This window comes from Pseudomonas sp. M5 (assembly GCF_016907075.1).
Classification (GTDB): domain Bacteria; phylum Pseudomonadota; class Gammaproteobacteria; order Pseudomonadales; family Pseudomonadaceae; genus Aquipseudomonas; species Aquipseudomonas putida_E.
Genome location: NZ_JAFBBH010000001.1, coordinates 3257844 through 3488529 on the forward strand (window position 1 = coordinate 3257844; position 230686 = coordinate 3488529).

Genomic DNA, 230686 nt, shown 5'->3' on the forward strand with positions numbered 1-230686 from the left:
CCACAAGCCGACGATTTCCAGGCCACCACCCAGAACGTGGACGAAGAGATCGCCCACATGGCCGGCCCACAGCTGGTCGTGCCGGTGATGAACGCCCGCTTTGCCCTGAACGCCGCCAACGCCCGCTGGGGCTCGCTGTACGACGCACTGTACGGCACCGATGCCATCAGCGATGAAGGCGGCGCCGAAAAAGGCCAGGGCTACAACAAGGTCCGTGGCAACAAGGTCATCGCCTTCGCCCGCGCCTTCCTCGACGAAGCCGCGCCGCTGGCCGCTGGCTCGCACGTCGACTCCACCGCTTACCGCATCGAAGGCGGCAAGCTGGTCGTTGCCCTCAAGGGCGGCAGCAACAGCGGCCTGCGTGACGACGCCCAGCTGATCGGCTTCCACGGCGATGCCGCCGCGCCAACCGCCGTGCTGCTCAAGCACAATGGCCTGCACTTCGAAATCCAGGTCGATGCCAGCACCCCGGTCGGCAGCACCGACGCCGCCGGTGTCAAAGACATCCTGATGGAATCGGCGCTGACCACCATCATGGACTGTGAAGACTCGGTCGCTGCCGTCGATGCCGACGACAAGGTCATCGTCTACCGCAACTGGCTGGGCCTGATGAAAGGCGACCTGGCCGAGAGCGTCAGCAAAGGCGGCAAGACTTTCACCCGCACCATGAACCCGGACCGCGAGTACGCAGCGCCCAATGGCGGCACCGTGACCCTTCACGGTCGTTCGCTGCTGTTCGTGCGCAACGTGGGCCACCTGATGACCAACCCGGCAATTCTCGATGCCCAAGGCAACGAGATTCCCGAAGGCATCCAGGACGGGCTGTTCACCAACCTGATCGCCCTGCACAACCTCAACGGCAACACCAGCCGCAAGAACACCCGTACCGGTAGCGTCTACATCGTCAAACCGAAGATGCACGGCCCTGAAGAAGTGGCGTTCGCCGCCGAGATCTTCAGCCGCGTCGAAGACCTGCTGGGCATGCCGCGCAACACCGTCAAGGTCGGCATCATGGACGAGGAGCGCCGTACCACGGTCAACCTCAAGGCCTGCATCAAGTCGGCAGCCGAGCGTGTGGTGTTCATCAACACTGGCTTCCTCGACCGAACCGGTGACGAAATCCACACCTCGATGGAGGCCGGCGCCGTGGTGCGCAAGGGCGCCATGAAGAACGAAAAGTGGATCGGTGCCTACGAGAACAACAACGTCGACGTCGGCCTTGCCACCGGCCTGCAAGGGCGTGCGCAGATCGGCAAAGGCATGTGGGCCATGCCGGACCTGATGGCTGCCATGCTCGAGCAGAAGATCGCTCACCCGCTGGCCGGTGCCAACACCGCCTGGGTACCGTCGCCGACCGCCGCCACCCTGCACGCCCTGCACTACCATAAAGTCGACGTGCAGGCGCGTCAGCGCGAGCTGGCCAGCCGCGCCCCGGCCTCGGTCGACGACATCCTGACCATCCCGCTGGCAGCTGACACCAACTGGTCGGCCGAAGAGATCCGCAACGAGCTGGACAACAACGCCCAGGGCATCCTCGGCTATGTGGTTCGCTGGATCGACCAGGGCGTGGGTTGCTCCAAAGTGCCGGACATCAACGATGTGGGCCTGATGGAAGACCGCGCTACCCTGCGTATCTCGGCCCAGCTGCTGGCCAACTGGCTGCGCCATGGCGTGGTTACCCAGGAGCAGGTGCTGGAAAGCCTCCAGCGCATGGCCGCCGTGGTCGACAAGCAGAACGCCGGTGACGCCCTGTACCGCCCGATGGCGCCGAACTTCGACGACAACGTGGCATTCCAGGCTGCAGTGGAACTGGTAATCGAGGGTGCCAAGCAACCGAACGGTTATACCGAGCCGGTACTGCACCGTCGCCGCCGCGAGTTCAAGGCGCGTAACGGGCTGTAAGACACCGGGGCCGCTCCATCAGTTACAGGAGGATCGCATTCCCCTGTAGGAGCGGCCTTGTGTCGCGAAAGGGCTGCAAAGCAGCCCCAATCCCGCTCACTCAAGCTTCAATTCTTTCTTCACCAACCCCAGCAGTTTCCCCAGATCCACCGGCTTCAGCAAAAAATCCACCACCCCCAGGTGCATCACATCCACCGCCTCCTTCACATCGGTGTCGCCTGACACCACGATGATCGACAACGCCGCCCGTTCCGACTCACGAATCTGCCGGATAAGCTCCAGGCCATCCTTGGGCTGCATGCGCAGGTCGGTGATCATCAGGGCGATGCGCGGTTCGTAATGCAGTTTGAACATCGCCTCCTGAGCACCATCGGCCTGCATGCAGTCGATCCCCCTGCTCTTCAGGTAAAGGCACAGGGCCTCACTGTTCACCGGGTTGTCATCAACCACCAATACCACCGGCCTGGGCGCAACAGGTGCACTCAACCCGGCCAGTGCCTCACGTTCGGCGTCACTCAGGATGTCGTCATGCTCAACCATGGTCGTCTCATCAAATAGTCTTGCTCACCGGTAAGACCGCAGCTTGCGATATTGATCACACTACGCTCATAGACTTACGTCCAATGGGCACCGCACGGCCGTCAGCCGACCATGGGGACCGAGAACAACAAGGCCGCACCTATATATAGATATATATAGTTCGGCGTAGCGATACGGTCAGTGTCATGAGCAAAAACGACGCCTACAGCCAGGCGGGCAGAACTGCCGTTCTGCAGAACATTCAGGGCACCCTGCAGTTTTTGCAGCGTTTCCCGCCGTTCAACCAAATGGAACACAGCCACCTGGCGTTCCTGGTGGAACAGTGCCAGTTGCGTTTCTACGCCAGCGGGGAAAGCATCATCAAACCCGCTGACGGCCCGGTGGAGCACTTCTACATCGTCAAACAGGGGCGCGTGATCGGTGAGCGCCAGCACCTGGTCAAGCCCGGCGTGGAAACCACCTTCGAGATCACCAGCGGCGAGTGCTTCCCGCTGGCCGCCCTGCTCGGCGAGCGCGCTACCCGCACCGAGCACCTGGCGGGCGAGGACACGTTCTGCCTGCAATTGAACAAAGCCGCCTTCATCCGTGTGTTTTCCCTGTCGGATGTGTTTCGGGATTTTGCGCTGCGCGGTGTCAGCAGCCTGCTTGACCAGGTCAACCAGCAGGTGCGCCAACGAGCGGTGGAAACACTCGGCACCCAATACTCACTGAACACCCCGCTGGGTGAACTGGCCATGCGTCACCCGGTGGTCTGCACCCCGGACACGCCGCTGCGCGACGCCGTGCGGTCGATGCACGACCAGCAGGTCGGCAGCATCGTGGTGGTCGATGCGCAGCGTTACCCGGTGGGCATCTTCACCCTGCGTGACCTGCGCCAAGTGGTGGCTACTGTCGATGCCGACCTCGGTGCCGCCATCGAACGGCACATGACCGTCAAACCCTTCTACCTCAGCCCGCAGGCCAGCGCCTTCGACGCGGCCATGGCCATGACCGAGCGACACATTGCCCATGTTTGCCTGGTGGACAACCAGCGCCTGTGCGGCGTGGTCTCGGAGCGCGACCTGTTTTCCCTGCAACGGGTCGACCTCGTGCACCTGGCCCGTACCATCCGCCATGCACCGCGCCTGGACTCGCTGGTGGCGCTGCGTGGCGAGATCGGCCAGCTGGTGGAGCGCATGCTCGCCCACGGCGCCTCCTCGACCCAGATTACCCAGATCATCACCCTGCTCAACGACCACACTGTCTGCCGGGTAATCGAACTGGCTCTGGCCGAACGCGGCGACCCTGGGGTGCCGTTCAGCTGGCTGTGCTTTGGCAGCGAAGGGCGCCGTGAACAGACCCTGCATACCGACCAGGACAACGGCATCCTGTTCGAGGCAGCTGACAGCAGCGAAGCCGAAGCCATTCGCGCCCGCCTGCTACCTCTGGCCCACTACATCAACCAATGCCTGGCCCAATGCGGCTTCACCCTGTGCAAGGGTAACGTCATGGCAGGCAACCCCGAGCTGTGCCTGTCGCGCACTGAATGGGCACGGCGCTTCGCCGGCTTCATCCGTGAAGCCAGCCCAGAGAACCTGCTCGGCTCGAGCATCTATTTCGACCTGCGTGTGGTCTGGGGCGACGAACAGGGTTGCGAACAGCTGCGCCAAAGCATGCTGGAACAAGTAGCCGAGAACCGCATTTTCCAGCGCATGATGGCCGATAACGCCTTGCGTCAGCGGCCTCCGGTAGGCCGCCTGCGCGAATTCGTCCTGACCCGCCAAGGCAACGACAAGGCCGCTACCCTGGACCTCAAGGTCCAGGGCCTGACACCCTTCGTCGATGGTGCGCGGCTGCTGGCCCTGGCCAATGGCATCGGCGCCTGCAACACCTTGGAGCGCCTGCGCCAGCTGGTCGACAAAGGCGTTATCGAGGCGCTCGACGGCGCGGCCTACGAAGAGGCCTACCATTTCATCCAGCAAACGCGCATGCAGCAGCACCAGCGCCAGACCCGCGACAATCAGCCGTACTCCAACCGCCTCGATCCGGACAGCCTCAACCATCTGGACCGGCGCATCCTGCGTGAGTCCCTGCGCCAGGCGCAGCGCCTGCAAAGCAGCCTGGCCCTGCGGTACCAGCTATGAGCCTGTTCGCCTGGCTGCGCCCTGCCGCGCCGGCCCTGGACGGTGCACTGCATCAACGCCTGTCGCGCCTGCCAAAACCCGCACCGCTGGGCGTGTGCTCGCTGCGTGAGCAGCGCTGGGTGGTGCTGGACCTTGAGACCAGCGGTCTGAACCCCAACCGCGACCAGGTGCTGTCGATCGGTGCCGTAGCCATCGAAGACGGCGCCATCGACTTCTCCCAGCAGTTCGAGCGTACCCTGCACCGCCCGGCCCAGAAAACCAACGCCAGTGTACTCATCCATGGCCTGGGCCCGAGCGCCCTGGCCGCAGGCAGCGACCCGGCCGAGGCGTTGCTCGACCTGCTCGAGTTCATCGGTGACAGCCCGGTGCTGGCGTTCCATGCACCGTTCGACCAGCGCATGCTGGCTCGGGCATTGAAAGAAACCCTTGGGCATCGCCTGCAACAGCCCTTCCTCGATGTTGCTGAACTGGCGCCCATGCTCAACCCTGACACGGTACTGCGCGAAGCAGGGCTGGATGACTGGGTGGCGCGCTTCGGGCTGCAGGTGGATGAGCGCCACCACGCCAGCGCCGATGCCCAAGTCACCGCTGAACTGGCGTTGATCCTGTTCAGCCAGGCCCGTCGCCAGCAGCTGGACAGCCCATTGCAGCTGGAGCAGCGCTTGCGCGGGTGGCGGCGGCGCAATGTGCAGGGGCATGGGCTTTAGAAACATACCCTTTGAAGGGGCTGCACCTGTGATATCGGGCACCGCGCCCACCATGACAGTGGCAACCCGATAAGCGTCCATTGCGCCGCGCCCCCCGCCTCTGCAACAATCGCGAATAATTATCGTTAGTTAACGCATTCGTTCCGGGGGGGACACTGCTTGTCTTCTGCTCAGAGCCCACACGCCGAACTGGTCGGTGCGCTGTACCGCGACCATCGCAGCTGGCTGCTTGCCTGGCTGCAACGCAGCATGGCCTGCCGCCAGCGTGCCGAAGACCTGAGCCAGGACACCTTCGTGCGCCTGCTCGGGCGCGAACAACTGGACACCCCCCGTGAGCCGCGCGCTTTCCTGGCCGCAGTGGCCAAGGGGCTGATGTTCGACCACTTTCGCCGCGCAGCCCTGGAGCAGGCCTACCTGGCCGAACTGGCCCGCTTGCCGGAAGCCGAGCAGCCCTCCCCGGAACTCCAGCACCTGATCCTCGAAGACCTCAAGGCCATCGACCGCCTGCTCGGCAAGCTGTCGAGCAAGGCACGCACGGCGTTCCTGCACAATCGCCTGGACGGCATGAGCCACGCCGAAATCGCCGAGCGCCTGGGCGTATCGGTATCGCGGGTGCGCCAGTACATCGCCCAAGGCATGCGCCAGTGCTATGTGGCCCTGTATGGGGAGCCGACGTGAACAACTCACCGGTTTCTGCCGGGGTCCTTGAAGCTGCCATCGCCTGGAAACTGAGCCTGGACGACGGTACCGGTACGCCCGACGAACGCAGCGAGTTCATGCGCTGGCATGCCGCCAGCGAGGAACACGCTCGCGCCTGGCGCCAGTTGGGCACCCTCGATCAGCGGGTCAGTGCCGCAGCCGGCCCCGCGCGCCAGGCCCTGCAGCAATCGCGCGCAGGGTTGCGCCGGCGGGTGGCCAAGGTGGGCGGCGGCCTGGCTGGCATGTTCCTGCTCGGCTCACTGTTGGCCTGGGTTGGCGCGCCATCGCTATCGGCAAGCTACTGGCTGGCCGATCAGCGCACCGCCACCGGCGAACTGCGGACCCTGCGCCTGGAGGACGGCACGCTGCTGAGCCTGAACACTCATACCGCGGTCGACATCGACTACGAAGGCGAGCAGCGTGTACTGGTGCTGCACCAGGGTGAAATTTCGGTGGAGACCGGCCACCAGGACCCTCGCCCGTTGCTGGTGCGCACCGACGATGGCCGCCTGCGCCCCTTGGGCACGCGCTTTCTGGTGCGTCGCGAAAATAACGGTACCCGCCTGGAGGTGTTGCAGTCCTCGGTCGCAGCGCAGCCGCTCAACAGTGGCGACGAGCAGGTACTGCGCGAGGGTCAGCAGGTGCTCATGAACGCCAATGGCCTGGGCCGCATCGCACCCGTGCAAGCCGGTGCGGATGCCTGGACCCGCGGCATGCTGGTGGTGGACAACATCCGCCTGGCCGACCTGGTAGCGCAGCTGGGCCAATACCGTAGCGGCCACCTGGGCGTGGCCGATGAAGTGGCCGACCTGCGCGTGACGGGGAGCTTCCCGCTGACCGATACCGACCTGGCCCTCGCTTCGCTGGTCCCCGCGTTGCCGGTGAAGATCGAGCGACATACCCAGTGGTGGTTGAGCGTGGTGCCCAAGTAGCACCAAAGCGCCCCCGTGGGGCCGGCTTGCCGGCGATGAGGCCTAAGCTGGCTGCGTACAAATACAAACCATTTCCACTTTTTTTCCAGATACCCCTGTCACTTCTGAAATCTCGCTCGGCAAGGAAGCAATTAGCACTTATCCGTCGAGGAACCGCTGCATGTCCCGTGCCGTTGATCGTATCCTGCGCCCCAGCCTGATGGCCTTGGCCATCGCCCTGGCTGCCCCGTTGGCCAGCCCTGCCCTGTTCGCCGCCGAGCAGTCCGCACAGCGTGCCTACGACCTGCCCAGCGCCCCGCTGGCCACCACCCTGAACCAGATCGCCAGCCAGTCGGGCATCGCCCTGGCCATTGACCCGGCACTGGTCAGCGGCCGAAACTCGGCGCCGGTCAACGGCCAGTACGACGGCCTCGGCGCCCTGCAGGCCGCCCTGCTCGGTACCGGCCTGCAGCTGCAGCAGAGCACTGTCGGCAGCTACAGCCTGGTGGCTGTTCCTGATGGCACTCTGGCGTTGCCCGAGACCGCGATCAATGCCAATGCATCGTACGAAAGCGCCTGGGGCCCGGTTGAGGGCTACCTGGCCAAACGCAGCGCCGCGGGCACCAAGACAGATACCGCGCTGGTCGAAATTCCTCGGTCGATCTCCGTCGCCACCCGTCAGCAGATGAGCGACCGCGGCGTCCACAGCCTGGATGATGCGGTGCGCTACATGCCCGGCATCGTTTCGGCCAGTTTCGGCAGCGACACGCGCTATGACTGGATGCGCGTGAGGGGCTTCGAACCGACTCAGTTCCTCGACGGCCTGCCGCTGCCCCGTGGCGTTTACGCTAACCCGAAAGCCGAAACCTGGAACCTGGACCGCCTCGCATTACTGCGTGGCCCGGCATCCTCACTCTATGGCCAGACCCCACCCGGCGGCCTGCTGGACATGGTCAGCCGCCGTCCGCAGGCCGAAAGCGCTAACGAAATCGAAGTGCAGTACGGCAGCGACAACCACCGCCAGATCAACTTCGCCAGCACCGGCAAAATCGATGACCAAGGGCAGTTCCTGTACGGCGTCAGTGGCGTGATTCGCGATGGCGGAACGCAGATCGACCATATAGACGACAAACGCTACAACATTGCCCCAAGCCTGACCTGGAACATCGACGACGACACGTCACTGACCCTGCTGACCCAGTTCACCCGCGACGATACAGGCGCTACCAGCCAGTTCCGCCCCATCCAGGGCACCAAGATCGACATGCCATTCGGTAAGATCTCCCACCACAAAAACCTGGGGGATCCGGACTACGAGTTCTACGACCGTACCTACTACGCGCTGGGCTACGCCTTCGAGCACCGGATCAACGATGTGTGGCAGTTCCGCCAGAACCTTCGCTATACCAAGACTGACCTGTCCTTTCAGACCATCACCCCTGGCAGCTACAACACAACCAATCCTCCGGTGCAGGACGACGGTACCGTCAGCCGTATGTCCACCAACACCGATGAAGACATCAGCCAATTCGCAGTGGATAACAACTTTCAGGCTGACTTCACCACTGGGGACATCAGCCACACCCTGCTGATCGGCCTGGACCACCAACGCGTCAACACCAACTACCTGTCGATCTTCGGCTTCAACGTGCCTGACAGCAACGTCATCAACCCGGTCTACGGGCTGCCAATCACACGCCCGGATCGCTCCACGGCGTTCTATGACTACAACCAGAAAACCCGCCAGACCGGCCTGTATGTTCAGGACCAGATGGCGTTGGGCAACTGGCGCCTGACGCTGGGCGGTCGTGAAGACTGGGTGCATACCAGCACCAGGTTCCTGAACCAGGGCGATGCCACCAACACCCAGAGAGACAAGAAATTCAGCGGCAACGCGGCCATCAGCTACGTCTTCGACTCGGGCTTCGTGCCTTACCTTTCGTATGCCGAGTCGTTCCAGCCGGTCAGCAATGCTGCCGCATCCGCCACGGAGTCTTTCAAGCCGACCGAAGGCAAGCAGTGGGAGCTGGGCATCAAATACCAGCCACCGGGCTCCAACACCCTGTTGTCCGCAGCCGTGTATGACCTGACCCAGAAAAACGTCTCGGTCACCAACAACGAGGGCGGTGTGACCGTCACTAGCCAGACCGGCGAAGTGAAGGTTCGTGGCCTGGAGTTGGAAGCCGTCTCCGACGTCACCGAAAACCTGAAGGTGACTGCGGCCTACACCTTGGCCAAATCCGAAGTGCAGGACGGCATCTACAAAGGTAACCGCCTGCAGCTGATGCCTAACCAGCAGGCCTCGCTGTGGGCCGATTACACCTGGCACACCGGCGTGCTCGACGGCTTCGGCATCGGCGCCGGCGCGCGCTACACCGGAAATACCTATGGCGACCAGGGCAACACCTGGCTGGGCAAGGCCGATGCGTACACCGTGTTCGATGCCTCCGTGCACTACGACCTGGGGCGCCTGAGCACCAGCTTGAAGGGCGCATCGGTAGCGGTCAACGCGACCAACGTGTTCAACAAGGACTACATCTCCACCTGTGACAGTTTCTACTGCTACTACGGTGACGAGCGCAGCGTCGTCGCCAGCGCCAGCTACAAGTTCTGAGTACCCAGGGGCCGCTAAGCGGCCCCCATGAGAAATTTCGGTACCGTGATGAAAAGCCAAACCATCCGCCGCTGGTCCGTGATTCACACCTGGAGCAGCCTGGTCTGCACCCTGTTCCTGCTGTTGCTGGCCCTCACCGGCCTGCCGCTGATCTTCCACCACGAAATCGAACACCTGCTCGGTGACGCACCAAAGCTGCGCGAGATGCCTGCAGGCACCCCACACCTGGACCTGCAACAGCTGGTGCTCAAGGCCGAGCAGCATCGTCCCGGCGAGGTGATGCAGTACTTCGGCTATGACGAAGACGAACGCAACGGCGTGGTGGCGATCACCGCTGCCACTGCCGGCACCGAACCCAATTCGTCACACACCTTCATGCTCGACGCCCGCACCGGCGAAGCCGTCGCCATGCCGGCCGCCAACGGCGGTTTCATGATGATCATGCTGCGCCTGCACGTCGACATGTTCGCCGGGCTGCCCGGCAAGCTGCTGCTGGCGTTCATGGGTGTGCTGTTCGTTATCGCGATCATCTCCGGCACAGTGCTCTACGCACCGTTCATGCGCCGCCTGCAATTCGCCACGGTGCGCCACGAAAAATCCCGCCGCCTGCGCTGGCTCGACCTGCACAACCTGATCGGGGTGGTGACACTGGCCTGGGCGCTGACCGTCGGTGTAACCGGGGTCATCAGCGCCCTGTCCGACCTGGTCATCGCCGCCTGGCGCAACGACAGCCTGGCCGCAATGGTCGCGCCCTACCGTGACGCCCCGCCACTCACCGAGCGTGCACCGGCCAGCCGCCTGCTGGACATCGCCGAGCAGGCCGCACCCGGCATGCGCCCGGACTTCATCGCCTTCCCCGGCACGCGGTTCTCCAGCGAGCACCACTACGCCGTGTTCATGAAAGGCGCCACCCACCTGACATCGCACCTGCTCACGCCCGTGCTGATCGATGCGCGCAGCCTGCAGGTGACGGCAGTGGGCGAACGCCCCTGGTACATGGACGCCATGGGCCTCTCGCAGCCACTGCACTTTGGCGATTACGGCGGGCGCCCGATGCAGATCCTCTGGGCAGTGCTCGATGTGTTGACCATCATCGTGCTCGGCAGCGGCCTTTACCTATGGTGGGGCAAACAGCGCAAACCCCGGGAGGCGCGGGCATGAGCCACAAATCGCAACCGACCCTGCGCATCTTTACCTGGCCGGCCGCCATCGGCCTGCTCGGTGCCGCCGGCCTGTTTGCCGCCTTGCTGGGTGACGGTGCGTGGGATGCCCTGGCCTGGCTGGGCCTGGGCGTGCCCGTCATCCTCAGCCTGCGCGGGTTGTGCCGGCGATAACCGGCTACCGCTTCGGTCCTTGCCCTGGGCCCTACCGTTGCGCCTCCCTGACCGAAGGAGCGCAACATGCTACCGCTGGAACGTATCGAATTCGTCGACCAACAGATCATCGCCCTGCTGGCACAATTGCCAAGCCCCGACCGGCCGGGACTCACCCGTCAGCAGCTACAAGGCGAACTGGCTGAATACTGGGCAGCCTGCGACCCCCAGGGCCGCTCGCGCAGGGTCCGCCTGTGCGATCTGCGCCGCGCCCTGATGCATGCCGAGTTGACCCTGCGCCAGGGCGACCGGACCTTGCCCGCCCCCCAGGCCGATGCCCTGAGCCTGTGCCTGGACCTGCCCAACGCCTGGCAACGCCGGCCCCAAGCGATGGCCACACGTGCCCAGGTGTACCGCCTGGTCCTCAGCCGTAGCCAGCCCCACAGCCGAGCGGTGCTGCCAGGCATGTTCGTGGTCATCACCGGTAACGACGAGGCTGCCGAACTCACCCCGGAGCATGCCCGCGGGCCAGCGTTGCTGTGCGGCCTGACCCAAGGCATCGAAGCCTACGCCTCGCTGGCCGGCTTGCACCTTGAGCTGTGCGAGCGCCTCGACGACCCGCTGCAGGGCCCGCCACTGCTGCGCCTGCTGGTCGATGCCGAACGTATAGAGAACGCCGCCAAGGCCGACCGCCTGCGCTACGAATGGTATGCCGATGACCCGGTGCAAGCCCAGGTCGACACCCTGATCGAAGCGCAGCGCCTGCGTGTCAACCACGCCTGGGCAAGCGCCCATGGCGCCCTGGCACCCGCCGCCGAGGCGCTGCACAATGCCCTGTCACTGGAAGCCGAAGTCGGCAAACAAGCGTTGCTCGACACGCGCTACGGCCTGCTGCTGGAAAAAAACCTGCCCAACTGGTTGAGCACGGCAGGGCCCCAGGCGCTTACGCACATCATGCAGACCATGCAACAACTGGTCGCCGCCGGCAATCGCATCGCCGCGCCAGGCATCCTCACCCTGGCGCAGTTCCGCGAGCAGCGCAGCTTGCAGGGCTGGGCCCGCGCGCGCGTAGAGGAACGCCTGCGCCACGATCATGGCCTGCGCTACGCAGCCGCCGACATCATGGTACATGTGGTGCACAGCCGTCAGGCAGGTCCGCAGCTGAACCCCTTCAACCCATCGAGCTACGTCACCTGGCGAGGTTTCGAGCGCGTCGGTGGGCAGTTGGTCGAGCTGACCCGGGAGAGCTACCCGCTGCACGAGCTGGCATTGCGCAACCTGAACTGGTTCGACTACGACTATTGGCTCACCGCCCGTGTAACACACGGTCACGACAAGCCATTACCCGAAACGCTGAACCCGGCCTACATCAAAGCGATGATCAGGCACCTGAATGTCGGCGGCAGCTATCATGCCTACCTGAAAACCCAGTTGATCGACTCCCCGGTCGGGGGCTGGAGGCTCAATGCCCATGCCCTGATCAACCGAGCCCGCATGCGCGCCGAGGCAGCCAAGGCGCGTTATGCCGGGCACCTTCGCGCCTTGGGTGAACAAGGCTACCGTTGGGTACGGCAGGTACTGGACTACCCGCACAACGCGCTCCGCCCGCCGGTGGACAACCAGCGCATCACCGTGCGCCAATTGACAATCCATGGCCATACCCTGCAAGGCGTTCTGCTGATCAATGCCGAAGGCTCCGGCACAGGCGCTTTCATCCTGTACACACCGGACGCACCCGACCGCCGCGCCTGGCGCGGGCTGAGCAATGCCCGCGAACTGATGCGGTTGCTGCGCAAACAACCCGCCCTGCGCGCCTACGTGGCGAGCCGCCTGCCCCTGCTGGCACCTGTACGCATCGATAAACTACTCAGCAAGGGCCGGCTCGGCACCGCACTGCACACCCCGGCAATTGAGGAAGAGCTGTTCTTCGCCTACTACATGGCAGAGGTGCGAGGCTGGTTGGCAGTGGTCGATGCCCAGAGCCGCACCACCGGGGAGGCAGATCTTCAGCAGGGCATCGATCTGGTATGGCGCCTGCTCGACCTGATCAGCCTGGGGCTGCCTGCCCCTGTACAGGTTCCCCTGGCCCTGGGACGAATGGTGATCGAAACCTGGGATGGTCTGGAAGCCTTCAGCGAGGATGATATCAACGGCGTGCTGACCCATACCTACAACGCCCTGAGCTATGCCAACGACGCCGGTACCAGCGTCGTCAGCACCGGCCTGATGCGCCGGATAATGCGTGGCATGCCAACGCAACCACCGTTGCCACTGCCCTCGCGCTACAGCATCACGCCTGCGCTAGAACACCTGCGCTACGCCATTGACGGTGTACACGGCGAAGGCGTGTTCGAGAAAGCATCAACGTTCGAAGGGCTGACTCAGTATTTCATCCAGGACGCCCACGGCCGGTATTACAAGGTCGCATTCGACGGCCACCGTTGGCGGGTCATCGACCCGACCCAACCGGACGCTTACCTGCAGCAGCCGGTCAAACGCCTGGCCAATGGCAACTGGGTCATCGACTCACCGGTGCTGTGGTACGACGGCTTGCCCGATCTGCCGCAGTTGTTGGCCAGCTGCCGCCTGCAGCCGCCGTTGGCGGGTGAGGCGGTGGGCACGCTGGCAGGGCTGTGTCGGGCAGACGACCAGCTTTATCTGCAAACCCCTGCCGGGCAACTGCCAGTTCGCGCGCACCTGCTCGCCGGGCGCTACCACCTGTTGATTCCGCACGCCCGGGAAGCCGGCGTGGTGCCGTGGGCGATCCTGCGCTGGCAAGACCGGCAGTGGCGCATCCGCGTGCGCCAGGCAGGGCGCAGCAGCGATTGGCTGGCGCTGCCGGATGACTACTCGCCGAGCCGTGGCAACAACCGGTCGAGCCGCTGATGCAAGGCACTGCTGCTCGGCCAGTTGCGCAGCAGCCGCGCCCGATCACGGGCGTAGGCCGGGGCAAAGCTGAGCCCGGTGGCGTGCTGGCACATGGCGTCGAGGTCGATCAATGACCATTGGCCGTCGTGCCAGAACAGGTTGTGGCCCTTGAAGTCGCCATGGCTGATACGCTCGCGGATCAGTTGCTGCATCAGCTCCACCAAGGCATCGACTTGCTCTTCAGGCACCTCGCCGCTTTCCACATAAGGCGCGAAGCACGCGGTCAGGTCCGGGCCATCGACATGTTCAGTGACCAGGTACGCCCGGCTGCGCAGGCCCATGACGCGCTGCTCCAGCACCGCCAACGGGCGCGGCGTGGCGATGCCCAGGAACTCCAGGCGGTGGCCTTCAATCCAGGAGTGCCAGGCCCGGCTCGGGCGCCAGAACCGCTTGAACCAGTGCGCGGTGTTCTTGATGTTGTAGCGCTTGAGTACCAGTGAGCGCCCACCCACCTCGACACGCGCCACGCTGGCCGCGCCCCCTGTCTTGTACAGGTGGCCCTGGTCGATCAGCGTATCGGCCTGTTCCAGTACCGGCAGCATGGCCTGGACTTCGCCACGGCGAATCGCCCGCAAGCCCGAAAGGCTGCGCTCGACGCTGAACAGCGTGCACTCGCGGCCGGCCTTCTCCAGGTAATCCTTGAGGCGCCAGGTGCGCACCTTGTCCACCTGTTTCTGCAACGCTTCCATCGGCAACGCGTGCTCGGCATTGGCCAACAGGTAATGCACCAGCAGCTCTTCGATGAATGGCTCCAGGCGCTTGGGCAACTGAGCGAAGAACACCCCGAGGTTTTCCAGCACACGCGGGCGCGACAGTTGCTGGCCCGGCGTTTCGGCCTTGATGCCGGCGCCATCGATCAGGTACAGCTTGCCGCCGTGGCGCAACAGGTTGTCCAGGTGCAAATCTTCCTGCCAGAGGCCCTTGGCGTGCATCTGCGCCACTGCGGTCAGGGCTTCGCCCAGCACCAGGTGCTGTTCGTCGGCCAGCACCGGCAGGTTCGCCACCTTGTCCCAGGCATCGGCCAGGCTTTCGGCGCCGTCGAGGAACTCGAACAGCAGCCAGCCACCCTCACCTTCCTTGAGCCCGTCGGCAAGCAGCTTTGGCGTTGTCAGGCCCTGTTCGGCCAGCAACTTCACACCCTCCAGCTCACGCTGAAAATGGCGCGCAGCATTGCCGCCTACCAGCAACTTGGCCAACACCGGCGTACCGCGCCACACACCGGCACCGACATAGCGCTGGCCCGGCAATACGCGCAGCAGGCTGAGCAACTGCAGTTCGGCGTCGCCAGCGGCGTCGGCCAAACTTACCGAGAGCGGCAGTGAAGGGCTGCGCCCGGCATCTTTCAATTCAGACAAACGCATCAGCGGGCCTCTTTTTCACGACGGCGTTGCGTCAGGCGTTGCAACCAGGTGCCAACCAGCACGCTGTCGGCCGGCTGGGCAAGATAGGTGGCAAGCAGCGCGCGCACGTTCACCTCGTTCCAGGCGCGGGCACGGCGCAGCAGCGGCTCCAGATCCTTCAGGCGGTCACGCATGCCGAACAACAGCGGCCGGGTCTTCTCCAGGTCGATCAATTGCGCGTCCCAGCCTTCGCGGCGTTGGCGCAGGAAGATGTGCTTGGGGTAGAAGCAGCCGTGCACCTGGCCGGCGCTGTGCAGCGTGCGCGCCAGCTGGCCACAGGCCTGGAGGATGCCGTTGCGCTCAGGGTCACTGAGCTGCGGCCACTGGCCCAGCAGGCTTTCCAGGTCGCTCCAGTCATCCAGGGCACGTGTCAGCAGTATCGCCCGGTGCTGGCCTGCGTGCTTGCGCTCACCGTAAAACACCGCCTGCAGGGCCGGGATATGCAGCTTCTGGTAACGGCTGATGTTGCGGAACTCACGGGCGAAGGTCGGCTCGCCAAATGGGCGATGCAAGGTGCGGGTCAGGTAGTCGCTCTGGCGCTTGAGGTAATACCCTTTGCCTTCGAGCTCCAGGCGATAGACGCTGCTCCAGCCGCCACGGCCGGTATTGGGTTCGTCCACGGCATCGAGTTGCAGCGCCCACAGCGCTTCGAAGTCATTCAGGCCATGGCGTTTGAGCAGCGCGAGGTCCGCGCTGGCCAGGTAATCGGTCATTCCCTTCCCTCGAAGAAGCTCAGTACCTGACGGACCCGGCGCTTGTCGCGCGCATTCAGGCGCTGGCGCCCGCGGTACTGTAAATAGAAGCGCAGGCGCTGGGTCGCCGTCAGGTGGTATTTGGCGACCTTGTCCAGGCATGCCAGGTCCTTGATCAGCCGGTGGCGCCACATGAAGCCGCGCCAGAAGTCACCGGTCGGGCAGTCGATGAAGAATAGCGTGCCCTGGTCATCGACCAACAGGTTGCGCCACTTGAGGTCGTTGTGGGCGAAACGGTGTTCGTGCATGACGCGGGTATGGCGCGCCAGCTGTCGGCTGATGTGGTCGACCCAGGCACGATCAGCCAGGCGCGGATCATTGCGCTCAGCCAGCACCGACAGGTCTTCGGTGCGCGGTAGCTCGCGGGTGATCATCGCGCCGCGGCCAAATGCCAGGCCATTGCGCTCCAGGCCCCAGGCCACAACTTCAGCGGTCGGGATGTCCCATTTGGCGAACTGCTTGAGGTTCTGCCATTCGGCCTTGATGCGCGGCCGGCCCAGGTAACGGCGCATGTGCTTGCCGGCACCGGTGTACCGCTTGACGTAATAGTTGACCCCGCCACGCTCGACGCGGACCACCTCGCTGAGCGGGTCACGGGTCAGGCGTTCACCCTGCAGGGCAAACACCGCATCAAGGCTGCCGAAGTCCGCCGCCAGGTGTTCGTAGCCTGGCGCCAGTGTCCAGCCCGCCATCAGAGTGCGTCCCCATAGCGTTGTTTGCGATCGTAAAGTTTCTGCGCCTTGCGATCGAGCCAGGCCAGCAGCGCGGCCTCCTCGCTGAGGATCTGACGCAGCGGGCGTTGGAAGTAACCGCGCAGGAAACGCAGCTTGTCGCGCCGGGTCAGGCCGATATCCAGCGCCGAGAAGTACAGCGCGGCCAGGTCCTTGTTCCGCCAGCGGCGGCTGATTGTCGCCCGGGTCTGGGCGCGGTGCAGGTCGATTACCGACAATTTGAAGTCTTGCGCCGTCACCGGGCGGTCGGTGTGCAGCAGAAAGTGGCAGATGTAGCAGTCACGGTGGTTGACCCCGGCGCGGTGCATGCCGCCGGTCATCTTCGCCACTTCGGCGATCAGCGCGCGCTTGAGCGCCGGCTCAGGCGGCTGCTTGACCCAGTCAATGCTGAAGTCTTCCAGGCTGATGGTCGGCGCCAGTTCTTCGGTGACGATGAACGAGTGCTGCTTGGCCGGGTTGCTGCCACGCTCGCCATAGGCCACTGCAGTCATGGTCGGCACGCCGACTTCATGCAGGCGCTCGATGGCCCGCCATTCCTGCCCGGCACCCAGCACCGGAAGCTTGGCGGTGAGCAGGTTCTTGAAGATTTCGCCCCAGCCGATGCCACGGTGGATCTTGACGAAGAAACCTTCGCCATCGACCTCGGTGCGCAGCGTGCGGCGGCCTTCCAGCTCTCGGTACACCTCGCCTTGCAGGGCTTCCACGGCATCAAAGGCATCACGCCCGGCCCACAGGCGCTTGAACGGTTCGGCCAGGATCAGCTTCATGCGCTCTCCTGCCCCAGAATCACGTCGGCAGCGTGCTGCGGCATGCTGTAAAGGTCGGCGGTTTCGGCAAAGGCCAGCCCGTTGCGCGACCACTCGGCACGCGCCTCTGGCGCTTCGAGCATGCGCTGCAGGTAGCCGTTGAGCTGTTCCTGCTCGAACGGCTCGTCCAGCACCAGGCCGCTGTCGGCCTCGGCAATGTAATGGGCGTAGCCGCAAACTTTGGAAACCAGCACCGGCAAGCCAGCCACCAGCGCCTCGAGCAACACCGTACCGGTGTTCTCGTTGTAGGCCGGGTGGATCAGCAGGTCGGCACCCAGCAGGAAGCGCGGGATATCACTGCGGCCCTTGAGGAACTGCACCTGTTCGCCCAGGCCCAAAGCTGCGCTCTGCAGCTGGAACACCTTGGGGTCGTCCTGGCCGATGACCATCAGCCGGGTGCGCTTGCGCAGAGACGCTGGCAGCGCGGCCAGGGCCTTGAGGCTGCGGTCGAGGCCCTTGGTCTTGAAGCCCGAGCCGATCTGTACCAGCAGCAGGTCGTCATCGCCCAGGTTGAACTCCTTGCGAAACTCCGCGCGGATCTCGGCGGCATTGGCCGGTGCGCGGCGGTCCTGGGAAATGCCGGGGGGCAACAGGTGAAAGCGCTCGACAGGGGTGCCGTAATGCTTGATGAACAGCGGTTGCTGCACCTCTGAAATCATCAATATCTCAGTGCGCGCATCCTTGGCGAACACAGCCCGCTCGTACTCGGCAAAGTGCCGGTAGCGGCCCCAGCGGCGGTAAAGGCCGCCACGCAAGGTCTGGGCCTTGTCCTCGAAACAGGCGTCGGCCGCGTAATACACGTCCAGGCCCGGCATCTTGTTGAAGCCGATCAACCGGTCTACCGGGCGCTTGGCCAGATCGGCTTCCATCCAGGCAGTGAGTTTTTCGTTGCGACGGTGATTGAACAGCGCCTTGACCGGCGCCACCAGCACTTCGAAACCGGGCGGAATGTCGCCTTCCCAGATCAGCGTGTAGACACGGATCTGGTGGCCCCGCTTCTGGCATTCCAGGGCAATGCGCATGAAATCGCGCTGCAGCCCGCCGAAGGGGAAATATTTGTAAAGCACGAAAGCCAGTTGCATCAACGGACATCCTCAGCCAGCAGCAACGCGCTCAAGCGGCTCGCCACATGCTCTGGATTCAGGCGAGTGAAGCACAATGGCCACTCGCGTTTGAGATCGAACCGGCGCAGGTCGTCGGCGCTCGGTTTGTAGGTGCACTTTTTCTGCAGGCACGGTGCACAGGGGAAATCGCTGGCCTGGTGTACCTGCACACGGCCATAGGCGCCAGTCAGGCCCGGGTTGGTCGGGCCGAACAGCGAAATGGTCGGCACATCCAGCGCTGCGGCCAAGTGGCCCAGCCCTGTGTCCACCGCCACACAGGCCTTTGCCGCCGCCAGCACGCGGGCGACGCCGGCAAGGTTCAATCTGGGGAGCACCTGGCAGTTGTTCAAGCCTTGGGCAATACGCTCGGCGCGGTCTTTCTCGGCCTGGTTGCCCCATGGCAGGCATACCTGCAGCCTGCTGCGGCCCAGCCGCTCAGCCAGCTCTCGCCAGTAGGCCTCGGGCCAGTGCTTGGTCGCCCAGGTAGTGCCGTGCAGAAACACCACATACGGCGCCGCCGGGGGCAGTTGCAGGCGCTCCAGGTCCAGGCCGTAGTTGCCGATGCCTTCGGGCAGGTCATAGGCCAGCGCCATGGCGAACAGCTGGCGCACGCGCTCTACCGCATGCTGGCCGACGGCGACCGAAAGGCGCCGGTCATAGAAGCGGCTGGCCAAGCCTTCACGCGCCGAGTAACGGTCCAGGCCGGCCACCGGCGCCTTGACGTAGCGGGTCAGCCAGGCCGACTTGACCAACCCCTGGGCATCGATCACCAGGTCGTACTTGCGCTCGCGCACGCGTTGCTTGAACGCCTTCCACTCGCCGCTCTTGATGGTCTGCCAGACATTCTTGCGCCAGCGCCGGATGGCCACCGGTATCACCTGGTCGACCGCCGGGTGCCAGCTGGGGATCTCGGCGAAGCCTTCTTCCACCACCCAGTCGAAGCGGATGCCCGGGATCGCATGGGCGGCATCGGTGAGCGCCGGCAGGGTGTGGATCACATCACCCAGCGACGAGGTCTTGATGATCAGTACCCGCACTTACTCGACCTCGGCCACGGTATCGATCAGGTTCGGCCCACCCAGGCTGTGCAGGGCGGCGATGACTTTGCCAGGCTCCAGCAGACGCAGGCAGTTGTAGTGGCCGAAGCGGCAGGTGCGGTCGAAGCATGGGCTGCACTCGATGCCGGTGCGCACGATCTCGACCTGCTCGGCCAACGGCGGGGTAAAGCCCGGCGAAGTCGAACCATAGACGGCAACCAGCGGGCGGTTCAACGCCGCCGCCACGTGCATCAGCCCGGAGTCGTTGGACACCACCGCGTTGGCACAGGACATGAGGTCGATCGCCTCGGCCAGCGAGGTTTCGCCCGCCAGGTTATAAGATTCTTCACGCAGGCCCGGGATCAGCCGGTCGCGGATCTGCTCGCCGACCGGGTGATCGTTCTTCGAGCCGAACAGCCACACCTGCCAGCCCTGGCGAATCATGGCGTCGGCAACGCTGGCGTAGTGCTCTGCCGGCCAGCGCTTGGCTTCACCGAACTCGGCACCTGGGCACAGCGCAAGCACCGGGCGGTCCAGCTCCAGGCCGAACTTGGCCAGCGCGGCCTCACGGCTCGGCGCCTGGATCTGCAGCTCAGGCCGCGGATAAGGCTGCGGCAGCTCGGCACCCGGCGCATAGGCCAGTGCCATGAAGCGCTCGATCATCAGTGGGTAACGCGCCTTGTCCAGCTTGCGCACATCGTTGAGCAGGCCGAAGCGCATTTCGCCACGCCAGCCGGTGCGTTTGGGAATGCCGGCAAAGAACGGCACCAACGCCGACTTCAGCGAGTTGGGCAGCAGGAACGCCTGGTCGTACTGGCCGGCCAGGGACTTGCCGATGCGCCGGCGCGTAGCCAGTTCCAGCGCGCCATGGCCGAGCGGGAAGCTCAAGGCCTGACGCACTTGGGGCATGCGCTCAAGGATCGGCCGGCTCCACTCGGGTGCCAGCACATCGATCACGCAGTCGGGGTGCTGCTGTTTCAGGCACTGGAACAAGGTTTGCGCCATCACCATGTCGCCGACCCAGCTGGGGCCAATGATCAGTATTCTCATGCTTAGTCCAGAAAAACTCGGGGAGGCTGCAGGCTGCGGTACAGCCTGGCCTCCCCTCTTTATATTCAGGCTATGTGGCGGACAGTGTAACACCGGTGGTGGAACATCGGCCTTTAGGCCCCTGTGGAGCGGCCTTGCGCCGCGAAAGGGCCGCATAGCAGCCCCAACAATCTCATGCCAATCCCAATTCACCCCAGATCCGCCGCACCTCGCGACGCTCATCGGCAAACTGCGCCGCATCGATCACCCCGGCCTGCTTCTGCAGGGCCTGGCGGTGCGAGGCTGAGCGAAACGCCTTGTACACTTCACGCAACAACACCGCATCGCTGGCCGGCATCAAGCCCGCCTGCTCCAGCTCTTCCAGAATGCGAATGTTATCGGTCCAGCGCAGTATGGCCGGATGGTCGTGGGACCAGGCCAAAGCGGCGTATTGCACCATAAATTCGATATCGACGATACCGCCGGCATCCTGCTTGATATCGAACGCCACGCCGGCATCGAAGGCATTGGCCGCGGTGCCCGCGACGGTGGCCTTGGTGCCGAGGTTGTCGCGCATCTTGGCGCGCATTTCGCTGACCTCGCTGCGCAGCTTGTCCAGGTCGCGGGCCTGGCCCAGAACCTTGGCGCGCACACCCTCGAACGCTGCCGCCACCTGCTTGCAGCCCACCAGCACGCGGGCGCGCACCAGGGCCTGATGCTCCCAGGTCCAGGCTTCGTTCTGCTGGTAGCGCTCGAACGCGCCCAGCGAGCTGACCAGCAGCCCCGCCGCGCCCGAAGGCCGCAAACGCATGTCGACGTCATACAGCTGGCCGGAGTTGGTTTGCGTGGTCAGCAAATGGATGATGCGCTGGCCCAGGCGCGTGAAGAACTGCGCGCTGTCGATCGGCTTGGCGCCATCGGTTTCCGCCTGCGGGTCGCCGTCGTGGATGAACACCAGGTCCAGGTCCGAGCCGTGGCCCAGTTCCAGGCCACCCACCTTGCCGTAGCCGAGGATGATGAACCCCGGGTCGCACAGGCTGCCGTCGCTGCGCTTGGGCTGGCCGTGGCGCGCCACGGTCTGGCGCCAGGCCAGGGCCAGCACCTGGTCGAGAATGGCTTCGGCCAGCCAGGTCAGGTAATCACTGACTTTCATCAACGGCAGGTTGCCGCTGATTTCGGAGGCTGCCACGCGCAGGCTGTGGGCCAGCTTGAAGTGGCGCAAGGCCTCCATCTGTTGTTCAAGATCGTCCTCGGGGATGCGCGTCAGCCGCTCGCGCAGCTCGGCGGCCAGCTCCGGCGCCAGCGGCGGGCTGAACAGGCGGCCTTCATTGAGCAACTCATCGAGCAGCAATGGGTAACGGGCGATCTGCTCGGCGATCCACGGGCTGGCGGCACACAGGGTCAGCAGGCGGCGCAAGGCCCCCGGGTTTTCAGTCAGCAGCACCAGGTAGGCCGACCGCCGCGCCACAGCTTCGACCAGCGGCAGTACACGTTCCAGCACCAGGTCCGGGTTGTCATGCTCCACCGCCTGGGCCAGCAGGCGTGGGATGAAGGCATCCAGGCGCTCACGGCCGATACGCTGCATCGAGCGCAACTGGGGGCTGGCACGCAGCCCCGCCAATCTGCGCAAGGCTTCGGCGGGTTGCTTGAAACCGGCCTCTTCCAGCTGGCGGCCGGCGGCTTCCTCATCCTGCGCCTGCTCCCACAAGGGCGACCACTCGCCGCCAACCACCAGGTCACCCTCGCCTTCATCTTCATCCGGGTCGGCGATGACCTGGCGGAAGTGCCAATCGACACGGCCGCGCCAGTGCATCAACTGGTCGTGGAAGCTCTGCCAGCCGCTAAAGCCGAGCATATAGGCCACGCGCTCACGGTCGGTCTCGTCATCAGGCAGCATCTGTGTCTGGCGGTCGGCAATGGCCTGGATGGCATGCTCGGTATAGCGCAAGAACTCATACCCTTCACGCAGCTCCGCCACCACCGCCGGCGGCAGGTAGCCTTGGCCCTCCAGGGTCGCCAGCACTTTCAGCAATGGCCGCTGCTGCAGGCTCAGGTCACGCCCGCCATGGATCAGCTGGAAGGCCTGGGCGATGAACTCCACTTCACGGATGCCACCGGCACCGAGCTTGATGTTCTCGGACATGCCCTTGCGCCGCACCTCCTGCTGGATCAGCTGCTTCATGGTACGCAGCGCTTCGATCGCCGAGAAATCCAGGTAACGCCGGTACACGAACGGGCGCAGCATCTCCTGCAGTTGCGCGCCAGCTGCCTGGTCGCCGGCCACCACCCGCGCCTTGATCATCGCGTAGCGTTCCCAGTCGCGGCCTTGGTCTTGGTAGTACTGCTCCAGGGCATTGAAGCTGAGCACCAGCGAACCGGCCGAGCCGTAGGGGCGCAGGCGCATGTCGACGCGGAACACGAAGCCATCGACGGTGACCGGGTCGAGCGCCTTGATCAGGCGCTGACCCAGGCGGGTGAAGAACTCCTGATTGTCCAGCGAGCGCTTGACCCCTTCGGTCTCACCGCCTTCGGGGAAGGCGAAGATCAGGTCGATATCCGATGACAGGTTGAGCTCGACCGCCCCCAGCTTGCCCATGCCCAGCACCACCATATGCTGCGGTTCACCGCTGCGGTTGCCGATCGGCGTACCGAACTGCTGGCAGTGGCGCGGATACAGCCATTGATAAGCTTCGTCGATCGCCGCGTCAGCAAGGTCGGACAGGTCGCGACAGGTCTCGCCCAGTTCGGCCTGGCGGGTGATATCACGCCAGATGATGCGCAACTGCTGGCGGTTGCGCTCGCGGCGCAGGTTGCGTGCCAGCTCTTCTTCACTCGACGCCGCCTGGGCCGCTGCCGCGATCTGCCCACGCAGCTCGCCCGGCGCATACCGGCGGTCTATCTCGCCGCTGGCCAGCAGGGCAAACAGCATCGCCGGCTCACGCTGGGCCAGGCCGAGCACGAAGTCGCTGGCGGCGGCCACCTGGTCGAACTGGTGCTGGTGAGCCGGGCTCCAGGCGGTCGGATCGAGCGCCGGGTGGCTGCTCAGGGCATCGAGCAGAAACTGCCGATTACGGGCGACCAGCGGTTGCAGGGAGGCAGGCAGTTCGAGCGGCAAAGGCAGGCGCATGGTCTATCCTTGATCGGCGTGAAAGTGAGAGTAAAAAGCGGCCACGAGGAAACCGGCCCCCGGTTGGACTGTCGTACAAAAGTTGGAAATAGCTGAAAAAAACGAATCATTGGCATGAAACATCAAGAATCACCCGCTCGCAGCACAACGCCAACCAACATGAACGTTTTTCCTCACAAGCCAAGGTGCGACCAAACGTCGCATTTGTGTAGTTTTACTACTACCCCGACCGTGCAAAAGCATGAAATGCGAAAGCAAATGTAGTAAAACTACACGCCGCCGGGTCACACTCCGGTAATCCAAGAATTCACGACGTCTGCCCATAAGGCCAGTCGCAAACTCAGGCCCCCGATTCTGGTGGCCTTTCCGCCCTGGAGCAAGCCATGCAAGACCTCGATCCAATCGAAACCCAGGAATGGCTGGATGCCCTGGAGTCGGTCCTCGACAAAGAAGGCGAAGACCGCGCTCATTACCTGATGACCCGCATGGGCGAGCTGGCCACCCGCAGTGGCTCCCAGCTGCCATACGCGATCACCACGCCATACCGCAACACCATCCCTGTCACCCACGAAGCACGCATGCCTGGCGACCTGTTCATGGAACGCCGCATTCGCTCGATGGTGCGTTGGAACGCGCTGGCCATGGTGATGCGCACCAACCTGAAGGATTCGGACCTGGGCGGCCACATCTCCAGCTTCGCCTCCAGTGCCACCCTGTATGACATCGGCTTCAACTACTTCTTCCAGGCCCCGACCGAGGAACACGGCGGCGACCTGATCTTCTTCCAGGGCCACGCTTCGCCAGGCGTTTACGCCCGTGCCTTCATGGAAGGCCGCATCAACGAAGAGCAGATGAACAACTTCCGCCAGGAAGTGGACGGCAAAGGCCTGTCTTCGTACCCGCACCCATGGCTGATGCCTGACTTCTGGCAGTTCCCGACCGTTTCCATGGGCCTGGGCCCGATCCAGGCGATCTACCAGGCGCGCTTCATGAAGTACCTGGAAGCCCGTGGTTTCATTCCGGCCGGCAAGCAGAAAGTCTGGTGCTTCATGGGCGACGGCGAGTGCGACGAGCCGGAATCCCTCGGTGCCATCGCCCTGGCAGGCCGCGAGAAGCTGGACAACCTGATCTTCGTCATCAACTGCAACCTGCAGCGCCTCGACGGCCCGGTTCGCGGCAACGGCAAGATCATCCAGGAACTCGAAGGCGTGTTCCGTGGCGGCGGCTGGAACGTCAACAAAGTCGTCTGGGGCCGCTTCTGGGACCCACTGCTGGCCAAAGACACCAACGGTGCCCTGCAGCGCCGCATGGACGAAGTCATCGACGGCGAGTACCAGAACTACAAAGCCAAAGACGGCGCGTACGTTCGTGAGAACTTCTTCAACACGCCAGAGCTCAAGGCCATGGTCGAAGACCTGTCCGACGACGAGATCTGGAAGCTCAACCGTGGCGGTCACGACCCGTACAAGGTCTATGCGGCCTACCACCAGGCGGTCAACCACAAAGAGCAACCGACTGTCATCCTGGCCAAGACCATCAAGGGTTACGGCACCGGTGCTGGCGAAGCCAAGAACACCGCGCACAACACCAAGAAGGTCGACGTCGACAGCCTGCGCCACTTCCGTGACCGCTTCGACATCCCGGTCAAGGATGCCGACCTTGAAAGCCTGCCGTTCTACAAGCCCGAAGAAGGTTCGGCCGAAGCCAAGTACCTGGCCGAGCGCCGCGCAGCCCTGGGTGGTTTCGTACCGCAGCGCCGCGCCAAGAGCTTCAGCGTGCCGACCCCGCCTCTGGAAACGCTGAAAGCGATCCTGGACGGCTCGGGCGACCGCGAAATCTCCACCACCATGGCCTTCGTGCGTATCCTCGCGCAGCTGGTCAAGGACAAGGACATCGGCCAGCGCATCGTTCCGATTATCCCGGACGAAGCCCGTACCTTCGGTATGGAAGGCATGTTCCGCCAGCTGGGCATCTACTCGTCGGTCGGCCAGCTCTACGAGCCAGTCGATAAAGACCAGGTGATGTTCTACCGCGAAGATAAGAAAGGCCAGATCCTGGAGGAAGGCATCAACGAAGCCGGCGCCATGTCGTCGTTCATCGCTGCCGGTACCTCGTACAGCTGCCACAACCAGCCGATGCTGCCGTTCTACATCTTCTACTCGATGTTCGGCTTCCAGCGTATCGGCGACCTGGCCTGGGCCGCTGGCGACAGCCGCACCCGTGGCTTCCTGATCGGCGGCACCGCCGGCCGTACTACCCTCAACGGTGAAGGCCTGCAGCACGAAGACGGTCACAGCCACATGATGGCGGGCACCATCCCGAACTGCCGCACCTATGATCCGACCTACGGCTACGAGCTGGCGGTGATCATCCAGGACGGCATGAAGAAGATGACCGAAGAACAACAGGACATCTTCTACTACATCACCGTGATGAACGAATCCTACCAGCAGCCAGCCATGCCGGCCGGTGTCGAGGAAGGCATCATCAAGGGCATGTACCTGCTCGAAGAAGACACCCGCGAAGCCGCGCACCACGTTCAGCTGATGGGCTCCGGCACCATCCTGCGCGAAGTCCGCGAGGCCGCGAAGATCCTGCGTGAAGAGTTCAACGTCGGTGCCGACGTGTGGAGCGTCACCAGCTTCAACGAACTGCGTCGCGACGGCCTGGCCGTGGAACGCGCCAACCGCCTCAAGCCTGGCCAGAAGCCTCAGCAGACTTACGTCGAAGAGTGCCTGGCCGGTCGCAAAGGCCCGGTCATCGCCTCCACCGACTACATGAAGCTGTTCGCCGAACAGATTCGCCAGTGGGTGCCGAGCAAAGAGTTCAAAGTCCTGGGTACCGATGGCTACGGTCGCAGCGACAGCCGCAAGAAGCTGCGTCACTTCTTCGAAGTCGACCGTCACTTCGTGGTGCTGGCTGCCCTGGAAGCCTTGGCTGACCGTGGCGAGATCGAACCGAAGGTGGTGGCCGACGCCATCGTCAAGTTCGGCATCGATCCGGACAAGCGCAACCCACTGGACTGCTGAGGAGTATTTTTAAGTGAGCGAACTCATTCGCGTACCTGACATCGGCAGCGGTGAAGGTGAAATCATCGAGCTGTTCGTCAAGGTCGGTGACCGTATCGAGGCTGACCAGAGCCTGCTGACCCTGGAGTCCGACAAGGCCTCCATGGAAATCCCAGCCCCCAAGGCCGGTGTCATCAAGGAACTGAAGGTCAAGCTGGGCGATCGCCTGAAAGAAGGCGACGAGTTGCTGGTCCTGGAAGCCGAGGGCGCTGCGGCGCCCGAGGCGCCAGCCGCCGCACCTGCCCCGGCCGCAGCTGCGGCTGCTGCCGAAAAGCCGGCTGCCGAAGCCGCCCCTGCGCCGGCTGCAGCCCCTGCTGCCGCCAGCGTGCAGGACATCCACGTGCCGGACATCGGCTCGTCGGGCAAGGCCAAGATCATCGAAGTACTGGTCAAGGTCGGCGACACCGTCGAAGCCGACCAGTCGCTGATTACCCTGGAGTCTGACAAGGCCTCCATGGAGATCCCTTCGCCCGCCGCTGGCGTGGTCAAGGAAGTGATCGCCAAGCTGGACGACGAAGTCGGCACCGGTGACCTGATCATCAAGCTGGAAGTCGCCGGCGCCGCCCCGGCTGCTGCGCCAGCGCCTGCCGCTGCTGCACCGGCCAAGGCTGAGGCTGCTCCGGCCGCCGCGCCTGCTGCCGCTGCCCCAGCTGCTGCCCCTGCACCGGTCGCTACCGCACCGGCTGCCGGCAGCAACGCCAAGGTTCATGCAGGCCCTGCTGTTCGCCAGCTGGCCCGCGAGTTCGGCGTAGAGCTGGGCGCGGTCACCGCGACCGGTCCGCACGGCCGCATCCTGAAAGAAGACGTGCAGGTCTACGTCAAGTCGGTCATGCAGAAGGCCAAGGACGCACCGGCAGCTGCTGGCGCGACCGGCGGCGCCGGCATCCCGCCGATCCCGGTGGTGGACTTCAGCAAGTTCGGTGAAGTGGAAGAAGTGGCAATGACCCGCCTGATGCAGGTCGGTGCCGCCAACCTGCACCGCAGCTGGCTGAACGTGCCGCACGTGACCCAGTTCGACTCCGCCGACATCACCGAGCTGGAAGCCTTCCGCGTTGCGCAGAAGGCCGTGGCCGAGAAGGCTGGCGTCAAGCTGACCGTGCTGCCACTGCTGCTCAAGGCCTGCGCCTTCCTGCTCAAAGAACTGCCGGACTTCAACAGCTCGCTGGCGCCAAGCGGCAAAGCCGTGATCCGCAAGAAGTACGTGCACATCGGCTTTGCCGTGGACACCCCGGACGGCCTGCTGGTCCCTGTGATCAAGAACGTCGACCAGAAGAGCCTGCTGCAACTGGCTGCCGAAGCCGCGGCCCTGGCCGAGAAGGCGCGTACCAAGAAGCTGTCGGCTGACGACATGCAGGGCGCCTGCTTCACCATCTCCAGCCTCGGCCACATTGGCGGTACCGGCTTCACGCCGATCGTCAACGCGCCCGAAGTGGCGATCCTCGGTGTGTCCAAGGCAACCATGCAGCCCGTCTGGGATGGCAAAGCCTTCCAGCCCAAGCTGATGTTGCCGCTGTCGCTGTCCTACGATCACCGTGTGATCAACGGCGCAGCCGCCGCGCGCTTCACCAAGCGCCTGGGCGACGTGCTGGCGGATATCCGCACCATGCTGCTGTAACACGCAGCCAGCCTGCCCTCCTTCAAGGGGGCAGGTACCCTTTTCGAGCTGCCACGCTCGTACCTCAACCCCGCCAATTGGCGGGGCTTTTTTTTGCCTGCAGCGGCCCCCGTTTTTCAGCAGCCCTAAGGATTCCCGCCCCGCAGCCGAAAACATATACATGACATCCCTCATGGCCGCTTGCCAGCCTCCGGGACATGATGCAACCTTGCCAGATGCGCCGCCGCCCAGGCCGCGTCACCCTCTTCAAGCGAGTCTTCGATGAAAAGCCAACCCGATGCCGCCAGCCGTGTGGCGGCCGAGGTCGTCACGCAGCTTCCCGTGCCTTCACGGCTCGGCATGCTGCGTTTCGAAAGGCTCAACGAAGCCACCTGGGCAATGCTTTACCTGGACCCGGCCTGCGAACGCCAGTTCGGGCTGGCGGCCTCCCAGCTGTGCGCGCTGATCGATTCGCCGTACGCCAGCCTGATGGAGCCTGAAGCCCGCTACCGGCTGCACGACGAGATCCAGCGGCAACTGAGCACTCGCGGCTACTATCGTGTGCGCTACACCCTGCACGCCCAGCCGCGCTCGCTGCGCCTGCTCGAAGCGGGTGAAGCCTACAAGCAGCACAATCGCCAGCTGTTACGCGGCTTTCTGACGGTACTCGACGACCAGCCTGAAGACGCTGTCGAAGTGGACGCCGACGACCTCGAATCGCGCAACAGCCGCCTGCAACTTGCCCTGCAACTCAACCAGCGCGCCCAGCAGGAGCAGTTGGAACACCTTGAGCGCGTACGCAGCCAGCAGGACCTGATCCTGCGCCTCGCCCGCCAGCGCTACAGCGCGGAAAACTCGCTGCTCGAAGCCGCCCAACTGATTACCCGCAGCGCCTGCGAGATCTACAAGGTGGACTGCGCCAGCATCTGGCATCTGGAAGACCAACGCCTGGAGCCGATCAGCGCCTGGTTGCGCAATGAGCAAGTGCATCGCCTGCCCGAAGCGATCGATGCCAGCCGCTTCCCGGATTATCTGGATGCCCTGCACGCCAGCCGCGCTATCGATGCCCACAACGCCAACCACGATCCGCGCACCCGTGAACTGGCCGAAAGCCTGTACGCCGACAACAATGCCATGCTCGATGCCAGTATCCGCGTTGATGGCCAGGTGGTTGGCGTGCTGTGCCTGGAGCAGACCGGCCAGCCGCGGGCCTGGCAGTCGGACGAAATCGCCTTTGCCGGTGAGTTGGCCGACCAGTTCGCCCAGGTCATCACCAACCATAACCGACGCACCGCCGCCAGCGCCCTGCACTTGTTCCAGCGTGCGGTGGAGCAAAGCGCCAGCGCCTTCCTGCTGGTGAACCGCGACGGCGTGGTGGAGTACGTCAACCCCAGCTTCACCGCGATCACCCAGTACAGCACCGATGAGGTACAAGGCCACCACCTGGCAGAGTTGCCAGCGCTGGAGAACCTCAGCGAACTGCTGTTCGATACCCCGTCGAGCCTGGCCATGGGCAACAGCTGGCAGGGCGAATTCAAAAGCCGGCGCAAGAACCTTGAGCCCTACTGGGGCCAGTTGTCGATTTCCAAGGTGTATGGCGATAACCGTGAGCTGACCCATTACATCGGCATCTACGAAGATGTCACCCAGACCAAGCTGGCCCAGCAACGCATCGAGCGCCTGGCCTACACCGACAACCTGACCAACCTGGGCAACCGCCCGGCTTTCATCCGCAGCCTCGACGAGCGCTTCGCCCGCGATGGCCAGAGCCCGATCTGCCTGCTGCTGGTGGACATCGACAACTTCAAGCGGATCAACGACAGCCTTGGCCACCAGACCGGTGACAAACTGCTGATCAGCCTGGCCCGGCGCCTGCGCAACAGCCTCAGCGTTGGCGGCGTGCTGGCCCGCTTTGCCAGTAATGAATTCGCCGTGCTGCTCGACGACACCAGCCTGGAAGACGGCCAGGGCGTCGCCCAGCAACTGCTGCGCACCCTCGACAAGCCGATGTTCGTCGACAACCAGCTGATCAACGTGACCGCCTCGGTTGGCCTGGCCTGCGCGCCGCTGCACGGCAGTGACCCGACCACCCTGATGAAGAATGCCGGCCTGGCCCTGCACAAGGCCAAAGCCAACGGCAAGCACCAGGTGCAGGTATTCACCGAAGTGCTCAATGCCGAAGCCAGCTACAAGCTGTTCGTCGAGAACAACCTGCGCCGCGCTTTGACCCAGAACGAGCTGGAGGTGTTCTACCAGCCCAAGCTGTGCCTGCGCAGCGGCCGCCTGCTGGGGCTGGAAGCACTGCTGCGCTGGAACCACCCCGAGCGCGGCATGATCCGCCCGGACCAGTTCATCAGCGTGGCGGAAGAAACCGGCCTGATCATCCCCATCGGCAAGTGGGTGGTACGCCAGTCGTGCCGCATGAGCCAGCAACTGCGCGAGGCCGGCATGGGCAACCTGCACGTGGCCATCAACCTGTCGCCCAAGCAGTTCTCCGACCCCGACCTGGTGGCTTCGATCGCCTCGATCCTCCACGAAGAAGCCCTGCCTGCGCACCTGTTGGAGCTGGAGCTGACCGAGGGCCTGCTGCTGGAAGCCACCGAGGACACCCACCGTCAGCTCGACGAACTGAAGGCATTGGGCCTGACCCTGGCCATGGATGACTTCGGCACCGGTTATTCTTCGCTGAGCTACCTGAAGAAATTCCCGATCGACATCATCAAGATCGACCGCAGCTTCATCAACGAAATCCCCGACAACCAGGACGACATGGAGATCACCTCGGCGGTGGTGGCCATGGCCCACAACCTCAAGCTCAAGGTGGTGGCAGAAGGGATCGAGACGCCCGAGCAACTGGCCTTCCTGCGCCGGCACCGTTGCGATGTGGGCCAGGGGTATCTGTTCGACCGGCCGATCCCGGGCCGGGAGCTGGCCGAAAGACTCAAGCGCTATCCGCGCGGTCCAATGGCCTGACAGCTGCGTAATCCTCGGGCACTATAGAACCCATTCGGGCCTCATCTCCGGCAAGCCGGCGATGAGGCCAACACCTGTCCAACTGAAAAACACAGAGGAACGGCCATGGTCCTGCGTTCGGAAATCCTGGTGAACAAAAACGTCATGCCAACCGCGGAGCAGGCCCTGCCTGGCCGCGAAACGCCAATGTCCCTGCCCGAGTTCCACTACGTATTCAAAGACACCCCACTGCTCGGCCCGTTCTTTGAAGGCAGCATCGACTTCGCCATCTTCGGCCTGGGTTGCTTCTGGGGCGCCGAGCGCCGCTTCTGGCAGCGTGAAGGCGTGGTCAGCACCGTGGTCGGCTATGCGGGCGGCTTTACCCCGAACCCCACCTACGAAGAAGTCTGCTCGGGCCTGACCGGCCACACTGAAGTGGTACTCGTGGTGTTCGACAAGGACAAGGTCAGCTACCGCGAGTTGCTGGCGATGTTCTGGGAACTGCACAACCCGACCCAGGGCATGCGCCAGGGCAACGACGTCGGCACCCAGTACCGCTCGGCCATCTACTGCACCTCGCCACAACAGCTCGAAGAAGCCAACGCCAGCCGCGACGCCTTCCAGGCCGAGCTGAACAAGGCCGGTTACGGCGAGATCACCACCGAAATCGACCAGGCGCCGACCGTGTACTTCGCCGAGGCCTACCACCAGCAGTACCTGGCCAAGAACCCGGACGGCTACTGCGGTATCGGCGGCACCGGCGTGTGCCTGCCACCCAGCCTGCAAGGCAACTGAGCCATGAGCACGATGACCCTGTTCCACTCACCGCTGTCGCCATTCGTGCGCAAGGTGATGGTCGTGCTGCACGAAACCGGGCAGCTTGAGCGCGTTGCGCTGCAGGGGGTGAACATTACCCCGGTCAGCGGCGACGACCAGCTCAACCACGGCAACCCGATCGGCAAGATCCCGGCCCTGCGCCTGGAAGACGGCACTGTGTTGCATGACAGCCGGGTTATCTGCGAATACCTCGACCTGCAGCATGTCGGCCTGCCGTTGCTGCCGCGCGAGGGCTCGGCACGCTGGCGGCGCATGACGCTGGTATCGCAGGCGGATGCGATCATGGATGCGGCGGTTTCCAGCCGCTATGAGAGCGTCCTGCGGCCTGAGGACAAGCGCTGGGACGGCTGGCTTGAAGCGCAGAGCGAGAAAATCCGCCGCAGCCTGGCCAACCTGGAGCAGGAGCACCTGGCAGAGCTGATATCCGGCTTTGATCTGGCCGCAATTGGCGTGGCCTGTGCGCTTGGGTACCTGGACCTGCGTCAGCCTGGTTTTGGCTGGCGTGAGCGCCAGCCCGGGTTGGCAGCGTGGTATGCCGAGGTGGCCAAGCGGCCGTCGATGGTCGCCACAGCACCCGACACCTGATACACCGCAATCGCCGGCAAGCCGCCCCCCACAAGGAGGGAGCCGGCTTCCCGGCGATTGGGCCGCAAGGCAACCCTCGGCCTCAGCGGGGTATCACAGGAAACAACTGCCCAATCCTGCGAGCCAGCCACCGCCCGATCTCTCTGTCCTCCCTCATGCCGCCCTCCCCACCCGCGCCCAGTCCAGGCGACGGGTCAGCACCATGAACACACCCAGCAAGCCAAAGCACAGCAGCGACCCCATCAACAGCGCATAGTCCTCGGCACTGAGCAGCCCATAGAGCATCGCGTACAACACCGCCAACCCCGCCGCAAAACCCACCCCACGCACCAGGCTGCGCAATACGTGGCTCAGGTAGAAGCCGAGCAGCAACACGCAGGCCGAGGCCGACAGGCCATATGCCAGGCCAAACCCGATGTGCTCGGACAACGAAAGCAGCAGCAGGTAGAAGAACGCCAGGGCCACCCCCACCAGGATGTACTGCACCGGGTGCACACTGAGGTTCTTCAGCACCTCGAACAGGAAGAAACCGGCAAAGGTCAGGGCGATGAACAACAACGCGTATTTGATCGCCCGCTCACTCTTGAGGTATTGGTCCACCGGGTCGATGAAGCTTACCCCGAAGGTCCGCTCGCTGAACTCCGCACACTGCCCGCCGCTGGCACATTGGCGCAGGGCATCTTCGAGGTTGGTGGCGAAGAATGACGTCTGCCAGTGCGCGCTGAAGCCTTTGTCGTCGATTTCGCGGCGGTTGGGCAGGTAACTGCCAACGAAGCTGGGGTGCGGCCAGTTGGCGCGCATGTCCACGCTGCTGGTGCGGCCCACTGGCAACAGGTGCAGTTGCCCGGTGCCTTGCAGTGCCAGATCGAAACCGTAGTTGAACCCGCGGGCCTGCTGGCCATCCAGTTGCGGCAGCGCGACGTGCACGCCGCTGCGCAGCCAGTCCAGCCCGGTACCGGCTTCAAACGCCAGGCGCTGGTTATCGATGTTGAGTTCCAGGGCATTTTCAATGCCGCGGATGTCGCTGATGCCAACCACCAGAAACGGCTTGTCGAAGCGGTAGTCATCGAAGTCCTTGTCGATGCCCCAGCGCTCCGGCAGCTGGAAACGCCCCGAAAGACGCCCTTGGGCATGGAACAGCCGCGCCTGGTAGATACCCCGCTTACGCAGTTCGGTGTCCACCCCTAGGTCTGCATCGAAGGTTTCCGGGAGGAAGTACAAGTGGCCGGCGATAGTGCTGGTTTCCTGCACGCTCTGGCCGTCCTTGTCGATCCAGCGGCGCTGCACCTTGCGGTACGGCACCACCAGCAGCGGGCCACTGATCTGCTGGTCAAAACTGGCGCTACGGGCGATGTCGTGCAACACACCGTCGCGCAGGTTCTGGCGCTCGTCGATCAGGTTGTCGATCATCAACAGGGGAATCAGCAACAGCAAAATCAGCAGGGCAATGGTGCCGAGCTTGAAACCGAGGGTCTTGTTCATGGGGCCTCCTGTGGCAGTGGGCGCAGTGTCTGCGCCCTGCGTGGAGGCCTTGGGGAGATTGTGTGGAGATTCGGTGTTTTTTGGGGCAACGCAGCGGCCCCGACAACCTCAGCTGATGCGCCGCTCCGGCAGCCAAAGCCTGACGCGTACCCCGCCATCGACGTTGTTCACCGCCAGCGCCCCGCCATGCAGTTGCATCACCTCGGCCACGAAGTTCAGCCCCAGCCCGGTACTCTTGCGCCCACTCCCCGGCCGCGGCAGCGAATAGAAACGCTCGGCAACCCGGCCGATGGCGTAGGCGGGTATCGCCTCCCCCTGATTGAACAGGCTCAGCGCCACACGCTCGCCATCGCGCTCCAGCTCGAACAGCAGCGCGCCGCCCGGCGGGGTGAAATCCAGCGCATTGTCGAGCAGGTTGGCAAGCGCCTGGCGCATGAGAAACGGATCGCACAGCAGCCACAACCCCGCCGGCACCCGCTGGCGCACCTGCAAGCCGCTTGCGTCGATGCGGGCGGCATGCGCCAGCAGCAGCTCATCGACCAACGCCGCCAAGGCAACCTGCTGCTCATCTTCCAGCGCCTGCATCTGCTCGACCCGCGCCAGGTTGAGCAACCGCTCGATCATCTGCTGCAGCCGCTCGCTTTCGCGCTCGATGTTGCCGGCAAAACGCGCCCGCTGCTCGGCCGGCATATCACCCTGGAGCAATTCAGACGCACCGCGGATAGCCGCCAAAGGGCTCTTCAACTCGTGGGTCAGGGTATGCACGTAGCGTTCGACATACGCCTTGCCCTCAAGCTGTGTGCGCATGCGCTCCACCGCATTGGCCAGGTGCGCCAGCTCACCGCCCTTGTAGTAAGGCAGCGCGGCGCGCTGGCCTTCGCTGACCGCCTGCGCATAGCGGGCCAGCCTGCGCAGGGAGCGGGCCAGCCACCAGGACAGCGCGGCGCCGACCAACAGGCCCATGCCGATCAGCCCCAACCCCAGGCCAAGCAAACGCTGTTCGGAACGGTCGATGTACGGCTGCAGTGAACTGTTGGGCTTGGCCACGGTGACCACGCCGATAACCTTGCCCTGGTCAACGATCGGCGCGGCCACGTGCATCACCGAGGTGCTTTCATCCTCTTCGACGCTGCGAGTGGAACGGGCACCGTATTGGCCGCGCAGCGTCAGGTACACGTCGTTCCAGCGCGAATAGTCCTTGCCCAGGTCCTGGCCGCTGGAATCGAGCAGCACGATGCCTTGGGCATCGGTAACGTAGATGCGGTGGCTGACCTGGTTTTTGGCCAGGCCCCAGATCTGCGCGCCGGGGCTGCGCAAGCCATACGCCTTGAGCACCTCAGGCAGGCGGCTCTGGGCAAGGGTGCCGGCCTTGACGTCATCGTGAAGGATCTCGGCCAGCAGGTTGGCAGTGTCTACCAGGGTTTCCTCGGAAGACTGGCGTACCACGGGGCGAATCTGCTCGCGCACCGTATTGAGCAGGAAGTAACCCGCCAAGCCGACGAACAGGAAGTACACCAGAAAGATCCGAATGCCCAGGCGCATCAGGCGTGTTCCGGGCTGTAGCTGTAACCCAGCCCACGGTGGGTCTGGATCGGTTCGGCATGGGCAGCCACCTGCCGCAGCTTGGCGCGCAGGCTCTTGATATGGCTGTCGATGGTGCGCTCGTAACCCACGTCGGAGGCCACTCCCAGCGCATCGAGCAACTGTTCGCGGCTGAATACACGCTGCGGTTGCTCCAGCAGGCATTGCAGCAAACGGAATTCGTGGCGGGTCAGGCTCAGCGGCTGGCTGCGGTAGCTGATCAGCATGCGCAGGGTGTCGAGCTGGAACACTGCCGTTTCGGCGGGTGGCTCGGCCCGTGGCGCCATGCGCTTGAGGATCGCCCGCACCCGAGCCGCCACTTCCCGCGGGCTGAAGGGTTTGACCACATAGTCGTCGGCGCCTATTTCCAGGCCTACCACCCGGTCGATTTCACCGTCCCGGGCGCTGAGGAACATGACCGGCACCTCGGTGAACCGGCGTAGCTGGCGGCAGGTATCAAAACCACTGATGTCGGGCAGCCCGATATCGAGGATCACCAGGTCGGCCGGCCGCTGGCGCTGCTGCTCCAGGGCCGCGGTGCCCAGGGTCACCCACGCGGTGCTGTGGCCGTCGGCCTGCAGGGCGTAGATCAGGGTATCGGCGATGGCGGCTTCGTCTTCGACGATGAGAATGTGGGGCATGGCATCCGGCCTTGCTGAGAGCGAAGCTGGACATATAGGCAAGTTTCAATGAAGACGCAATCCTCTGTAGGAGCGGCCTTGTGTCGCGAAGGGGCGCGCAGCGGCCCCAAAATATCCACAGCAGCACAGATATTGGGGCCGCTGCGCGCCCCTTCGCGACACAAGGCCGCTCCTACATGAAGAGCGCGTCGCCCTTCGGATCAGCAGTCAGGCTTGCCCGCAGTGAAGCGTTTGGCCGGGTTTACCGCGGCCTTGAACTCGCGCAATGCCTTGGCCCCCACCAGCAACGGATAGTTGAAGCTGCTGCGGTCGACCAGGTTCACTTCTACGGTGCGCTTCTCATCCCCCAGGCACAACTCAAGGTCGATTACCGGCCTGCGCGAAAGCTCGGGCGCATCGCCTTCATCGTCTTCGTCGGCGCGGTTCTTGATCTTGCTGATGCGCGAAACCTTATGCTCGTACACCTTGCCGTCGGACTCCTTGGTCGCCAGGCGGAAGCGCACCCAATCCTCGCCATCGCGCGTGAAGCGCTCGATATCCTTGGCCGACAGCGAAGCGGTGTAGGCCCCGGTGTCCATCTTGGCCTTCAGGGTTTCGCCGAGTTCAGGCAGGGAGATGTTCTCATAACGGCCGTAAAGCGTAGGTTCTGCGGCCATTACCGGCAGCGCCAACAGCGACAACAGGGCTAGCATTGGTTTCACAGGCAGGCTTCCTTGAATGGGGTCAGTGCTTAGACTGTGCAAGCAGGATAGGTTCGCTGTCACAAGGGTAAACAACATAATGTGAAACATTTGTCCGCGCCGCTGGGCATTGGACATTTGGCGTAGGCTGCGGCGCTGCTTATCATTGCCGCCCGTTCAAATCCCACAACAAGAGTTTCCCTATGCGTCGCCTGCTGACCGGCATTCTTACGACCATCCTGCTGCTGCTCAACACCGTGGTGCTGATCTGCCCGCTGCTGGTCTTCGCCCTGCTCAAACTGGTGCTGCCGGGCCGGTGGCGTGATTATGCCTCCGCTGCCGTAATGTGGGTCGCTGAAGCCTGGTCGGAAATCGACAAGGCCATTTTCGCCCTGTGCATCCCTACCCAATGGGACATCCGCGGCGTCGAGAGCCTGCGCAAGGACACCTCCTACCTGGCCGTGAGCAACCACCAGACCTGGGTAGACATCCCTGCACTGATCGAAAGCCTCAACCGCCGCACGCCGTTCTTCAAGTTTTTCCTCAAGAAGGAGCTGATCTGGGTACCGCTGCTGGGGCTGGCCTGGTGGGGCCTGGATTACCCGTTCATGAAGCGCTACAGCAAGGCGTTTCTGGAGAAGCACCCCGAGCTCAAGGGCAAGGACCTGGAAATCACTAAAGCCGCCTGCGAGCTGTTCAAGCGCCAGCCGGTGACTGTGGTCAACTACCTGGAAGGCACCCGCTTCACCGAGGCCAAACGCCAGGCACAGCAGTCGCCATACCGTTACCTGCTCAAGCCCAAGGCCGGCGGCGTGGCGTTCGTGCTGGCGGCGCTGGGCGAGCAGCTGGATGCGCTGCTGGACGTGACCATCGTTTACCCCGGCAACAAGGCTCCGGGGTTTTGGGACCTGCTCAACGGCAGCATCAGCCGGGTGATCATCGACATTCAGGTGCGAGAGCTTGACCCTGCCCTGTGGGCAGGGGATTACGAGAATGATCCGGCGTTCCGCCAGGCAGTACAGGCCTGGGTGAATCAGCTGTGGGTTGAGAAGGACCAGCGGATCGAGCAGTTGCGCGGGGAGATGGGCTGACCGCGGCCCTATAAGGCCCTCACACCGACGGCTGAGCCAAAGGCGCCGGGGTAGTCCACAGGCTGCCCAGATTTTGCAGCAATGAACCGGCAATCCCCTGCTGGCCCAGGTACTGCAAAATCAACGGCGCGAACTGCCCGATCATGCCCGTATCCATACCCAGCGCCTTGAAGGCATTGTCCAGGTCGCTGCGGTTCTCAACGTTGTTACCCAATGCATTGCTCAATGCCGACTGGTTTTGGCTGTTCTTGCCCAGCATTTCGCCCAGCCCACTCAACCCGCCCAGCATGGCGGCGCCAGACAGCAAGTCCAGCCCCGGCACAGCCTGGGTCAGCTGACCGTAGTCGTCACTGCTCAGGTTGTTGCGCGCCAGCCCCAGCATCGCCCCTGCCCCACCCACGGCCTGTTCCGGGGTGATGTTAAGTTCGCTGCCCAGGGTGTTGAGCAGATTGGCCTGGGCCTCAGGCGCCTGCACCTGGGCTTGCTGATTCTGGTTTTGCACGGCCGACACAGCATTGGCGGCATCGCTGAGGTTGAAGGCGAACACCGGGCTTGCGGCCAGGGTCATCAGGGTTGCCAGGGTGAATGCTTTCATCGGGGGGGACCTCATAGGCCGGAATGGCCTGGGAAACGAGGCATTCGACTGAGTGTTCAGAGGTTTGTTCCGGGCCGCGCATCGGGCAGGCCCGCATCAGCCACCGTTCAGCTGCAGGAGCGGCCTCGTGTCGCAAAAGGGCCGCAAAGCGGCCCCAGCAGCCTGACTGCCAGCCTCAGGTAATCAACGCACCCTGTTCCGGGCAATTTCGATGTCATCCATGATTGCCTTGGCAAACGCACTCAGGTAATCCGCCGCACCGAGCAGCTTGTGGTCATCCTCCATATCACCTTCGCGCACCAGGTGCTTGATGTACCCCAGCAGCACCGACACCTGTTCATAGGCGTGCTCGAACGGCACGCCCGGCATCACCCGGAAAATATGGCAGGGCTTGTCACCGGCCTCGCAGAACGTCTCGACGCCAACGGTCATGTTTGCGTGTGTGTCTTCACTCATCGTATTGCCCCCAAACCTTCACATGCGCTCAAGCGCATGCTCGATCAACGCATGTGCGGTATCGGCGCTGTGCACGGCATTGGTGAGCATGTGCACGCCCGGCTCGCCGGTATGCGCGCGGCAATACTCGCCGACGACTTCCGAAATACCCAGCAGCATCTCGCTGGCGACCGCCAAGGCCTCGGGTGGGATCAGCTCGGGGTGGATGGAGGAATAGAGGGTGTTGAACAGTTTGAGGCTGGGTGGATCGGGGACTATTTTTTTCATGACGGCTCCACATTTGTGAGCTGCCCCCTTCGTTTCCACACATTGGGCGGCAGCTGTACACGGGGTGGAAAACCAGGCATGTGGAAAACCCGGCAGGTCCGAAGACCTCCCGCGTACAGCTGCCATAACGACAACTTCCACATGACTACCGGGTTTCCACACCCGATCGCTGAACCATTCAGCGACTCGAACAGGCTAGAGGGTGAGGATTCCAGGGGCAATCAGACGGCGGTCGACAGAATGCGTAGGGTATTTCCTACTACCTCAACGAGTAAGTAGGAAATTACCCATCGCTACGTGGGCAGTTTCCGCATACCTATCATTTTTGCCAGTAGCCGCCGATCTCGCTCGCGACCAATATCCTGCTGTAGTACCAATCAGCACTAGTGATGGTCCCGGGAGGTCCTTAATGAAAAGGCAGGCGGATACTGCACAATTTTTCTACCAGAATGGAAAGCTCATCACCATCAAACAAGCTGCGCAACAGCACGCGATCTTTCGTACTGGCGAGGCTCCACTAGCAGAAAGTGATATCAAACTGGCGGGAGGCCCTGCCCTTCTAGCTATAGACCAAAGTGGCTCTGTACTGGGTAGAAGTTGCAACGGAGAACGAGAACCACTGGTGTATACCGCTTATGGGCACGACGCTGCCAACGCTAGCGCGCGCGCTATATTACGGTTCAACGGCCAGCATCCGACACCATATGGACACTACGTGCTAGGTAATGGATATCGCACCTATGACCCTGCTCTGATGCGTTTCTATGCTCCTGACGGCCTTAGCCCCTTCGCGGAGGGCGGCTTGAATTCTTACATGTATTGTAACGGTGACCCTGTAGGGAAAGTTGACCCCTCCGGCCACGTACCTGTTTTTCTCAAGCCGTTCAGAAGTTTCTACAAGGGCATCAAAAACAAATTTTTTGGTCGCACGCCCAAATCGCAGCGCATTCCGGTTGAACAGGAAACATCACGAAAAAATAGCCCAGCGGAAACGGCAAGAAAACAAACAGAACCTTCAACAAATCCATATATACAGCAGATAGCTCGCTCTGAGCGTCAAGGCCTATTGCAACTGCAGCAATCCGACCTCCGAGATTTTAATACATACGACCTCTCAACTGTACCCGCTAAGTTATTCTCAGAAAGACTTGAAATTTTTAATAAAAGAAAACAGCGTATCCAAGATTTAACTACCAAACACAGGCTAGAGCCAGCACCACAATTTACTTCGGCTCCGCCCAATCAAGACGTATGGCCGTCCCAAACTGCCCGCGACATTCGCCACGAATAACAGCACTCGTACAATATGGCTTGCCTGCCACGCTCACCAAATCAACCATCATTACAACTCAGACCAGCGCCAGAACCAAAATCGACAATTAGATCAACAGGTGACCGAATCATGAATCAGTCCGCGAACAGCTCACTTTTTTTCTACCAAAACGGGAAGCTCGTCACCGTAAAACAGGGCAACCAGCAACGCTCCATCTTGCGCAATGACGACATGCCCTTGGCTGAGGTTCAAACCGGCGAAACAGTTGGCACTGGGTTGCTGGCAACCGATGACAAGGGTTCCGTTCTCAACGTTCAAGATACGGAGGACCTGGAAGGCCACAACTTTTCAGCCTACGGGCATGATCCGAACTTGCCCTCGATGCGAATAACGCTTGGATTCAATGGCGAAGCTTACGTGCCAGGTGCGGCCTCCTACCTACTTGGGCTTGGATACCGCAGCTATTCTCCGCGCCTGAGACGTTTCCTGGCTGCAGACAGCTGGAGCCCATTCGGGCAGGGTGGGTTGAATGCTTACTGCTATTGCGAAGGCGACCCGGTCAACAGCAGCGACCCAAGCGGCCATGTACGTCTGTATCTGCGCAATGGCCAAATCCTGCAGACGAAGAAGAACATGGCGAGTTCAGCGGGTACTTGGATGAGACCCCCAGGGTTCGACAAATCAGCTCACCGTAAGGCGCTGATCGACTCGACACTGCAAAAGCCACGCAGGGTCCTGGCAGACAACCCTGTCAAGGAAGGCTCTACGCACGTCAGCGTGTTGGAGGTATTCCGCAACCCCGGCAGCTCAATTGAAAAAGTCCACATCAAAGCTACGGACCTAGGGACTTTCAAACGCAATCGCGCGGAAATTGGAGTGTTGATCAGGCTGCATGAAGAAGGCAACAAAGCGCCAAGCTTGGATTATCGCAGCAAGGCTGCCGAACTCATGAACCAAAACGAAGCGATTGCCAACGCCGGAGAAGCACTATGGCGAAAAAGCATGGCATCACAATCACCCGATACGGCGTGGCTAAATGATAAGAGTGTCAGTATCAGAGTGCCGCGCCCCCAATAAAGAGATGCCCTCAATAGAGGGCATCCTTATCAGAGTCAAGCCGCACTAAACGTCTTATGCGGATCAATCACAAACTTCTTCGGCACCCCGGCATCGAACTCGCCATACCCTTCTGGCGCCTGATCCAGGCTGATCACCTGCACGCCTACGACCTCGGCGATATTGATGCGATCCCACATGATCGCCTGCATCAATTGGCGGTTGTATTTCATGGTCGGGGTCTGGCCGGTGTGGAAGCTGTGCGACTTCGCCCAGCCCAGGCCAAAGCGGATGCTCAGCGCGCCGATCTTGGCGGCAGCATCCACCGCGCCCGGGTCTTCGGTCACGTACAGGCCAGGAATACCGATGTTGCCGGCAACGCGGGTCACCTGCATCAGCGAGTTCAGCACGGTAGCCGGGGCCTCGTGCTTGGCGCCTTCATGACCATGGCCACGGGCTTCGAAGCCTACGGCATCGACGGCGCAATCCACTTCAGGCTCACCGAGGATATCGATGATCTGCTCGTGCAGCGGGGTGTCCTTGGACAGGTCGACCACTTCGAAGCCCTGGGACTTGGCGTGTGCCAGGCGCAATGGGTTGAGGTCGCCGACGATGACGCAGGCAGCGCCCAGCAGGCGGGCAGAGGCGGCGGCAGCCAGGCCGACCGGGCCAGCACCTGCGACGTAAACGGTGCTGCCTGGGCCTACGCCAGCAGTCACGGCACCGTGATAGCCGGTGGGCAGAATGTCGGACAGGCAGGTCAGGTCACGGATTTTCTCCATGGCCTTGTCGCGATCGGGCAGTTTCAGCAGGTTGAAGTCGGCATACGGTACCAGCACGTATTCAGCCTGGCCGCCGGTCCAGTCGCCCATGTCGACATAACCGTAGGCACCGCCGGCACGGGCCGGGTTGACGGTGAGGCAGACACCGGTGTGCATCTCTTTGCAGGAGCGGCAGCGGCCGCAGGCGACGTTGAACGGCACCGACACCAGGTCGCCGATTTTCAGGCGTTCGACGTCACGCCCCATCTCGACGATTTCACCGGTGATTTCGTGGCCCAGGACCAGGCCGACCTGGGCAGTGGTGCGGCCGCGGACCATGTGCTGGTCGGAGCCACAGATGTTGGTGGAGACCACCTTGAGGATGACGCCGTGCTCGATCTTCTTGCCGCGCGGGTCCTGCATCTTCGGGTAGTCGATCTTCTGCACCTCGACCTTGCCAGCGCCCAGGTACACCACTCCACGATTGCCAGACATGCTCTTACCTCGCTTGATTTGTATTTATGCAGCGTTGGTTGAAGCGCCGCCGTCCATGGGCGACATGTGTTGCTGGAATGCAGGGAATTGTGGGCTTGATGGAGCGCAAGGCACTGACTGAAAACGACAGGGGGATGCCTTTTTACGGCAGGCCAAAAGCGGGGGCCGCTTTGCGGCCCTTTCGCGACACAAGGCCGCTCCTACAGGCGCCTGTAGGAGCGGCCTTGTGTCGCGAAAGGGCTGCGCAGCAGCCCCAGAATTGTTCAGAGAACGACAGTACGGTTGGCGTTGAGAAACACCCGCCGCTCGATGTGATACCCGACCGCCCGCGCCAGGGTCAGGCATTCGATGTCACGCCCCTTGGCAATCAGGTCCTCAGGGTAATGGCTGTGATCCACCACCTCAACGCCCTGGGCGATGATCGGCCCTTCATCGAGGTCGTTGTTGATGTAGTGCGCCGTAGCGCCGACCATCTTCACACCCTTGTTGTACGCCTGGTGATAAGGCTTGGCGCCCTTGAACCCCGGCAACAATGAGTGATGGATATTGATCGCCCAGCCATCCAGACGCCGGCACAGTTCAGGCGACAGCACCTGCATGTAGCGGGCAAGGATAACCAGCTCGGCGCCGGTCTCTTCGATCACCTGCAGCACCTTGCGCTCTTGCCCGGCCTTGTCGTTGGGGTCGAGTGCGAAGTGGTAATAGGGAATCTTGTGCCAGTGGGCCAGTGGCTCGAGGTCGGGGTGGTTGGACACCACCGCGACCACGTCCATGCCCAACTGCCCGATACGCTGGCGATAGAGCAAATCGTTCAGGCAGTGGTCTGCCTTGGACACCATGATCACCACCTTGGGGCGGTGATTCGGTGCGGTCAGCTCGAACGCCATGCCGAACGCATCACCGCGCTCGGCGAGGCCGGCACGGAAACCGACCTCGTCAAAATCGTCCGGCTGGCGGAACTCGACGCGAATGAAAAAGCGCCCCGACTGCCGGTCATCGAAGGAGTGGTGCTCGGTGACGTAGCAGCGCTGCTCGAAGAGGTAACGCGTCACCACGTCGACGGTGCCGAGCATGCTCGGGCAGTCGGCGGTGAGAATCCAGGTATCCGGTGCCCGACTCATGTTGCTCTCCTTAGGCTTCGATGCTCAGGCCGTATTCGGCAGAAGCGTCCTGCAGCCACAGCCACCAGTAATCGGCGAAGCTGCGGCGAATCACCAGCTCCCAGGTGTCCTCGGCCGTGCGGCGGATCACCAGCTGCGACTTGGCGAACACGGTACCCACCGCCTTGCCGACCGGGAAGTTGTTCGGGTGAACATCATAGCTGGTGGACTTCATCAGCACTTCGCGCACGTGCGGGCCGCGCAGCTCCAGCAGGCTTTGCCCGCCGCTGACGTTGACCACCTGGATGTGCTGGCCTTCAAGGGCCGCGCGCAGCTTTTGCTCGACGGCGAACTCCTGGCCGCCAGGGACGATCAGCAGCCACTCATCAGGGCCGAGCCACTGCAGCGACATGTCGCTGTTGGCGACCACGGTCAGGGCCACTGGCAGCTCCAGGCCAAGGGCCTTGTGCACGCCTGCGGCGAACTCCGGGTCGTGGCCATTGCCACGAAGGGTCAGGTGGCCGAGGAATTTCTTTTCACGCAGGGTTACGCCTGCGTTCTTGCGGCCCTTGCCAACCAGGCTGGCCAGGTCGGCGTGGTGCAGCGGCGACTGAGCCTTGGCGTCGGCGCCGGGGTTTTGCTGGAAGACGTTGATAGCGCTCATTTCTTACCTGCCTTGAATTCTTGGTCGTCGATACGACGCAGCTTGCAGGGTGTGTTTGCCGGTTCCCACAGGGACCGCACCTACCTTCACAACTGCATCGATCCTGTGGGAGCCGGCTTGCCGGCGATTGGGCCAGCCGGCTCGTCACAGGGCCCGGAGTCAAACGTTCTGCCGCTCACCCTTCGGGTCGAAGAACACCGAAGACACGATTTCTGCCTCGATCACGCTGCCATCGGCTTGCGGCGAATAAACGCGCTCGCCCATGCGTTTCAGGCCGCCTTTGACCACACCCATGGCAAACGAATAACCCAGGGAGTTGGCCGCGTAGCTGGAGGTGACGTGGCCGACCATGTCCATCGGGATCGGCTGCTTGGGGTCGAATACCAACTGGGCGCCTTCGGGCAGCCACTTGGTCGGGTCCACAGGCTTGAGGCCCACCAGTTGCTTGCGGTTTTCCCGCACACAGTCCTCGCGGTTCATGCCACGCAGGCCGATCCACGAAAACGGTTTATTGCGGCCCACGCACCAGCTCATGTTGAGGTCGTCCGGGGTCATCGAGCCGTCGGTGTCCTGGCCAACGATGATGAAGCCCTTCTCGGCACGCAGCACGTGCATGGTTTCGGTGCCGTACGGGGTCAGGTTGTACTTCTTGCCGGCTTCGATGACTTTTTCCAGCACGCCCATGGCGTAGTTGGCCTGCACGTTGACTTCGTACGACAGCTCACCGGTGAACGAAATACGGAACACACGGGCAGGTACGCCACCGACAGTGCCTTCCTTCCAGGTCATGAACGGGAACGCGTCCTTGTCCAGGTCGATGTCGTCGGTCAGCTCGCTGAGCAGCTTGCGGCTGTTGGGGCCGGACAGGGTCAGCGTGGCCCAGTGGTCGGTAACCGAGGTGAAGTACACCTTCATCTCTGGCCATTCGGTCTGGTGGTACAGCTCCAGCCACTGCAGCACGCGTGCGGCGCCGCCGGTAGTGGTGGTCATGTAGAAGTGGTTGTCGCCGACACAGGCGGTCACGCCGTCGTCGAAGACCATGCCGTCTTCTTTGCACATCAGGCCATAACGGGCCTTGCCCACATCGAGCTTGGTCCAGGCGTTGCTGTAGATGCGGTTGAGGAACTCGCGGGCATCCGGGCCCTGGATATCGATCTTGCCCAGGGTCGAGGCGTCGAGCAGGCCCACGCTGTCGCGCACGGCCTTGCACTCACGGGCCACGGCAGCGTGGATGTCTTCACCGGCCTTGGGGAAGTACCAAGGGCGCTTCCATTGGCCGACGTCTTCGAACTCGGCGCCGTTCTTCACGTGCCAGGCATGCAGGGCAGTGAAGCGCACGGGCTCGAACAGGTGGCCACAGTGACGGCCCGCTACCGCACCGAAGGTAACCGGCGTGTAGTTGGGGCGGAACATGGTGGTGCCCATTTCCGGAATGGTGATACCGATCGAACGGGCGGCGATGGCCAGGCCGTTGATGTTGCCCAGTTTGCCTTGGTCGGTACCGAAGCCCAGCGCGGTATAGCGCTTGACGTGCTCGACCGACTCGAAGCCTTCGCGGGTGGCCAGTTCGATACCGGCGGCGGTCACATCGTTCTGCTGGTCGACGAACTGCTTCGGCCCCTTGCTGCCCTTGTCGTGCGGCACCTGGAACAGCGCCACGGTGGCCTCTTCCTTGCGTGCAACGGTCTTTGGCAGCGTGCCGGTGGTAGCCTTGAAGCCGGCTTCGGTGGCGGCGCGCACGCCGCCTTCGAAACCATCGGCAATCACATCGCCCAGTGCATACACGCCGTTGATGCCACCCACGCACACGCGCTTCTGCGGCGCATCACCGGGCACGAAGCCAAGGATATCGTCACGCCATACCGGGCGACCGCCCAAGTGCGAGGCCAGGTGGACGATCGGGCTGTAGCCGCCGGAGGTTGCGATCAGGTCGCATTCGAGGGTTTCGCCTGGGCTGGTGACCTTGTGTGCCTGCACATCGATGGCCGCCACGCGGGCACCGGTGACATGCTTGCTGCCTTTGGCCTCGATCACAGCGCTGGAAGTGAGGATGCGGATGCCTTTGGCACGGGCTTCCTCAACCAGCGAACCACGGGGGTTGTGGCGGGCGTCGGCGATGGCGACGACCTGCAGGCCAGCGTCATGCCAGTCCAGCGCAGCGCGGTAGGCATGGTCGTTGTTGGTCGACAGCACCAGCTTGCGGCCCGGCGCCACGCCGTAGCGGCGCACATAAGTGGAGACAGCACCGGCCAGCATGTTGCCCGGCACGTCGTTGTTGCCGTACACCAGCGGGCGCTCGTGGGCGCCGGCGGCCAGTACAACGCGCTTGGCACGTACACGGTGCACACGGTGGCGCACCTGGCCGATCGGCGCGCGGTCACCGAGGTGGTCGGTAAGGCGCTCGTGAATGGTCAGGAAGTTGTGGTCGTGGTAACCGTTGACCGTGGCGCGTGGCAGCAGGGTCACTTCCGGCAGGCTTTCCAGCTCTTTGACCACGGCGTTGACCCAGTCAGCGGCCGGTTTGCCGTCGAGGGTCTCGCGGCTGTCGAGCAGGCTGCCACCGAACTCTTCCTGTTCGTCGGCCAGGATCACCCGGGCACCGCTGCGCGCAGCGGCCAGGGCAGCGGCCAGGCCTGCAGGGCCGGCGCCGACGATCAGCACATCGCAGTGCTGGTTCATGTAGTCGTAACTGTCCGGGTCGTTCTGCAGCGGCGCACGGCCAAGGCCTGCCGCCTTACGGATGTACTTCTCGTAAGTCATCCAGAACGATTTCGGGTACATGAAGGTTTTGTAGTAGAAGCCCGGCGGCATCATGCTGCCGCCGACCTTGCCGAGGATGCCCATGACGTCGTTGTTGACGTTCGGCCAGCCGTTGGTGCTGGTGGCGACAAGGCCTGCGTACAGCGCCTGCTGGGTAGCGCGCACGTTGGGGATCTGCGTGGCTTCGCTGGAGCCGATCTGCAAGATGGCGTTCGGCTCTTCGGTACCGGCGGCGATGATGCCGCGTGGGCGCGAGTACTTGAAGCTACGGCCAACGATGTCGACGCCGTTGGCCAGCAGCGCGGCGGCCAGGCTGTCACCGGCATAACCCTGGTAGGTCTTGCCGTTGAAGGTGAAGTTCAGGACCTTGCTGCGGTCGATACGGCCGCCGCTGGCGAGGCGATAGGTCTGGCTCATACTTTTTCCCCTTGGCCTTTGGCGGTCGACGGTGCGCTGCTTTGCTTGCCGCCTGCGGTCACCTGCGGCTTCTCGCCGATCTTGTAGGTTTCCAGAATTTCGTAGGTCACGGTGTCGCGGGTGACGTTGAAGTACTGACGGCAGCCGGCAACGTGGTCCCACAGTTCATGGTGAATACCGCGCGGGTTGTCGCGGAAGAACATGTAGGTGCCCCACTCCTCGTCGGAGCAGGCGTTGGGGTCCAGCGGGCGGGCGATGTGCGCCTGGCCAGAGGCGTGGAACTCTTCTTCGGAGCGCAGCTCGCCGCAGTGGGGACAGAAAATATGCAACATGACGGTGTCTCCGGTTAGTGGGCGACGGCGGCGGCGCCGTGTTCGTCGATCAGTGCGCCGTTGTAGAAACGGTCCATGGAGAACGGCGCAGCCAGCGGGTGCATCTCGCCTTTGGCCAGGCTTGCGGCGAAGACGTTGCCCGAGCCCGGGGTCGCCTTGAAGCCGCCGGTGCCCCAGCCGCAGTTGAAGAACATGTTCTTGACCGGGGTTTTGGAGATGATCGGGCAGGCGTCCGGCGAGGTGTCGACGATGCCGCCCCACTGGCGGTTCATGCGTACGCGCGAGAGGTTGGGGAACATCTCGACGATGGCCTGCAGGGTGTGCTCGATCACCGGGTACGAACCGCGCTGGCCGTAGCCGACCCAGCCGTCGATACCGGCGCCGATCACCAGGTCGCCCTTGTCGGACTGGCTGATGTAGCCGTGCACGGCGTTGGACATGATCACGCTGTCGATGATCGGCTTGATCGGCTCGGACACCAGCGCTTGCAGCGGGTGCGATTCCAGCGGCAGGCGGAAGCCGGCCAGCCTGGCCATGTGCCCGGAGTTACCGGCAGTGACCACGCCGACGCGCTTGGCGCCGATGAAACCTTTGTTGGTTTCCACACCGATCACTGCACCGTTTTCCTTACGGAAACCGATCACTTCGGTCTGCTGGATCAGGTCCACGCCCAGGGCGTCGGCGGCACGGGCGTAACCCCAGGCCACGGCGTCGTGACGGGCGACGCCACCACGGCGCTGAACGGTAGCGCCGAGGATCGGGTAACGGGTGTTCTTCGAGCAGTCCAGGTACGGGATCTCGGCCGCGACCTGGGCAGTGTTGAGCAGTTCGCCATCGACGCCGTTGAGGCGGTTGGCGCTGACGCGGCGCTCGGAGTCACGAATGTCCTGCAGGGTGTGGCACAGGTTGTAGACGCCGCGCTGGGAGAACATCACGTTGTAGTTGATGTCCTGGGACAGGCCCTCCCACAGCTTCATGGCGTGCTCGTACAGCTGCGCCGACTCGTCCCACAGGTAGTTGGAACGCACGATGGTGGTGTTACGGGCGGTGTTGCCGCCGCCCAGGTAACCTTTCTCGACCACCGCGACATTGGTGATGCCGTGTTCCTTGGCCAGGTAGTAGGCCGTGGCCAGGCCATGGCCGCCACCGCCGACGATGACCACGTCGTAGACCTTTTTAGGGGTCGGCGTGCGCCACATGCGCTGCCAGTTCTCGTGGTGGCTGAGGGAGTGTTTGAAGAGGCCGAAGCCCGAGTAGCGTTGCATGGTCGTTTACTCCACTCAGCGGTAAACAGGGAAGTCGGCGCACAGGGCCGCAACGTTCTTCGCCACATCGGCTTCGACGTCAGCGTCACCGAGGTTGTCGAGGATGTCGCAGATCCAGCCGGCCAGGGCCACACACTGGGCGACCTTGAAGCCGCGGGTGGTGACAGCCGGGGTGCCGATGCGCAGGCCGGAAGTGACGAACGGCGACTGCGGGTCGTTCGGCACGGCGTTCTTGTTGACGGTGATGTGCGCGCGGCCCAGGGCAGCGTCGGCATCTTTGCCGGTCAGGCCCTGGCGGATCAGGCTGACCAGGAACAGGTGGTTGTCGGTACCGCCGGAGACCACGTCGTAGCCGCGGTCGATGAACACCTGGGCCATGGCCTGGGCGTTGTCGATGACCTGCTTCTGGTAGCTCTTGAACTCAGGCTCCTGAGCTTCCTTGAAGCACACAGCCTTGGCGGCGATGACGTGCATCAGCGGGCCGCCCTGGGCGCCGGGGAATACTGCGGCGTTGAGCTTTTTCTCGATCTCTTCGTTCGACTTGGCCAGGATCAGGCCGCCACGTGGGCCGCGCAGGGTCTTGTGGGTGGTGGTGGTCACCACGTCGGCGAACGGGATCGGGTTCGGGTACAGGCCAGCGGCAACCAGGCCGGCAACGTGGGCCATGTCGACGAACAGCAGCGCACCGACCTTGTCGGCGATGGCGCGAAAACGCGGGAAGTCGAGGGTCTTGGAATAGGCCGAGAAGCCGGCAACGATCATCTTCGGCTTGTGCTCGACGGCCAGGCGCTCGACTTCGTCGTAGTCGATCAGGCCAGTGTCGGTGTTGATGCCGTACTGCACGGCGTTGTAGAGCTTGCCCGAGGACGACACTTTGGCGCCGTGGGTCAGGTGGCCGCCGTGGGCCAGGCTCATGCCCAGGATGGTGTCACCGGCCTGCAGCAGAGCCAGGTACACGGCGCTGTTGGCCGAAGAGCCGGAGTGTGGCTGAACGTTGGCGTAGTCGGCGCCGAACAGCTGCTTGGCGCGCTCGATGGCCAGCGCCTCGACCTTGTCTACGTGCTCGCAGCCACCGTAGTAGCGCTTGCCCGGGTAGCCTTCGGCGTACTTGTTGGTCAGGCCGCTGCCTTGGGCCTGCATGACGCGCTTGCTGGTGTAGTTCTCCGAGGCGATCAGCTCGATGTGATCTTCCTGGCGCTGTTCTTCGGCATTCATCGCCGCCAGCAGTGCGTCGTCGTAACCCTGGATCTGGTCTTGCTTGCTGAACATCGTGGTTCTCCCGGCAGCGATCGTTTCTTGTCTGTAAGGCACTGTGGCCCTTTATGGCGATGGTATGACTGGCCGGGGTGGGTCAGATGCCTGCGCACGCCTTGCAATGGCGCGTTTACGACATTCGCCCGTCGGTTGCTCAAATCCCTGTAAGAGCGGCCTTGCGTCGCGAACGGGTCGCGCAGCGGCCCCAAGCTTCAGCAGCGCTTAAGCAATGGCTGGGGTCGCATCGCGACCCGTTCGCGACACAAGGCCGCTCCTACATAGGCAACCGCTGAATCGATGGTTTAGAGTGCTGTTCTGCGTTGTTCACAGGACCGTGTCATGACAGATAAAAGCCAACAATTCGCCAGCGACAATTATTCCGGTATCTGCCCCGAAGCCTGGGCAGCGATGGAAAAGGCCAACATGGGCCACGACCGCGCCTACGGCGACGACCAGTGGACCGAGCGTGCCGCCCAGTACTTCCGCGAGCTGTTCGAAACCGACTGCGAAGTGTTTTTCGCCTTCAACGGCACCGCCGCCAATTCGCTGGCCCTGGCCTCGCTGTGCCAGAGCTACCACAGCGTGATCTGCTCCGAGACCGCCCACGTCGAGACCGACGAATGCGGCGCGCCGGAGTTTTTCTCCAACGGCTCCAAGCTGCTCACCGCGCCTAGCGTCAACGGCAAGCTGACGCCGCAATCGATCCGTGAAGTGGCGCTCAAGCGCCAGGACATCCACTACCCCAAGCCGCGTGTGGTGACCCTCACCCAGGCCACCGAAGTGGGCACCGTGTACCGCCCCGATGAGCTCAAGGCGATCAGCGCCACCTGCAAGGAGCTGGGCCTGAACCTGCACATGGACGGCGCGCGGTTCACCAATGCCTGCGCATTCCTAGGCTGCAGCCCGGCCGAGCTGACCTGGAAGGCGGGCGTGGATGTGCTGTGCTTTGGCGGCACCAAGAACGGCATGGCGGTGGGTGAAGCGATCCTGTTCTTCAACCGCGACCTGGCCGAAGACTTCGACTACCGCTGCAAGCAGGCCGGGCAACTGGCCTCGAAGATGCGCTTTTTGTCGGCGCCCTGGGTCGGGCTGCTGGAAGACGGCGCCTGGCTGCGCCATGGCAACCACGCCAACCATTGCGCGCAGTTGCTGGCGTCGTTGGTGAGTGGCCTGCCGGGGGTGGAGCTGATGTTCCCGGTGGAGGCCAACGGGGTGTTCCTGCAGATGCCGGAGCCGGCGCTGGAAGCACTGCGTGGCAAGGGCTGGCGGTTCTACACCTTCATTGGCAGTGGCGGGGCGCGGTTCATGTGCTCATGGGATACCGAAGAGGCACGCGTGCGCGAGTTGGCGGCGGATATCCGCAACATCATCGGCGCCTGACAGCTTGCCGGGAGGGCTTTGCCCTCCTTTCGCGACGCAAGGCCGCTCCTACAGAATGCTGTAGGAGCGGCCCCAGCGATCTAAAGTTTGAACCCGCCCATCTGCCGCGCAAGATCATCGGCCAGCCCACGCAACGCCTGGCACTCCTCGCGACACCCCTGCACTTCCGCCGCCGTTTCCCTGGCCAGGTCAGAAATCCCCTGCACCGTCCGGTTGATCTCCTCGGTCACCGCCGACTGCTCTTCCGTCGCCGTTGCCACCTGATGGTTCATGTCGCTGATGTGCTCGACCTGGTCGGTAATCGCCCCCAACGAGGCGCCGGTTCGCTGGCTCGACTCCACGCCACTGCCCGTCGCCTGCTGCCCCGCCTGCATCGACGTTACCGCCGAACCCGCCCCGTGCTTGAGGCGCTGGATCATCTGCTGGACTTCATCCGTCGACACCTGGGTACGGCGTGCCAGCGTCCGCACCTCATCTGCCACCACGGCAAAGCCACGCCCCATCTCCCCTGCCCGCGCCGCCTCGATGGCAGCGTTGAGCGCCAGCAGGTTGGTCTGTTCGGAAATACTGCGGATCACCGCCAAGACTTCATCGATAGAAGCGACTTCGTCGGCCAGTTGCGCCACCGCATCCGCAGCCTTGCCGATGTCACCCGACATGCCCTCGATACCCTGGATCGACCGGCGCACCACCTCACGCGCCTGCAAGGCTTCCTCGCGCGCTGACTGTGAAGCCTGTGCAGCATCGCCGGCGTTGCGCGCAATGTCCTGCACGGTCAGCCCCATTTCGTGCACGGCGGTGGCAACCATTTCGGTCATTTCCTGCTGCCGCCCGGAACGTTCGGCCGTGTTGTCCACTACCTGAGTCACCTGTTCGACCGCCCGATGCAAGCGCTCGGTGGTGCGCAGCACCTCGCCGATCAGCCCGCGCTGGCTGTCGAGAAAACGGTTGAAGCCGCGTGCCAGATCGCCCAGTTCGTCCTGACGCGAATCGTCCAGGCGATGGCTGAGGTCACCGGCACCGCTGCCAATCTGCACCAATGCGGCGGTCACACGGCGAATAGGCCGCACCAGCCCCCGCGCCAGCAGCACCACCAGCAACAACGAGAGCAGCGCCACACCCCCACCGATCAACGTGGTAAGCCACAGCGCCTGACGCATCTGCGCATAGATCTCTGCCTCCGGCACCTCGGCAACCAAGGTCCAGTTCAGGTCGCGCAAGGGCAAGCCCAAGGCCAGATAGTCTTCGCCATCACGCTGGAACCGGCTGGTGCGCAAACCCGGCTCACCACTGATCACCGCCTTGGCGGCCTTTTCATCAAGCTGCTGCGCGAGCTGTCGCTTGCCGCTGAAGGCATTGTCCGGATGCACCTGGATCAAGCCATCGTTGCGTACCAGAAACACCTTGCCGTGCTCGCCAAAGCTGAAGTCGTGGATCAGTTTCGACAGCTCGGTCATGCGCAGGCCCATGCCGGCCACACCGACCAGCTTGCCGTCCTTTTCCACGCGGTAGTCGATGAACAGCGCCAGCTCGCCGGTAGCGCCGTCGATATCGATATTGATCAGGCGCTCGGCGCCACTGTCGATGTAGCCGTAAAACCACTTGTCTTTGGGGTTGTCGCGGCTGAGGGTGCGGTCCAGGCCATTCTCGTTGTAGTAGTGGCCGGTCTCGGTCGAGGCGAAGAGTGTGGTGAAGGCTTGGTTGCGCTGCTTGGCGGCCTGCAGGTATTCGACAAAGCGCGGCAGTTCGCCAGCGTCTTCACCATCTGCCAGCCAATCACGCAGCAGCGTGTTGCCGGCAATGTCGGCTGCGGCCACCAGCGGCTGGCCAAGCATTCGCTCGATATCGTTGCGGATGGCTTCGATGCTGGCCGGCAGCGCCGTGTCCACCAGGTAGCGATCGGTGAGGCGGTTGAGCGCCACGGTGAAAATGATCACGACCACCAGGATGCTCGCCAGCAGGGCCGCGCCCATGCTCGCGATCAACTGCCACTGGATACTTCGACGCCAGATACCCATGCCCCTTCCTCCCCAGGAATTTTTGTTTGGGGGAAAGTGTATACACTCAGGTATCCAGTTGTACCAGTGATCTGCAACAAGGATGAAGACGCGGTGGGGCAGGCAAGCCCGTCCCCACAGCGTTCAAGGTGGCTCTTACTGTTCGGCGATGGTCCGAACGATCGCGTCCACCGTGGCGTCGATCTGCGCCTGGGTACGCTCCAGGGTCTGCTGATGTTCCTTCTGCAGTTCAACCTGCTTGGAACACAGATTCAGGGCGGCCAGCACCAGCAGCTTGTCGCCGATCAGGGTCGGGTACGAACGTTTGGTTTCGGCAAGGGCGGTGTTGAGCATGCGTACCGCCTGCGCCAGGGTTTCTTCCTGGCCTTCGGGCGCCTTGATCGAATAGTCGTTGCCGAGGATCGACACGACATTGACCGGCTGCGCTTGCAGTCTCATGCGCCGACGACACCTGCACTGGCGCGCTCAACCAACGCCTGGATGCGCGCGGCGGTAGCGCCGTGCTTCTCTTCCTGCTCCATCAGCGACAGCTGCAGGGTTTCGTTCTCTTCCTTGGCCTGGGCCAGTTCCTGGCCAAGGGTGGTGTTCTGCTCGGTGAGTTGAGCGTTTTTCTGCATCAGGTCGCTGACCAGTTGCTCGAGTTGATTCAGGGAGGCTTCCAGCATGGGGTCTATCTCGGGTTGTTGCAAAGGGCGCACACGATAAAGAAAAGTGTGAGCCATCGCCATTAAATATCGGATTCTCAAGGTTTCTAACCCGCAGATTGACAGGGTATCGGGCCCCTTGTTCCGACCTGGGTCAACCGCCGGTCAGGTAAATGGATAGCTGGCTCACAACTTTCCCCTTTCACACTCAAGACTGGCCGGTCACGACCGATAGCCAGGCAAGTCATATTTCGTCGCATGGAACGCGTCCACTTCTCTGTCTGGATTCCTCCTTCCATGTCCCTACGCAACATGAATATCGCCCCGCGCGCCTTGCTCGGGTTCGCCCTGATCGGCTTGCTCATGCTCGGCCTTGGTGTCTTCTCGCTCATGCAGATGGGCAACATCCGCCAGGCGGGCCTTGCCATCGAAAACATCAGCGTGCCCAGTATCAAGACCCTGGACGAACTGACCTCGCTCAACCTGCGCCTGCGCACCCTCTCCTACCGCTTGCTGCTCAACCGCGAACCGGAAGTCCAGCGCGACACCTTCAACCTGCTGGACCAGCGCAACGCCGAGATCGACCGTGCTCGCCAGGCCTACCTGCCACTGATCAGCGCGGCTGACGAACAGGCCGCCTTCGACCAGTACACCGAACTGCTCAACCAGTACCGCCAACTGGAAGCACGCATGCGCAGCATGAGCCAGGCCAACCGCACCGATGAACTGCGTGGCCTGCTCAACCGCGACCTGTTGGCCAACTCCGAGCAGATCAACAAGGTCATGAACACCTTGGTGCGCATCAACACAGAACAGACGCGCGCAACCAACGAAACCGCTGCCAATCAGTATGCCGCGGCCTTCGCGTTGGTGATCGGCCTGCTGATTGCCGCAGCCGTGCTGACCTTCCTCTGCGCGTTGCTGCTGACCCGCAGCATCGTCAAGCCCATCGACGAAGCCCTCAAAGCCGCCGAGCAGATTGCCGACGGTGACCTGACCCATACCATCCGCGCCGAAGGCACCGATGAGGCCGCGCGCCTGCTGCGCGCGATGGCGCGCATGCAGGAAAAATTGCGCGACACCCTGCAACTGATTGCTGGCTCCGCTACCCAGCTGGCGTCGGCCGCAGAAGAGCTGAACGCCGTTACCGACGAGAGCGCGCGTGGCCTGCAACAGCAGAACAACGAAATCGAGCAGGCCGCCACGGCGGTGACCGAAATGACCAGCGCCGTCGAGGAAGTGGCACGTAACGCGGTAAGCACCTCAGAAGCCTCCAGCGAAGCCAGCCGCTCGACCGGCGACGGCCGTGACCTGGTGCTGGAAACCGTGGGTGCCATCGAGCGGATGAGCGGTGATGTGCAGGCTACCGCCAAACTGATCACCCACCTGGCCGAACAGTCGCGCGACATCGGCAAGGTACTGGATGTCATCCGTGGCTTGGCCGACCAGACCAACCTGCTGGCGCTCAACGCCGCGATCGAGGCAGCCCGCGCGGGTGAAGCAGGCCGTGGCTTTGCCGTGGTGGCAGACGAGGTGCGCGCACTGGCCCACCGCACCCAGCAGTCGACCAGCGAAATCGAACGGATGATCGGCAGCATCCAAGGCGGCACCGAACAGGCGGTCGAATCGATGCGCACCAGCACCGAACGCGCCGAGTCGACGCTGAACATCGCCAAGGGTGCCGGCATGGCGCTGGACACCATTGCCGGGGCAGTGGCGCAGATCAATGAACGCAACCTGGTAATCGCCAGCGCGGCGGAAGAACAGGCCCAAGTGGCGCGCGAAGTGGACCGCAACCTGGTGAATATCAATGACCTGTCGGTGCAGAGCGCAACCGGGGCGCACCAGACCAGCGCGGCGAGTGCCGAGCTGTCGCGCCTGGCTGTGGATTTGAATGGGCTGGTGGCACGTTTTCGTACCTGACATCGCCGGGGCCGCTTTGCGGCCCAATCGCCGGCAAGCCGGCTCCCACAAAGATCTGTGCCAGCTGTGCCATTGACAGCAGCGCTGCCGAACCTCCCACAAAGATCTGTGCCAGCTGTGCCATTGACAGCAGCGCTGCCGAACCTTGTGGGAGCCGGCTTGCCGGCGATTGGGCTGCAAGGCAGCCCCAGCAGTTTCCGGATCAGTAATCGATCCGCACATCCCCTTTCGGTACGCTGCAGCAAGACAGAATGTAGCCCTCGGCCTCGTCTTCTTCGGTAATCCCGCCGTTGTGCTCCATCTCCACTTCCCCGCCCAGCTTGAGCACCTTGCACGTCCCGCAAATGCCCATGCCGCAGGCTTTGGGAATCATCAGGCCAACCTTGGCCGCCGCCGCATGCACGGTCTCGCCCGGGGCAACCCGGATGCTCTTCTCGCTGCCGATGAACTCCACCAGGTTGAGCTCGGACACGTCCACTTCCGGCGCATCGGCCGCCTGCTCGGCATGCTCCACAGCATCGGCCTTGGCCTCTGCCGGCGTCGCGCCGAACGACTCCTCGTGGTAGTTCTTCATGTCAAAGCCGACAGCCTCGAGCATGCGCTTGACCGCGGTCATGTATGGCGTCGGGCCGCAGCAGAACACCGTGCGCTCCATGTAGTCAGGCGCGATCAACTCCATCAGCCGCTGGTTCAGATAGCCGCGATAACCCGCCCAAGGCTCACCCAGGCCGTGCTTCTCGCAAATGATGTGCAGGCTGAAGTTGGGGATGCGTGACGCCATCTGCTCCAGTTCGCGGTGGTAGATGATGTCTTTGGGCGAGCGGGCGCTGTGCACGAAGACCATGTCGACATTGGCGTTGGTGTCGTAGAACCAGCGCGCCATGGACATCACCGGCGTGATACCGACACCGCCGGAGAGGTACAGCACCTTGCCCGCCGGGAAGTCGATGGCGTTGAACAGACCCACCGGGCCATGCACCGGCACTTCAAAGCCCTCGTGCATGGTGTCGTGCAGGTAGTTGGACACATGCCCGCCTGGCACCCGCTTGACCGTGATCGAGAAGCTGTAGGGCACCGACGGCGAACTGGAGATGGTATAGGAACGCATCACCGGCTTGCCTTCGATCTCCAGCTCCAGGGTGACGAACTGCCCAGGCTTGAAGAAGAACATGATCGGCTGGTCGGCCATGAAGCAGAAGGTGCGCACGTCCCAGGTCTCCTGGATGACCTTGACGCAGCGCACGATGTGGCGGCCATTGGCCCAGGTCTGGGTGGTGACCGGATTGAGGAAAGTATCGGACATGTTCATCTCCAGCGGCCGACAATTGGCCCTTTTCATGGCTGCGATAATGCGCAAGCTGAAGGCGCCGCACATTCCTGCCTGCGACATCGGCGTGCTTATCGCGACCAGCCCCGTGCTACAAGGGCTGGGGCGTCGTAATTCAAATCGGCCATGTCGCCCATGGATACGGTTCGCGGCGTCTTCGGACGCACACTCCACGGCAAAAGAACCTGCTGTTTTTTGACAGATGCTCTTGCGGCACCACAACAACGATTAGCCACCTTTTGCCGGCCGCATACGGCCCCGAGGATTACACGATGGACGTCACCGCAACCCTGAGCCTGGGCGATCCACTGGAACCTGCACGCAAGGCCACCGCCGAGATGCTGCAGACCCGCGAGCGCACCTACTCGCTGCCCCAGCCGTTCTACACCGACGAGCGTCTGTTCCAGATCGACATGCAGGAGATCTTCCACAAGGAATGGCTGATTGCCGGCATGACGTGCGAAATCCCGGCCAAGGGCAACTACATCACCCTGCAGATCGGCAAGAACCCGATCATCGTGGTGCGCGGTAGCGAAGGTAAGGTGCATGCCTTCCACAACGTCTGCCGCCATCGCGGCTCGCGCCTGTGCGTCAGCGAGAAAGGCAAAGTGGCGAAGCTGGTCTGCCATTACCACCAGTGGACGTATGAACTGGACGGCCGCCTGCTGTTCGCAGGTACTGAAATGGGCGCCGACTTCGACATGAAGGAATACGGCCTGAAACCTGTGAACGTAAAGGTCGCCGGTGGCTACATCTTCATCAGCCTGGCGGAAAACCCACCTGCTATCGACGAGTTCCTGGCCACCCTGGACCACTACATGGAACCGTATGACATGGAGAACACCAAGGTGGCAGTGCAAACCACCTTGATGGAAAAGGCCAACTGGAAGCTGGTGCTGGAAAACAACCGCGAGTGCTACCACTGCTCCGGCTCACACCCGGAGCTGCTGCAAACCCTGCTGGAGTGGGACGACACCAACGACCCGCGCGCCAGCCAGGAATTCAAGGACCACGTGGCCGCCTCCGCCGCCGCCTGGGAAGCCGAGAAGATCCCGTACCTGCACAAGAGCCATGGCCTGCGTAACCGCATCGTGCGCATGCCGCTGCTAAAGGGCACCGTATCGATGACCATGGACGGCAAGCAGGCCTGCCAGAAGCTGATGGGCCGTATCAAGAACCCGGACCTGGGCTCGATGCGCATCCTGCACCTGCCGCACTCGTGGAACCACTGCATGGGCGACCACATGATCGTCTTCACCGTATGGCCGATCAGCGCCCAGGAGACCATGGTCACCACCAAGTGGCTGGTGCACAAGGATGCCGTCGAAGGTGTCGATTACGACCCTGAACGTATGCGCAAGGTGTGGGATGCCACCAATGACCAGGACCGCCGTTTGGCGGAAGAGAACCAGCGGGGCATCAACTCCACGGCTTACCAGCCAGGGCCGTACTCGAAGACTTATGAGTTTGGTGTGGTGAACTTCATCGATTGGTACAGCCAGCGCGTGCTGGAAAACCTTGGTGCAGAGCCGGCTGCGTACCTCAAGGAAGTGCAGGCTCAGTAAGTAGCCGTTCACCTTCGGCCAGTGGCGCCCGCCACTGGCTCAAGCCCCGCTCTACGATTGCCTTATGGCGTTTGCAGGCTCGAGACTTAACCTCGGAGCCGAAGACCTCGGGCTTGCTGAACCTGCCCGGTTGGGTTCGATCCGCACAGGGGTGATGGGATAACGCTCCCACGACCTGGCCTGGGCCAACGCCCACACCTCTTTGACCGATGTGCCCAGCGATATGACGGTCAGGGTCGCCAACGCCCATGTCTGCCAGTCTTCTCCTGGCTCCACGGTTCGGCTGATGCCCAGGGTAATGCCTGCAACGGCACTGACACCACTTATCCCTGTGAGCGCCCAATCGACCGATGACGGCGGTGATGTATGACTTTCCACGGTGCCATAGGTCATAACGCCACCACGGCTGGCAGGATAGGATCCCGTTGCTTGATGCATATGGCGGGTTCGCCACATCGATCGCAGCCGTAGACCACTGGTGAACGCACCCGCAAGGTTGGAAAGGATGCTCAGGATGGGAAACAGATAGTCTGCGGCCTCCTGCCCCGTCGGATCGCGATGGTTGATCGGGTCCCCAAGGCAATAAGCGTAAGCATTTAGCCCACCCCGAGCGAATGGGCTGAGTCGGTCAGGCGAACCAAAGCGCATCAGTGCCGGGCTAAAGGCACGGTGCCCGTTACCCAGCAAGTAGCAGCCACTGGCGTGATCAAGGTGGGCGTCTGAAAACCCCAACCAAGCGCCATCATCCGGCCTGAACCCGCCATAGGGGGTATAGCGTCGATACAGGGTATGCCCGCTGCGCAGCACGGTGCGCTGGAGATCAGTTGCCAGCAGTGTGGTCGTGCCCATGGCAACGCTCCAGACCATTTGTGCCCTAACGTTAACAAGGGCTGTATGGAACGTTAACTGGCAGAAATGACAGTTACAGCTGGACCGGAGCGAAGCTCAGCCTCGTCAGATCATTTTTTGATCAAAACCCTGCAAGCCTTTGAAAGCAATGGCTGTAGCACTTACCAAACAACTTGCCCACAGGTTGACTAACAGACATTGTGGGCAAGTCATAGGGATATTGATAACTGCTGTGGATAACAGAGCAAAACCTTAGGGGCCGTGGTGTTTAGACCCAGGTTTGCAGTAATTGGCGATTATTTGATCATATCCTTCAAGACGGCGTCCTTGCTGGCTTGCAGCGTTTGACAAACACTTTATCCACACCTTGGCGAACAGATTCCGTGGGTAACCTCAGCGCAATACGCCCTCCTCCACCAGCAACTTGAGAATCGCCTCGGCGCCTTCTTGTGGAGAAACGTCTTTCAAGACCTTACCGCCACCACCACTGGCCTTGGCCGTCGCGGCCTTCATCCGGTCGGCGCCGCTTTTGGCCTTGATCACCTTCAGGCGCTTGGGCCTTGGGCGGGCTGGTTGCAACTGCGCTTCGCCCAGCAGTTCATCCTCGACGATGGCGACATTGCGCGCCGCCAACACACCGCGCCGGGCCGGACCGAACGCGCTCTGCCGCGGTTTGGCCGCCGCGTTATCCACAGTTGCCAGCAACGGAAGACGTACCTTCAGCCTGCGCCGCTGCCCACGGGGCAGCGCCTGCAGGACCTGAGCGGTGCCGTTGTCGATCGATTCCACTTCGGCCAGGCCGACTATCAGCGGCCAACCCAGTTTCTCGGCCAGCAGGAACGGCAACATGCCCGAACCCTCGCCGGTTTCAGCCTGGCTACCCGTTAGCACAAGCTGCGCACCGGCATCACGCAGGTAATCCCCAAGCACGTTCAGCACATCGGCTCCTGCGGGCTGCTCTAGCACATCGAGGTGGTCCAGGCCCATGCCCAGGTAAGCACGCAATGCCTCTTCATGCGGGTCGCCAGCATGCACCACCTGCAAGTTATCCCCAGCCAGCTGCAAGCCCAGCTCCACCGCACGGGCATCCTGCTCGGCGCGGCGGGCGCGGCCGGAGCTCGGGTGGGCACCGACGGAAACCAGGCTGATGACTTTAGTACTCATGCTCATGCCCCTATGCTGCGTCGCGCTGGCCGCCGCTGCGGAAGTTGTCCACAGCCTCGATCAAAGCCTTCAGAATCGCCGAGCTGTCGCCAATCACCGACAGGTCGGCCCGTTTGATCATGTCGCAGCCCGGGTCCATGTTGATCGCCACCACTTTGTCGCAGGCACCGATGCCTTGCAGGTGCTGGATCGCACCAGAGATACCCACAGCCACATAGACCCGTGCGGTAACCCAGGTGCCGGTTGCGCCCACCTGGCGGTTACGCGGCATGAAGCCATCGTCCACCGCCACCCGCGAAGCACCCTCGGTTGCCCCCAGGGCAGCAGTCGCCTGGTGGTAGAGGTCCCAATCCTTGACGCCGTTGCCCCCCGAGACGATGAATTCGGCCTCGGCCATGGCGATGGTCGCCGGGTCGACGGCCACCGAACCAAGGTCCTCGATGCGTGGCAGGCTGCGCACCACGCCTGTGGACAACTCCACCGGCAATGCTTCGTGCCGGGTTTCGCTGACCGGTTCGGCGCATTCGGCGGCGCCCAGGATCAGGCGCGGCACCGCGCGTTGCAGGTCCTGCTGACCCGCACCAGCACGGCCGATGCACTGGCCGTCCTTGACCTGCCAGACGCGCGTTGCCGGGCGTTCGCCCAAGGCCGCAGCCCAGCGCCGGCCCAGTTCGCCACCGCCGGTGCGGCTATCGGGCAACAACCAATGGCGTGGCGTGAACTGGTTATCCACAGCGCGCAGGCCCTGCACCCGTTGCTCCGGTGCATAACCTTCGAACTGTTCGCCGTCGATGACCAGCAAGCGGTCGACACCCGCTGTGAAAAACTTGCTTTCCTTGTGCTCACCAAACACCACGGCCAATACCGCGCCGTCACTGCCGGCCAGGCTGTGGGCGAGGCCGAGCAGGTCACGGTCATGGCTACTGAGGCGGCCGCCCACCATGTCGGGCACCACGGCGATGTAGAACGCAGGCGCTGGCACCTGATGCAGCGGCAATTGCACTTCGGCCGCCGCGCTACGCCGCCCGCCGCCAGCGGTGCCCTGTTGAGCACCGCTACGGTCGATGCGCTTGAGGCCATTGGGGCCGATGAAACCGGCGGCAATGGCATGCGGGTTCTTGCGCATCAGGCCATTGGGCCCCAGCCAGCGGGTTTGTTGCGTCTGCAGCGCCGCATGCAGCGGATGCAGGCGGTTACGGGCGATCCACTCGGCGCGTGGGTCGCGGCGGATGATGTCGCTCATCAGTGCACCTCCGCAGGTTCACGTTCTACCGTTGGCGACTTTGGGGCCGCGGGCGTTTCCTCTTCGATCAGCACATCGGCTACCAACTCGGCGAGGTCCTTGATCTGTGGGCGCGGTTCGACCACCCCTTCGAGCATCGCAGTGCACTGCGGGCATCCCACCGCCACCAGCTCGGCCTGGGTCTGGCGAATGTCATCCATGCGCATGTCGGGGATACGTTGCTTGCCCGGGATGTCGGTGATCGGCGCACCTCCGCCACCGCCGCAGCAGCGGGAACGGAACCCCGAGCGCTGCATTTCGCGCACTTCGATACCCAGCGCCTTCAACACTTGCCGCGGGGCCTCGTATTCGCCGTTGTAGCGGCCCAGGTAGCACGGGTCGTGATAGGTGACGCTGCCGCCCTTGTGCTGCCCGAGGTTGAGCTTGCTGGCTGCGATCAGTTCGGCGATGTAGGTGCTGTGGTGCTGCACCTGGTAGTCGCCGCCCAACGCGCCGTATTCGTTCTTCAGCACATGGAAGCTGTGCGGGTCGCAAGTGACGATGCGCTGGAACTTGTACTTGGCCAGGGTCTGGATATTGCGTTTGGCCAACTGCTGGAAGGTCGCTTCGTCACCCAGGCGGCGCGCCACATCGCCGCTGTCACGCTCTTCCAGGCCGAGCACGGCGAAGTCCACGCCCGAGGCCTTGAGTACTTTGACGAACGACCGCAGGGTGCGCTGGTTGCGCATGTCGAACGCGCCGTCACCGACCCAGAACAGCACTTCGGTGTTTTTCACGTCAGACAGCAGGTTCAGGTTAAGGTCAGCGGCCCAGTTCATCCGCCCGCCTGGAGCAAAGCCGCCCGGGTTGTCGGTCGCGATCAGGTTATCCAGCACCTCGGCGCCCTTGTTCGGGGTCGCGCCCTTTTCTAGGGTGAGGTGGCGGCGCATGTCGACGATGGCATCGACATGCTCGATCATCATCGGGCATTCCTCGACGCAGGCACGGCAGGTGGTGCACGACCACAGTGTTTCGGCGTCGACCAGGCCGTTGACGATCGGTTGGTGTGGATTACCGCCGTGTTCGCCGATCGGCTTGCCAGGGTACGGGCTGCCGGCGAACTTGGCATCGGTGCCACCGGCCAGGCCGATGACCATGTCCTGAATGAGTTTTTTCGGGTTCAGCGGCTGGCCCGCAGCGAACGCCGGGCACACCGCCTCACATTTGCCGCACTGCACGCAGGCGTCGAAGCCCAACAGCTGGTTCCAGGTGAAGTCCACCGGCTTTTCCACCCCCAGCGGGGCGTTCGGGTCTTCCAGGTCCAGCGGTTTCAGGCCGGTTGAACGGCCACCGCCGAAGCGTTCGGCGCGGCGGTGCCAGGCCAGGTGCAGGGCCCCGGCGAAGGCATGTTTCATCGGGCCGCCCCAGGTCATGCCGAAGAACAGCTCCGACACGCCCCACAGCACGCCCAGGCCAAGTACCGCGACCATCACCCAGCCGCCGGTGTTGGCGGGCAGGATGCCGGCCACCGGCAAGGTGGCGATGAAGAAGCTTGCGGCGAACACCAGCAGGCTTTTCGGCAGGCGCATCCATGGGCCTTTGGACAGGCGCGATGGCGGGTTGAGCCGGCGCTTGAAGACGAAGATGGCACCGGTGAACATGATTACAGTCGCCACCAGCAAGGCGTAGCCAAGGATCTTGCTCTGCAGGCCGAAGCCGTACACCAGGATTGCCAGCACCGCCGACAGTACAAAGCCGCCCGCAGTGGCCACGTGGGTCTTGGACATGTACTTGTCGCGCTCGACCACGTGGTGCAGGTCCACCAGGTAGCGCCGCGGCATGGCCAGCAGGCCGCCGATCAGGTCGACGTGGGAGGCTCGGCCACGCCGCCACATGCGCACCCGGCGCAGGGCGCCGAGCACCGCCAGGCCAAGGGCAGCGAACAGCAGGATGGGTAACAGGGTGTTCAACATGGGGGGCTCCCACAACAGCTGGATTCTTGCGCTGCCCCGAAGGCCAGCGCGGACCCCATGTAGGAGCGGCCTTGTGTCGCGAAAGGGTCGCGAAGCGGCCCCAAAATCTATAGTGCTGTGAAGATCTTGGGGCCGCTTCGCGACCCTTTCGCGACACAAGGCCGCTCCTACACGGGGGGCCGGTCCCGCCCCTAGAGAGGCGGTGCGATCAGAAGTCCTTGCACAGGCGCAAGGCGTCGTAGATCGCCGCATGTACGTTGCGCTGGGCCACGCAGTCGCCGATGCGGTACAGCAGGTAGCCTTCGCCCGGCTGGCTGAGGATCGGCTGTGGCTTGATGGCGAACAGCGCCTCCACGTCGATCTGGCCCTTGTTGCGCGAGCCTTCCTTGAGCGCGTAGTACAGCGCTTCGTCAGGGCGCACACCGTTCTCGACCACCACCTGGTCGACCACGCGCTCTTCCTTGGCGCCGGTGTATTCGTTCTCCAGCACCGCCACCAGCTTCTCGCCTTCGCGGTAGACCTTTTCCAGCATCATGTCGCCGGTCATGATCACTTCTTTGGGGTACATGCTGCGGTAATAGGTCGGGAAGCTGGTACCGCCCATGGCAACGCCCGGCTTGATGTCGTCGGTGACGATTTCGACCTGGCTGCCCTTGTCGGCGATGAAGTCGGCTACCGACATGCCGGTGAATTCGCAGATGGTGTCGTACACCAGCACGTTCTTGCCCGGCGCGACCTTGCCGTCGAGCACGTCCCAGCTGCTGACCACCAAGCCTTCGGCAGCGCCCCAGTGCTCGTTCTGTTCCAGGAACGAGTGCCCGCCTACTGCCAGCACGATGACGTCCGGGCGCAGGTCTTCAATGGTCGCCACGTCAGCGGCAGTACCCAGGCGCAGGTCGACCTTCAGGCGTGCCAGCTCCAGCTGGTACCAGCGGGTGATACCGGCAATCTGGTCACGCTGCGGCGCCTTGGCGGCGATGGTGATCTGCCCGCCGATCTGGTCCTTCTTCTCGAACAGGGTCACGTCGTGGCCGCGTTCGGCAGCAACGCGCGCCGCTTCCATGCCGGCAGGGCCAGCACCGACCACCACCACCTTGCGCTTGACGCCGGTGGTCTTCTCGATGATGTGCGGCACGCCCATGTATTCACGGGAGGTCGCGGCGTTCTGGATGCACAGCACATCCAGGCCCTGGTACTGGCGGTCGATGCAATAGTTGGCACCAACACACTGCTTGATCTGGTCGATCTGGCCCATCTTGATCTTGGCGATCAGGTGCGGGTCGGCGATGTGCGCACGGGTCATGCCGACCATGTCCACGTAGCCGCCTTCGAGGATACGCGTGGCCTGGTTCGGGTCTTTGATGTTCTGCGCGTGCAGCACCGGGACCTTGACCACTTCCTTGATGCCGGCTGCCAGGTGCAGGAACGGCTCTGGCGGGTAGCTCATGTTGGGAATGACGTTGGCCAGGGTGTTGTGGGTATCGCAACCCGAGCCGACCACGCCGATGAAGTCGATCATGCCGGTAGCATCGTAGTAGGCGGCGATCTGCTTCATGTCCTCGTGGCTGAGGCCATCGGGGTGGAACTCGTCACCACAGATACGCATGCCCACGCAGAAGTCGTCGCCGACTTCGGCGCGCACCGCCTTGAGCACTTCCATGCCGAACTTCATGCGGCCTTCGAAGGTGCCGCCCCACTCGTCAGTACGTTTGTTGACCCGCGGGCTCCAGAACTGGTCGATCATGTGCTGGTGCACAGCCGAAAGCTCGACGCCGTCCAGGCCGCCCTCTTTTGCGCGCCGCGCAGCCTGCGCGTAATTGCCGATCACCCGCCAGATCTCCTCCACCTCGATGGTCTTGCAGGTGGCGCGGTGCACGGGCTCACGGATGCCGGAAGGCGACATCAGGGTCGGCCAGTTGAAACCATCCCAGCGCGAGCGGCGGCCCATGTGAGTAATCTGGATCATGATCTTGGCGCCATGCTTGTGCATGGCGTCGGCCAGGTTCTGGAAGTGCGGGATGATGCGGTCGGTCGACAGGTTGACCGACGACCACCATTCCTGCGGGCTGTCGATGGCCACCACGGACGAGCCGCCGCAGATCGCCAGGCCGATGCCACCCTTGGCCTTCTCTTCGTAGTACTTCACATAGCGGTCGGTGGTCATGCCGCCGTCAGTGGCGTAGACCTCGGCGTGCGCGGTGCTGAGCACGCGGTTGCGGATGGTCAGTTTGCCGATCTGGATCGGCTGGAACATTGCTTCGAATGCCATGACGCTATCTCCGGCTTACAACGGCTTTGTAACGAACAGGCCATCTTCGTGGCCTTCTTCCGACCCGCCATAGACCTGCTCGGCCACGGTGCGGATCGAGCTGCCACGGGCAGCGAGAATCTGGTCCATTGCGCCGGCGAACCAGCCGGTGAACATGTAGTCGACCTTGCGGCCGCACTTGCCATACACGTACACGAACGCCGAGTGCTTGAGCTTGACGCTGCAGGTGCCTTTGTCCAGGTCGATGTCCTGGATCTCGAACAGGCCCCAGCCACGCTGGGACAGGCGCTTCATGTAGTGCTCGAAAACCGCCACGCCTTCCAGGCCATGGCACTCGGCTTCCTTCTCGCACCAGTGCCAGGCCGACTTGTAGCCTGCCTTGTAGAGGATCTCGGCATAGGCGTCGGCGCCCAGCACTTCCTCGATGCCCATGTGGTTGTTGACGAAGAAATGACGCGGCACATACAGCATCGGCAAGGCGTCGCTGGTCCAGACACCGGTTTCGCTGTCGACTTCGATTGGCAATTGCGGGGCGATCTTGGCCATGGAAACTCAACTCCATAAAAATTTGTTTTTGGCTGCCCCGACGTTGCTGGCCGGGGCCTTAAGGCTTGGAGAGCGGCTTACTCGCCCCAGACGTCCTTGAGAACGTTTACCCAGTTCTCGCCCATGATCTTGCGCACCACACGCTCGGAATGGCCGCGCTTGAGCAAGGTCTCGGTGAGGTTGGGGAACTCGCCGACGGTGCGGATGCCCAGCGGGTTGATGATCTTGCCGAAATTGGTCAGGCGACGGGCGTAACCCTTGTCGTGGGTCAGGTACTCGAAGAAGTCCTGGCCGTGGCCCTGGGTGAAGTCGGTGCCGATGCCGATGGCGTCTTCACCGACGATGTTCATGGTGTACTCGATGGCTTCGGCGTAGTCGTCGATGGTGGAGTCGATGCCCTTGGCCAGGAACGGCGCGAACATGGTCACGCCGACGAAGCCGCCATGGTCGGCGATGAACTTCAGCTCTTCATCCGACTTGTTGCGCGGGTGTTCTTTGAGGCCCGAGGGCAGGCAGTGGGAGTAGCAGACCGGTTTTTTCGATTCCAGGATGACCTCTTCGGAGGTCTTGGAGCCAACGTGGGACAGGTCGCACATGATGCCCACGCGGTTCATCTCGGCGACGATCTCGCGGCCGAAACCGGACAGCCCGCCATCACGCTCGTAGCAGCCTGTGCCGACCAGGTTCTGGGTGTTGTAGCACATCTGCACGATGCCCACGCCCAGCTGCTTGAACACATCCACGTAGGCAATCTGGTCTTCGAAGGCGTGGGCGTTCTGGAAGCCGAAGAGGATACCGGTCTTGCCCAGTTCCTTGGCCTTGCGGATGTCGGCGGTGGTACGTACTGGCATCACCAGGTCGCTGTTGTCGCGGATCAGCTTCTGGCTGGCAGCGATGTTGTCGACGGTGGCCTTGAAGCCTTCCCAGACCGACACCGTGCAGTTGGCTGCGGTCAGCCCGCCTTTGCGCATGTCCTCGAACAGTTCGCGGTTCCACTTGGCGATGATCAAACCGTCGATAACGATGCTGTCGGCGTGAAGCTCGGCTGGGCTCATCAGGCTGTCCCCTTTTATTGAGTGGGTTCGTGCCGAACATTGTGCCGGCGCTTTGGGGCCAGCATATGCCTGTGCCCAAGGGCGCCCCGATGCAAAAACGACAGGGGGTTTGCCGAAAGCGTCAATGCGCGACATGACCGCGTCTGGCATGCCGTTCGGGGATGCGAGACAGTCTCGATAACGACCCTTTGCCGCCCTTAAATGAACATTTGGTCAGGGACCTATCGCGCGGGCTCTGGCTGAGCGAGAATCCCAGCGATTCGACAGCCTGTTGAGGAGAAAACGGATGAAATCAATGGCATGGCTGGTGCTGCTGGCCGTCGTGAGCGGGGCCCAGGCCGGTGAGGAAGAAAGCACGCCTTGCGACAATGTCGAGAACGACCAGCAGACGTTCGAGTGTGCGGCATTCAACAAGCAGACCGCCGAGCGTGAGCTGAAGTCGACCTACGACGACCTGCTTCAACGCATGCGCGAGCAGTATGACGACGAAGCTGGCCTGCAGTCGCGGATCGAATCCGCCGAAAAGCTCTGGAGCCAACTGCGCGATGCCGACTGCAAAGTCGAAACCCATGCCGAACAGCCAGGCAGCAAGGCCTACCAGACGGCATGGAACAGCTGCGTCGCCCAACGCAGCGATGAGCGATCGGAGTATTTGCGCAGCCTGGGCTCGCAGAACAGTGATGAGCCGGCACCGGAAGATTGATCCAGGCAGTGATTGAAAGATCTTCTCCAGAGGAACAACCTGCTGCTGATAGTCACTGCGCCATTTCTCGATAGTGCGCCAAGGCCACGTGCTTGCAACGTGCGCCTTGGAATCCTCAACTATCAAGGAACACCGAAATGGCTGACATCAAAGTTGAAATGGAAAAAATCCGCAAAGAAGGCCAAGAGCGCGTAGCCGCTACCGGCCAGACGATCTGCGTATTCGCTGAAAATGTGCCTGCGGGCATTGCCGAAGACATCCTGGCAGGTATGCGGTTGATGACCGAACTGGCCAACAAGAAGTTCGACAAGGAAACCCAGCAGCGCGAGTGGTACAACTTCTACAACGATGGCCTGATCAAGTTCGGCTGGACCATGACGGGTGCGGCACATGCCGAAGATGCGATTGATGAAGACAACCTGACCTTGGCAGAGCTGATGACCAAATCCATCACCATCAGCGTGGCTCGCGACCCTCGTCGCATGGCCTGTGCCAAGCGTGTTCTGCAAATCGTCGTGCAGAAGCCGGAAGTCAAGGCCCACCTGGAAAAGCACAGCCATAGCGAATCCGGCAAATCGAGCAACTTCGTAGTGGCCCAATGCGAAATGACGCCACAAGGTTTGCCTGTGATGCACATGACCAGCTTCCAGGCCAGCTACGACTCGAAAATCGAGCGTGAAGGCGCCCTGACCCGCAAAATCGACAAGACGTCGACCCGCGTCTATCGCGCGTCGCAACAGGGTACGTTCAGCGTTCGTCACTTCGATGCTGCGCGTGATCTTGTGAATGAAAAGATCAAAGGCGACATCGCCGCCTTCCTCGCTATCTAAATAGCGAGGCCGGGTATCAGGATTTCCGGGTACCCGGTTCCCATCATGTGCATTCATCAAGGAGCGATGCCGCATGAGCGATGCAAGCCTGGACACCCGAATATTCGAAGAGCGGCTGAACATCAAGCCCGCGCCATGGCTGACACTGGAAACATGGGAAGACTTGCAGCTGTGTCTTCGTTATTCACAGGCCGTGGCCAATGAAAAGTACTCGATGGAGACCCAGCCTGAGCAATGGTTCACGGTCGTTATCGCCACCTTGCAATCGTTGAAGTTCACGTTGTTCGAACATACGCATCAAGCCATTTCATACGAGCCGCACCTGCACGCATTGAGCGATGTGTACAGTGGCTATATACCCCCGCTACGCGAAAAAGGGCCTTGGTTCAAGAGCGTTGAAGAAAACGTCAAAGCCGCAATGCAATCTGCGGGAATGCACACCTTTAACGTAATGAACGCTTCTTCACATCTGAGCATTGAAATGGATCATGAAGGGGACGAAATTCCCGTTGCCATCCTGTTCTATGTCTACTGCAAGACCGACCCTGTCGAACCCACCCAGAAGTTGAACCTGATATTTGACCATCTGGGCGCACGCTTCAACATGGGCGAATTCGCGTCATTGCGCAAAGACCTGCAGGCCAGAAACCGCGAAAAGCTGTTAGCCGTTCTCAAACGCAAACTGGAATGAAGCTATTTTGAACGCGCAGGTTGGCGCTCCTCCCGTGGGCACTTTCCAAACCTCAGCTTGTAGCGCCGCGTGAAATACGATGGCAGTTCAAAGCCGCACGCAAGGCTGACCTCGGTCACCGACATGTCAGTCTGGGTCAACAGCTGTCGCGCCTTGTCCAGCCGTAGAGCAAGGTAAAAACTACTGGGTGTTTCATTTAGGTACATACGAAACAAGCGCTCCAGTTGGCGCCGTGTCACTTTGATCGCAGCGGCCAGGTCCAGCGTGCTCAGGGGTGGCTCGGTATGTTTTTCCATTTCGCCAATGGCATGGACCAACTTCTTGTTGCTGATACCGTAACGCGCACCGATCTGCATGCGCTGGTGGTCCTGACGCTGACGAATACGACCCAGCACGAACTGCTCGGAAACCTTCACCGCCAGGTCGCTGCCGTGAGACTGGGCAATCAGGTGCAGCATCAAATCGATCGAAGCGGTGCCGCCGGCACAGGTGATGCGGCTGCGGTCAATCTCGAACAGCTCCTGCGTCGCCTGAAGGCCCGGGTAGCGTTCCTTGAACGCCTCGAGCGCTTCCCAGTGCAATGTCGCCCGGTAGCCGTCCAGCAAGCCCGCCTCGGCAAGTACCATCGCCCCCGTATCGATGCCCCCCAGCATGACCGCGTCATGGTGCAGCCGACGCAGCGCATGCAGCAGCTTCGGCGCGACATTGGCCAATGGCTCGAAGCCCGCTACCACGAGCAGGATATTGGCGGGCTCACCCTCCCCCAGCGCGGCATCGGCATTGACCGACATGCCGTTGCTCGCCAGCACCGCCTCGCCGTCCAGGCTGAGCACCTGCCACCGGTACAACGGCCCGCCAAAACGATTGGCCACCCGCAATGGTTCCACCGCCGAAATGAACCCCATGGCGGAAAAACCCGACACCAACAGAAAGGCAATCGTCTCCATCATCCCCTACTCCACAGAAACTGGTCGCCCAGGTGCTAATTCCTGTCGCCAGCGTGCGCTTGGCCAAGGTGCGGCCAGCGTAGCGTATTCACACGGTCCGCAGAGGCCGCCCTCAATAACAATATGCACTGCCGATGGAGAGCCACCATGCACAGCTTGATCCGCCGCAGCCTGTTGTCACTTGCCCTGAGCAGCATCGTTGCCACACCGCTTTTCGCCGCCGAACCCGCGGCCTGCAAGAACGTACGCCTTGGCGTGGTCAACTGGACCGACGTCATCGCCACCAGCGCCATGGCGCAAGTGTTGCTCGACGGCCTGGGTTACCAGACCAAACAGACCAGCGCCTCGCAGCAGATCATCTTTGCCGGCATCCGCGACAAGCGCCTGGACATGTTCCTGGGTTACTGGAACCCGATCATGACCCAGACCATAACGCCTTTCATCGATGCCCAGCAGGTCAAGGTGCTCGACGCACCCAGCCTGGAAGATGCCCGGGCCACCTTGGCCGTACCCAAGTACCTGGCCGACAAAGGCCTGAAGAGCTTCGCAGATATCCACAAGTTCGAGAAAGAGCTGGGCGGCAAGATCTATGGCATCGAGCCCGGGTCCGGCGCCAACACTCAGATCAAGGCGATGATCGCCAAGAACCAGTTCGGCCTGGGCAAGTTCCAGCTGGTCGAGTCCAGCGAGGCCGGCATGCTCGCCGCAGTCGACCGCGCCGTGCGCCGCAAGCAGGCCGTGGTGTTCTTCGGCTGGGCGCCGCACCCGATGAACGTGAACATCGACATGGTCTATCTGGGTGACAGCCAGGACGCCCTGGGCCCTGACGAAGGCCGCGCCACGGTGTGGACCGTCACCGCACCGGACTACGCCCAACGCTGCCCCAACGCCCATCGCCTGCTGGCCAACCTGAAATTCAGCGCCGAAGACGAGAGCCGCATGATGCAGCCGCTGCTCGACCACAAGGACGCGCTGGAGTCGGCCCGCCAGTGGCTCAAGGACCACCCCGAGGACAAGGCGCGCTGGCTTGAAGGGGTAACCACCTTCGATGGCAAGCCTGCGGCGGACAACCTCAAGCTCACCGCCAACTGACAGGGCCTCATCGCCTGTAGGAGCGGCCTTGCGTCGCGAAAGGGCCGCAACGCGGCCCCAGGATCTGTGCGCGCTGCACAAACCCAAGGGCCGCTATGCGCCCCCTTCGCGACACAAGGCCGCTCCTACGCCGATTGGGCCACCACAACCCTGACAAGGAACCACCATGAACCACGACGTCATCATCACCTGCGCCCTCACCGGCGCCGGCGACACGGTCGCCAAGAGCCACCTGGTCCCGGTCACCCCCAAGCAGATCGCCGAAGCCGCCGTAGAGGCCGCCAAAGCCGGCGCCACCGTGGTCCACTGCCACGTCCGCGACCCGCAAACCGGCCGTTTCAGCCGCGACGTGAACCTGTACCGCGAGGTCATGGAACGCATCCGCGAAGCCGACGTGGACATCATCGTCAACCTCACCGCCGGCATGGGCGGCGACCTGGAAATCGGCCCGGGCGAGTCGCCCATGGAATTTGGCCCGGGCACCGACCTGATCGGCCCGCTGGAGCGCCTGGCCCACATCGAAGCACTGCTGCCGGAAATCTGCACGCTCGATTGCGGCACCCTCAACTTCGGCGACGGCAACGCCATCTACGTCTCCACACCGGCGCAATTGCGCGCCGGCGCCAAACGCATCACCGAACTGGGCGTGAAAGCCGAACTGGAAATCTTCGACACCGGCCACCTGTGGTTCGCCAAGCAGATGATCAAGGAAGGCCTGCTGCATGACCCGCTGTTCCAGCTGTGCCTGGGCATACCGTGGGGCGCGCCGGCCGACACCACCACCATGAAAGCCATGGTCGACAACCTGCCTGCCGACGTCACCTGGGCCGGCTTCGGCATCGGCCGCATGCAGATGCCCATGGCGGCACAGGCGGTGCTGCTGGGCGGCAACGTACGGGTGGGCCTTGAAGACAACCTGTACCTGGACAAAGGCGTGTTGGCCAGCAATGGCCAACTGGTGGAGCGCGCGAGCGAAATCATCACCCGCATGGGTGGGCGCATCCTCACCCCGGCAGAAGGCCGGGAAAAAATGAACCTCAAACGCCGCTGATACCCCGGAGTCCGATATGCCTTTCATCACCGAGATCAAGACCTTCGCCGCCCTGGGTAGTGGCGTGATCGGCAGCGGCTGGGTTGCCCGCGCGCTGGCCCATGGCCTGGATGTGGTCGCCTGGGACCCGGCACCCGGCGCCGAGCAGGCCTTGCGCAAGCGTGTCGCCAACGCCTGGCCGGCGCTTGAAAAACAAGGCCTGGCCCCTGGCGCAGCACAGGAGCGCCTGACCTTCGTCAGCACCATCGAGGAATGCGTGCGCGACGCCGACTTCATCCAGGAAAGCGCACCCGAACGCCTGGACCTCAAGCTCGACCTGCATGCAAAGATCAGCGCCGCGGCCAAGCCGAACGCGATCATCGGCTCCAGTACCTCGGGGCTGTTGCCCAGCGAGTTCTATGAGGCCTCCACTCACCCCGAACGCTGCGTGGTCGGCCACCCGTTCAACCCGGTCTACCTGCTGCCATTGGTGGAAATCGTCGGCGGTAACCGTACTTCGCCTGAGGCGATCAACGCCGCAAAAACCATCTACACCGCGCTCGGCATGCGCCCGCTACACGTGCGCAAGGAAGTGCCGGGCTTCATCGCCGACCGCCTGCTCGAAGCGCTGTGGCGCGAGGCGCTGCACCTGGTCAACGACGGTGTGGCTACTACTGGCGAAATCGATGATGCCATCCGCTTCGGCGCTGGCCTGCGCTGGTCGTTCATGGGCACCTTCCTGACCTACACCCTGGCCGGTGGCGATGCCGGCATGCGCCACTTCATGTCGCAGTTCGGCCCGGCGCTGAAACTGCCCTGGACCTACCTGCCGGCACCGGAGCTTACCGACAAGCTGATCGACGATGTGGTGGACGGCACCGCCGAGCAACTGGGCGAACGCAGCATCGCCGCGCTGGAGCGCTATCGTGATGACACCCTGCTAGCGGTGCTGGAAGCGGTGAGGACCAGCAAGGCCAGCCACGGCATGTCGTTCAGCGACTGAGGAGACCACGATGCCCGCACTGATCACCTACCGCACCCCAGTCCAGGAGGACTGGGTCGACTACAACGGCCACCTGCGCGATGCCTATTACCTGCTGATCTTCAGCTACGCCACCGATGCGCTGATGGAGCGCATCGGCCTGGATGCCGATAGCCGTGGGCAGAGTGGGCATTCGCTGTTCACCCTGGAGGCGCACATCAACTATTTGCATGAAGTGAAGCTTGGCACTGATGTGTGGGTGCAGACGCAGATCATCGGGTTCGACAAGAAGCGCCTGCACGTTTACCACAGCCTGCACCGCGCAGGGTTCGACGAAGCGCTGGCGGCCAGCGAGCAGATGCTGCTGCATGTGGACCTGGCAGGGCCGAAGGCGGCGCCGTTCAGCGAGGGCAGCGTGGCATTGCTGCAGGGCCTGGTGGATGAACAGCGTCATCTTCCAGCGCCAGCCTATGTGGGACGTGTGATTGGCCTGCCCAAAAAATAACCCCGCAAAGCCGTGAGCCAGCGGGGCCAAGAGCGAGCAACATCCACTGTGCATGTGTGAGGGTGACCAAACCCTGCGGTACCGTGAATGAGGCCAGTGTGCGATCTTCCCGGCACTGGGAATTAGCCGGGAACGACCTGTTCTTAGCCAAAGCAGTCATGCCGGCATTCTGTGGTTGCGGCCGTGTCGCTGGCGACACAGAATCGGTCGTAAATCACAGCAGCACTCTTTTCGCGATAAAAGGGACAACAGCCATGATGCATGCGGATTTGATTGATCAGGACGACCTCGCCGGCCAACTGCGCGCGCGCGGCTTCGACATCCCTGCCGGGGCCAGTGCCGAGCAGGCCTGCGAGGCGGTGGTGCGTGGGCTGACCGAGCCTAACGCGCGGGCGCTCAAGGGCATGGTCGAGCAAATGTACACAGGCAGTGCGACGATTCTGCCGGCGGTGCGCCAGGCGATCGACAAGCAGTTGCTGCCAGCGCTTGCAAGTTTCAACAAGCGCGCCTGATCGCGTATTTCTGTACTGGCCTCATCGCCGGCAAGCCGGCTCCCACAGATTCACACCAATCTCAGGCTTGGTGGTGAACCTGTGGGAGCCGGCTTGCCGGCGATTGGGCTGCAAAGCAGCCCCGGGACGTCAGAGCCTCACACTGGCAAAGGTCGACTCGTTGCGCGCCTGGCTCAATGCAGCCATCGGCCCGCTGTGCGGCGACAGAGTCATGGCCTGCGGAATCGGCATCATCGCTACCTGCTGTGCAGTATTCGAACCTACTCGTTCATCACGCGGCGGTATGCCGAAGTACTCGCGGTAGCACTTGGAGAAGTGCGGGGTGGACACGAAGCCGCACACCGAGGCCACTTCGATGATCGACATCGGGGTCTGCTTGAGCAATTGCCGCGCGCGAATCAGGCGCAGCTTGAGGTAATAGCGCGACGGCGAACAATGCAGGTACTTCTGGAACAGGCGCTCAAGCTGGCGACGTGACACGGCCACGTACACGGCCAGTTCGTCGAGGTCGATCGGCTCTTCCAGGTTGGCCTCCATCAGCGCGACGATTTCCTGCAGCTTCGGCTGGTTGGTGCCCAGCATGTGCTTGAGCGGCACGCGCTGGTGGTCCTGTTCGTTGCGAATGCGCTCGTAGACGAACATCTCCGAAATGGCCGCCGACAGTTCGCGACCATGATCGCGGCTGATCAGGTGCAGCATCATGTCCAGCGGCGCGGTGCCGCCAGAGCTGGTGAAGCGGTTGCGGTCGAGGGTGAACAGGCGAGTGCTCATGTTGACCCTCGGGAATGCCTCCTGCATCGACGCCAGGCATTCCCAATGCACGCTGCAGTCGAAACCGTCGAGCAGGCCGGCACAGGCCAGCGCCCAGCTGCCGGTACACACAGCGCCCAAACGGCGCGACTGACGGGCCTGGGCCTGCAGCCAGGTGACATGCTCACGGGTGACCGAACGCTGGATACCGACGCCACCGCAGACGATCACGGTGTCGATGGGAGGGGCGTTGGCGATGGCGGCGTCCGGGGTGATCTGCAAGCCATCGCTGGCCCAGACCTGGCCGCCATCGACGGTCAGCGTGTGCCAGCGATACAGCTCACGGCCCGAAAGCTGGTTGGCCATGCGCAGCGGCTCGACGGCCGATGCCAGGGAAATCAGGGTGAAGTTGTCCAGTAGGAGAAACCCGATGGACTGGGGTGCTGTGCGGTTCTGGGTTGGATTCCCGGAGGTGTACGACGTCATCGCGATTTCTCCTCACACAAATACAGGGCGTGCCTCAGGCGGGCACTATTTTTTTTGTCATGGCCCCGGTTCATGTGCGGGGGCTTTACCAATCTCAACGCAAGGGCCGTGCCTGAAATTGAACGGCCATCCAAAAAAACCCAAAAACGACGCCTTTTTTCAGCAATTCCGGCTCGGCGGTCGGGTTGTGTAAAAAACTCAAACCGGCGGGCCAGCGCCTTTGCGTATCACTTATGAGCAAATTGGTGACACGCTCAAGGCAGGTTGCCCAGAAACGACACTGTTTAGTGTCACCGACAATGGCGACACTGATCGCGACACCCGACGATCGGCTGATGCGAAGACGCCCCAAAACGGGGCGTCTTGACGAGCGTAGCGCACAGTCAGCGCATCAACATTCGATGACGCTGACCGCCAGGCCGCCGCGCGAGGTCTCTTTGTACTTGTCATGCATGTCGGCGCCGGTGTCGCGCATGGTGCGGATCACCTGGTCCAGGGAGATGAAGTGCTCGCCGTCACCGCGAAGAGCCATCTGCACAGCGTTGATGGCTTTTACAGCCGCAATGGCGTTGCGCTCGATGCAGGGCACCTGCACCAGGCCACCGACCGGGTCGCAGGTCAGGCCAAGGTTGTGCTCCAGGGCGATCTCGGCGGCATTCTCCACCTGCGGCGGGGTCGCCCCCAGCACCTCGGCAAGGCCCGCCGCCGCCATGGCGCACGCTGACCCGACCTCACCCTGGCAACCCACTTCGGCACCTGAAATCGATGCGTTCTTTTTGCAAAGGATGCCCACTGCGGCGGCGGCCAGGAAGAAGTCGACCACGTTGGACTCGTCGACCTCATCGCTGAAGCGCATGTAGTAGTGCAGCACCGCCGGGATGATGCCAGCCGCGCCATTGGTGGGCGCAGTGACCATGCGCCCGCCCGCGGCGTTCTCTTCGTTGACCGCCAGGGCGAACAGGTTGACCCACTCCATGGCACTCATTGTCGAGCCGATCACATTGGGCTTGCCGATCTCCTGCAGGCTGCGGTGCAGCCTGGCCGCGCGGCGGCGCACGTTCAGCCCGCCGGGCAGCGTGCCTTCATGCTTGAGGCCGTTGTGCACGCATTCCTGCATGGCTTGCCAGAGCGTGTGCAGGCCGGTGCGGATCTCTTGCTCGCTGCGCCAGACCTTCTCGTTGGCCATCATCAATTGCGACACGCTGAGGTCGTTTTGCTTGCACAGGCGCAGCAGCTCTGCGGCACTGTTGAAATCGTACGGCAGTACCGTCTGGTCGGCATCCAGCACACCACTGGCGGCCTGGGCGGCGTCGACCACGAAACCACCTCCCACCGAGTAGTACGTGTCACGGTGCAGCTCGCCCTGCTCGCCTTCGGCGATCAGGGTCATGGCATTGGGGTGGTACGGCAGGTTCTCGTCCAGCAGCAGCATGTCACGGGCCCAGACGAATTCGATGGGCAACCGGTTATCCAGCTTCAGGGTGTTGGTTTCGCGCAGGTCGGCGATGCGTGGGACGATCTGGGCCGGGTCGATGGCGTCCGGCCATTCGCCCATCAGGCCCATGATGGTGGCGTGGTCAGAGCCGTGGCCAATACCGGTGGCCGACAGCGAACCGTACAACCGCACCTGCACCCTTTTCACCTGCTCAAGCTCGCCGCGCTCACGCAGCCCTTGGACAAACAGGGCGCCTGCACGCATGGGGCCGACGGTATGGGAGCTGGAGGGCCCGACTCCGATCTTGAACAGGTCGAACACGCTGATGGCCATTGTCGCTACACCTCTTGCTGGGCTTGTCTCTGCGCGCCATGCGCAGGGCGGGGCAACTGCTAGGCTGAAGCTGCGAGCCGCCACGAATGCACGCATCATCGGGCTTTTACGCCCCCCTTCGCCGTCTGCAACCGACGTACTTTTGTCCAGCAGCGCCGCGCTGTTTGAGCTGTATATGCGCCGCTTTCGGGCGCTCTGATGACGGAAAAATACGCAGGCAGGGGAGGAAAAAGCCATATGCGACATCGCCAGTACTCAAAGCGACCCGTTCCGTACTGGTTACGACCCCACCAGTAGGCGATTGCCCGGCGCTGGTGGATTATCAAAAGCGACTCGTATTGCACGGCCTCGCATCCTGCCCTCTGCAGGCCTGGTTGACCGGACCCTGAGAAAGCCCGGCAGCCCTCGCGAACCCGAAGATAAAATCACAGGAGTCCATCCATGAAAGGTTCACCCTCGCTGTTGCTGGCCGCGTTGCTGTCCGCCCCCTTGCTGGCCCAGGCCGCAGAACCCGAGCAGTGTCAGACGGTACGTTTTTCTGATGTCGGCTGGACCGACATCACGGTAACCACCGCGACCACCAGCGTTGTGCTCGAAGCACTGGGCTACAAGACCCACACCACCATGATTTCGGTACCGGTGACCTACAAGTCGCTGGCCACCGGCAAGGACCTGGACGTGTTTCTCGGCAACTGGATGCCGACCATGGAAAACGACATCAAGCAGTACCGTGATGCCGGTACTGTCGAAACCGTGCGCGCCAACCTGGAAAACGCCAAGTACACCTTGGCCGTGCCCCAGTCGCTGTACGACAAGGGCCTCAAGGACTTTGCCGACATTCCCAAGTTCAAGAAGGAACTGGACGGCAAGATCTACGGCATCGAACCGGGCAACGACGGCAACCGCACCATCCAGAGCATGATCGACAAGAACGCCTTCGGCCTGAAGGACGCCGGTTTCAAGATCGTGCAGTCCAGTGAGGCCGGCATGCTGTCCCAGGTCGACAGGTCGCAGAAGCGCGGGGAGGCGATCGTGTTCCTAGGCTGGGAACCTCACCCGATGAACACCCGCTTCAAGATGCAGTACCTGACCGGCGGGGACGACTTTTTCGGCCCTGAATTGGGCAAGGCAACCGTGCTGACCAATACCCGCAAGGGCTATGTGCAGGAGTGCAGCAACGTAGGGCAACTGCTCAAGAACCTGTCGTTCGAGCTCAAGGATGAAAGCACCATGATGGGCTATGTCCTGGACGACAAGATGAAACCCGAGGCAGCTGCCAAGAAGTGGCTCAAGGACAACCCAGGCAAGCTGGACGCCTGGCTCGCCGGGGTGACCACCGTGGACGGCAAACCCGGCCTTGAGGCGGCCAAAGCCAAACTGACGCAATAACGCAAGACGCCAAGGCAACACCGCGGGGCGGGACCGTGCTCGCCCCGGACTGATTTCAATCTTTGCAGGTGGAAGCTCGCTATCATGCTTATCGATCAGAAAATACCCCTGGGTCAGTACATCGCGTCATTCGTCGAATGGCTGACCCAGAATGGCGCCGATTACTTCGACGCCATCGCCCAAGGCCTGGAATTCATGATCCATGGCGTCACCAGCACCCTGACCTGGTTCAACCCGTTCGTCCTCATCGCCCTGTTCGCCGCCCTCGCGCACCTGATCCAGCGTAAATGGGCACTGACGGTGTTCGTCGCCCTCTCCTTTCTGCTGATCCTCAACCTGGGGTACTGGCAGGAGACCATGGAAACCCTGGCACAAGTCACCTTTGCCACCGTGGTCTGTGTGGCCATCGGCGTGCCGCTGGGTATCGTCGCTGCGCATAAACCGATGTTCTACACCGTGATGCGCCCGGTGCTCGACCTGATGCAGACAGTGCCGACCTTCGTTTACCTGATCCCTACCCTGACCCTGTTCGGCCTGGGTGTGGTGCCTGGGCTGATCTCCACGGTGGTGTTCGCCATCGCCGCGCCGATTCGCCTGACCTACCTGGGCATCTGTGACGTCCCGCAGGAGCTGCTGGACGCCGGCAAGGCCTTCGGCTGCTCGCGGCGCCAGTTGCTGACCCGCATCGAACTGCCCCACGCGATGCCCAGCATCGCCGCCGGTGTCACCCAGTGCATCATGCTGTCGCTGTCGATGGTGGTGATCGCCGCCCTGGTGGGTGCCGACGGCCTGGGCAAACCCGTGGTCAACGCACTGAACACCGCCGATATTTCCCTGGGCTTCGAAGCGGGCCTGGCGATCGTACTGCTGGCCATCATGCTCGACCGTATCTGCAAGCAACCGGAAGTCACGGCAAGGGGTGAAGCATGAGCATCATTCGTTTCGAAGACGTCGACGTCATCTTCTCCAACAAGCCGCGCGAGGCCCTGGCACTACTCGACCAGGGCAAGACCCGCGAGCAGATCCTCAAGCAGACCGGCCTTGTGGTCGGCGTCGAAAAGGCCAACCTGGACATCAACAAGGGCGAGATCTGTGTGCTGATGGGCTTGTCCGGTTCGGGCAAGTCGAGCCTGCTGCGCTGCATCAACGGCCTGAACACCGTCAGCCGCGGCAAGCTGTTCGTCGAGCACGAAGGCCAGCACATCGACATTGCCCACTGCACCCCGGCGGAGCTCAAGATGATGCGCACCAAGCGCATCGCCATGGTGTTCCAGAAGTTCGCCCTGATGCCCTGGCTGACGGTGCGCGAGAACATCAGCTTTGGCCTGGAAATGCAGGGCCGCCCTGAAAAGGAACGGCGCAAGCTGGTGGACGAGAAGCTCGAGCTGGTGGGGTTGACCCAGTGGCGCAACAAGAAGCCGGACGAACTCTCCGGCGGCATGCAGCAGCGCGTGGGCCTGGCTAGGGCGCTGGCCATGGACGCCGACATCCTGCTGATGGACGAACCGTTCTCGGCCCTCGACCCGCTGATCCGCCAGGGCTTGCAGGACGAGTTGCTGGAGCTGCAGCGCAAGCTCAACAAGACCATCGTGTTCGTCAGCCACGACCTGGACGAAGCGCTCAAGCTGGGCAGCCGCATCGCCATCATGAAGGACGGGCGGATCATCCAGTACAGCAAGCCCGAGGAGATCGTGCTCAACCCGGCGGACGAGTATGTGCGCACCTTCGTGGCCCACACCAACCCGCTGAACGTACTGTGCGGCCGCAGCCTGATGCGCACCCTGGACAACTGCAAGCGAATCAACGGTTCGGTGTGCCTGGACCCAGGCATCGACTCGTGGCTGGACCTGGGCGAAGGCGGCTCGCTCAAGCGTGCACGCCAGGGGCAGAACGGGCTGGACCTGCAGAACTGGGCGCCAGGGGAGGATGTCGAGTTGCTGGAACGCCGGCCTACGCTGGTCAATGCCGATATCGGCATGCGCGAAGCGCTGCAGATCCGTTACCAGACCGGCAACAAGCTGGTGCTGCAGGATAACGACAAGGTGGTGGGGATACTTGGGGATACCGAGCTTTACCACGCGCTGCTTGGGAAGAACCACGGGTGATGCAACTGGGGCCGCTGTGCGGCCCTTTCGCGACACAAGGCCGCTCCTACAAAAGGCGTATCTGTAGGCGCGGCCTTGTGTCGCGAAAGGAGGGCAAAGCCCTCCCAACAATCCATCAGCGAACGACGATACCGCGTGCAGCCATGTAGGCCTTGGCCTCCGGCACCGTGTACTCACCGAAGTGGAAGATGCTCGCCGCCAGCACCGCGCTGGCATGCCCTTCCAGAATCCCGTCAGCCAGGTGCTGCAGGTTACCCACACCACCCGATGCGATCACCGGAATGCCCAGCGCATCGCTGATGGCGCGGGTCACACCCAGGTCAAAACCGTTCTTCATGCCGTCCTGGTCCATGCTGGTCAGCAGGATCTCACCGGCCCCCAGGCCTTCCATCTTCTTCGCCCACTCGACGGCGTCCAGCCCGGTCGGCTTGCGCCCGCCATGGGTGAAGATTTCCCAGCGCGGCGCTTCACCGGGCGCTGACACCTTCTTGGCATCGATGGCCACCACGATGCACTGCGAACCGAAACGGTCGGCAGCCTCACCCACGAACTCTGGGTTGAACACCGCAGCGGTGTTGATCGAAACCTTGTCGGCACCGGCATTGAGCAGGTTGCGGATGTCCTGCACGGTACGCACGCCACCGCCCACGGTCAGCGGGATGAACACCTGGCTGGCCATGCGCTCGACGGTATGCAGGGTGGTGTCGCGGCCATCGACGCTGGCGGTGATGTCGAGGAAGGTGATTTCGTCGGCACCCTGCTCGTTGTAGCGACGGGCAATTTCCACCGGGTCGCCGGCATCACGAATGTTCTCGAACTTGACGCCCTTGACCACCCGGCCGTTGTCCACGTCCAGGCAAGGGATGATGCGCTTGGCCAGTGCCATGGTTCAGTCCTCAGCCTTTGTAGTTGTCGCAGAAGGCCTGGGCCTCGGCGACATCGAGGGTGCCTTCGTAGATGGCACGGCCAGTGATGGCACCTACGATGCCTGGGGCCTTGGCGTCCAGCAGGGTCTTGATGTCACCCAGGTTGTGGATGCCGCCCGAGGCGATCACCGGGATCGAGGTGGCCGCTGCCAGCGCTGCGGTGAATGGCACGTTGCAACCCTGCATCATGCCGTCCTTGGCGATGTCGGTGTAGACGATCGCCGAGACGCCATCGGCCTCGAAACGCTTGGCCAGGTCGATGACCTGCACCGAGCTCACTTCAGCCCAGCCGTCGGTGGCGACGAAACCGTCCTTGGCGTCCAGGCCGACGATGACCTTGCCGGGGAAGGCCTTGCACGCTTCGGCGACGAACTCTGGCTGCTTGACTGCCTTGGTGCCGATGATCACATAGCTGACGCCGGCCTTGACGTAGTGCTCGATGGTTTCCAGCGACCGGATGCCGCCGCCGATCTGGATCGGCAGGTTCGGGTAACGCTTGGCGATGGCGGTGACCACCTCACCGTTGACCGGCTGGCCTTCGAAGGCGCCGTTGAGGTCGACCAGGTGCAGGCGGCGGCAACCACCCTCGACCCACTTGGCGGCCATGCTCACCGGGTCGTCGGAAAATACCGTGGAGTCTTCCATGCGGCCCTGGCGCAGGCGCACGCAGGCACCGTCCTTCAGATCGATAGCGGGGATAATCAGCATGCTCTTTCCTTCGTCAATTCAAGCGGCAAGCTGCAAGCGACAAGCTGCAAGCATGCGCGTCGTGTTTTCGATGGCGGTCCAGCTTTGGCTTGCAGCTTGAGGCTTGAAGCTTTCAGCTTTTTTCCAACGCCCACAGGTCGCTCTCGATGCTCTCGAACCGCTCCTTGAGGTGCAGCTGAACATCGGCAATCGCCCTGTTGTAGTAATGGGGTGCAATCTCTTTGCTGAACACGTCGAGGACCTCGGCCACCTCGAACGACCCCAGCTGCAGCTCGAAGCGGTCTTCGAGGAAGCGCTTGAGGGTGTCGAGCGCTTCGCGCTCCTGCTCGGGGGCCAGGGTGATGACGGGGGCCTTGATCTTCGACCTGCTCATTTACCAGCGCCCGTCCCAGGCGACGAAGTTCTGCAGCAGCTGCAGGCCATGGGTATGGCTCTTCTCCGGGTGGAACTGCACGGCAAAGCGCGAACCCTCGGCCAGCGCGGCAGCGAAGTCGACGCCATAATGGCCGCGACCGACCACCTGGCCCGGCTTGCCGGCATTGATGTAGTAGCTGTGCACAAAATAGAAGCGCGCACGATCAGAGATGTCGTGCCACAGCGGGTGGTCGACGGCCTGGGTGACTTCGTTCCAGCCCATGTGCGGCACTTTCAGGTGCTCACCACCTTCCTGCAGGTCTTTACCGAAGAAGCGCACCTGGCCAGGGAACAGGCCGATGCAGTCGACACCGTCGTTTTCTTCGCTGTGGTCCAGCAGCGCCTGCATGCCGACACAGATGCCCAGGAACGGCCGGTCCTGGCTGACTTCACGCACCAGGCTGTCGAAGCCCAGGCGGCGGATTTCGGCCATGCAGTCGCGAATCGCGCCCACGCCGGGGAACACCACACGGTCAGCCTCGCGAATCACCGCAGCATCACTGGTGACCAGCACCTTGCCGGCGCCGACGTGCTCGAGCGCCTTGGCCACCGAGTGCAGGTTGCCCATGCCATAGTCGATTACGGCTACCGTCTGCATTTACAGGCATCCCTTGGTCGATGGCATCTGCCCGGCCATGCGCTCGTCCTGGGTCACGGCCATGCGCAGGGCACGACCAAAGGCCTTGAACACGGTTTCGATCTGGTGGTGGGTGTTGTGGCCACGCAGGTTGTCGATGTGCAGGGTAACCAAGGCATGGTTGACGAAGCCCTGGAAGAACTCCTGGAACAGGTCGACATCGAAGCCGCCAACGGTGGCGCGGGTGTACGGCACGTGCATCTGCAGGCCTGGGCGGCCGGAGAAGTCGATGACCACACGCGACAGCGCTTCGTCCAGCGGCACATAGGCATGGCCGTAACGGAAGATGCCTTTCTTGTCACCGATGGCCTGGGCGAATGCCTGGCCCAGCGTGATACCGACGTCTTCGACGGTATGGTGATCGTCGATATGCAGGTCACCCTTGCACTCGATATCCAGATCGATCAGCCCGTGTCGGGCAATCTGGTCGAGCATGTGTTCAAGGAAAGGCACGCCGATATCGAATCGGGCCTTGCCACTGCCATCGAGGTTGATCGAGCACTTGACCTGGGTTTCCAGGGTATTGCGCTCGACGGAAGCCTTACGTTCGACCATCACCAGCTCCGCAAAATCATTGGGCGAAAAGGGCTCCATTATAGGCCCAGAACGCTCACGCTTGGAACGCGGATGACATATGGCATTGCAAGGGGCTGCTCTGCAGCCCGATCGCCGGCAAGCCGGCCCCCAGAGGCCTCCCCAAAACTCATGCTTGGTGGAGAAGCTTGCAGGAGCCGGCTTGCCGGCGATGAGGCCATCACAGCCAGCCAGTCAGCTGGCTGTGATGCACCTCAGTGGAACAACACCGCCGTCTTCTGCAGGGTAATCCACACCCCCCAGGCCAGCGGAATCACCACCACCGCCCAAGCGATCAGCACCAGCGGCAGGCTGCCAGGCGCAGCATGCCACTCCAGCGAACGCGCGCCGTCGGCACCTTTGTCGTGGCTCAGGGCACGCTCGGCCGCAAGCTCGGCATCGCTCATGAAGTGCTTGTCGGCCACCGGGCGCACCAGCAGGTTGCAGACGAAGCCCAGCACCAGCAGGCCAGCGAGGATGTACAGGGTCATGTCATAAGCCGCCGCACGCTCCACACCCGCCGCCAACTGGTACTCACGCAGGTAAGTGATCAGCACCGGGCCCAGCACGCCGGCAGCGGCCCAGGCCGTCAACAGGCGACCGTGGATGGCACCGACCATCTGCGTACCGAACAGGTCGGCCAGGTAGGCCGGCACCGTTGCGAAACCACCGCCGTACATGGACAGGATGATGCAGAACGCCGCTACGAACAGTGCCACGTTGCCCAGGTGGCCCATGTTCGGTACCAGGCTGTAGAGGCCCACACCCAAGGCGAAGAAGGCGAAGTAGGTGTTCTTGCGGCCGATGTAGTCCGAGAACGATGCCCAGAAGAACCGCCCACCGATGTTGAACAGGCTCAGCAGGCCGGTGAAGCCAGCGGCAATGGCGGCAATCTGCGCCAATTGTGCAGCGTTCAGCTCGCTGAAGCTCAGCTCGTTGCCCAGCAGTTTGCCGGCAAACACTTCCTGCAGCAGTGGCGACGCCATGCCCAGGATGCCGATGCCCGCAGAAACGTTCAGGCACAGCACCAGCCAGATCAGCGCGAACTGCGGGGTTTTCCAGGCAACGCTGACGTGCACGTGACGGTCGGTGACCATCGCATTGGCTTTCTTCACCGGCGCGGTCCAGCCTTCAGGCTTCCAGCCGGTCGGCGGCACGCGGTACGCCAGGGCGCCTGCGGTCATGAACACAAAGTAGATCGCCGCCATCACCACGAAGCTCTGCCACACACCCACTTCATGCTCATTGCCGAAGTGCCCCATCAGCGCAGTGGCCAACGGTGCACCGACCATGGCGCCGCCGCCAAAGCCCATGATCGCCATGCCAGTGGCCATGCCGCGCTTGTCCGGGAACCACTTGATCAGGGTCGAAACCGGCGAGATGTAGCCCAGGCCCAGGCCAATACCGCCGATCACGCCGGAGCCCAGCCACATCAGCCATAGCTGGTGGGTCTTCACGCCAATTGCCGAAATCAGCATGCCGCCGCACCAGCACAGGGCCGACACCAGGCCAGCCTTGCGCGGCCCGGCGTGTTCCAGCCAACCGCCCAGCACCGCTGCCGAGCAACCGAGGAACACGAAGAACAGGGTGTAGATCCAGCTCAGCATGGAAATGGGCCAGTCGCACTCGGCGCTGAACATGCGGGCAATGAAGCCCATGTCCGCCGAGCACGCTACCGGGGCCGTGATGCCGATGGCCTGGGACAGCGGCAGCCAGAAGACGGAAAAACCGTAGGCCATGCCGATGCACAGGTGGATGGCCAACGCGGCCGGGGGTACCAACCAGCGGTTGAAGCCCGGGCGGGCGATGATGCGCTCCTTCGACAGGAAGCTTGGCGCGCTGGCCACTGCTCCTGCCGTGATACTGCTGTTCATGGATGTGATCCTTATGTAGGTAGACGATGCGTGCGCATTGAATGCCCGGCTCTTCTGGTTGCACGTAAGGCTCGGCCGTTTCAGGGCAACGTCCCGCGACAATACGTCGCGGCCGCTTCGCAGGCGGCGAAAGAGTACCAGTTCGCCTATGACATGAAAGCAATCTGATATCGTTATTTTTTGCCCGGCTGAATCGGTATTGCTGCCAAGCCAGCAAAAAGGAACTGCCCAAACCACAACTGTCGAAAGCCACAACACCTGATCAATTGGTAGGAAATGCTCTGTATCTCTTGTCGAATACTCTGGGCATACCACTGCGGCGCTATACTCTGGCGCTTGAAAATCAAATACGGACTACAAGGACTCGCCCATGAAAGCGTTCGGCAAACTCCTGGGACTGGGGCTTCTCGGGTTGCTGCTGATCATCGTGGCGCTGGGCTTCGCCCTGACCCACCTCTTCGATCCCAACGACTACAAAGACGAGATCCGCCAGTTGGCGCGCGACAAGGCCCACGTCGAGCTGACCCTCAATGGCGACATCGGCTGGAGCCTGTTCCCGTGGCTGGGCCTGGAGCTTCACGAAGCCAGCATCGCCACCCTGAACAAGCCCAAGGAACCGTTCGCCGACTTGCAGATGCTTGGCCTGTCGGTACGCGTGCTGCCCCTGCTGCGCCGTGAAGTGCAGATGAGCGATGTGCGCGTCGAAGGCCTCAACCTGACCCTGAACCGTGATGAACAGGGCCATGGCAACTGGGAAGACATCGGCAAGCCGCTGCCTGCGCAAACCGACCCAACCGCCAGTGCACCTGCGCCTGCCGAGCAGCCCGGCGCACCTGCAGAGGGCAGCAGCGAACGTGCGGTCAAGCTCGACATCGACAGCCTGACCGTGAACAACGCCCGCGTGCACTTCAGCGATGCCAAGACCGGCCAGAGCTACAGCGCCGAAAGCATCCAGCTGAGCACCGGCCCGATTCACGAGGGCGCGAACATCCCGCTCAAGGCCAGCGCCTTCCTCAGCGCCAGCCAGCCGAACATGAAGGCACGCACCGAACTTGCCGGCGAGCTGCGCTTTGACCGCAAGCTCAAGCGCTACAACTTCGAGGACATGCGCCTGTCTGGCGAAACCTCGGGCGAGCCTCTGGCCGGCAAGACCATGACCTTCGCGGCCCAAGGCCAGCTGTTGGTCGACATGGCAGCCAACGTCGCCTCCTGGAATGGCCTGAAAATCTCGGCCAACCAGCTGCGCGCCCTTGGCGAGCTGAACCTGCGCGACCTGGACAAGACGCCGCAGCTCAGCGGTGGGCTGTCCATCGCCCAGTTCGACCTGCGCACCTTCCTCGATGGCGTCGGCCATCCGCTGCCGGCCACCAACGACCCCGCCGCCTTCAACAAGCTGGAGCTGGTCAGCCGCCTGCAGGGCACGCCAAGCAGCCTGGCCCTGGAAGACCTCGCCGTAAAACTCGACGACAGCACCTTCAGCGGCCGCGTTGCCGTCGAGGACTTTGCCAAGCAAGCCCTGCGCGTGCAGCTCAAGGCCGACAAGTTCGACGCCGACCGCTACATGCCGGCCAAGAGCGAAGCAGCCAAGGGTGCCACCGCAGCGCGCCAGAACGAGGTCAAGCAACAGGAAGCCAGCGCCATCGCCGGTGCCGGCAGTTCGCCGCTGCCAAACGCGCCCACCCAGGTTGCCTGGAGCAACGACAAGCTGCTGCCGGTGGACCGACTTCGCACGCTCGACCTGCAGGCCGACCTGGCCTTCGGCTCGTTGACCCTGGACAAGCTGCCGATCAGCGACGCGCAGCTGCAAGCGAACGGCCAGGGCGGCCTGATCACCTTGCAAACCTTGCGCGGTGGCCTTTACGACGGCAGTTTCGAAGCCAAGGGCACCGTAGATGTGCGCCCAGCCGTGCCGCAGATCGGCGTCAATACCAAGATCAACCGCGTGCCGGTGGAGCACTTCATCAAGGCTGAAGACAAAGACCAGGCCCCGCCGGTCAAAGGCCTGCTGACCCTGACCAGCGACCTGACAGCCACCGGTAACAGCCAGAAGGCACTGGTGGACACCCTCAACGGCAACGCAAACTTCACCATCAACGACGGCGTGCTGGTCAACGCCAACCTGGAACAGCAGCTCTGCCAGGCCATCGCCACCCTCAACCGCAAGACGCTCAGCGGCGAGCCACGCGGCAAGGACACGCCGTTCGAAGAACTGCGCGGCAGCCTGGTGGTGCGCAACGGCGTGGCCAGCAACCCGGACCTCAAGGCGCGCATCCCAGGCCTTACCGTCAACGGCCACGGCGACCTCGACCTGCGCGTGCTGGGCATGGACTACAACGTCGGCGTGATCGTCGAAGGTGACCAGCGTGCCATGCCCGACCCGGCGTGCCAGGTCAACGAGCGTTACGTCGGCGTCGAACTGCCGCTGCGTTGCCGTGGCCCGCTGGAGCTTGGCGCCAAGGCCTGCCGCCTGGACCAGGACGGCCTGGGCAAGGTTGCCGCCAAACTGGCCGGCAACCGCCTCAAAGACAAGATCGATGAAAAGCTCGATGAAAAACTCGGAGACAAAGTGAGCCCAGAATTGAAAGACGCGCTCAAGGGGCTGTTCAAGCGATGAGCCCTGCGCAGTTCTCCAGCGCCGTGCTGGACTGGTACGACCAGCACGGCCGACACGACCTGCCCTGGCAACAGGGCATCAACCCTTACCGGGTGTGGGTGTCGGAAATCATGCTGCAACAGACCCAGGTCAGCACCGTGCTGAACTACTTCGACCGCTTCATGCAGGCCCTGCCCACCGTGCAGGCGCTGGCCGACGCCCCGGAAGACGAAGTGCTGCACCTGTGGACCGGCCTGGGTTACTACACCCGCGCACGCAACCTGCAGAAGGCCGCCAGGATCGTCGTCGAGCAACACGGCGGCGAGTTCCCGCGCAGTGTCGAACAGCTTACCGAGCTGCCAGGTATCGGCCGCTCCACCGCCGGTGCCATTGCCAGCATCAGCATGGGTATCCGTGCGCCGATCCTGGACGGCAATGTCAAACGCGTGCTGGCCCGCTTTACCGCCCAAGCCGGCTACCCGGGCGAACCGAAGGTGGCCAATGCCCTGTGGGCCACTGCCGAGCGCTTTACCCCGCAACAGCGCGCCAACCACTACACCCAGGCGATGATGGACCTGGGCGCCACGCTGTGCACCCGCAGCAAGCCGAGTTGCCTGTTGTGCCCCGTGCGCAGCAGCTGCGAAGCGCACTTGCACGGCGAGGAAACGCGCTACCCCGAGCCCAAACCGCGCAAGGCCCTGCCCCAGCGGCGCACCCTGATGCCGCTGTTGGCCAACCATGAAGGCGCCATCCTGCTTTACCGCCGCCCGTCCAGCGGCCTCTGGGGTGGCCTGTGGAGCCTGCCCGAGCTGGACGCCATCGAGCAGCTCGATGACCTGGCCTACCAGCATGGCCTGCGCCTGGCCGAAAGCCGCGCGCTGGACGGCCTGACCCATACCTTCAGCCATTTCCAGCTGGCGATCGAGCCTTGGCTGGTGCGTGTCGACCCGGTCGGCCAGCACGTGGCCGAGGCCGACTGGCTCTGGTATAACCTCGCCACCCCGCCGCGCCTGGGCCTCGCCGCCCCGGTCAAAAAGCTGCTCAAACGCGCGGCCGACGAACTGATTGCAGGAGATGCCCGATGACCCGCACCGTGATGTGCCGCAAATACAAAGAACAACTGCCAGGCCTGGAGCGCCCGCCTTACCCCGGCGCCAAGGGCCAGGACATCTTCGAGCACATCTCGCAGCAAGCCTGGGCCGACTGGCAGAAGCACCAGACCATGCTGATCAACGAGAAGCGCCTGAACATGATGAACGCCGAGGACCGCAAGTACCTTCAGGGCGAGATGGACAAGTTTTTCGCCGGCGAAGATTACGCGCAGGCGGAAGGTTACGTTCCACCGGCCGAATGACCCCAAAAATCGTAAGCGACGGAATTAATTTAAAATTTTTTCAAAAAGTCGTTGACGAGCGGTCTGGAAATCTATTTAATTCACCTCGTCGCCCAGATAGCTCAGTCGGTAGAGCAGAGGATTGAAAATCCTCGTGTCGGCGGTTCGACTCCGTCTCTGGGCACCACCTTCAGCTTCTGGTGGTTGCAAAGTTACCCGAAGCGACAACAAGAAACCCGCCTAGTGCGGGTTTTTTGTTGTCTGGGATTTCTCATCCTGTTATGCCTACCCCGTATAGTTGACCCGCATCAACTAACCCCCTCTCGCTCAAACCCACAATTGCAGGCGAACATTCGAATCGACCTCGCAAGGACCTCCATGAGCGAAGAATCCCCCCTACTGCTCCCCGCCCCCGCCGAACCGACGCCCAGCACCACACCAAAGCCTCGGGCCCGCCGCGCCCGTCAGCGCAAACCTGAGCCATCCATCACCCAGGTCAGCCAGGAACCCGCAGCACTGGAAGTGGCCAGCGCGCCGAAAGGCAGCAACGAGGACAGCACCTCTGCCCGCCTGCCGGCGAGCTACCCCTACCCGACCCGCATGCGCCGCCAGGAATACGAGAAGGCCAAGCACGCGCTGCAGATCGAGCTGCTGAAGGTACAAAGCTGGGTCAAGGACACCGGCCAGCGCGTGGTAGTGCTGTTCGAAGGGCGGGATGCGGCAGGCAAGGGCGGCACCATCAAGCGCTTCATGGAGCACCTGAACCCGCGGGGTGCGCGCATCGTCGCGCTGGAGAAGCCTTCCGAGCAGGAAAAGGGCCAGTGGTATTTCCAGCGCTATATCCAGCACCTGCCCACGGCCGGTGAAATGGTGTTCTTCGACCGCTCCTGGTACAACCGCGCCGGGGTCGAGAAGGTGATGGAGTTCTGCACACCGCTGCAGTACCTGGAGTTCATGCGCCAGGCGCCAGACCTGGAGCGCATGCTGTGCAACAGCGGCATCCTGCTGTTCAAGTACTGGTTCTCGGTGAACCGTGAAGAGCAGTTGCGCCGCTTCATCTCGCGCCGGGACGACCCGCTCAAGCACTGGAAGCTCTCGCCCATCGACATCAAGTCGCTGGATAAATGGGAGGACTACACCGCCGCCAAGGAGGCAATGTTCTTCCACACCGACACTGGCGACGCACCGTGGACGGTGATCAAGTCCGATGACAAGAAGCGCGCACGGATCAACTGCATCCGGCATTTCCTGCATTCGCTGGATTACCCGGGCAAGGACCCCAGCGTGGCGTACGCGCCGGATGACTTGCTGGTTGGCCGGGCTTCGCGCGGGTTCGAGGAGGATGAAGGGCCTGCGCTCGACAGTTGAAGGCCGGGGCCTGCAAGGGGTGCTCCGGTCTGCTGGGCGCTAGCAACGCTTGGGTTTGCTCGGCAAGTGCGATTCAATACGCACATTTTCGCCCCCAAGGATTTCCAGCCCCATGGCCACCAATACCAAGCAACAGAAACGCGCCAAACGCGCCGCCAGCAAAGCCAAGCAAAACCGCATGGTACGCAGTGGCCAGGCAGTGAAAGCCAGCGCCGGTGACAGCACCAGCATCGAGCAGGTGTTCAACAAGGCAATGGAGACCGACAGCTATAAAGAGCTGTTCGTGAAGATGAAGGCCGCCCAGGAGACCAGCCTGGTCTCGATGATCTCGGTGTTCCTGGTCGACCCGCTGCTGGCACTGGTGCTCAAGGGCCACAAGGAAGAGCACGCCACCGACTACATCGTGCTGGTGTTCAACGCCTACCGCACCTGGCTCGATGGCGCCGACGAAGACACCACCATGGCCTGGCTGGAAAGCGACGAGTTCCAGGAAGCCTATATCGCTGCTTCCGAACTGGTGGCCAAGCAGCAACAGCAGCAGAAACAGTTCGGCTGAATGCTCACCGGCCCTATCGCCGGCAAGCCGGCGATAGGGCCAGACCAGGCAAACAAAAAAAGGCCGCACCCTACACAGGACGCGGCCTTTTCATTACAGCCAGCGCGGATCAGTTATCCAGCGCCACCCGCCCGGCAGCCTGGCGCTTGCGGTGCACCAGCAAGCCAGCCGCCACCACACCAATGCTCAGCAGCGCCGTCGCGATGATCTCCGCACGGTGATCCTCACGCAGCGCCATCACCACCAGCACGGCAACGATGAAGGCAATGCTCGCCCAGGTCAGGCCCGGGAACAGCCACATCTTGAAGTCGATCTTTTCACCGCGCGCTTCACGCTGGCTACGCATGCGCAGCTGCGAAATGGCGATCACCAGGTAAACCAGCAGCGCGATAGCGCCGGAGCTTGCCAGCAGGAACTCGAACACCTGGGCAGGCGCCACGTAGTTGGCGAACACACACAGGAACGCCGCAGCGGTGGACAGCAACACGGCCACATGCGGGGTCGCCGCCTTGGTGGTGCGCTGTGCAATAGCCGGGGCATCACCGCGCTTGCTCAGCGAGAACAGCATGCGCGACGAGGTGTACAGCGCCGAGTTCAGGCAGCTGGTTACAGCGATCAACACCACGATGTCGACGATCAGCTTGGCATTCGGCACGCCGATGCGGCTCAGCACGGTCTGGTACGAGCCGGCCTCGGCCAGCGCCGGATCGTTCCACGGCACCAGGGCCACGACCAGGAAAATCGACACCAGGTAGAACAGGCAGATACGCCAGATCACCGAGTTGGTGGCACGGCTGATCTGCTTGCCTGGGTCTTTCGATTCGGCAGCAGCGATGGTGACGATCTCGGTACCCATGAACGAGAACATGGTGGTCAGCATGGCCGCCAGCACGGCGCCCAAGCCATTGGGCATGAAGCCCTGGGTGTCGAACAGGTGGCTGGCACCGCTCACCTGGCTACTCGGCATCATGCCGAACATGGCGATACAGCCAACGACGATGAAACCGATGATCGCCAGCACCTTGAGCAGAGCGAACCAGAACTCGAACTCACCGTAGTTCTTCACACTGCACAGGTTGGTCAGGGTCAGCGCCAAGGTGATCAGCAGGGAGAAGGCCCAGAGGTCGACGGCGGGGAACCAGGCATGCAGGATTGCTGCAGCGGCGTTGGCCTCCAGCGGGATCACCAGCACCCAGAACCACCAGTACAGCCAGCCGATGGTGAAACCGGCCCAGCGGCCAATGGCGCGGTCGGCGTAGGTGGAGAACGAACCGGTATCCGGCGAGGCGATCGCCATTTCACCCAGCATGCGCATCACCAGCACTACCAGGGTACCGGCAGCGGCGTAGGCCAGCAGCACGGCAGGGCCTGCCGCCGCGATGGCGTGGCCGGAGCCGACGAACAGGCCGGCGCCGATAACGCCAGCAATGGACAGCATGGTCACATGCCGTTGTTTGAGCCCCTGAGCGAGGTCATTGGAATTGTTACCGCTCATAAAACTACCTTTGTAAGGAGTGGACCGCCCGACTGTGAGTAAAAGCGCGCCCGGGGGTTGATTTAGGCGTCGCTGCAATCGGCGGTTTCCATAGGGCAATAAGCGGGCCACCTACCCCATGCATTCATCAGGTGAAGTTGGCAGGCCGCAAAACAAGCGGCTTGCAGGGCATTCGGCCAAGCCCTGACCGAAAGGCCATCAAAAGCAATAGCAAAGGCCAGATTACAGAAATACCCACTTACAATCGCACCAAAGGTGCTCCTCGGTAACACCTTTGCACTGTTGCAAGGCATGAAAGTGCAACCCTGTGGTACAACCCTTCACTTGGATGGGCCTGTTGTGGGTAACCCCGAATACTCGCCAGCGACAGCGCCTTTAGCCGCAAATGGCCCAAAAGCGCTTCCCAGTGCTGCCCAAAGCTGGCACCATCGCGCCTTTTTTCATCAAGGCTATGGAGCTGGGCGAGACCCTCGCGGACATCTGCGCGACGTTGCGCTGCAGCGATGCGACAAACTGCCCCAGCATTGCCCAAAGCCCCTTGCGACCCTGTTGGCCGCCCTGATGCCGCTATGCTAGCTTGGCGCACGCCAGGAAGGCCGCCAACAGCTGGGAACGCACCCGAACACATGAGGACCGCACATGGCCCAGGCCACGCCCGCGCTGGAAATCCGCAACCTGCACAAACGCTACGGCGACCAGGAAATTCTCAAGGGCATTTCGCTGACCGCGCGTGACGGTGACGTGATCTCCATTCTGGGATCATCCGGCTCCGGCAAGTCCACCCTGCTGCGCTGCATCAACCTGCTGGAAAACCCGCACCAGGGCGAAATCCTGGTTGCCGGTGAGGCTCTCAAGCTCAAGGCCGCCAAGAACGGCGACCTGATCGCTGCCGACAACCGCCAGATCAATCGCCTGCGCAGCGAGATCGGCTTCGTCTTCCAGAATTTCAACCTGTGGCCACACATGTCGATCCTCGACAACATCATCGAGGCGCCACGCCGCGTGCTCGGCCAGAGCAAGGCCGAAGCCACCGAAGCCGCTGAGGCCCTGCTGAACAAGGTCGGCATCTACGACAAGCGCCACAGCTACCCCGCCCAGCTTTCCGGTGGCCAGCAGCAGCGTGCTGCCATCGCCCGCACCCTGGCCATGCGGCCTAAAGTCATCCTGTTCGATGAGCCAACCTCGGCGCTCGATCCGGAAATGGTCCAGGAAGTGCTTAACGTTATCCGCGCACTGGCCGAAGAAGGCCGTACCATGCTGCTGGTGACGCACGAGATGAACTTTGCCCGCCAGGTGTCCAGTGAAGTGGTTTTCCTGCACCAGGGCCTGGTTGAAGAGCAAGGATCGCCGCAGCAGGTCTTCGAAAACCCGACCTCGGCGCGTTGCAAGCAATTCATGTCCAGCCACCGCTAACGGAGCAACACATGCAGACTTACAAGAAATTCCTCCTGGCAGCTGCCGCCACGCTGGTGTTTTCGGCCAACGCCATGGCTGCAGAAAAACTGCGCATGGGTATCGAGGCGGCCTACCCGCCGTTCAACAACAAGGACGCCAGCGGTAACGTGGTCGGCTTTGACAAAGACATCGGCGACGCCCTGTGCGCCAAGATGAAAGTCGAGTGCTCGGTCGTCACCTCCGACTGGGACGGCATCATCCCGGCCCTCAATGCCAAGAAGTTCGACTTCCTGGTGTCGTCGCTGTCGATCACCGACGAGCGCAAGCAGGCCGTCGACTTCACCGACCCGTACTACTCCAACAAGCTGCAGTTCATCGCGCCGAAGAACGTCGACTTCAAGACCGACGCGAGCTACCTCAAAGGCAAGATCATCGGCACCCAGCGCGCCACCCTGGCCGGTACCTGGCTGGAAGACACCTACGGCAGCGACATCGACATCAAGCTGTACGACACCCAGGAAAACGCCTACCTCGACCTGATCTCTGGCCGAGTGGACGGCATCCTGGCCGACAAGTACGTGCAGTACGAGTGGCTCAAGAGCAAGGACGGCATGAACTTCGAGTTCAAAGGCGAACCTGTGGTCGACAGCGACAAGATCGGCATCGCCGTACGCAAGGGTGACCCGCTGCGCGAGAAGCTGAACAAAGCCCTGGCAGAAATCAAGGCTGACGGAACGTACAAGAAGATCAACGACAAGTACTTCCCATTCAGCATCGAATGATTCGCCCCGACCAGCGCGCCCTTGCGGCGCGCCGGTCCCTAGAACGACCCTGCCCATGAATATCGACCTGCACGGATTCGGTCCGGCCCTGGCGGCTGGCACCCTGATGACCGTAAAACTGGCGCTTTGCGCCTTGCTGCTGGGGCTGGTCCTGGGCCTGCTCGGCGCCCTGGCCAAAACCTCCCCGCTCAAGCCACTGCAATGGCTTGGCGGCTTCTACTCGACCCTGGTTCGCGGCGTGCCCGAGCTGCTCTGGGTCCTGCTTATCTATTTCGGCACCGTCGGCCTGATGAACAGCCTCGGCGAAGCCCTCAACATGCCCGGCCTGGAACTCAGCGCCTTCGCCGCCGGCGTGATCGCTCTGGGCCTGTGCTTCGGCGCCTACGCCACTGAAGTATTCCGTGGCGCCATCCTGGCGATCCCCAAGGGCCACCGTGAAGCCGGCCTGGCGCTGGGCCTGTCCAAAGCGCGCATCCTGTCGCGGATCATCCTCCCGCAAATGTGGCGCATCGCCCTGCCGGGCCTTGGCAACCTGTTCATGATCCTGATGAAGGACACCGCCCTGGTGTCGGTGATCGGCCTGGAAGAAATCATGCGCCACGCGCAGATCGGCGTGACCGTGACCAAAGAGCCGTTCACCTTCTACATGGTCGCGGCCTGCATCTACCTGGGCCTGACCGTGGTCGCCATGACCGGCATGCACTTCATGGAAAAACGCGCCGCTCGCGGCTTTGCGAGGGCCGAACAATGAACTGGGAAGTGATCATCAAGTGGCTGCCGCGCCTGGCCCAGGGTGCCACCCTGACCCTGGAACTGGTAGCCATCGCGGTCGTTGCCGGGCTGATCCTGGCGATCCCGCTGGGTATCGCCCGCTCGTCGCGGCACTGGTACGTGCGCGCCCTGCCCTTCAGCTACATCTTCTTCTTCCGTGGCACACCGCTGCTGGTGCAGCTGTTCCTGGTCTACTACGGCCTGGCGCAGTTCGATGCAGTGCGTTCGAGCAGCCTCTGGCCCTACCTGCGCGATCCGTTCTGGTGCACGGTGCTGACCATGACCCTGCACACCGCAGCCTACATCGCCGAGATCCTGCGCGGCGCGCTGCAGTCGATCCCCAAGGGTGAAATTGAAGCGGCGCGGGCGCTGGGCATGTCCCGTGGCAAGACGCTGTTCTACATCATGCTGCCCCGCGCTGCGCGCATCGGCCTGCCGGCCTACAGCAACGAAGTGATCCTGATGCTCAAGGCCAGCGCCCTGGCCAGTACGGTGACCCTGCTGGAGCTGACCGGCATGGCACGGACCATCATTGCTCGTACCTACCTGCCGGTGGAGATCTTCTTCGCTGCCGGGGTGTTCTACCTGGTGATCTCGTTCGTACTGGTGCAAGGCTTCAAGCTACTGGAGCGCTGGTTGCGGGTGGATGCCTGCCAAGGGCGTTAAAACCCCACGGGCTGCTCTGCAACCCACCGCCGTCAAGCCGGCTTGATGGCGGTGGGGCCCTTCACCTCAACCAGTGCCAAGCCCCATGCCCCCTTTCCTCCACAGCCACCAACTACGCGAACGCTTCCTGGCCCTCGACCAGTTCCTGACCGAGCACCAGCAGCTGTGGAAACCCAGGCCCTTCACCACCCTGCGCCTGGACTGGGAAGCCGAACACCCCGCACTGTCCGCCCACCTGCGCCAATGCAGCCTGAGCGATGCCGAAGCCGACCTTGACCCCCAGGGCGTGCCCGCACCTTTTCCACACCTTGCCCGGCAAGCCCAACAGCTCAGCGCCCTGGGCGAGCTGCCCGACACCGGCCTGCCCCCCGCCGCACACCGCCTGGACGTCAACGTCCCGGGCCGTAAGTGGCAGCAGATCGAGGCCTTCAGCCGCCGCCTGAACTTTCGCACGCAGACCCACCACTGGCTGGACTGGTGCTCAGGCAAAGGCTACCTCGGCCGCCGCCTGCTGCAGCCCGGCCAGCAGCTGACCTGCCTGGAGTACGACGCCCAACTGGTCAGCGCCGGCCAAGCCCTGAGTGACCACCACCAGTTGCCGGCAACCCACGTGCACCAGGATGTCATGGCAGCGGACAGCCGCCGCCACCTGGGCGGCGACAAGAGCGTGGTGGCCCTGCATGCCTGCGGCGACCTGCATGTGCACTTGCTGCGTGTGGCCAGTGAGCAAGGCTGCCGCCATCTCGCCGTGGCGCCCTGCTGCTACAACCGCATCCAGGGCGAGCAGTACCAGCCGTTATCCACAGCTGCGCAGCGCTCGGCGCTGCAGCTGTCGCTCCTCGACCTGGGCCTGCCGCTGAGCGAAACCGTGACCGCCGGCGCCCGGGTTCGCCACCAGCGCGACTGCTCCATGGCCCGGCGCCTGGGCTTCGACCTGCTGCAGCGCCGCCAGCGCCAGCGTGATGAATACCTGCCCACGCCGTCGCTGCCAGTTGCCTGGCTGGCCAAACCTTTCGAGCAGTACTGCCGCGACCTGGCCGAACTGCGTGAGCTTGAACTGACCATCAACCCCGACTGGGATGCCTTGGAAGCAGAGGGCTGGCAGCGCCTTGCCCAGGTGCGCAACCTGGAACGGGTACGCAATCTGTTCAGAAGGCCACTGGAAATGTGGCTGGTGCTCGAGCGCGCACTGTTTCTTGAAGAGCAAGGCTACGCCGTACGCCTGGGCACCTTTTGCGATTATCCACTCACCCCACGCAACCTGCTGCTGCTTGCCGAGCGCGACCGTTAGCCACAGCACAACCTGTGGATAAGTCTGTGAACAAGCTTGTGATGAATGGTTGGATCCAAGCGCTATTTCAAACGTTCGGCTTATTCCCGCCGCAGCTACAACCCCAGTAAAAACAGGCCTTTGCGCAAAGACCAGCGGTGCGCCGTATCGGCACGCCTTTCGCGCGAGGGGCTGATGCCTCTTGTGCATAAACAAAAATTCGATTAGGCAAACAGCGCTGGATTGGTGCAGCCGCTGCCTGATTGTGGGCGCCGGCTGCCCGGCCCCCACAGGTGCGTTCCAACTCAGTGCAGCTTGTTCTTCGCCATCTCGATATCGTTCATCAGTGCCTTGGCCAGCGCACTGAGGTAATCGGCGGCCCCCAGTAGCTTGTGGTCATCCTCCATGTCGCCTTCGCGCACCAGGTGCTTGATGTAGCCCAGCAATATCGAAACCTGTTCATAGGCGTCGTCCACAGGAATGCCGGGTTGTACGCGCAAGAGATCCACGGGCGGGTTGCCGACTTCGAGGAACGTCTCGATACCGGCTGTGGTGACAGGCTTTTTTTCAAGGCTCATGTGAACGACTCCCATCCTGCGCATCGTCCAAACGCCCCTTCGCATGCTGGATCAGCACATAGGCCGAATAAGCCGCATGGTTGGCATTTGCCAGCAGGTTCAGGCCGGGCTCGCCTGCGTGGTCACGGCAGTGGTCGTCCAGGGTTTCGACCACGACACGCAGGAGCTGGCCGGCGTGGGCGATGGCGTCGGGTGGGGATATGTCGCTGTGGATGGTGAAGTACGGGGTGGAGATGAGAGGGCGAGGTGGGTCTGGAACGATTTTCTTCATTTTTGAGATCCCTACATTCATTTAGGAGACCCCACCGCAATTCTTCTCACAGAAAAGAGGTGGCGACCGAACACGGGGTGAGAAACCGAGTGAATGTAGGAAGCTCGGCCAGACCGAGGTCTGCCCGTGCACGGTCACCATAAAAAGCAGCCGAAACATTCAAACGGGTTCTCACACCCGGTCACCAGGAATTGGCGACCCAGGAACGTTATCCCTGGGGCACTTCCCCGCCAACAGTGAAGCTTCGGTAGCGCTCGTAGGATAATTCCCAAGTGCTCCAGTACTGAAGCATTTGGTTTCAGATTCAGAAATACCTTACAGCTGCGCTCCGATAGAAAGAGCGCAACAGCCCCTGTGGGGCACGCCTTCCCGGGTGAAAGCACGCTGCCACAGGGGGCTTTGACTCAATGCAACTTGTTCTTGGCCATCTCGATATCGTTCATCAGTGCCTTGGCCAGCGCACTGAGGTAATCGGCGGCCCCCAGTAGCTTGTGGTCATCCTCCATGTCGCCTTCGCGCACCAGGTGCTTGATGTAGCCCAGCAATATCGAAACCTGTTCATAGGCGTCATCCACAGGAATGCCGGGTTGTACGCGCAAGAGATCCACGGGCGGGTTGCCGACTTCGAGGAACGTCTCGATACCGGCTGTGGTGACAGGCTTCGTTTCAAGGCTCATGTGAACGCTTCCCCATCCTGCGCATCGTCCAAACGCCGCTTCGCATGCTGGATCAGCACATAGGCCGAATAAGCCGCATGGTTGGCGTTTGCCAGCAGGTTCAGGCGGGGCTCGCCTGCGTGGTCACGGCAGTGGTCGTCCAGGGTTTCGACCACGACACGCAACAGCTGGCCGGCGTGGGCGATGGCGTCGGGTGGGGAGATATCGCTGTGGATGGTGAAGTACGGGGTGGAGATGAGAGGACGAGGTGGGTCTGGAACGATTTTCTTCATGGCTTAATCCTTATTCACTGAAAATGCATGCCACCAAATCTTTCTCACGGATTTGGGTGGCAGCCGTACGCGGGGTGAGAAACCGAGGGAATAAGGAAGCCCGGCCAGACCGAAGTCTGCCCGCGTACGGCAGCCATAGGGCTACCGCTTATTCACAGTCGGGTTCTCACACCCGGTCACCAGGAATTGGCGACCCAGGAACGGTATCCCTGGGGCACTTCCCCGCCAACAGTGAAGCTTCGGTAGCGCTCGTAGGATAATTCCCAAACCAATCGAACATGAAGCATTTGGTTTCAGATTCAGAAATACCTTACAACTGCGCTCCGAGCGAAAGAGCACCACCTCAACTTTTGGAGCGGGTTTACCCGCGAAGAGGCCTGCACAGTCATCACAATGCGAAGCAGATCCACCGCGAGCCCGGCCCAACGGTGTATGATCCGTCCCCCAAATCATTAAAAAGCTACGTCGCGCGCTGCCCCGCCAGCCACGCGACCGTCTGGCGTTGCGCCAGATTCGACATGGACTAACGGACCTAGACATCGTGCCCCACGCCAAATCCCTTGCCCTGCTGACCCTCTCCCTGGCCCTGACTGCCTGCTCCAATGGCAGCGGCACCACGCCACAGCACACCAGCAACCTGGACTGGAACACCCCCGGCATGCAGCTGGGCGGCGACAACGGCCTGCCCCTTCGCGTAGAAAGCCCCTGCCGCAAGCGCGGTTGCGACAACGACAAGCTGTTCTTCAACCCCGCCAAGACCGAACCAAACGTCAACACCATCCACCGCGGCTGGTAGGAAATTTCTCCTTTTAAGCCGGTGACTTAGGTCATTTTCAAACAATCGCAAGGAAGTGGTTTACAGGCGCCAACCGATCGTTATAATGACGCCCCATTGCCGGTATAGCTCAGATGGTAGAGCAACTGACTTGTAATCAGTAGGTCCCGGGTTCGATTCCTGGTGCCGGCACCATTCAAGGTTCCATAGAAAGCTTTCAAAATCTCTGGAACCCCCGAAAAACCCGCCTTCTGGCGGGTTTTTTCGTTTTGGCGTTCCGTCGGATGCCAAGGCATGCTCGTGAAGCCCAACGGTTGTAAAGGCTGGCGGCTCAGGTACGTGAAGCCCAATGGCCGCGAGGGCCTGACTTCACTCGGCAATTATCCGGTGGTCGGGCAGGCTAACGCTCGCCGTGAGCGCTTCGAGCTCGAACAACAAATCGTCAACGGCATTGACCCTATACAGGCCAAGGTGCCAGGTAGTGGCCTTGCTTGAGCAGATCCACTCGATCACCGGCAAGTTCGAGAGGTGTTCGCGGGGGATGCCAAGCCGTGGAAACCGATGTCCGAGAACACGGTGAATGCCGCGCTTAGGACGATGGGCTACGACACCAAGGTGGATATCTGCGGCCACGGGTTCCGAGCCATGGCGTGCAGTGCGCTGGTCGAGTCCGGGTTGTGGTCGGAGACGGCTATCGAGCGGCAGATGAGTCACAAGGAACGCAACAACTTACGGGCCGCCTATACCCACAAGGCCGAGTTCCTCGAAGAACGCCGGATGATCATGACCTGGTGGAGCCGGTATCTAGAGGCAAACCGCGAGGACCATGTGACGCCGCATGAGTTTGCCAAGCAGACGGGCGAGAACGTCACGCGCCTTCGCAGTGCCAAGGGGACCGAGTAACCCGCCGCACCACCACCTCAAACTCGCTGTGAAGTTACCCACAGCACCGCATGAAGCTCCTCCGCGCGGGTCCTTTCAAACGGGGCTGCAAAGCCGCACCGTTTGAAAGGACCATACCTAAGAAAAAAACTGCTGGCACAGATTACGTCTGTGGAAAACCACTGATGTCCACCGGGGGATAGTTTTATCCACAGGCGCTAAATCCCTGATATCGCGCTGCTTGACGAATATTGCCCACAAGCGTAGACCGGGAGTCGCAAGAGCTGTCGATGACAGCACCCCAGGTGACCCGAGCCTTAAAGGTCACGCCGCTCCTGCGGTGGTTCACCCGCAAGTACGATTCGCGTCCGGCAGCTCGTACGGTCACTACCCATGTGATGGATGCCACCTCAATATCGTTGCCCCTGCGGCAACCACCCTACCCATCTGCTCAGCAGCAGCCTATTCGCTTGGCCATTTCACGTGCGCCAACCTGCGCCCGTCTCTTTCACCGGAAAGAGACGGGCGCTCCTGACACTGCTGCAGCCCTCATCGCATTTGGCTTTGCGGCAACTTCACTCGTGACAATCGGCGTGACAAACGCCGATGTCATCAGCAACAGCGCTGTAGATGATGGTGCCGCAGACCAAGGAATGGACTGCACCTGACTGACAGTCAGGCATGCCCCGGTCATCGCATTGCTGCGTTCACCCGGCTCAGGATATCGCGGCACTGGTCTCGTCAGCCAATGCAGCCTCCGCCCGCCCATCGGTTACGGTGCTCAGGAGGCCAGATCATGAGATGCCCTTGCTCCCGGACGTAAGGAGCCGCCAGTCCCGCGTTAGAGGACATCCCCACAGGTCGCAGGGGCCTTGATCCCTGATAACACTCAGCATTCTTGGCGGGATGAAGTGAGGGACAAGAACGGAAAGAGATTGGGCCGGTTCCTGACCAGTAGGATCCACAATGAGAAGCATGATGGGTCTCAATTTTTCCAGACTGGCTACCTGCTGCGACATAGCGTCCAGCTCGAAGCACCAGCCCAACCTCTTTACTTATGTGGCGTAACAAGATAGCGTTCGTGATAGCCATAAGCCATGATGGTTGTCGTCGGATGAAGCTTTCTCTATACAGACTGGGCTGCTATAAATGCTTTTGAGCTGGGAGTTAGACACCTATGTATGTAATAATTCCCAGCTAGGCACTTAAAGTTTGTTTATGAGCAAAGGTATATCATGTTAGATGCAAGGGACGCCGCAAGAATATTTAGCAGTAGAGAATTGAACGCATTGGCTAATGGCGACCTGTCCCTTGTGTCAAAAGTAGCAGTCAGCTTTTTCGAATCACTGCAGAATACCTTTCAAGTCAGAGACGTATTCGACGCATGCTATGAAGAACTTAGAAAAAGCTATAAACACGAATACTACATAAAAAACCTGATAGCAAAGAAAATTCTCATTGGAAAGCATTCGCTCAACACGTCAACCCTGCTAAGTGAGTTTCGAGCTGGCACAAACAAAGCCGACTGCGTAATACTCAACGGGGAAAGTACGTGCTACGAAATAAAGTCGGAATACGATGACACGTCGCGACTACCGAATCAATTAGAGTCTTATTTGAAACTGTTTGACAAAGTCAACGTTGTCACAACTAAATCTCACGCTGACAAAGTAGACAAAATCGCCCCGCTGTCAGTAGGCATATTTATTCTGAGCAAGAGAGACTCTCTAACTCAAATAAGACCCGCAATCACCTCAAGCAATCCCATTGACACAGATATGTTGATGGCTTCTCTACGAAAACCCGAGTACCTTTCTATCGTCAAGGCGCTAACGGGCGAAGCACCTAAATGTGCCAACACTAAAATCTATAATGAATGCAGAGATATCCTTCGAAGCGCTGACTCTGCGACCTTAAGACGCCTTTTTTGTAGCACATTGAAAAAAACCAGAAAAAATGACAAAGGTTACATATCAGCTTTGCCATCCAGCCTTCTTATGGCGGGCCTAGAGTACTCTATGTCATCAGCAGTAAAACTACGTCTTTTAGAAAGTATGAACACCTACATAAGTAAGGAAGCTCTATGTACTACCCGATCATCAAGGCCAAGCGACATGAATTAAAAGCGGCAAGCCAATTATCTAGCGTAATTGGCAGTAACAAATTTAGGCCTGTAATAGAACCCGTCAACCTCGGCCTCGCCCCATTGGCGAAAACAATCGACGCATTATCATCTGCCTCGATAATCCCTATCGTAGTTATAAATCCCACCCAAGGCGATTACTCCTCCAGCCCTGCGATAGACGTCTACTTTCAATTACAAAACAACAAATCATCGGCAAACAAATTTCTTCCTTGCATCAAAGTAAAGAATTCATATGATTTAGCATCTTTGCAGCTACTGGATAAGCACCCCACTGCTGCAGTGTATTTCGAAAGTAACATATCAGCTTCTTCAATCGCTAAAATTTCCGAATCCCAACTCGTACTAGCAAACCCCCAGAAGAATGAAGCAGAGATACTTTCCAAAATCAAATCCCTCGTTCTATACACAGATAGTTTTGCAAAAAAGAAAAGAAATGCAGACTATGATGATGTTTCTTTCTACTCGAACCTTCATGCCACTTATAAACAAGTTTCTAATGCTATCGGCTTTGGGGACTTCACAATAATGGGCGAGGAGTATAGCGGCAGTGGTGGACCGGCTTACGTGGTTGCAATTCACGTTTCCCACATTGAAAAAAACAACTCTAACGCTATGTACGTAAGGCATTTCTGCTCAACATCTGACAGTTTGATCACCGCTAACACTCCCGGCAAATATCTAGAAGCGTTGAAAGACCTTGTAGCATTTGACAAATCTAACCCTTGGGTTCTTGACCGAACCATCGGATTAAAAGAGTTTTACTCCTCCTATGAGCAAAGCCATTTCCCTGGGCTTGGACTCGTAAAAGAAATGTCAATAAAGCATCACATACAAACGACTTGCAACCTCTGTTGAGCGGCAGGAGACCTTAGACATGCGCTTTGACGGTGAATATCAAGAACTGCGCAACCGGTTAGCTCAATTAGATCAAGCGGGAACTTGGAAGGAGGTAAATCCTAACCAACATCAATTCAGGTCGAACAGCGGCGGCATACTGAATTGGTACCCGACCACTGGAAATATGACGTTTCAAGGCAAGCAACTGGCCTCAGAGGAACTCAGTCGCGTGGTAGGCGACCTATTGACTTCAGCTAGTCAATCACAGTCTGAACAGCAGTTAGAAGATGATGCTAAAGCAATTCAAAGCCTATCGATTGAGACCGAGTCAGAACCTTCTTATCTAGATGACTCTTACTCAGACTCCGAGTTAGTCATAGCGCTTGTAGGATCAATTGGCACGAATTTAAAAGCGGTAGCCGAAATCCTAGAAGAGCGACTCAAAGCCTTTTCTTACACCACGGAACACATAAAAATATCTTCTGATGTAATTGCAATGCTGGGCAACCCTCCAAAGCCTGGGCCGAATGAATATGATCGGATACATGGCTTCATGGAGGAAGGCAATCGTTTAAGGAAAGAATATAAAGACAACTCAATATTGGCACTAGGTGCAGCAGCAACCATCAATCAGAAGCGTAATGCAGCACCTCGAAGACGAGCATATATAATAAACTCTCTTAAAAACCCCGACGAGGTGCAACGACTAAGGAAGATCTACGCTGGTGGTTTTTTCCTCTTGGGAGTGCATGCCGACCATGAACGCCGAAGAAATTATTTGGTTAAAGATTTAAGATTAAATGACGACGACGCGTCAAGATTAATTGACAAAGACGCCAACGAACGCGAAGGGCACGGCCAACACACTCGCGACACTTATCACCTCTCCGATTTCTTTATCGACTTCGGCGCGAATCATGACTTATTGAAGATGCAAATATGGCGAGTCCTAGATTTGCTTTTTGGCAAGCCATATGTCACGCCAACTTTCGATGAATATGCAATGTTCATGGCCTTCTCAGCATCCTTACGTTCTGCTGACTTATCTCGTCAAGTTGGTGCAGTTCTGACTAGAGAGCAGTGCATTATATCTACAGGTGCTAATGATGTGCCTAAAGCTGGCGGGGGGCTATATTGGCCAGAGTTAAACGATGCACACGAAATAGTTGACCAGCCAGATGGCAGAGACTACATGCGAGGAGAGGACTCAAACGCTGTTCAGAAACGAATAATAATAGACGAGATTATCAATTCTATCCCTCCTCAACTTCGAGAAGAAATGGCCCCGTACATTCGGAATAGTCGAATAAAAGACATTACTGAATATGGTCGAGTTGTACATGCTGAGATGGAGGCTTTACTCTCAGCTAGTAGGTCTTCAATAAGCGCTTCGAATGCATCGCTATATTGCACTACTTTCCCATGCCATAACTGTGCTAAACACATTATTGCAGCTGGGGTTGCACGAGTCATTTATGTCGAACCTTACCCAAAGAGTAAGGCTCAACAATTCCACTCTGACGCTATAACGCTCGGACAGACCGGAAACGGCGTTCTATTCCAACCGTTCATCGGTGTGGGGCCACGAAAATTCTTCGATCTATTCTCTACAAATCAGGGAAGCGGCTATCCTATAATTCGCAAGACGGACGAAGGCCAGAACGTAGCATGGTCTGAATCAACAGCAAAACTGCGGATTCAGATGCTTCCATGCTCGTATATAGAACGTGAAAGCCTAGCGGCAGCGCTGTTATCCACATACCTAAAAGGAGATTCAGATGGCCGGAACTAGACAGGATTTTTTACGGCACCTTGATGAGTCACGACGGGATGTTGAGAAATGGCCATCTTGGAAGCAGGAGGCCTTGAAGGCATCCCCCGAAAAAAATGCATCCAGTAAGTCCCAACTCCAGGCCTCCCTTCCTAAACGCTAAATAGAAATCAGGGGCTTATGTTTTTTAAGCCCCCTTTCGCTCAACGCCTTTGTCTAGGGCCTTTTCGGATTGATTCAACAAAATACAGATAGAAATTACCTATATACCCAGAAAAGGGTACGTAAGGGGATACGATTTTTCCCCACAATTTAAAATCACATAAAATCAATAAGATAAGATTAATTTCGACTCCTGGTGCCGCACCATACGCAGTATCAAAAGAGGCTCACCGTAAGGTGGGCCTTTTTTATTTTCGCTGTCCAGAACAGGTCTGCCCCGCCAAGCTCAGGCAGCCTTCTGCCCCAACGTTTCCCAGCCCAAACAGGCCAACGCCAATGTACGCGGCACAGCTTCTCGACCACTGCTATATCGGCTGATGCTACGTGCGCTAACGCCCAGTGCTTCGGCAGCCTGATCGAGCGTCATCCGATGCCGCAGGCGCCAGCGGATGAAAATCCGCGTGTTTTCATCCGGCGCTGTCTGGGCAAGGGCGTCCAGCAACAAGGTGTCTGCACCGATTTGAATATCCAGCGCAGGCCATTCCACTGACCAGCCCCCGTCACCCAATACAGCACCTTGGAACGCCTCACGCTTGGCAAGAGGTGCCAAGCCTGGATACGTGGCAAGCGCGTCACTCATATCCAAGTCGAATCGCTGACCATTGGTAAAAGTCAGCTCCAGCCGTGCGCCGGGCCGTGCCTGAACAGCCCGCAGGCGGGGACGCTTCATCGATGCCATTTCATCCACTCCTTCAACAGATCGGCCTGATTGGCCGCGACCCACGCTAGGGCCTCTTGCACCACTTTGGCTGGTGCCTTGCCCTGTGTAACGACAACAGATTCAAGGCTGATCACCACGTCTACACCGCCACCAGTCAGGTGCACATGCGGCGGTAAGTGGTCCCGCTCTCTTAGCTCGATGCGGTACTTGTCACGAAATCGGTGTTTGGTAGACATGATCTGAAGATATCGCCAAATTGGCGATGCATCAAGTGATGGCTATTCTGTGAAGGTCACGCCGCTCTGCGGTGCGTCACTCCCCAGGCTAAGCCAACCTTCTGCCCTGACGTCCCCCAACAAGTCGCGATGGCTAGACGCCCTGCGAAGCTAGAGGCCAAGCGTGACGTGGCTCTCAGCCTAGTTCTGGATTGTTGGAGCGTGGTACTAACTGGGAGGGACAGGGAAGGCTTGAAGCTGCCCCGAAGACGTCAGCTCAATGCTGCAAGCACATGCTCAGGGTCATTGTGTATTGCACGAAGCAGAGCACGAGCGGGGCCTTCCGGCTCGCGGCGGCCTTGTTCCCAATTTCGTAGGGTCCCTACAGCAACATTGATGCGTTTGGCGAAGGCAGCCTGGGAGAGACCAGTTACTTGGCGGATTTTTTTGACCTGAACAGCATCAACGTGGAACTCGCGCGAAGGCTGGCGCTCACCGCGATCGATCTCATCCATCTGTGTCATGCTTTCCACTAGACGATCGAAGAGATTATTTTCCAATACTTCCACCCTTTGTTGATTACGCGAAGCTTCGCTTTCTGTTCATCTGCCCAGGTATCCACGATGCCATTGCGATAGATCGGAACCAAGCCGTATCTAGCTTACCGACATTACATAATAATTCAGTCTGTATTTTCCGCAGCCGCTCAAAGACGCAAAGCCCGCCACAATGGCGGGCATATTTATGCACTCTAGACAAGCATGCCTTGTCAGTTACTGACTGATCTCCTACAGGCCCAGGCCACCTTTGAGCCTGGCGAACATCCTGTTCAAATATTTTTCCCTAGTTATTTCATTTACTGAAACTGGTTAACACCGACAACCCTATTAGGCTTCTTGCAACACTCTAAGTGCAGCTGATGCTAAAAAACCGGAACGGCTTTTTTGCTCAGGGTGATGTTTTACATACTCGTCGATACGATTAAGCAAGTGGCCAGGCAGGGTTATATTCAACCTCTCAGCCTTGCCTAGATATTTCGTTATATCAATACCAACTACTGCCCAAGTGCAGCCTGCATACTCAGGGTTGGCCGAATGGACGGTCAACTTATTAGCGGTAGGAATCGCCGCTCCATCCTCGGCCAGTAATTCCAAGTGACCTTCGATCGCTTCTTTGGCCATCGCCATAGCATCGTCGAGATCATCACCAGCTGAGAAACAGCCCGGAATATCTGGAACGTCGATACCCCAAGCGTGTTGCTCATCGCCAGGAAAAATCACAACTGGATAAAGCACTGAGTTTCCTCCTCGGACGCTGGAATGGCCAACCACGGACCTGTCAACACTATAACCACCAAGGGATATGGTGCGAAAATTGTTGTCACCAAAAAATACATGAAGGAATCTGCGTAATTGCACCTCCAAGGCAGCTCGGTAGGTGCAAGCCTTAAACGCCCTATTCACCGCAAATGACATGTTCCACGGGTCTCCATAAATCCCTCCGCACCCACCCGCTTACAGGCTGACCTACAGGGCTGGGAATCGTGCACAAAGCCACACCCCAGCCCGTCATCAGGTAACAGTGTTTTACCAATTGCCATGGTTTTCCGCGCGCCCAGTTTCCCTATCCTTGCCCCGGTCATCCTGCCTGCGATGGACCCATGAAACACTCTCTACCCAGCCGTTACGCCTGCCTGGCCATCTGCCTGATTTTCACCTGCGCCAGCCTTCCCCTGCTTGCCACGCTCACCTGGCTCTGGCCGCTGACGGTGATCACCGCCCTGCTCAGCCTGGTTGGCCTGAACGACCTGCGCCAGAGCCATCACGCAGTACGGCGCAACTACCCGATCCTGGGCAACATCCGCTACCTGATCGAAACCATCCGCCCGGAGATCCGCCAGTACCTGATAGAAGGCGACGACGACAAGCTGCCCTTCTCCCGTTCGCAACGGTCGCTGGTCTACGCCCGGGCCAAGAACGAAAGCGCCGAGAAAGCCTTCGGCACTCTCAACGATGCCTATAAACCCGGCTTCGAATTCATCAGCCATTCGATGGTGCCGGTGGCAACCCCGGACCCTGCCTCGTTCCGTATCGCCATTGGCGGGCCGCAGTGCCGGGTGCCCTACTCGGCGTCGATCTTCAACATTTCGGCCATGAGCTTCGGCGCACTCAGCGCCAACGCCATCGCGGCGCTGAACCGCGGCGCGCGCATGGGCCGCTTTGCCCATGACACCGGTGAAGGCAGCATCAGCCCTTACCACCGTGAGCATGGCGGCGATCTGATTTGGGAAATCGGCAGTGGTTACTTCGGCTGCCGTACCGAGCAAGGCCGCTTCGACCCGCAGCGCTTCGCCGCCCAGGCCTGTGACCCGCAGGTGAAGATGATCGAGATCAAGCTCAGCCAGGGCGCCAAGCCCGGCCACGGCGGCATCCTGCCAGGGCACAAGGTCAGCGCTGAAATCGCCGCCACCCGTGGCGTGCGTGTGGGCGAGGACTGCATCTCACCGGCGGCGCACAGTGCCTTTCGCACGCCGCTGGAGCTGCTGCACTTCGTCGCTCAACTGCGTGAGCTGTCCGGTGGCAAACCCGTGGGCTTCAAGTTCTGCCTGGGCCACCCGTGGGAATTCATGGGCATCGCCAAGGCCATGCTGGCCACCGGCATCACGCCGGATTTCATCGTCGTCGACGGCAAGGAAGGCGGCACCGGCGCGGCGCCGCGCGAGTTCAGTGACAACATGGGCGTGCCCATGCGTGAAGGGCTGATGTTCGTGCACAACACCTTGGTAGGCCTGAACCTGCGCTCGAGCATCCGCATCGGTGCGGCGGGCAAGATCGTCAGCGCCTTCGATATCGCCAGCGTGCTTGCCATCGGCGCCGACTGGGTCAACTCGGCGCGCGGTTTCATGTTCGCCATCGGTTGCATCCAGTCGCAGAGCTGCCATACCAACAAGTGCCCGACCGGTGTGGCCACCCAGGACCCGTTGCGCCAGCGTGCGCTGGTGGTGCCGGACAAGGCCCAGCGGGTCGCCAGCTTCCACCGCAACACCCTCCACGCCCTGGCCGAGATGCTGGCGGCCGCCGGCCTGGAGCACCCCTCGGAGCTCAAGCCCAAGCACCTGGCACGGCGCATCAGCACCAGCGAGATAAGCCTATTTTCGGATTTGCATCAGTTCCTCAAGCCCGGCGAATTGCTCAGCGGCTCGATCGAAAGCGAGTTCTATGCGCGGATGTGGCGGATGGCGCGCAGCGACAGCTTTGCACCGGAGACGGGGGAAGTGGTTGTAACGAAAACGGCTCGCACAAAAGAAGCAGAGCCTGCTTGAAGGGCAGAATTGCCGGGCATCTGCACCGGCCTCATCGCCGGCAAGCCGGCTCCCACAGGCTGTGGAAGCCGGCTTGCCGGCGAACGGGCTGCGAGGCAGCCCTCTGCCAGATCAGTATCAGAAGATGCTGATCGGGTACTCGACGAATACGCGGACTTCGTTGCCGTCGTCGTTGTAGCCGTTTTGCTGTACAGCGTTGTTGGTGCGAAGGAACGAGCTGCGCAGCTTGATCGACAGGTCCTTGGCCGGGCCGTCCTGGACGACGTAGCGGATCTGGTTGAAGATCTCGCGCTCTTTGCCTTCGCCGAAACCTTGAGGGTTAGCGTTGTTGCGGGTGTTGATGTTGTCACCCACCACGTAGGCCAACTTGTAGGTCAGGCCCGGGATACCGTAGGCACCGAAGTCCAGGCCGTAGCCCAGCTGCCAGGAACGCTCGTCTTCGGCGTTGAAGTCGGACCAGTAGGAGTTGGCCAGGTAGATGGTCGAACCACCGTCACCCACGCCACCTTCGTTCTGGTACCAGCCGTAGTTGTAGCCGGTGCTGCCAGTGCTGCGCTGGTGCGCGAGGGTGAACGAGTGTGCACCGTAGGCGTAGGTAGCGGCCAGGCTCCAGATGGTGTTGGAGTCGCCGTTCAGGCCGGCAGCCTGGACGTACTGCTTGTCGATGTCCGACTTGTAACCGTTGAAGTCCAGGGTCAGGGACTGGTCGTTGGCGATCGGGAAGACGTAGTTCAGGCCCAGGTAGTGCTTCTTCATCACGTCTTCGTTGTCTGCGGTGTACAGCGAAGCGGTGAAGTTGTCAGTGAACTTGTAGCTGCCGCCGAAGACATTGATCGACTTCAGGCCGCCACCGTCACGACGCTCGGCGCTCTTGCGCGCTTCCTGGGTGAAGCGGCCGGCGTTCAGCTCAAGGCCCTGGATTTCCTTGGAGGTGATCAGGGTACCGGTGAAGCTTTCTGGCAGCAGTCGGCCATCATCGTACTGCAGCACTGGCAGGGACGGCATCTGGTCACCGTACTTGAGCACGGTGTTGGAGATGCGGAACTTCACAGCCGCGCCGGCACGGGCCAGGTCATGCGGGCCGCTGGCGTTGCCGTCGGCGTTCTTGGTGTTTCCTGGCTTGAAGAAGTCAACGCCAGCGCCACCATTGTGGCCCTTGCCGCCGTCCAGGCGTACGGCATACAGGCCGAACGCGTCAACGCCCACGCCCACGGTGCCTTGGGTGAAGCCGGAGGAGAAGTTGGCGATTGCCGCCTGGCCCCATTCGATCTGGTCATCGGTACCGTGTTTCTTGTCACGGTTGATGTAAGCGTTACGCAGAAGAACGTTTGCGTGGCTGTCTTCGATGAAGCCCTTGCTCTCGGCCTGCTCGTTGGCCTGGGCCTGGGTCGCGGCGATCATCGCCAAAGCGACCAGGCTGATCCTGGTTTTCAACATCTTGTTTTCCTTATTTCGTAATCAAAAACGCTCTGCAATATGACGCCAGGAACCAACGCCCCTTCGTAGGTTCGACGCTATGCGGATCCGAACTGAAAGGCCCGCCGATGGTCGTGTGGCGGGCCTTGTGCAGCAGCATGGCCAGGTCATGGCCAGCAGGCGTTGGCCGAATCCTAGCCGCGTGCGATTACAAATGTCAAAAACTCGTGAAATGCAGGTCGATATAACCAAAATAATGCGATCGAACAGGGCATTTCCTTGCATGTTCGCGCTATCAGCGGGCAATTTATCTTGGGTCAGGTAAGTCGCTTTGTCGCGTAGGGCAATTCTGGGATTAAGTGTTACAGGGCCGGCCTTGGCCCCCACAAATGAAAACGCCACCGCAAGTGCGGTGGCGTTTCTCAAGGGTGGTGCGGGCTCCTGCCCTGTTCAGTGCCACACGCCCAGCAGCGCTTCCAGCTCCGCATCGCTGATCAGGCCCTGCGGGTAGCGGCCATCCAGCAAACGTCGTGGGTCGGTCGTCCTGACCCGATTGCTTCCATGGTGTTTCAACCAATGTGCCAAGGTTTTCAGCGCTTGGTGATTTACTGCCGATGGGCGCAAAGCCGTCTCACTTGCTGTGTTCATGTCTACACGTACTCCTTACCCCGTGAGCGGCTAATCTACGTCTTGATTGTTACAGAACGGAGTGACCGTACTGCTGAGTTAACTCCCTGAAAACAATACAAAACATATGCCATTTCGACATGCCGGACGTCGCGGCCCAAAAAAACCCGTCAGGCGACGGGCTTTTTCTGCAGCGTTGCTTCAGCGCTTGACCGGCGCCGGTTGCTGCTGAGTCAGGCAGTGGATGTTGCCACCGCCCAGCAGCAGCTCACGCCCGGGGATCATCACCACTTCGTGGTCCGGGAAGACCTTGGCCAGAATGGCTCTGGCCTGGGCATCTGCCGGGTCATTGAAGCTTGGCGCGATGATGCCGCCGTTGACGATCAGGAAGTTCACGTAGGACCCGGCCAGGCGTACAGACGGGTCTCGCTCCTGGCTACCGACCACCTGATCGACGCCGGCGCACTCTTCTTCAGTGGCGAACAGCGGGCCAGGAATGGGCATCTTGTGCACCACAAACTCGCGGCCTTTGGCATCACGGCTGTTTTTCAGCACGTCATAGGCGGCATGGCAGCGCGCATAGTTGGGGTCGTTGGAATCATCGGTCCAGGCCAGTAACACTTCGCCTGGGCTGACGTAACAGCAGAAGTTGTCGACGTGGCCGTCGGTTTCGTCGTTGTACAGGCCATCGGGCAGCCAGACGATGGTCTCCACCGCCAGGTGCTCACGCAGGATCTCTTCGATCTGCTCACGGTTCAGGTGCGGGTTGCGGTTGCGGTTGAGCAGGCACTCTTCGGTAGTGATCAGGGTGCCCTCACCGTCCACATGGATCGAGCCGCCCTCAAGCACGAAGCCTTCGGTCTGGTAGCGCTGGCAACGCTCCATCTCCAGCACCTTGGCTGCCAGCTCCTCGTCGCGGTTCCACGGCGCGTACAGGCCGCCGTCGAAGCCGCCCCAGGCGTTGAAGCCCCAATCCACACCGCGCACTTCGCCCGAATCGTTGATGACGAAGGTCGGGCCGGTATCACGTACCCAGGCGTCGTCGTTGCTGATTTCCACCACACGGATGTTGGGCAGGTCGAGCTGACGACGGGCGTTTTCGTACTGGCCGGCAGAAACAGCCACGGTAACCGGCTCGAAGCGGGCGATGGCCTTGGCCAGGGTGACGTGGGCAGCCTGGGCGGGCTTGCCTCCCAGGCGCCAGTTGTCCGAACGCTCAGGCCAGACCATCCACACCTGGCTTTGCGGCGCCCATTCGGCGGGCATGTGGAAACCGTCGGCGCGGGGGGTGGAGTTGAGGGTTTTCATGGGTAACCTCTGCAAAGGCCCTAGGCCGATGGTCAATTTGGATGCCGATTTTATAACCGATATATATCGGCATTAAAAGGATGAAAACGCTGAGCGGCTGATAAAAATGCCGCTCAGGCCGATAACAATCGACATGAGCGGCATCGCTGATGCTTACAACCCTTCGGACAGGATGCGGTCCACACTGTTCACAAAGTAGTCCACGCTGGCGCGCGTGGTGCACATCGGCGGCTTGATCTTGAGGATGTTCAGGTAGTCGCCGGTCGGCTGCATGAAGATCCCCAAGTCACGCAGGCGGTCGCACAGCACCATGGTTTCCTCAGTGGCCGGCTCCAGCGTCTGGCGGTCACGCACCAGTTCCAGCCCCAGATAGAAACCCGAACCATGCGTGGCACCGGCAAGCGGATGTTTATCGACCAACGCTTGCAGGCGCGCTTTGAAATACCGCCCGGTTTCGCGGGTGTTCTGCCACAACCCCTCCTCGTCCATCACGTCCAGCACCGCCATGCCGATACGGCAACTCACCGGGCTGCCGCCAGCCGAGGAGAAGAAGTAGCCCTGCGCCTCCAGCGCCTCGGCAATCTCGCGCCGGGTAATCACCGCCCCCAGTGGCTGGCCGTTGCCCATACCCTTGGCCATGGTGATGATGTCGGGCACCACACCCTGCTCCTCGAAGCCCCAGAAGTACTCACCCAGGCGGCCATAGCCCACCTGCACTTCATCGGCGATGCACACACCGCCGCGGGCACGGACCTTGGCATACGCCTCTTTCAGGTAACCCGCAGGCAGCGAGATACCACCGGCGTTGCCGTAAACCGGCTCGCAGATCATGCCGGCCAGCTGACGGCCACGGGCATCGAGGTCGGCAAGCTTGGCATCGACGTCACGCAGGTAGTCGCCGGCACTGTCTGCGCCACGGTAGCGGCCACGGAAGGTATTCGGCGCCTCGACGGGGTGCACCCAGTCGGGCCGGGTTTCCAGGGCTTGCGGGTTGTCGGCAATGGACGTGGAAATGGCATCGGTCGCCACCGACCAGCCATGGTAGGCCTCCAGCACGCTGAGCAGGTCGCGCCCGCCGCTGTAGGCCCAGGCCAGGCGAATGGCCAGGTCGTTGGCCTCGGTACCACTGTTGACCAAGAACACTCGGTCAAAGCCCGCCGGCGCCAACTTGAGCAGGCGTTCAGAAAACTCGGCAATGGCCGCGTAATGGAAGCGCGAGTTGGTATTGAGCAACGACCACTGCCGTGCCGACTCGGCCACCATGCGAGGGTGACCATGGCCGAGTACCGCGACGTTGTTGAGCATGTCGAGGTAAGAGCGGCCTTGCATGTCGATCAGGTAGTTGCGCCAGCCGCGTTCGATGTGCGGTGGCTGTGCATAGTAGTGCTTCTGCGAGCGGGCAAAGCTGGCGTCGCGGCGGGCCAGCAATGCCTGGGGGTCGGCCAGCGGCTCGGCATCGCAGTCGAAACCCAGCAAAGCTGCAGGCGAGGGGCACAGCGCCAGCCAGGCGGCAGCCTGGGAAGGTGCAGCGAACAGCGGAGGCTGGATGCTGGCGTCCAGGCACAGCTGCACACTGAGAAAACCACAGCTGCTGCCCAGCGCCTGCCCCTTGGCCACGGCCTGCCCGTCTGCGGGGGTGTCTTCCAGGCCACTGAGCCACAAGCCCCACTGTGCCGTGCGCAAGCAGCCACGGCCATCGCCGTGGCGCTGCCAGGTCCCGGCTTGCGGGGCCTGTACCGCACTGCCGTTGGGCACGTGCAGTTCGACGCCCAGGGCGCAGGTGGCCGGCTCGTCAGGGCGGTCGATATGGGTTTGCGACAGGCGATACTGGCCATGCAGGCTGCAAGCAGGCGCGGGCTGCGCCGTCAGCTGACGCTGATCGAAGCCGGGCTGCTCCCAGTTACCGGCCTCGCAGTGGGGGCTGAGCACGCCCAGGTCGACGCGCGTTACCGCCTCACGGGCAAGGTCCGGCAGCAACAGGGCGCAATCGGCGAGGTCCGGTCGGCTCGGTTCGATGCCGGCGGCCTGCACAATGGCCGCTTCCATCAGGGCAAAAGGCACGGCGGTAGCGGTATCGAAGATCTCCCACTCATGGGCGATGTTGTCACGGATGTACTGGTTGCCCGGGTCCACGGCCAGTTGTTGCTCACTGCTGAGCACCAGCACCGCAGCGCGGTTGAGCACAAGCGGCCACAGGGCGCGCAACTCGGTTTCGCTCAGCGGGTTGAGGGCCTGGTAAGCGCGCACGGCCGGCAGGATGCGCAGCGGGTCGCCTTCGGCATGGTGCAGCAAGGCCGCGCAGGTCACCGACAAGTCGGCGATGCGCCAGGTACGCACCAGGTCACCGAAATCGATGATGCCCTGCAGTTGCCACTGGCGCTGCTCATCGCGGGCCCAGACGGCATTGTCATCGGTGATGTCCAGGTGCACGGCCTGGCTCGGCAAGGCGTCCACCAGCGGTGCCAGGTGTGCGGCGGCCAGGCCAGTGGCCTGCTCCAGGCGGGTGCGCTGCCCGGCATCCTGCAGCACTGGCAACAAATGCTCGATCAGCGCCTGGGCGTGTTGCGGGTCCCATTGCAGGGTGCGCACCAGGCCTGGGTGGTCGAAATCGGCCAAGGCTTTGTCGACCCGGGCGCACAGCGCGCCCAGTTCGGCCATCAGGCGAGGCTGCATGTGCTTGAGGCGGGTCAGCGGCTGCCCTTCTATATAATCGAGCAGGCGGGCGCGCAGCGGTTGGCCATCGATGTCCAGTGCCAACAACGACTGGCCGTCGCGTGCCGGGCGTACGGCAGGTACCGGCAACCCTTGCCCGCGCAGGTAAGCCAGCGCCGCATGCTGCGCCTCCAGTTCCATCTGGGCATAATTGCCATGGCAAACCTTGAGCACAAACCGCTCCTGCCCCGTATCCAGACGCAAGTTCAGGTCTTGCTGGCTGCCCAGCGTAGTCAGGCTGCCGGCCAGGTCGTAATGCGCCTGAAGCAAGGCATGCGCCTGGGCTTCGCTGAGCGAAGGGCTTGGCAGGCTGGAACGCTGGATCAGGGTGCTGAGGGGCATGAAGATGGAACCTCTTTTACTTTTCGCTTATCTCGCCACTGCCAAGGCCGATACACAAGTGGCAATGATGAAATGATGATCGTGCGTTCACGCTCGGTCATGATGGCAATCCGGGCTGCAAAGCGCCAAGGCGGCTACATTGAACGAGGCCGGTACGGTCCACCCCTGAGTACACTGGTCAGAAAATTGCCATGAACATAATCGCAACAGACATACCCGACGTACTGATCATCGAGCCCAAGCTCTTCGGTGACAGCCGCGGCTTTTTCTTCGAAAGCTTCAATGCCCGCGAGTTTGCGCGGCTGACGGGCTTTGACGCCCATTTCGTCCAGGACAACCACTCCCGCTCACAGCGCGGCGTGCTCCGCGGCCTGCACTACCAGATCGATAACCCCCAGGGGAAACTGGTGCGGGTTGTCCAGGGCGAAGTGCTGGATGTGGCCGTGGACATCCGCCGCAGCTCACCGACGTTCGGCCGCTGGGTGGCCACCCGCCTGTGCGCCGAAGACCACCGCCAGTTCTGGATCCCGCCAGGGTTCGCCCATGGTTTCCTGGTGTTGAGCGAATCGGCTGACTTCCTGTACAAGACCACCGACTACTACAACCCCGCCGCCGAGCGCTGCATCCGCTGGGATGATCCACAGCTGGCCATCGACTGGGGCGTGGAAGCACCGCAGCTGTCGGCCAAGGACCAGGCCGGCGCGCTGCTGGCTGACGCGGACCTGTTCCCATGAGGGTGCTCGTGTGTGGCCACAATGGCCAGGTCGCCCAAGCGCTGAAAACACAGCTGGCCGGCCTGGGCGAGATACACCTGCTGGGCCGCGACCAACTGGACCTGGCACAGCCCGAGGCCTTGCGTGAACCGCTGCGCCAGCTTGCCCCCGGGCTGATCATCAATGCTGCCGCCTACACCGCAGTGGACCAGGCCGAAACCGAGCCGGACACCGCCTTTGCGATCAATGCCCAAGCCCCTGGCGTGCTTGCCGAAGAAGCGCTGCGCCTTGGCGCACCGCTGATTCACTACTCCACCGACTACGTGTTCGACGGGGAAAAGGCCACGCCATACAGCGAACAGGACGTACCCAACCCGCTCGGTGTCTACGGGCGCAGCAAGCTTGCCGGTGAGCAGGCCATCGCTGCCGTGGGCGGCGCACACCTGATTCTGCGTACCAGCTGGGTGTACTCGCTGCACGGGCGCAACTTCCTGCTGACCATGCAACGCCTGCTACAGGAAAAACCGCAACTGCGGGTGGTCGACGACCAGATCGGCGCGCCAACCTGGGCCACGACCATCGCCCTCAGCACCCGCGCGCTGATCGAGCGCTGGCAGGCCGGCAGGGCCGGTGCCTGGGGCACCTATCACCTGGCCGCCCAAGGCCAGACCTCGTGGTTCGGCTTTGCCCAGGCCATCGGCGAGCAGCTCAAGGCCCGTGGCCTGCCCTGCGCCGAGCTGCTGCCGATCCCCTCCAGCGAATACCCCACGCCCGCGCGCCGGCCGGCCAACTCGCGCCTGGACTGCTCACGCCTGGCCCGCGAGTGGGGCGTAACGCTACCGCACTGGCAGCAGGCGCTGATCGACTGCCTCAAGTAGCGCATAATTGCGCCAGACCCTTCTGGCGCATTTACGCGATGATTGCAAAACCCACGCACCCACGCCGTCCCCGCTGGCGCAGCCTGGCCCTGTTGGCCCTGTGCCTGGCCCCTTTGCTGTGGCCGCTGCATCACCTTGCCGAACGCTATTATCAGGACGAACTGGCGTCGCAGAATCGCCAGACCCTGGACCTGTATGTCGCCAACCTGCTCGGCACCCTGCACCGCTACGAAACCCTGCCGCAGATTCTTGGCGAATTGCCGGCGCTGCGCGGCGTACTGGCCGACCCGTTCAAGCTCGAAGCGGTGACCAACGCCAACCGCCTGCTCAAAGACATCGCCCACCAGACCGGTGCCGAGGTGATGTACCTGATGGACGTCAGCGGCAATACCCTGGCCGCCTCCAACTGGGACAAGCGCGACAGCTTCGTGGGCCGCAATTTCGCCTTCCGCCCGTACTTCAACGAAGCCATGGCCGGGCAACTTGGGCGCTTCTTCGGCCAAGGCACCACGTCGGCCAAGCGCGGCTACTTTTTTGCCGCTGCCGTGCATGACCGTGAACGCATCGTCGGGGTATTGGTGGTCAAGGTCGACCTGGACCACACCGAGACCCTCTGGGGCAATACGCCCGAGCAATTGCTGCTGACCGACCACAACGGTGTGGTGATCCTCACCTCGCGGCCTGACTGGCGCTTTCGCGCCACGCGCGAGCTGACCGAGGCCGAGCGCCAGGCGATCATCGCCATCCAGCCCTACCCGACCCAGGCGCCACAGCCGCTGGTACTCAACCAGAACGCTTGGCTGGCCCAGACGCGTGACATCAAGGAGACCGGCTGGCAGGTCAGCATCCTCGCACCACGCATGCTGGTCGACCGTTCGGTGCAAACCGTCATGGCCATCGGTGGCGGCGCACTGCTGGTGCTGATGCTGCTGGCCGGCCTGGTGATGCAACGCCGCCGGCACTATATCGACCGCATCGACTTCGAAGCCCGGGGCCGCCAGGAGCTGGAAAATCGTGTGGCCCAGCGCACCGCCGACCTCGAAGGCCTCAACAACCGCCTGAAAAGCGCGGTACTGGAGCGCGAGAATGCCCAGCAGGAGCTGGTGCGCGCCCAGGACGAGCTTGTGCAGGCGGGCAAGCTGTCGGTGCTCGGCACCATGTCGGCGAGCATCAGCCACGAACTCAACCAGCCCTTGGCAGCCATCCGCAGTTACGCGGAAAACGCCGAGATTCTGCTCGATCACCAGCGCACTGAAGATGCCCGCGGCAACCTCAAGCTGATCGGCGAACTGACCGGGCGCATGGCCTCGATCATCGCTCACCTGCGGGCCTTCGCCCGGCGGGACCGCCATGCGCCGGAAAGCGTGGCCCTGCAGCCGGCGCTGGACGACGCCCTGGCGCTGCTGGCCAAACGCCGCCGAGCGATGGCCGTTGAGCTGATCCGTGACCTGCCCGATGCCACCCTGTGGGTACAGGCCGGGGAGACACGCCTGCGCCAGGTGCTCGGCAACCTGCTGGCCAACGCCCTCGATGCCCTGACTGAAAAAGCCAACCCGCGCCGCCTGTGGCTGAGTGCCGAAAAGCGCGATGACTACGTCTACCTGTTCATCCGCGACAATGGCCCGGGCTTCAGCCGGCAGGCCCTCGAGCACGCCAAGGAGCCGTTCTTCACCACCAAGACCCGCACCCAGGGCCTGGGCTTGGGCCTGGCCATCTGCGAAAGCCTGATGCGTGCCCTGGGCGGTGAACTGCTGCTGGCCAACCACCCGGAAGGCGGCGCCCTGCTCACCCTGCAAATGCGCGTGGCAGCGCCCGGCGCCAACCTGCAACCATCGGAGGACCCCTCGGCATGACCCCCGAGATACAGATCGACAGCCAGGCCCAGGTGCTGCTGGTCGACGACGACCCACACCTGCGCCAGGCCTTGAGCCAAACCCTCGACCTGGCGGGGCTGAAGGTGGTTGCCCTGGCCGACGCCCAAGGCCTGGCCGAGCGCCTGGAGCCCGACTGGCCCGGCGTGGTGGTCAGCGATATCCGCATGCCCGGCATCGATGGCCTGCAACTGCTCGAACAATTGCACGGGCGTGACAAGGAACTGCCAGTGCTGCTGATCACCGGCCACGGCGATGTGCCCTTGGCGGTGCAAGCCATGCGTGCTGGCGCCTACGACTTCCTTGAAAAGCCCTTTGCCAGTGAAGCCCTGCTCGACAGCGTGCGCCGCGCCCTGGCCCTGCGCCGGCTGGTGCTCGACAACCGCAGCCTGCGCCTGGCCTTGAGCGACCGCCAGCAACTGGCCACCCGCCTGGTCGGCCATTCACCTGCCATGCAGCGCCTGCGCGAACAGATCGGCGCCTTGGCCGGCACCCGCGCCGACGTGCTCATCCTCGGCGAAACCGGCGCTGGCAAGGAGGTGGTGGCCCGCGCCCTGCACGACCTGTCCAGCCGCCGCGATGGGCCATTCGTGGCCATCAATGCCGGCGCCCTGGCCGAGTCGGTGGTCGAAAGCGAGCTGTTCGGCCATGAGCCCGGCGCTTTCACCGGCGCGCAGAAGCGCCGCATCGGCAAGTTCGAGTTCGCCAATGGCGGCACGCTGTTCCTCGACGAAATCGAAAGCATGAGCCTGGACGTGCAGGTGAAGTTGCTGCGCCTGCTGCAGGAACGGGTGGTCGAGCGCCTGGGCGGCAACCAGCTCATCCCGCTGGACATCCGCATCATTGCCGCAACCAAGGAGGACCTGCGCCAGTCTGCCGACCAGGGCCGCTTCCGTGCCGACCTTTACTACCGCTTGAACGTGGCACCGCTGCGCATCCCGCCGCTGCGCGAGCGAGGGGATGACATCCTGGTGCTGTTCCAGCATTTCGCCGATACCGCCAGCCAACGCCACGGCTTGCCACCGCAAACCCTGCAGCCGGCGCACCGGGCCATGCTGCTGCGCCATGCCTGGCCAGGCAATGTGCGCGAACTGCAAAACGCCGCCGAGCGTTTCGCCCTTGGCCTGGAGCTGGCGCTCGATAACCAGGCGCCCGCTGCCGCAGCGCCCACAGCCCCGCTTCAGCTGGGCAACCTCAGCGAACAGGTCGAGCAGTTCGAGCGTTCGTTGATTGCCGCCGAACTGGGCCAGCCGCACAGCTCCATGCGCAGCCTGGCCGAGGCACTCGGTATCCCGCGCAAAACTTTGCATGACAAGCTGCGCAAGCACGGCCTCAGTTTTGACGGTGGCCACAGCGGGCCTGACGACCACGAGGACAACCGCCCATGAACAGCGACAGCCAGTACCTGCAGGGCGTCCTGCACAGCGACATTCCCCTGACCCGTGAAATGGGCCTGCAGGTCATCGATTGGCAAGGGCAGAGCCTGCGCCTGCAGCTGCCGCTGGCCGCCAACGTCAACCACAAAAGCACCATGTTCGGCGGCAGCCTGTACTGCGCCGCCGTGCTGGTGGGCTGGGGCTGGTTGCACCTGCGCCTGCGCGAGCTGGGCATCGACGACGGGCATATCGTCATTCAGGAAGGGCAGATCAGCTACCCGCTGCCGGTCACCGGCACGGCAGTGGCGCGCTGCGCCGCACCGGACGAAAAAACCTGGGAGCGCTTCGTTGCGATGTATCAGCGCCGTGGCCGTGCGCGGCTGACGCTGGACACCACGGTTTGCAATGCTGGCAGCGACGAGCCCGCCGTGAGGTTCAGCGGGCAGTATGTGTTACATCGCTGAGGCGAGCTGGATCAGCGCCTGACGCCAGCTGGCAGCCGCGGGAAGGGCCAGGAAGAAGGGGTTGAGCAGGGATTCGCGTGGCGGGTAGCGGAACGGCTGGCCATCCACGCCGATCACTTCGCCGCCTGCCCCTTCCAGCACACCTTGCGCCGCAGCGGTGTCCCACTGCGAGGTCGGCGCCAGGCGCGGGTAGCAGTCGGCGCTGCCTTCGGCCAGCAGGCAGAACTTGAGCGAGCTGCCGATATTGGCCAGCTCCAGCTCACCGACAGCAGCGCCAAGGCCAGACAGCAACGCTTCCTGCTGTGGGCTGGAATGGCGACGGCTGGCCACCACGGTGAAACGACCATCGGCAGGTGGCGCGTTACGGACCTGGACCGGCTGGGGCTCGCCGCCTGCCTCTGCCCGCCAGGCACCCAGGCCTTGGCCACCGAAATAACAGCGCCCGCTGGTGGGCATCGAAACCACGCCAAACACCACTTCGCCGTTTTCGATCAGCGCGATATTGACGGTGAACTCTTCGCTACCCGCGATGAACTCCTTGGTACCGTCCAAAGGGTCGACCAGCCACCAGCGCTGCCAGCCCTGGCGCTCGGCCAACGGAATATTGCAGTCTTCCTCAGACAGCACAGGGATCTGCGGCGCCAGCGCCTGCAGGCCGTCGGCGATAACCCGGTGTGCGGCCAGGTCGGCGGCGGTCACCGGCGAATCATCCGCCTTGTTGGTCACCGCCACGTCGGCGCGCCAGAACGGCAGGATCGCCTGCCCTGCCAGGGCGGCCAGTTTCACCACTTCATGCATCAGTTGCTGGTCGTTCATACGTCGAGCAGCCCCCGTTGAATCAGCAGGTCACGCGCCAGGTACAACGCCGCCAGCGCCCGCCCCTCGCTGAACTGCGGGTGCATGGCCAGCGCCGAGAGTTCGCGAAGGTTGACCTTGTCGACCCGCATCGGCTCCGGCTCGTCGCCCTCCAGCCGCTCTTCGTAAAGGTCGGTGGCCAGCACCACCTGGATCTTCTGGCTCATGTAGCCGGGGGACAGCGACAGCTCGGTCAGGTGTTCCAGCTGACGCGCGCCAAAGCCGGCTTCTTCCTTGAGTTCCCGGTCAGCCGCTGCCAGCACATCCTCGCCCGGTTCGATCAGGCCTTTGGGCAGGGACAGTTCGTATTCATCTGTGCCTCCGCAATACTCCTCCACCAACACCGCGTGTTCGGCATCGAGCATGGCCACGATCATGACGGCGCCGTATCCATTGCCGCGCCCGACCAGGCGCTCGTAGGTACGCTCGTTGCCGTTGCTGAAACGCAACTGCACGGCCTCGACGCGGAACAAGCGGCTGCTGGCGACGATCTCGCGGCTGAGAACGGTGGGTTTCTGGCGCATGGGGCGGCTCCTTGGCGTGAACGGGTTACTATACCGTGGCTTGCCGACTGAACGAGAGTTTCCCATGCCTGTTCTTCCCTGGTCTGCCATCGATACTGTCCTGCTGGACATGGACGGCACGCTGCTCGATTTGCACTACGACAACCGCTTCTGGCTGGAGCACCTGCCCCAGCGCTACGCCCAGGTGCACGGCGTAAGCCGGGCGATGGCCGAAATGGAGCTGCAGCCGCTGTTCGAACGCAATGCCGGCACGCTCAACTGGTACTGCCTGGACTTCTGGAGCCGCGAGCTGAACTTGCCGATCCGCGAACTCAAGCGCGAGATCGCCGACCTGATCGCCCTGCGCCCAGACGCCGATACCTTCCTGGCAGCGATCCGCCAGGCCGGCAAGCGCGTGGTCATGATCACCAATGCGCACCGCGATTCGCTGTCGTTGAAGCTGGAGCGGGTGGAACTGGCGCCGTATTTCGAGCGGCTGATCAGTTCGCATGATTACGGCTACCCGAAAGAAAGCCCGCAGTTCTGGGATGCGTTGCAGGCCGATATCGGGTTCGAGCCTGGGCGCAGCCTGTTCATCGACGACACCTTGGCCATTCTGCGCAGTGCCCAGCGGTTTGGCGTGGGGCATTTGCTGGCCGTGCGCCAGCCCGATAGCCAGGCGGCGCCGCGCGATACCCAGGAGTTTGCGGCAGTCGAGGATTACCGGGAGTTGCTGGTAGGTCTTTAAGGCCAGATCGCCGGCAAGCCGGCTCCCACTGGGTTTGCGCTGAACTTGAGAGCAGCGGAGTACCTGTGGGAGCCGGCTTGCCGGCGATTGGCCGGAGCAGACGATATAGATCTGTCAGTCCGGAATCCGCAGCACCTGCCCCGGATAGATCTTGTCCGGGTGCTTGAGCATCGGCTTGTTGGCTTCGAAGATCTTGTTGTACTGGCCGGCGTTGCCATACACGACCACGGCAATGGCTGACAGCGTGTCACCCTTTTTCACGGTTACGAACCGCGCAGCCTGAACGACCGGCCCAGTTACAGTGATCTGATCATCAACGCTGGCCACACCACTTATGTTGCCGGCCGCGAGGATGATTTTCTCCTTCTCCTCCTGGCTGGCCACCTCGCCCTTGAGGGTGATCTTGTCACCCTCTACCGTAGCGGTGATGTTCGGGTTGCCCAGGCCGACGCTCTCCACGTGTTTCTTCAACTGCTCCTCGGCATTGGCATTGCCTGGGGTCAGCAGGTCGATCAACTTCTCGCCGGCTTCCTTCACGAAACTGAAAAGGCTCATTGCGTTCTCCATGTTGACGATAACCTCGGAAACACGAGTCTAGGCCAGGATTTCCTCCCCCGCCCCACTGCGACCAATCGACGCGGTCTATCAAGGCATAGACCCTAGCGATTAGACGTGACCGGCCCGCAGGCCTAGGCTGGTGCTATCAAAAAGCCGCCGGTAGTCAGCGCCGATGAACAACCAGCCCCGATGAACAGCAAACCTCCGGTCTGCGCGGCCTCGACGCCTCTGGCCTTGCCTGCCGCCAGCAACACCTACGATTACGTCCAGCTCGACGACGCTGCGCGTGCCAGCACGCCGCTGGCCGAAGAAGTCGCCCTGGCTATCGTCTACAACGGCCTCAACCAGGCCGTGATGCTGGTCAGCCCCACCGACCTTGAAGACTTTGCGGTCGGCTTCAGCGTTGGCAGCGGCATTGTCGATGGCACCGCGGACATCTACGACCTGAAGCTCTCCGGCAGCGGCTCGGCGTTGTACGCCGACCTGGAGATTTCCAGCCGCGCATTCTGGAACCTGAAAAACCAGCGTCGCCAACTGGCCGGCACCAGCGGTTGCGGCCTGTGTGGCGTCGAAGCCCTGGAGCAGGCGCTGCCGGAGCTGGCCGAGCTGCCTGGCGCGCCATTGCCACCGGCGCAGTGGCTGGTGGGCCTGCGTGAGCGTATCGATGCCTTCCAGCCTCTGGGCCAGCACTGTGGTGCCGTGCATGCGGCATTGTTCATGAACGCCCAGGGCGAGCTGCTGCTCGGCCGCGAAGACATCGGCCGCCACAACGCCCTGGACAAGCTGATCGGCGCCCTGCTGCGCCAGGTCATCGCCACCGAAGGCGGCCTGGCGATCGTCACCAGCCGCTGCAGCCTGGAGCTGATCCAGAAAGTCCTGCGGGCCGGCATCCAGACCTTGGTCAGCCTCTCGGCCCCTACCGGGCTTGCCCTGCAATGGGCGCGCAAGCACAACCTCAACCTCATTCATCTGCCCAAACACAGTGCACCGCGGGTCTATAGCCCAGCGGCGGAGTCGTAATAGCCGTGACCTCGTACCAGCCTCTTCCAGACAACGCCCCAGCCTCCCCACCACGCTACAAGCCCTACCACGGCCCCGCCGGTGGCTGGGGCGCCTTGCGCAGCGTGGCCAAGGCCTGGGTCGGCAGCGACAATGCGCTGAAGAACCTTCGCGCCCTGCTCAAGACCAACCAGAATGGCGGCTTCGACTGCCCCGGTTGCGCCTGGGGCGACTCGCCCGAAAGCGGCATGGTCAAGTTTTGCGAGAACGGCGCCAAGGCGGTCAACTGGGAAGCCACCAAGCGCCGAGTCGATGCGGCCTTCTTCGCCCGCTACAGCGTCAGCGCGCTGCTTGAGCAGAGCGACTACTGGCTGGAATACCAAGGCCGCCTGACCGAACCGATGGTCTACGACCCGGCCAGCGACCGCTATCAGCCGATCGCCTGGGATGCAGCCTTTGCCCTGATCGCCCGAGAGCTGAACAACCTGGCAAGCCCCGATCAGGCCGAGTTCTATACCTCCGGGCGGGCCAGCAACGAAGCGGCGTTCCTGTACCAGCTGTTCGTGCGTGCATACGGCACCAACAACTTCCCCGACTGCTCGAACATGTGCCACGAGGCCAGTGGCGTAGCCTTGGGGCAAAGCATCGGTGTGGGCAAGGGGACTGTCACCTTCGATGATTTCGAACACGCCGATGCAATCTTCGTCTGGGGCCAGAACCCCGGCACCAACCACCCCCGCATGCTCGACCCGCTGCGCGATGCCGTGAAGCGTGGCGCCCAGGTGGTGTGCATCAACCCGCTCAAGGAGCGCGGCCTGGAGCGCTTCCAGCACCCGCAGAACCCGCTGGAAATGCTGACCAACAGCGACCGGCCGACCAACACGGCGTTCTTCCGCCCGGCCCTGGGCGGCGACATGGCGCTGCTGCGTGGCATGGCCAAGTTCCTGCTGCAGTGGGAGCGTGAGGCGCAGGCCAAAGGCGAGCCGGCGGTATTCGATCACGTATTCATCGCCGAGCATGGTCACGGTGTCGATCAGTACCTGGCGGCAGTGGACGCCACCTCGTGGGCGCACATTCAGGAGCAGTCGGGCCTTGAGCTCGCAGACATCGAGCTGGCTGCACGCATGTACTGCCGCGGCAAACGGGTGATCATGTGCTGGGCGATGGGCATCACCCAACACCGCCACTCGGTGCCCACCATCCAGGAAATCGTCAACCTGCAGATGCTGCGCGGCAACATCGGTGTGCCTGGCGCAGGGCTGTGCCCGGTACGCGGCCACAGCAACGTGCAGGGCGACCGCACAATGGGTATCAATGAACGCCCGCCGGTGGCGCTGCTCGATGCCATCGAAAAACGCTTCAATTTCCCGGTACCGCGGCACAATGGCCACAATACCGTCGAAGCGATCCACGCCATGCTTGACGGCCGCGCCAAGGTGTTCATCGGGCTGGGTGGCAACTTCGCCCAGGCCACCCCGGATACCGAGCGTACCGCCCAGGCCCTGCGCAACTGCGCGCTGACCGTGCACATCAGCACCAAGCTCAACCGCAGCCACCTGATCCACGGCAAACAGGCGCTGATCCTGCCGTGCCTGGGCCGCACCGATATCGACCTGCAGGCCGACGGGCCGCAGGCGGTCACCGTTGAAGACTCTTTCAGCATGGTCCATGCCTCCAACGGCCAGCTCAAGCCGTTATCGACCCACATGCGCTCGGAGCCGGCAGTGGTTGCCGGCATCGCCGCTGCCACACTTGGCAAAAACCCGGTCGACTGGCACTGGCTTGTGGCCGACTACAACCGTATCCGGGACTTGATCGGCGACACCATTGCAGGCTTTGCTGACTTCAACCAGCGCCTGAGCCACCCAGGCGGCTTCTACCTGGGCAACAGTGCAGCCAGCCGCCAGTGGAAGACCACCAACGGCCGCGCCAACTTCAAGGCCAACCTGCTGCCGGACACCCTGCTCGACGAGCGGGTACGCGCCAGCGGCCAGGTACCGGACCTGATCATGCAGTCCATGCGTTCGCACGATCAGTACAACACCACCATCTATGGCCTGGACGACCGCTACCGTGGCGTGCGCGGCCAGCGTGACGTGCTGTTCGTCAACGAGGCCGACATCATCCGCCTGGGCTTCCAGCCGGGGCAGAAGGTCGACATCGTCTCGTTGTGGGGCGATTCGCATGTGCGCCGTGTACAGGGCTTCACCCTGCTGGCTTTCGATATCCCGGCTGGGCAGGCGGCGGCGTACTACCCGGAAGTGAATCCGCTGATCCCGTTGGAAAGCATCGGTGAGGGCAGCCATACACCGACCTCCAAGTTCGTCGCCATCAAGTTGGAGCGGGCGCGCGACGACGGGCGAATCGTGTAATCGAACCGTACGGGTAAAAACGAAAAAAGCCCTGTTCCACAGGGGTTCAGGGCTTTGTCACAATTACCTCAGACACACGAAAATCGATAAAGTTTCATCGATAAAACAGTAACTTAGAGAATTGTGTACAACTCGTGCTACTCGTCGGATTTTCGTTGCCAGCGGCCTCAAGGAACTGCAAATTCGCCCTCGTCATCCTTATGAGGCTCTCTTGATGAAGAAGTACTCCTCGATTCTGTTGTTGTCTTTCAGCTTGCTCAGCGGCGTTGCCATGGCCGGTGGCAATACCGAGGCCGGCATTGGCGGCGCATTGGGTGGGGTACTCGGCTCCGTAGTGGGCAACTCCATCGGTGGTAGCACTGGCGGCGCCATTGGTGCCGGCCTGGGCGGTGCGGCCGGCGGTGCCCTGGGTGCCGACAAGCGCCAGCGTGGTGAGGCCGCTATCGGCGGCGCACTGGGCGCTGCAGGCGGTAACGTGGTCGGTCGCTCGGTGGGTGGTACTACCGGTAGCTACATTGGTGCAGCCGCAGGCGGCGGCGCCGGTGGCGCGCTCGGTAACTACCTGGGCAACGAGGCCGATGATGACGACCGTCACGACGACCGCCGCTACCGTCGCGGCTACGACGACCGCCGTCATTACGACCGTGGCCGCCACTACGGCCACCGCAAGCACAAGCGCCACTGGCGCGACTGATACCTGAGACCATCCTCAGGCAGCAAAAGCCCCGCCCTCACCCGCGGGGCTTTTTTATGCCTGCGAACCGAGCTGCAGGCCCGACAAAATGACTTGCAGCGCCTCCGGCAGCGGTACCGGCCGGCCGCTGGCGCGCTCGATGAACACCTGCACCACGGTCCCTGCCGCACAAGCATCGGCCTCTCCCGGGCGATACAGCGCCAGCCGGTACTCCACCGTGCTGCCTGCAAGGCGAGTGACGCCCAAACCCACCTCTAGCACGTCCGGAAAGCCCGGCAGCGCGAAAAAGTCTGCCGCCGAACTGACCACGAACGCCGCCAGCTCACCTTCACGCAGGTCGAATTCAGCTTGCTCGACCAGAAAGGCCTGGATGGCGGTTTCGAAGAAACCATGCACTGTGGCACCGGCAATGTGGCCGTTATGGTCGTTGTCTTGGGGGCGGGTGAGGATGGGGTGGAAGTGGGAGAACGCGCTGCGCTGAGGGGATTCGGTCATGAGATATCCACAATTGGTTACACCGTGAGGAAGCTTCCCACACCAAGACAGGAAGGACTATAGTCGCAATCAACTATAGATTGCATACCATGGTGTATCTGATGAAACTGAGAAAGACACCGATGCCAACTCATCAATTAGATCATGCCAACTTGAGCCGACTGGTGGAATCGGGCCGAATCAACGCTACGCACATCGTCGGCCAACCGGGTGGCTGGGCCATCCAGGTCGATATCAATCAGCAAGAGCACCTGCTGATTGCCCAACGTAGCGGCAACGTAAGGCTTTTCAAAAAGTTTGAAACCTTGGTCATCTACCTGCGTGAGATGGGCATCGACCATTTCGAGGTGGACACCTCAGCCTTTGACCCTGGCCTGATGAGCACTTACCAACGTCCTGATCGCGCTCAAGCGTTGAAGCGGGCTCATGAAGCAGCCGCTTACGAGGCGTGGTTCGCAGAGCAAGTCGAAGCAAGCCTGAACGATTCGTCGCCCGCGATGGAGGATGAAGAAGCAGAGCTGCTGTTCGCGGCTCGCCGCAGCGAACTCAAAGCCAGAGTCCGCTGATGCGCCTGGCTTGGCGTGAGATGGCCCGCAATGATCGCTTTCGCATTATGGACCATATAGCCCAGGACAATCCCGCTGCCGCCATTTCACTAGACGAAAAATTTGCCGAAAAAGCCAGGCTCGCTGCGCAGACTCCTTCCATGTACAAACCCGGGCGCTATCCGGGGACCCGGGAAATCATCATCCACCCCAACTACGTGATGGTCTATCGGATTACAAGGGAAGCCGTGGAAATCATCCGCATCCTGCATGCAAGGCAGCAATGGCCCTGAAACACAAAAGCCGCCCTTGGGGGCGGCTTTCTCGTTGCAACCGGCGACAGCTTACAGCTGTGGGCCAGCAGCCTTGATTGCGTCGGACACTTCGAACTTCTTGAAGTTTTCAGTGAACAGCTTGGCCAGGCCTTTTGCAGCTTCGTCGTAGGCAGCTTTGTCAGCCCAGGTGTTGCGCGGGTTGAGCAGCTCGGTCTCGACGCCCGGAACGGCCTTCGGCACGTCCAGGTTGATGATATCCAGGTGCTCGGTCTCGGTACCGACCAGAGCGCCGCTCTGGATGGCAGCAATCACGCCACGGGTGGTGGGGATGCTGAAGCGCTTGCCGACGCCATAGCCACCACCGGTCCAGCCAGTGTTGACCAGGTAGACCTTGGAGCCGAAGGCGTTGATACGCTTGATCAGCAGCTCGGCGTATTCGCCAGCCGGGCGCGGGAAGAACGGTGCGCCGAAGCAGGTGGAGAAGGTCGACTTGATGCCGCCGCCCGAACCCATTTCGGTGGAACCGACCAGCGCGGTGTAGCCGGACAGGAAGTGGTAGGCCGCCTGCTCGTTGTTCAGGATCGAAACCGGAGGCAGAACACCGGTCAGGTCGCAGGTCAGGAAGATGACTGCGTTAGGCTCGCCACCCAGGTTGGCTTCGGCGCGCTTGGCGACGTGCTCCAGCGGGTAGGCGGCGCGGCTGTTCTGGGTCAGGCTGACATCGGCGTAGTCGGCGTGCTTGTTGCCGTCCAGGACGACGTTTTCCAGCACGGCGCCATGCTTGATGGCTTTCCAGATGACCGGCTCGTTCTTCTCGGACAGGTCGATGCACTTGGCGTAGCAGCCGCCTTCCATGTTGAAGACAACGCCTTCGCCCCAACCGTGCTCGTCGTCACCGATCAGGTAACGGCTTTCGTCAGCCGACAGGGTGGTCTTGCCGGTGCCGGACAGGCCGAAGAACAGGGTGACGTCGCCTTCTTCACCGATGTTGGCAGCGCAGTGCATTGGCAGCACGTCGGCAGCCGGCAGCAGGAAGTTCTGCACCGAGAACATGGCTTTCTTCATTTCGCCGGCATAACGCATGCCCGCGATCAGTACTTTCTTGGCGGCGAAGTTGATGATGACGCAACCGTCGGAGTTGGTGCCGTCACGCTCAGGCACGCACTCGAAGTTGGCAACGTTGAGAACCTGCCACTGGTCGCGGCCAGCCGGGTTGAACTGCTCAGGGTTGATGAACAGGCAACGGCCGAACAGGTTCTGCCAGGCGGTCTGGGTGGTCATCTTCACCGGCAGGTAGTGCTCGGCGGCAGCCCCTACGTGAACGTAGGAAACGAAGTGATCCTGGGCGTTGTTGAACGCCTCGACGCGGTCCCACAGGGCATCGAACTTGTCGGCCGGGAACTTGCGGTTGATCGGGCCCCAGGCGATGGCGTCCTGGGTGGAAGGTTCTTCGACGATGAAACGGTCAGCCGGCGAACGGCCAGTACGGTGCCCGGTCTCGACGACCAATGCGCCGGTATCGGCTAGCACGCCTTCACCGCGTTGCAGCGCTTCTTTTACCAGCTCATCGACGCTCAGGTCGGTGTACACGGTGTTGTTGGCTTGCGTCATGAGATACCCCATCCGGCCCGAGGCCGAGTGCTCCAAACGTTTTGTAGTTGTCTGTAAAAAACTACTACAGCGAAAAAAGTGGCCGGATTATGCCAGAAACGCCCAAAAAAAGTAGGCCCCTCCTGTCGTAACTGCCCTTTTGCGCAATTCGACAGGAGATTTCCCTGAAATTAAACGTTTCAGTGGCGAGTTTCTGACGCCGTGTCAGTGCCACCACCGGCAAACAGTTGTGCCACATCGCTGGCATCGAAGAAATAACGCTCGTTGCAGAACTGGCAATCGATCTCGACCTTGCCCCCGCACTCCTCGACCAGCTGCTTGGCATCATGCTCGCCAAGACTGACCAGCGCATTGCCGGAACGTTCGCGCGAGCAGCTGCATTTGAAGCGCAGCGGCTGGATATCGAACAGGCGTACGGCGTCTTCATGATAGAGGCGGTGCAGCAAGGTTTCGTTGGCCTCGGCCCACTCCTGCGGCTTGAGGGTGTTGGCCAGGGCAATCACGTGCTGCCAGCTGTCCTCGCGCTCTTCTTCATCACGCTGGCGATCCACCGGCAACTGCTGCAGCAACAGGCCGCGAGCCTTGCCGCCTTCGGCGTTGAGCCAGAAGCGCGTGTTGAGCTGCTGCGACTGCACGAAGTAGTTGGTGAAGCATTCGGACAGGTTTTTGCCGTCGAGCTCGACAGTACCCTGGTAGCGCTGGCCTTTGACCGGGTCGATGGTCAGGGTCAGATGGCCGTCGGGCATCAGCTGCGCCAGCGTCGCGTCGGCTGCTATCTGGTCCGCTTCGTAACGCGCCATGCCGCGGATGTCGCGCTCGCCCGAGCACTCCACCATCAGCAGGGGGATGGGGCCAGCAGAACGCGCCTGCAGGATCAGCAGGCCGTCGAACTTCAGCGCGCCCACCAACAGCGAGGTAGCGGCCATCAGTTCACCGAGCAGAGTGGCAACGGGCTGTGGGTATGCATGACGAGCCAACACCGCGGCGTAGCTGTCATCGAGTGCCACCCACTCGCCGCGAATATCGCGGTCGTCGAAGATGAAACGTTGGGTGAAATCGGTATCCGGCAAATCGCTCATAGGTTTTGGCTATCTAGAAATGATGACAAAATGGTTACACGGAATGTCGAACACTTGCGAGATCCCGTGACAGAGCGCTCACAAGGCGCTCCGATTCCTGATTGCAATAGAGGTATTTTATGGACAATCGACCACTGTTAAAAGCAAGGTGGTCTTGGGGCCCCTTGGCAGCCTGCACTTTGCTGCCCATCGCTCTACTGTGTTTCTGGTTGTGGCCGTTTGGCCAGATCCTGTGCCTGACTTTCGACGAATGGCTGTTCCACAGCCTCAATGCACCGCTGGCCGACAACACCACCTGGCGCTATATCTGGACCGTCGGCAGCCTGCGCCCCTTCGACATCGTCGTTGGCCTGGTCCTTCTGGCCGTGCTGATTCGGGGCGACTGGGTGTTCAAGGCCAGCCAGGTGCGTGAAGCCTTCTTCGGCTTTCTGGTTACGCTGATCCTCTTAGTGGTGATTCGCGCGGTGTTTTCCAAGTGGGTGGATGCAATGGGCTGGCAGCATGACAGCCCATCAATGCTATTCACCAACGCTGTGCACCTGAGCGACTACTACCCGAACCTTGAGAAGGCATGGGAGCTGAAGGACCGTTCCAGCAACAGCTTCCCGGGCGACCACGCCTCGGTATTGCTGATCTGGGCCTTGTTCATGAGCCTGTTCAGCCGGCGCCTGGTCCAGCACCTCGTGATCTGGGGCCTGGCGTTGCTGTTCATGCTGCCGCGCCTGGTCGCAGGCGCGCACTGGGGGCAGGATGACTACATCGGTGGCTTGCTGATGGCAGTCCTAGCGTTGGGCTGGAGCTGCCATACGCCGCTGGCGGCCAAAGGTAGCGCAATGCTGGTGCGGTGGACGGCGCCTTTGTTTGCCCTCGCTGCCAGGCTACCGTTGGTCGGGCGCCTGGCGGTGGTCCGCTAGACGGCTGGGGCTGCTGCGCAGCCCCATTCAATCAAAATTGCCGTGCAGCTGGTGAATCTGCCGCCGCTGCTTCTTGTTCGGCCGGCCGTCGGTGGTCACGCCCATGGCCCCGGCCTTGCGCAGCTCGGCAGCCTGCTCGCGGCGGCGCACACTCTCCTCGGTTTCTGCATACAGGGCCTGCGCTTCAGGCGCGCCCCGGCGTACCACCGACAGCGCCTTGACCACCACGGTACGCTCGTCGAAACCGGTACGCAGCACGAACTCGTCACCCACTCGCGGCTCCTTGCCGGGCTTGCAGCGCTCGCCCCGGCAATGCACCTTGCCACTTTCGATGGCGGCCTTGGCCAGCGCCCGGGTCTTGTAGAACCGCGCCGCCCACAACCATTTGTCCAGGCGTACCTTGTCGTCTTCTTCCGCTTTGTGTGCCATCCCGTTGCCTCGAATTCTGTCTTTCATCGAACTGTACTACCGTAACTGACGGATGCAAAAAGTCCCCGCCGTGCTTACAGTTCACCACCTCATTCGCAGGGTGTGCTCCGTGAAGACATTTGACCATCTGACTGTAATCGGCCTGCGCGAGTGGGTCGCCTTGCCCGACCTCGGTGTGGCGGGCCTGCGCGCCAAGATCGATACCGGTGCCAGCACCTCCAGCCTGCATGCCACCGAGGTGGAGCCCTTCGAGCGCGACGGCCAGCCATGGGTGCGCTTTACGGCCCACCTGGGTTCGATCGTGCAATTGCGCCACCGCCGCTGCGAAGCCCCGCTGGTCACCATGAAGACCATCAAGAGCTCCAACGGCCATGCCCAGACCCGGTACGTGATCCGCACCTCGTTGGCGTTGGGCGATGGCGTCTGGGAAGTAGAGTTCACCCTGGCCTGCCGCAAGAACATGCGCTACCGCCTGCTGCTCGGCTCCAAGGCACTCATTCACGGCCAGTTGGTGGTCAACCCCGGGCTCAAGTACGTGCAAGACAAACCGGCCTACCCGGCCACCCTATCTCCTGTCACAGGTGCTGCATGAAGATCGCTGTGCTGTCGCGCAATCCGCGTCTGTATTCCACCCGCCGGCTGGTCGAAGCCGGCACTCAGCGTGGCCATGAAATGGTGGTGATCGATACCCTGCGGGCCTACATGAACATCGCCAGCCACAAGCCGCAGATCCATTACCGCGGCAAGCCGCTGGAGGGTTTCGATGCAGTGATCCCGCGCATCGGCGCGTCAGTGACGTTCTACGGCTGCGCGGTGCTGCGCCAGTTCGAGATGATGGGCGTTTACCCGCTCAACGAGTCGGTGGCCATCGCCCGCTCGCGTGACAAGCTGCGTTCGTTGCAGTTGTTGTCCCGGCGCGGCATCGGCCTGCCCATTACCGGGTTCGCCCACTCGCCGGACGACATCCCCGACCTGATCCAGATGGTCAATGGCGCCCCGCTGGTCATCAAGGTGCTGGAAGGCACGCAAGGGATCGGCGTGGTGTTGTGCGAGACAACCCAAGCGGCCGAGTCGGTGATCGAAGCGTTCATGGGCCTGAAACAGAACATCATGGTTCAGGAATACATCAAGGAGGCCGGCGGTGCCGATATCCGCTGCTTCGTGGTGGGCGACAAGGTGATTGCTTCGATGAAGCGCCAGGCCAAGCCAGGCGAGTTTCGCTCCAACCTGCATCGCGGCGGTGTGGCCAGCCTGATCAAGATCACGCCTGAAGAGCGGATAACCGCCATTCGTGCGGCCAAGGTGATGGGCCTGAGCGTGGCAGGGGTGGATATTCTGCGCTCCAACCACGGGCCGCTGGTGATGGAGGTGAACTCCTCACCGGGCCTGGAAGGTATCGAGGTGACAACCGGCAAGAACGTGGCCGGGATGATCATCGAGCATCTGGAGAAAAATGGCGGGCCGAATCAGACCCGGACCAAGGGCAAAGGCTGAGGTTTTGGGGCTGCCGTGCAGCCCCATCGCCGGCAAGCCGGCTCCCACTGCTTTGCGGCTCAGTGATGTACCTGTGGCAGCCGGCTTGCCGGCGATAGGGCCATCACTGGCAGCGAAGGCTCAAACCGCGTTACGCGGTAGCAAAAGCCCCAACGGCAACCTTACCCGCGCCTCGATCCCGCCCCCGGACCGGTTGCGCAACTCGACATTGCCGCCATGCTGGGCGGCGATCCGCTTGACGATCGCCAGCCCCAACCCGGTGCCCTTGCCACCCCGCGCCCGGTCCCCACGAATGAACGGGTTGAAGATGGTCTCCAGCTCCGACTCATCGATCCCTGCCCCCCGGTCCAGCACGCTCAGCACCACATAAGGCGCGCTCTCGTCGCCCGACACATAGGCGGCCACCTCGACCCCCTTGCCCGCGTGATGCAGCGCGTTACCGATCAGGTTGCCCAGCATGCGCTTGAGGGAAACCCTGCGCAGCGGGAATGGCGGAATAGGCTCCAGGCACAAGCGCACACGCTCTTGCGGCTGGTTGTAGGGCGCCACCACTTCGCGCACCAGGTCGGCCAGGTCGACCTCCTCCAGCGGCTCGTCGCGGCCATCGCGAATGAAGGCCAGGAACTGGTCAAGAATCGCGTCCATGTCCTCGATGTCGCGGACCATGTCGTCGCTCAGTTCGTTGTCGCTGTTCAGCAAGGACAGCGACAGACGCAGGCGCGTCAGTGGCGTGCGCAAATCGTGGGACACGCCCGCCAGCATCAGCTCGCGCTCACGCCCGGCCTGCTCGACATCCTCGGCCATCTGGTTGAACGCGCGATACACCTCGGTCATTTCGCTCGGCGTATCGCTGATCGGCAGACGTACACTGCGGCCCTGGCCCAACTGACGGGCAGCGAACACCAGGCGCTTGAGCGGCTGGTTGAGCTGGCGCACGAAGATCCACGCCGAAGCGGTGGACAGCAGGCCGATGGCCAGGAACCAGCCAAGTACGTTCCAGATCTTCTGGCCACGCAACGGGTGCGGATAAAGCGGCACTTTCAGCCAGCCCGGGCCGAGGCTCGGCGCGTTGACCCACAACGCAGGCGGTGCGTGGATGCGCAAGCGCACTTCGGTGTCTTCGCCCAGCTCGGCCTGCATCTGCCGTTGATAGATTTCGCTGTAGGGCCAGTGCTGCTCGCCCTCCGGCACGCCGGAGCCGGTCACCCGGATCAGGCCTGCGGCTTCGGCAATCTTGTCGCGGTTTTCTTCATCGGCCGCCCAATAGGCGCGCAGCGTCAGCGCCACACCATGGCTGTACTGCCGATCGACCAGCACATCCTCGTTCATCAGCAGGTAGACCAGGGTCAGCGCCTTGGAGAACAGGACAACGATCAGCACCAGCCACAGGGTGCGGGCGAAGAAGCTTTGCGGGAACCAGACCGGAGTTTTCATCGAAGGCCAGGCTTCATTTGCCAGCGTTTCCGTCCGGTACGAAGACGTAACCTACGCCCCACACAGTCTGGATATACCGCGGTTTGGAAGGGTCCGGTTCGATCATGCGGCGCAGGCGCGAAATCTGTACGTCGATCGAGCGCTCCAGGGCATCCCACTCACGGCCACGGGCCAGGTTCATCAGCTTGTCGCGGGTCAACGGCTCACGGGCGTGCATGACCAGGGCCTTGAGCACGGCGAATTCACCGGTGGTGAGCATGTGCACTTCTTCGCCACGCTTGAGTTCACGGGTGGCCAGCGACAGCTCGTAATCGCCGAAAGTGACCGACTCGTCCTCGCTGCCCGGGGCGCCCGGTACCGTCGGTGCCTGACGGCGCAGCACGGCCTTGACCCGCGCCATCAGCTCGTCCGGGTTGAACGGCTTGCCCAGGTAATCGTCAGCGCCCAGCTCAAGCCCCTTGATGCGGCTGAGTTCGTCACCCTTGGCGGTGAGCATGATGATCGGGATCTGGTTGTTCGACTGGCGCAGGCGCTTGCACGCGGACAAGCCATCCTCGCCCGGCAGCATCAGGTCGAGCACCACCAGGTTGAATACCTCGCGCTGCAGCAGGCGGTCCATCTGTTCGGTGTTGGGCACCGCGCGGGCACGGTAGCCCTTGCTGGTGAAGAAACGTTCCAGCAGGCTGCTGAGCCCCGGATCGTCGTCGACGATGAGAATCTTGTCACCTTCAGCGTTGTTTGCGGTGCCGGTCATGAATAACTCCTCTGAGATCGCCGCGCATTATGGCGTAGCCATTGCCACGCGTGCCGTGAGCATTGTTAGCAGATTTTTCCCCCGGCGCCACTTCCCGGGCTCTGCAACTGGCCTGGCGCCATCACCGCAAGCCTTCTCCGAAGGGTATAATGCGCGGCTTTCTCCAGCGCCGCCGGGCGGAACAAGCGCCTCGCAGCCCCCGTATTCACAATTGTCAGGTGGTTTACATGGACAGCATCAACAGCCGTATCGCCGAGGAACTGGGCGTACGCCCTCAGCAGGTCGAGGCGGCCGTGGGCCTGTTGGACGAAGGCTCTACCGTGCCCTTCATCGCCCGTTACCGCAAGGAAGTGACCGGTAGCCTGGACGACACCCAGTTGCGCCACCTGGAAGAGCGCCTGCGCTACCTGCGCGAGTTGGACGAGCGCCGTGCGAGCATCCTGTCCAGCATCGAGGAGCAGGGCAAGCTGACCCCTGAGCTGGCCCGCGAGATCAAGCTGGCCGACACCAAGACCCGCCTCGAAGACCTTTACCTGCCGTACAAGCAAAAGCGCCGCACCAAGGGCCAGATCGCCTTGGAAGCCGGCCTGGGCGAGCTGGCCGACGGCCTGTTCAACGACCCGCAACTGGCGCCGGAAAGCGAAGCCGCGCGCTTCGTCGATGCCGACAAGGGTGTCGCCGACGTCAAGGCCGCCCTCGAGGGCGCCAAGTACATCCTCATGGAGCGCTTCGCCGAAGACGCTGCCCTGCTCGACAAGCTGCGCAACTTCCTCAAGCAGGAAGCGGTGCTCAGCGCCCGTGTGGTGGCGGGCAAAGAAGAGGAAGGCGCCAAGTTCCGCGATTATTTCGCCCATGACGAACTATTGCGCACTTGCCCGTCGCACCGTGCACTGGCCATTTTCCGCGGCCGTAACGAAGGCGTGCTGAGCGCATCGCTGAAGGTTGGCGAAGAGCTGCCGGGCACCCTGCACCCCTGCGAAATGATGATTGGCAGCCACTTCGGCGTGGAAAACCGCAACCGGCCGGCTGACAAGTGGCTGGGCGAGGTGGTGCGCTGGACCTGGAAGGTCAAGCTGTACACCCACCTGGAAACCGACCTGTTCGGTGAGTTGCGCGACAACGCCGAAAGCGAGGCGATCAACGTCTTCGCCCACAACCTGCACGACCTGCTGCTGGCCGCCCCGGCCGGCCCGCGCGCTACCCTGGGCTTCGACCCGGGCCTGCGTACCGGCTGCAAGGTCGCGGTGGTCGATGCCACCGGCAAGCTGCTGGACACGGCCACGGTCTACCCGCACGCACCGCGCAACGACTGGGACCGCACGATCTCGGTACTGGCCGCACTGTGCGCCAAACACTCGGTGGAGCTGATCGCCATTGGCAACGGCACCGCCAGCCGCGAGAGCGACAAGCTGATCGCCGAGCTGGTTAAAAAATACCCGGCGCTGAAGATCACTAAGATCATGGTCTCCGAAGCCGGTGCGTCGGTGTACTCGGCATCGGAGCTGGCTGCCCGTGAATTCCCTGACCTGGACGTGTCGATCCGTGGCGCCGTGTCGATTGCCCGCCGCCTGCAGGACCCGCTGGCCGAACTGGTGAAGATCGACCCCAAATCCATCGGTGTCGGCCAGTACCAGCACGATGTGTCTCAGGTGAAGCTGGCCCGCGGCCTGGACGCGGTGGTCGAGGACTGTGTGAACGCCGTGGGCGTGGACGTCAACACCGCTTCGGTCGCGCTGCTGACCCGCATCTCCGGCCTCAACGCTACCCTGGCGCAGAACATCGTCGCGCACCGCGACGCCAATGGCCCGTTCGCCACCCGTGCCGCACTCAAGAAGGTCAGCCGCCTGGGTGAGAAAACCTTCGAACAGGCCGCGGGCTTCCTGCGCGTAATGAACGGCGACAACCCGCTGGATGCCTCCGCCGTGCACCCCGAGGCCTACCCGCTGGTAAAACGCATCGCCGCCGACACCGGCCGTGACATCCGCTCGCTCATCGGCGACAGCGGCTTCCTCAAGCGCCTGGACCCCAAGCAGTTCACCGATGAGACCTTCGGCCTGCCCACCGTCACCGACATCCTCCAGGAACTGGACAAGCCCGGCCGTGACCCGCGCCCCGAGTTCAAGACCGCCACCTTCCAGGACGGCGTCGAAGACCTCAAGGACCTGGAGCCCGGCATGATTCTCGAAGGCGTGGTCACCAACGTCACCAACTTCGGCGCGTTCGTCGACATCGGCGTGCACCAGGACGGCCTGGTGCACATCTCGGCGCTGTCCGAGAAGTTCGTCAAGGACCCGCGCGAAGCGGTCAAGGCCGGTGACGTGGTCAAGGTCAAGGTCATGGAAGTGGACATCCCGCGCAAACGTGTCGGCCTGTCCATGCGCATGAGCGATACCCCGGGCGAAAAAGTCGAAGGCAACCGTGGTGGCAACCGTGGCAATGGCGGCAACCGTCAGCAGCAGGCACCACGCCAGCGCGAAACCGCTAGCGCCGCCCCGGCGAACAACGCCATGGCTGCGCTCTTTGCCAACGCCAAGCAGTTGAAAAAGAAGTGATGGAGATCCCCAAAGAGCTCGTTGAAAGCGCCTACAGCCAGCTGCTGGGCTGCCGCCTGCAACGCCTGGACACCGGCGTTGCAGAGGTGGCACTGGCGCTTGAGCCGCACCTGCGCAACCGCGGCCAGAAGCTGCACGGCGGGGCCATTTTCAGCCTGGTGGACATCGCCATGGGCCTGGCCTGCTCGGCCAGCCATGGTTTCGACCAGCAGAGCGTGACCATCGAATGCAAGATCAACTACATGCGTGCGGTCGGTGACGGCGAGGTACTGTGCACGGCGCGGGTGCTGCACGCCGGGCGCCGTACCCTGGTGGTCGACGCCGACGTAGTCCAAGGCGACAAACTGGTCGCCAAAGCGCAGGGAACCTTCGCGGTTCTCTAGCTCACCAAACGGTATCTGCGGTATTTTGCGGCAGTGCGCTGGCACTGCCGTAACCGCGTAAACCAGGCGACAACGCCAGTTCCTTTCCTCCTACCCTTGTAGACCGTCAACTCTACCCCCATATTGGGGCGACTGATGCGTGAAGGAAACCATCTTGAGCGACCTCCTCAACCGCCGCCTGAGCCTGCTCGGCGCCAATCTCCCCCTGCTCAAGCAGTGCCTGCACGGTATTGAGCGCGAATGCCTGCGCGTCACCGACGAAGGTCGCCTGGCTCAGACCCCGCATCCGGAAAGCCTGGGTTCGGCGCTGACCAACGAGCAGATCACCACCGATTATTCCGAGTCGCTGCTGGAGTTCATCACCCCGGCCCTGCCCGACCCGGCCCAAGTGCTGGAAAGCCTCGAGCAAACCCACCGCTTCGTCTACAGCAAGCTTGGCGACGAATTGCTGTGGAGCCCGTCGATGCCGTGCACGCTGCCGGCCGAGGAGGACATCCCGATCGCCGAGTACGGGACCTCGAACATCGGCAAGCTCAAGCACGTCTACCGCAAGGGCCTGGCCCTGCGCTACGGCCGCACCATGCAGTGCATCGCCGGCATCCACTACAACTTCTCGTTGCCTGAAGCGCTGTGGCCGCTGCTGCGCGCCGCCGAGGGCAACGACCAGAGCGACCGCGACTACCAGTCGGCGGCGTACATTGCGCTGATCCGCAATTTCCGCCGTTACAGCTGGCTGCTGATGTACCTGTTCGGTGCCTCGCCAGCCCTGGACAAAGGCTTCCTGCGTGGCCGCCCGCACCAGCTCGAAGAGCTGGACGCCGAAACCCTGTACCTGCCCTACGCTACCAGCTTGCGCATGAGCGACCTGGGCTACCAGAGCAACGCCCAGGCCGGCCTCACTCCCTGCTACAACAACCTGGCCAGCTATACCGACAGCCTGCGCAAGGCGGTGGGCACGCCCTACCCGCCCTACGTCGAGATCGGCACGCACGTCGACGGCGAATGGGTGCAGTTGAACACCAACGTCCTGCAGATCGAGAACGAGTACTACTCGAACATCCGCCCCAAGCGTGTCACCTACACCGGCGAGCGGCCGATCCAGGCCCTGACCTCACGCGGCGTACAGTATGTCGAGGTACGCTGCCTGGACATCAACCCGTTCCTGCCGGTAGGCATCGACCTGACCGAGGCGCGCTTCCTCGATGCGTTTCTGTTGTTCTGTGCCCTGGAAGACAGCCCGCTGCTGGACAATGGCGAATGCGGCCAGTGCACCGACAACTTCCTGAGTGTGGTCAAGGAAGGCCGTCGCCCAGGCCTTGAGCTGCGCCGTGAGGGCCAACCGATCGAGCTGAAAGCCTGGGCCAGCGACTTGCTTGGGCGCATCGGCCAGCTGGCTGAGCTGCTCGATCACGCTCAAGGCGGCGACGAACATGCCAAAGCCCTGGCCGCACAGCAGGCCAAAGTCGACGACGCTTCGCTGACGCCATCGGCCCAGGTGCTCGCGCGCATGAGCGAGCATGAGGAAAGCTTCATCCAGTTCTCGCTGCGCCAGAGCCGCCTGCACGCGCAAACGTTCCGTGAGCAACCGCTGCCCACAGAGCGCCAGCAAGCCTACGAGACCCTCGCCCGCAATTCGCTGGCCGAGCAGTCACGCCTCGAGCAGCAGGAAGTCGGCGACTTCGACCAGTTCGTCGGCGCCTACCAGGCCAGCATCCTGGCGATCAGCAACTGATGACCCGCAGCACCACCCCGCGCAAGCCGCGCGCCAGCAGCCAGGCCAGGATCGAGGCGATCCTGGCGGCGGCGCGCGAGCTGTTGGCCGAGCAAGGGGTGGCAGCATTGTCGATCTACAGCGTGGCCGAACGGGCGCAGATTCCACCCTCGTCGGTGTATCACTTCTTTGCCAGCGTGCCGGCACTGCTCGAAGCGCTGACGGCCGATGTGCACCGGGCTTTTCGCGAGGCGTTGAGCGCACCGATAGACAGCAGTGCGCTCGGCACCTGGCATGAGCTTTCACGGTTGATCGAACAGCGCATGCTCGACATCTACAACGAGGATGCTGCAGCGCGTCAGTTGATCCTGGCCCAGCATGGCCTGAGCGAAGTGGTGCAGGCGGACCGGCAGCACGACATGGAGCTGGGTGAGTTGATGCACAAACTGTTCGACCAGCATTTCCGGTTGCCGGTAATGCCAGCGGACGTGGATGTGTTTGCACTGGCCATGGAGTTGAGCGACCGGGTGTATGCGCGCTCGGTACAGTTGCACGAGGCGATCACCCCGCGCATGGCCGAGGAAGGCAAGCGGGTGTTCGAGGCGTACCTGGGCTTGTACCTGCCGCCGTTTCTTGCCAAACGCTGATCTTGCTGGGGCCGCCCTGCGGCCCTTTCGCGACACAAGGCCGCTCCTACAGGAAATCGCGTTCCCCTGTAGGAGCGGCCTTGTGTCGCGAAAGGGCTGCAAAGCAGCCCCAAATGCCCACATCACAGCTTGGCGATGGACACTTCAGTCGATTTCACAAAAGCGATCACTTCACTGCCCACCTGCAGTTCCAGCTCCTTCACAGAGCGGGTGGTGATCACCGAGGTGACGATGCCGGAAGCGGTCTGCACATCGATTTCCGACAATACCGGGCCTTCGAGGATTTCTTTCACGGTGCCTTTGAACTGGTTGCGGACGTTGATGGCTTTGATAGTCATGATGTGCTTCCTTCTCTATGGCTTCAGTCTGGTAAGTGAGTCATTCAGTGCGCCCAACGCAGTTGCGTGGGCAAAGGGGCTACAGGGTCCGGCTCGGGCGCAGTGCCCGGGGCCGACAGAACACGGTTGAGCACTTCGCTTTCCAGCGCGGCCAGACGGTGCGAACCACGCACCCTTGGCCGTGCCAGATCGACATTGAGGTCCAGGCCGACTGCCCCGTCCTCGATAAGGATCACCCGGTCGGCCACGGCAACGGCTTCGTTGACGTCATGGGTGACCAGCAGCACGGTGAAGCCGTGCTGACGCCACAGGCGTTCGATCAGTTGCTGCATCTCGATACGGGTCAGGGCATCCAGCGCACCCAGCGGCTCGTCCAGCAGCAGCAGGCGTGGCTGATGAATCAGCGCCCGGGCCAACGCCACGCGCTGCTTCTGACCACCCGAGAGCGCTGCCGGCCATTCATTGGCGCGGTCAGCCAGGCCAACCGCCTCCAGTGCTTCCAGCGCACGGGGGCGCCAGTGGCCGGACAGGCCCAGGCCGACGTTGTCGATCACCTTTTTCCAAGGCAGCAGGCGAGCGTCCTGGAACATCAGGCGGGTATCTTCGCGGGCCTCGGCCAGCGGTGCGGCACCGGCCAGAAGCTCACCGGCGCCGGGCTGGTCGAGCCCGGCCAGCAGGCGCAGCAAGGTGCTCTTGCCACAGCCGCTGCGCCCGACGATGGCAACGAACTGGCCGGCCGGAATGTGCAGGTCGATACCACGCAACACTTCACGCTGGCCAAAGGTCTTGCGCAGGCCATTGGCGGCCAGCGGGATACCCCGCAACAAGCGCGGCGGTTGTTCCTTGAGAATGGTCATGCGCCCTCCTTCCTGGCGACTTGGTAGGCCGGGTGCCAGCGCAACCAGACACGTTCCAGGCCGCGGGCGGCGAGGTCGGCGAGCTTGCCGAGCACGGCATACAGGACGATGGCCAGGACCACCACGTCGGTCTGCAGGAATTCACGGGCATTCATTGCCAGGTAACCGATACCTGCGTTGGCCGAAATGGTTTCGGCAACGATAAGGGTCAGCCACATGAAGCCCAGGGCAAAGCGCACACCGACCAGGATCGAGGGCAGCGCACCCGGCAGGATCACCTGGCGGAACAGGCCGGAGCCGGACAGGCCATAGCTGCGGGCCATTTCCACCAGCGCCGGGTCGACGTTGCGGATACCGTGGTAGGTGTTCAGGTAGATCGGGAACAGCGTGCCCAGCGCGACCAGGAAGATCTTTGCCGACTCGTCGATACCGAACCACAGGATCACCAGCGGGATCAGCGCCAGATGCGGCACGTTGCGGATCATCTGCACCGAGCTGTCGAGCAGGCGTTCGCCCCAGTTCGACAGACCGGTGATGAAGCCCAGCACCAGCCCAATGCTGCCACCGATCACAAAGCCCAGGCCGGCACGCCAGCCGCTGATGGCCAGGTGGGTCCAGATTTCACCGCTGCGCACCAGCTCGACACCGGCGCTGACTACGGCGCTGGGTGCAGGCAGGATGCGCGTCGACAACCAGCCAGCACTGACCGCCAGCTGCCAGATGGCCAACAGCAGTACCGGCAGCGCCCACGGCGCCAGGCGCTGGGTCAGAGTGGAGGACGTTGCACGACTCATGGCTGCGCCCTCAGCTCTGCGACACGGACTTGGGCAGGATGTCGTTGGCCACCATCTCGCCGAACGGGCTCACGTAGCCACCGGTCTGCGGTTGCTCCGGGCGCTGCACGTCCAAGTGCGGGAACAGCAGCTCGGCAACGCGGTAGGACTCTTCCAGGTGTGGGTAACCTGAGAAGATGAAGGTATCTATCCCCAGGTCTGCGTATTCCTTGACCCGCGCTGCGACAGTCGGGCCATCACCGACCAGCGCGGTACCGGCGCCACCGCGTACCAGGCCGACACCCGCCCACAGGTTGGGGCTGACTTCGAGGTTGTCACGGTTGCCGCCATGCAATGCGGCCATGCGCTGCTGGCCCACCGAGTCGAAGCGCGCCAGCGAAGCCTGGGCACGGGCGATGGTGTCGTCGTCCAGGTGCGAAATCAGGCGGTCTGCCGCGGCCCAGGCTTCGTCGTTGGTTTCCCGCACGATCACATGCAGACGGATACCAAAGCGTACTTCGCGGCCCTGCGCGGCAGCCTTCTCCCGCACCTGAGCGATTTTCTCGGCAACAGCGGCTGGCGGCTCGCCCCAGGTCAGGTACAGCTCGACCTGCTCGGCAGCAAGATCCTGGGCGGCTTCGGACGAGCCACCGAAATACAGAGGCGGGCGTGGTTGCTGAATGGGCGGATAGAGCAGCTTGGCGCCCTTCACCTGGATGTGCTTGCCTTGGTAGTCGACGTTCTCTCCCTCCAGCACCTTGCGCCAGATACGCGTGAACTCGACCGAGGCTTCGTAGCGCTCCTGGTGGTTCAGGTGCAGGCCATCACCGGCCAGCTCGTCGGGGTCGCCACCGGTGACCAGGTTGAACAGTGCCCGGCCGTTGGACAGGCGGTCCAGGGTTGCCGCCTGGCGCGCCGCGACCGTTGGCGAAATGATGCCTGGACGCAGGGCAACCAGGAATTTCAGATGCTGGGTCACCGGGATCAGCGATGCTGCCACCAACCAGGAATCCTCGCAGGAACGCCCGGTAGGGATCAGCACACCACCAAAGCCGAGACGGTCGGCGGCCTGGGCAATCTGTTGCAGGTAACCGTGATCGACCGCACGGGCGCCCTCGGATGTGCCCAGGTACTTGCCGTCACCGTGGGTGGGGAGGAACCAGAAAATGTTAAGGCTCATTGGAGTTGTCTCCTCAAAGGTGGCGAGGGCCACAGCGGCACCCCGGCACAGGCGAATCAATCAAGGCGCGCTGGCGACCTTGGCCGGGGGTGTCCAGATCGCGTCCTTGATGCTCAGCGGCTTGGGAATCAGCTTCAGCGCCTGGAAGGTGTCGGCGATTTTCTGTTGTGCGGCCACCACCTCGGGGGTCAGCGGCGCGGCACCGTAGCCTTGGCGCTTGACCGAAGTCAGGGTGATGTCGGCGGGCAGCCCGAGCAGCGCAGCGACCTGGTCGGTCACCTCCTGCGGGTTGGCCTGTGACCATTTGCCCACGGCGCGTACTTCTTCGATGAGGGCGTTGATCACAGCCGGATGCTGGGTCGCGTAGTTGCGGGTGGCCAGGTAGAACTGGTGGTTGTCGACCAGGTCTTTGCCGTCACGCAGGGTGCGTGCCTGCAGCTGCTGTTCGGCGGCGGCCTGGTACGGGTCCCAGATCACCCAGGCATCGACGCTGCCACGCTCGAACGCGGCGCGGGCATCGGCCGGCGGCAGGTAGACGGGCTGTATATCGCTGTACTTGAGGCCGGCCTCTTCCAGGGCGCGGACCAGCAGGTAGTGCACGTTCGAACCTTTGTTGAGCGCAACTTTCTTGCCTTTGAGTTCCTTCACCGACTGGATCGGCGAACCCTTCGGTACAAGGATCGCTTCACTGTGCGGCGCAGGCGGTTCGTAGGCCACATAGAGCAGATCGGCACCGGCGGCCTGAGCGAATACCGGCGGCGTTTCACCAGTTACGCCAAAGTCGATGGAGCCGACATTCAAGCCTTCGAGAAGCTGCGGGCCACCTGGGAATTCGGTCCATTGCACCTGGATGCCCTGATCGGCCAGGCGCTTTTCCAGCGTGCCCTTGGCTTTGAGCAGCACCAGGGTGCCGTATTTCTGATAGCCGATACGCAGGCTTTCAGCCTGGGCTTGGGTAATGACGCCGAAGGACACAGCCGCCGCAAACAGGGCGACCAGACCACGACGCAAGAAGACTGTGCGCATGGCGCTCTCCTGTGCGAGTAGGTTCGGGTTGCACCTGCTTGCCTCGTTGACGGGCGAGTAAGGTGGATGACGCGATAAAGCCGTTGTGCCGGTTCAGATGCTCCAGCGCTGGAAGTGTTGCACCTGAGGGCTGACATTAGCAGCCTTGGTATATTCCTAGAAATCATATTTTTTCATTTGTTTATTCCATAAAGTACTTTGGTGATTCTTTGATATTGGGGCCGCTTTGCGGCCCTTTCGCGACACAAGGCCGCTCCTACGAGGAGCCGCGCCTTGTGTCGCGATGGGCTGCGCAGCAGCCCCACGCCTGAAGCGGTTTGTGCAGGCATAAAAAAGGGCCGTCGAAACGGCCCGAATATCCCTGCTATGGCTAAGAGCAATGCAACGAGAATGCTTCAGCGATTGGGTTGCGGGGTCAGCCGCAGGTAGGGTTTTACAGCGCGGTAGCCTTTCGGGAAGCGCTGCTTGATCTCGTCCTCATCCTTCAGCGAAGGCACGATCACCACTTCGTCGCCATCCTGCCAGTTACCTGGCGTGGCCACCTTGTGGTTGTCGGTGAGCTGCAGCGAGTCGATCACCCGCAGTATTTCGTTGAAGTTGCGCCCGGTACTGGCTGGATAGGTAATGGTCAGGCGCACCTTCTTGTTCGGGTCGATGACGAACAGCGAGCGCACGGTCAGGGTGTCGCTGGCGTTCGGGTGGATCAGGTCGTACAGGTCGGAAACCTTGCGGTCGGCGTCGGCGATGATCGGGAAGTTGACCACGGTGTTCTGGGTCTCGTTGATGTCCTCGATCCACTTGTGGTGCGAGTCGACCGGGTCTACGGACAGGGCGATGGCCTTGACCCCACGTTTGGCGAAGTCGTCCTTGAGTTTGGCGGTCAGGCCCAGCTCGGTGGTGCACACCGGGGTGAAGTCGGCCGGGTGAGAGAACAGCACACCCCAGCTGTTACCGAGCCACTCGTGGAAGCGGATCGTACCTTCGCTGGAATCTTGTTCGAAGTCGGGGGCGATGTCGCCGAGTTTGAGGCTCATGGGGGTGCGGCTCCTGTGCTAAGGGCTGGCCTTGTGAGGTTCAATGTGCCTGCATTCAGATAAAAACAAAAAGAATAAATAATGATTTGTTTATAACTTAATCGCACTTCGAGTTGCAGGCACAAAAAAGCCTCGCACTAGGCGAGGCTTCTTGTTCAGCTACGGCTTACAGGAAATTGTAAGTGTAGTTGAAGATCAGACGGGTCTGATCCTGGTCAGCCAGCGAGCTGGTGCCAGTGCCACGGTAAACGCCGTGACGAAGGCTGGCCCCCAAGCCTTTGAATGTGCCTTCCTGGATCACGTAGTCGACGCGTGCATCACGCTCCCACTCGCTGAAGGTACCGTTCCCGTTGGCGTTTTTGCCGTCTTCACCTTTCAGGTAAGAAACCGAAGCTTTCAGGCCAGGCACACCCAGACGCGCGAAGTCATACGAGTACTGACCGAAGGTGGTGTTCTCACCGGCCTTGGCGAACTGGTTGATCATGCTGTCGGTGAACAGGTAGAAGCTGGAACCGGTAGCGCCTTCGTTGCGGCCATTGCCATCAACCACGTTGCCTTGGTTCAGCCAGACGAAACCGCCGTCGTCACTGACGCGCTGGTGACCGAGCATCAGCGCATGGCCACCCAAGGTGTAGGTGAACATGGCAGACCAGGTCTTGTTATCTACCTCGCCGGCGTTCTTGGCATAGCCATTGTTGTTGTTGAAGCGGTAACCAGTTTCACCGTTCTTGCCGTCGCTGCTGCTGTCGAAGTAACGCAGGTCGGTCTTGAACGACTGATCGTCGGCGATCTTGAACACGTGCGTCGCGCCCAGGAAGTGCTGCTTGTAGAAGTCTTCCAGGTTCGAGTAGTAGTACTGCAGGGTCAGGTCGGGCGTGAGCTTGTAGTCCAGGCCGCCGTAGCGGAACTTGTTGCTGTCTTGGGTGCCGCCCGCCACGGACAGGCCGGTACGGTTGCTCGAAGCACGGCCCATGGCGTGAGTCAGCTGACCGGCGTTGATGGTCAGATTGTCGATTTCCTTCGACTGGATCGTGCCACCTTCAAAGGTTTGCGGCAGCAGACGACCATCGTTGGCAACCAAGATTGGCAGGTTAGGTGCCAGCGCGCTACCGAAGTGGGCTTCAGTCTTGGAGAAGCGAGCCTTGGCATTGGCGCCGAAGCGTCCCCACTGGCTTACCGCAGAACCATCGCTATCATCGGGCATGAAACCGCTTTTGTGATAGCCGCGGCCGCCATCCAGCTGGATGCCCCACAGAGCCTGTGCATCAACACCGAAACCGACAGTGCCTTCAGTGAAGCCGGAAATATAATCGAGCTTGAAACCCTGGCCAGACTCACGCTGATCCGGGCGCGGATCGCTATGGGCTTCACGGTTGTTATTGTCGAAATACATGGTGCGCGAGCTGAGGGACAATTTGCTGTCTTCAACGAAACCGGCAGCGCCTGCTTGTTGGGCGAGAACCCCCAGTGCCACGGCCAGAGCCAGGCTGGACTTGTACATGTTTTGCTCCTCTACGTTCTAATTTTTGTGTATCTCTGGCGGCGGGATCTGATGCCCTGCTCACCGTGGACTGGCGATTTAGTCCCAAAGAGTGACCAGCAAGTCAATCGTTACTGAACATTTCACGACTTTGGTCTAAGACGCCACCTGCGCTACAGGATAATGACAATCCTATAAATCCAAAATGACCGTTTTATGAATTTGTAAGATTTTTAAGGCATATGGTTGAAACCTTTACTGCCAAAAGCTGTATCGGCAGACGCTTGTAATAGCTTTAGGTTATTTGCAAACGTTTGCTCATATCCTTATTTCCAATTGCTCTGTTAAGCGGAAAAAGACCGACCATTTCACTTGGTCTTCGCCCAGAAGCCTGATCGAGCCCTTCCGCTTAAAGCGAATGGCTCCTATGCTAATTCCAAAAAGTTATTTATTTTCTATTTCTTAGATCATCTAGCCTTCTTGCCATTCATCACACCGATTGCCTGACAAGAGGTTCGACCATGATCCCGCACACGCCACTGCGCTTGCTCGCCGCCCTGACCCTCGCCGGCACCAGCGGGTTCGCCCAGGCCGCCGACCTGACCGTCGCCTACCAGACCACCGTCGACCCGGCCAAGGTGGCCCAGGTCGATGGCGACTACGAAAAAGCCAGCAAGGCCAGCATCGACTGGCGCAAGTTCGATAACGGCGCCGATGTGATCACCGCGGTAGCCAGCGGCGATGTACAGATCGGCTACCTGGGCTCCAGCCCGCTGGCCGCTGCCGCCACCCGCAAGCTGCCGGTGGAAACCTTCCTGATCGCCACCCAGATCGGCGCCGGCGAAGCGCTGGTGGCCCGCGACAGCATCAAGACCCCACAAGACCTGATCGGCAAGAAAGTCGCCGTGCCCTTTGTTTCCACCGGCCACTACAGCCTGCTGGCCGCGCTGAAGAGCTGGAACATCGACCCGTCCAAGGTGCAGATCCTCAACCTCGCCCCACCGGCGATCATCGCTGCCTGGAAGCGCGGCGACATCGACGCCACTTACGTCTGGGACCCGGCCCTGGGCGTGGCCAAGGAAAACGGCAAGGTGCTGATCACCTCCGGGGAGCTGGCCGAGAAAGGCGCACCGACCTTCGATGCCTGGATCGTGCGCAAGGACTTCGCCGACAAGCACCCCGAGGTGGTCAAAGCCTTCGCCAAGGTCACCCTCGACGCCTACGCCGACTACCGCAAAGACCCGACGGCCTGGCTTGCCAACAAGGACAACGTGGCCAAGCTGGTGAAGCTGTCCGGTGCCAAGGCCAGTGATATTCCTGCTCTGTTGCAAGGCAACGTCTACCCGCTGGCCGCCGACCAGGCCAACGCCCTGGGCGCACCGACCACTCAAGCGCTGACCGACACCGCCACCTTCCTCAAGCAGCAAGGCAAGGTCGACGCCGTGTTGCCGGACTATTCGGCCTACGTCAGCGCCAAGTTCTTGCCCAATTGATCCGGAGCCCGTCATGGCCTTGCTAGAACTGGAGCGCATCAGCGCACAGTACCCCGGCGCCAGCACCCCTGTGCTGGCCGACATCAACCTCAGCCTGGGCCCAGGCCAGCTGCTGGTAGCACTGGGCCCCTCCGGCAGCGGCAAGACATCGCTGCTCAACCTGATCGCGGGCTTTGTCGCCCCCAGCGGGGGGCGCATCACCCTTGACGGCGTGCCGGTGCAAGGCCCCGGCGCCGAACGCGGCGTGGTGTTTCAGGACGATGCTCTGCTGCCGTGGCAGAACGTGCTGGGCAACGTCGCCTTCGGTTTGGAGCTGGCTGGTGTAGCCCGCGGCAAGCGAGAGGCCAAGGCACGGGAAATGCTGGCACTGGTCGATCTGGATGGCGTTGGCGAGCGGCGCATCTGGCAACTGTCCGGTGGCCAGAAGCAGCGTGTGGGCCTGGCCCGCGCGCTGGCGGCCGACCCAAGGGTACTGCTGATGGACGAGCCGTTCGGCGCCCTCGATGCGTTCACCCGCGAGCAGATGCAGGAACTGTTGCTGCAGGTCTGGCAGCGCACCGCCAAACCGGTGTTCCTGATCACTCACGACATTGAAGAAGCCGTATTCCTTGCAACCGAACTGGTGCTGTTGGCCCCAGACCCAGGCCGCGTGGTCGAGCGCCTGCAGCTGGACTTCGGCCAACGTTATGCCGCTGGCGAATCGGCCCGGGCCATCAAGTCTGACCCACGCTTCATTGAAACTCGCGAGCATGTGCTGGCGCGGGTTTTCTCTCAACGCCAAAGCCTGCAGGAGCACGCATGAGCAGCCTTGATCTGCCGGTCGCCAGCAAGCGCGACAGCCAAGCCCGGCCCGTTGATAAAGCGCGCCGCCAGCTTTCCACCCGCTGGATCAGCACGCTAACCCTGGCCAGCCTGCTGCTGGTCTGGTGGCTGGTGACCGCCGCCGGCTGGATCGAGCCACTGTTCCTGCCAGCGCCCGGCGACATCCTGGCCAAAGCCTGCAGCTTGCTCACCCAAGGCTACATGGACGCCAGCCTGTGGCAACACCTGGGCGCGAGCCTGGGCCGCATCGGCCTGGCGCTGGTTGCCGCGACCCTGACCGCCATCCCGGCCGGTATCGCCATCGGCTACAACCGTGTGGCCCGAGGCATCCTCGACCCACTGATCGAGTTCTACCGCCCCATACCGCCACTGGCCTACCTGCCACTGATCGTCATCTGGTGCGGTATCGGCGAGTTGTCCAAGGTACTGCTGATCTACCTGGCAATCTTCGCCCCGATCGCCATCGCTACGGCCACCGGCGTGCGCACCGTCGACCCGGCCAGATTGCGCGCTGCGCAATCGCTGGGGGCGACCAAGGTGCAACTGATCCGCCATGTGATCGTGCCCAGCGCCCTGCCCGACATACTCACCGGCATCCGTATCGGCCTGGGCGTGGGCTGGTCGACCCTTGTAGCCGCCGAGCTGATCGCTGCCACCAGCGGCCTGGGCTTCATGGTGCAGTCGGCGGCGCAGTTTCTGGTGACCGACGTGGTGGTGCTGGGCATCCTGCTGATCGCCCTGATCGCCTTCGCCCTGGAGATGGGCCTGCGCGCCCTGCAGCGCAAGCTGGTGCCCTGGCATGGGCAAAGCCACTGACCGATTGCGGACTGACCACGCCGGCTACCCGGCGCCTGGAGTGAGAAAAGACATGAGCCTGACCGTTACCCCCCTCAGCCCGGCCCTCGGCGCCCAGATCAGCGGCGTGGACATCAGCGGCGAGATTACCGTCGAGCAGCGCGACGCCATCGAGCAGGCACTGCTCCAACACCAGGTGTTGTTCTTCCGGGACCAGCCGATCACACCCGAGCAGCAAGCGCGCTTTGCCGCGCGCTTCGGCGACCTGCACATCCACCCGATCTACCCCAACGTACCGCAAACCCCGCAGGTGCTGATACTCGACACTGCGGTCACCGACGTACGCGATAATGCCGTGTGGCACACCGACGTGACCTTCCTGCCGACCCCGGCGCTGGGTGCGGTGCTCAGTGCCAAGCAGTTGCCGGCCTATGGCGGCGATACCTTGTGGGCCAGCGGCATTGCCGCTTTCCAAGCCCTGTCGGCCCCGCTGCGCGAGATGCTCGATGGCCTGACTGCAACGCACGATTTCACCAAGTCGTTCCCGCTCGAGCGCTTTGGCACTACGCCTGAGGACCTGGCGCGCTGGGAAGCGGCCCGGCGCAACAACCCGCCGCTGTCACACCCGGTTGTTCGTACGCACCCGGTGAGCGGCCGCAAGGCGTTGTTCGTCAATGAAGGGTTCACCACGCGGATCAATGAGCTGAGCGAGTTGGAGAGCGAGGCGCTGCTCAAGCTGCTGTTCGCCCATGCGACGCGGCCGGAGTTCAGCATCCGCTGGCGCTGGCAGGAGAACGACGTGGCGTTCTGGGACAACCGCGTCACTCAGCATTTTGCGGTGGATGATTACCGGCCGAACCGGCGGGTGATGCATCGGGCGACCATCCTGGGGGATGCGCCGTTCTGAAAGAACCTTGGGAGGCCTTTGGCCTCCTTTCGCGACACAAGGCCGCTCCTACAGGCAATCGCGTATCCCTGTTGGAGCGGCCTTGTGTCGCGAAAGGGCCGCACAGCGGCCCCGGCGGTCTAGCGGACCAAATGCAAGAACTGCATATGCCGCTCGTACTGGTCGAGGATGTCGTTGATGATCTGCTCCTTGCTGTAGCCCACCAGGTCGTAGTTCTGGCTGCCCTCGCTAAGGTGCACCTCCGCCCGGTAATAACGGCGGTTCTTCAAATCCTGCGTCCCCAACCCACCCAGCGCGAACGACGGTGTGAAATACCCGCGCATCTGCACCTGATAGATGAACGGCTGCTCTTCACCATGGCCCACTTTCAGGCTGACGTTGTCATGGCTGGGGTCGTCCTGGGTCACCAGTACCAGGCCTTTCTGCTCGAACACCTCGCGCACATCGGCAATCGCCGGGCGCACCACGTCGTCCATGAAGCGGTACACCTCATCGCGTGACGGGAAGTGCACCGCCTGGCTCAGGCGCTGGCGCCAGCCACCACGGCCACGGCGGGACTGCGCGAACGGTGCCAGCGAATGCAACTGGGCGATCTGGCGCTGCGACTCCAGGTAGAACGCCTTATGCAGCCCCCACATCATGCACAGCAGGATCAACGAGAACGGCAGCGAGGTCAGCACCACCGCCGATTTGAGCGAATCGATGCTGCCGGCAAACAGCAGGCTACTAGTGATCAGCGCGGTCATCGCGCCCCAGAAGATCCGCAACCAGTTCGGCCCGTCTTCATCAGCACCGCCATCCTTGGCGGACAAGGTCGACAGCACCACGGTGCCCGAGTCCGCCGATGTGACGAAGAACACGAAGCTGATGAACACCGTCACCGCGATGACTGTCTTGCTCCACGGGTAGGTCTCCAGCAGCAGGTACAAGCTCATCGACGGATTATCGATGGCCGACTGGCCGAGCGCGGTCATGCCGTGGTTCAGCACCTGGTCCAGCGCGCTGTTGCCGAAGATCGACATCCACGCCAGGGTGAAGCCCAGCGGGATCAGCAGCACACCGAAGACGAATTCACGGATGGTGCGGCCACGCGAGATACGGGCGATGAACAGCCCCACGAAAGGCGCCCAGGCAATCCACCAGGCCCAGTAGAACACCGTCCAGCCGCCCAGCCAGTCACGGTTTTCGCCGTAGGCATAGACGTCGAAGCTCTTGCGTGGCAGGGCGCCAAGGTAATCGCCAAGGTTCTGGATCAGGGTATTGAACAGGTGCTGGGTGGGCCCGGCGAACAGCACGAACAGCAGCAGGGCACAGGCCAGGAACAGGTTGATGTCGCTCATCACCCGCACACCTTTCTCCACCCCCGCGACCGCTACGGCCACCGCAGCGCCCATCATCAGGACGATGAGCGCGATCTGCACCCATTGGCTATGGCTGATGCCGAACAGGTAGTCGAGGCCGGCATTGAGGTGCAGCACCCCGAAGCCCATGTCGGCGCCCAGGCCGAACACCGTGGCGATGATGCCGAAACCGTCTACCGCGTAACCGATCGGCCCGTTGATACGCTTGCCGATCAGCGGGTACAGCGCCGAACGCAAAGCCAGCGGCAGGTTGTGGCGGTAGGCGAAGTAGGCCAGCGCCATGCCGACGAAGGCAAACACGCCCCAGCCATGCAGGCCCCAGTGCAGGAACAGTATCTGCATCGCCTGGCGCCCGGCCTCCGCCGTGCCCGCCTCACCCTGGGGGGGCTGGAGCATGTGGGTCAGAGGTTCGGAAACGCAGAAGAAGAACAGGGTGATGCTGATACCGGCGGCGAACAACATGCCGGCCCACGACAGGTAGCTGAACTCGGGTTCGTCGTGGTCGGCACCGAGCTTGATCTTGCCGTAGCCGGACAAGGCGGTGACCACCACGAAGACCAGGTACAGGGTCATGGCCAGCATGTAGTACCAGCCGACCGTATTGGCCGCCCAGTTCTGCGCAGCCAAGAGCCAGTCGCCCGCTGCTTGAGGTTGGGCGATGACCACCAGGCCGAAGATGAGGATGAAGCTTGCCGCAAAATAGAACACCGGAGGGTTCATGCGGATCTGGCTGTTGGAAGGGGTCGGTGCACTCATGGGGCATGCACCTCGTCGATTGACGTGAGGTTCGGAATGAACGGGTTCAGCAAAGGAATCCTCCTGTTGAACACCGGCAGCGGACCAGCGTTTTTTCGTTGAACAAGCGTTCAAGTTAAACATGGATCGGGATTCGATGCGACCCGGGCTGCTGATCGGCACATTCCTGCACCGGCGATAGGGCCGGTACAGGCAGTGAAGCATTCAGGTCAATTCTTGCCCTGGCAATCCAACTGTAGATTGGCCTGGGTAATGTTGCTTTCGGCCGGCACACTCCGGGTCAGCCACACATTGCCGCCAATGGTCGAACCTTTACCAATGGTGATCCTTCCCAGGATGGTCGCCCCCGCATAGATCACAACATCGTCCTCGACGATCGGGTGGCGGGCCAGGCCTTTGTGCAACGTACCCGACTCATCGCTCGGGAAGCGCTTGGCGCCAAGGGTCACCGCCTGGTAGATGCGCACACGCTCACCGATGATCGCAGTCTCGCCGATCACCACACCGGTACCGTGGTCGATGAAGAAGCTCGGGCCGATCTGCGCGCCCGGGTGGATATCGATACCCGTGGCCGAATGCGCCAGCTCCGAACAGATTCGCGCCAACAATGGCAAACCGGCCTGGTACAAATGGTGGGCCAGTCGGTGATGGATGATGGCGAGTATGCCCGGGTAGCACAGCAGCACTTCATCGACGCTGCGCGCGGCCGGGTCACCGTGGTAGGCGGCAAGTACATCGGTGTCGAGCAGCACGCGCAGGCCTGGCAGGGCGGCGGCAAAATCCTGGATCAGGCGCAGTGCCTGGGCATCGACGGCGGCCAGGTCGGCATTGCTCTGGCGCGCGGCATAGCGCAGTTCCAGACGTGCCTGGGCCAGCAACGCGGTCAGCGCGGCGTCGAGGGTGTGGCCAACGTAGAAGTCCTCGCTCTCTTCGCGCAGGTCGACCGGGCCCAAACGCATCGGGAACAGCGCACCGCACAACTGCTCGAGGACCTGGCGAATGGCCTCGCGCGAGGGCAATTCGCGCCCGCCCTGCTCGCCAATGCTGCGGCCATTGTGGCTTCGCCACTGCTCACGGGCGCTGCGCAGGCCGCTGACAATATTGTGCAACTGCCAATGCGCGGATGAAGGTTGTTCGCTCACGGTGATCTCCTGCCAGGGCCAATCAGATAGTTTGCAATCCACTTTACGGCAAATCAGCCCCTTGGAAAAAACAACGCTTTATTCCATCCTGCGCTAAGTCGGGCATAAGCCGCGATGACGGACCCGGCATCGTCGCCTACCCTCAAAGCAGCCAAAACCCGGCACAGATCAAAAAGGAAATAACAAAATAAGTTTTTATTATTTCCTGGCCTATGAAGCCAACCCTATAGTCGCCACCCACCACTTCCACAACAAGCGCGGGGCCTGACATGTCGAAATTCGCCAAACCGCTTCTCAATGCCAGCCTGGCCATCCTGCTGGGCACCGGTCTGTTCAGCCAGGCATTCGCCGGCGAGCAACTGAAAACCATCCAGGAAAAAGGCGTGATCAACGTCGGCCTCGAGGGCACCTACCCGCCGTTCAGCTTCCAGGATGAAAACGGCAAGCTCGCCGGCTTCGAGGTCGAGTTTTCAGAACTGCTGGCCAAGGAGCTGGGCGTCAAGGCCAAGATCCAGCCAACCAAATGGGATGGCATCCTTGCAGCGCTGGAATCCAAGCGCCTGGACGTGGTGGTCAACCAAGTGACCATCTCCGAGGAGCGCAAGAAGAAGTACGACTTCTCCGAGCCCTACACCGTCTCCGGCATCCAGGCGCTGATCCTGAAGAAGAAAGCCGAGCAGTTGAACATCAAGACCGCGCAGGACCTGGCCGGCAAGAAGGTCGGCGTGGGCCTGGGCACCAATTACGAACAGTGGGTGAAGCAGGACGTTCCGAACGCTGAAGTGCGCACCTACGAAGATGACCCAAGCAAGTTCGCCGACCTGCGCAACGGCCGTATCGACGCCATCCTGATCGACCGCCTGGCCGCCCTGGAATACGCGCAAAAAGCCAAGGACACCGAGCTTGCCGGCGACGCCTTCTCGCGCCTGGAAAGCGGCGTGGCCCTGCGCAAGGGTGAGCCGGAGCTGCTGGCGGCCATCAACAAGGCCATCGACAAGCTCAAGGCCGATGGCACCCTGGCCAAGCTGTCCGAGAAATACTTCGGTGCCGATGTCACCAAATGATCGCTGAAAGCCTGCAACTCGTTGTCGATTCCGCGCCCTTCCTGCTCAAGGGTGCGGGTTATACAGTGCTGCTGAGTGTCGGCGGCATGTTCTTCGGCCTGGTACTGGGTTTTGCCCTGGCACTGATGCGCCTGTCGAAGATCCTGCCGCTGGACTGGCTGGCACGCATCTATGTGTCGTTCTTCCGGGGCACGCCGCTGCTGGTGCAGCTGTTCGTGATCTACTTCGGCATGCCGCAGATCGGCATCGAACTCGACCCGATCCCGGCCTCGCTGATTGGCCTGTCGCTGAACATGGCAGCGTACATCTGCGAAATCCTGCGTGCGGCGATCTCCTCGATCGACCGTGGCCAGTGGGAAGCAGCCGCCAGCATCGGCATGACCCGCACCCAGGCCATGCGCCGGGCGATCCTGCCGCAAGCACTGCGCACGGCATTGCCACCGCTGGGTAACAGCTTCATCTCGCTGGTCAAGGACACCGCCTTGGCGGCGACCATCCAGGTGCCCGAGCTGTTCCGCCAGGCGCAGCTGATCACTGCGCGCACTTTCGAAGTATTCACCATGTACCTGGCCGTTGCGGTGGTCTACTGGGTCCTCTGCAGCATCCTCGCGCACTTCCAGAACCGCATGGAAGCGCGGGTCAACCAGCACGACCAGGAGCACTGAAGATGATCGTAGTAGAAGGCCTGACCAAGCAGTTCAAAGGCCAGACCGTGCTCAACGGCATCGACCTGACCGTGCAACCGGGCGAAGTGGTGGCCATCATCGGCCCCAGCGGCTCGGGCAAGACCACCTTCCTGCGGTGCCTCAACCTGCTGGAAACGCCAGACGCCGGGCGCATTCAGATCGGTGCCATCAGCATTGATGCCAACCGTCCCCTTGGCAATCAGCAAAGTGCCATTCGCCGTTTGCGCCAGCAGGCCGGCTTCGTGTTCCAGAGCTTCAACCTGTTCCCTCATCGCACAGCGCTGGAAAACGTCATCGAAGGGCCGGTGATCGTCAAGAAGACGCCCCGCGCCCAAGCCATCGAGCTGGGCCGCAAGCTGCTGGCCAAGGTCGGCCTGGCAGGTAAGGAAGACGCCTACCCCAAACGCCTTTCGGGCGGACAGCAACAGCGCGTTGCCATCGCCCGGGCGCTGGCCATGGAACCTGAGGTGATTCTGTTCGATGAACCCACCTCGGCGCTCGACCCTGAGCTGGTCGGCGAGGTGCTGGCGACCATCCGCGGCCTGGCGGAAGAAAAGCGCACCATGATCATCGTCACCCATGAGATGAGCTTTGCGCGTGATGTCGCTAACCGGGTGATCTTCTTCGACAAGGGGGTGATCGTCGAGCAGGGCGAGGCCAAGGCGCTGTTTGCCAATCCCAAGGAAGAGCGGACGCGGCAGTTCTTGCGCAAGTTTCTCGGGACTGCGGCTTCCGAATAATCGGCATTCGTTTCACTGGCCCATCGCCGGCAAACCGGCGATGGGGCGCGAAGCGGCCCTACTCAGTTCCAACGCAAACCCTCAGCCGGCACGGGCCGCCCGAACCAGTAGCCCTGCCCCAGCTGGCACTGCTGCTCCAGCAGGAACCTGGCCTGCTCCGGCTGCTCGATGCCTTCAGCGTGCACCTGCATGCCCATGCTCCGGGCCAGGGCGATGATCACCCGCACGATCGCGACGTCGTCGTCATCCACCGGCAAGCCGGCGACGAAGCCCTGGTCGATCTTCAGCTTCTGCACCGGCAGGCGCTTTAGCCGCAGCAACGACGAGTAGCCGGTGCCAAAGTCATCGATTGCCAGGTTCAAGCCCAGCTCACGCAGCCGGTGCAACTGCTCCAGCGCGACTTCGGGGTCTTCCATGACTGCACTCTCGGTCACCTCCACCTCCAGCAGCGACGGATCCAGACCGGTTTCGTGCAACACCCCGGCCACTTGCCGGTACAGCTCACGCTGGCCGAACAACCGGCTGGAGATGTTGACCGCAACGAACTCGAGCAGGCGCCCGTCAGCCTGCCAACTGACCATCTGCCGGCACGCCTCGCGCAGCACCCAGGCATCGATGTCGGCAATCAGCCCGGTACGCTCGGCGATAGGGATGAATTCGCTTGGCGGCACCAAGCCACGTTGCGGGTGCTGCCAACGCACCAGTGCCTCCACCCCGACCATCTTCGAGGTGAACAGGTCGAACACCGGCTGGTAGAACACCCGCAGTTCGTCTTGCGCCAGCGCACGGCGCAGCTCGCCTGCCGTTTCCACCCGGTGCTGGGCGTGTGCTGTCAGCTCTTCGGTGTACAGCGCGTAACAGGCGCGGCCATTGTGCTTGGCCTTGAACAGCGCCGAGTCGGCGTTGCGCAGTAGCTGTTCGGCGCTCAACGCATCGCTGGGGAACAGGCTGATGCCAACGCTGACGCTGATGAACAGCCGATGCCCGTCGAACTCGAACGGTTCACGCATGCGTTCGATGAGCGCCTGTGCCAGTTTGCCGGCCTGGCCGACCTGCTGGCAGTTCTCTGCCAGCACACCAAACTCGTCACCGCCCAGGCGCGCCAAGGTCACGCCATTGCCCACCACCTCGGCCAGACGCTCGCCTACCAGCTTGAGCAGCTGATCACCGATGGTGTGGCCCAAGCCGTCGTTGATGCTTTGAAAGTGGTCAAGGTCAAGCAGCAACAAAGCACATCCTCGCTTGTTGGCCTGTGCCGAAGCCAGTGCCTGCTCGGCCCGGTCGTTGAACAGCAGACGGTTGGGCAAGCCGGTAAGGGGGTCGTGATGGGCCAGGTAGGCCAGTTCCTGCTCGGTATGCTTGATCGCGCTGATGTCGCTGAAAACCGCGACATAATGGGTCATCTCACCGCCATCATCGTGTATGGCGCGGATTGTCTGCCATTGCGGGTAGATTTCACCGCTCTTGCGCCGGTTCCATATCTCCCCGCTCCACTCGCCCTTCTCTGCCAGGGTGGCATAAATCTGCTGATAGAACGGCACGCCGTGCCGGCCCGACTTGAACTTGCTCGGGCGCTGGCCGAGCACTTCGTCCTGCTGGTAACCCGTGATCCGCATGAAGGCACGGTTGACGTGCACGATCAGCCCCTGGCGGTCAGTGACCAGCACGCCCTCCAGGGTACTGTCGAACACGGCTGCGGCCATACGCAGGCGGGCGCGGTCTTCGCTGCGAAGACGTGCGCCGACACCGATGAAATTGAGCAGACGGGCACGGGTAAAGAAAATCAGCCCCGCGCTGGCCAGCACCCATAGAACAACATTGATCTGCCGCCCCACGGCCAAGGCCAGAGGGTCTTCAGACATGCTGCGCAAAACCACCTCTGACAGCACCAGCCAGAGGATCGAGAGCACCAGATACAGCGCGGCCATGCGCAAGGCGTCGCGAACGGAAACAGACATGTCGGCAACAAAAGTCCATGAAAAATGATGGGGCATTATAGAGGCAGAAACATGCCGTGACGTCCTATCTGCAAGGGTGACTGGTTTTATTTCCCTGCCAAGGGATAATCAGAGCCTTCCCCTGTGTCTTCGAGGGTTTTGACACCTATGTGGTATTACGGTCTGCTCGACTTGTCGGCCTGGCAACTGGTTGGCGTTACCCTGCTGATGACTCACGTGACCATCATCAGCGTCACCATTTATCTGCACCGCTACTCCGCCCACCGTGCCCTGGAGCTCAATGGCGCGCTCAAGCACTTTTTCCGCTTCTGGCTGTGGCTGACCACGGCGCAGAACACCCGCGAGTGGACAGCAGTGCACCGCAAGCACCACGCCAAGTGCGAAACCCCGGACGACCCGCACAGCCCAGTGCACAAAGGCCTGGGCACGGTGCTGCGCAAAGGCGCCGAACTCTACAGGGAAGAAGCACTCAACCCCGAAACCCTGCGCATCTACGGCAAAAACTGCCCGGATGACTGGATCGAGCGCAATCTCTACTCACGCTACAAACATGGCGGTATCGCCCTGATGGCGGTGCTCGACCTGCTGCTGTTCGGCACCATCGGCATTACCATCTGGGCGGTGCAGATGATGTGGATTCCGTTCTGGGCAGCGGGTGTGGTCAACGGCTTGGGCCATGCGGTGGGCTACCGCAACTTCGAGTGCCGCGACGCTGCTACCAACCTGGTGCCATGGGGCATCGTCATCGGTGGCGAAGAACTGCACAACAACCACCACACCTACCCCAATTCGGCCAAGCTGTCGGTCAAGCGCTGGGAGTTCGATGCCGGCTGGGCCTGGATACGCCTGTTGTGCCTGCTGCGGCTGGCCAAAGTACAACGGGTGGCGCCTATCGCCCATCGCGTCGAAGGCAAGGCCAACCTGGACATGGACACCACCATGGCCATCCTCAACAACCGTTTCCAGATCATGGCCCAGTACCGCAAGCTGGTGATCGGCCCGTTGGTCAAACAGGAACTGGCCAAGGTCGATGCGTCGGTACGCCATCGCTTCCGCCGGGCCAAACGCCTGCTGTCGCGGGAACCCAGCCTGCTCGAAGAGCGTCACCATGTGCGCATCGAGTCCCTGCTTGAGCAGAGCCAGGCACTCAAGACCATCTATGAGAAACGCTTGGCCTTGCAGCAGATCTGGGCCCGTACCAGCGCCAATGGTCACGACATGCTGGCCGCCATGAAAGACTGGGTGCACGAGGCGGAAGCCAGTGGCATTCACGCCCTGCACGACTTCGCCGCGCAGTTGAAAACCTACTCCCTGCGCCCGAACGGCGCCTGAGCACCGTTGATCGGCACGCCCCGCAACGGGGCGTGCACGCTGGAACTTCCCCCCTGAAAAACCACTCAAAGCCGGCACATCGCCCGCGTGGCGGGCCGGTCTTTGGCCGCACGCTTACCCGTCGAGAGCCGCTCCGTGCACATGGCCAAGAACATCCATTCAACGCTGCCCGGCAATTCAGCTCCCGAGGCAGCCCAAATACTGCTGGCCTTGCTGCATGCCCAAGGCGAAGTGGCTCGCCTGAGCGAACGTGAACAGCTCTACAGCTCGTTGCTCGACAGCGTCAACGCGGTGCTCTGGGCGTTCGACTGGGAAACACGCCAGGTGCTCTACGTCAGCCCCGCCTACGAACGCATCTTCGGCCGCCCCACGAGCCTGGTGTTGGCGGACTTCAACGAATGGCGCGACAGCATCTACCCCGATGACCTGGAATACGCCGAGCGCAGCCTGGCCCAGGTGCTGATCAAAGGCGCGGTTGAAGACCGCGAGTACCGCATTCTCAATGCAAACGGCCAGGTACGCTGGCTCAGTGACAAGTGCTACATCAACCAGCAGCAGGAAGGTGACCGGGTGATAATCGTCGGCATTGCCGAAGACATCACCGACAAGAAGCAGCTTGAGGGCGAGCTGCATCGCCTGGCCACCACGGACGTGCTGACCCAGAGCAGCAACCGCCGGCACTTTTTCGAATGTGCAGGCCAAGCCTTCGACAGCGCACGCGAAGACGGCACGCCACTGGCGTTCTTGCTACTGGACATCGATGACTTCAAGCAGATCAACGACAGCTACGGCCATCAGGAAGGCGACCAGGTATTGCAACGCATTGCCGACAGCGGCAAGGCAGTGCTGCGCCGCGGCGACCTGTTCGGGCGTATTGGTGGCGAGGAGTTTGCCGCAGTGTTCCCCGGCTGCAATGCGCAGGTCGCCGAGCAAATTGCCGAGCGCCTGCAGCGCGAGATTCAGCGGCTGAGTTTCAGCCATGGCGAGCAGGTGTATGGAGTGACGGTAAGCCAGGGGCTGACCGGGCTAACGGATGAGGATGACTCACTGGACAGCCTCTTCGCACGGGCCGATGCAGCGATGTACCGGGCCAAACGGCAGGGCAAGAATCAGATCGTGCGGGGCTGAGCCAGTGGCTGCGCACGGCAGCCCCAAAACTCAGGTCGGCACCATTTCTTCGGGAACAGGCGGCTCTTCATCTTGCGGTTTTACCTCAGGGTTCTGCACCTTGCGCAACCGGCTCAACTGCGCCAACCCAACCTTGAGCAAGCGCGCGGTCTTGTTGTCGGCCACCTTCTCCAACCCCTGATCCGCCGGCAGCCTTGCCAGTTGCCCTGCCAGGTTCATGGCCAGGATCTCCCGCGAATACACCCCACCGCCCAACTGATAGATTGCTGCGATCAGCTCACGCAGGCCCAGCGGCAAGCGCCAGCGGGTTCGCAGTGCCGAGCCGAATGCTGCACCGAAGTCGCGCAGTGACGCCTGCACCAAGCCATCATGCAGTTCACCACCTGCCAGCCGCCATTCCTGCAGGCAGCGCAACACCGCAAGGTCACCCAGGCAGTGCAACAGCCCGGCGCAATAACAAAGCTCTTCATCGAGCTCAAGCATGCGCGCCAGCGAACGAGCGTATTCGGCGGTATGCAGCGACAGGTTCCAGAAATGCGCCGCCTGCTGCGCCAGCAGCGGGTCGCTAAGGCGGGCGCTGCGCTTGAGGGCAAGGCCCAGAATCAGGTTCATGCTCTGCGTGCTGCCAAGCTTGTTCAGCGCCTGCAGCAGGGTCTGCACCGGTGCGTCGCGGTGCAGCGCAGCACTGTTGGCCGCAGCGATCAGTACGGCAGTAACCTGCGGGTCGTTGCGCACTTCCTCTTCGAGCACCTTGAGGTCCAGGCCCTGCGGGTTCAGCGCGCGCTTGATCGCCACCTGCACGTCGGCGAACAGCGGCCCGCCATCGGCGGTGGCGCGGCGCTGCTCAAGGAAGGCCGGCAGGCTCGCCCCTGGCTGCAACGGTGGCACCGGGCAGGCGATCTGCTCACCCACTTCAAGCAGCAGCTCTTCCAGGCGCTTGCGCAGGTTGCCCATGTTCAGTGGCTTGCTCAGGTAAGCCGTGGGGTGCAGCGGCAGCGCCTCACGCACGCTGGCACTGTCACTGCGGTTGCTCATGAGAATGAACGGCAACCCCGGCCCCTTGGCGCGCACCTTGCGCAACAGGTCCAGGCCATCGACACCTGCCAGCTCACGGGCAGCGATGATCAGATCAGGCTTGCTGGCCAATGCCGTGAGCGCCTGTGAGCCATCGGCGCACACCTGCAGCCGGGCATCACAGCGCACGCTGAGCAGCATCTCACGCAGCATGTCGCGCACCCAGGGATCGCCCTCGGCAATCAGTACGCAAGGTGGGGTGGGGTCTGCAGCGTTCATGGCCAACTCCTGAATATCCCTGACACGCAATCCGTTGCAGCTTCCAAAGCAAGTCCTGCCACAACCATAGCGCCAAGGGCCTTTAATAGGCACAAAAAAAACCCGCCTAAGCGGGTTTTTTCATGAAGCGTGTCACATCAGGCCAGTTCAGCGAAGCACTCTTCGATGATGGCCAGGCCCTTGTCGAGCAGCTCATCTTCGGCGGTCAGCGGAACCAGGATACGCAGAACGTTGCCGTAGGTACCGCAAGACAGCAGGATCAGACCCTTGTCACGGGCTTTGGCAACCACTTGGGCGACCGCAGCGGCGTTCGGAGTGTGGGTGCCTTTTTCGAAGACTTCCACAGCGATCATCGAGCCCAGACCACGGACGTCGCCAATGATCGGGTGCTTTTCCTGGATCTTGCGCAGGCCAGCGGTCAGGTGCTCACCTACTGCCTTGCTGCGGTCCAGCAGCTTCTCTTCTTCGAACACCTGGATGACGGCCAGAGCCGCGGCACAGGCGATCGGCGAACCGGCGTAAGTACCGCCCAGGCCGCCCGGAGCGATGGCGTCCATGATCTCGGCCTTGCCGCAAACACCGGCCAGCGGGAAGCCGCCAGCAATGGATTTGGCGAAGGTGGTCAGGTCCGGCGCGACGCCCATCTGTTCCATGGCGAAGAAGGTGCCGGTACGGCCAGCGCCAGTCTGTACTTCGTCGGCGATCAGCAGAATGCCGTGCTGGTCGCACAGGGCGCGCAGGCGCTTCATCAGCTCTTTAGGCGCTGGCAGGAAGCCGCCTTCGCCCTGTACCGGCTCGAGGATGATCGCGGCGATGTCGCGCGGCTCGGCGTCGTTCTTGAAGATACGCTCGACCGAAGCGATGGCGTCGTCAACGCTGACACCGTGCAGTTCGCTCGGGAACAGGGCGCGGAAGATACCGCCAGGCATCAGGCCCATGCCTGCGGAGTACGGCACAACCTTGCCGGTCAGGCCCAGGGTCATCATGGTGCGGCCGTGGTAGCCGCCGGTGAAGGCGATCACGCCAGCACGGCCAGTGGCGGCACGGGCGATTTTCACGGCGTTCTCAACGGCTTCGGAGCCGGTGGAAACCAGCAGGGTCTTCTTGTCGAAGTCACCTGGGACCAGCTTGTTGATCTTCTCGCACAGCTCTACGTAAGGCTCGTAAGCCAGTACCTGGAAGCAGGTGTGGCTGACTTTGGTCAGCTGCTCTTGAACAGCGGCAACCACTTTCGGGTGCAGGTGGCCGGTGTTCAGAACTGCGATGCCGCCGGCGAAGTCGATCAGTTCGCGGCCTTCAACGTCGATCACGGTCGAGTTCTTCGCGCTTTCGACGAAGATCGGGTGAATCTGGCCTACGCCACGTGGGACGGCGGCTACACGACGTTGCATCAAGGATTCGTTGGTCTTGCTCATAATGCCCTCATTTGCGCCGATCAGCGGCGCTTTTATTCGGGGGTGGCTGGGAGTGTTCGCGAACAGTATTCGTTGATCGACTGCCGTGAACGCCCTGGCCACCAGGTGCTGCGATGTCAAAAAAGCCAGCGAGACGTCGCTCTCGCGCCCCGCTGGCAGAGGTAAAGCCTTCAGCGCATCAGACGCTGATGCACAGGTACTTGATTTCGAGGTAGTCCTCGATGCCGTACTTGGAACCTTCACGGCCCAGGCCCGAAGCCTTGATGCCGCCAAACGGCGCGACTTCGTTGGAGATCAGGCCGGTGTTGATACCCACCATGCCGTATTCCAGCGCCTCGGCAACACGGAACACACGGCTCATGTCGCGGGCATAGAAGTACGAGGCCAGGCCGAACTCGGTGTCGTTGGACATGGCGATGACTTCAGCCTCGTCCTTGAAGCGGAACAGCGGCGCCAGCGGGCCGAAGGTCTCTTCCTTGGCGACGGCAGCGGTCTTCGGCACGTCGACCAGGATGGTCGGCTCGAAGAAGTTGCCTTCGATCAGCTTGCCACCGGACAGCACCTTGGCGCCTTTGGAGACGGCGTCCTCGATGTGTTCCTGAACCTTGGCGACGGCCTTGCCGTCGATCAGCGGGCCAGTGGTGGTGCCGTCTTCCAGGCCGTTACCGATCTTCAGTTTGGCCACAGCAGCTTTGAGCTTCTCGGCGAAGGCATCGTAGACGCCGTCCTGCACATAGATACGGTTGGCGCAAACGCAGGTCTGGCCGTTGTTGCGGTACTTGGAGATGATCGCGCCTTCTACCGCCTTGTCCAGGTCGGCATCGTCGAACACGATGAACGGGGCGTTGCCACCCAGCTCCAGGGAAACTTTCTTGATGTCCTTGGCACATTCTTCCATCAACTGGCGACCGATTTCGGTCGAGCCGGTGAAGGACAGTTTGCGCACCAGGGAGTTGCCGGTCAGCTCGCCGCCAACTTCGCCAGCGCTGCCGGTCACCACGCTCAGCACGCCAGCCGGGATGCCGGCACGGGTAGCCAGCTCGACCAAGGCCAGGGCAGAGTACGGGGTTTGCGAAGCAGGCTTGAGCACCATGGTGCAGCCAGCGGCCAAGGCCGGGCCGGCTTTACGGGTGATCATCGCCGCCGGGAAGTTCCACGGGGTGATGGCCGCGGTAACGCCGATCGGCTGCTTGATGACGATCAGGCGCTTGTCAGGCTGATGGCCCGGGATGGTATCACCGTAGACGCGCTTGGCTTCTTCGGCGAACCACTCGATGAACGAGGCTGCGTAGGCGATTTCGCCCTTGGCTTCGGCCAGTGGCTTGCCTTGTTCAGTGGTCATCAGGCGAGCCAGGTCGTCCTGGTTCTCGATCATCAGTTCGAACCAGCGACGCAGCTTGTTCGAGCGCTCTTTGGCGGTCAGTGCACGCCAGGCCGGCAGGGCCTTGTCGGCAGCTTCGATGGCGCGGCGGGTTTCCGCAGAGCCCATCTTCGGCACGGTACCGATGACTTCACCTGTGGCCGGGTTGGTCACATTGATGGTCTGGCCGCTGTCCGCATCCAGCCATTCACCGTTGATGAAGGCTTGCTGGCGGAACAACTGAGCGTCTTTGAGCTGCATGTCGGCTTCCCGAATTGTTGATTGTTGAAAAGCGCCCAAGGCAGGGCATCGAGCGTTTGAAATCTCAAACGAATGCTAAGCGGCTGCTGGGGTATAGGACAATAGGCTGTTCGAAAAAAAGAACGAATGGTTGCACAGCCTATCCGAAAGCTGCCGGCAGGAACCCCTACAGGGTAGACGACTGCGCGCAGGCAAATGTGAGGGGGAGGACCAACCGACACCCCTCACCGTGAAACAGACTACTACCAGCCCGGCAAGATCCCGAAACCTTTCGCTTACGCTCGAACCAGCCCCACTGGCTAGCCTTCATGAGGAACTCATCACTTGGCACGGACGCCGCCATGCACAACCCCGACGATCGATCCCTCGACCTCCAGCGCGTGCTGGACACGCTGCAAGCCGACCAGCGCCTGAGCGCCAACGACGCCAGGCAGGTACTCGAACACGCCACCTCACAGCCACCTCGCCATCCGCTCGAAACCATAGCGGCCCTGGGCCTCGAAGACCGCCAGCACCCCGGGCAGCGCCTGCATCTGGACTGCCTGTGCCAATGGCTCGCCAGAAAAGTCGGCCAGCCTTACCAGCGCATCGACCCACTGCAACTCGACCTGTCTCAGGTCAACGGGCTGATATCGCCAGCATTCGCCCATCGCCACGGCATACTCATCCTGGCCAGCGACAGCCTGGGCATCACCGTGGCCAGTGCGCAGCCTTACCAGTGTGACTGGCAAACCGATCTGGCCCGCAGCCTGGGCAGGCCGATCCGCCGTGTGCTCGCCAGCCCCCTGCAGTTGCGCCAGGTGGGCCAGTCGCTGTTTCGCCTCGCCCACTCGGTGCAAGGTGCCAAGCATCAGCAGTCGGCAAGCCTCGGTGAGCTCGAGCAATTGCTGGAGCAGGACAAGCGCCAGGGCAACGCCACGGCAGACGACGCGCATATCGTGCACATCGTCGACTGGCTGCTGCAGTACGCTGTCGAACAGCGCGCCAGTGACATCCATCTTGAGCCACGCCGCGAGCAGGGCCGGTTGCGCTATCGCATAGACGGCCTCCTGCATACGGTCTACGCCTTCCCGGCCAGCGTGACCCTGGCCGTCGTCAGCCGCCTGAAGCACTTGGGCCGCATGGATGTCGCGGAAAAACGCCGGCCGCAGGATGGCCGTGTGAAGAGCAGCCTGCCAGGTGGCCACGAGGTGGAATTGCGCCTGTCTACGCTGCCCACCCCCTTTGGCGAAAAGCTGGTACTGCGCTTGTTCGACCCACAACAGCTACAGGAAGACTTCGACCGCCTGGGCCTGGAAGGTGAACAACTGCAGCAGTGGCAGGCCCTGCTGCAGCGCCGTCATGGCATTCTTTTGGTCACCGGCCCTACCGGTTCAGGCAAGACCAGCACGCTGTACGCGAGCCTGAAGTGGCTGGCCACGCCCGAGGTCAACCTGTGCACCATCGAAGACCCGATCGAACGCCTGGAGCCGGCTTTCAATCAATTACAGGTGCAGCCGGCACTGGACCTCAGCTTCGCCAACGGCGTACGCGCGCTGCTGCGCCAAGACCCTGACATCATCATGATCGGCGAGATCCGCGATCGCGAGACGGCGCTGGTAGCCGTGCAAGCTGCCCTTACCGGGCACCTGGTGCTCTCGACCCTGCACACCAATGACAGCTGTGGCGCCATCACCCGCCTGCTGGAACTGGGCGTGCCCGATTACCTGATCAAGGCCTCCCTGAGCGGGGTGATGGCGCAGCGCCTGGTGCGCTTGCTGTGCCGTGACTGCCAGGGCTGCGCATCATCGGCCAGCGGCCAGCCTTGCCTGCTGTGCCGGGGCACCGGCTTTCATGGCCGAACGGGCGTGTTCGAGCTGCTGGTCCCAAGTGAAAGCCTGCGCGCCCGGATAGGCGCAGGGGCGGACCTTGCCAGCTTGCAGCGACAGGCATTGAGCGAAGGGTTGCTGGACCTGAAACGCTGCGGGGAGGCAAAGGTGGCCAGTGGGCTGACCTGCCAAGAGGAAGTGCTGCGGGTCTGCGCATAAGCAAAAAACCCTTGTTTTCTGGGAACTTACACCCCTCAGACTCAATCAAATCGGGCTCCATCAGCCCTCACCCTTCGAGGTGTTTCATCATGCGTCTCCCAACCGCCATCGCAGCCGCTGCCCTGCTTTCGCTGCCCATTGGCTCCGCCATGGCCGATACCTTCTGGCGCAACGTGATTTCTTCCGGCGCGACTACGGCATCGACTTACCTGACCTCCAGGGACCACAAGCTGGTCGTCGCGGCGCAGGATGACGCCGGCAGCTTCGTTGCCAGTGAAGGTGCTATTCGTGGGCCGTTCCTGGAGGCGGCAATGCGCCAGGTGCGGGCTGAGAACCCAGGCATGCAAGCCAGCGACATGGAACTGGCCAATGCCATCCTGGCCAGGAATGCGGTAGCCGAGTAAGCCCCCTGGGGCTGCTGTGCAGCCCCAACTTCAACTCAGCGATACGCCTCCACCGGTACGCACGCACAGAACAGGTTCCTGTCCCCATACACGTTGTCGACCCGGTTCACCGCTGGCCAGTACTTGTGCTGGCGCACGTGAGCGCTGGGGGCCACCGCCTGCTCAAGGCTGTAAGGCCGGTTCCACGGCGCCAGCACATCGGCCAGAGTATGCGGCGCATGTTTGAGCGGGTTGTCTTCCGCCGGCCAGTTACCCTGCTGCACCTCACCGATCTCCGCACGGATCGCCAGCATGGCCTCGACGAACCGGTCCAGCTCGGCTTTCGACTCGCTCTCTGTCGGTTCGACCATCAAGGTCCCGGGAACCGGGAATGACATGGTCGGGGCATGGAAGCCATAGTCCATCAGGCGCTTGGCCACATCCTCTTCAGTTATCCCGGTAATTGCCTTGAGCGGCCGCAGATCAAGAATGCACTCGTGCGCCACCCGCTGGTTTCGGCCTCTGTACAGCACCGGGAAAGCACCACCAAGCTGGCTGGCCAGGTAGTTGGCCGACAGGATGGCCACTTCGCTCGCATCGGCCAGTTGTGGCCCCATCATGGCGATATACATCCAGCTGATCGGCAAGATACTCGCGCTGCCCCAAGGCGCGGCGCTGACCGCGCTGTTGTTCGGGTCCAGGCCTGGCACCGGCACCACCGGATGACTGGCGACGAACGGCTTGAGGTGTGCACGGATGCCAATCGGCCCCATGCCTGGGCCGCCGCCACCGTGCGGGATGCAGAAGGTCTTGTGCAGGTTCATGTGCGAGACATCGGCGCCGATGTCAGCCGGCCGCGTGAGACCGACCTGGGCGTTGAGGTTGGCGCCGTCCATGTAGACCTGGCCACCGTGCTGGTGCACCACCTCACATATTTCCCGGATGCCCTCCTCATACACACCATGTGTCGACGGGTAGGTAACCATGAGGCAGGACAGCCGCTCGCCTGCAGCCTTGGCCTTGGCTTTGAGGTCGTCGAGGTCAACGTTGCCGTCGTCATCGCAGTCGACGATCACCACTTCCATGCCAGCCATCTGCGCTGAAGCAGGGTTGGTGCCGTGGGCCGACGAAGGGATCAGGCACAGCGTGCGCTGGGGCTGATGACGGCTGCGGTGGTAACGGGTGATTGCCATCAGCCCGGCGTATTCGCCCTGGGCACCCGAGTTGGGTTGCATGCAGATCGCATCAAAACCGGTAATAGCGCACAGCCAGCGCTCCAGCTCATCGATCATCGCTTTGTAGCCTGCGACCTGAGCATCGGGCGCAAAGGGATGAAGCAGAGCGAATCCGGGCCAGGTGATGGGGATCATTTCGCTGGTGGCGTTGAGCTTCATGGTGCAGGAACCCAGCGGGATCATCGATTGGTTCAGCGCCAGGTCCTTGTTTTCCAGCTGCTTGAGGTAGCGCAGCATCTGCGTTTCGCTGTGATGCAGGTTGAACACCGGGTGGGAGAGGAACGGCGTGCGCCGTTCCAGGGCGGCCGGAATACCCCCTGTCAGAACCTGCTGGTCAAGCGCGGTGACCTCAAGGCCATGATCCACGCCAAGAAAGATGTCGAACAGCCGAAGCACGGTTTCTTCGCTGCACGTTTCGTCCAGGCTCACACCCAGATGGCCGCGGCCCAGAATGCGCAAGTTGATGCACGCCGCTTGCGCACTTTCGATGATGGCCGCCTGGGCACCGCCGACATCCAGGGTAAGGGTGTCGAAGAAATGCTGGTTAAGGCGTTTGATGCCCTTGGCCTCAAGGCCCGCGGCGAGCACGACGGTCAGCCGGTGCACGCGCTGTGCAATGCGCTGCAAGCCTTCAGGGCCGTGGTACACCGCATAGAAGCCGGCGATGTTGGCCAGCAGTACCTGGGCGGTGCAGATGTTGGAGTTGGCTTTTTCGCGGCGGATGTGTTGCTCGCGGGTCTGCAGGGCCATTCGCAGTGCGGTATTGCCACGGGCATCACGCGACACACCGATGATGCGCCCCGGCATCGCCCGCTTGTAGTCTTCGCGGCAGGCGAAATAGGCCGCATGCGGGCCGCCATAGCCCATCGGCACGCCAAAGCGCTGGGTCGAGCCAAGCACCACGTCTGCGCCAAGTTCGCCCGGCGGCGTGAGTAGCACCAGGCTCAACAGGTCTGCCGCCACGCATGCCAAGGCATGCTGGCCGTGCAACTGGTCAATCAGCGGGCGCAGGTCACGCACTTCCCCATGAGTATCCGGGTACTGCAGCAAAGCGCCGAATACCTGGTGCTGGGCAAGGTTATCCACAGCGTCGACGATCAGTTCGAAACCAAAACCTTCAGCCCGGGTTCGCAACACGGACAGTGTCTGCGGGTGACAGTGTTCATCGGCAAAGAAGGCATTGCTCTTGTTGCGCGCCACGCGTTTGGCCAAGGCCATGGCTTCGGCTGCGGCGGTGGCTTCATCGAGCAGTGAGGCATTGGCCAGGGCCAGGCCGCTCAGGTCGATGACCATTTGCTGAAAGTTGAGCAGCGCTTCCAGCCGGCCTTGGGCGATTTCTGGCTGGTAAGGCGTATAGGCGGTGTACCAGCCGGGGTTCTCCAGCACGTTGCGCAGAATGACGGTTGGCGTGACGGTGCCGTGATAACCCATGCCGATCAGGCTGGTCCACACCTGGTTCTGCTCGGCATAACCGGCGAGCTTGGCCAAGGCAGCCTGTTCATCCAGGGCGGGGGGCAGGTCGAGGGCGCGGTTGAAGCGGATATCCGGCGGGACGGTCTGTTCGATCAGCTCGCTGCGGCTACTCAAGCCCAGGGCGTTGAGCATGGCCTGCTGCTCGGAGGCATCTGGCCCCAGGTGGCGACGCAGGAATGGGTTGAGCTCTTGCAGTTGATGCAGGGATGGCGACTGGGACATGACGACGCTCTCTTCCTAGACCAGGCCTCGTGGAGACTTATAAGTCTAGGAAGGATTGCCGATACTGCGGGAAAACTTGCTTCGCCAGTACCGGCCTCATCGCCGGCAAGCCGGCGATGAGGCCAGAAGGCTCACTCGCCGATAGCGGCTTTGTAACCGGCAGCGTCCAGCAGCTTGTCCAGTTCGGCCTTGTCGCTTGGCTTGAGCTTGAAGATCCAGGCGCCGTAAGGCTCTTCGTTGAGCAGCTCCGGGCTGTCGGCCAGGTCTTCGTTGACCGCGATCACTTCGCCACCCACCGGGGCATAGATATCCGAAGCGGCCTTGACCGACTCGACCACGCCAGCAGCATCGCCAGCAGCGAATACTTTGCCAACCTCTGCCAGTTCCACGAACACCACATCACCCAGGGCCTCTTGAGCGTGGTCGCTGATGCCCACGGTCACAGTACCGTCGGCTTCCAGGCGCGCCCACTCGTGGCTTTCGGCAAAACGCAGATCGGCGGGGATATTGCTCATGTCTTGTATTCCTCGATTGGGTCAGCGGTCGGCCCGCCGTTGATTGTTCAGATCAGAATCTTGCCGTGACGCACGAAGGTCGGTTTGACCACCCGCACCGGGTACCACTTGCCGCGAATCTCGACCTCGGCACGATCGCCGGTGGCCATGGGCACGCGCGCCAGGGCAATGGATTTGCTCAGCGTAGGAGAGAAACTACCACTGGTGATCTCCCCTTCGCCAATGCCGGCAACGCGAACCACCTGATGGGCGCGCAAAACACCGCGTTCCTCCAGCACCAGGCCGACCAGCTTGTCCTGCACGCCGCGCTCGATTTCCGCCAGCAGGCCAGCGCGGCCGATGAAATCACGCTCGGCCGGCTCCCAGGCGATGCTCCAGCCCAGGTTGGAGGTAAGCGGGGTGTGGTCTTCGTCGATATCCTGGCCGTACAGGTTCATGCCGGCCTCCAGGCGCAAGGTGTCGCGGGCGCCAAGGCCACTGGGGGCGATGCCAGCGCCGACCAGGTCGTTGAAGAAGGCCACGGCCTCATGGCCCGGCAGGATGATTTCCAACCCGTCCTCACCGGTGTAACCGGTGCGGGCAATGAACCAGTCGCCCTCGCCAAGCCCTTCGAACGGGCGCAGCTCACGGATAAGCGCAGCGCGCGAAGCGCTGAGCAAGGCTGCGACTTTCTCGCGGGCCTGGGGGCCCTGGATGGCGAGAATGGCCAGGTCGGGGCGCACCTTGAAACCGACCGAGAAGCCGGTACTGTGGGCCTCCAGCCACGCCAGTACATTGGCGCGGGTAGCGGCATTGGTGATCAGCCGGTAGCCATTTTCCGTGCGGTAGACGATCAGGTCATCGATAATTGCGCCCTGTTCGTTGAGCAACGGGCTGTACAGCGCCTTGCCGACACCCCCAAGGCGGGCAACGTCGTTGGCCAGCAAGCGCTGCAGCCAGACGGTGGCATCGGTGCCATCGATGTCGATCACGGTCATGTGGGAAACATCGAACACCCCACAGTCACTGCGCACCTGATGGTGCTCTTCAACTTGCGAGCCGTAGTGCAGCGGCATGTCCCAGCCACCGAAATCGACTGTCTTGGCGCCTAGCGCCAGGTGCAAGTCGTACAAAAGCGTGCGCTGTCCCATGGGTTTCTCCTTCCGGGCGTGGCGAAGCGGCGGCGGTCGATGACGTTTGGTTGTCAGCTCTTCTTGTAGGACCCGTCGCGCGAATGCCGCGCATTGTAGCCGCAAGGGCGCGGGCTGGCACCCTCAGTGACTGTGACCGGGGCGCCTGGCTGAACGACGAATCAGGCCGATGACCGGCAGCAGGCCAACCAGCACCAAGGTCAAGGCGGGCAGTGAGGCACGCGCCCACTCGCCTTCACTGGTCATCTCGAACACCCGTACGGCGAGGGTATCCCAGCCGAAGGGCCGCATCAGCAAGGTCGCGGGCATTTCCTTGAGCACATCGACGAAGACCAGCAGTGCGGCGCTGAGGGCACCAGGGACCAGCAGCGGCATATACACTTTGAAAAACAATCTCGCCCCTCCGACACCCAGGCTCCGTGAAACCTCGGGCAACGACGGGCGGATGCGCTCCAGGCTGCCTTCCAGTGGCCCATAGGCCACGGCGATGAAACGTACCAGATAGGCCACCAGCAATGCCGCCAGGCTGCCCAGCAGCAATGGCTTGCCTGCCCCACCCAGCCAGCTCGACAGAGGGATCACCAGGTGGTTGTCCAGGTAGCTGAAGGCCAGCATGATCGACACCGCCAGCACCGAGCCGGGCAAGGCGTAGCCCAGGTTGGCCAGGCCAACCCCGGCACGGATGCCGCCGGTCGGCGCCTGACGCCGGGCAAATGCCAGCAGCAGTGCGACGCTCACCGTGATCAAGGCTGCCAGGGCGCCCAGGTACAAGGTGTGCAGCACCAGGCCAACATAGCGCTCGTCCAGGTCATGCCGCCCCCGGTGCCAGAACCATACCAGCAACTGCAGCAGCGGGATGACGAAGGCACAGGCAAATACCAGCAGGCACCAGCCACTGGCCAGCAGTGCCTTCAGACCGCGCAGGTGATAGAGGGCCTGACCCCGCGGGCGTTCGTTTGAGCTGCGCGAGGCGCCACGGGCGCGGCGTTCTCCGTACAGCACCAGCATTACCGCCAGCAATAGCAGGCTGGCCAGCTGAGCCGCGCTGGACAGGCTGAAGAAGCCGTACCAGGTCTTGTAAATGGCGGTGGTGAACGTGTCGAAATTGAACACAGCCACCGCACCGAAATCTGCCAAGGTCTCCATCAGGGCCAGCGCTATGCCTGCGCCGATGGCCGGCCGCGCCATGGGCAGGGCAACCCGCCAGAAAGCTTGCAGCGGCGAAAGGCCCAACACCCGCGCCGCTTCCATCAGCCCCTTGCCCTGGGCCAGGAATGCCGTGCGCGCGAGCAGGTAGACATAGGGGTAGAACACCAGCACCAGCACCACAATCACCCCGCCGGTGGAGCGCACCCGCGGCAGGCGCATGGGCCCGAACACTTCACGCAAGGCGCTTTGCACCGGGCCGGCGAAATCCAGCAGGCCGACGAAGACGAACGCCAGGACATAGGCGGGGATGGCAAACGGCAGCATCAGTGCCCAGTCCAGCCAGCGCCTGCCGGGGAACTCGCAAAGGCTGGTGAGCCAGGCCAGGCTCACGCCGAGCACGGTGACGCCTACGCCTACACCCGCCACCAAGGTGAATGTGTTGCCGAGCAGGCGGCTCATCTGGGTGTCGAGCAAGTGCGACCAGATCTGCACGTCGATCGACTGCCAGGACAGCAGCAGGACGCTCAAGGGCAAGAGCACGAGGGCGGCGGTCAGGATGACCGGGAGGTACCAGCGGCGTTGGGGAGCGTGGGGCAAGGCAACTGTCTCTGTGGCAGATGGCAACCGCTGAGCGGGCTTGCCACGCGAAGGGGCCCTTGTGGGCCCCTGCAGGATAAAGCCTGGGGCTTAGTTCCAGCCAGCCCGATCCATCAAGCGAATGGCCTCGGCCTGGCGTTTGCCTGCCACCTCGACCGGGATGCTGTCAGCCTTGAAGCTGCCCCATGCCGCGACCTCGTCCGATGGCTTGACCTTCGGGTTGGCCGGGAACTCTTGGTTGATGTCGGCGAACAGCTTCTGCGCCTGCTCACCGGTCATCCACTCCACCAGCTTCTTGGCCGCCTCCGGATGCGGTGCGTGCTTGGTCAGGCCGATGCCGGACAGGTTGACGTGCACGCCTCGGTCGCCCTGGTTAGGCCAGAAGATCTTCACCGGCAAGTTCGGGTTCTGCTTGTGCAGGCGGCCGTAGTAGTAAGTGTTCACCACCCCCACATCGCACTGGCCGGCCTCGATGGCCTGGATTACCGAGTTGTCATCGGAGAACACGTCGGTAGACAGGTTGTTGACCCAGCCTTTGACGATCTGTTCGGTCTTGGCCTCGCCATGGTTCTCGATCAGCGTGGCGGTCAGCGACTGGTTGTAGACCTTCTTTGCCGTGCGCAGGCACAGACGCCCTTCCCACTGCTTGTCGGCCAGTGCCTCGTAGGTGCTCAGCTCTGCGGGTTTGACCCGCTCGGTGGAGTAGATGATGGTCCGCGCGCGCAGGCTCAGGCCAGTCCAGTCATGGGACGAGGCGCGGTATTGAGCGGGGATGTTCTGGTCGATGATGGCCGACTTGATAGGCTGCAGGATGCCCATCTGCTCGGCCTGCCACAGGTTACCGGCATCGACGGTCAGCAGCAGGTCGGCCACCCCGTTCTCGCCCTCGGCCTTGATGCGCTGCATCAGCGGGGCTTCCTTGTCGGTGATGAACTTGATCTTGACGCCGGTCTCGGCGGTGTAGGCGTCGAACACCGGCTTGATCAGCTCGTCGATGCGCGAGGAGTACACCACTACTTCGTCCGCCGCCTGGGCGATGCCACCGAACAGCGTCAGGGCCAGGGCGGCCAGTAGGGGCTTGCGTGGCAACATGGGATGCACTCCTCGAATCGTATGAGAGGCGCAAATGGTAGTGAATCCCATTTTCCGGCTCACCTACCCAGCCGTTACCAGATGTTGCAAGAGCACGCGAACGCCTGCAGGAGCGGCCTCGTGTCGCGAAAGGGCCGCAAAGCGGCCCCACAATCTCAAGGTCTGGCCAATTCCGGCAAGTCCCCGGAAAGCCCCAACGCCTGGCGCACGAACAGCGCCTTGGCCTCCGGCATCTGCTGCACCAGCTTCAGACCGCTGTTACGCAACCAGCGCAACGGCAGCGGGTTGGCCTGGAACAGCCGCTCGAAGCCCTCCATCGCCGCCATCAATGCCAGGTTGTGCGGCATGCGTCGGCGCTCATAGCGGCTGAGCACTTTCACATCCGCCAGCCGTTCACCCCGCTCGCAGGCGTTCACCAACACCTCAGCCAGCACCGCTGCATCGAGAAAGCCCAGGTTCACGCCCTGCCCCGCCAACGGATGAATGGTGTGCGCGGCATCGCCGATCAATGCCAGCCCCTCGTCCACGTACCGCTTGGCGTGGCGCTGGCGCAACGGCACGCAAACCCGAGGGTCGGCGTGCAGCACTTGGCCCAGGCGCCCCTCGAATCCACGCTCCAGGGCCTTGAGGAAAGCTTGATCATCCAGCGCCATGAGCTGCTCGGCCTGCTCGGGCGTGGTCGACCACACGATCGAGCACCAGCCCTGCTGGCCGTCTCGCGACAAGGGCAGGAAGGCCAGCGGCCCTTCGTCGGTGAAGCGCTGCCAGGCGGTAGCCTGGTGTGCAGCACTGCAGCGCACGCTGGTGACGATAGCGTGGTGCAGGTAATCCCACTCACGGGTCTGGCAGCCGGCCAGGCGCCGCACCGCCGAATTGGCACCGTCGGCAGCCACCACCAGCGGTGCCCGCAGGCGGCGGCCATCGGCCAGGGTCAGCAGCCACTCATCGCCAGAGCGGCGCATCTGCTCCAGGCGGGCGTTGGGCAGCAGGCCGATATCGCTGTCATGCAGGCGCTCCAGCAGGCCATCCTGCACTACCCGGTTTTCGACGATATGGCCAAGCACCTGCGCGTGCACGCTGGCGGCGGAAAAGTGAATCTGCCCAGTGCCGCTGCCGTCCCAGACATGCATGTCCGAGTAGGGCGAAACACGCCGTTTGGCGATTTCTTCCCAGGCGCCCAAACGCTCGAGGATGCGCTGGCTGGCCGCCGAGAGGGCGCTGACCCGCGCCTCGAACGGCGCATCGCCGTCAAACGGCTTCACCGTCAGCGAACCACCGTCGAGCAGGAGTATCTCCAGGCCACTGTGGCGCAACGCCAAGGCCAAGGCGCTGCCGACCATACCGGCACCGACAATCAACAGATCTGCGCGCATTTCCATGCCTTACGCCTGCCTCGCTTGCGGCTTGAGCCGCACGTATAGGGTTTTATCGACCCGCGCCACCAGCTCGCCGGCACCGTCGCGGACATCGACCTGCAAACGTGGCAGGTATTTCTTGCCGCTGGCGGTCTGCTGGCGGATCTCGTCCAGCAGTGCGTCTTCGATGTGGAAATCGGCATACACCGGGCCTTTGCCCGGTGCGATGAAGTCAATGCTGGCTGCCTTGTCCCAGACGATGTACTCACGGCCCAGCAGTTCGATCAGCAATAGCATGTAGAACGGGTCGACCATCGAATACAGGCTACCGCCAAACTGGGTACCGACGTAGTTGCGGTTCCAGCGGTTCAGCTTCATGCGCACCCTGACACTGCGCATGTCCGGGCTGATGTGCTGAATGCGAATGCCAGCGCCCAGGTACGGTGGGTAAAGGTTCAGCAGCCAGCGCAACATGCGCGCCCGGCGCGCCAGCTTGCGCGGGTTGCTCATGCCTGCCCCCGCGGATCAGGGCGGGTGCCCAGGCCCATGGCCTGGCGGGCGAACCAGCTTTTTGCCGGCGGCAGCAAGTCGAGCCCAAGCAAGCCGATGTTGCGCCCGGCGGCCAGCAACGGCTGATTACTGCCGAACAGGCGGGTAACCTGGTCGGAGAAACCGATGGTCATGGCCTGGTCGAGTTGCTGGCGTTGATGGTACGCCTGCAGGGTCGCCAGATCGCCTGGCTGCTGCGGGCCGGCCAGCAGCGCATCGGCCAGCGACTGCACATCGCGCAGCGACAGGTTGAAACCCTGCCCGGCAATGGGGTGCAGGCTGTGCGCGGCATTGCCCAGTACCACCAGATGCGGGCGCACCTGCTCTTGGGCTTCGACCAGTGCCAGCGGGTAAAGATGCCGTGCGCCGACCTGGCGCAAGGCGCCGAGGCGATAGCCGAATACATCCTGCAGCTCGCGCAGGAAGCTGCGTTCGTCGATCTCGGCCAAGCGCTTGGCGTCCATACCCTGACGGGTCCAGACCAATGCGCAGCGATTCTCAGGCAGCGGCAGCAATGCCATGGGGCCTTGCTCGGTAAAGCGCTCGAAGGCTTGCCCGCGATGGGACTCGCCCGGGGTAATGTTGGCGATCAGGGCGCTCTGCTCGTAGGGCGTGCGGCGCACATGGATGCCCAGTTGCTCGCGCAACCCGGAGCGGCCACCGTCGGCCAGCACTGCCAGGTCGCACTCAAGGCTGGTGTCATCGTCCAGATGCAAGCGATAACCACCGGCGACGGCCTGCATCGCCGTCACTTCGGCCGGGCAGCGCCAGCTCACCACCTCGCTGTCCAGCCCTTGCCAAAGGCACTGACCAAGCCAGGCGTTCTCGACCACGTAGCCCAACGCAGGCACACCCTCCTCCAGCGCATCCAGGCGGGTGGAGCCAAAGCGCCCACGGTCCGAGACCTGGATCTGCCGGATCGGCTCGGCACGCGGGCTGATCGCTTGCCATACGCCCAAGTGCTGATAGATCTGCCGGGTACCGAACGAAAGCGCTGAGGAGCGCGCATCATAGCTGGGCTGGAAGCTGTCGCCCGGGGCGAACGGCTCGATCAGCAGGATCTTCCAGCCACGCGCCTTGGCCCCAGCCTGCAGGGCCAGCGCAAGGCTGGCACCGACCAGGCCGCCACCAATGATCGCCAGGTTGACTCGGTTCATGCCGCGTCCTTACGTGCCGCCTGCATCAGCGCCTCGATCTCGGCGACCGTCCTGGGCACGCCCGAAGTCAGAATTTCACAGCCTTGCCTGGTCACCACCACGTCGTCCTCGATCCTTACGCCGATGCCGCGCCATTTCTTCGCGACCTGCTGATTGTCGGCGGCAATGTAGATACCCGGTTCGACGGTCAGCGCCATGCCAGGCTCCAGCACCCGCCACTGGCCGCCGACCTTGTATTCGCCCACATCGTGCACGTCCATGCCCAGCCAGTGCCCGGCACGGTGCATGTAGAAGGCCCGATACGCTTCACTTTCGATCAGCGCCTGCACCTTGCCCTTGAGCAGGCCCAGCTCCACCAGGCCCTCGGTGATCACCCGCACGGTCGCTTCATGGGCGTGGTTCCAGTGCTTGCCTGGGGCAATCTCGGCGAAAGCGGCGGCCTGGGCCTTGAGCACCAGTTCATAGACGGCCTTTTGCTCAGGCGAAAACCGCCCGCTGACCGGGAAGGTGCGGGTGATGTCGCTGGCATAGCAATCGATTTCGCAACCGGCGTCGATCAGCACCAGGTCACCGTCCTTGAGCGCGGCATTGTTCTCCTGATAGTGCAGGATACAGCCATTGCGGCCGGCAGCGACGATCGACCCGTAGGCTGGCATTCTTGCCCCGCCTTTACGGAACTCGTAGTCCAGCTCGGCTTCCAGGCTGTACTCGTGCAGCCCTGCCCGGCAGGCCTGCATGGCCCGCACATGGGCACGCGCGGAAATTTCTGCAGCGGCGCGCATCACTTTCACTTCCGCCGCCGATTTATACAGACGCATGTCGTGCAGCAGATGATCCAGGGCAACGAACTCGTTCGGTGGCTGGGCGCCAAGGCGCGCCTTGGAGCGGATCACGTTGATCCAGTCCATCAGCCGACGGTCGAACTCGGGGTTGCTGCCCATGGCGCTGTAGACCCGTTCGCGACCTTCGATGAGGCCCGGCAGGATCTCGTCGATGTCGGTGATCGGGAAGGCATCGTCCGCGCCAAAGTCGCGGATGGCACCTTCCTGGCCGGCACGCAGGCCGTCCCACAGCTCGCGCTCAGGGTTACGCTCGCGGCAGAACAGCACGTACTCGCCATGCTCGCGCCCCGGGATCAGCGCGATCACCGCCTCCGGCTCCGGGAAGCCGCTCAGGTACTGGAAATCGCTGTCCTGGCGGTAGACGTGCTCGACATCGCGGTTGCGAATGGCGACTGCGGCAGCCGGCAGGATGGCAATGCTGTTGGGGACCATCTGCGCCATCAGCGCCTTGCGCCGACGGGCATATTCGGCCTTGGGTATGTGGCTCATGGGCAGGACTACCCCCGGTTGATCAGTGCAGCGAAGGTTTTGGCGCAGGCGCGGCCGGCGCGGCCAGCTCTGTGTACAGCAGCAGCGGCGCAACGCGCAGATACTCCATGACTTCCATGTAATCGCTTTCGCCGTCCTCGGATTCTTCCAGTGCTTCCTGGACCTGGGAAATGGCCACCAGGTCCTGGAGCACTTCCTTGGCATCGGTGGACAGGTCCTTGCCGCCAGCGTTGAGCCCGAAGCCGGCGATGAAGCCCTGGCACCACTGGCCCAGCGCCGTGGCACGCTCGGTCAGCGCGGTTTCGTCGCTTGGCAGCAGCAGAACGATCGCAATGTCCTCGCCGGTCAGCTCGGCCTTGACCATCTCTTGCAGGCCGATCAATGCAGCGCGCACATTGTCTTCAGGTTCGTTTTCCAGCACCCCGGCAGCGTCGGCCAGCCAGGCATCGGCCTCGAAGCCGGCACCGGCGCAACTGCGGCCGATCAGCAGGCCGTGCAGCTCGGCGGGGGAAACAGGGTGGCCGTTGCTCGAGAGCAGTGCGGCGAATGCGGTGTAGGGCGATTGGGTATTAGGCATGGGCGGCTAGGCGCCAGACGGCGCATTTGACTAGAATGAAGGCCTTGTATCCTAGCACCGGCAGGCGCGCCAAGACCATCGGCACTGGCCGTCACCGCTCAGGGAGAGGCATGATCGACGGGTGATTCAATGACGGAGCGAATCGAGTGCAACCCACGCAAGAGAACGACCTGCAAGCATTGATGAGCCGGTTCGAGTCGCTGATCGAGCGCGTCGAGCAACTTAAACGGCAAAATGCACTCCTAGTAGCTCAGGAAAAATCCTGGCGCGAAGAGCGCGCCCACCTCATCGAAAAGAACGAGATCGCCAAGCGCAAGGTCGAGTCGATGATCTTACGCCTCAAGGCCCTGGAGCATGACTCATGAGTTCAAGCAATAGCGTCACCGTGCAGATCCTGGACAAGGAATACTCGATCATCTGCCCGCCGGAAGAACGCAACAACCTGGTCAGCGCCGCACGCTACCTGGACGGCAAGATGCGCGAGATCCGCAGCAGCGGCAAGGTGATCGGTGCTGATCGGATCGCGGTCATGGCCGCATTGAACATCACCCACGAGATGCTCCACCGCCAGGAAGACCGCACCGACGCCCCCGCTGGCAGCGCCACCCGCGAACAGGTCCGCGACCTGCTCGATCGCGTCGACAAGGCTTTGTCCGACGACACGGATACCAAAATCGGCTGAGGTTGGTATACTGGCGCCACTCCCTGGGGGATGCGCCAGTCGGTTATGTCCCTGAGCCGATACGCACAACCACGGGGGTTGCACGCTGGGGCCGGTGTGCATGTCCGCCCGACGGAAAGCCTTAACGCCCCCTGCAATCTCCACCTTGAACTTTCGGGTTCAAGGGCTACACCGATAGCGGTCTTATCGGGGAGCCTGATTTCGACTGCCCGCCCACCCCGGCGGGCAGTTCTCGCTTTTAGCTTCGACACCTGGGAACGCCCGTGCCATGACCGACACCGCGCCGCTAACCCGCCCCCAGCTTCGTCGCCTGCTTCGCAATGCCCGCCGCGCACTCACGCCAGCCCAGCAACGCCAAGCCTCCCTTGGGCTGTATCGGCAGCTGGCGCAAAACCCGCTGTTCCGCCGCGCACGGCACATTGCCCTGTACCTGCCCAACGACGGTGAAATCGACCCGCAGTTGCTACTGCGCGAGGCGCAACGCCGTGGCAAACGTACCTACCTGCCGGTACTGCACGCATGGCCGCGTACGCGCATGGTGTTCCAGCGGTTCGAGCAAGGGGAAAAGCTCAAGCGCAACCGTTTCCGTATTCCAGAGCCACTGACTGACCGCAAGCGCCAGCGCCCGATCTGGTCGCTGGACCTGATTCTGCTGCCACTGGTGGGCTTCGATGAAGCCGGCGGGCGGCTAGGCATGGGCGGTGGTTTCTATGATCGCAGCCTGGCCTACCAGGCGCGACGCAAAACATGGAAAAAACCCCTGCTGCTGGGGCTGGCCCATGAATGCCAGAAGGTCGAACGACTGGCGCAGGCCAGTTGGGATGTACCACTGCAGGGCACGGTCTCGGACCGTGACTGGTACCTGGCGCCTAAATAACAGGCGCCAGCGGGGAAGATCAGCGCTGCTGCTGACCGGCTTCGACCGGTGCCTGGTACGCGGTATCGAGCTTGCGCTCCCAGATACCCTGAGCATAACCGGTGGTAACCACACCCAGACCAAAGATGAAGACCAGGACCCAGAGCAGGTCCGGTTTGCGTTGATTCATCGAAGAATGCCCCCCTAGGCATACGTTCTGGCTCGGCGACCTTCTTGGTGCCGCCGGAGCATATAGCGTTAAAATCGGCGCATTTTCCGACAACCTGCGTCGACACGCAAACGTTGACGCCAACCGGCTGTCGGTTTCGTGCAACAGGTTATTTCAAACCTTTTCAGGAGCAGTATCCATGGCCTACTGGCTGATGAAATCCGAGCCCGATGAGCTTTCGATCGAAGGCCTGGGCCGCCTGGGTGAGGCCCGCTGGGATGGCGTGCGCAACTATCAGGCGCGCAATTTTCTGCGCGCCATGAACGTAGGCGATGAGTTTTTCTTCTACCACTCCAGTTGCCCTCAACCGGGCATTGCCGGGATCGCCCGGATCACTGCAGCGGCCTACCCGGACCCAACTGCGCTGGACCCTCAGAGCCATTACTACGACGCCAAAGCCACTGCCGAGAAGAACCCCTGGAGCGCGGTAGATGTGGCGCACGTGAAGACGTTCAGGCAGGTGCTGGGGCTGGGCTTGCTCAAGCAACAAAGCGCGTTGGAGGAGTTGCCGCTGGTGCAAAAAGGCACTCGGCTGTCGGTGATGCCGGTGACCGACGAGCAGTGGGCGGCGATCATTGCGCTGAGCAAATGACCGACCCCGCGAAGAGGCCAGCCTGCCTCTTGATCACTGCACGATCAGGTTATTGAACAGCAGATCTTCGACAATCGGCTTGCCTTCTTCTGCTTCCATCACCTGCTGAACCTGCTTGAGCGCCTCTTGGCGCAGTTTTTCCTTGGCGTCGACGTTGCTCAAGTTATCCACACCCTGTTGGGTGAACAGCGCCACCAGCTGGTTGCGAATCAGCGGCTCGTGGTGCTTGACCGCCTTGGCTGCCTCGTCGCCAGTCACACGCAGGGCCACATCAGCTTTGAATACGCGCAACCTGGGGCCACCGTCGAGGGCGTAGTTGCCTACAAAGGGCGGGCTCAGGCTGATATAGGAGACCTTGGGGGCTCCTTCCTTGGCTTCTTCGGCCAGGGCCGCCGCTGGCAGCATCAGGGCCAGCACCATCAAGATCCACGCTTTCACGAATTCACTCCTCAAAACAATTGGCGCCAGCTTACCCAGCATGCGGCCCAAACCCAAGCCCGGGCTTATGCAGCCCCATCAGGGCGGGCCATGCTCGTTGACCCGGCAGGCCGCCCTCCTACACTTATCGGCCACTACCCGCAAAGGAATAGCCCGATGAAAGCTGTGTTGTGTAAAACCTTGGGGCCGGCACGCAACCTGGTTCTGGAAGAGGTGGCCAGCCCGGTACCGAAGAAAAACGAGATTCTGCTCGAGGTGCATGCGGCCGGGGTCAACTTCCCAGATACCCTGATCATCGAAGGCAAATACCAGTTCCAGCCACCGCTACCGTTTTCACCCGGTGGCGAGGCGGCGGGTGTCGTTGCCGCTGTCGGCGAGCGCGCCGGTGCCTTCCAGGTCGGGGACCGGGTGATGGCCCTCACCGGATGGGGGGCGTTCGCCGAACAGGTGGCCGTGCCGTTCTACAACGTGCTGCCCATCCCCGAAAGCATGGACTTCACCACCGCTGCTGCCTTTGGCATGACCTATGGCACCTCGATGCATGCGCTCAAGCAGCGCGGCCAGTTGCAGCCAGGGGAAACCTTGCTGGTGCTGGGTGCGTCCGGTGGCGTCGGCCTGGCGGCCGTGGAGATCGGCAAAGCCATGGGCGCCAAGGTGATCGCAGCCGCCAGCAGCGCAGAGAAACTGGCCGTGGCCAAGGCTGCAGGGGCGGACGAGTTGATCGACTACAGCCAGGCCAGCCTCAAGGAGGAAATCAAGCGCCTGACCGGCGGCCAAGGGGTAGATGTGATCTACGACCCGGTCGGCGGTGAACTGTTCGACCAGGCCGTGCGCGGGCTGGCGTGGAACGGGCGGCTGCTGGTGGTCGGCTTTGCCAGCGGGACGATTCCACAGATGGCGGCGAACCTGGTGCTGCTCAAGGGCGCAGCGGTGCTGGGGGTATTCTGGGGGGCTTTTGCCCAGCGTCAGCCGCAGGACAATGCGGCCAACTTCAAGCAACTGTTTGCCTGGCATGCCGAGGGCAAGCTGAAGCCGCTGGTATCGAAGACTTACCCACTGGCCGAGGCGGGCGCGGCGATCGAGCAGTTGGGCCAAAGGAAAGCGGTGGGTAAGCTGGTGCTGCTGGCCAGCTAATCATTGAAAGATACGCTGCCCCTGCAGAGCTCTTCGCCGATAAACGCGCGAAGAGCCCTGTACAGCCCAATCAGACCTCACGCAGGTTGTGGCAGCGCCTGAACCGCGCTTCGAGGTTGCGGTCAGGCATCTGGTGGCTGCGCAATGCGTTCAACGTCTGCTCGACATACTCACGCGTGGTGCCATAGCGCCCTTTGGCACTGGCAAGAATCTGGCTAAGCAGCGTATCAGGCAGATTGCCGGCGTAGCACGGCAGGTGCCGCTCAAGTACAAAGCCCAAGGCCTGCACCTTGCTGCCATCACCCAGCCGGCAGCTGAGCCAGTGCGGCCGGTACGCCGGGTACGGCATCTCTCTTTGCCACAAGGCCATCAGCGAGTCGTCGAGGTTGCTTTCATCGAGGCGGTAGGCAAAACCGCTGCACGAACCGCCGCGGTCGAGGCCGAATACCAGGCCTGGCGTTTCCGGCGTACCACGATGCTCGTGCGACCACAGGTAAAGGCCACGGTGATAGCCATGCACGCGTGCTCGCTGGCGCTCTACCGAACTGCACTCCGGGCGCCATATCAACGAACCATAGGCGAACAACCAGACCGGGCCACCGTCATGGCGCGACATGGTCGTATGCATCGAGTTGATCAATTGCTCGCGGGTCAGTTGCTGGCCGAAGTCGAGTGCCGGAGGATAAGCGCTTTTCCAGGATAAACTTTCAAGTGCCGACATAAGCTGCCGCCATTATTCCCTGTGAACTACTGATATAGCGAAAGGCCCTGCAGGGCGGGGCTTGCGCCAGCGCCTTGGGAGCCTGCAACCACCTTAGGATAGAACCGCGCCAACACTCAAGCCCTGAAGCCTAAGTTTCACGCGAACTTCCGACGGTTGGAGAGCATTGTTCCAAGTATAGTGAAAGTTATTAGTCAAGGCGGTAAGAATTACCGCCTTATACCCACTACCTGAAACTTCGGTTATTAACCACGCGGTGCGTAGGCAAACACATCCGCACGCATGCGGTGCGCATCCATACCGGCCTCGACCAGGGCATCGAGCGTGGCATAAACCATGTTTGGTGAACCACTGGCATAAACATGAACTGTATTGAGGTCTTGCACGTCCTCGCACACAGCCTCGTGCAACATGCCGCAACGGCCTTCCCAGCCACACAGGTCGCTCACCACCTTGTGCAGGAACAGGTTGGGCAGACGCTCCCATTCGTCCCAGTGCTCGATGGCGTAGAAGTCTTCAGGGCGTCGCACGCCCCAGTAGAGGTGCACCGGGTGCTTGAAGCCCTGAGCGCGGCAATGCTCGACCAGGCTGTGCATCTGCCCCATGCCGGTTCCCGCAGCGATGAGCACCAGTGGTCCATCGGGCAGCTCGGCCAGGTGGGTGTCACCGAATGGCATTTCGATGCGGGCGATAGGGTCACGCTGCAGTTGCGCCAAAAGCTGACGGGCGCTGTCTTCGCGGACCAGCACGTGAAGCTCAAGGTCGCGCCCACTGTGGGGGGCAGACGCCAGGGAGAAGGCCGCCGGCTTGCCGCCCTCGCGCTCGATCATCAGATACTGCCCGGCGTGATAGCGCAGTGGCTTGCCAGCCGGCGCGCGCAAGCGCACGCGCCAGACATCGCCACCCACCTCTACGCATTCAATGACGCTGCATGCCAGCTTGCGCACTGGCAGCTCGCCCAGGGCCAGCACACCATCCCAGAGCAGCACGCAGTCCTCCAGCGGTTCGGCGATGCACGTGAACAGCTCACCATGGTCGCGCACCTCACCGTTCTGGCGAACGCGACCTTCGACCAACAATGCGGCGCACACATGGCAATTGCCATTGCGACAGCTGTTCGGGCAGTCATAGCCCAGCCGCCGCGCTCCATCCAGGATCCGTTCCCCGGGTTCGAGCGCCAGCACCGCCCCGGACGGCTGCAACGTTACCTGCATCAATCTATTCCCAACTGGTCCCACAACTCATCGATGCGGCGGGTGACGGCCTCGTCCTTGACGATGACCCGGCCCCATTCGCGTGTAGTCTCGCCCGGCCACTTGTGGGTGGCATCCAGGCCCATCTTCGACCCCAGGCCCGATACCGGCGACGCAAAGTCCAGGTAATCGATCGGCGTGTTGTCGATCATCACCGTATCACGCTTGGGGTCCATGCGCGTGGTGATGGCCCAGATCACGTCATTCCAGTCACGGGCGTTGATGTCGTCGTCGGTTACGATAACGAACTTGGTGTACATGAACTGTCTCAGGAACGACCACACACCCAGCATCACGCGCTTGGCGTGGCCCGGGTACTGCTTCTTCATCGTCACCACCGCCATCCGGTACGAGCACCCTTCCGGCGGCAGGTAGAAGTCGACGATCTCCGGGAACTGCTTTTGCAGGATCGGCACGAACACTTCATTGAGCGCCACGCCGAGGATGGCCGGCTCATCTGGCGGCCGGCCGGTATAGGTGCTGTGGTAGATCGGTTTTTGCCGGTGGGTGATGCGCTCGACGGTGAACACCGGGAAGCTGTCCACTTCGTTGTAGTAGCCGGTGTGGTCACCATAGGGGCCTTCCGGAGCCATCTCCCCCGGGTGGATCACACCTTCAAGGATGATCTCGGCGGTAGCCGGCACCTGCAGGTTGCTGCCTCGGCATTTGACCAACTCGGTGCGGTTGCCACGCAAAAGGCCGGCGAAGGCATATTCGGACAGGGTATCGGGCACCGGCGTGACGGCGCCGAGGATGGTTGCCGGGTCGGCACCCAGGGCAACGGCGACAGGGAACGGTTGGCCGGGGTTCTTCTCACACCATTCGCGATAATCCAGGGCACCGCCGCGGTGGCTCAACCAGCGCATGATGACTTTGTTGCGGCCGATGACCTGCTGGCGATAAATGCCCAGGTTCTGGCGGTCCTTGTTCGGGCCGCGGGTCACGGTAAGGCCCCAGGTGATCAGCGGCGCCACGTCGCCCGGCCAGCAGTGCTGGATCGGCAGCTGGCCAAGGTCGACATCATCACCCTCGACCACCACCTCCTGGCAAACAGCATCCTTGACCACCTTCGGCGCCATGGACACGACCTTCTTAAAGATCGGCAGTTTCGACCAGGCATCCTTGAGGCCTTTCGGCGGCTCCGGCTCCTTGAGGAAGGCCAGCAGCTTGCCGATCTCGCGCAGCTCCTCGACCGACTCGGCGCCCATGCCCATGGCCACCCGCTGCGGGGTGCCGAACAGGTTGCCGAGCACCGGAATGTCGAAGCCCGTGGGCTTTTCGAACAACAACGCCGGGCCCTTTGCACGCAGGGTGCGGTCACACACCTCGGTCATTTCCAGGACGGGGGAGATCGGGACCTGGATGCGCTTGAGTTCACCGCGCTGTTCCAGGCCACGAATGAAGTCGCGCAAGTCGCGATACTGCATGCATGAGCCTCGTGTTGGCCGTATCGGTCGGGGTGCAGAGTGTAGCGCCGTTCAGCGCTCAATGGCCAAAAATGACTTGGGGCCGCTCCGCGCCCCATCGCCGGCAAGACGGCTCCCACAAGGATCGCAGAGGACCTGTAAGAGCCGGCTTGCCGGCGATGGGCTGCGAAGCAGCCCCAATCACTGCCAGCCTGAAACGCTTACTTGCGCTTCATCGACAGGAAGAACTCGTCGTTGGTCTTGGTCTGCTTGAGCTTGTCGACCAAAAACTCGATGGCGGCGATCTCGTCCATCGGGTGCAGCAGCTTGCGCAGGATCCACATGCGCTGCAGTTCGTCATCAGCAGTCAGCAGCTCTTCACGGCGGGTGCCCGAGCGGTTGATGTTGATGGCCGGGAACACACGCTTCTCGGCGATGCGACGGTCCAGGGGCAGTTCCATGTTGCCGGTACCCTTGAACTCTTCGTAGATCACTTCGTCCATCTTCGAGCCGGTTTCTACCAGCGCGGTGGCGATGATGGTCAGCGAACCGCCTTCCTCGATGTTACGCGCAGCGCCGAAGAAACGCTTCGGCTTCTCCAGGGCGTGGGCATCGACACCACCGGTCAGCACCTTGCCGGAGCTCGGGATCACGGTGTTGTAGGCACGCGCCAGACGGGTGATGGAGTCCAGCAGGATGACCACATCCTTCTTGTGCTCGACCAGGCGCTTGGCCTTCTCGATGACCATTTCGGCAACTTGCACGTGGCGGGTTGGCGGCTCATCGAAGGTGGAGGCAACCACTTCACCGCGCACGGTGCGCTGCATTTCGGTCACTTCTTCCGGGCGCTCGTCGATCAGCAGAACGATCAGGTGGCACTCGGGGTTGTTACGGGTGATGTTGGCCGCGATGTTCTGCAGCATGATCGTTTTACCCGCTTTCGGCGGGGCGACGATCAGGCCACGCTGGCCCTTGCCGATCGGCGCGCACAGGTCGATGACGCGGCCGGTCAGGTCTTCGGTGGAACCGTTGCCGGCTTCCATCTTCAGGCGCTTGTTCGGGAACAGCGGCGTCAGGTTTTCGAAGAGGATCTTGTTCTTCGCGTTTTCCGGGCGATCGAAGTTGATCGTGTCGACCTTGAGCAGCGCGAAGTAACGCTCCCCTTCCTTCGGCGGGCGGATCTTGCCGACGATGGTATCGCCGGTACGCAGGTTGAAGCGGCGGATCTGGCTGGGCGAGACGTAGATGTCGTCAGGGCCGGCCAGATAGGACGCATCAGCCGAACGCAGGAAACCGAAACCATCCTGGAGAATCTCCAGCACGCCGTCACCTGAGATCTCTTCGCCGCTTTTCGCGTGCTTTTTCAGCAGGGCGAAAATCACGTCCTGTTTGCGCGAACGGGCCATGTTTTCGATGCCCATCTGTTCGGCCATTTCCAGCAGATCGGTAATCGGCTTTTGCTTGAGTTCAGTCAGGTTCATAAGGGGAATGACGTAATCATGTATGAAGGGAGGATTAAGCTTCTGGCTTAATGAAGCCGCGCCGCTAGAAGGCGATAGGATCGCGCACAGATTCTAATTAGGAGTGCGTCGGCGACGGCGTGCAGGGGGCACTGGAGAAACAGTGCGAGGCCGAATGTAACACTTGCTTTTTTCGACGTCTAGTGGGTTGGAAAAGAAAAGCCCCGGAATTTCCGGGGCTTTTTCACATCACAGGTGGGCGTCGAGGAACGCGGCCAGCTGGGATTTGGACAAGGCGCCGACCTTGGTGGCCTCGACGTTGCCGTTCTTGAACAGCATCAGCGTCGGGATGCCACGCACGCCGTGCTTGGCCGGGGTTTCCTGGTTGTCGTCGATGTTCAGCTTGGCGACGGTCAGTTTACCCTCGTAGGTGGTGGCGATGTCGTCCAGCACCGGAGCGATCATCTTGCATGGGCCGCACCATTCAGCCCAGTAGTCGACCAGCACCGGGCCTTGGGCTTGCAGGACTTCGGCCTCAAAGGTGGCGTCGGTGACGTGTTTGATAAGATCGCTGCTCATGGATATCTCCAGGGTCGTAAGCAAAAAACGTGGCCCATCATAGCCGCACCCACGCGCTACAGGAAGTCGCGGACGATTGAGTGTCACTATAGTTGTGCAAGACGCCACGAATCGAAACTGTCACAGAAGTGTCATAGCATCGACTGGCACATTGCCTTGCATCAAGCCCTGGCGAGTCGCGCGTTGGCGACAGCCTGCTAACGTGGCACGATTGCCGGGTTACCGACCGAGACTACTCAGATCATGCCGCATACCTTAGCGAAGAACCTGTCCCTGATTGCCGCCATCGACCTGGGCTCCAACAGTTTCCACATGGTCGTGGCCAAGGCTCACCATACCGAGATCCGCATCCTGGAGCGGCTCGGGGAAAAGGTTCAGCTCGCCGCTGGCATCGACGAAGCACGCATGCTCAGCGAAGAAGCCATGGTCCGGGGCCTGGAATGCCTGAAGCGCTTTGCCCAGCTGATCAACGGCATGCCTGCGGGGGCCGTGCGCATCGTTGGCACCAACGCCCTGCGCGAGGCGCGCAACCGCAACGAATTCATCCAGCGTGCCGAAGTGATCCTCGGCCACCCCGTGGAAGTGATCTCCGGCCGCGAAGAAGCGCGCCTGATCTACCTGGGCGTGTCCCACACCCTGGCCGACACCCCTGGTAAACGCCTGGTCGCCGATATCGGCGGTGGCAGCACCGAGTTCATCATCGGCCAGCGCTTTGAGCCGCTGCTGCGTGAAAGCCTGCAGATGGGCTGCGTCAGCTTCACCCAGCGCTATTTCCGCGATGGCAAGATCACCCCGGCCCGCTACGCCCAGGCCTACACTGCCGCGCGCCTGGAGCTGATGAGCATCGAGAATGCCCTGCACCGCCTGACCTGGGATGAAGCGATAGGCTCCTCCGGGACCATCCGTGCCATCGGCGCCGCAATCAAGGCCGCTGGCCTGGGCAATGGCGAGGTCAACGCCGACGGTCTGGCCTGGGTCAAACGTAAGCTGTTCAAGCTGGGCGAGACCGACAAGATCGACTTCGACGGGGTCAAACCCGACCGCCGCGCCATCTTCCCGGCCGGCATGGCGATTCTCGAGGCGATTTTCGACGCGCTGGAACTGCAACGCATGGACCATTGCGATGGCGCGCTGCGTGAAGGTGTGCTGTTCGACCTGCTTGGCCGCCACCACCACGAAGACGTGCGCGAACGCACCCTGAACTCGTTGATGGAGCGCTACCACGTCGATCAGGGCCAGGCTGCGCGCGTCGAGCGCAAGGCGCTGCACGCCTTTGACCAAGTGGCCAAGGCATGGGGCCTTGAAGAGGGTAACTGGCGCGATCTACTGGGCTGGGCAGCCAAAATTCACGAAATTGGCCTGGACATTGCCCATTACCACTACCACAAGCATGGTGCCTACCTGATCGAGCACTCCGACCTGTCGGGCTTCTCGCGTGAAGACCAGCAGATGATGGCGCTGCTGGTACGTGGCCACCGCCGCAACATCCCCAAGGACAAGTTCGCCGAACTGGGCGATGAAGGCGTGAAACTGCTGCGCCTGTGCGTACTGCTGCGCTTCGCCATTCTGTTCCACCACATCCGTGGCACCCAACAGATGCCCAAGGTGCAACTGCAGGCCGCAGACAATAGCCTCGACGTGGCCTTCCCGGCCGGCTGGCTGGAGCAGAACCAGCTGACCCAGGCCGACTTCGCCAACGAGGCGGAGTGGCTGGCCCGGGTCAACTTCGTCCTCAGCGTACGTTAAGTACCGGGTTGCTCAGGCGCTCCAGCAGGGTCGCCTGGGCACTGCGCGGGTTCTGGTTGCCGGTCGGGCTGCTGCGCACATAGCGCCCGTCGGGCTGCAGCGTCCAGGCATGGGTGTTGTCGGTCAGGTAGCCTTCCAGCTCCTTCTTCACCCGCAGCAACAGCTTCTTGCCCTCCACCGGGAAGCAGGTCTCGACACGCTTGTCGAGGTTGCGCTCCATCCAGTCGGCGCTGGACAGGTAGATCTGCTCTTCGCCGCCGTTGAGGAAGTAGAACACCCGGGTATGCTCCAGGAAGCGGCCGATGATCGAGCGCACCTGGATATTGTGCGAAACCCCCGGGATGCCTGGGCGCAAGCAGCACATGCCACGCACCACCAGGTCGATCTTCACGCCCGACTGGCTGGCCTTGTACAGGGCCTTGATGACCTTGGCATCGGTCAGCGAGTTGAACTTGGCGATGATGTGCGCGGGTTTGCCTTCCAGGGCGAACTGGGTTTCCCGGGCAATCATGTCGAGCATGCCCTTTTTCAGGGTGAACGGCGCGTGCAGCAGTTTTTTCATGCGCAGGGTCTTGCCCATGCCGATCAACTGGCTGAACAGCTTGCCGACGTCCTCGGTAAGGGCATCGTCGGAGGTCAGCAGGCTGTAGTCGGTGTACAGGCGAGCATTACCGGCGTGGTAGTTACCGGTGCCCAGGTGGGCGTAGCGGACGATCTCGCCCTGCTCGCGGCGCAGGATCAGCATCATCTTGGCATGGGTCTTGAAGCCAACCACGCCATAGATCACCACGGCGCCGGCGGCTTGCAGACGGCTGGCCATCTGCAGGTTGGACTCTTCGTCAAAGCGCGCGCGCAACTCGATCACCGCGGTGACTTCCTTGCCGTTTCGTGCTGCATCCACCAGCGCATCGACAATTTCCGAGTTGGCGCCGGAGCGGTACAGCGTCTGACGAACGGCGAGCACGTGCGGGTCCTTGGCGGCCTGGCGCAGCAGGTCGACCACGGGGGTGAATGACTCGAACGGGTGCATCAGCAGGATGTCCTGCTTGCTGATGACACTGAAGATGTTGTCGGCGTTGACCAGCAGCTTGGGGATCGCCGGGGTGAACGGCGTGTACTGCAGCTCCGGGTGGCTGTCCAGGCCGGTGATGCTGAACAGGCGGGTCAGGTTGACTGGGCCGTTGACCTGGTACAACTCGCTCTCGCTCAGGCTGAACTGCTTGAGCAGGTAGTCGGACAGGTGCTTGGGGCAGGTGTCGGCCACTTCCAGGCGCACGGCATCGCCGTATCGGCGCGAGAACAGCTCACCGCGCAGGGCGCGCGCCAGGTCGTCGACTTCTTCCGAATCCAGCGCCAGGTCGGCGTTACGGGTCAGGCGGAACTGGTAGCAACCCTTGACCTTCATGCCCTGGAACAGGTCGTCGGCATGGGCGTGGATCATCGAGGACAGGAACACGTAGTTGTCCCCAGGGCCACCGACCTCTTCCGGCACACGGATGACCCGCGGCAGCAGGCGCGGTGCCGGGATGATCGCCAGGCCCGAATCACGACCGAAGGCATCGACCCCTTCGAGTTCGACGATGAAGTTAAGGCTCTTGTTCACCAGCAACGGGAACGGGTGCGTCGGGTCGAGGCCGATCGGGGTGATGATCGGCGCAATCTCGTCACGGAAGTAGCGGCGCACCCAGGTCTTGAGCTTGGGCGTCCAGTAACGGCGGCGGATGAAGCGGATCGCGTGCTTTTCCAGTTCCGGCAGCAGCACGTCATTGAGGATGGCGTACTGGCGCTCCACTTCGGTGTGCACCAGCTCGCTGATGCGCGCCAGCGCCTGATGCGGCTGCAGGCCGTCGGCACCGGCCTGTTCACGAGCAAAGTTGATCTGCTTCTTCAAGCCCGCCACGCGGATCTCGAAGAACTCATCGAGGTTGCTGGAGAAGATCAGCAGGAATTTCAGGCGCTCGAGCAGCGGGTAGGACTCATCCAGCGCCTGCTCCAGCACGCGGATGTTGAACTGCAGCTGCGACAGCTCGCGATGAATGTACAGGCTGCTGTCGTCCAGGCTCGGGATGGCGATGGCCGGCGCGGGGGCAGCATGCACGGGCGCGGGGGGTGCGGCCTCTACTGCAGGCTCCGGGGCCTCTGGCAGATCCGGCGGGGTCTGCACCATCTCTTCGGGGACCGCCTGGGCGTCCTTGATCGCGACAGGGGTTAGCACTTCATTATTCATCTGGCGTTCCTGGAGGACGTTAACGCCCTATCATCAATTGAGCGGGACGATAAGCGGCCATTATGACGTCTGTGTTACATCTATAGGCAAGCCCGCGACTTGTGGCTGAAGCCATTGTCCTTGTACGAATTGTTCACGTCGAGACACATCTGGACACTTTCACGAACGCGCGTGAAGGGGTAGGCTGCGCGTTCATTTCGCCAGCACCTCAGAAAATGCTTCAACAATTCCTGCAGGATTTCGGCTATTTTGCCCTTTTTCTAGGCACCTTCTTTGAAGGCGAGACCATCCTGGTGCTTGCAGGATTCCTTGCGTTCCGCGGGTACATGGACATCAGCCTGGTGGTGATCGTGGCGTTCTTCGGCAGCTATGCCGGCGACCAGCTGTGGTACTTCATGGGCCGCCGCCACGGGCGCAAGATCCTGGCGCGCAAGCCGCGCTGGCAGGCCATGGGCGACCGGGCGCTGGAACATATCCGCCGCCACCCCGACATCTGGGTACTGAGCTTCCGCTTCGTCTATGGCCTGCGCACGGTCATGCCCGTGGCTATCGGCCTGTCCGGCTACCCACCCCGCCGTTATCTGCTGCTCAACGGCATCGGCGCAGCCGTCTGGGCCTTGGCCCTGGGCGCAGCCGCGTACCACTTCGGCGCCATTCTTGAAGGCATGCTGGGCAACGTGAAGAAGTACGAGCTATGGGTGCTCGGTGGCCTGCTGCTGCTCGGCGCCCTGCTGTGGCTGCGGCGGCGTTTTCGCACCTTGCGCGCCGAGCGCAAGGCCGCGGCACAGGCCCAGGCCGCCGAGGCTGAGCAGGCTGTAAAGCGCGAGCAGGGCCCAGACCAAGGGCGTAACAACCCCTAAGCCCAGAGCGCCAGCCAGATACAGCGCAGGCACATTCAACAACAGGCGCGCCAGCTCCAGGCGCCCTGCCCACGGCCGGTTTTCCAGGGCCGCGCCCAGGGCGAACAACCCCAGCGCCATCACCGACCAGCCAAGCACCAGGGCCGCCGTCGGCACCTGCTCTGCAACACCCATCAGGTAGCTGCCCAATGCCACGTAAACGGCGAACTGCAGCACCACATAAACCTGCTGCGCCCGCCCCAGGGCAACCTCGAACTTACGGAACAGCGCCAGGTTCTGCTTGGCCTGTGGATAACGCGCGGCCACATCCGCCGGCCGCCAGCCAGTGGGCATGAACCAGATACGCAGTTTGTCCCACAGGCTATCGGTGCGCCGGGCATCGTCCCAGAGCTGGGCATAGAACTGCAGGTTGGCCCACAACGGGTTCCAGCTGGCCAACGGCGTGGTCACGCCAAACACCACCGGCTCGGCCGGGTCTTCTTCCTTGAAGGTGCCAAACAGACGGTCCCAAAGAATGAACACACCGCCGTAGTTGCGATCCAAGTAAACAGTATTTTGCGCATGGTGGACGCGATGGTTGGACGGTGTGATCAGTATCCATTCGAGCCAGCCCAACTTGGGAATGTGCCGGGTGTGCACCCAGAACTGGTACAGCAGGTTGAGCGACGCCACGGTAATGAATACCCATGGCGGCACGCCGACCAGCGCCAGCGGCAGGTAGAAGATCCACGAAAAGAGGAAGCCGCTACTGGTCTGGCGCAACGCGGTGGTGAGGTTGTACTCCTCGCTCTGGTGATGCACCGAATGGGCTGCCCACAGCACATTGCGCTCATGCCCCAAGCGGTGCAGCCAGTAATAGCAGAAGTCGTACAGCACGAACGCCAGCAACCAGACCCAGACGGCGTGGCCCGGCAGGTGCAGCAGCGCCAGATGCTCCCACGCCAGTGCATAGGTCACCAGCCCTGCCCCCTTGGTCAGCAGCCCGGTACTGGTGGACAGCACGCCGGTGCTCAGGCTGTTGATCGAATCGGCCACGGTGAAATTGCGCTGGCCGCGCACACGGTCGGCGACCAATTCAACCGCGATCAGCACGAAAAAGAACGGTACGGCCAGCAGAATCAAGTCCATGGACAGCTGCCTCGAAGGGTATCCACACAGATTAGGATGCACCCATGGCAACCCCTATGGCCACATCTGCCAAACTAGAGGACATTTAGCGCCTCGACACTGGAGTAATGAGCATGACGAAAAAAGTAGCGGTGATTCTTTCCGGCTGTGGCGTCTACGATGGCGCCGAAATCCATGAAAGCGTGATCACCCTGCTGCGCCTCGACCAGCGCGGCGCACAGGTGCAGTGCTTCGCGCCGAACATCGCGCAGATGCACGTGATCAACCACCTCACCGGTGAGCAGATGCCTGAGTCGCGCAATGTGCTGGTGGAATCGGCGCGCATCGCCCGCGGCGAGGTCAAGGACATCAGCGAGGCCAGGGCCGAGGACTTCGATGCGCTGATCGTGCCGGGTGGTTTCGGGGCGGCGAAGAACCTGTCCGACTTTGCCGTCGAAGGTAGCGATTGCACGGTCAACCCGCAGGTACTGGCCTTGGCCGAGGCCTTTGCCGAAGCTTGCAAGCCGGTTGGCCTGATGTGCATTTCACCGGCACTGGCGGCCAAGATCTACGGCCCTGGCGTGGTTTGCACCATCGGGAACGATGCCGATACTGCTGCTGCGGTGACCAAGATGGGTGGCACCCATGAAGAGTGCGATGTGCATGACATTGTCGAGGACACCCAGCGCAAGCTGGTGACCACGCCGGCGTACATGGTGGCCAAGTCGATCAGCGAGGCGGCTGGCGGCATTTACAAGCTGGTGGATCGCGTGCTGGAAATGACCCACGAGGCTGACTGATCAGCCCTTGGCCAAGCGGGCCAGAATACGGTCCAGCGCATTGGCGAACGCCTGCTTTTCGCGTTCGCCATAAGGCCCCTGCCCTCCGCCGGCCTGGCCCTGCTCGCGCAACTCGGTAAACAGGTTGCGCACTGCCAGCCGGTCGCCCATGTTGCGCTCGTCGAATTCACGGCCGCGTGGGTCCAGCGCCGCTACCCCCTTCTTGATCAGGCGGTCGGCCAGCGGCACGTCGCTGCAGATGACCAGCTCACCTGGCACGGCGTGCTCGACCAGGTAATCATCGGCGGCATCCATGCCGCTGGGTACCACGATCAGCCGCACAACGGCGAAGGCCGGTTTGGCCACGGCCTGCCCGGCCACCATGACCACCTCGAGCTTGCGCTTGAGGGCGAATTTGACGATCAGGTCCTTGGCTGCCTTGGGGCAGGCGTCGGCGTCGATCCATATGCGCATTGCGTTTTCCTCTTGAACCAGGAGGGGCTTTGCCCGATGCCGTTCAGTTGAGCGATTTGGGGCCGCTTTGCGGCCCATCGCCGGCAAGCCAGCTCCCACAGGTATCGCGCAGCTCTTGAGCTCTGCGCTGTACCTGTGGGAGCTGGCTTGCCGGCGATGGGCTGCGTAGCAGCCCCGAAACGGCCATGTTACTCGTCCCGGCGAAAGAAACACGCAATGGCACATCTATTTCAACGGCCCTGTGCAGTTGCAGAAGCAGCAATCGCAACAAATGGAGCCTGCGCAGCCTCAGTGAGCCTCGTTCATCCCCCGCTCCAGATCATCGATCAATGCCTTGGCCATCTCGCTGAGAATCCGCGCCGCGCTGCCAGCGATGCGGTCGTTTTCCATTTCTGCTTCTGTGGTGAGGTGGCGGATGCAGCCGAGCAGTACGGAAAGCTGCGAGAACGCATGATCGAACGGAACATCAGGCCTGAGGCTGAACAGGTCGAAGGTTTCTACGCCTGCCGTTGATGCTTGGTTGAGGCCCTCGCTCATTGTGATGCTCCTTGCGCACCGGCGTGCTCGTTCAGCGCATTGATCATCCGGCACAGCAGGCGGATGTTCATGCCCATGGCGTCACGCACAGGGCCTTGCGGGCTGTCGAGCAGCACGCTGGAGGTCTGTTTGATGGTCAGGGTCAAAGCGCAGATGAGTGCGTTGCACTCTTGGGTGTTGGGCGGTTCCGGGAGCGAGATGGCGGGAGGGTCGAGCAGAAGCAGGGCGGATGGAGGTGGGTCTGGGACGAGCTTTTTCATGGCGGATCTCCGTATGTTGGGCTGACCTGCCTTCCTCCTCGTCTCACGGATTTGGGTGGCAGTCGTGCACGGGGTGAGACCCGGGACATACGGTAACCCCGGCCAGACCGAAGCCTGCCCGCGCACGACCGCCATGGAGCGGCGCTACCGAATGTGAACCGGGTGTCTCACGCCCGATCGCCTTGCGAGGCGACCCGAGGACATTATTCCCGGAGCGCTTGCCAGCCAAGACGGCACCTTCCGATAGGCGTCGTAGGATAAGTCGCCAGAGTGAAAGAACAGAAGCATTTGGTTTCAGGTTCAGAAATGTCTTACGGCTTGCGACTGCTGCGAGGGCTTCGCCCTCGATCGCCGGCAAGCCGGCTCCCACAAGTACAGTGCAGACCTCAAGAACTGCGCGTTCCCTGTGGGCTTGCCGGCGATTGGCCACCCCGCGGAAACAGCAGGTACCAATTGCGTCCAACCTGATAAAACCGTCGCTACTAGCCTCACAGGCAAACCATAGGAGGCAGGGAACATGGATCGTCCCCATTCAAATCAGCTAAGGCTTGGCCGGTTCTCAGAAAGGCATCGGTTGTACCTTCTCACCAGCACCACATTGCACAGGGCCCCTGTACTGGGTGGGTTTCACTCGGCCCGCTTGTTGGTCAGCCAGCTACGCCAGGCCGAGGCAGAAGGTGCGGCGCGGTCTTTAGCCTGGGTGGTAATGCCTGATCATTTCCACTGGTTGATCGAGCTGGGGCCGGTGAGCCTGAAAACGTTGATGCGCCGGGTGAAGTCGCACAGCACCTGTGCCATCAACCGCCATCTCGGGCGATATGGGAGGCTTTGGCAGAAGGGGTTTCATGACCGGGCGTTGCGGCGAGAAGAAGACGTGCAGGCTGTGGCGCGGTACATCGTCTTGAACCCTAAGCGCGCAGGTCTGGTTGAGCGGGTGGGGGATTATCCGCATTGGGACGCGATCTGGGTTTGACTGCCATGGCCACATCGCCTGCCCCGTGTCACCGTGGCAGATCGAGCAGTTGTGTGCATACAACGAAGCACCACGGGCGGGGTCCGGGGTAATCACCGGCGCCTGACGGACTTCGTAGGCCACGGCCAGGCGCGCGCCCAACTGGCCGTCACGCACGGTCGGCGGATAGTCGGCACCGATATAGTCGAGCAAACCCTAAAAATCATAATTTTCCTTGTAGCGTGAGAAACATTTGCCTAATGATGCCGAAGTGAGGATTTCCGCAATGAAGGCTGTCGGCTACTCACGTTTAAACCGAGTGTCTCACGCCCGATCGCCTTGCAAGGTGACCTGAGCACAGTATTCCGGGAACACTTTCCAGCCAAAACGACACCTTCCGACAGACGCCGTAGGATAATTCGACTGAAGCATTTGGTTTTATATTCGGAAATTTCTTACGACTGCAGGGTTGGCAATATGCCGCGTACGCTACGCATGCCCTCCCACCTGGCGAATAATCACGGTTTTACCCTCCACCTCAAAGTGAACACGGGTACCGCCATTGAGGCGGAACTGATAAATCCCTAAATCTTTCCTATAAAGTTTGTAGTCTACATCACCTAAAGGCAATACAGCTTCCCAAGGCGGCAGCCCCTTATTGTGAATCGAATTTTGAAATTCATCGAATTTCTGCTGCTCAACTTTAGTCAGTACTTTCAAATTTTTTCTCACGTCCGCCTTGTTTAGTTTCCAGCCTTGGTTTTCTTCTGAGAATGCGTTTGAAAATACAGAGCTTGGTGAGCTGTACCGTTCACCCAATGGAGGGCTCCCTCCTGACAAGGGGGAGGGGGAGGATAATAATGACGAGCTGGAGGCAGTCGAAATAGATCGGTTCATCGCAGGCTTCCTCGAAGCGCGGGTCTTCTGCGAATTGGGAGACACAATCAATGAGTGAGGCCTTTTCATGTGTGCCGGCAATACTCCCTTAGTAGGCATATGCCCGGTCGGGTCACTGAAATTGACAGGATCACCGGAGACATACGCATAGCCATTCAACCCACCCTCGCCAAATGGGCTCAAGCTGTCAGTACTTTGAAAGCGCATCAGCACAGGGTTGTACAGACGATAGCCCAAACCTAGAAAATAGTGCCCTGTCACAGCGTCCCGTGTTTCTCCATTGAAACCGGGCAACCCTGGGAGATCGGCGCTTTCCTGCTTGGAGCCGTAAGGTGGGTAGGCAAAACTTTGTGCTTCGCCGCTTACCGAAGCCATGAGCACAGAGTCTTTGGCGTCCATCGTAAGCACTACGGTTTGCAGTGCGTTGTCGTCACAACGCAACTGCGCTAACAGTAAGCCCCTCGCCCGCAACACCGTTCGCGTTGACTGGCCCTCCACCTGTGTCACAAGCCGGTCTTGCGCGTAAAAAAACTGGGTACAGGACAGTTCTCGACCCTGCGTGTTCTGGCTCATGGTGGTTTGACCTCGTATCGGGCCCAGACCATGCTGATGCAGTTCGTGGCAGCTCGCTACTGGCAAAAGTGACAGGTATCGCCACGACCCTGTTCCGCCCTCACTGCTTCACCGCAGCGCCCTTCCACCCACCGCCCAACGCCAGGAACACACCGATCTGCCCCATCGCCACCTGGCTATTGGCCGCCGCCAGCTGCGCGCGCATGTCCGTGTAGGTCCGTGTCGCCTGCAAGTCCGCCAGGAATGACTCACGCCCCGCCTGGTAATAGCGGTGCGTCTGGTCCGCCGCTTCTTTTGCCGACTTCTCCGCCTCGGCCAGCGCATCACGCCGGTCGAGCAAGGCGCTGTACTGGGCCAGGCGGGTCTGGGTTTCGCGAATGGCGTTGAGCACCACGCCGTCGAAATGCGCCAGCGCCGCCTGGGTCGAAGCCTCAGCCATGCGAATGCGGGCACGGGTGCCGTTGGTGGGGATGTTCCAGCTGATCTGCGGGCCGAAGCCCCAGCGGTTGGTCGCAGGCTCACCCAGGTTCTCGAGAATACCGATGGTACCAACCTGGGCGCCGATGCTGATGTCGGGATACAGGGCGCCCGTGGCCACGCCGATATTCGCTGTAGATGCCGCCAACTGGCGTTCGGCCTGGCGCACGTCGGGGCGGCGCTTGAGCAGCGCGGCGCCATCACCGACCGGCAACAGCTGGTTCAGGTGTGGCAGCTCGGCACACTCGGCAGTGCCGGCAGGCAGTTGCTCCACAGGCTTGGCCAGCAGCGCGGCCAAGGTATACAGGCCGGTTTCACGCTCGGCCTTGAAGCGCGGCAACTCTGCGCGCAGCGATTTGAACTGGGTCTGCGAGCGAGTGACCTGGGTTTCGTCACCCCGGCCAGCATCACGCAGGCGCTGGTTGAGCTGCACGCTCTGCTGCTGCAAGCCGAGCGACTCGCGGGCGATGTGGTATTCCTCGTTGGCCGAACACACCTGGGTGTAGGCCTTGACCACATCGGCCACCAACGTGATGCGGGCGGTATCGGCAGCGGCCTGCACAGCGTCGGCATTGGCTTTGGCCGCTTCGGTGCCACGCTTGAAGGTACCCCAGAGGTCAAACTGGTAGGAAGCGCTGATGATCGCATCACCGATGTTGGCCACTGGCACCTTCTCGGTCAGCAAAAATGCCTCGCCAGACTCCTGCAACCGCTGGGCTCCGGCTTTGATGCCACCGTTGAATCCACCCTGGGACTGGGCTACCTCGACCTGCGCACGGGCCTTGGCAATGTTGGCCGCAGCCACGCGCAGTTCGGTGTTGGCACTCAACGCCTGGCGCACCAGCTCATTGAGGCGTTGATCCTGATACAGCTGCCACCAGTCCTCGGGTACCGGCGCCGACACGACGCTGGCAGCATCCTGGCGCAGCGGCCCACTGAGGTCGCTGCGCTGCACTGCCGCGTCCTTGGGCACTTCATAGTCCGGGCCTACCATCATGCAGGCCCCAAGAGACAGGCAAAAGCCAGCCAGGATCAGCTGTTTCATGGGCGCGGGCCCTCGATGATCGAGACCGTGGCGGTACGCCCGGCGATCATGCGGAAGTCTTGCGGCACTTCATCGAAGGCGATGCGCACCGGGATCCGCTGGGCCAGGCGCACCCAGCTGAACGCCGGGTTGACGTTGGGCAGCAGGTTGCTGCCGCTGCTGCGGTCGCGGTCCTCGATACCGGCGGCAAAGCTCTGCACGTGACCACGCAGGCGCGTGTTGTCGCCCATTACGCGGATGTCCACGGCATCGCCAATATGGATGCCGCCCAATTTGGTCTCTTCAAAGTAGCCGTCGACGTGATACGAAGCACTGTCGACGACCGAAAGTACGGGGCGGCCAGCCGTGACGAACTCGTGGTTACGCGGCGCGCGGTCGTTGAGGTAGCCGTCCACCGGGCTGCGCACCACCGAACGGTCCAGGTTGAGCTGGGCGGTGTCGACCGCCACTTGGGCCTCGCTCACCGCCGAACGGGCACGGGCCTCGCGGGATTGGCTTTCTTCCAGTTGCTCGGCCGCCACCAGGTTGCCCAGCTTGCGGTTGCGCTGCGCTTCGCGAGAGGCCTGGGCCAGGGTTTCCTGGCGTTCGCCAAGGGTCGCCTTGGCCTGGCGCAGCGCCAGGGTGAAGCGCTCCTGGTCGATGGTGAACAGCACGTCGCCGCGCTTGACGGTCTGGTTGTCACGCACTTCGACTTTCTGGATCAGCCCGGAAACATCCGGGGCGATCTGGATCACGTCGGCGCGGATGTGGCCGTCGCGGGTCCAGGGGGCGAACATGTAGTACACCACCATCTGCCACACGAGCACGGCGGCGAAGGTCACTACCAGCAAGGTCAGGACCACACGGCCCAGGGTCAGCAAAGGTTTTTTCATGGCAGCATCAGGCTTCGGCAAAAATGGTCCACCGCGCCAAGCAGCACGGCATACAAAGCAACGTTGAACAACGCCCGGTGCCAGACCAGGCGGTAGAAGTGCAGGCGCACCAGCACCGCGTGCACCCCGAGAAACAGCAGGTAGGTGCAGACCATCATCACCAGCAGCGTGGGCAGGAACACCCCGCTGATATCCAGTTCACCGATCACAGGGGCGCTCCGTCGAGCCCGGGGGGCAGTTGCGGTTGTTCGGCAGGCTCGAGCATCACCTCGACACCCGGCAGCAATGCCAGGCGCAGGCCGCTCAGGGCATGCAGCAGGTGCGTGCGGGCATCGCCACGTTCGTACAGTTCATCCAGGTTCAGCGCCAGGCGTGCCCGCTCCATGTTGCGCAGCAGCGCCGCAGGGGCATGCAGGCGCTGACCGGCACGCAGGCAGGCAGCGTAGTGGCCGCCCACTTCCTCGATCACCGTTTGCAGGCGCTCGCGGGCCTGGGTGCCTGCACGCGGCAGGTAGGCCAGCAGGTCGAGCAGGTTCAGGCCCACGCGCAGGTCGCGCAGGGCTGCGCCACTGTCCTGGCCGGTCTGCGACAGGCGCGGCAGGTGCTGCATCAGGCGGTCGAGCATCTGCACGCCGAGCTGGCGACGTTCGGCCAGGGTCGCCGGGGCAGTCATCTCGACGATGTCCCGCCAGGCGAAGCGAGTCATGCGTTTGGCGGCCAGTTCCACACCGAACGGGCGCATCACCAGGGTCCAGATGAATGAGAACAGAAGCCCTGCAGGGCCTGCCAGGTTGGAGTTGAGGAAGGTGAAGAAATCGGCGTCGTAGGCGCCCTGGATACTGATGAAGGTCGAGGTGTTGACGATGGTCAGCAAGGTGCCCAGGTAGAAGCGTGGCTGCACGGTCAGGGTGCCGACGCAGATGAACGGCACCGCGAAGGCCAGCACCAGCATCGGGAAATCGTGCAGGTTGGGCAGCACCAGGAACAGGTACAGGCTGGAGAAGATGACCGACATCAACGTCCAGAAAAAGAACCGGTAGATCTGCGGTGCCGGGTCGTCCATGGCGGCGAAGAAGCTGCACGACACGGCGGCGAGGATCACCGCGCTGGCGCCGTCGTTCCAGCCCAGGCCGATCCACAGGCCGCAGGCGACGATGATTGCCAGCACGGTGGAAACCACCGAATAAAGCATCAAGCCACGGTCGAAGAACGGTGTCAGGCGGCCCAGGCGCCAGTGGCGGTAGACCGCGCGCCAGGGCTTGGGGTCATCCGTGCGCAAGGCGTGCTGCAAGGTACAGCAGTCCTGCCACAGGTCGGCCCATTCGGTCAGCCGATAAAGCGCATTGGACAGCAACAGTTCGGCGCGCTGGTCGAGGGCGGCGGCGCCGGGCTGCAGGCGGTCGATCTGTTCGTGCAGGGCAGTCCAGCGAGCTACCGAGGCGCTTTGTGCTGTGCCCTCGAGCCATTCGCGGGCGGCGGCGAGTACCGGTTGCAGCTGGGCGAACTGCGCCGGGGCGCGGCCTTCAAGCGCCACCAAGGCGTCGTCAAGGGCGTCGATCACCGGCAGCAGATGGATCATGCGCCCGCGCAGCTCGCGGGCGTTCTTCAAGGTATGCGGGCCTGCACCCTCGTGGCCGAGCTGGCCAATCATCAACTCCAGCGAGTTGAAGGTGGCAACCATGGCACCACGCATGCCGCCCACTTTGTCCGCAGCAACATCACGGGCGAGGTAGGTATCGCTGTAGCGGATCGCTTCGCTGAACCAGCTTCCGGTCGCGCCAACCACCACGGGCGCCAGGCGTCGTGGCCAGAAAATCGCGCCGACCACGGCTGCGCAGACAATCCCCAGGCAGATTTCCTGGGCACGTGAAGAAGCAACGTCGAACACTGCCAGCGGGTTGTCGACCACCGCCAGGGCGATCATTGGCAGCGTATAGCCGGCCAGCATCAGCACGTAGTTGTTCGCGGTGCGCAGGTTCAGCGAGAGGTACAGCAATGTGCCAGTCCACAGGGCGATCGCGACGGTCAGCAACAACGGCGACTGCACCAGCGGCGGCACCAGGAAGATTGCCCCGCCAGCGCCGAGCAGCGTGCCAAGGGCCCGATACAGGGCCTTGGAGCTGGTAGGCCCAACGAATGGGCTGGAAACGATGTAGACGGTTGCCATCGCCCAGTAGGGGCGCGGCAGCTGCATGAGCAGTGCGATGTACAGCGCGATCATCGACGCGGCAAAGGTACGCACACCATAGAACCAGTCGCGGGCCGGCGGTACCGAACTGAAGAAACCGTTCATGCCACCCCGCCAGTGCTTCCAAGGCCTGCTGCCTCGAAGGCGCGGAGCACGCGCAAGGCGGCATGCAGGTCGGCCTCATCGATGCCCTGCAGCACTTCGTGGCGTACGCGCACCAGTTCGGCTTCGATGGCTTCGGCCAAGGCACGGCCCTCGGCTGTCAGGCTCAGGGCCTTGGCACGGCGGTCCAGCGGATCCTCGCTGCGGCATACCAGGCCAGCCTTGCACAGCTGGTCAAGCAGGCGCACAAGCGACGGGCTTTCCAGGCCAGCGGCCTGAGCCACGGCTACCTGGTGCACGCCATCGCCCAGGCGCACGATCATCAGCAAGGGTGCGGCGCAGGCTTCGGAAATGCCGTAGCTGGTCAGGGCCGTATGGCAAATGCGCCGCCAATGGCGGGCGGCAACGACCATGCCGGTGCTGACTTGCAGGCGCAGTGAGTCAAGCGTCATGTAAAGAACCAAGGATATTCATAGTTTGCTAACTATCAATATACGCCTGGCCCTCCCCCTGTCGTCAACCGGGGGCGACGGGGGGAATACATGAATTGTTGTTCATTGAGGCTGAACCTGGTCCTCCAACTTCATCGCCAGCGCCAACGTGCTGCCCATCTGCACTGCCCGATCCCGCCAATCCAGATAGCGCGCCGCATCGCAACGGCTGAAATGCACTGCCAGCTCCTCGGCCGCCTGCATGACCCCGGTCGCTGCCGCCAGCTCCAGCCAGTACAGCCCGGCCTTGATATCAGCGTCCACACTCAGGCCATGCAACAAACGGTAGCCCACCTCGAAGCGGCAACGCACCTCGCCCCGTTCGGCCCCACGAAGAAACCACTGGTAAGCCTGAGCCAGATCGACCTGCCAGCCCAGTTGCGCATCGCAGACTTCTTCCTCGTACAAATCGCCGAGTGCGGCGGCTGCATCGAGCATGCCCCGGTCAAAGGCATGGCGATAGCACTCTGCGGCCTGGACGTAGGAAACCTCCACACCCTTGCCGAAGTAGTGCTGCTGCCCCAGGTTGAACCAGGCTGCGGCATTGCCCTGCATGGCCGCCATGCGCAGCAGGTGCCCGGCCAGCACGGTGTCGGCACGCCAGTACTTGCCATTGAGCCAGACCCAGCCCAGGTCATTGAGCGCCGCCACATGGCCGGCCAGCGCTTGATGGCGCAGGTCGGCATACACCGCTTGCAGGTCCGCCGCTTCGTCCAGGCGGTTGACCAGCAGCGCCCGCTGGCTGGGCAACCCCACCCCGGCGAACAGCCGCTGCCGCCTGCCAGCGGGGGTCGGCGCGGGAATGACCTGCTCAGGCAGAAGACGGGCGAGCAGCGAGTGGATATTGCTGACAGCTGACATGTTCATCCTCATTGAACGACCCACAGGCCTTACTGCGGCTGTGATGAGGCGTGATTCTGCGCGACGTCACGTCAAAACCTGTCGCGAACGATTCGGCGCCAGGCAACCAATTGGCGGTTCCTTGATCTGAACGGATCGTGGCTAATTGCCATGACCCACTAATGCCGCCATCCTGATGCGGCAAGCCTAGACAAGGACGTTACCTTTTGCCGTTCGCCACCACCCGCGCCACCCTCAGCCGTCAGTGGGCGCTGCTGCGCCAGCTACCCAGCCGTTCCCCGGGCATTACCAGCGCAGAACTGGTGTGGCGCCTGCGCGATGTGGGTTTCACCGTCAGCAAACGCACGGTGGAACGCGACCTCAATGAGCTGTCGTTGATCTTCCCGCTGGAGCGCAACGACAAGAGCATTCCGTTCGGCTGGCACTGGTCGGCGAATGCCTTGGGTGAGCTGCGTGGGAATTTCGACCTGCAGGGCTACTTGCGCGGTGAGGCGCTCCAGCCGGCGCAAGGTGGTGGGCTGGCGCTGCAAGCCTGGGTCAACGACAGGGTGGCACGACAGTTACGTGATCAGCCGTTGAGTGCAGACATGCAGCTGACTGCCCTGGAGCACGGGCATCGGCTGCAGGCCACGATGGAAGATGGCTGGGCGTTACGCTGGTGGGTGTTGAGCCAGGGGGACGGGGTGAAGGTGGAGCAGCCGGATGAACTGCGCAGTGAGATTGCCAAGACCCTGAGCAATGCGGCTGCGCAGTACCAAAATTAGGCCGCTACAGATCAGCGCTGCATCCCCCAGCGCCGCACGGTCACCCGTTCCAGGGTATTGAACACCAACCCCTCGACCAGCAGCCCGATCAGGATCACCACCGCCAACCCGGCAAAAACCTTGTCGGTATACAGCTCGTTGCGGTTCTGGAAGATGTACCAACCCAGCCCGCCCTTGCCGCTGCTCGCGCCGAACACCAGCTCGGCGGCGATCAGCGTGCGCCAGGCAAATGCCCAGCCGATCTTCAGCCCCGACAGGATCGACGGCAGTGCCGCGGGCACCAGGATGTGCAGCACCAGCCGCAGCCCTTTGAGGCCATAGTTGCGCCCAGCCATGCGCAAGGTTTCAGAAACGCCAAGAAAACCCGCGTAGGTATTCAGCGCCAGCGCCCAAAGCACCGAGTGCACCAGCACGAAGATCAGGCTGTTGTCGCCCAGCCCGAACCACAGCAGAGCCAGCGGCAGCAGGGCAATCGCCGGCAGTGGGTTGAACATCGAGGTCAGCGTGCCCAGCAGATCGCGCCCAAGCTGGGTCGATACCGCAAGGCTGGTAAGGCCGAATGCCAGGACGATGCCCATCAGGTAGCCCTTGAGCAGGATTACCAGCGACACGCCGACTTTGGCCGGCAATTCGCCGCTCACCAGGCCGTCCCACAGCGCTGCCGCAGTCTGCAGGAAGGTTGGCAGCAGCAGGTCATTGCCCTGGTAGCGGGCAATGGCCTCCCACAGTGTTGCGATCACCACAAGGATCACCGCCTTGCGTAACCAGCCTTGCTGCCACAGGCGCTGGGCCAGCGACAGGTTGCGTTCCAGAGGCACACTGAGCAGCGGCTCCAGCTGCACCTCGTATTCCTGACGTACAGGTGTAGTGGTCATGGCTCAAGCTCCTGTCAGTAGGCAATGCGGATGTCGTTGAAGCCCAGGTATTCGGCCTGCTCAGGGGCATCGGCCTCGTCGAACAACAGCCGATGGATGCGCCGGGCGCTGGCCTGGAAGTCACTGGCGCCGAGGCTGCCAAGGTCGTACTGATGGCTGTGCACCTCGGCCCGTACCCGCCCCGGATGGGGTGACAGCAACAGGATGCGGTTACCCACTACCAGCGCCTCCTCGATGGAATGGGTGACGAACAACAAGGTGAAGCGCACCTCCTCCCACAGCAACAGCAACTCTTCCTGCATCTTGCGCCGGGTAAGCGCATCGAGTGCGGCGAACGGCTCATCCATCAACAGGATCTTCGGTTGCGTGGCCAGTGCACGAGCAATTGCCACGCGCGCTTTCATGCCGCCCGACAGGGTATGCGGATAAGCGTCGGCAAAAGCCGCCAGGCCAACCTTGTCCAGGTAATGCAACGCTCGGTCTTCGGCCTCGGCGCGCTTGAGCTGGCCAGAAACGAGCAGCGGGAACATGACGTTCTGCTTCACCGTCTTCCACGGCGGCAGCTGGTCGAACTCCTGGAACACCACGATGCGATCGGGGCCAGGGCCGGTGACCGGCTGGCCCTGCAGCAGGATCTGCCCTTGCTGTGGGCTGATGAACCCGGCTACGGCCTTGAGCAGCGTGGACTTGCCACACCCCGAGGGGCCCAGCAAGACAAAACGGTCGGCACGGTCGACTTCGAAGCTGACCTGATGGGTGGCCCGCACCACGCGCTGCGCGGTACGGTATTCGAGGCTCAGGTTATCCACCTTGAGCAACGGCGGTGTAGCCACACGGCTAAGGTTGCTGGCCGTGTGGCCTGGCAATGGGGCGGTCATGGTCGGTCAGCTCCCCTGCAGTGGGCGTTCATCCTGGAAGAAGTAATCCTTCCACGACTCAGGCTTGTGCTTGATGGCGCCTACCCGGTAGAGGAATTCGGCCAGCTTGTAGGTGTTCTTCGGCGTTACGGTGAACTCGTACTGGGGGTTGTCGATCAGCTTGATCAGCACATCGCGGTCAATCTTGGCCTTGGTGACGCGGATATAGGTATCGGCAGCCGCCGCCTTGTCCTTCTGGGCAAAGTCCGCAGCCTCGGCCAGGGCATCGACGAACGCCTTGTAGGTCTTGGGGTTGTCGTTGCGGAATTTCTCGGTGGCAAACAGCACGGTCGGCGAGTTGGGGCCGAGCAGGTCATAGCTGTTGAGCACCACGTGCACGTCTTTGTTGGCCAGTGCCTGGTCCTGGAACGGCGGGTTGGAGAAGTGCCCGTTGAGCTCGGTGCCGCCAGCCAGCAACGCAGCGGTGGCATCTGGGTGCGGTACGGCAAGGGTGTACTTGTCGAGGCGGTTGTATTCCTTCTCGCCCCACTGCTGGGCAGCGGCGTACTGCAGGAAGCGCGATTGCACCGAGACGCCCACGGCCGGCACGGCAATGCGGTCCTTGCCGGAAATGTCGGCGATGGTCTTCACGTTCGGGTTGCTGCTGACCAGGTAGTACGGAAAGTTGCCCAGCGAGGCCACCGCCTTGACGTTCTGCCGGCCTTTGGTGCGGTCCCATACCGTCAGCAACGGCCCAACGCCGGCACCGGCGATGTCCACCGAGCCGGACAACAGCGCGTCGTTGATCGCAGCACCCCCGGATAGCTGGGCCCAGTCGACGGCGATGTCGATCCCCTGCTCCTTGCCGTGCTTTTCAATCAGTTGCTGATCACGCACCACATTGAGCAGCAGATAGACAATGCCGAACTGCTCGGCAATGCGGATCTTGCCTTCGGCATGGGCCACCGTGGGGGCCGCAAGGCTGCCCACGACCAGGCTTGCGCCCAGGCTGATACTTGCCGCCAGGCGGCTGATGGATTTGCGCATGATGGTTTCCTCAGTCGTCAGAACGGGGCATCGCCCTGGATGGTGGTGCGGAAAAGTTTGCGTCGCAGGTGCGCCGGGCAGCCTGTGGCGAGGTGGGTCAGCGAGCGGTTGTCCCAGAACACCAGATCGTGTGCCTGCCATTGGTGGCGGTAGATGTTCTGTTCGAGCACGCTCAGGGCATAAAGCTGCTGCAGCACGTCGCGGCTTTCATCATCCGGCAGGCCGACGATGCGGGTAGTGAACCCTTCGCTGACGAACAGTGCCTTGCGGCCGTTTTCCGGGTGGGTTCGTACCACCGGATGGATCACTTCCTGCACCTGTGCAAGCTGCTCGGCGCTGAGGGTCGGGCGCCAGTTGCCTTCGAACTTGGTCTCGGCGTAACGGGCGGTGTAGGAGTGCGCGGCACTGCGGCCCTCGACCTGCTTGCGCAGCGCTTGGGGTACCGCGTCCCAGGCCTTGTGCATGTCGGCGAACAGGGTGTCGCCACCTTCACTGGGCAACTCCTGGGCGTGCAGCATGGAACCCAGGCTTGGGAGTTCCTTGTATGACAGGTCCGAATGCCAGAACTTGCCGGCATCGCCCAGGCCGATGTTGTGGCCGTTCTCGATGATGTTGGAGACGATCAGGATCTCGGGGTGGCCTGTGAGCAGAAACTGCTTTAGCACATGGATTTGCAGTTGGCCGAAGCGGCGGCTGAAGGCGATCTGCTGTTCAGGGCTGATGCGCTGGTCGCGCAGCACCAGTACATGGTGCTCGAGGTGGGCGCGATGAATAAGGCTGAAGTCCTCGGCGTTGACCGGTTTTGCCAGGTCCAGGCCGATGATCTCGGCGCCAACGGCACCCGCGAACGGGCGGATTTCAAAGGTTTGCGGCTGAGCGCTGTGGTTGGACGACAAGGCGTTCGAGGCGGCGGACATTTTTCACTCCCACGCAGTGCGCGACTTCGATGACGCGCAACGATCAGAAACGCACGGGGTTTAGCCGTGTGGGTTCAAGTCGTGCGGCGCATCGATTGGTCGACGGGTACGCAGTGGAGTGACTATAAGGTAATAAGAAAAATATTTTAAATACCGTTAATGAATAACGATATGAGGGTGGCAGCTGTCTGCCGGGTAAGCAGGCAAGTACAGCGGATTAAATCAACCCGCCCTCCTCCTCGTCCTCGATCAGATTGTTCAAGCTGCCGAGCGCCTTGCGCGCAGTCGAGCGACTGAGCAGCTTGGCCTGGGCGCCAGGCGGCAGGTCGGTGATGCTGAACACGCCTTTGGCAGTCAGCACCTCGATCAAGTCTTCAAGCACCCGGATCATGTCCAAGTCGCTCTGCTTCAGCTGCTTCAGGCTGTTTTCGACGACATCGTCAGCAAACCACTCCTGTATCTCGGCATGATCTGCCGGGAGGATCTCCGTATGTTCGGCATAGGGTGCAGCTTCTACCCGCAGCAACTGGCCCTCGGCGTCGCGTTGCACGTAGAACATGGCGTCGTCCCTCGTCACGATGGTTCCTTGTTGGTAGTCAGCAGCATAGGCAAAGTTCATCGGGCATGACAGCCCGGCGCAGAAGTATGCGCTGCACGAAGATGCCAGAAAAGACCGCTCTGCGCGGTGGCCCGGGTGGCCACCGCGCAGACGGGATCAGGAGTTATCGATCTTGATGGTGGGGTCTGCACCGCTGATCAACGAGTTGACCGTGGTATTGGACCAGTTGACCCCTTCCAGTTTGATAGACACATCGGCATTGGCCAGGCCACCCGCTGCGTTGAGCTTGCCTTCGGTGCTGACCTGCAAGGTCGAGGAACCATCGACGGTGGTGATCTTCAGGAAGTTGTCGATAGTGCTGGCCTTCTCACCCTGCAGCAGGTCGCGCAGATCGAGACGGTCACCCTCGCTGACTTTGAAGTCCTTGATCACGTCACTGCCAATGTCACCGGACTTCCACACGAAGGTGTCGGCACCGCTGCCACCGATCAGCATGTCGTTGCCTTGGCCGCCGATCAGGGTGTCGTTGCCAGTGCCGCCCAGCAGCATGTCATTACCTTTGCCGCCATCGAGGGTGTCATTACCCCCTTGGCCGAAGAGGATGTCATTGCCTGCGCCCCCCATCAGGGTGTCGGCGCCATCATTGCTGCCCGCAACATCGAACTCGGTGTAATGCTCGTTGATGTACTTGTGCATTGCCCGCGCATCGACATCACCCGCATCGACACCGAGTTTGTTGGCCACATAACCCTGGACTGCCTCTACACCAGTGCCGGCGACCGTAGAGAAGGTCAGCAAGTCGCCAAAGATAATGTCGTTGCCGTCACCACCGTTGACCGTGTCGTTGCCCGGCTGGGTAACTTCGGTGTGGCCGAGGATGGCGTCTGCCAGTTTGCTTGGGTCGATGTTGGCCTGTGGCTTGCCATCGGAGTCATAGGGCTTCAGGTCGTCCTTGTTCACGCCACTGTTCAGGCCTATTGCCTCCACATCGGATAAGCCAGAAAGGATCTTGAAGCTGTCAGTCGAGTTGTTGGTGGTTGCCCGGTCTGTCGAGTTGCCCGTGCCGTCTCGGGTCGACAGCTCGTATCCACCGTTACCCTCGGCATGGATAGTGGCTGTGCTCTGCGTGGACCATTTGTAGTAGTAGCCCGTGTTCCAACTCCAGTCCAACTCGCGAACCTGCATGGTCAACTTGCCGCTGCTGTCGATCGAGAGACGATTGCTGGTATCCAACTGATAGTTGGTAACGGTATCGCCCATCTTGTAGTTGATCGACGACAGGAACGTGTCGAGCTTGACGTTGGTGTTGCCCAGGTTCGGGTTGGTCTGTTCACTCGTCTGGTAATAGGTCGGCTCACCGTCAGTGATGAAGAATGTCTGGTTACTACCGGTGCTACCTGCAGCCTTGAGGTTCGCAAACCAGTTGGCGGTTGTTTTGAAGGCATCCTCATAGTTGGTGCCGCCATTGGAGTTCAACGTACCCAGCGCACTCAGCAGGGTCTTGAGGCCCGCATCGTTGAGGGTCACCGATACGCTGCTCTTGACCTGGCTTGCAAAGTCGACCAACAGAATGTTCACCGTCCCGGACTGTGAGCCCTTGACGCTTGCAGCCAAGGTCTTGAATACCGACTCCAACGATTTCTTCGCAGCATCGACGCCCGAAGAGCCCATGCTGCCCGAGGTGTCGACGATGAAGGCGATGTTGTAGTCCTGGCCCGGTACCACGTGCAGGCCGCTGACATCCGCGACCACGATGTCATTGCCATCGGTGCTGGCGACGTTATCGCTATCGGATGACAGGTTGCTGGTGGTGTACGACTGCGGGTAGACCGTGACCTTGATGCTGCCTTCGCTGGTCGCGGTGCTGCCGCCAACGCTCTCGGTGGACGTCGAGGTGACTTTCACGTCGAATTGGCCGGAGTAGTAGGCCGGTGGCTTGATGGTCAAAGTGCCCAGATTCCAACCCGTGACATCAACCGCATTGGTGCCAACGGTGAACGTATGGCCGGCATTGTCGGCAACCACCGAGCCTGCCGGGATGCCGCTGAGCTTGACGCTCAGGCTCTCGGAGCCGTCTGTGTCCGTCAGGGCGGTACTGATGCTTACCAGCTTGACCGGCGCGCCGTTCTCGCCGCCTTCGTTGAGCTTGTAGCCGTCGTAGTAACCCACGCCGTTACTGCCATGCAGGTCGGATACCGTAACCCCGGCGTTGGCCAGCGCGGCGAGGTTGGGGTACATCGGGATGTTGGCGCTGCTAAGGTCAGTGACCGCACCGTTACCCACCTTGATGTTGACGTCGAGGCTACCTGGCCCAGCCTGGTTGGCGTTGTAGACCTCCAGGGTGTAATAGCCGCTGGTGGTTGGGGTGTAGCTGCCGGAAATGCTGCCGCTGGCCGAGCCCCAGGTACCACCGGCGACGTTCTTGCCGCCGATGACGATCTGCAGGCTGTCGTCGGCGGTGCCGCTGAAGGTGTAGGTCTTGCCGGCCTCCAGATAGATCAGGCCTGAGGTCTTCGAGCCCGACCCCGGGGTGACGGTGGCCGTGGTGTCGACAGTGGTCACCTGCTCGCTCTTGCCGGCGTTGCCGGAGTTGGCGAAGACGTTCTTCAGCGCGTCGCCCGTGATGCCATTGCCGTTGGTGCCCAGGCCAGTGAGGCTGGTCCAGGTTTCCTTGGTCAGGCCCAGCGAGTTGACGTTGTTGTTGCCAATGCTCAGGTCCGGCTTGTCGGCCATCGGTGTGATATCGACCTTCAGCGTGGCTTCGCTGCCCGTGCCCTTGCCATCGGTAGGCGCGTACTTGATCTGCGCGTAGTCCACCTGCTTGTTGCCCACACCGCTACCACCGTAGCCGTCGACACCCGACTGGTTAGCCACAGGAACGAACTTGAGCTTGCCGGCGGCGATGTCGGCCTGGCTGATGGTCTGGCCTGCCTTCACATCGACCCAGCTGGTGCCGTTGTACAGCTTTAAGGTACCGGCCCCTGGCAACTGGGTGATGGTCACCCCCAGGCTGGCGAGCGAGGAATCGACATCGCTGATATTGAAGTCGCTCCAACCCAGCACCAGGTCGGTGTCCTCGGCTCCGGTGACCGCTCCGCCAGTGGTGGTGGGCACGTCGTTGACCGCCACGACATTGACCGTGGTGGTCGCCGTATTCGAGGTGTTCACACCGTCGGTCACCGTGACCGTGATGATCCGAGGGGCGGTGCTCGGGTCTTCACCGGTGTTGATGAAGGTGATGTTCTTGATCGCCTGGATGTAGTCAGCCAGCGAAGCGGTTCCGCTCAGGGTCAGGACCACCTTGCCGTCGGTGCTGTTGGCATTGATCGAGATGCCATTGACGCTGTTGCCCAGGTTCAGGGCATCGCCTGGCTGGCGATTGGTCAGGGTCACCGTCGCGCCAGTCAGCATCGAGCTGTCGAAGTCGGTGATCGACACGTCGATATCGCCGATCGAAACACCGCTGCCTGGCTGGTTCTCGGTGAACGTGGTCTGGTAGTCGGCGCCGGTCTTGCCGCTCGAATCGTTGGCGTCTAGGTCCAGAGCAGGCGCCGGCTCGAAGATCTGGGTGGTGACGCTACCAGCGCTACCGCTGACCGCCAGGTTTTCGAAGTTGCCGCCGGTGGCCGAGTCGATCTTGACGGTGAACTGCTCGGTACCTTCGGTGACGTTGTCCTTGATTGTCGGGATGGTGAAGGTGGCTGAGTTGCTACCGGCTTTGATCGTTACGATGGCCACACCGGTGTAGTCGGTACCATCGGCGGCAGGGCCGGTATACGAAAGCTTCACCGTCACATCGGTTTGCGCATTGTTGCTGAGGTTCAGCGTGTAAGTTGCGTTGCCGCCTTCGGCAACAGCGGTTGTACCACTGATGCTCAGGGTGGTGGTCTGGAGGGTGTCGGTCACGGCCGTTAACGCTGCCGTGTTACTGACGACGAGGTTCTCGAAGTTGCCACCGGAAGTGCCGGTAATTTTCGCCGACACGTCACCTGCATCGATGTACACATCCTCACCGGGCGCAGCGACAATTACCGAACCTGACGTTTTGCCTGCTGCAATGTTGATGGTCTGGCCATTGCTCAGGGTGACCGTCATCGCGGTGCCTGCCGGGGTGCTCAACGTGGCGGTGTATGTGATCTGGCCACCTTCGGCGACCGTCGGCGTGGCGCTGAGGGTCAGGCTGGTATTGTCGATCGTGTCGGTGACCTTGGTCACCGCGAAAGCGCCGTCGACCGCCAGCAATTCGAAGTCGCCGCCGGTGCTTCCATCGATCTTGACCTGTACCGAGCCGGCATCGATGTAGGGATCATCGCCGGGCGCGTTGAGGGTGATGCTGCCTTCGGTCTGACCTTTGGCAATGGAGATGGTCTCGCCATTGCTCAATTTGATGGTCATGTCAGAACCGGCCTTGTTGGACAAGGTTGCGGTATAGGTGATCTTGCCGCCTTCGGCGACCGTTGGCGTAGCGCTCAGGACAAGGCTCGTCGTGTCCTTGGTACCCGCCACATCCGTTACCGTCGTTGACGGGGTACCAGCGGTGACCAACTTCTCGTAATTGCCGCCGTCGACCTTGGTGATGGTGTTGGTCAGCGCGGTGTTGGTGTTGTACACGTTGTTCGGCGCGGTGAAGTTGACCGAGCCGGACGACTCGCCGACGCCGATGGTGATGCTCTGGCCGTTGGCCAGGGTGACGACCAGTGGCGAACCGGTGACTGGAGCGCTAACGGAGGCGGTGTAAGTGACCACCCCACCTTCAACGACCGAGGCATTCGCAGTCAGGGTCACGGTCGACGTGTCGAGGGTGTCGCTGACGTTGGTCACGGCCTCAGCCGGGTTGACTGCGAGGTTCTCGAAGTCACCACCGGTGGTACCAGTGACGGTCGCTTTGACCTGGCCGGCGTCTTTGTAGACGTCATCCGCCGGGGCCGGAACAGAGACCGTGCCGGAGGTCTGGCCTGCCGCGATATTGATAGTTGCGCCGTTGCTCAGGGTCACGGTCATCGCCGTGCCGGCGGGATTGCTCAAGGTCGCGGTGTAGACGATCTGGCCGCCCTCAGCGACGTCGCCAGTCGCGCTCAGCACCAGGTTGGTGGTCGCCTGGGTAGCTGGGCTATCGGTGACCGTGGTGGTTGGAGTGCCGGCGGTATCCAGCTTCTCGTAGTTACCGCCGTCGACCTTAGTGATGCTGTTGGTCACCGGGGTATTGGTGTTGTAGACGTTGTTCGGCGCGGTGAAGTCGACCGAGCCGGACGATTCGCCAACACCGATGGTGATGCTTTGACCGTTGGCCAAGGTGACGACCAGCGGCGAACCCGTGACCGGGGCGCTAACCGAGGCGGTGTAGGTCACCACGCCACCTTCGACTACTGAAGCATTCGCAGTCAGGGTCACGGTCGACGTGTCGAGGGTGTCGCTGACGTTGGTCACGGCTTCAGCCGGGTTAACAGCCAGCTGTTCGAGGTCACCACCGGTGGTGCCGGTGATGGTGGCTTTGACCTGACCGGCATCCTTGTAGACGTCATCCGCCGGGGCCGGAACAGAGACCGTGCCGGTGGTCTGGCCTGCCGCGATATTGATGGTCGCGCCGTTGCTCAGGGTTACGGTCATCGCCGTGCCGGCTGGATTGCTCAGCGTGGCGGTATAGACGATCTGACCGCCTTCAGCCACATCGCCAGTGGCGCTCAGCACCAGGTTGGTGGTCGCCTGAGTAGCCGGGCTGTCGGTAACCGTGGTGGTCGGAGTGCCGGCGGTGTCGAGCTGTTCGTAGTTACCGCCTTCGACCTTGGTGATGCTGTTGGTCAACGCGGTATTGGTGTTGTAGACGTTGTTTGGCGCAACGAAGTCGACTGAACCGGACGACTCGCCGACGCCGATGGTGATGCTTTGGCCGTTGGCCAGGGTCACGACCAGTGGGTTGCCGGTGACAGGGGCCGATACCGAGGCGGTGTAGGTGACTACGCCACCTTCGATTACTGAAGCATTGGCGGTCAGGGTCACCGTGCTGGTATCGAGGGTATCGCTGACATTGGTCACGGCTTCAGCCGGATTCACCGCGAGGTTCTCGAAATCACCACCGGTTGTGCCGGTGATGGTGGCTTTGACCTGGCCAGCGTCCTTGTAGACGTCATCGGCCGGGGCTGCAACAGCGACCGTACCGGAGGTCTGACCTGCTGCGATATTGATGGCCGCGCCATTGCTCAGGGTCACGGTCATCGCCGTGCCGGCTGGATTGCTCAAGGTCGCGGTGTAAACGATCTGACCGCCTTCGGCCACGTCCCCAGTCGCGCTCAGCACCAGGTTGGTGGTCGCTTGAGTAGCCGGGCTGTCGGTGACAGTCGTGGTCGGAGTACCGGCGGTGTCGAGCTGTTCGTAATTGCCGCCGTCGACCTTGGTGATGCTGTTGGTCAGTGCGGTATTGGTGTTGTAGACGTTGTTCGGCGCAACGAAGTCGACCGAGCCGGACGACTCGCCGACGCCGATGGTGATGCTCTGGCCGTTGGCCAGGGTGACGACCAGTGGGCTGCCGGTGACTGGGGCCGATACCGAGGCGGTGTAGGTGACTACGCCACCTTCGACTACCGAAGCATTCGCAGTCAGGGTCACGGTCGACGTGTCGAGGGTATCGCTGACGTTGGTCACGGCTTCAGCCGGATTAACAGCCAACTGCTCGAAGTCACCACCGGTGGTACCGGTGATGGTGGCTTTGACCTGGCCGGCGTCTTTGTAGACGTCATCGGCCGGGGCTGCAACAGAGACCGTGCCGGAGGTCTGGCCGGCCGCGATGTTGATGGTCGCGCCGTTGCTCAGGGTCACGGTCATCGCCGTGCCAGCTGGGTTGCTAAGCGTTGCGGTGTAAACGATCTGACCGCCTTCAGCCACATCGCTAGTTGCGCTCAGCACCAGGTTGGTGGTGGCCTGAGTAGCGGGACTGTCGGTGACCGTGGTGGTCGGAGTGCCGGCGGTGTCGAGCTGTTCGTAATTACCGCCGTCGACCTTGGTGATGCTGTTGGTCAGTGCGGTATTGGTGTTGTAGACGTTGTTTGGCGCAACGAAGTCGACCGAGCCGGACGACTCGCCTACACCGATGGTGATGCTTTGGCCGTTGGCCAGGGTGACGACCAGTGGGCTGCCGGTGACTGGGGCCGATACCGAGGCGGTGTAGGTGACTACGCCACCTTCGACTACCGAAGCATTTGCGGTCAGGGTCACCGTGCTAGCGTCGATCGTGTCGCTAACGTTAGTCACTGCTTCGGTCGGGCTGACCGCCAGCTGCTCGAAGTCACCACCGGTGGTACCAGTGATGGTGGCTTTGACCTGGCCGGCGTCTTTGTAGACATCATCAGCCGGGGCTGCAACAGAGACCGTACCGGACGTCTGACCGGCCGCAATGTTGATGGTCGCGCCATTGCTCAAGGTCACGGTCATCGCCGTGCCGGCGGGGTTGCTCAAGGTCGCGGTGTAAACGATCTGACCGCCTTCGGCCACGTCCCCAGTCGCGCTCAGCACCAGGTTGGTGGTCGCCTGAGTAGCGGGACTGTCGGTAACCGTGGTGGTAGGAGTGCCGGCGGTTTCGAGCTGTTCGTAGTTACCACCCTCGACCTTGGTGATGCTGTTGGTCAGCGCGGCGTTGGTGTTGTAGAAGTTGTTCGGCGCAACAAAGTCGACCGAACCGGACGACTCGCCGACGCCGATGGTGATGCTCTGGCCGTTGGCCAGGGTGACGACCAGTGGGCTGCCGGTGACTGGGGCCGATACCGAGGCGGTGTAGGTGACTACGCCACCTTCGACTACCGAAGCATTTGCGGTCAGGGTCACCGTGCTAGCGTCGATCGTGTCGCTAACGTTAGTCACTGCTTCGGTCGGGCTGACCGCCAGCTGCTCGAAGTCACCACCGGTGGTACCAGTGATGGTGGCTTTGACCTGGCCGGCATCTTTGTAGACATCATCAGCCGAGGCTGGAACAGAGACCGTACCGGACGTCTGACCGGCCGCAATGTTGATGGTCGCGCCATTGCTCAAGGTCACGGTCATCGCCGTGCCGGCGGGGTTGCTCAAGGTCGCGGTGTAAACGATCTGGCCACCTTCCGCCACATCGCCGGTCGCGCTCAGCACCAGGCTGGTAGTGGCCTGGGTAGACGGGCTGTCGGTAACCGTGGTGGTCGGAGTGCCGGCGGTGTCGAGCTGTTCGTAATTACCGCCTTCGACCTTGGTGATGCTGTTGGTCAGTGCGGTATTGGTGTTGTAGACGTTATTCGGCGCAACGAAGTCGACCGAACCGGACGACTCGCCCACTCCGATGGTGATGCTCTGGCCGTTGGCCAGGGTGACGACCAGTGGCGAACCAGTAACAGGAGCCGAGACCGAGGCGGTATAGGTAACCACGCCACCTTCGATCACCGAGGCATTTGCAGTCAGTGTCACGGTCGACGTGTCGAGGGTGTCGCTGACGTTAGTCACGGCCTCAGCCGGGTTGACTGCGAGGTTCTCGAAGTCACCACCGGTGGTACCGGTGATGGTGGCTTTGACCTGGCCGGCGTCTTTGTAGACGTCATCAGCCGGGGCAGCAACGGTCACTTGGCCAGTGGTCTGGCCTGCCGCGATGTTGATGGTCGCGCCGTTGCTCAAGGTCACGGTCATCGCCGTGCCGGCTGGATTGCTCAGGGTCGCGGTATAAACGATCTGACCGCCTTCAGCGACATCGCCAGTTGCGCTCAGCACCAGGTTGGTAGTGGCCTGAGTAGCAGGACTATCGGTGACCGTCGTGGTCGGAGTGCCGGCGGTATCGAGTTGTTCGTAGTTACCGCCCTCGACCTTGGTAATACTGTTGGTCAGTGCAGTATTGGTGTTGTAGACGTTGTTTGGCGCAACGAAGTCGACTGAACCGGACGACTCGCCGACGCCGATGGTGATGCTTTGGCCGTTGGCCAGGGTCACGACCAGCGGCGAACCAGTAACAGGAGCCGACACGGAGGCGGTGTACGTAACCACGCCACCTTCGACTACCGAAGCATTGGCGGTCAGGGTCACCGTGCTGGTATCGAGGGTATCGCTGACATTGGTCACGGCTTCAGCCGGATTCACCGCGAGGTTCTCGAAATCACCACCGGTTGTGCCAGTGATGGTGGCTTTGACCTGACCAGCGTCCTTGTAGACGTCATCGGCCGGGGCTGGGACAGCGACCGTACCGGAGGTCTGACCTGCTGCGATATTGATGGTCGCGCCGTTGCTCAAGGTCACGGTCATCGCCGTGCCAGCTGGGTTGCTCAGGGTCGCGGTGTAGACGATCTGACCGCCTTCAGCCACATCGCCAGTTGCGCTCAGCACCAGGTTGGTAGTGGCCTGAGTAGCCGGGCTGTCGGTAACCGTGGTGGTCGGAGTGCCGGCAGTGTCGAGCTGTTCGTAATTACCGCCTTCGACCTTGGTGATGCTGTTGGTCAGTGCAGTATTGGTGTTGTAGACGTTGTTTGGCGCAACGAAGTCGACCGAGCCGGACGACTCACCGACGCCGATGGTGATGCTCTGACCGTTGGCCAGGGTCACGACCAGTGGGCTGCCGGTAACTGGGGCCGATACCGAGGCGGTGTACACCACGGTGCCGCCCTCGACCACGCCTGGAGTGGCGGTCAACGTGACGGTCGACGTATCGAGGGTATCGCTGACGTTGGTCACGGCTTCAGCCGGATTGACCGCCAACTGCTCGAAGTCGCCACCGGTGGTGCCGGTGATGGTGGCTTTGACCTGGCCAGCGTCCTTGTAGACGTCATCGGCCGGGGCTGGAACAGAGACCGTGCCGGAGCTTTGGCCTGCTGCGATATTGATGACCGCGCCATTGCTCAGCGTGACGGTCATCGCCGTGCCCGCAGGGTTGCTCAGCGTCGCGGTGTAAACGATCTGGCCGCCCTCAGCGACATCGCCGGTCGCGCTCAACACCAGGTTGGTGGTCGCCTGGGTAGCCGGACTGTCGGTGACCGTGGTGGCCGGAGTGCCGGCAGTATCGAGCTGTTCGTAGTTACCGCCCTCGACCTTGGTGATGCTGTTGGTCAGTGCAGTATTGGTGTTGTAGACGTTGTTTGGCGCAACGAAGTCGACCGAGCCGGACGACTCACCGACGCCGATGGTGATGCTCTGACCGTTGGCCAGGGTCACGACCAGTGGGCTGCCGGTAACTGGGGCCGATACCGAGGCGGTGTACACCACAGTACCGCCCTCGACCACGCTTGGTGTGGCGGTCAACGTGACGGTCGACGTATCGAGGGTATCGCTGACGTTGGTCACGGCTTCAGCCGGAGTAACAGCCAACTGCTCGAAGTCACCACCGGTGGTACCGGTGATGGTGGCTTTGACCTGACCCGCATCTTTGTAGACGTCATCGGCCGGCGCAGCGACGTTCACTTGGCCGGTGGTCTGGCCTGCCGCGATGTTGATGGTAGCGCCGTTGCTCAAGGTCACGGTCATCGCCGTACCGGCGGGGTTGCTCAGCGTCGCGGTGTAAACGATCTGACCGCCTTCCGCCACATCCCCGGTCGCGCTCAGCACCAGGTTGGTAGTGGCCTGGGTATCCGGGCTGTCGGTGACCGTGGTGGACGGAGTGCCGGCGGTGTCGAGCTGTTCGTAATTACCGCCTTCGACCTTGGTAATACTGTTGGTCAGCGGTGCATTGGTGTTGTAGACGTTGTTCGGCGCGCTGAAGTTGACCGAACCGGACGACTCGCCAACGCCGATGGTGATGCTCTGGCCGTTGGCCAGGGTGACGACCAGTGGGCTGCCGGTGACTGGGGCCGATACCGAGGCGGTGTAGGTGACTACGCCACCTTCGACTACCGAAGCATTGGCGGTCAGGGTCACCGTGCTAGCGTCGATCGTGTCGCTAACGTTAGTCACTGCTTCGGTCGGGCTGACCGCCAGCTGCTCGAAGTCACCACCGGTGGTACCAGTGATGGTGGCTTTGACCTGGCCGGCGTCTTTGTAGACATCATCAGCCGGAGCTGGAACAGAGACCGTACCGGACGTCTGACCTGCTGCGATATTGATGACCGCGCCATTGCTCAAGGTCACGGTCATCGCCGTGCCGGCTGGATTGCTCAAGGTCGCGGTGTAAACGATCTGGCCGCCTTCAGCGACATCGCCAGTCGCGCTCAGCACCAGGTTGGTGGTCGCCTGGGTAGCCGGGCTGTCGGTAACCGTGGTGGTCGGAGTACCGGCGGTGTCGAGCTGTTCGTAGTTACCACCCTCGACCTTGGTGATGCTATTGGTCAGTGCGGTATTGGTGTTGTAGACGTTATTCGGCGCAACGAAGTCGACTGAGCCGGACGATTCGCCGACGCCGATGGTGATGCTCTGACCGTTGGCCAGGGTGACGACCAATGGGCTGCCGGTAACCGGAGCGCTAACCGAGGCGGTATAGGTAACCACGCCACCTTCGACTACTGAAGCATTCGCCGTCAGGGTCACGGTCGACGCGTCGAGGGTATCGCTGACGTTGGTCACGGCTTCAGCCGGATTGACCGCCAACTGCTCGAAGTCGCCACCGGTGGTGCCGGTGATGGTGGCTTTGACCTGGCCGGCGTCCTTGTAAACGTCGTCGGCCGGCGCAGCGACGGTCACTTGGCCAGTGGTCTGGCCGGCAGCGATATTGATGGTCGCGCCATTGCTCAGCGTCACGGTCATCGCCGTACCCGCTGGGTTGCTCAGCGTCGCGGTGTAAACGATCTGGCCGCCTTCAGCGACATCGCCAGTCGCGCTCAGCACCAGGTTGGTGGTCGCCTGAGTAGCCGGGCTGTCGGTAACCGTGGTGGTCGGAGCGCCGGCGGTGTCGAGCTGTTCGTAATTACCGCCTTCGACCTTGGTGATGCTGTTGGTCAGTGCGGTATTGGTGTTGTAGACGTTATTCGGCGCAACGAAGTCGACTGAGCCGGACGATTCGCCGACGCCGATGATGATGCTCTGACCGTTGGCCAGGGTGACGACCAACGGGCTGCCGGTGACTGGGGCACTGACCGACGCGGTGTACACCACGGTACCGCCCTCGACCACGCTTGGGGTGGCGGTCAACGTGACGGTCGACGTGTCGAGGGTGTCGCTGACGTTGGTCACGACTTCAGCCGGGTTGACTGCGAGGTTCTCGAAGTCACCACCGGTGGTGTCGGTGATGGTGGCTTTGACCTGGCCAGCGTCCTTGTAGACGTCATCGGCCGGGGCTGCAACAGCGACCGTACCGGAGGTCTGACCTGCTGCGATATTGATGACCGCGCCATTGCTCAGGGTCACGGTCATCGCCGTGCCGGCTGGATTGCTCAAGGTCGCGGTGTAAACGATCTGGCCGCCTTCAGCGACATCGCCGGTCGCGCTCAGCACCAGGTTAGTGGTCGCCTGGGTAGCCGGGCTGTCGGTGACCGTGGTGGTTGGGGTGCCGGCGGTGTCGAGCTGTTCGTAATTACCACCCTCGACCTTAGTGATGCTGTTGGTCAGCGGGGTGTTGGTGTTGTAGACGTTGTTCGGCGCGGTGAAGTTGACCGAACCGGACGACTCGCCAACGCCGATGGTGATGCTCTGGCCGTTGGCCAGGGTCACGACCAGCGGCGAACCGGTGACCGGAGCCGACAGCGAAGCGGTGTAGGTGACCACGCCACCTTCGATTACCGAAGCATTCGCAGTCAGGGTGACAGTCGAGATATCGACGGTATCGCTGACGTTGGTCACGGCCTCAGCCGGGTTGACTGCGAGGTTCTCGAAGTCACCACCGGTTGTGCCGGTGATGGTGGCTTTGACCTGGCCAGCGTCCTTGTAGACGTCATCGGCCGGGGCTGCAACAGCGACCGTACCGGAGGTCTGACCTGCTGCGATATTGATGACCGCGCCATTGCTCAGGGTCACGGTCATCGCCGTGCCGGCTGGATTGCTCAAGGTCGCGGTGTAAACGATCTGGCCGCCTTCAGCGACAGCGCCGGTCGCGCTCAGCACCAGGTTGGTGGTCGCCTGGGTAGCCGGGCTGTCGGTGACAGTCGTGGTCGGAGTGCCGGCGGTGTCGAGCTGTTCGTAATTGCCGCCGTCGACCTTGGTGATGCTGTTGGTCAGCGCGGCGTTGGTGCTGTAGACGTTGTTCGGCGCGGTGAAGTTGACCGAGCCGGACGACTCGCCGACGCCGATGGTGATGCTTTGACCGTTGGCCAGGGTGACCACCAGTGGGCTGCCGGTGACCGGAGCGCTAACCGACGCCGTGTAGGTGACCACCCCGCCTTCGACCACGCTTGGTGTGGCGGTCAGGGTCACCGTGCTGGTATCGAGCGTGTCGCTGACGTTAGTCACGGCCTCCGCCGGATTGACCGCAAGATTTTCGAAGTCACCACCGGTGGTACCAGTGATGGTGGCTTTGACCTGACCGGCGTCTTTGTAGACGTCATCGGCCGGTGCAGCGACGGTCACTTGGCCAGTGGTCTGGCCGGCAGCGATATTGATGGTCGCGCCATTGCTCAGCGTCACGGTCATCGCCGTACCCGCTGGGTTGCTCAAGGTCGCGGTGTAGACAATCTGACCGCCCTCAGCGACATCACCCGTGGCGCTCAGCACCAGGTTGGTAGTCGCCTGGGTAGCGGGACTGTCGGTAACCGTCGTAGTTGGAGTACCCGCGGTATCCAGCTTCTCGTAATTACCGCCGTCGACCTTGGTGATGCTGTTGGTCAGCGGGGAGTTGGTGTTGTAGACGTTGTTTGGCGCGGTGAAGTCGACCGAGCCGGACGACTCGCCGACGCCGATGGTGATGGTTTGGCCGTTAGCTAGGGTCACGACCAGCGGCGAACCAGTAACAGGTGCGCTAACCGAGGCGGTGTAGGTCACCACGCCACCTTCAATTACCGAAGCATTAGCGGTCAGGGTCACCGTGCTGGTATCAAGGGTGTCGCTGACATTGGTCACGGCCTCAGCCGGATTGATCGCGAGGTTCTCGAAGTCACCACCGGTGGTGCCGGTGACGGTCGCTTTGACCTGGCCGGCGTCTTTGTAAACGTCATCAGCCGGGGCGGCGACGGTCACTTGGCCAGTGGTCTGGCCGGCAGCGATATTGATGGTCGCGCCATTGCTCAGCGTCACGGTCATCGCCGTACCCGCTGGGTTGCTCAAGGTCGCGGTGTAGACAATCTGACCGCCCTCAGCGACATCACCCGTGGCGCTCAGCACCAGGTTGGTAGTCGCCTGGGTAGCGGGACTGTCGGTAACCGTCGTAGTTGGAGTACCCGCGGTATCCAGCTTCTCGTAATTACCGCCGTCGACCTTGGTGATGCTGTTGGTCAGCGGGGTGTTGGTGTTGTAGACGTTGTTTGGCGCGGTGAAGTCGACCGAGCCGGACGACTCGCCGACGCCGATGGTGATGGTTTGGCCGTTAGCTAGGGTCACGACCAGCGGCGAACCAGTAACAGGTGCGCTAACCGAGGCGGTGTAGGTCACCACGCCACCTTCAATTACCGAAGCATTACCGGTCA

The 230686-nt window shown here is 62.1% G+C and carries 197 protein-coding genes, 2 tRNA genes, 1 other RNA gene and 2 pseudogenes (2 of these 202 only partly in view); 89 read left to right on the forward strand and 113 right to left on the reverse strand.

Features of this window, described 5'->3' with window-relative positions; translation table 11 throughout:
- Positions 1-1902, forward strand: partial view of a malate synthase G gene (locus tag JOE27_RS14930; RefSeq protein WP_115273057.1) — the 3' portion only. 276 nt of this gene lie to the left of the window's left edge; 1902 of the gene's 2178 nt are visible here — the last part of the coding sequence; its start codon lies beyond the left edge, outside the window; its stop codon occupies positions 1900-1902.
- Positions 1903-1998: 96 nt separating this feature from the next.
- On the opposite strand, the gene JOE27_RS14935 is transcribed toward JOE27_RS14930, so the two are convergent.
- Positions 1999-2442, reverse strand: coding sequence for a response regulator (locus tag JOE27_RS14935; RefSeq protein ID WP_012316605.1), 444 nt, complete (start codon positions 2440-2442; stop codon positions 1999-2001).
- A 185-nt stretch (positions 2443-2627) separates the two neighbouring features.
- Between JOE27_RS14935 and JOE27_RS14940 the strand changes: the two genes are divergently transcribed.
- The 8 genes from JOE27_RS14940 (at position 2628) to JOE27_RS14975 (ending at position 13695) form a co-directional block, all read left to right on the forward strand.
- Positions 2628-4565 (forward strand): putative nucleotidyltransferase substrate binding domain-containing protein, encoded by a 1938-nt coding sequence (locus JOE27_RS14940; protein ID WP_204919093.1) that lies wholly within the window; start codon positions 2628-2630, stop codon positions 4563-4565.
- Positions 4562-5272: a 3'-5' exonuclease gene (locus tag JOE27_RS14945; RefSeq protein WP_119687886.1), complete on the forward strand. Its 711-nt coding sequence runs from the start codon at positions 4562-4564 to the stop codon at positions 5270-5272. Before JOE27_RS14940 ends, JOE27_RS14945 begins: the two co-directional genes overlap by 4 nt.
- 159 nt (positions 5273-5431) lie before the next feature.
- Positions 5432-5950 (forward strand): RNA polymerase sigma factor, encoded by a 519-nt coding sequence (locus JOE27_RS14950; RefSeq protein WP_115273059.1) that lies wholly within the window; start codon positions 5432-5434, stop codon positions 5948-5950.
- Entirely contained in the window at positions 5947-6903 is a 957-nt protein-coding gene (locus tag JOE27_RS14955) for a FecR family protein (RefSeq protein WP_119687887.1), read from the forward strand. The genes JOE27_RS14950 and JOE27_RS14955 overlap by 4 nt, the downstream gene beginning before the upstream one ends.
- A 160-nt stretch (positions 6904-7063) precedes the next feature.
- Positions 7064-9496: a TonB-dependent siderophore receptor gene (locus JOE27_RS14960; RefSeq protein WP_119687888.1), complete on the forward strand. Its 2433-nt coding sequence runs from the start codon at positions 7064-7066 to the stop codon at positions 9494-9496.
- A 48-nt stretch (positions 9497-9544) separates the two neighbouring features.
- A complete protein-coding gene (locus tag JOE27_RS14965; RefSeq protein ID WP_174141950.1) occupies positions 9545-10657 on the forward strand; it encodes a PepSY-associated TM helix domain-containing protein in 1113 nt (370 codons plus the stop codon).
- On the forward strand, positions 10654-10830 hold the full coding sequence (locus JOE27_RS14970) for a hypothetical protein (protein ID WP_174141951.1): 177 nt from the start codon (positions 10654-10656) through the stop codon (positions 10828-10830). The genes JOE27_RS14965 and JOE27_RS14970 overlap by 4 nt, the downstream gene beginning before the upstream one ends.
- Positions 10831-10896: 66 nt before the next feature.
- A complete protein-coding gene (locus JOE27_RS14975; protein ID WP_204919096.1) occupies positions 10897-13695 on the forward strand; it encodes a DUF6543 domain-containing protein in 2799 nt (932 codons plus the stop codon).
- On the opposite strand, the gene JOE27_RS14980 is transcribed toward JOE27_RS14975, so the two are convergent.
- The 8 genes from JOE27_RS14980 to glnE all read right to left on the reverse strand — a co-directional run bounded on the left by JOE27_RS14980 (position 13656) and on the right by glnE (position 23722).
- A complete protein-coding gene (locus tag JOE27_RS14980; protein ID WP_119687891.1) occupies positions 13656-15098 on the reverse strand; it encodes a lipopolysaccharide kinase InaA family protein in 1443 nt (480 codons plus the stop codon). The two genes, JOE27_RS14975 and JOE27_RS14980, sit on opposite strands and share 40 nt — an antisense overlap.
- The gene (locus JOE27_RS14985) at positions 15098-15850 is read right to left on the reverse strand and encodes a lipopolysaccharide kinase InaA family protein (protein ID WP_119687892.1); all 753 of its coding nucleotides are present in this window, start codon (positions 15848-15850) and stop codon (positions 15098-15100) included. The genes JOE27_RS14980 and JOE27_RS14985 overlap by 1 nt, the downstream gene beginning before the upstream one ends.
- A complete protein-coding gene (locus JOE27_RS14990; RefSeq protein ID WP_046787532.1) occupies positions 15847-16581 on the reverse strand; it encodes a lipopolysaccharide kinase InaA family protein in 735 nt (244 codons plus the stop codon). Before JOE27_RS14990 ends, JOE27_RS14985 begins: the two co-directional genes overlap by 4 nt.
- Complete coding sequence (gene rfaP, locus JOE27_RS14995; protein ID WP_204919100.1) at positions 16581-17387, reverse strand: lipopolysaccharide core heptose(I) kinase RfaP; 807 nt, start codon at positions 17385-17387, stop codon at positions 16581-16583. The genes JOE27_RS14990 and rfaP overlap by 1 nt, the downstream gene beginning before the upstream one ends.
- The gene (locus JOE27_RS15000) at positions 17384-18508 is read right to left on the reverse strand and encodes a glycosyltransferase family 4 protein (protein WP_046787530.1); all 1125 of its coding nucleotides are present in this window, start codon (positions 18506-18508) and stop codon (positions 17384-17386) included. Before JOE27_RS15000 ends, rfaP begins: the two co-directional genes overlap by 4 nt.
- Positions 18508-19566 (reverse strand): lipopolysaccharide heptosyltransferase I, encoded by a 1059-nt coding sequence (waaC, locus tag JOE27_RS15005; RefSeq protein ID WP_046787529.1) that lies wholly within the window; start codon positions 19564-19566, stop codon positions 18508-18510. Before waaC ends, JOE27_RS15000 begins: the two co-directional genes overlap by 1 nt.
- Entirely contained in the window at positions 19567-20616 is a 1050-nt protein-coding gene (waaF, locus tag JOE27_RS15010; RefSeq protein ID WP_119687895.1) for a lipopolysaccharide heptosyltransferase II, read from the reverse strand.
- Positions 20617-20788: 172 nt separating this feature from the next.
- On the reverse strand, positions 20789-23722 hold the full coding sequence (glnE, locus tag JOE27_RS15015; protein ID WP_204919103.1) for a bifunctional [glutamate--ammonia ligase]-adenylyl-L-tyrosine phosphorylase/[glutamate--ammonia-ligase] adenylyltransferase: 2934 nt from the start codon (positions 23720-23722) through the stop codon (positions 20789-20791).
- Between the two features lie 383 nt (positions 23723-24105).
- Between glnE and aceE the strand changes: the two genes are divergently transcribed.
- The 5 genes from aceE to JOE27_RS15040 all read left to right on the forward strand — a co-directional run bounded on the left by aceE (position 24106) and on the right by JOE27_RS15040 (position 32758).
- A complete protein-coding gene (aceE, locus tag JOE27_RS15020; protein WP_012316622.1) occupies positions 24106-26751 on the forward strand; it encodes a pyruvate dehydrogenase (acetyl-transferring), homodimeric type in 2646 nt (881 codons plus the stop codon).
- Between the two features lie 13 nt (positions 26752-26764).
- On the forward strand, positions 26765-28405 hold the full coding sequence (aceF, locus tag JOE27_RS15025; RefSeq protein ID WP_204919106.1) for a dihydrolipoyllysine-residue acetyltransferase: 1641 nt from the start codon (positions 26765-26767) through the stop codon (positions 28403-28405).
- A 261-nt stretch (positions 28406-28666) separates the two neighbouring features.
- On the forward strand, positions 28667-31357 hold the full coding sequence (locus tag JOE27_RS15030; protein ID WP_204919111.1) for a GGDEF and EAL domain-containing protein: 2691 nt from the start codon (positions 28667-28669) through the stop codon (positions 31355-31357).
- 105 nt (positions 31358-31462) lie between these two features.
- Positions 31463-32131 (forward strand): peptide-methionine (S)-S-oxide reductase MsrA, encoded by a 669-nt coding sequence (msrA, locus tag JOE27_RS15035; protein WP_046787525.1) that lies wholly within the window; start codon positions 31463-31465, stop codon positions 32129-32131.
- 3 nt (positions 32132-32134) lie between these two features.
- A complete protein-coding gene (locus tag JOE27_RS15040) occupies positions 32135-32758 on the forward strand; it encodes a glutathione S-transferase (protein ID WP_046787524.1) in 624 nt (207 codons plus the stop codon).
- Between the two features lie 153 nt (positions 32759-32911).
- Here JOE27_RS15040 and creD read toward each other — a convergent pair whose 3' ends face one another.
- From creD to JOE27_RS15060, 4 genes are all read right to left on the reverse strand, one after another.
- On the reverse strand, positions 32912-34240 hold the full coding sequence (gene creD / locus JOE27_RS15045) for a cell envelope integrity protein CreD (RefSeq protein ID WP_125924601.1): 1329 nt from the start codon (positions 34238-34240) through the stop codon (positions 32912-32914).
- Positions 34241-34348: 108 nt separating this feature from the next.
- Positions 34349-35782, reverse strand: a complete 1434-nt coding sequence (creC, locus tag JOE27_RS15050) for a two-component system sensor histidine kinase CreC (RefSeq protein WP_115273074.1) — start codon at positions 35780-35782, stop codon at positions 34349-34351.
- Positions 35782-36462 carry a two-component system response regulator CreB gene (gene creB, locus JOE27_RS15055; RefSeq protein WP_115273075.1) on the reverse strand — a complete coding sequence of 227 codons (681 nt, stop codon included), beginning with the start codon at positions 36460-36462 and terminating at the stop codon, positions 35782-35784. The genes creC and creB overlap by 1 nt, the downstream gene beginning before the upstream one ends.
- 200 nt (positions 36463-36662) lie before the next feature.
- Complete coding sequence (locus tag JOE27_RS15060) at positions 36663-37163, reverse strand: ATP-dependent zinc protease (RefSeq protein WP_012316630.1); 501 nt, start codon at positions 37161-37163, stop codon at positions 36663-36665.
- Between the two features lie 182 nt (positions 37164-37345).
- Between JOE27_RS15060 and JOE27_RS15065 the strand changes: the two genes are divergently transcribed.
- A complete protein-coding gene (locus tag JOE27_RS15065) occupies positions 37346-38233 on the forward strand; it encodes an acyltransferase (RefSeq protein ID WP_115273076.1) in 888 nt (295 codons plus the stop codon).
- Between the two features lie 19 nt (positions 38234-38252).
- On the opposite strand, the gene JOE27_RS15070 is transcribed toward JOE27_RS15065, so the two are convergent.
- The 3 genes from JOE27_RS15070 to JOE27_RS15080 form a co-directional block, all read right to left on the reverse strand.
- Entirely contained in the window at positions 38253-38828 is a 576-nt protein-coding gene (locus JOE27_RS15070) for a DUF2780 domain-containing protein (RefSeq protein WP_115273077.1), read from the reverse strand.
- Positions 38829-39011: 183 nt separating this feature from the next.
- Entirely contained in the window at positions 39012-39284 is a 273-nt protein-coding gene (locus JOE27_RS15075) for a DUF3077 domain-containing protein (RefSeq protein WP_012316633.1), read from the reverse strand.
- 18 nt (positions 39285-39302) lie between these two features.
- Positions 39303-39551, reverse strand: a complete 249-nt coding sequence (locus tag JOE27_RS15080) for a hypothetical protein (protein ID WP_119687901.1) — start codon at positions 39549-39551, stop codon at positions 39303-39305.
- 409 nt (positions 39552-39960) lie between these two features.
- On the opposite strand from JOE27_RS15080, the gene JOE27_RS15085 reads away from it, so the two are divergent.
- Positions 39961-40842, forward strand: coding sequence for an RHS repeat-associated core domain-containing protein (locus tag JOE27_RS15085; protein WP_119687902.1), 882 nt, complete (start codon positions 39961-39963; stop codon positions 40840-40842).
- 111 nt (positions 40843-40953) lie between these two features.
- Positions 40954-41901, forward strand: a complete 948-nt coding sequence (locus JOE27_RS15090) for an RHS repeat-associated core domain-containing protein (protein WP_187306313.1) — start codon at positions 40954-40956, stop codon at positions 41899-41901.
- A 35-nt stretch (positions 41902-41936) separates the two neighbouring features.
- Here JOE27_RS15090 and fdhA read toward each other — a convergent pair whose 3' ends face one another.
- The 7 genes from fdhA to JOE27_RS15125 all read right to left on the reverse strand — a co-directional run bounded on the left by fdhA (position 41937) and on the right by JOE27_RS15125 (position 50943).
- Positions 41937-43136 (reverse strand): formaldehyde dehydrogenase, glutathione-independent, encoded by a 1200-nt coding sequence (gene fdhA, locus JOE27_RS15095; RefSeq protein ID WP_008095899.1) that lies wholly within the window; start codon positions 43134-43136, stop codon positions 41937-41939.
- A 263-nt stretch (positions 43137-43399) separates the two neighbouring features.
- A complete protein-coding gene (gene purU / locus JOE27_RS15100) occupies positions 43400-44257 on the reverse strand; it encodes a formyltetrahydrofolate deformylase (protein WP_039603955.1) in 858 nt (285 codons plus the stop codon).
- Between the two features lie 10 nt (positions 44258-44267).
- Positions 44268-44900, reverse strand: coding sequence for a sarcosine oxidase subunit gamma family protein (gene soxG / locus JOE27_RS15105; RefSeq protein ID WP_046787515.1), 633 nt, complete (start codon positions 44898-44900; stop codon positions 44268-44270).
- Between the two features lie 159 nt (positions 44901-45059).
- Positions 45060-48077, reverse strand: a complete 3018-nt coding sequence (locus JOE27_RS15110; protein WP_119687904.1) for a sarcosine oxidase subunit alpha — start codon at positions 48075-48077, stop codon at positions 45060-45062.
- Positions 48074-48409 (reverse strand): sarcosine oxidase subunit delta, encoded by a 336-nt coding sequence (locus JOE27_RS15115; RefSeq protein WP_046787513.1) that lies wholly within the window; start codon positions 48407-48409, stop codon positions 48074-48076. The genes JOE27_RS15110 and JOE27_RS15115 overlap by 4 nt, the downstream gene beginning before the upstream one ends.
- A gap of 14 nt (positions 48410-48423) precedes the next feature.
- The gene (locus JOE27_RS15120; RefSeq protein ID WP_012316642.1) at positions 48424-49674 is read right to left on the reverse strand and encodes a sarcosine oxidase subunit beta family protein; all 1251 of its coding nucleotides are present in this window, start codon (positions 49672-49674) and stop codon (positions 48424-48426) included.
- Positions 49675-49689: 15 nt separating this feature from the next.
- On the reverse strand, positions 49690-50943 hold the full coding sequence (locus tag JOE27_RS15125) for a serine hydroxymethyltransferase (RefSeq protein WP_046787512.1): 1254 nt from the start codon (positions 50941-50943) through the stop codon (positions 49690-49692).
- A gap of 324 nt (positions 50944-51267) precedes the next feature.
- Between JOE27_RS15125 and JOE27_RS15130 the strand changes: the two genes are divergently transcribed.
- Complete coding sequence (locus JOE27_RS15130) at positions 51268-52308, forward strand: low specificity L-threonine aldolase (RefSeq protein WP_204919114.1); 1041 nt, start codon at positions 51268-51270, stop codon at positions 52306-52308.
- 80 nt (positions 52309-52388) lie between these two features.
- Here the strand turns inward: JOE27_RS15130 and JOE27_RS15135 are convergent, their stop codons facing one another.
- The 3 genes from JOE27_RS15135 to JOE27_RS15145 all read right to left on the reverse strand — a co-directional run bounded on the left by JOE27_RS15135 (position 52389) and on the right by JOE27_RS15145 (position 54991).
- Entirely contained in the window at positions 52389-54326 is a 1938-nt protein-coding gene (locus tag JOE27_RS15135) for a methyl-accepting chemotaxis protein (RefSeq protein WP_046787510.1), read from the reverse strand.
- A 135-nt stretch (positions 54327-54461) separates the two neighbouring features.
- A complete protein-coding gene (locus tag JOE27_RS15140; RefSeq protein ID WP_012316646.1) occupies positions 54462-54764 on the reverse strand; it encodes a cell division protein ZapA in 303 nt (100 codons plus the stop codon).
- Positions 54761-54991 carry a hypothetical protein gene (locus tag JOE27_RS15145; RefSeq protein WP_012316647.1) on the reverse strand — a complete coding sequence of 77 codons (231 nt, stop codon included), beginning with the start codon at positions 54989-54991 and terminating at the stop codon, positions 54761-54763. Before JOE27_RS15145 ends, JOE27_RS15140 begins: the two co-directional genes overlap by 4 nt.
- A 276-nt stretch (positions 54992-55267) precedes the next feature.
- On the opposite strand from JOE27_RS15145, the gene JOE27_RS15150 reads away from it, so the two are divergent.
- Entirely contained in the window at positions 55268-56893 is a 1626-nt protein-coding gene (locus tag JOE27_RS15150) for a methyl-accepting chemotaxis protein (RefSeq protein ID WP_046787509.1), read from the forward strand.
- 202 nt (positions 56894-57095) lie between these two features.
- On the opposite strand, the gene gbcB is transcribed toward JOE27_RS15150, so the two are convergent.
- Positions 57096-58196 carry a glycine-betaine demethylase subunit GbcB gene (gene gbcB, locus JOE27_RS15155; RefSeq protein ID WP_119687905.1) on the reverse strand — a complete coding sequence of 367 codons (1101 nt, stop codon included), beginning with the start codon at positions 58194-58196 and terminating at the stop codon, positions 57096-57098.
- Between the two features lie 296 nt (positions 58197-58492).
- Between gbcB and gbcA the strand changes: the two genes are divergently transcribed.
- On the forward strand, positions 58493-59785 hold the full coding sequence (gbcA, locus tag JOE27_RS15160; RefSeq protein WP_012316650.1) for a glycine-betaine demethylase subunit GbcA: 1293 nt from the start codon (positions 58493-58495) through the stop codon (positions 59783-59785).
- A gap of 51 nt (positions 59786-59836) precedes the next feature.
- Here the strand turns inward: gbcA and JOE27_RS15165 are convergent, their stop codons facing one another.
- The 7 genes from JOE27_RS15165 to JOE27_RS15195 all read right to left on the reverse strand — a co-directional run bounded on the left by JOE27_RS15165 (position 59837) and on the right by JOE27_RS15195 (position 68863).
- Positions 59837-60634, reverse strand: a complete 798-nt coding sequence (locus JOE27_RS15165) for an RHS repeat-associated core domain-containing protein (protein ID WP_231386158.1) — start codon at positions 60632-60634, stop codon at positions 59837-59839.
- A gap of 393 nt (positions 60635-61027) precedes the next feature.
- Positions 61028-61798 carry an electron transfer flavoprotein subunit beta gene (locus JOE27_RS15170; RefSeq protein ID WP_204919116.1) on the reverse strand — a complete coding sequence of 257 codons (771 nt, stop codon included), beginning with the start codon at positions 61796-61798 and terminating at the stop codon, positions 61028-61030.
- Between the two features lie 10 nt (positions 61799-61808).
- Positions 61809-63041, reverse strand: a complete 1233-nt coding sequence (locus JOE27_RS15175) for an electron transfer flavoprotein subunit alpha/FixB family protein (protein WP_204919119.1) — start codon at positions 63039-63041, stop codon at positions 61809-61811.
- Positions 63041-64993 (reverse strand): dimethylglycine demethylation protein DgcB, encoded by a 1953-nt coding sequence (gene dgcB, locus JOE27_RS15180; RefSeq protein ID WP_204919121.1) that lies wholly within the window; start codon positions 64991-64993, stop codon positions 63041-63043. Before dgcB ends, JOE27_RS15175 begins: the two co-directional genes overlap by 1 nt.
- 208 nt (positions 64994-65201) lie before the next feature.
- Positions 65202-67262 carry a dimethylglycine demethylation protein DgcA gene (gene dgcA, locus JOE27_RS15185; RefSeq protein ID WP_115273088.1) on the reverse strand — a complete coding sequence of 687 codons (2061 nt, stop codon included), beginning with the start codon at positions 67260-67262 and terminating at the stop codon, positions 65202-65204.
- Between the two features lie 15 nt (positions 67263-67277).
- Complete coding sequence (locus JOE27_RS15190; protein ID WP_012316656.1) at positions 67278-67808, reverse strand: DUF5943 domain-containing protein; 531 nt, start codon at positions 67806-67808, stop codon at positions 67278-67280.
- A 77-nt stretch (positions 67809-67885) separates the two neighbouring features.
- A complete protein-coding gene (locus JOE27_RS15195) occupies positions 67886-68863 on the reverse strand; it encodes a dipeptidase (RefSeq protein ID WP_003257506.1) in 978 nt (325 codons plus the stop codon).
- A gap of 286 nt (positions 68864-69149) precedes the next feature.
- Between JOE27_RS15195 and JOE27_RS15200 the strand changes: the two genes are divergently transcribed.
- The 3 genes from JOE27_RS15200 to JOE27_RS15210 all read left to right on the forward strand — a co-directional run bounded on the left by JOE27_RS15200 (position 69150) and on the right by JOE27_RS15210 (position 71087).
- On the forward strand, positions 69150-69566 hold the full coding sequence (locus tag JOE27_RS15200; RefSeq protein ID WP_115273090.1) for a lysozyme inhibitor LprI family protein: 417 nt from the start codon (positions 69150-69152) through the stop codon (positions 69564-69566).
- Between the two features lie 137 nt (positions 69567-69703).
- Entirely contained in the window at positions 69704-70396 is a 693-nt protein-coding gene (locus JOE27_RS15205) for a hypothetical protein (protein ID WP_115273091.1), read from the forward strand.
- Between the two features lie 73 nt (positions 70397-70469).
- Entirely contained in the window at positions 70470-71087 is a 618-nt protein-coding gene (locus JOE27_RS15210; RefSeq protein WP_125925149.1) for a hypothetical protein, read from the forward strand.
- 2 nt (positions 71088-71089) lie between these two features.
- Here JOE27_RS15210 and JOE27_RS15215 read toward each other — a convergent pair whose 3' ends face one another.
- Entirely contained in the window at positions 71090-72037 is a 948-nt protein-coding gene (locus tag JOE27_RS15215) for a GlxA family transcriptional regulator (protein WP_204919124.1), read from the reverse strand.
- 144 nt (positions 72038-72181) lie between these two features.
- Here JOE27_RS15215 and choX point away from each other — a divergent pair, with 144 nt between their 5' ends.
- The 5 genes from choX (at position 72182) to JOE27_RS15240 (ending at position 76155) form a co-directional block, all read left to right on the forward strand.
- Positions 72182-73126 (forward strand): choline ABC transporter substrate-binding protein, encoded by a 945-nt coding sequence (choX, locus tag JOE27_RS15220; protein WP_046787502.1) that lies wholly within the window; start codon positions 72182-72184, stop codon positions 73124-73126.
- 166 nt (positions 73127-73292) lie between these two features.
- Entirely contained in the window at positions 73293-74177 is an 885-nt protein-coding gene (locus JOE27_RS15225; RefSeq protein ID WP_161871646.1) for a 3-keto-5-aminohexanoate cleavage protein, read from the forward strand.
- 16 nt (positions 74178-74193) lie between these two features.
- On the forward strand, positions 74194-75159 hold the full coding sequence (locus JOE27_RS15230; protein ID WP_204919127.1) for an L-carnitine dehydrogenase: 966 nt from the start codon (positions 74194-74196) through the stop codon (positions 75157-75159).
- 10 nt (positions 75160-75169) lie between these two features.
- The gene (locus JOE27_RS15235; protein ID WP_119687912.1) at positions 75170-75643 is read left to right on the forward strand and encodes a thioesterase family protein; all 474 of its coding nucleotides are present in this window, start codon (positions 75170-75172) and stop codon (positions 75641-75643) included.
- A gap of 254 nt (positions 75644-75897) precedes the next feature.
- Positions 75898-76155: a hypothetical protein gene (locus tag JOE27_RS15240; protein WP_039604371.1), complete on the forward strand. Its 258-nt coding sequence runs from the start codon at positions 75898-75900 to the stop codon at positions 76153-76155.
- A gap of 129 nt (positions 76156-76284) precedes the next feature.
- On the opposite strand, the gene JOE27_RS15245 is transcribed toward JOE27_RS15240, so the two are convergent.
- Entirely contained in the window at positions 76285-77391 is a 1107-nt protein-coding gene (locus tag JOE27_RS15245) for a GlxA family transcriptional regulator (RefSeq protein WP_115273096.1), read from the reverse strand.
- Positions 77392-77782: 391 nt separating this feature from the next.
- Positions 77783-79159 carry an L-serine ammonia-lyase gene (locus tag JOE27_RS15250; RefSeq protein ID WP_115273097.1) on the reverse strand — a complete coding sequence of 459 codons (1377 nt, stop codon included), beginning with the start codon at positions 79157-79159 and terminating at the stop codon, positions 77783-77785.
- 441 nt (positions 79160-79600) lie between these two features.
- Here JOE27_RS15250 and JOE27_RS15255 point away from each other — a divergent pair, with 441 nt between their 5' ends.
- The 3 genes from JOE27_RS15255 to choV all read left to right on the forward strand — a co-directional run bounded on the left by JOE27_RS15255 (position 79601) and on the right by choV (position 82653).
- On the forward strand, positions 79601-80548 hold the full coding sequence (locus JOE27_RS15255) for a choline ABC transporter substrate-binding protein (protein ID WP_046788304.1): 948 nt from the start codon (positions 79601-79603) through the stop codon (positions 80546-80548).
- Between the two features lie 81 nt (positions 80549-80629).
- Positions 80630-81478 carry a choline ABC transporter permease subunit gene (choW, locus tag JOE27_RS15260; RefSeq protein WP_177010808.1) on the forward strand — a complete coding sequence of 283 codons (849 nt, stop codon included), beginning with the start codon at positions 80630-80632 and terminating at the stop codon, positions 81476-81478.
- Positions 81475-82653: a choline ABC transporter ATP-binding protein gene (gene choV, locus JOE27_RS15265; protein WP_046788302.1), complete on the forward strand. Its 1179-nt coding sequence runs from the start codon at positions 81475-81477 to the stop codon at positions 82651-82653. The genes choW and choV overlap by 4 nt, the downstream gene beginning before the upstream one ends.
- A gap of 115 nt (positions 82654-82768) precedes the next feature.
- Here the strand turns inward: choV and hisF are convergent, their stop codons facing one another.
- The 6 genes from hisF to JOE27_RS15295 form a co-directional block, all read right to left on the reverse strand.
- Positions 82769-83539, reverse strand: coding sequence for an imidazole glycerol phosphate synthase subunit HisF (gene hisF, locus JOE27_RS15270; RefSeq protein WP_012316672.1), 771 nt, complete (start codon positions 83537-83539; stop codon positions 82769-82771).
- 10 nt (positions 83540-83549) lie between these two features.
- A complete protein-coding gene (gene hisA, locus JOE27_RS15275) occupies positions 83550-84287 on the reverse strand; it encodes a 1-(5-phosphoribosyl)-5-[(5-phosphoribosylamino)methylideneamino]imidazole-4-carboxamide isomerase (RefSeq protein ID WP_012316673.1) in 738 nt (245 codons plus the stop codon).
- Between the two features lie 112 nt (positions 84288-84399).
- Entirely contained in the window at positions 84400-84660 is a 261-nt protein-coding gene (locus JOE27_RS15280; protein WP_119687914.1) for a DUF2164 domain-containing protein, read from the reverse strand.
- Positions 84661-85299 (reverse strand): imidazole glycerol phosphate synthase subunit HisH, encoded by a 639-nt coding sequence (gene hisH, locus JOE27_RS15285; RefSeq protein WP_012316675.1) that lies wholly within the window; start codon positions 85297-85299, stop codon positions 84661-84663.
- Positions 85300-85893 (reverse strand): imidazoleglycerol-phosphate dehydratase HisB, encoded by a 594-nt coding sequence (hisB, locus tag JOE27_RS15290; protein ID WP_012316676.1) that lies wholly within the window; start codon positions 85891-85893, stop codon positions 85300-85302.
- Between the two features lie 233 nt (positions 85894-86126).
- A complete protein-coding gene (locus tag JOE27_RS15295; protein ID WP_012316677.1) occupies positions 86127-87785 on the reverse strand; it encodes an OFA family MFS transporter in 1659 nt (552 codons plus the stop codon).
- Between the two features lie 370 nt (positions 87786-88155).
- Here JOE27_RS15295 and JOE27_RS15300 point away from each other — a divergent pair, with 370 nt between their 5' ends.
- The 6 genes from JOE27_RS15300 (at position 88156) to JOE27_RS15325 (ending at position 93635) form a co-directional block, all read left to right on the forward strand.
- Positions 88156-90399 (forward strand): AsmA family protein, encoded by a 2244-nt coding sequence (locus JOE27_RS15300; protein WP_046788300.1) that lies wholly within the window; start codon positions 88156-88158, stop codon positions 90397-90399.
- Positions 90396-91463, forward strand: a complete 1068-nt coding sequence (gene mutY / locus JOE27_RS15305; protein ID WP_204919131.1) for an A/G-specific adenine glycosylase — start codon at positions 90396-90398, stop codon at positions 91461-91463. Before JOE27_RS15300 ends, mutY begins: the two co-directional genes overlap by 4 nt.
- The gene (locus tag JOE27_RS15310) at positions 91460-91732 is read left to right on the forward strand and encodes an oxidative damage protection protein (RefSeq protein ID WP_012316680.1); all 273 of its coding nucleotides are present in this window, start codon (positions 91460-91462) and stop codon (positions 91730-91732) included. Before mutY ends, JOE27_RS15310 begins: the two co-directional genes overlap by 4 nt.
- 90 nt (positions 91733-91822) lie before the next feature.
- Positions 91823-91898, forward strand: a tRNA-Phe gene (locus JOE27_RS15315).
- Between the two features lie 191 nt (positions 91899-92089).
- Positions 92090-93079 (forward strand): polyphosphate kinase 2, encoded by a 990-nt coding sequence (gene ppk2, locus JOE27_RS15320; protein WP_046788297.1) that lies wholly within the window; start codon positions 92090-92092, stop codon positions 93077-93079.
- Positions 93080-93191: 112 nt separating this feature from the next.
- On the forward strand, positions 93192-93635 hold the full coding sequence (locus JOE27_RS15325; RefSeq protein ID WP_174141962.1) for a hypothetical protein: 444 nt from the start codon (positions 93192-93194) through the stop codon (positions 93633-93635).
- A 109-nt stretch (positions 93636-93744) separates the two neighbouring features.
- Here the strand turns inward: JOE27_RS15325 and gabP are convergent, their stop codons facing one another.
- Entirely contained in the window at positions 93745-95130 is a 1386-nt protein-coding gene (gabP, locus tag JOE27_RS15330; RefSeq protein ID WP_204919134.1) for a GABA permease, read from the reverse strand.
- Between the two features lie 639 nt (positions 95131-95769).
- Between gabP and JOE27_RS15335 the strand changes: the two genes are divergently transcribed.
- The 5 genes from JOE27_RS15335 to JOE27_RS15355 all read left to right on the forward strand — a co-directional run bounded on the left by JOE27_RS15335 (position 95770) and on the right by JOE27_RS15355 (position 100035).
- Entirely contained in the window at positions 95770-96543 is a 774-nt protein-coding gene (locus JOE27_RS15335; protein WP_012316684.1) for an ABC transporter ATP-binding protein, read from the forward strand.
- Between the two features lie 11 nt (positions 96544-96554).
- Positions 96555-97307: an ABC transporter substrate-binding protein gene (locus JOE27_RS15340; RefSeq protein WP_115273105.1), complete on the forward strand. Its 753-nt coding sequence runs from the start codon at positions 96555-96557 to the stop codon at positions 97305-97307.
- A 55-nt stretch (positions 97308-97362) separates the two neighbouring features.
- On the forward strand, positions 97363-98058 hold the full coding sequence (locus JOE27_RS15345) for an ABC transporter permease (RefSeq protein ID WP_012316686.1): 696 nt from the start codon (positions 97363-97365) through the stop codon (positions 98056-98058).
- Positions 98055-98744, forward strand: coding sequence for an ABC transporter permease (locus JOE27_RS15350; RefSeq protein WP_046788295.1), 690 nt, complete (start codon positions 98055-98057; stop codon positions 98742-98744). Before JOE27_RS15345 ends, JOE27_RS15350 begins: the two co-directional genes overlap by 4 nt.
- Positions 98745-98829: 85 nt before the next feature.
- A complete protein-coding gene (locus JOE27_RS15355) occupies positions 98830-100035 on the forward strand; it encodes a methyltransferase (protein ID WP_204919137.1) in 1206 nt (401 codons plus the stop codon).
- Between the two features lie 284 nt (positions 100036-100319).
- Here the strand turns inward: JOE27_RS15355 and JOE27_RS15360 are convergent, their stop codons facing one another.
- The 4 genes from JOE27_RS15360 to JOE27_RS15375 all read right to left on the reverse strand — a co-directional run bounded on the left by JOE27_RS15360 (position 100320) and on the right by JOE27_RS15375 (position 101812).
- On the reverse strand, positions 100320-100592 hold the full coding sequence (locus JOE27_RS15360) for a DUF3077 domain-containing protein (RefSeq protein ID WP_204919140.1): 273 nt from the start codon (positions 100590-100592) through the stop codon (positions 100320-100322).
- Positions 100582-100863: a hypothetical protein gene (locus JOE27_RS15365; RefSeq protein WP_204919143.1), complete on the reverse strand. Its 282-nt coding sequence runs from the start codon at positions 100861-100863 to the stop codon at positions 100582-100584. The genes JOE27_RS15360 and JOE27_RS15365 overlap by 11 nt, the downstream gene beginning before the upstream one ends.
- A 404-nt stretch (positions 100864-101267) precedes the next feature.
- Positions 101268-101540 (reverse strand): DUF3077 domain-containing protein, encoded by a 273-nt coding sequence (locus JOE27_RS15370; RefSeq protein WP_115273108.1) that lies wholly within the window; start codon positions 101538-101540, stop codon positions 101268-101270.
- The gene (locus JOE27_RS15375) at positions 101537-101812 is read right to left on the reverse strand and encodes a hypothetical protein (RefSeq protein WP_204919146.1); all 276 of its coding nucleotides are present in this window, start codon (positions 101810-101812) and stop codon (positions 101537-101539) included. Before JOE27_RS15375 ends, JOE27_RS15370 begins: the two co-directional genes overlap by 4 nt.
- 541 nt (positions 101813-102353) lie before the next feature.
- Here JOE27_RS15375 and JOE27_RS15380 point away from each other — a divergent pair.
- The 6 genes and pseudogenes from JOE27_RS15380 (at position 102354) to JOE27_RS15405 (ending at position 108244) form a co-directional block, all read left to right on the forward strand.
- The gene (locus JOE27_RS15380; protein WP_039604502.1) at positions 102354-102608 is read left to right on the forward strand and encodes a hypothetical protein; all 255 of its coding nucleotides are present in this window, start codon (positions 102354-102356) and stop codon (positions 102606-102608) included.
- Between the two features lie 98 nt (positions 102609-102706).
- A tRNA-Thr gene (locus JOE27_RS15385) sits at positions 102707-102782 on the forward strand.
- 99 nt (positions 102783-102881) lie between these two features.
- Positions 102882-103082, forward strand: coding sequence for an Arm DNA-binding domain-containing protein (locus JOE27_RS24875; protein WP_239539335.1), 201 nt, complete (start codon positions 102882-102884; stop codon positions 103080-103082).
- Positions 103069-103490 (forward strand): annotated as a pseudogene (locus JOE27_RS24880) (tyrosine-type recombinase/integrase); the annotation flags it as partial. The gene JOE27_RS24875 and the pseudogene JOE27_RS24880, both read left to right, overlap by 14 nt.
- A gap of 2062 nt (positions 103491-105552) precedes the next feature.
- Entirely contained in the window at positions 105553-106470 is a 918-nt protein-coding gene (locus JOE27_RS15400) for a sce7725 family protein (RefSeq protein WP_204919152.1), read from the forward strand.
- Between the two features lie 19 nt (positions 106471-106489).
- Positions 106490-108244, forward strand: a complete 1755-nt coding sequence (locus JOE27_RS15405) for an anti-phage dCTP deaminase (RefSeq protein ID WP_204919154.1) — start codon at positions 106490-106492, stop codon at positions 108242-108244.
- A 427-nt stretch (positions 108245-108671) separates the two neighbouring features.
- Here the strand turns inward: JOE27_RS15405 and JOE27_RS15410 are convergent, their stop codons facing one another.
- The 4 genes from JOE27_RS15410 to JOE27_RS15425 form a co-directional block, all read right to left on the reverse strand.
- Positions 108672-109124, reverse strand: a complete 453-nt coding sequence (locus tag JOE27_RS15410; protein ID WP_204919156.1) for a DUF2442 domain-containing protein — start codon at positions 109122-109124, stop codon at positions 108672-108674.
- A complete protein-coding gene (locus JOE27_RS15415; protein WP_204919159.1) occupies positions 109112-109342 on the reverse strand; it encodes a DUF4160 domain-containing protein in 231 nt (76 codons plus the stop codon). The genes JOE27_RS15410 and JOE27_RS15415 overlap by 13 nt, the downstream gene beginning before the upstream one ends.
- A gap of 251 nt (positions 109343-109593) precedes the next feature.
- A complete protein-coding gene (locus JOE27_RS15420) occupies positions 109594-109881 on the reverse strand; it encodes a helix-turn-helix domain-containing protein (RefSeq protein WP_204919161.1) in 288 nt (95 codons plus the stop codon).
- Positions 109882-110208: 327 nt separating this feature from the next.
- Positions 110209-110616, reverse strand: coding sequence for a type II toxin-antitoxin system HicB family antitoxin (locus JOE27_RS15425; protein ID WP_204920639.1), 408 nt, complete (start codon positions 110614-110616; stop codon positions 110209-110211).
- A 365-nt stretch (positions 110617-110981) separates the two neighbouring features.
- Here JOE27_RS15425 and JOE27_RS15430 point away from each other — a divergent pair, with 365 nt between their 5' ends.
- Positions 110982-112643, forward strand: coding sequence for an FMN-binding glutamate synthase family protein (locus JOE27_RS15430; RefSeq protein ID WP_177010679.1), 1662 nt, complete (start codon positions 110982-110984; stop codon positions 112641-112643).
- Between the two features lie 117 nt (positions 112644-112760).
- On the opposite strand, the gene JOE27_RS15435 is transcribed toward JOE27_RS15430, so the two are convergent.
- From JOE27_RS15435 to JOE27_RS15450, 4 genes are all read right to left on the reverse strand, one after another.
- Complete coding sequence (locus tag JOE27_RS15435; protein WP_012316697.1) at positions 112761-114080, reverse strand: OprD family porin; 1320 nt, start codon at positions 114078-114080, stop codon at positions 112761-112763.
- A gap of 429 nt (positions 114081-114509) precedes the next feature.
- Positions 114510-114707, reverse strand: coding sequence for a hypothetical protein (locus tag JOE27_RS15440; protein ID WP_012316698.1), 198 nt, complete (start codon positions 114705-114707; stop codon positions 114510-114512).
- 180 nt (positions 114708-114887) lie between these two features.
- Positions 114888-115994, reverse strand: coding sequence for an agmatine deiminase (gene aguA, locus JOE27_RS15445; RefSeq protein ID WP_115273114.1), 1107 nt, complete (start codon positions 115992-115994; stop codon positions 114888-114890).
- A 153-nt stretch (positions 115995-116147) separates the two neighbouring features.
- Positions 116148-119048: an aminotransferase gene (locus tag JOE27_RS15450; protein WP_204919163.1), complete on the reverse strand. Its 2901-nt coding sequence runs from the start codon at positions 119046-119048 to the stop codon at positions 116148-116150.
- 191 nt (positions 119049-119239) lie between these two features.
- Here JOE27_RS15450 and rfbC point away from each other — a divergent pair, with 191 nt between their 5' ends.
- Genes rfbC through JOE27_RS15475 form a run of 5 tightly spaced genes read left to right on the forward strand, consistent with a single transcriptional unit; the run spans position 119240 to position 124350 of the window.
- Positions 119240-119782, forward strand: coding sequence for a dTDP-4-dehydrorhamnose 3,5-epimerase (gene rfbC, locus JOE27_RS15455; protein ID WP_115273116.1), 543 nt, complete (start codon positions 119240-119242; stop codon positions 119780-119782).
- The gene (gene rfbD, locus JOE27_RS15460; protein ID WP_204919165.1) at positions 119779-120639 is read left to right on the forward strand and encodes a dTDP-4-dehydrorhamnose reductase; all 861 of its coding nucleotides are present in this window, start codon (positions 119779-119781) and stop codon (positions 120637-120639) included. The genes rfbC and rfbD overlap by 4 nt, the downstream gene beginning before the upstream one ends.
- Positions 120640-120677: 38 nt before the next feature.
- A complete protein-coding gene (locus JOE27_RS15465; protein WP_115273118.1) occupies positions 120678-122492 on the forward strand; it encodes an ATP-binding protein in 1815 nt (604 codons plus the stop codon).
- Positions 122489-123898 carry a sigma-54 dependent transcriptional regulator gene (locus JOE27_RS15470; RefSeq protein ID WP_046788240.1) on the forward strand — a complete coding sequence of 470 codons (1410 nt, stop codon included), beginning with the start codon at positions 122489-122491 and terminating at the stop codon, positions 123896-123898. The genes JOE27_RS15465 and JOE27_RS15470 overlap by 4 nt, the downstream gene beginning before the upstream one ends.
- Entirely contained in the window at positions 123895-124350 is a 456-nt protein-coding gene (locus JOE27_RS15475) for a YiiD C-terminal domain-containing protein (RefSeq protein ID WP_039604210.1), read from the forward strand. Before JOE27_RS15470 ends, JOE27_RS15475 begins: the two co-directional genes overlap by 4 nt.
- Here the strand turns inward: JOE27_RS15475 and cysQ are convergent.
- Complete coding sequence (gene cysQ, locus JOE27_RS15480) at positions 124339-125166, reverse strand: 3'(2'),5'-bisphosphate nucleotidase CysQ (RefSeq protein WP_119687932.1); 828 nt, start codon at positions 125164-125166, stop codon at positions 124339-124341. The two genes, JOE27_RS15475 and cysQ, sit on opposite strands and share 12 nt — an antisense overlap.
- The gene (gene nudE / locus JOE27_RS15485; protein WP_046788238.1) at positions 125163-125729 is read right to left on the reverse strand and encodes an ADP compounds hydrolase NudE; all 567 of its coding nucleotides are present in this window, start codon (positions 125727-125729) and stop codon (positions 125163-125165) included. Before nudE ends, cysQ begins: the two co-directional genes overlap by 4 nt.
- A 64-nt stretch (positions 125730-125793) precedes the next feature.
- On the opposite strand from nudE, the gene yrfG reads away from it, so the two are divergent.
- Positions 125794-126456: a GMP/IMP nucleotidase gene (yrfG, locus tag JOE27_RS15490; RefSeq protein WP_046788237.1), complete on the forward strand. Its 663-nt coding sequence runs from the start codon at positions 125794-125796 to the stop codon at positions 126454-126456.
- Between the two features lie 114 nt (positions 126457-126570).
- On the opposite strand, the gene lysM is transcribed toward yrfG, so the two are convergent.
- The gene (gene lysM / locus JOE27_RS15495; RefSeq protein WP_046788236.1) at positions 126571-127011 is read right to left on the reverse strand and encodes a peptidoglycan-binding protein LysM; all 441 of its coding nucleotides are present in this window, start codon (positions 127009-127011) and stop codon (positions 126571-126573) included.
- A gap of 192 nt (positions 127012-127203) precedes the next feature.
- Here lysM and fdhD point away from each other — a divergent pair, with 192 nt between their 5' ends.
- The 3 genes from fdhD to JOE27_RS15510 all read left to right on the forward strand — a co-directional run bounded on the left by fdhD (position 127204) and on the right by JOE27_RS15510 (position 131079).
- The gene (gene fdhD / locus JOE27_RS15500) at positions 127204-128034 is read left to right on the forward strand and encodes a formate dehydrogenase accessory sulfurtransferase FdhD (RefSeq protein ID WP_204919167.1); all 831 of its coding nucleotides are present in this window, start codon (positions 127204-127206) and stop codon (positions 128032-128034) included.
- A gap of 5 nt (positions 128035-128039) precedes the next feature.
- The gene (locus JOE27_RS15505) at positions 128040-130385 is read left to right on the forward strand and encodes an FdhF/YdeP family oxidoreductase (protein ID WP_174141977.1); all 2346 of its coding nucleotides are present in this window, start codon (positions 128040-128042) and stop codon (positions 130383-130385) included.
- 214 nt (positions 130386-130599) lie between these two features.
- Positions 130600-131079 (forward strand): glycine zipper domain-containing protein, encoded by a 480-nt coding sequence (locus JOE27_RS15510; protein ID WP_115273122.1) that lies wholly within the window; start codon positions 130600-130602, stop codon positions 131077-131079.
- A gap of 54 nt (positions 131080-131133) precedes the next feature.
- Here JOE27_RS15510 and JOE27_RS15515 read toward each other — a convergent pair whose 3' ends face one another.
- Positions 131134-131574 (reverse strand): thioesterase family protein, encoded by a 441-nt coding sequence (locus JOE27_RS15515; protein ID WP_039604534.1) that lies wholly within the window; start codon positions 131572-131574, stop codon positions 131134-131136.
- A 101-nt stretch (positions 131575-131675) separates the two neighbouring features.
- Here JOE27_RS15515 and JOE27_RS15520 point away from each other — a divergent pair, with 101 nt between their 5' ends.
- Positions 131676-132140: a hypothetical protein gene (locus JOE27_RS15520; RefSeq protein ID WP_223255173.1), complete on the forward strand. Its 465-nt coding sequence runs from the start codon at positions 131676-131678 to the stop codon at positions 132138-132140.
- Positions 132140-132412 carry a type II toxin-antitoxin system mRNA interferase toxin, RelE/StbE family gene (locus JOE27_RS15525; RefSeq protein ID WP_012316715.1) on the forward strand — a complete coding sequence of 91 codons (273 nt, stop codon included), beginning with the start codon at positions 132140-132142 and terminating at the stop codon, positions 132410-132412. The genes JOE27_RS15520 and JOE27_RS15525 overlap by 1 nt, the downstream gene beginning before the upstream one ends.
- Before the next feature lie 51 nt (positions 132413-132463).
- On the opposite strand, the gene JOE27_RS15530 is transcribed toward JOE27_RS15525, so the two are convergent.
- The gene (locus JOE27_RS15530) at positions 132464-134005 is read right to left on the reverse strand and encodes a phosphoenolpyruvate carboxykinase (RefSeq protein ID WP_012316716.1); all 1542 of its coding nucleotides are present in this window, start codon (positions 134003-134005) and stop codon (positions 132464-132466) included.
- A gap of 179 nt (positions 134006-134184) precedes the next feature.
- Positions 134185-135084, reverse strand: a complete 900-nt coding sequence (gene hslO / locus JOE27_RS15535) for an Hsp33 family molecular chaperone HslO (protein ID WP_046788227.1) — start codon at positions 135082-135084, stop codon at positions 134185-134187.
- 119 nt (positions 135085-135203) lie between these two features.
- Here hslO and JOE27_RS15540 point away from each other — a divergent pair, with 119 nt between their 5' ends.
- The gene (locus JOE27_RS15540; protein ID WP_115273123.1) at positions 135204-135998 is read left to right on the forward strand and encodes a phosphatase PAP2 family protein; all 795 of its coding nucleotides are present in this window, start codon (positions 135204-135206) and stop codon (positions 135996-135998) included.
- Between the two features lie 27 nt (positions 135999-136025).
- Here JOE27_RS15540 and JOE27_RS15545 read toward each other — a convergent pair whose 3' ends face one another.
- Positions 136026-136427 (reverse strand): S4 domain-containing protein, encoded by a 402-nt coding sequence (locus JOE27_RS15545; RefSeq protein ID WP_012316719.1) that lies wholly within the window; start codon positions 136425-136427, stop codon positions 136026-136028.
- A 109-nt stretch (positions 136428-136536) separates the two neighbouring features.
- On the opposite strand from JOE27_RS15545, the gene JOE27_RS15550 reads away from it, so the two are divergent.
- Positions 136537-137019 (forward strand): ATP-dependent zinc protease, encoded by a 483-nt coding sequence (locus JOE27_RS15550; protein WP_039603122.1) that lies wholly within the window; start codon positions 136537-136539, stop codon positions 137017-137019.
- Positions 137016-137921, forward strand: coding sequence for a 30S ribosomal protein S6--L-glutamate ligase (gene rimK, locus JOE27_RS15555; protein ID WP_012316721.1), 906 nt, complete (start codon positions 137016-137018; stop codon positions 137919-137921). Before JOE27_RS15550 ends, rimK begins: the two co-directional genes overlap by 4 nt.
- 120 nt (positions 137922-138041) lie before the next feature.
- Here the strand turns inward: rimK and JOE27_RS15560 are convergent, their stop codons facing one another.
- Both JOE27_RS15560 and ompR read right to left on the reverse strand, forming a co-directional pair.
- Positions 138042-139355, reverse strand: coding sequence for an ATP-binding protein (locus JOE27_RS15560; protein ID WP_046788225.1), 1314 nt, complete (start codon positions 139353-139355; stop codon positions 138042-138044).
- A 13-nt stretch (positions 139356-139368) separates the two neighbouring features.
- Positions 139369-140109, reverse strand: a complete 741-nt coding sequence (gene ompR, locus JOE27_RS15565; RefSeq protein ID WP_046788224.1) for a two-component system response regulator OmpR — start codon at positions 140107-140109, stop codon at positions 139369-139371.
- A gap of 227 nt (positions 140110-140336) precedes the next feature.
- Between ompR and JOE27_RS15570 the strand changes: the two genes are divergently transcribed.
- The 4 genes from JOE27_RS15570 (at position 140337) to JOE27_RS15585 (ending at position 145402) form a co-directional block, all read left to right on the forward strand.
- A complete protein-coding gene (locus JOE27_RS15570) occupies positions 140337-142661 on the forward strand; it encodes a Tex family protein (protein WP_012316724.1) in 2325 nt (774 codons plus the stop codon).
- Positions 142661-143044, forward strand: a complete 384-nt coding sequence (locus JOE27_RS15575) for a PaaI family thioesterase (protein WP_012316725.1) — start codon at positions 142661-142663, stop codon at positions 143042-143044. Before JOE27_RS15570 ends, JOE27_RS15575 begins: the two co-directional genes overlap by 1 nt.
- 154 nt (positions 143045-143198) lie before the next feature.
- Positions 143199-144776, forward strand: coding sequence for a glutamate--cysteine ligase (gshA, locus tag JOE27_RS15580; RefSeq protein WP_204919169.1), 1578 nt, complete (start codon positions 143199-143201; stop codon positions 144774-144776).
- Entirely contained in the window at positions 144776-145402 is a 627-nt protein-coding gene (locus JOE27_RS15585) for a TetR/AcrR family transcriptional regulator (RefSeq protein WP_046788222.1), read from the forward strand. Before gshA ends, JOE27_RS15585 begins: the two co-directional genes overlap by 1 nt.
- Positions 145403-145524: 122 nt before the next feature.
- Here JOE27_RS15585 and JOE27_RS15590 read toward each other — a convergent pair whose 3' ends face one another.
- The 7 genes from JOE27_RS15590 to JOE27_RS15620 all read right to left on the reverse strand — a co-directional run bounded on the left by JOE27_RS15590 (position 145525) and on the right by JOE27_RS15620 (position 152111).
- Positions 145525-145740: a molybdopterin-binding protein gene (locus JOE27_RS15590; RefSeq protein WP_008095172.1), complete on the reverse strand. Its 216-nt coding sequence runs from the start codon at positions 145738-145740 to the stop codon at positions 145525-145527.
- 44 nt (positions 145741-145784) lie between these two features.
- The gene (gene ssuB / locus JOE27_RS15595) at positions 145785-146597 is read right to left on the reverse strand and encodes an aliphatic sulfonates ABC transporter ATP-binding protein (RefSeq protein ID WP_125924691.1); all 813 of its coding nucleotides are present in this window, start codon (positions 146595-146597) and stop codon (positions 145785-145787) included.
- Positions 146594-147391: an aliphatic sulfonate ABC transporter permease SsuC gene (ssuC, locus tag JOE27_RS15600; protein ID WP_204919171.1), complete on the reverse strand. Its 798-nt coding sequence runs from the start codon at positions 147389-147391 to the stop codon at positions 146594-146596. Before ssuC ends, ssuB begins: the two co-directional genes overlap by 4 nt.
- Before the next feature lie 10 nt (positions 147392-147401).
- Positions 147402-148550, reverse strand: coding sequence for an FMNH2-dependent alkanesulfonate monooxygenase (gene ssuD / locus JOE27_RS15605; protein ID WP_012316730.1), 1149 nt, complete (start codon positions 148548-148550; stop codon positions 147402-147404).
- A gap of 60 nt (positions 148551-148610) precedes the next feature.
- Positions 148611-149576, reverse strand: a complete 966-nt coding sequence (locus JOE27_RS15610) for a sulfonate ABC transporter substrate-binding protein (RefSeq protein WP_174141983.1) — start codon at positions 149574-149576, stop codon at positions 148611-148613.
- Between the two features lie 395 nt (positions 149577-149971).
- Entirely contained in the window at positions 149972-150610 is a 639-nt protein-coding gene (locus JOE27_RS15615; RefSeq protein WP_012316733.1) for a peroxiredoxin, read from the reverse strand.
- Positions 150611-150776: 166 nt separating this feature from the next.
- Positions 150777-152111, reverse strand: coding sequence for an OprD family porin (locus JOE27_RS15620; RefSeq protein WP_204919173.1), 1335 nt, complete (start codon positions 152109-152111; stop codon positions 150777-150779).
- Positions 152112-152611: 500 nt separating this feature from the next.
- On the opposite strand from JOE27_RS15620, the gene tauA reads away from it, so the two are divergent.
- The 4 genes from tauA to tauD are packed head-to-tail and all read left to right on the forward strand — an operon-like array spanning position 152612 to position 156107.
- Entirely contained in the window at positions 152612-153583 is a 972-nt protein-coding gene (gene tauA, locus JOE27_RS15625; RefSeq protein WP_204919175.1) for a taurine ABC transporter substrate-binding protein, read from the forward strand.
- Positions 153584-153596: 13 nt separating this feature from the next.
- Positions 153597-154385 (forward strand): taurine ABC transporter ATP-binding subunit, encoded by a 789-nt coding sequence (gene tauB, locus JOE27_RS15630; protein WP_204919177.1) that lies wholly within the window; start codon positions 153597-153599, stop codon positions 154383-154385.
- On the forward strand, positions 154382-155221 hold the full coding sequence (gene tauC / locus JOE27_RS15635; protein WP_115273132.1) for a taurine ABC transporter permease TauC: 840 nt from the start codon (positions 154382-154384) through the stop codon (positions 155219-155221). Before tauB ends, tauC begins: the two co-directional genes overlap by 4 nt.
- A 52-nt stretch (positions 155222-155273) precedes the next feature.
- Positions 155274-156107 carry a taurine dioxygenase gene (tauD, locus tag JOE27_RS15640; protein WP_125924697.1) on the forward strand — a complete coding sequence of 278 codons (834 nt, stop codon included), beginning with the start codon at positions 155274-155276 and terminating at the stop codon, positions 156105-156107.
- 119 nt (positions 156108-156226) lie between these two features.
- Here the strand turns inward: tauD and betT are convergent, their stop codons facing one another.
- Together betT and epsC are read right to left on the reverse strand one after the other, a co-directional pair.
- Positions 156227-158188 carry a choline BCCT transporter BetT gene (betT, locus tag JOE27_RS15645; protein ID WP_217433396.1) on the reverse strand — a complete coding sequence of 654 codons (1962 nt, stop codon included), beginning with the start codon at positions 158186-158188 and terminating at the stop codon, positions 156227-156229.
- Positions 158189-158433: 245 nt separating this feature from the next.
- Entirely contained in the window at positions 158434-159366 is a 933-nt protein-coding gene (gene epsC, locus JOE27_RS15650; protein WP_174141987.1) for a serine O-acetyltransferase EpsC, read from the reverse strand.
- Between the two features lie 269 nt (positions 159367-159635).
- Here epsC and tcyJ point away from each other — a divergent pair, with 269 nt between their 5' ends.
- From tcyJ to tcyN, 3 genes are read left to right on the forward strand one after another with little or no spacing between them, the layout of a single operon-like run.
- Positions 159636-160430, forward strand: coding sequence for a cystine ABC transporter substrate-binding protein (gene tcyJ / locus JOE27_RS15655; RefSeq protein WP_115273135.1), 795 nt, complete (start codon positions 159636-159638; stop codon positions 160428-160430).
- Complete coding sequence (tcyL, locus tag JOE27_RS15660) at positions 160427-161095, forward strand: cystine ABC transporter permease (RefSeq protein ID WP_039603142.1); 669 nt, start codon at positions 160427-160429, stop codon at positions 161093-161095. Before tcyJ ends, tcyL begins: the two co-directional genes overlap by 4 nt.
- 2 nt (positions 161096-161097) lie before the next feature.
- Positions 161098-161856 (forward strand): L-cystine ABC transporter ATP-binding protein TcyN, encoded by a 759-nt coding sequence (gene tcyN / locus JOE27_RS15665; RefSeq protein WP_046788212.1) that lies wholly within the window; start codon positions 161098-161100, stop codon positions 161854-161856.
- Between the two features lie 62 nt (positions 161857-161918).
- Here the strand turns inward: tcyN and dibA are convergent, their stop codons facing one another.
- Positions 161919-163814 carry a phosphodiesterase DibA gene (gene dibA, locus JOE27_RS15670; protein WP_046788211.1) on the reverse strand — a complete coding sequence of 632 codons (1896 nt, stop codon included), beginning with the start codon at positions 163812-163814 and terminating at the stop codon, positions 161919-161921.
- Between the two features lie 147 nt (positions 163815-163961).
- Here dibA and desA point away from each other — a divergent pair, with 147 nt between their 5' ends.
- The gene (desA, locus tag JOE27_RS15675; RefSeq protein ID WP_046788210.1) at positions 163962-165146 is read left to right on the forward strand and encodes a delta-9 fatty acid desaturase DesA; all 1185 of its coding nucleotides are present in this window, start codon (positions 163962-163964) and stop codon (positions 165144-165146) included.
- A 141-nt stretch (positions 165147-165287) separates the two neighbouring features.
- The gene (locus JOE27_RS15680) at positions 165288-166274 is read left to right on the forward strand and encodes a sensor domain-containing diguanylate cyclase (protein WP_046788209.1); all 987 of its coding nucleotides are present in this window, start codon (positions 165288-165290) and stop codon (positions 166272-166274) included.
- Positions 166275-166304: 30 nt separating this feature from the next.
- Here JOE27_RS15680 and JOE27_RS15685 read toward each other — a convergent pair whose 3' ends face one another.
- The 3 genes from JOE27_RS15685 to gabD all read right to left on the reverse strand — a co-directional run bounded on the left by JOE27_RS15685 (position 166305) and on the right by gabD (position 170603).
- The gene (locus JOE27_RS15685) at positions 166305-167567 is read right to left on the reverse strand and encodes a response regulator (RefSeq protein ID WP_204919179.1); all 1263 of its coding nucleotides are present in this window, start codon (positions 167565-167567) and stop codon (positions 166305-166307) included.
- A 137-nt stretch (positions 167568-167704) separates the two neighbouring features.
- Positions 167705-168982, reverse strand: coding sequence for a 4-aminobutyrate--2-oxoglutarate transaminase (gene gabT, locus JOE27_RS15690; RefSeq protein WP_012316754.1), 1278 nt, complete (start codon positions 168980-168982; stop codon positions 167705-167707).
- A 178-nt stretch (positions 168983-169160) separates the two neighbouring features.
- A complete protein-coding gene (gene gabD, locus JOE27_RS15695) occupies positions 169161-170603 on the reverse strand; it encodes an NADP-dependent succinate-semialdehyde dehydrogenase (protein ID WP_046788207.1) in 1443 nt (480 codons plus the stop codon).
- A 341-nt stretch (positions 170604-170944) separates the two neighbouring features.
- Here gabD and JOE27_RS15700 point away from each other — a divergent pair, with 341 nt between their 5' ends.
- Together JOE27_RS15700 and JOE27_RS15705 are read left to right on the forward strand one after the other, a co-directional pair.
- A complete protein-coding gene (locus tag JOE27_RS15700; RefSeq protein ID WP_204919181.1) occupies positions 170945-172630 on the forward strand; it encodes a GspE/PulE family protein in 1686 nt (561 codons plus the stop codon).
- Positions 172631-172719: 89 nt separating this feature from the next.
- Positions 172720-173034: a DUF2388 domain-containing protein gene (locus JOE27_RS15705; RefSeq protein WP_046788205.1), complete on the forward strand. Its 315-nt coding sequence runs from the start codon at positions 172720-172722 to the stop codon at positions 173032-173034.
- A 35-nt stretch (positions 173035-173069) separates the two neighbouring features.
- Here JOE27_RS15705 and gcvP read toward each other — a convergent pair whose 3' ends face one another.
- The 10 genes from gcvP to JOE27_RS15755 all read right to left on the reverse strand — a co-directional run bounded on the left by gcvP (position 173070) and on the right by JOE27_RS15755 (position 185395).
- The gene (gene gcvP, locus JOE27_RS15710; RefSeq protein ID WP_204919183.1) at positions 173070-175943 is read right to left on the reverse strand and encodes an aminomethyl-transferring glycine dehydrogenase; all 2874 of its coding nucleotides are present in this window, start codon (positions 175941-175943) and stop codon (positions 173070-173072) included.
- A gap of 131 nt (positions 175944-176074) precedes the next feature.
- Positions 176075-176458, reverse strand: a complete 384-nt coding sequence (gcvH, locus tag JOE27_RS15715) for a glycine cleavage system protein GcvH (protein WP_046788203.1) — start codon at positions 176456-176458, stop codon at positions 176075-176077.
- A 47-nt stretch (positions 176459-176505) separates the two neighbouring features.
- Positions 176506-177588 (reverse strand): glycine cleavage system aminomethyltransferase GcvT, encoded by a 1083-nt coding sequence (gene gcvT / locus JOE27_RS15720; protein WP_046788202.1) that lies wholly within the window; start codon positions 177586-177588, stop codon positions 176506-176508.
- 123 nt (positions 177589-177711) lie between these two features.
- Positions 177712-179334 (reverse strand): iron ABC transporter permease, encoded by a 1623-nt coding sequence (locus JOE27_RS15725; RefSeq protein WP_119687951.1) that lies wholly within the window; start codon positions 179332-179334, stop codon positions 177712-177714.
- A gap of 90 nt (positions 179335-179424) precedes the next feature.
- A complete protein-coding gene (locus tag JOE27_RS15730; protein ID WP_161871817.1) occupies positions 179425-180426 on the reverse strand; it encodes an extracellular solute-binding protein in 1002 nt (333 codons plus the stop codon).
- Between the two features lie 155 nt (positions 180427-180581).
- Positions 180582-181799: a 2-octaprenyl-3-methyl-6-methoxy-1,4-benzoquinol hydroxylase gene (locus tag JOE27_RS15735; protein WP_174142001.1), complete on the reverse strand. Its 1218-nt coding sequence runs from the start codon at positions 181797-181799 to the stop codon at positions 180582-180584.
- 9 nt (positions 181800-181808) lie between these two features.
- Positions 181809-182291 carry a DUF4442 domain-containing protein gene (locus JOE27_RS15740; RefSeq protein WP_046788199.1) on the reverse strand — a complete coding sequence of 161 codons (483 nt, stop codon included), beginning with the start codon at positions 182289-182291 and terminating at the stop codon, positions 181809-181811.
- Positions 182288-183487, reverse strand: coding sequence for a 2-octaprenyl-6-methoxyphenyl hydroxylase (gene ubiH / locus JOE27_RS15745; RefSeq protein WP_204919186.1), 1200 nt, complete (start codon positions 183485-183487; stop codon positions 182288-182290). Before ubiH ends, JOE27_RS15740 begins: the two co-directional genes overlap by 4 nt.
- Positions 183484-184818, reverse strand: a complete 1335-nt coding sequence (gene pepP / locus JOE27_RS15750; RefSeq protein WP_115273145.1) for a Xaa-Pro aminopeptidase — start codon at positions 184816-184818, stop codon at positions 183484-183486. Before pepP ends, ubiH begins: the two co-directional genes overlap by 4 nt.
- Positions 184819-184840: 22 nt before the next feature.
- A complete protein-coding gene (locus JOE27_RS15755) occupies positions 184841-185395 on the reverse strand; it encodes a YecA family protein (RefSeq protein WP_119687953.1) in 555 nt (184 codons plus the stop codon).
- A gap of 182 nt (positions 185396-185577) precedes the next feature.
- Between JOE27_RS15755 and JOE27_RS15760 the strand changes: the two genes are divergently transcribed.
- From JOE27_RS15760 to JOE27_RS15775, 4 genes are all read left to right on the forward strand, one after another.
- Positions 185578-185760, forward strand: coding sequence for a TIGR02449 family protein (locus JOE27_RS15760; RefSeq protein WP_039603542.1), 183 nt, complete (start codon positions 185578-185580; stop codon positions 185758-185760).
- Positions 185757-186077 (forward strand): cell division protein ZapA, encoded by a 321-nt coding sequence (locus JOE27_RS15765; protein ID WP_012316783.1) that lies wholly within the window; start codon positions 185757-185759, stop codon positions 186075-186077. Before JOE27_RS15760 ends, JOE27_RS15765 begins: the two co-directional genes overlap by 4 nt.
- Positions 186078-186094: 17 nt before the next feature.
- Positions 186095-186274: non-coding RNA, 6S RNA (ssrS, locus tag JOE27_RS15770), on the forward strand.
- A gap of 71 nt (positions 186275-186345) precedes the next feature.
- Positions 186346-186954: a 5-formyltetrahydrofolate cyclo-ligase gene (locus JOE27_RS15775; protein ID WP_046788196.1), complete on the forward strand. Its 609-nt coding sequence runs from the start codon at positions 186346-186348 to the stop codon at positions 186952-186954.
- Between the two features lie 19 nt (positions 186955-186973).
- On the opposite strand, the gene JOE27_RS15780 is transcribed toward JOE27_RS15775, so the two are convergent.
- Positions 186974-187123 (reverse strand): hypothetical protein, encoded by a 150-nt coding sequence (locus tag JOE27_RS15780; protein WP_168216575.1) that lies wholly within the window; start codon positions 187121-187123, stop codon positions 186974-186976.
- Between the two features lie 178 nt (positions 187124-187301).
- Here JOE27_RS15780 and JOE27_RS15785 point away from each other — a divergent pair, with 178 nt between their 5' ends.
- Positions 187302-187754 (forward strand): EVE domain-containing protein, encoded by a 453-nt coding sequence (locus JOE27_RS15785; protein ID WP_039603540.1) that lies wholly within the window; start codon positions 187302-187304, stop codon positions 187752-187754.
- Positions 187755-187787: 33 nt separating this feature from the next.
- On the opposite strand, the gene JOE27_RS15790 is transcribed toward JOE27_RS15785, so the two are convergent.
- Complete coding sequence (locus JOE27_RS15790; RefSeq protein ID WP_046788194.1) at positions 187788-188192, reverse strand: flagellar basal body-associated protein FliL; 405 nt, start codon at positions 188190-188192, stop codon at positions 187788-187790.
- Positions 188193-188348: 156 nt separating this feature from the next.
- On the opposite strand from JOE27_RS15790, the gene JOE27_RS15795 reads away from it, so the two are divergent.
- Entirely contained in the window at positions 188349-189326 is a 978-nt protein-coding gene (locus JOE27_RS15795; protein WP_119687955.1) for an NADPH:quinone oxidoreductase family protein, read from the forward strand.
- Positions 189327-189396: 70 nt separating this feature from the next.
- On the opposite strand, the gene JOE27_RS15800 is transcribed toward JOE27_RS15795, so the two are convergent.
- The 5 genes from JOE27_RS15800 to trxA all read right to left on the reverse strand — a co-directional run bounded on the left by JOE27_RS15800 (position 189397) and on the right by trxA (position 194745).
- Entirely contained in the window at positions 189397-190047 is a 651-nt protein-coding gene (locus tag JOE27_RS15800) for a gamma-glutamylcyclotransferase (RefSeq protein WP_046788192.1), read from the reverse strand.
- Between the two features lie 245 nt (positions 190048-190292).
- Positions 190293-191261, reverse strand: coding sequence for a CDP-6-deoxy-delta-3,4-glucoseen reductase (locus tag JOE27_RS15805; protein ID WP_046788191.1), 969 nt, complete (start codon positions 191259-191261; stop codon positions 190293-190295).
- Positions 191261-192727, reverse strand: a complete 1467-nt coding sequence (ubiD, locus tag JOE27_RS15810; RefSeq protein WP_046788190.1) for a 4-hydroxy-3-polyprenylbenzoate decarboxylase — start codon at positions 192725-192727, stop codon at positions 191261-191263. The genes JOE27_RS15805 and ubiD overlap by 1 nt, the downstream gene beginning before the upstream one ends.
- Before the next feature lie 200 nt (positions 192728-192927).
- On the reverse strand, positions 192928-194187 hold the full coding sequence (gene rho, locus JOE27_RS15815) for a transcription termination factor Rho (RefSeq protein WP_003253661.1): 1260 nt from the start codon (positions 194185-194187) through the stop codon (positions 192928-192930).
- Between the two features lie 228 nt (positions 194188-194415).
- Positions 194416-194745 carry a thioredoxin TrxA gene (gene trxA / locus JOE27_RS15820; RefSeq protein WP_012316792.1) on the reverse strand — a complete coding sequence of 110 codons (330 nt, stop codon included), beginning with the start codon at positions 194743-194745 and terminating at the stop codon, positions 194416-194418.
- Positions 194746-194988: 243 nt separating this feature from the next.
- Between trxA and ppx the strand changes: the two genes are divergently transcribed.
- The gene (ppx, locus tag JOE27_RS15825) at positions 194989-196491 is read left to right on the forward strand and encodes an exopolyphosphatase (RefSeq protein ID WP_046788189.1); all 1503 of its coding nucleotides are present in this window, start codon (positions 194989-194991) and stop codon (positions 196489-196491) included.
- Here ppx and ppk1 read toward each other — a convergent pair.
- Entirely contained in the window at positions 196478-198718 is a 2241-nt protein-coding gene (gene ppk1, locus JOE27_RS15830) for a polyphosphate kinase 1 (RefSeq protein WP_204919189.1), read from the reverse strand. The two genes, ppx and ppk1, sit on opposite strands and share 14 nt — an antisense overlap.
- 215 nt (positions 198719-198933) lie before the next feature.
- Between ppk1 and JOE27_RS15835 the strand changes: the two genes are divergently transcribed.
- Positions 198934-199578 (forward strand): DedA family protein, encoded by a 645-nt coding sequence (locus JOE27_RS15835; RefSeq protein ID WP_080952215.1) that lies wholly within the window; start codon positions 198934-198936, stop codon positions 199576-199578.
- 501 nt (positions 199579-200079) lie between these two features.
- Here the strand turns inward: JOE27_RS15835 and JOE27_RS24885 are convergent.
- Positions 200080-200706 (reverse strand): annotated as a pseudogene (locus JOE27_RS24885) (sterol desaturase family protein); the annotation flags it as partial.
- A gap of 113 nt (positions 200707-200819) precedes the next feature.
- Here JOE27_RS24885 and elbB point away from each other — a divergent pair.
- A complete protein-coding gene (gene elbB, locus JOE27_RS15845) occupies positions 200820-201485 on the forward strand; it encodes an isoprenoid biosynthesis glyoxalase ElbB (protein ID WP_115273149.1) in 666 nt (221 codons plus the stop codon).
- On the opposite strand, the gene JOE27_RS15850 is transcribed toward elbB, so the two are convergent.
- The 3 genes from JOE27_RS15850 to JOE27_RS15860 all read right to left on the reverse strand — a co-directional run bounded on the left by JOE27_RS15850 (position 201486) and on the right by JOE27_RS15860 (position 202735).
- A complete protein-coding gene (locus JOE27_RS15850; RefSeq protein WP_012316798.1) occupies positions 201486-201938 on the reverse strand; it encodes a YaiI/YqxD family protein in 453 nt (150 codons plus the stop codon).
- Positions 201939-202226: 288 nt separating this feature from the next.
- Positions 202227-202475: a DUF3077 domain-containing protein gene (locus JOE27_RS15855; RefSeq protein ID WP_115273150.1), complete on the reverse strand. Its 249-nt coding sequence runs from the start codon at positions 202473-202475 to the stop codon at positions 202227-202229.
- On the reverse strand, positions 202472-202735 hold the full coding sequence (locus tag JOE27_RS15860; RefSeq protein ID WP_012316800.1) for a hypothetical protein: 264 nt from the start codon (positions 202733-202735) through the stop codon (positions 202472-202474). Before JOE27_RS15860 ends, JOE27_RS15855 begins: the two co-directional genes overlap by 4 nt.
- Before the next feature lie 517 nt (positions 202736-203252).
- On the opposite strand from JOE27_RS15860, the gene JOE27_RS15865 reads away from it, so the two are divergent.
- Positions 203253-203708, forward strand: a complete 456-nt coding sequence (locus JOE27_RS15865; protein WP_115273151.1) for a transposase — start codon at positions 203253-203255, stop codon at positions 203706-203708.
- A gap of 468 nt (positions 203709-204176) precedes the next feature.
- Here the strand turns inward: JOE27_RS15865 and JOE27_RS15870 are convergent, their stop codons facing one another.
- From JOE27_RS15870 to JOE27_RS15900, 7 genes are all read right to left on the reverse strand, one after another.
- Positions 204177-205157 (reverse strand): RHS repeat-associated core domain-containing protein, encoded by a 981-nt coding sequence (locus JOE27_RS15870; protein ID WP_115273152.1) that lies wholly within the window; start codon positions 205155-205157, stop codon positions 204177-204179.
- A gap of 100 nt (positions 205158-205257) precedes the next feature.
- Complete coding sequence (locus JOE27_RS15875) at positions 205258-206679, reverse strand: efflux transporter outer membrane subunit (RefSeq protein ID WP_204919192.1); 1422 nt, start codon at positions 206677-206679, stop codon at positions 205258-205260.
- Entirely contained in the window at positions 206676-207551 is an 876-nt protein-coding gene (locus JOE27_RS15880) for an HlyD family secretion protein (RefSeq protein WP_119687961.1), read from the reverse strand. The genes JOE27_RS15875 and JOE27_RS15880 overlap by 4 nt, the downstream gene beginning before the upstream one ends.
- The gene (locus JOE27_RS15885; protein WP_008096887.1) at positions 207548-207760 is read right to left on the reverse strand and encodes a DUF1656 domain-containing protein; all 213 of its coding nucleotides are present in this window, start codon (positions 207758-207760) and stop codon (positions 207548-207550) included. Before JOE27_RS15885 ends, JOE27_RS15880 begins: the two co-directional genes overlap by 4 nt.
- Entirely contained in the window at positions 207757-209844 is a 2088-nt protein-coding gene (locus JOE27_RS15890; protein ID WP_204919194.1) for an FUSC family protein, read from the reverse strand. The genes JOE27_RS15885 and JOE27_RS15890 overlap by 4 nt, the downstream gene beginning before the upstream one ends.
- Positions 209841-210293, reverse strand: coding sequence for a MarR family transcriptional regulator (locus JOE27_RS15895; protein ID WP_046788346.1), 453 nt, complete (start codon positions 210291-210293; stop codon positions 209841-209843). The genes JOE27_RS15890 and JOE27_RS15895 overlap by 4 nt, the downstream gene beginning before the upstream one ends.
- Before the next feature lie 102 nt (positions 210294-210395).
- On the reverse strand, positions 210396-211193 hold the full coding sequence (locus JOE27_RS15900) for a tetratricopeptide repeat protein (RefSeq protein ID WP_046788345.1): 798 nt from the start codon (positions 211191-211193) through the stop codon (positions 210396-210398).
- A 206-nt stretch (positions 211194-211399) separates the two neighbouring features.
- Here JOE27_RS15900 and JOE27_RS15905 point away from each other — a divergent pair, with 206 nt between their 5' ends.
- Positions 211400-211957 carry a WYL domain-containing protein gene (locus JOE27_RS15905; RefSeq protein ID WP_115273154.1) on the forward strand — a complete coding sequence of 186 codons (558 nt, stop codon included), beginning with the start codon at positions 211400-211402 and terminating at the stop codon, positions 211955-211957.
- 11 nt (positions 211958-211968) lie between these two features.
- Here the strand turns inward: JOE27_RS15905 and JOE27_RS15910 are convergent, their stop codons facing one another.
- From JOE27_RS15910 to JOE27_RS15935, 6 genes are all read right to left on the reverse strand, one after another.
- Positions 211969-212832 (reverse strand): ABC transporter permease, encoded by an 864-nt coding sequence (locus JOE27_RS15910; RefSeq protein WP_204919197.1) that lies wholly within the window; start codon positions 212830-212832, stop codon positions 211969-211971.
- A 14-nt stretch (positions 212833-212846) separates the two neighbouring features.
- Positions 212847-213710: an ABC transporter ATP-binding protein gene (locus JOE27_RS15915; protein ID WP_115273156.1), complete on the reverse strand. Its 864-nt coding sequence runs from the start codon at positions 213708-213710 to the stop codon at positions 212847-212849.
- Positions 213711-213716: 6 nt separating this feature from the next.
- Positions 213717-214736, reverse strand: coding sequence for an ABC transporter substrate-binding protein (locus JOE27_RS15920; protein WP_174141997.1), 1020 nt, complete (start codon positions 214734-214736; stop codon positions 213717-213719).
- Positions 214737-214753: 17 nt separating this feature from the next.
- Entirely contained in the window at positions 214754-215653 is a 900-nt protein-coding gene (locus tag JOE27_RS15925; protein ID WP_174141998.1) for a TauD/TfdA family dioxygenase, read from the reverse strand.
- Positions 215654-215870: 217 nt separating this feature from the next.
- Complete coding sequence (locus tag JOE27_RS15930) at positions 215871-216212, reverse strand: hypothetical protein (RefSeq protein WP_039603601.1); 342 nt, start codon at positions 216210-216212, stop codon at positions 215871-215873.
- 156 nt (positions 216213-216368) lie between these two features.
- Positions 216369-230686, reverse strand: partial view of an immunoglobulin-like domain-containing protein gene (locus JOE27_RS15935; protein WP_239539339.1) — the 3' portion only. 5995 nt of this gene lie beyond the right edge of the window; 14318 of the gene's 20313 nt are visible here — the last part of the coding sequence; the start codon falls outside the window, past its right edge; it ends in the stop codon at positions 216369-216371.

Bases quoted from the DNA above. Each gene is read 5' to 3' on its own strand.
- JOE27_RS14935 (WP_012316605.1), bottom strand. From the start codon at position 2,442: ATGGTTGAGCATGACGACATCCTGAGTGACGCCGAACGTGAGGCACTG.
- JOE27_RS14940 (WP_204919093.1), top strand. From the start codon at position 2,628: ATGAGCAAAAACGACGCCTACAGCCAGGCGGGCAGAACTGCCGTTCTG.
- JOE27_RS14945 (WP_119687886.1), top strand. From the start codon at position 4,562: ATGAGCCTGTTCGCCTGGCTGCGCCCTGCCGCGCCGGCCCTGGACGGT.
- JOE27_RS14960 (WP_119687888.1), top strand. From the start codon at position 7,064: ATGTCCCGTGCCGTTGATCGTATCCTGCGCCCCAGCCTGATGGCCTTG.
- JOE27_RS14965 (WP_174141950.1), top strand. From the start codon at position 9,545: ATGAAAAGCCAAACCATCCGCCGCTGGTCCGTGATTCACACCTGGAGC.
- JOE27_RS14970 (WP_174141951.1), top strand. From the start codon at position 10,654: ATGAGCCACAAATCGCAACCGACCCTGCGCATCTTTACCTGGCCGGCC.
- JOE27_RS14975 (WP_204919096.1), top strand. From the start codon at position 10,897: ATGCTACCGCTGGAACGTATCGAATTCGTCGACCAACAGATCATCGCC.
- JOE27_RS14980 (WP_119687891.1), bottom strand. From the start codon at position 15,098: ATGCGTTTGTCTGAATTGAAAGATGCCGGGCGCAGCCCTTCACTGCCG.
- JOE27_RS14985 (WP_119687892.1), bottom strand. From the start codon at position 15,850: ATGACCGATTACCTGGCCAGCGCGGACCTCGCGCTGCTCAAACGCCAT.
- JOE27_RS14990 (WP_046787532.1), bottom strand. From the start codon at position 16,581: ATGGCGGGCTGGACACTGGCGCCAGGCTACGAACACCTGGCGGCGGAC.
- rfaP (WP_204919100.1), bottom strand. From the start codon at position 17,387: ATGAAGCTGATCCTGGCCGAACCGTTCAAGCGCCTGTGGGCCGGGCGT.
- JOE27_RS15000 (WP_046787530.1), bottom strand. From the start codon at position 18,508: ATGCAACTGGCTTTCGTGCTTTACAAATATTTCCCCTTCGGCGGGCTG.
- waaF (WP_119687895.1), bottom strand. From the start codon at position 20,616: ATGAGAATACTGATCATTGGCCCCAGCTGGGTCGGCGACATGGTGATG.
- glnE (WP_204919103.1), bottom strand. From the start codon at position 23,722: ATGCGCCTGCCTTTGCCGCTCGAACTGCCTGCCTCCCTGCAACCGCTG.
- aceE (WP_012316622.1), top strand. From the start codon at position 24,106: ATGCAAGACCTCGATCCAATCGAAACCCAGGAATGGCTGGATGCCCTG.
- JOE27_RS15030 (WP_204919111.1), top strand. From the start codon at position 28,667: ATGAAAAGCCAACCCGATGCCGCCAGCCGTGTGGCGGCCGAGGTCGTC.
- msrA (WP_046787525.1), top strand. From the start codon at position 31,463: ATGGTCCTGCGTTCGGAAATCCTGGTGAACAAAAACGTCATGCCAACC.
- JOE27_RS15040 (WP_046787524.1), top strand. From the start codon at position 32,135: ATGAGCACGATGACCCTGTTCCACTCACCGCTGTCGCCATTCGTGCGC.
- creD (WP_125924601.1), bottom strand. From the start codon at position 34,240: ATGAACAAGACCCTCGGTTTCAAGCTCGGCACCATTGCCCTGCTGATT.
- creC (WP_115273074.1), bottom strand. From the start codon at position 35,782: ATGCGCCTGGGCATTCGGATCTTTCTGGTGTACTTCCTGTTCGTCGGC.
- creB (WP_115273075.1), bottom strand. From the start codon at position 36,462: ATGCCCCACATTCTCATCGTCGAAGACGAAGCCGCCATCGCCGATACC.
- JOE27_RS15065 (WP_115273076.1), top strand. From the start codon at position 37,346: ATGCGTCGCCTGCTGACCGGCATTCTTACGACCATCCTGCTGCTGCTC.
- JOE27_RS15070 (WP_115273077.1), bottom strand. From the start codon at position 38,828: ATGAAAGCATTCACCCTGGCAACCCTGATGACCCTGGCCGCAAGCCCG.
- JOE27_RS15075 (WP_012316633.1), bottom strand. From the start codon at position 39,284: ATGAGTGAAGACACACACGCAAACATGACCGTTGGCGTCGAGACGTTC.
- JOE27_RS15080 (WP_119687901.1), bottom strand. From the start codon at position 39,551: ATGAAAAAAATAGTCCCCGATCCACCCAGCCTCAAACTGTTCAACACC.
- JOE27_RS15085 (WP_119687902.1), top strand. From the start codon at position 39,961: ATGAAAAGGCAGGCGGATACTGCACAATTTTTCTACCAGAATGGAAAG.
- JOE27_RS15090 (WP_187306313.1), top strand. From the start codon at position 40,954: ATGAATCAGTCCGCGAACAGCTCACTTTTTTTCTACCAAAACGGGAAG.
- fdhA (WP_008095899.1), bottom strand. From the start codon at position 43,136: ATGTCTGGCAATCGTGGAGTGGTGTACCTGGGCGCTGGCAAGGTCGAG.
- purU (WP_039603955.1), bottom strand. From the start codon at position 44,257: ATGAGTCGGGCACCGGATACCTGGATTCTCACCGCCGACTGCCCGAGC.
- soxG (WP_046787515.1), bottom strand. From the start codon at position 44,900: ATGAGCGCTATCAACGTCTTCCAGCAAAACCCCGGCGCCGACGCCAAG.
- JOE27_RS15110 (WP_119687904.1), bottom strand. From the start codon at position 48,077: ATGAGCCAGACCTATCGCCTCGCCAGCGGCGGCCGTATCGACCGCAGC.
- JOE27_RS15115 (WP_046787513.1), bottom strand. From the start codon at position 48,409: ATGTTGCATATTTTCTGTCCCCACTGCGGCGAGCTGCGCTCCGAAGAA.
- JOE27_RS15120 (WP_012316642.1), bottom strand. From the start codon at position 49,674: ATGCAACGCTACTCGGGCTTCGGCCTCTTCAAACACTCCCTCAGCCAC.
- JOE27_RS15125 (WP_046787512.1), bottom strand. From the start codon at position 50,943: ATGTTCAGCAAGCAAGACCAGATCCAGGGTTACGACGACGCACTGCTG.
- JOE27_RS15130 (WP_204919114.1), top strand. From the start codon at position 51,268: ATGACAGATAAAAGCCAACAATTCGCCAGCGACAATTATTCCGGTATC.
- JOE27_RS15135 (WP_046787510.1), bottom strand. From the start codon at position 54,326: ATGGGTATCTGGCGTCGAAGTATCCAGTGGCAGTTGATCGCGAGCATG.
- JOE27_RS15140 (WP_012316646.1), bottom strand. From the start codon at position 54,764: ATGAGACTGCAAGCGCAGCCGGTCAATGTCGTGTCGATCCTCGGCAAC.
- JOE27_RS15145 (WP_012316647.1), bottom strand. From the start codon at position 54,991: ATGCTGGAAGCCTCCCTGAATCAACTCGAGCAACTGGTCAGCGACCTG.
- JOE27_RS15150 (WP_046787509.1), top strand. From the start codon at position 55,268: ATGTCCCTACGCAACATGAATATCGCCCCGCGCGCCTTGCTCGGGTTC.
- gbcB (WP_119687905.1), bottom strand. From the start codon at position 58,196: ATGTCCGATACTTTCCTCAATCCGGTCACCACCCAGACCTGGGCCAAT.
- gbcA (WP_012316650.1), top strand. From the start codon at position 58,493: ATGGACGTCACCGCAACCCTGAGCCTGGGCGATCCACTGGAACCTGCA.
- JOE27_RS15165 (WP_231386158.1), bottom strand. From the start codon at position 60,634: ATGGGCACGACCACACTGCTGGCAACTGATCTCCAGCGCACCGTGCTG.
- JOE27_RS15170 (WP_204919116.1), bottom strand. From the start codon at position 61,798: ATGAGTACTAAAGTCATCAGCCTGGTTTCCGTCGGTGCCCACCCGAGC.
- JOE27_RS15175 (WP_204919119.1), bottom strand. From the start codon at position 63,041: ATGAGCGACATCATCCGCCGCGACCCACGCGCCGAGTGGATCGCCCGT.
- dgcB (WP_204919121.1), bottom strand. From the start codon at position 64,993: ATGTTGAACACCCTGTTACCCATCCTGCTGTTCGCTGCCCTTGGCCTG.
- dgcA (WP_115273088.1), bottom strand. From the start codon at position 67,262: ATGGCATTCGAAGCAATGTTCCAGCCGATCCAGATCGGCAAACTGACC.
- JOE27_RS15190 (WP_012316656.1), bottom strand. From the start codon at position 67,808: ATGGCCAAGATCGCCCCGCAATTGCCAATCGAAGTCGACAGCGAAACC.
- JOE27_RS15195 (WP_003257506.1), bottom strand. From the start codon at position 68,863: ATGAGCCCAGCCGAGCTTCACGCCGACAGCATCGTTATCGACGGTTTG.
- JOE27_RS15200 (WP_115273090.1), top strand. From the start codon at position 69,150: ATGAAATCAATGGCATGGCTGGTGCTGCTGGCCGTCGTGAGCGGGGCC.
- JOE27_RS15205 (WP_115273091.1), top strand. From the start codon at position 69,704: ATGGCTGACATCAAAGTTGAAATGGAAAAAATCCGCAAAGAAGGCCAA.
- JOE27_RS15210 (WP_125925149.1), top strand. From the start codon at position 70,470: ATGAGCGATGCAAGCCTGGACACCCGAATATTCGAAGAGCGGCTGAAC.
- JOE27_RS15215 (WP_204919124.1), bottom strand. From the start codon at position 72,037: ATGATGGAGACGATTGCCTTTCTGTTGGTGTCGGGTTTTTCCGCCATG.
- choX (WP_046787502.1), top strand. From the start codon at position 72,182: ATGCACAGCTTGATCCGCCGCAGCCTGTTGTCACTTGCCCTGAGCAGC.
- JOE27_RS15225 (WP_161871646.1), top strand. From the start codon at position 73,293: ATGAACCACGACGTCATCATCACCTGCGCCCTCACCGGCGCCGGCGAC.
- JOE27_RS15230 (WP_204919127.1), top strand. From the start codon at position 74,194: ATGCCTTTCATCACCGAGATCAAGACCTTCGCCGCCCTGGGTAGTGGC.
- JOE27_RS15235 (WP_119687912.1), top strand. From the start codon at position 75,170: ATGCCCGCACTGATCACCTACCGCACCCCAGTCCAGGAGGACTGGGTC.
- JOE27_RS15240 (WP_039604371.1), top strand. From the start codon at position 75,898: ATGATGCATGCGGATTTGATTGATCAGGACGACCTCGCCGGCCAACTG.
- JOE27_RS15245 (WP_115273096.1), bottom strand. From the start codon at position 77,391: ATGACGTCGTACACCTCCGGGAATCCAACCCAGAACCGCACAGCACCC.
- JOE27_RS15250 (WP_115273097.1), bottom strand. From the start codon at position 79,159: ATGGCCATCAGCGTGTTCGACCTGTTCAAGATCGGAGTCGGGCCCTCC.
- JOE27_RS15255 (WP_046788304.1), top strand. From the start codon at position 79,601: ATGAAAGGTTCACCCTCGCTGTTGCTGGCCGCGTTGCTGTCCGCCCCC.
- choV (WP_046788302.1), top strand. From the start codon at position 81,475: ATGAGCATCATTCGTTTCGAAGACGTCGACGTCATCTTCTCCAACAAG.
- hisF (WP_012316672.1), bottom strand. From the start codon at position 83,539: ATGGCACTGGCCAAGCGCATCATCCCTTGCCTGGACGTGGACAACGGC.
- hisA (WP_012316673.1), bottom strand. From the start codon at position 84,287: ATGCTGATTATCCCCGCTATCGATCTGAAGGACGGTGCCTGCGTGCGC.
- JOE27_RS15280 (WP_119687914.1), bottom strand. From the start codon at position 84,660: ATGAGCAGGTCGAAGATCAAGGCCCCCGTCATCACCCTGGCCCCCGAG.
- hisH (WP_012316675.1), bottom strand. From the start codon at position 85,299: ATGCAGACGGTAGCCGTAATCGACTATGGCATGGGCAACCTGCACTCG.
- hisB (WP_012316676.1), bottom strand. From the start codon at position 85,893: ATGGTCGAACGTAAGGCTTCCGTCGAGCGCAATACCCTGGAAACCCAG.
- JOE27_RS15295 (WP_012316677.1), bottom strand. From the start codon at position 87,785: ATGAACAGCAGTATCACGGCAGGAGCAGTGGCCAGCGCGCCAAGCTTC.
- JOE27_RS15300 (WP_046788300.1), top strand. From the start codon at position 88,156: ATGAAAGCGTTCGGCAAACTCCTGGGACTGGGGCTTCTCGGGTTGCTG.
- mutY (WP_204919131.1), top strand. From the start codon at position 90,396: ATGAGCCCTGCGCAGTTCTCCAGCGCCGTGCTGGACTGGTACGACCAG.
- JOE27_RS15310 (WP_012316680.1), top strand. From the start codon at position 91,460: ATGACCCGCACCGTGATGTGCCGCAAATACAAAGAACAACTGCCAGGC.
- ppk2 (WP_046788297.1), top strand. From the start codon at position 92,090: ATGAGCGAAGAATCCCCCCTACTGCTCCCCGCCCCCGCCGAACCGACG.
- JOE27_RS15325 (WP_174141962.1), top strand. From the start codon at position 93,192: ATGGCCACCAATACCAAGCAACAGAAACGCGCCAAACGCGCCGCCAGC.
- gabP (WP_204919134.1), bottom strand. From the start codon at position 95,130: ATGAGCGGTAACAATTCCAATGACCTCGCTCAGGGGCTCAAACAACGG.
- JOE27_RS15335 (WP_012316684.1), top strand. From the start codon at position 95,770: ATGGCCCAGGCCACGCCCGCGCTGGAAATCCGCAACCTGCACAAACGC.
- JOE27_RS15340 (WP_115273105.1), top strand. From the start codon at position 96,555: ATGCAGACTTACAAGAAATTCCTCCTGGCAGCTGCCGCCACGCTGGTG.
- JOE27_RS15345 (WP_012316686.1), top strand. From the start codon at position 97,363: ATGAATATCGACCTGCACGGATTCGGTCCGGCCCTGGCGGCTGGCACC.
- JOE27_RS15350 (WP_046788295.1), top strand. From the start codon at position 98,055: ATGAACTGGGAAGTGATCATCAAGTGGCTGCCGCGCCTGGCCCAGGGT.
- JOE27_RS15355 (WP_204919137.1), top strand. From the start codon at position 98,830: ATGCCCCCTTTCCTCCACAGCCACCAACTACGCGAACGCTTCCTGGCC.
- JOE27_RS15360 (WP_204919140.1), bottom strand. From the start codon at position 100,592: ATGAGCCTTGAAAAAAAGCCTGTCACCACAGCCGGTATCGAGACGTTC.
- JOE27_RS15365 (WP_204919143.1), bottom strand. From the start codon at position 100,863: ATGAAGAAAATCGTTCCAGACCCACCTCGCCCTCTCATCTCCACCCCG.
- JOE27_RS15370 (WP_115273108.1), bottom strand. From the start codon at position 101,540: ATGAGCCTTGAAACGAAGCCTGTCACCACAGCCGGTATCGAGACGTTC.
- JOE27_RS15375 (WP_204919146.1), bottom strand. From the start codon at position 101,812: ATGAAGAAAATCGTTCCAGACCCACCTCGTCCTCTCATCTCCACCCCG.
- JOE27_RS24875 (WP_239539335.1), top strand. From the start codon at position 102,882: ATGCTCGTGAAGCCCAACGGTTGTAAAGGCTGGCGGCTCAGGTACGTG.
- JOE27_RS15400 (WP_204919152.1), top strand. From the start codon at position 105,553: ATGTACTACCCGATCATCAAGGCCAAGCGACATGAATTAAAAGCGGCA.
- JOE27_RS15405 (WP_204919154.1), top strand. From the start codon at position 106,490: ATGCGCTTTGACGGTGAATATCAAGAACTGCGCAACCGGTTAGCTCAA.
- JOE27_RS15410 (WP_204919156.1), bottom strand. From the start codon at position 109,124: ATGGCATCGATGAAGCGTCCCCGCCTGCGGGCTGTTCAGGCACGGCCC.
- JOE27_RS15415 (WP_204919159.1), bottom strand. From the start codon at position 109,342: ATGTCTACCAAACACCGATTTCGTGACAAGTACCGCATCGAGCTAAGA.
- JOE27_RS15430 (WP_177010679.1), top strand. From the start codon at position 110,982: ATGAAACACTCTCTACCCAGCCGTTACGCCTGCCTGGCCATCTGCCTG.
- JOE27_RS15435 (WP_012316697.1), bottom strand. From the start codon at position 114,080: ATGTTGAAAACCAGGATCAGCCTGGTCGCTTTGGCGATGATCGCCGCG.
- JOE27_RS15440 (WP_012316698.1), bottom strand. From the start codon at position 114,707: ATGAACACAGCAAGTGAGACGGCTTTGCGCCCATCGGCAGTAAATCAC.
- aguA (WP_115273114.1), bottom strand. From the start codon at position 115,994: ATGAAAACCCTCAACTCCACCCCCCGCGCCGACGGTTTCCACATGCCC.
- JOE27_RS15450 (WP_204919163.1), bottom strand. From the start codon at position 119,048: ATGCCCCTCAGCACCCTGATCCAGCGTTCCAGCCTGCCAAGCCCTTCG.
- rfbC (WP_115273116.1), top strand. From the start codon at position 119,240: ATGAACATAATCGCAACAGACATACCCGACGTACTGATCATCGAGCCC.
- rfbD (WP_204919165.1), top strand. From the start codon at position 119,779: ATGAGGGTGCTCGTGTGTGGCCACAATGGCCAGGTCGCCCAAGCGCTG.
- JOE27_RS15465 (WP_115273118.1), top strand. From the start codon at position 120,678: ATGATTGCAAAACCCACGCACCCACGCCGTCCCCGCTGGCGCAGCCTG.
- JOE27_RS15470 (WP_046788240.1), top strand. From the start codon at position 122,489: ATGACCCCCGAGATACAGATCGACAGCCAGGCCCAGGTGCTGCTGGTC.
- JOE27_RS15475 (WP_039604210.1), top strand. From the start codon at position 123,895: ATGAACAGCGACAGCCAGTACCTGCAGGGCGTCCTGCACAGCGACATT.
- cysQ (WP_119687932.1), bottom strand. From the start codon at position 125,166: ATGAACGACCAGCAACTGATGCATGAAGTGGTGAAACTGGCCGCCCTG.
- nudE (WP_046788238.1), bottom strand. From the start codon at position 125,729: ATGCGCCAGAAACCCACCGTTCTCAGCCGCGAGATCGTCGCCAGCAGC.
- yrfG (WP_046788237.1), top strand. From the start codon at position 125,794: ATGCCTGTTCTTCCCTGGTCTGCCATCGATACTGTCCTGCTGGACATG.
- lysM (WP_046788236.1), bottom strand. From the start codon at position 127,011: ATGAGCCTTTTCAGTTTCGTGAAGGAAGCCGGCGAGAAGTTGATCGAC.
- fdhD (WP_204919167.1), top strand. From the start codon at position 127,204: ATGAACAGCAAACCTCCGGTCTGCGCGGCCTCGACGCCTCTGGCCTTG.
- JOE27_RS15510 (WP_115273122.1), top strand. From the start codon at position 130,600: ATGAAGAAGTACTCCTCGATTCTGTTGTTGTCTTTCAGCTTGCTCAGC.
- JOE27_RS15515 (WP_039604534.1), bottom strand. From the start codon at position 131,574: ATGACCGAATCCCCTCAGCGCAGCGCGTTCTCCCACTTCCACCCCATC.
- JOE27_RS15520 (WP_223255173.1), top strand. From the start codon at position 131,676: ATGAAACTGAGAAAGACACCGATGCCAACTCATCAATTAGATCATGCC.
- JOE27_RS15525 (WP_012316715.1), top strand. From the start codon at position 132,140: ATGCGCCTGGCTTGGCGTGAGATGGCCCGCAATGATCGCTTTCGCATT.
- JOE27_RS15530 (WP_012316716.1), bottom strand. From the start codon at position 134,005: ATGACGCAAGCCAACAACACCGTGTACACCGACCTGAGCGTCGATGAG.
- hslO (WP_046788227.1), bottom strand. From the start codon at position 135,084: ATGAGCGATTTGCCGGATACCGATTTCACCCAACGTTTCATCTTCGAC.
- JOE27_RS15540 (WP_115273123.1), top strand. From the start codon at position 135,204: ATGGACAATCGACCACTGTTAAAAGCAAGGTGGTCTTGGGGCCCCTTG.
- JOE27_RS15545 (WP_012316719.1), bottom strand. From the start codon at position 136,427: ATGGCACACAAAGCGGAAGAAGACGACAAGGTACGCCTGGACAAATGG.
- rimK (WP_012316721.1), top strand. From the start codon at position 137,016: ATGAAGATCGCTGTGCTGTCGCGCAATCCGCGTCTGTATTCCACCCGC.
- JOE27_RS15560 (WP_046788225.1), bottom strand. From the start codon at position 139,355: ATGAAAACTCCGGTCTGGTTCCCGCAAAGCTTCTTCGCCCGCACCCTG.
- ompR (WP_046788224.1), bottom strand. From the start codon at position 140,109: ATGACCGGCACCGCAAACAACGCTGAAGGTGACAAGATTCTCATCGTC.
- JOE27_RS15570 (WP_012316724.1), top strand. From the start codon at position 140,337: ATGGACAGCATCAACAGCCGTATCGCCGAGGAACTGGGCGTACGCCCT.
- JOE27_RS15575 (WP_012316725.1), top strand. From the start codon at position 142,661: ATGGAGATCCCCAAAGAGCTCGTTGAAAGCGCCTACAGCCAGCTGCTG.
- JOE27_RS15585 (WP_046788222.1), top strand. From the start codon at position 144,776: ATGACCCGCAGCACCACCCCGCGCAAGCCGCGCGCCAGCAGCCAGGCC.
- JOE27_RS15590 (WP_008095172.1), bottom strand. From the start codon at position 145,740: ATGACTATCAAAGCCATCAACGTCCGCAACCAGTTCAAAGGCACCGTG.
- ssuB (WP_125924691.1), bottom strand. From the start codon at position 146,597: ATGACCATTCTCAAGGAACAACCGCCGCGCTTGTTGCGGGGTATCCCG.
- ssuC (WP_204919171.1), bottom strand. From the start codon at position 147,391: ATGAGTCGTGCAACGTCCTCCACTCTGACCCAGCGCCTGGCGCCGTGG.
- ssuD (WP_012316730.1), bottom strand. From the start codon at position 148,550: ATGAGCCTTAACATTTTCTGGTTCCTCCCCACCCACGGTGACGGCAAG.
- JOE27_RS15610 (WP_174141983.1), bottom strand. From the start codon at position 149,576: ATGCGCACAGTCTTCTTGCGTCGTGGTCTGGTCGCCCTGTTTGCGGCG.
- JOE27_RS15615 (WP_012316733.1), bottom strand. From the start codon at position 150,610: ATGAGCCTCAAACTCGGCGACATCGCCCCCGACTTCGAACAAGATTCC.
- JOE27_RS15620 (WP_204919173.1), bottom strand. From the start codon at position 152,111: ATGTACAAGTCCAGCCTGGCTCTGGCCGTGGCACTGGGGGTTCTCGCC.
- tauA (WP_204919175.1), top strand. From the start codon at position 152,612: ATGATCCCGCACACGCCACTGCGCTTGCTCGCCGCCCTGACCCTCGCC.
- tauB (WP_204919177.1), top strand. From the start codon at position 153,597: ATGGCCTTGCTAGAACTGGAGCGCATCAGCGCACAGTACCCCGGCGCC.
- tauC (WP_115273132.1), top strand. From the start codon at position 154,382: ATGAGCAGCCTTGATCTGCCGGTCGCCAGCAAGCGCGACAGCCAAGCC.
- tauD (WP_125924697.1), top strand. From the start codon at position 155,274: ATGAGCCTGACCGTTACCCCCCTCAGCCCGGCCCTCGGCGCCCAGATC.
- betT (WP_217433396.1), bottom strand. From the start codon at position 158,188: ATGAACCCTCCGGTGTTCTATTTTGCGGCAAGCTTCATCCTCATCTTC.
- tcyJ (WP_115273135.1), top strand. From the start codon at position 159,636: ATGTCGAAATTCGCCAAACCGCTTCTCAATGCCAGCCTGGCCATCCTG.
- tcyL (WP_039603142.1), top strand. From the start codon at position 160,427: ATGATCGCTGAAAGCCTGCAACTCGTTGTCGATTCCGCGCCCTTCCTG.
- tcyN (WP_046788212.1), top strand. From the start codon at position 161,098: ATGATCGTAGTAGAAGGCCTGACCAAGCAGTTCAAAGGCCAGACCGTG.
- dibA (WP_046788211.1), bottom strand. From the start codon at position 163,814: ATGTCTGTTTCCGTTCGCGACGCCTTGCGCATGGCCGCGCTGTATCTG.
- desA (WP_046788210.1), top strand. From the start codon at position 163,962: ATGTGGTATTACGGTCTGCTCGACTTGTCGGCCTGGCAACTGGTTGGC.
- JOE27_RS15680 (WP_046788209.1), top strand. From the start codon at position 165,288: ATGGCCAAGAACATCCATTCAACGCTGCCCGGCAATTCAGCTCCCGAG.
- JOE27_RS15685 (WP_204919179.1), bottom strand. From the start codon at position 167,567: ATGAACGCTGCAGACCCCACCCCACCTTGCGTACTGATTGCCGAGGGC.
- gabT (WP_012316754.1), bottom strand. From the start codon at position 168,982: ATGAGCAAGACCAACGAATCCTTGATGCAACGTCGTGTAGCCGCCGTC.
- gabD (WP_046788207.1), bottom strand. From the start codon at position 170,603: ATGCAGCTCAAAGACGCTCAGTTGTTCCGCCAGCAAGCCTTCATCAAC.
- JOE27_RS15700 (WP_204919181.1), top strand. From the start codon at position 170,945: ATGCACAACCCCGACGATCGATCCCTCGACCTCCAGCGCGTGCTGGAC.
- JOE27_RS15705 (WP_046788205.1), top strand. From the start codon at position 172,720: ATGCGTCTCCCAACCGCCATCGCAGCCGCTGCCCTGCTTTCGCTGCCC.
- gcvP (WP_204919183.1), bottom strand. From the start codon at position 175,943: ATGTCCCAGTCGCCATCCCTGCATCAACTGCAAGAGCTCAACCCATTC.
- gcvH (WP_046788203.1), bottom strand. From the start codon at position 176,458: ATGAGCAATATCCCCGCCGATCTGCGTTTTGCCGAAAGCCACGAGTGG.
- gcvT (WP_046788202.1), bottom strand. From the start codon at position 177,588: ATGGGACAGCGCACGCTTTTGTACGACTTGCACCTGGCGCTAGGCGCC.
- JOE27_RS15730 (WP_161871817.1), bottom strand. From the start codon at position 180,426: ATGTTGCCACGCAAGCCCCTACTGGCCGCCCTGGCCCTGACGCTGTTC.
- JOE27_RS15735 (WP_174142001.1), bottom strand. From the start codon at position 181,799: ATGCGCGCAGATCTGTTGATTGTCGGTGCCGGTATGGTCGGCAGCGCC.
- JOE27_RS15740 (WP_046788199.1), bottom strand. From the start codon at position 182,291: ATGAGCAACCCGCGCAAGCTGGCGCGCCGGGCGCGCATGTTGCGCTGG.
- ubiH (WP_204919186.1), bottom strand. From the start codon at position 183,487: ATGAACCGAGTCAACCTGGCGATCATTGGTGGCGGCCTGGTCGGTGCC.
- pepP (WP_115273145.1), bottom strand. From the start codon at position 184,818: ATGAGCCACATACCCAAGGCCGAATATGCCCGTCGGCGCAAGGCGCTG.
- JOE27_RS15755 (WP_119687953.1), bottom strand. From the start codon at position 185,395: ATGCCTAATACCCAATCGCCCTACACCGCATTCGCCGCACTGCTCTCG.
- JOE27_RS15760 (WP_039603542.1), top strand. From the start codon at position 185,578: ATGAGCCGGTTCGAGTCGCTGATCGAGCGCGTCGAGCAACTTAAACGG.
- JOE27_RS15765 (WP_012316783.1), top strand. From the start codon at position 185,757: ATGAGTTCAAGCAATAGCGTCACCGTGCAGATCCTGGACAAGGAATAC.
- JOE27_RS15775 (WP_046788196.1), top strand. From the start codon at position 186,346: ATGACCGACACCGCGCCGCTAACCCGCCCCCAGCTTCGTCGCCTGCTT.
- JOE27_RS15780 (WP_168216575.1), bottom strand. From the start codon at position 187,123: ATGAATCAACGCAAACCGGACCTGCTCTGGGTCCTGGTCTTCATCTTT.
- JOE27_RS15785 (WP_039603540.1), top strand. From the start codon at position 187,302: ATGGCCTACTGGCTGATGAAATCCGAGCCCGATGAGCTTTCGATCGAA.
- JOE27_RS15795 (WP_119687955.1), top strand. From the start codon at position 188,349: ATGAAAGCTGTGTTGTGTAAAACCTTGGGGCCGGCACGCAACCTGGTT.
- JOE27_RS15800 (WP_046788192.1), bottom strand. From the start codon at position 190,047: ATGTCGGCACTTGAAAGTTTATCCTGGAAAAGCGCTTATCCTCCGGCA.
- JOE27_RS15805 (WP_046788191.1), bottom strand. From the start codon at position 191,261: ATGCAGGTAACGTTGCAGCCGTCCGGGGCGGTGCTGGCGCTCGAACCC.
- ubiD (WP_046788190.1), bottom strand. From the start codon at position 192,727: ATGCAGTATCGCGACTTGCGCGACTTCATTCGTGGCCTGGAACAGCGC.
- rho (WP_003253661.1), bottom strand. From the start codon at position 194,187: ATGAACCTGACTGAACTCAAGCAAAAGCCGATTACCGATCTGCTGGAA.
- trxA (WP_012316792.1), bottom strand. From the start codon at position 194,745: ATGAGCAGCGATCTTATCAAACACGTCACCGACGCCACCTTTGAGGCC.
- ppx (WP_046788189.1), top strand. From the start codon at position 194,989: ATGCCGCATACCTTAGCGAAGAACCTGTCCCTGATTGCCGCCATCGAC.
- ppk1 (WP_204919189.1), bottom strand. From the start codon at position 198,718: ATGAATAATGAAGTGCTAACCCCTGTCGCGATCAAGGACGCCCAGGCG.
- JOE27_RS15835 (WP_080952215.1), top strand. From the start codon at position 198,934: ATGCTTCAACAATTCCTGCAGGATTTCGGCTATTTTGCCCTTTTTCTA.
- elbB (WP_115273149.1), top strand. From the start codon at position 200,820: ATGACGAAAAAAGTAGCGGTGATTCTTTCCGGCTGTGGCGTCTACGAT.
- JOE27_RS15850 (WP_012316798.1), bottom strand. From the start codon at position 201,938: ATGCGCATATGGATCGACGCCGACGCCTGCCCCAAGGCAGCCAAGGAC.
- JOE27_RS15855 (WP_115273150.1), bottom strand. From the start codon at position 202,475: ATGAGCGAGGGCCTCAACCAAGCATCAACGGCAGGCGTAGAAACCTTC.
- JOE27_RS15860 (WP_012316800.1), bottom strand. From the start codon at position 202,735: ATGAAAAAGCTCGTCCCAGACCCACCTCCATCCGCCCTGCTTCTGCTC.
- JOE27_RS15865 (WP_115273151.1), top strand. From the start codon at position 203,253: ATGGATCGTCCCCATTCAAATCAGCTAAGGCTTGGCCGGTTCTCAGAA.
- JOE27_RS15870 (WP_115273152.1), bottom strand. From the start codon at position 205,157: ATGAGCCAGAACACGCAGGGTCGAGAACTGTCCTGTACCCAGTTTTTT.
- JOE27_RS15875 (WP_204919192.1), bottom strand. From the start codon at position 206,679: ATGAAACAGCTGATCCTGGCTGGCTTTTGCCTGTCTCTTGGGGCCTGC.
- JOE27_RS15880 (WP_119687961.1), bottom strand. From the start codon at position 207,551: ATGAAAAAACCTTTGCTGACCCTGGGCCGTGTGGTCCTGACCTTGCTG.
- JOE27_RS15890 (WP_204919194.1), bottom strand. From the start codon at position 209,844: ATGAACGGTTTCTTCAGTTCGGTACCGCCGGCCCGCGACTGGTTCTAT.
- JOE27_RS15895 (WP_046788346.1), bottom strand. From the start codon at position 210,293: ATGACGCTTGACTCACTGCGCCTGCAAGTCAGCACCGGCATGGTCGTT.
- JOE27_RS15900 (WP_046788345.1), bottom strand. From the start codon at position 211,193: ATGTCAGCTGTCAGCAATATCCACTCGCTGCTCGCCCGTCTTCTGCCT.
- JOE27_RS15910 (WP_204919197.1), bottom strand. From the start codon at position 212,832: ATGACCACTACACCTGTACGTCAGGAATACGAGGTGCAGCTGGAGCCG.
- JOE27_RS15915 (WP_115273156.1), bottom strand. From the start codon at position 213,710: ATGACCGCCCCATTGCCAGGCCACACGGCCAGCAACCTTAGCCGTGTG.
- JOE27_RS15920 (WP_174141997.1), bottom strand. From the start codon at position 214,736: ATGCGCAAATCCATCAGCCGCCTGGCGGCAAGTATCAGCCTGGGCGCA.
- JOE27_RS15925 (WP_174141998.1), bottom strand. From the start codon at position 215,653: ATGTCCGCCGCCTCGAACGCCTTGTCGTCCAACCACAGCGCTCAGCCG.
- JOE27_RS15930 (WP_039603601.1), bottom strand. From the start codon at position 216,212: ATGTTCTACGTGCAACGCGACGCCGAGGGCCAGTTGCTGCGGGTAGAA.